The following is a 229,430-nucleotide window of genomic DNA, read 5'->3' as shown; positions in this document are numbered from 1 at the left end:
CGAACCCACCAACAATCTTGGCGTTGCCGAAACCCAGGGGGTGCTGCGTTTCGTGCGCGAGGCACGCGACACCGGCCACTCCTGCATTTTCATCGCACACAACATCCATCATGTCTTCCAGGTGGTGGACCGCATGGTGGTGATGCGACGCGGCACCGTCGTCGCCGACGATCTAAGCCCCGCGACCTCATCGATCCAGGAGGTCGAGAATATCATCACCGGCGAACATATCGCGGCATGATCGAGATCCGTGCCAAGGGAATCCGTTTCGGCTTCGATGCGCGGACCGGTATCCTCGACGGCTTTACCGTGGAAGATGAGGGGCACGAAATCGCTCTGCTGCACCGTGCCCCCTGGGTCGGCACGGAGGAGATAATGCCGCCCGGCACGCCGCCGCATCTGATGGCGCTCGGCGGCGATTTCTTCTGCGCACCCTTTGCAGGCAGCCAAGAGGGATCACCCCTTCATGGCTGGACCGCCAATTCGCCCTGGAACGTCGTCGAACAGGAGGCCGGGCGGCTGCGGGCCAGGCTGCGACGCACCGTCTGCGGCGCGACCGTCACCAAGGAGCTCGAGGTTGAAGACGGGCACGCCTGGGTCTATCAGCGCCATGTCTTCGCCGGCGGGAGCGGCCGCATTGCCATCTCGAACCATGCCAACGTCTCGCTGCCTCGCGGCGGGCTCATCAGTTGCTCGCCCAAATCGGCATGGGAGACGCCGCCAACGCCGCCTGAAGTCGATTCCGCCCGCGGGCGTTCCGGCCTGCGCTACCCCTCGCGGTCAACGGCGCCCGACCGCTTTCCTGGGATCGACGGATCGGTGGATCTAAGCCGGTTCCCGTGGAACCCGCGGCATGAGGATGTCGTCATCGCCATAGAAGGCCGCCAACACAGCTTGGGTTGGACCGCAGTGACGCGGCCGGTCGAGGGAGATCTGTTCCTTTCCCTCCGGAATGCCCGCCGCTTGCCGATGACTATTTTCTGGCATTCCAACGGCGGCCGCGACTATCCCCCGTGGTCGAGCCGACACCTCGGCTGTTTGGGGGTCGAAGAGGGTGCGGCCGCAGTCTTGCGCAGCCACTCCAGCGAAAACGACCTCTCAGGGCCGGGAGCTCTCACCCTCGTCCGGGACGGGGAAGCCGAAGTGAGGCATGCCATAGGCGCCATCTCGTGGCCTTCAGGCGAACGGGTCGAGGATATTCGTGTCGTGGACCGTGCCATAGAGGTTTGCGGCGATCGAGGAGGGTTCCGGCGCCTGGCTTTCCGGACGCACTTTCTCGACTGAGGCGAAGGACGCAAGATCGGTGGGTGGAGCCCTTGCCGAAAACCGGGCGACTGAGTATCGGCGCGTTGGAACGAAACCGCACTGCTACCCCGCACTCTCAGTGCTGCCTGCAGAGCAGCTTCGATGGCAAGGCAAAATGACTTGCCTTGCCCGTCGCCGATAAGCCCGGTCCGGGCGCTACTCCTTCACCGCGCCCGTCATCGACGACACGTAATAATCGACGAAGAAGGAATAGAGGATGACGACAGGCAGCGACCCGAACAGCGCGCCGGCCATCAGCGATCCCCATTCGAAGACGTCGCCGCGCACCAGTTCGGTCAAGACGCCGACCGGAATGGTCTTGTTCTCCGAGGACTGGATGAAGGTCAGCGCATAGATGAATTCGTTCCACGACAGGGTGAAGGCGAAGATGCCGGCCGAGATCAGGCCGGGTACGGCGAGCGGCAGGATGATCTTGACCAGGATCTGCCAGCGGTTGGCGCCGTCGACGAGGGCGCTCTCCTCGAGTTCGAACGGGATCGAGCGGAAATAGCCCATCAGCAGCCAGGTGCAGAAGGGAATGAGGAAGGTCGGATAGGTAAAGATCAGCGCCAGGCGCGAGTCGTAGATGCCGAGCTTGAAGACGATGAAGGCGAGCGGGATGAACAGGATCGACGGCGGGATGAGATAGGCGAGAAAGATGACGAGGCCGATCTGCCGCGAGCCGGTGAAACGCACGCGCTCGATCGCATAGGCGCCGAAGACCGACGCCACCAGCGACAGCGCCGTCGATCCCACAGCAACCAGCATCGTGTTCCACAGCCAGCCGGGATAGGACGTTTCGAGGAAGAGGTATTTGATGTGGTCGAGCGTCGGCCCGATCACCCAGAAGGGACTGTAATTGTTATAATCCGTCAGCTGCTCGTTCGGCTTCACGGCGGTGATCGCCATCCAGTAGAAGGGAAAGAGCAGCACGAAGACGAAGACCGCCATCGGCAGGTAGAGCATCACCACGCGGCGCGGCAGCCGGTTCAGATAGCTCATGCCCTCGGCATTGTCGGTCAGGACCTGATCGGCGGTTTTGAGATTGGTCGACATCGTTATTCCCCTAATCCTGGCCGCCCTGCTGCCATTTGCGGCGTTGCAGGCCGAAGAAGCTGAACATGATGGCGCCGAGCAGGAAGGGCACCATGGCGACGGCGATGGCCGCCCCTTCGCCGAGCTGCCCGCCCGGAATGCCGCGCTGGAAGGAGAGTGTGGCCATCAGGTGCGTGGCGTTGACCGGCCCGCCCTTGGTCAGCACGTAGATCAGCTGGAAATCCGTGAAGGTGAAGAGCACCGAGAAGGTCATGACGACGGCGATGATCGGCGTCAGCATCGGCAGCGTCACATAGCGGAAGCGCTGCCAGCTCGTCGCGCCGTCGAGCGAGGCGGCTTCCTGCAGCGAGGCCGGGATGGTCTGCAAGCCGGCGAGCAGCGAGATCGCCACGAAGGGGATGCCGCGCCAAACATTGGCGACGATGACCGATATGCGGGCATTGGTGGAATCGCCGAGGAAGTTGATCGGCGCGTCGATCAGGCCGAGCTTCATCAGCGACCAGGAAACGATGGAGAACTGGGAATCGTAGATCCACCAGAAGGCCAGCGCCGAAAGCACGGTCGGCACGACCCAGGGCAGGAGCACGATCGCCCGGAAGAAGGATTTGAACGGAAGGTGCTGGTTCAGAAGCAGCGCCAGCCAGAGGCCGAGCGCGAATTTCAGCGCCGAGGCGATGACCGTGTAGAGAATGGTATTGAAGACCGACAGCCAGAAGACGGCGTCGTCGGCGAGGAACTGGTAGTTCTCCAGGCCGATGAAGATGCCGTCGCGGCCGATCCGCGTATCGGTGAAGCCAAGCCAGACGCCGAGCCCCAGAGGGTAGGTCAGGAAGCAGACAAGGAACACCGCGGCCGGCAGCATGAACAGGAAGCCGAGCACATTGTTATTCTGCATAAGCGAGGAGATCGGTCCACGCGTATCCCCGGATTTCAAGGTCGACATTGCTTGCCTCCAGATTGCATTCAGTTCTTGAGAGACGGACGGCATGCCGGCTGCCGGCATGCCGTCCTTCTGACTCTGGATCAGACGCGGTAGTAGCGGTTCGCCCGGCGTTCGGCTTCCTTCATTGCGTCCTCGGGCGACCTCTGGCCGGTAACGGCGGCGGCATACATGTCGACCAGCACATAATCGGCCATGGTCGCCGCCGAGGCGTAGCCGAGCGGGCCGGCATAGCCGTTCGGGCGCAGCCTTTCCGAAGCGCGCGCATAGGGTGCGTGGACCGGATCGGCGGTCCAGACCGGGTTTTTGGCGAAGGCCTTGAGCGGCTGGCAGCAATAGGCGCTGGAGCCTTGGATCCAGGCGTTCATCTGGTCGGCTTCCATCATGAACTTGATGTAGGCCTTGGCCGCTTCCGGATATTTGGTGTGCTTGAAGAGCAGCAGCGAGCTCGTCTGGAAAAGCTCGACGCTCTTGCCGACCGGTCCGATCGGGAAGTTCGTCGTGCGCATGTCCTTGGCGATTTCGGCGAGCTTCGGATCGTTCTTGGCCGTGTAATAGACCGAGACGCCATTTGCGATCAGCGATACCTGACCCGCCAGGAATGCGCGGTTGTTGTTGACGTCCTGCCAGCTTTCCGTGCCCGGAATGAAGGTTGCGTAAAGCTCCTTGGCGTAGTTGATCGAGGCGAGCGTTTCCGGGCTGTTGATCGTCACCGTGCCGCTTTCATCGACCATCTTGCCGCCATGGCTCCAGAGCAGCCAATGGGCGTAGTTGTTGCCGTCGCCGACCGCCTTACCATGCGGGAAGCCGGCGGGCGTGCCCTTCGCCTTCATCGCCTTGCATAACTCAAGGAAGCCCGCGGTATCGTTCGGAAATTCGTTGAAGCCGGCCGCCTTGACGTGGCTGTCGCGATAGACGACCGCATTGCCGATCGCCGTCAGCGGCATGGCGATGAACTTGTCGTCGCGGGTGGCGTAACCCTTCACGCCGTCGTACCAGCCCTCATATTTGTTGCCGAGATAGTTGCCGAGTTCGGTGAGATCGACCAGCTTGTCCGGATATTGATGCGCGTCGTCGAACCAGCACATGATGAGGTCAGGACCGGAGCCGACATTGGCGGCAACGGCTGCCTTCGGACGGATGTCCTCCCAGCTTTCCTTGTCGATGCGCACTTCCACGCCTGTGGCTTCGGTGAATTTCTTGGTATTGGCGATCCAGGCATCCTCATCGCCCTTCACGAAAGGCGTCCAGCGCAGCAGCCTGAGGCTCGCGCCGCTTTCCGGCGTGTAGGTCGGTTCGGCCTGCGCCAGAGATGGCCTGATGCCGAGACCGGCAACGCCGGCAACGGCTGCCGATGCGGCAAGAAATTCACGTCTCTTGATCGTCATGAGATTCCTCCTCATTGAAACAGCGGGAGCAATTCTCCGGCATCCACCTCCCGCTTGGTGAACGGCGGCCTGGCATCTCCGGGGGAGCTTGCGCTCCCGGGATGCTTGCACTCCGGCGGCAGGGAGAACTCCTCTTCTCCCGTGCCGCCGCCGGATGGCATCAGTCGGTCAACCTCTTGCCGCCTTCGGCATCGAACAGGTGAACATGCGCGGCGTCGATCGCCACCCGGATGGCTTCACCCGGGCGGGCATCGACACGCTCGCGGAAGACGCAGCTGACCTCGCTGCCGCCGAGGCGGACGGTCAGATGTGTTTCATAACCGGTCGGCTCGATCACCACGATTTCGGCCGGCAGGCCGTTGGGATCGAGCGAGATATATTCGGGGCGCAGCCCGTAGACGAGGTCGCGGCCCACAGCACTTGCAGGCGGTTTGGCGACCGGCAGCCGCGTGCCGTTGGCGGCGACGAACTGGCTGGGGTTTTCCGGATCGAGCCTGCCGTGGATCATGTTCATCGCCGGCGAGCCGATGAAACCGCCGACGAAGAGATTGGCGGGACGGTCGTAAAGCTCGAGCGGTGAACCGATCTGCTCGACGATGCCGTCATGCATGACGACGATCTTGTCGGCCATGGTCATCGCCTCGATCTGGTCATGGGTGACGTAGACGGTCGTCGTCTTCAGGCGCTGGTGCAGTTCCTTGATCTCGGCGCGCATGGCGACGCGCAGCTTCGCATCGAGGTTGGAGAGCGGCTCGTCGAACAAGAAAACTTCAGGATCGCGCACGATGGCGCGGCCCATGGCGACGCGCTGGCGCTGACCGCCGGAAAGCTGGCGCGGATAGCGGTCGAGCAGTTTGTCGAGGCCGAGGATACCGGCGGCATATTTCACCCGTTTCTCGGCTTCCGCCTTCGGCGCCTTGTTGAGCATGAGCGAAAAGCCCATGTTCTGCTCCACCGTCATATGCGGATAGAGCGCATAATTCTGGAAGACCATGGCGATGTCGCGGTCCTTGGGCGGCAGCGTGTTGACGACGCGCCCGCCGATCTTAATTTCGCCGCCGGAAATGTTCTCGAGTCCGGCCAGCATCCTCAGAAGGGTCGACTTGCCGCAGCCCGAGGGGCCGACGAGGATGACGAATTCCCCATCGGCAATATCGATGTCCACCCCCTTGATAACGGGATGCGCGCCGAATGATTTCCGGACATCTTCGAATTGAACGTTTGCCATACTCCCTCCTCCCAGATCATGAGCATTACGCAAGCACTGTATCTATGTCGTTTTCGGCCGGCGACAGCCCGCCTTCTCACCCCCGCCCGACAAAGGGCATCTTCGTCGCCATCACTGTCATGGTCAGCACATTGGCGCTGAGCGGCAGGCCCGCCATGTAGACGACCGCATCGGCAATATGCGCCGGGTCGATCGTCGCTTCCGCCGCGATGCTGCCGTTTGCCTGCAACACGCCGGCCGCAATCCTCGTTGTCATGTCGCTTGCCGCATTGCCGATATCGATCTGGCCGCAGGCGATGTCGAATTCGCGCCCGTCGAGAGCAGTGGATTTGGTCAGCCCCGTTATGGCGTGCTTCGTCGCCGTGTAAGGCGCGGAATTCGGGCGCGGCGTCGTGGCGGAGACGGAGCCGTTGTTGATGATGCGCCCGCCGCGCGGATTCTGGCTCTTCATCAGCCGGAAGGCCTGCTGGGTGCAGAGGAAAGCGCCGGTGAGATTGGCGGCGACGATGGCGTTCCACTGCTCGAACGAGACCTCTTCCAGCGCCACACCAGGCACGGTGACGCCGGCATTGTTGACCAGGAGGTCGAGCCGTCCGTATTTTTCCGAGATGGCGTCGAAAAGAGCCCGCACCGAAGCGGGATCGCCGACATCGGCGGAAACCGCGAGGAACTCCGCGCCGGTTTCACCGCCAAGCTCGTTTGCCGCCTTTTCAAGCACGTCGGCCCGCCGTCCTGAAATGACGACCGTGTAGCCGGCAGCGCCGAGCCCCCGCGCTATGGCACGCCCGACGCCGGTGCCGCCGCCGGTGACAAGCGCGATCCTTGCCTCTCCGCTGGCCGATATGCTCATGCTATCCTCCCGCCCAGTTCATCCTCGATATGTACCTTCAGGATTTCGTCGAAGCTCGTCTCCGCCTTGAAGCCGAGCGAAGACGCTCTCTCGGCGTCGAACTGGGTCGGCCAGCCGGCGACGATGCGTTCGATCACCGGATCGGGCACGCGTTTGATGAGCGCGACCGCCTTGTCGCCGGCCACGCGGCGCAGCGCTTCGATCTCTTCGGAGACCAGCGCGGAAAGACCCGGCATGGTGAGGTTGCGCCGCGCGCCGATCCTTGCCGTATCGATCGTCGCCGCATGGACGAAGAAGCCGACGGCCGCGCGTGGACTTGCAAACCAGTGCCGCACGCTGTCGCTGACCGGCAGTATGGCTTCCTTGCCGACCAGCGGCTCGCGCAGGATGTTGGAGAAGAAACCCGAGGCCGCCTTATTCGGAGTGCCGGGCCGCACGCAGATGGTCGGCAGCCGGATGCCGATGCCGTCGAAAATGCCGCGGCGGGAATAATCTGCGAGCAGCAGTTCGGCGATCGCCTTCTGCGTGCCGTAGCTCGTCAGCGGCGTGGTGAAGAATTCGTCGGGAATGACCTCAGGAAACGGCGTGCCGAAGACGGCGATCGAGGACGCGAAGACGAGGCGCGGCACATAGGTGCTCGTCAGACCAGCCTGGCGGATCGCATCGAACAGCGCGCGCGTGCCGTCAAGATTGACGGCGTAACCCTTGTCGAAATCCGCTTCCGCCTCACCCGATACGATGGCGGCGAGATGGAAGATCAGCTCCGGCCGGCCTTCGATCAGCCTGTCGGCGGCGCCGGCGCCGGCGAGGTCGACCGTCAGCGCCGTAGAGACCGCCCGGAGCGGTTCCGGCACCGGCGGCGCAAAGGCGTCCACCAGGGTCAGCCGGGTGACGGGCCGGCCGAAAGCCAGCGGCTCGCGCGCGATCTTCTCGACCAGCTTGCGGCCGACCATACCGGCTGCGCCCAAAATCATCACATGCATTGCGGCTCTTCCTCCCGTTCGGCCGGTGTCGTCGGCAAGATCGCGCTGCTCGTCGCATTGTTCTGGCGGTCAGTGCCTGTCGCAGCTGGCAGCGCGATCGGAATCTGTCCGATCGAATTCAGATAGGTCTACAACCTGCAGGTCAAGCCGGCTTGGCTGATCCGCAGATCTTTGCGTTCAAACATTCGTACGATGCAGGACGTTCGAAGCCTTGTCCGTCCCGTCTTTGCTCCAGCATTTTGCCGTTGGTATCGATACCGGTATCGGTAACAACGCCTATTTTGGTCGCATATGTCAAGAGTACGTGTTTTCCTTTTTTGGAAAAGAGCCTATGAATCTGGTGTTGGCCGCTGGCGAGGCAATTCGACTAAGGAATCGGTGCGATGCGTAAATCCACACTGGAAGAGGTTGCTGCCGCGGCCGGCGTCAGCAAGATGACGGCATCACGGGCCCTTCGCGGCGCGGCCGACGTCTCCAAGGAGACCCGCGCAAAAGTGCTCCAGCAGGCCGAACGGCTGAGCTATGTCGGCAACCGGCTGGCGCTCTCGCTGTCCTCGCAGCGCACGAACCTCGTCGCTGTCGTCGTTCCCAGCATGTCCAACATCGTCTTTCCCGAGATGCTGGCGGGCATTTCGGCCGGACTGCGTGGATCCGGCATGCAGGCAGTGTTCGGCATCTCCGACTACGATATGGCGAAAGAGCGCGAGATCATCCGCGACATGCTCTCCTGGCGGCCTGTCGCCATCATCGTGACGGGTCTCGATCAGCCGGCAGAAACGGTTAGAATGCTGCAGAATGCGGAGATCCCGGTGATCCAGCTGATGGACCTCGACGGCACGCCCATCGATTTCAACGTCGGGCTTTCTCATGGCAAGGCGGGAGAGGAGATGGCAAGAGCGCTTTTGGCGGCAGGCCGGCGGCGATTCGGTTATATCGGCAGCGCGATCGACAGGGACTTGCGGGCGGGCAAGCGGAAGGCCGGGTTTGAGAAGGCCCTGCGCGAGAGCGGCCTTTCTTTCGTGGCGGAGCGGTTCAACGCCGCCTATTCCTCGGTGGCCCACGGCAAGCGGCTGACGATGTCGATGCTCGCGGCGACGCGCGATCTTGATTGCATTTATTATTCCAACGACGACATGGCGACCGGCGGCGCCTTCGCATGCCTGGAACTCGGCGTTTCCAGCCCCGCCGAAATTCTGATTGCCGGGTTCAACGGACTCGATGTCGCCCGCGCCCTGCCCTTCAGGATCGCGACCTCGATCTCGCCGCGGCGTCAGATGGGCGAAGCCGCCGCAGCACTTCTGCTGGCTGCGAGCCGCGGGGATGGAAATCCGCCTTCAGAAAAGATCATCGTGTTCGATCCCGAGATTACCGGCGTCGATTAGGCTCCAGCAACCGCTCGTCAACAAAGCGTATCCCCATCCGATCGCGGAATGGCTGATGGCGTCTGCGACGCAGATAGACGTCGTGCGGCCCAAACCCTATCCTATGGGCTGATCGCCGATACATTGCTCGAGGCCGCCGACCGCTCCTTCATTCTTGTCGGAACCGAGTGATTGCAATACCTCCTTTCATTGGTCTCGACCGAGCTGTTTTGCCAGATCTGCAAGCATTGCGACCTGCCCCTTGAGAATCTTGATCTCAGCCTCTGCGGTGGGAAACCACTCGGCGCGGTCGACTTCGGGAAAATTCTGCAAACGGCCCGATCGCGGCGGCCATTCGAGCTGAAACTCTGAACTGCGCACCTTCGCGACATCAAGCTCGGCCTCCACCGACCAGACGACGACGATTTTTCCGCCTGGTTGGCGATATTCGCCGAGCGGGGCAAAGGCTCCCTGGATTTCCACGCCGAGCTCCTCACGCGCCTCCCGGATTGCTGCCGACAGTTCGTCTTCACCGGCTTCGATCAATCCCTTCGGGATCGACCAGGCGCCCTCGTCCTTCTTTGCCCAGAACGGACCCCCGGGATGCACGAGCAGGACCTCGGGCCCCGTCTCGGAAAGGCGGTGGATGAGAAGTCCTGCGCTACGGACCGGCATCGGCAACTCCCGGCATGAGCGCAGCCTTTTCCTCGACGACAACTTTCCGCGTGGTGGCGCGTTAGGGGTGACAGCCACACAGATGCGCGGAGTATATCATGGCCAAAGGATTTCGTTTCGACCTGCTTGCCAAGAGCGGTTACGTGGCGCGCGGCGTCGTATTTCTGCTGGTGGCGGGGCTGGCCCTGTTCTCCGGCGTTGCCAGCGGACGGCCGGAAACGCAGTCGGCGCTTTCGACGCTGCTCGCACAGCCGTTCGGCCGCGTCTGGGTGGGGCTGATCGGCATCGGCCTTCTCGGTTTCGTGGCTTGGCGGCTGGCCCAGTCCTTGGCCGATTCCGACGGACATGGCACCGGCGCCAAGGCGGTCGCCATCCGCACGTTTCTCTTCGGCAGCGCCGTCGTCTACCTCGGGCTTGCCGGATATGCGCTGGCACACGCGCTTTTCAGCGGTGACGCAAGCCAAGGCTCGGGTGAGAAAGGATTGGCTCAGTGGATCATGTCGCAGCCGTTCGGCGCCTATCTGGCCGTTGCCGTCGGCCTCGGCTTCATCATCGGCGGGGTCGTGACGGCAGCCAAGGGCTTCACCAGGAAATTCGAGCGCTATCTCAGGCTCGCCGATGCCAGCGGCGTGGTCACCACGGTCTGTGTCTATGGCCTCGTCGCCCGCGGCGTCGTCTTCGTGATCACGGGAATCTTCTTCGCCTATGCGGGTTTCCGCGTCGACCCGCAACAGGCGGGCAGCATGGCGGACGCGCTTGAATGGGTGAGGCAGCTGCCTTTCGGCTCGATCCTTTATATCGCCGTCGCGGCCGGATTGGCGGCCTTCGGGGTCTATAACCTCGTCGAGGCGCGCTATCGCGTCGTGCGCAGCCCGTCCCTTGCCGATGTCAAACATTCGATCCCGACAGCCGGCCATTGAAAAAACGGCGACTTTCCAACCGAGCGAGCTGCGCCATCTCTGTCAGATGATTTACTTCACCGGCGATACCCATTTTGCAGATCCGCGCGTCCTTCGCATCGACCGACGCCCCTTCCCCGACATGGCCTCGCATGACGTGACGCTGATCCGGAACTGGAACGAAATCGTTGGTTCGCAGGACGACATCTGGCATCTCGGCGACGTCATGTCCTTCCGTGGCGGGGATTGTGACCAGCTCCTTTCGATGCTGAACGGGCGCAAGCACCTCATCATCGGGAATAATGATCCGCCGACGACGACGGAGGCGAGGGGATGGGCGAGCGTTCAGCACTACAAGGAGATGACGCTGGATGATCATCTGCTGATCCTGTGCCACTACCCGTTCCGCACCTGGAACAAGATGGGCAAGAAATCGATCAATCTGCACGGACATTCCCATGGCCGCCTGAAGCCCCTGCCCCGCCAGTACGATGTCGGCGTCGACGGGCACGGTCTCAGGCCGGTGTCGCTGGAAGCCCTGTTGTCAACGAAGCGAGCACTGTGATACCGCCGCATCGAGAACATTCGGCGTGCGGGGGATCCAAGCCCTGGCAGACGACGCTCTTCTTGCCGAGGCGCCGGAACCGGATAATCTGGCCGGCGGTGGCGCCATTTGCCTTGTCGCGGTTAGGTTCGATCGCGTGACTGAAAACGGATGGAAAGCATGGGCCGGCAGGACGAGATGAAGGCCTGGTTCTCTTCGCTGAAGCCTGTCCAGCCGGTCGAGATGATCGGCTTGTGGAGGGGGGCTGGTATTCCGTCGGATCACCCGCTCGATGGCGTTCTCGAGAACCTTGGCTGGTTCGGCAAGCGGTTTCACGCGGACATGCGCGCGGACGCCCTCCTCTTTCAGTGGCGAGCCGATCGGCTGGTCGCCATCGAACCCGGCATTTTTCCAATCGGGCTGGCCATCAAAGCCGCACCGTTCGGGCGCACAAGGGTCGCCCGGAGCTGGTTCTCCTATCTGCAGAAGGCATTGCGTGCGAGGGGCACGACCGCGTCCCTTGCGCTTCAGACCTCGGGGGATGGCGTCACCGCCGCAATGCGTTACGACAGGCAGCCGATCGTCGATTGCTTTCGCAGAATGAATGGGCAAGAGCTGGCTGGCATGATGTGCATTACGGGCGACGCCCGTCGTTATTTCTTCAAGCTGCGAAGAATCGATGCCACCGCAGCGACGGCGGGGTCGTCGGGAAGCGGCCGCCCTTCACGCGCGCGGGCGGCAAAAACAATCTGACGCCGGGAACAATCTGCCATGCCGACCTGTTGTCCGGAGACGCAAACCAGGGGGCTGCCATGCGTATGGTCCTGATCGCAACTTTTCTCTTGCTGCCTTGCCTGCCTGTCGGGGCAGTGGCGTCGGAGGTCGGTTTTTTGCAGTCTTTGGCCGGCGACTGGAGCGGGACTGGCAGGGTGCTGACGCGGATCGGCGGCACGAATCTGAAGGTCTCCTGCACCCTCCGATCTGATGCCAGCGCATCCACCGTTTCGATGAACGGGAAGTGTCGCGGCCTGGCGGTTTTCACCAGAAGCTTCTCGGCGACCGTCAAGGCCGCCGGAGAGCGTTATACCGGCAATTATGTCGGGCCGTCAGGACTGCCGTCGAAGCTTGCAGGCAGCAGGAAAGGTGCTGCCCTCAACCTGCGTGTGACCTGGGCGCGGCTGGTCAACGGCGATCGAGACGCAGTGTTGATGATCGAGAAAGTCGGGCAGAACCGGCTTCGACTGCAGACCGTCGACCAAGATCCTGCTTCCGGCCAGCCGGTCGTGACCAGTCGCATCGATTTGCAGCGGCCCTCGACGGCAGAAAGATAGCATGCCGCCCGCTGCTCTCGGCGGCGCGACATCCGGATCGCTGTCGTCGGCTCACGTATCAGGCAGCCATTCTGACGAGCGCGTCGCAGAGCTGTCGGGTGTCGTAAGGCTTGGGGAAGAAGACGCCGCGCTCGGGCAATTCATCTTTGTCCGGCTGCTTCATGCCGGAGACGATGATGATTTCGACGGGCGGCCAGCGATTGCGGACGGCCTTTGCGAGTTTCAAACCGTCCATCTTTCCCGGCATGTCGATGTCTGTGAACAGGATCCGAATGCCGGGCACGCTTTCGAAAAGCATCAGAGCCTCATCGGCATTGCGTGCTTCGAGCGCCTCCAAGCCTGCTTCCTCGACGATGCCGACCGCCATCATCAGCAGTAGAGCTTCGTCCTCAACCACGACTACCTTGGTTTTCATGTTTCGCTCGCATGCATGTCATCCTTACCCAGAGGGTCAACTTCGCCTCTCGCAACCGGTTCCGCGATCAAAAATATAACTTCGAAAACGAGGCCCCCGGGCCTGTAGTCCGACCTGGATCGCGCCTGCGCCTTCGCCGGGAAGGCCCGTTCTATCAGTATCGAGCCGAAGCCCTTTTTCGTCGGTGTCGAAACCGGCGGCCCACCCGCTTCCGTCCAGACGAGAAGGACGCGTCCGTCATCGTGCTTCCACTCGATGGTGACTGTTCCATCTTCGCTTCCGAGACTTCCATACTTGGTAGCGTTGGTCGCCAGTTCGTGCACCACGAGCGAAAGCGGCAGGGCGATGTCTGCGGGAAGAACCACTTCCGGGCCATCCAGGCGAATGCGCTCGGCCTGCGAGGCGACGTGGGCACGCAAGGCCGCGAAGACGATCTCCCTGACAGACGAGGCCGATCCCTCGCGCGACAGGATGAGATCATAAGTGCCGGCGAGCGCTGCGAGCCTCTCGGCGAAGGAATTGTATTTTTCCGGATCGGAGCGTGAGAAGGTTTGCCGGGCGATCGCCTGAACGAGGGTGAAGCCATTCTTGACCCTATGCGCCAGTTCGCGGACAAGGAGGCTGCGCTCCTCCTCCGCCTCCTGGCTCTGGCGTCTTCGTTCATCGAGTTCGTCAAGCAGCCGGTCGAAGGTCGCACCGACGACACCGAGCTCGTCCGGTCCTTTCATGCCGGTGCGCGCCGTCGTTTGACCGCTGCGCCACTTTTCCATCACATCCGCGATCCTGGAGATCGGCACGAGGATGAAGCGGTTGCCGATGAAAATCGCGGCGAGGAAGGCAAAAAGCGCACCGCCGACAATGGCAAGCGTATTCATCGTCGTCGCCCGGTTGATCGGCGCGAAAGCTTCCTCCTTGGAGAAGCCGGCGCTGACATAGAGAGGGCTGGAGGGCAGCGCGATCGGGCGATACCCGAGGATGCGTTCGGTTCCGTCCTGGCTCACCACATCGATCACGTCGGGCTGGTCGGCATGGATCAGGCGCTCAAGCGCATCGGGTATGACGGTGCCGACGAAGCGCTCGGGCGAGGGGACGTGCGCAACGATCGTTCCGTTGCCGTCGGCTATCGTCACCGCGTTGCCGGGAGCAACGCCGCGCTCGGTGATGCGGTTCTGCAGCCAGTCCAACCGGATTCCGCTGACGATGACGGCCTTCATGGCGTCGGCGTCCATCAGGGGCATGGCGAGCGGCAGGACGGGTCTGTCGACAAGGCGGCTCTGCGTATAGGTGCCGACGACGAAAGCCTTGGTCGTGAGCATCTGCTGGAAATAGTCTCGATCGGAGAAGATCACGCCCTCGGGAAAAGCCATGCTGCCGCAGATCGGCTGTCCGTCGAGCCCGACGACGAAGATGGTGCGGATGTTCGGAATGCTTTCGACAACCGCCTTGAGCGCCGTATTGCAAGCCGGGACGTCGAGCTGCCGGACGGAAGGCATGGCAGCGACGGAGACGAGAAGGGCGTGCAGGCCTTCTATGATCCGTTCGACTTCCGACGATGCTTGTCTGGCCGCTTGTGCCGCGGATGCGCGCACTTCTTCATTGCGCTGATGGCGCAGCGCGACTTCGTTGTAAACGAGCATCGCCACCACCGGCGCCAGCGCCGCGACCGCAACTGCGACCAGCTTAAGTCTCATCCTGTTTCCTCTCGGAATAAGGTAGGTAGCATGTCCGAGAGGGTCTGGCCCAGATCAACTTGTTTACAAAATATCAACGCAGGAATCCGGACGTCCGCGCGGCAACCTTGCCGAGTTTACGATTGCGGCTAGATAGTGCAAAGATGAATGATGCCAAAAGCACGTCCTTCGAAGGTTCTGCAGCCGGGTCCTTTTCGCCGCGGCCGCTGACCGGCGCGATGGCGGATGAGGTGGAACGCCTTTTATCGGGGCGAACCCGCGATATTCGCCTGACGGGCGACCTGCGGCGCCGGTTCGACGAAAGGCTATGGCGCCAGAGGGCGAAAGTCATCCGTTCCTGGATGACTTGGGTCGCCTTCGTCGATGTTCTGACGCTGGCGCTGAATGCCATGCTGCTTCCGCGTGAGGTTGCCCTGTTGATGGTCGCCCCGGCCTGCCTGCTGCCGCCGGCGGCGATCCTGACGGCGCTCGTCTGGACCAAGCCGCGCCCGGCGGCGGTTCAACGCGCATCGCTCCTCGGCGGAATGTGCGTCATCCTGCTGTCGGTCGCACTCGTCGGCGTCTTTGCGGGGGGCGAATTCTACGAGCGCCATTTGACCATCATGCTGTTCGTTGCCACGAGCGCAATCACCATCTTCAGCGTGCCGCTCGCCTGGACGATCGCAATCGCCTGTTATGCCCTCTGCCTCTATTTCACCTTTCAATGGTACAACCCGCTCGTGGACGCGGGCAGCGTCATAGCCGGGACCCTGTTCTTTTCCTGCGGGATCATCGCGACCGTGGTCGCCAGGCGAACGATGAACATCCTGGCGCAGAAGACATTTCTCCTCGACTGCAGGGATCAGCGCCGCGTCGCGGAATTGGCCGATGCGAATGCCCGATTGGAACGGCTGGCCAGAACCGATCCGCTGACGGGGATCGCCAACCGCCGTTGGATGATGGAAACGCTCGAGAGCCTCTGGCGCCACGGCCGTGAAACCGGCATCGTCGCCATGCTCATGTGCGACATCGACCACTTCAAGGCGCTGAACGATAAGCTCGGGCATGGCGAAGGCGACCGCTGCCTTGTCAAGGTCGCCGGCATCATCCAGAGCTGCGTGCGCGCCGATCGCGACCTCGTCTCGCGACACGGCGGCGAGGAATTTCTCATCGTCCTTCCGGATGTGGAAGAAGAAGAGGCTGTCGCGGTGGCGAAGCGAATACGTGAAAGCGTGGAGGCGGCCGCCCTACCGAACCCGTCTTCCGGCGTCGGCCCGTCGGTGACGCTGAGCGTCGGGGTGGCCTTCAAATCGGCGACCGACACCGGCGTTTCCCTGGCAAATCTCCAGCACGAAGCCGACGTGGCACTCTATCGCGCCAAGGAAGCAGGCCGCAACCAGGTCTGCGTCTTCCACCGTCCGCCACCTGCTGCCGAGCAGATCGCCGCCCGCCGCTGAAGGCGCAGCTGGCGGGAGGTTTCGATCGGCTCATCGGCGCAATCCGCGTCAGCGGATCACCAAAACCGCCGCCATGGCGACTGCCCAGATGAAGCCGGCGGCGCTGAGCCCGAACGTCAGATATTCTGTCGCTCTTTGTCGGTGGCCGAGCTCGACACTTCCAAGGACGGCCGCAATGCCTCCCGCTATCCAGCTCGCCAACGTCAGTGCGCCGAAGAAAAGCGCCCACTGCGTTGCTGTCTCCATGATTCTGCTCCCGTTTCGGCCGCCGCCCGGCAGGAACACCCTGCGCGCGTCTAACAGTAACAAACCAGGCCCGCTTTGTTTCCACATGGCGTTGCACTTTTTCCGACCACTCGGCAGGCCGCTGCGCACCATACCGCAGTTTGTCAGGCTGCTCGGCGCTGCGAAACAGCGGTTTGCGGCTTGACGCTCTAATATTGTCTACTTAATGTCTTCTAAAAGAATTATGAGGAGCTGCGACGAGATGAATAGCGAGACTGCCAGTCCTGATCGCAAAGCCAGCCTCGAACTTGCGCTGCGCAGGCGCATCCTGACGATGGAGCTGCCGCCGGGTTCGGTGCTGGATGAAGTGTCGTTAAGCGAAGAGTTCGGGCTCTCCCGTCCACCGGTGCGCGAACTGATGCGGCAGATGGCCGGCGAGGGCTATATCGAACTCGAAACCAACCGCGCCGCCCGCGTCAGCTCGATGAGTTATCAGGCGTTGCGCGACTTCTTCCTGCTCGCGCCGATGATCTATATTACCGCCAACAAGCTCGCGGCTGAGAACCGGACGAAAGGCGAACTCGAGGTCCTCAGAACGATCCAGCGTTCCTTCCGCAAGGCGGTCGAGGACTGCGATGTCGAAAGCCGGGTCTTCTACAACGACCAGTTCCACCGCCAGATCGGCGAAATGGCCCACAATGTCTACGTCGTCCCGAGCCTGCGCCGCCTGCAGATCGACCACGCCCGCATCGGCAAAATCTTCTACCAGCATCCGAATACGCCGCGCATGCAGGAAGAGCTCGAGCTGGCGTCGGATCAGCACGAGGAGATGATCGAGGCGATCGAGCGGCGTGACGCAGAAGCCTCCGGTGAGCTGGCGCGTCTCCATATCGAACTCTCCCGGCGCAATATGGCCATGTACGCGGCCCCCGAAGGGTTGGAGACGCCGACCCTTTAAGCCGCCGAGATCAATCACCCAGCTCAAGACAATCCGGCTCGACAGTTCGGCCAAACGCAACGGGATTTTATCGATGACCACCTTTCCCTTTCCAGGACTCAATCTCGCCATCACCACCCCGTTCGACGCTGCCGGCCGCATCGACTACGGACGGCTCGAAGCCAATGTCGAACGCTATCTTGCCGCAGGCGTGCGCAGCTTGCTGTTCAGCTCCGGCACCGGCATGCACGTCTATCTCTCCAAACAGGAATCCGAGGAGTTGGTCCGCCGTGGCGTCAAGATCGTCAACGGCCGCGCCAAGGTGATCGCCCAGACTTCGGCCTTGCTGGTGGAAGAGGTGGTGGAGCGGACGGCCCGCGCCCGCGACGCCGGCGCCGAGGGCGTCATGGTGCTGCCGCCCTTCTTCGAGGGCCCGACCGACGACCAGGGCATTCTCGATTTCTACGCTGAGGTCGCCAAATCAGGCCTTCCGGTCATCGGCTATAACGTGCCCCAGGCGGTCGGCGTCGCCATCACGCCTGAGCTTCTCGACAAGCTCAATGAAATTCCGGGCTTTTCCGCCGTCAAGGACAGCAGCGGGGACCTCACAAAACAGGCAGGCCTCATCCGCACCGGCCGCTTCGTCATGAACGGCGCCGATCCTCTTGTGCCCTACGCCCTCTATGCCGGATGCGACGGTCTGATCTGGGGTGGCGCGAATTTCGCGCCGAAGACCTCAGTCGCTCTCGTCGAGGCGGCGTCCCAGCGCAAATGGGACGAGGTGCGCGAACTCTGGAATATTTTGGAGCCGGCGATGGGTCTGATCTGGGAAGGCGATTACGTGCAGTCGGTCTATGCCGCCGCCGATATGGTCGGCTATGGCGCCGGTGTGCCGCGAAAGCCGCTGCGCGCCCTTGCGTCCGAAAAGCTCCCGGCGCTGCGGCGCTCGCTCGCGCCGCTCATGGAGCGGGAGGCGATTTGACAGTGAGCCGGGCCGCAAAGAACGTCTTCGTCGCATCGAAGCTTCCCAAACGCGCCGGCGTTTCAGGTTGGGTAGCGACACTTCCGCCGCGGAAACCCCGGCCGGCGCTGAGCGAAGCGATCTTAGCCGATGTGGCGATCATCGGCGGCGGTTTTGCCGGCCTGTCGGCGGCGCACCGGCTCTCGCGGCTCGATCCGACGCTGCGGGTCGCCGTTCTCGAAGCGGGCATCGTCGGCGAGGGTCCGGCCGGCGCCAATTCCGGCTTCATCATCGACCTGCCTCACGAAGTTTCCTCGGATGATTTCAGCGGCGAGTCGGAAGTCAAGTTCCGCGAACTCCGTGCTGCTGCAGCGTTCGGCAATCGCGCTCGCGAGCGAGCTCGCGGCAGAGAACGGCTGGGGGAAGGAACTGTTCGATCCCTGCGGCCGCTACAGCATCGCGATGAGCGCGGAAGGCGACAAGCATCTCGAAGCCTATTCGCAGCAGCTTGCGAAGATGGGTGAAGCGCATCGTCTGCTCAAAGGGCAAGAAATCGAGGCCGTGACCGGATCGAAGGCCTTCACCTCGGGCCTGTTCTCGCCCGGCACGGTCATCATCCAGCCGGCCGCCTATGTAAGAGGCGTGGCCGACTGCCTGAAGGCGCCGGTGCGGCTTTGCGAGCAGACGCCTGTTCTCTCCTTCGAGCGCTTCGCCGGCAGCTGGCTGCTGAAGACGCCGCATGGATCGGTGCAGGCGGCAAAGATCATCCTCGCCAATAACGGCCATGCGGAAAGTTTCGGCTTCTTCCGCGGCCGCCTCCTCCATGTCTTCACTTACGCATCCCTGACGGAAGAGTTCGATCCGGCACGGCTCGGCGGCGAAAGACAATGGGCGGCGACACCTGCGCTGCCGATGGGAACGACAGTGCGGCGGATCAACGCCGGCGGCGGAGACCGGATCCTGGTGCGCTCGCGATACAGTTATAATCCAGGCATCGAAACGAGCGATGCCGCCATCCGCAGCGCCGGCCGACTGCATGACGGCAAATTCGCCCATCGCTTCCCCACGCTTGCCGGTGTCGGCATGCAGTACCGCTGGGGCGGTGCGATGGCGCTGACGCACAACCATGTGCCGGCCTTCGGAGAGATCGAACGCGGTGTTTTCGCCGCTTGCGGCTGCAACGGCCTCGGCGCATCGAACTCGACCGCCGCCGGCATTGCCGCGGCCGAACGTTTGCTGGGACACGAATCCGACCTCGGCCGCGTCTATGACAGGATGGCCAAGCCGGTTTCTTTGCCGCCGCAGCCGCTGACGACGATCGGCGCGAAGCTCCATCTCGCCTGGCGCGAATGGCGCGCCGGCACGGAGTGACACAGGCCTCTAAAACGTAAGCTGTACCTTACAGGCGGCCGTCCGGTCGCCGGCCAGTGTGAAGGCTGCGGTTGCCTCTTCGAGGGGCAGGCTGTGGCTGATGATCGGCCGGACATCGATCTCTCGCCTTGAGATCAGCCCGACGGCGGCGGCGAATTCCTCGTCGAAACGCTGCGTGCCGTGGATATGCAGCTCCTTGCCGACGATGGCGTTGAGCGGGATCGGGATCTCTCCGGTGACGCCGACCTGCACGATCGTGCCGCGCGGCCTGATGGCGGCAATGGCGCTGCGGATGGCGGGTGCGGCGGCCGAGCATTCGAAGACGAGATCGAAATAGCCCTTGCCCGTCTCGAATTCGGCAAGTGCTGCAGCCTCTCGAGACACATTGATCGTCCGGCTCGCGCCCATCGCCTCGGCTCTCTCCAGCGCCGCATCGGCCAGATCGGTCACGATGATCTCGGCCGCGCCGTGATAGCGGGCGGCGGCAACCATCAGGCAGCCGATCGGGCCGGCGCCGGTGACGAGGACGCGCTTGCCCGCGATTTCTCCCGCACGCGATGCCGCGTGCAGGCAAACGGCCAAGGGCTCGCTGCAGGCGGCTTCCGCAGCCGTCGTCACCGCTCCCACTTCGAAGCACTGCTTGGCCGGCACGACCAGCCATTCCCGGAACATGCCCTGCTCATGAGGCAGGCGCATCGCGCTGCCCATGAAGCGCATGTCGAGGCAGTGGATCGGCAGTCCCTTCGCGCAATATTCGCATTGGCCGCAGGGCTGGCTGGGGTTGACCGCCACCAGCGTCCCGGGTTTCAGGTCTGTCCCTTCCCCTGCCCTCTCCACGATTCCCGAGGCTTCGTGACCGGGTATGATCGGCTCGCGCACCCGGATCGGTCCGAAGCCGCCGTCCTGATAATAATGCAGGTCGGAGCCGCAGATGCCTGCGGCTGCCATTTTCAGCAGCACCTGGCCTGGGCCGGGGGCGCAACGGTGTCGGCCTCGATCCTGAGATCGCCCTTTTGGTAAAGCCGTGCCAGACGTGTTCGCATCACGGCCCTCCTATCTCAACAGTCCGAGCTGCTGCGGCAACCAGAGCGATACGGCCGGGATGAAGGTGATCAGGATCAATGCCAGGAAGAGCGGCACCAGCCAGGGCAGGATTGCCATGGTGGTGCGTTCGACCGAGAGTTTCGCCACTCGGGACAGCACGAACAGCACCATGCCGAGCGGCGGATGCAACAGGCCGATCATCAGATTCAGCGTCATGATCAGGCCGAACTGAACCGGATCGATCTCGAACTTGGCGACGATCGGCAGCAGGATCGGTACGAGAATGGTGATCGCCGCGATCGTATCCAGGAAGCAGCCGACGAACAGCATCAGCAGGTTCACGAGGATCAGGAACACCCATTTATTGTCGGTGATCGAAAGGATCGCATCGGACAGCAGCTGCGCGGCCTGGCTGACCGTCAAGAGCCATGCGAAGACGGAAGCCGCGGTGACGATGAAGAGAACCGATGCCGTCGTCTCGATCGTATCGAAGCTGGCCTTGGCGAGTGTCGAGAAGGTCATGGTGCGGTAGCGCACCAGGCCGAGGAACAGCGACCAGAGCACGGCGGCGACCGCGGCTTCGGTCGGCGTGAACCAGCCCATCGTCATGCCGCCGATCAGGATAACCGGGGTCATCAGCGCCATGACGGCGGAAAAGCCGAAATACCAGTCGAGCCCCAGAAGCACGAGAAGGGCGATGCCCGCCGCCGCATTCATCGACAGGCCGGCCCGCATCATCAGATAGATCGCCACCGGCACCATCAGCACGACGAGGATCTCCAACCCGGCCGACAGCAGCTGCCTGACGTCGAACGGCGCATCCGAGCCCCAGCGCTTGTAATAGGCAAAGGCGGCGACGGTGATCATCATCAGCAGCGTCATGACGATGCCGGGCAGGATGCCGGCCATGAACAGAGCGCCGATCGAGACGTTCGCCATCATGCCATAGATGACGAAGGGCAGCGACGGCGGGAAGATCGGGCCGAGCGTGGCAGACGCCGCCGTCACGCCGACCGCCGCTTCGACCGGATAGCCGTGATCCTTCATCGCCTTGATCTCGATCGTACCGATGCCCGCCGCATCGGCGAGTGCCGTTCCCGACATGCCGGAGAAGATGACCGAGCCAATGATGTTGACCTGCGCCAGCCCGCCCTTCATCCAGCCGACCAGCGCGACCGCGAAGGAATAGATGCGGCCGGTCACACCCGCCGAGTTCATCAGATTGCCCGCCAGGATGAAGAAGGGCACGGCGAGCAGCGGGAAGCTTTCAACGCCCGCGATCATGCGCTGGGCGACGATGATGTCCGGCGCGATGCCGTAGAGCACGATGTAAAGCACGGAGGCGACGGCCATCGAGATGGCGACGGGCACGCCGATCAGCATCATCACCAGAAAGGAGCCAAGAAGCAGCAGCATTGGATCAACCCTCGACGGTCTGGAATTCTTCCGGGCGCTCCAGAACGGAGTAGCCGCGGCGCATATTGGCGATGAAGACGATCACCGCGCGGATCAGCATCAGCACGAAAGCGACCAGCACCGAGTAGAAGACGATGTTGCGCGGCAGTGCGATGGTGACCATCTCCTCGTCGGCGACGATGTCGACGTAACGCCACATCAGATAACAGCCGTAAGCGAAGAAGCCGATGCGGATGATATCGACGAAAGTGGCAAGCACGCGCGCCAGCCCCGCCGGCATGTAGTGATAGAACACGTCAACCTGGATATGCCGCGAGGTGCGCACGCACATGACGGCGCCCAGAAAGACGACGCCGATCAGGCAGTTGATCGCGATTTCCTCGGTCCATGCATAGCTGTCGTTCAGCACATAGCGCGTGAAGAATTGCAGGAAGACGCAGCCTGCCATCAGCCAGAATACGATCAGCGTGATCCAGTCCTCGATGGCGTAGTCCGAGACATTTGCGGTCGGCGCGTGGCCTTCGAACTCGTGGCCGATTTCCTCGGCCGTGATCGGGGTGTGAATTTCTTGCGACATGGTCGGCCTTGTTCCTTTTGGGGAAGAAGGGCGCGGCGCGTGGGCGGCGCGGCCTTTGGTTCGTTGAGGCAGGCGCTGCCCCTCATCCGGCTGCCGCCACCTTCTCCCCGCACGCGGGGAGAAGGGACATGCCGCAACCTCTCGGTTCGCCCCCGGCCTCTCGCACGGCACGGGGAGAGGGTTAGGGTGAGAGTGAGAGGGGCAGTCTTCGCTGACGAGTTTACTGGATCGCCCGGATCGCTTCCCAATCGGCCTTCTCGTAGCCGAAGTCCTCGAACTTGACCTTCTCCATCACAGTCTTTTCGAAGTCGGCCTTGTCCACCTCGGTGACGTTGATGCCCTTTTCCTTGAAGGTGGCGACGAGGCTGTTTTCCTTGCCGGCGATCGTCTTGGTGGTGCGCTCGGCGGCCTCCTGCATCACTTCGCCGACGATCTTCTTGTCTTCGTCGGAAAGGCTCGCCCACCGGGTCTTCGAGATCACCGTGTTGAGGTGGTCGACGATGTGGCCGGTCAGGATGATGTTCTTCTGGACTTCGTAGAACTTTTTCGCCTCGATCGTCGTCAACGGATTTTCCTGCGCCTCGACCGTGCCGTTCTGCAGAGCGAGATAAACTTCGGCAAAGGCGATCGGCGTCGTGTTGGCGCCGCAGGCGCGCGGCATGGCAAGATAGGCGGGAACATCAGGCACGCGGATCTTCAGACCCTGCATATCGGCGCATTTGGCGATCGGCTTGTTCGAGGTCGTATGGCGCGTGCCGTAATAGCTGACGGCGGCAATGTGGTTGCCGGTCTTGTCCTCATAACCCTTGGCGAGGCGCTTGAAGACGTCGCTCTTGGTATAGGCGATCAGGTGCTCCGGGCTGCGGAAGATATAGGGGAAATAGGTGACGCCGATCGGCTTGTAGTCGCGCGCTGCAAAACTCGATCCCGAGATGATGATGTCGACCGTGCCGAGCTTGAGGCCCTGGTTGATGTCGGCTTCCTTGCCGAGCTGCGAGGCCGGATAGACCTCGATCTTGTAGCGGCCGTCGGTGCGCTTGTTGATTTCTTCCGCGGCCCAGACGGAATCGGTGTGGAAGGGCTCGGACGTTTCATAGACATGCGCCCATTTCAGCACGGTCTGGGCATGGGCGATCGCTGTACTCGCCATGATCGCGGCTGCGGTGCAAAGTATCGTTGCCAGTCTGCTCTTCATCGCTCTCTCCTCCGAGCTCGGTTAAGTCTTGGCCGTTCCTTTCGCGCGCGCCCTGTCGTGGCTGCGCTTCTCTTCTCCCGACAACTCCTCCCCGAAGCTCTCGGAAAATCTCTTCTGCGACATGGTGAGATGGGTACGCATGGCGGCCTTTGCGCCCGCTGCATCGCCGGCGGCGATCGCATCGCGAATGGTCCGATGTTCATCGAGAGCGCTGCGCCATGTATTCGGCCCCTCGAAATGGCTGGCGAGCCTGGCGAAATATGGGGTCATGCGCATGTCGAACATTTCGCCGGTCACGCGGATCAGCGTCGCATTGCCGACGATGGCGGCAATGCCGGTGTGGAAGGCCCGGTCGGCGGCAAGCACCACGCTCGCATCATTGACGCCGCCGCTCATGCGCATCAGCGCCTCGTCGAGCCCGGCGATGCCGTCCGGCTTGGCGCAGCCCGCCGCTTCCTCGGCAATGGCACATTCGATAATGGCGCGCGCCTGCAGCAATTCGAAAGGTCCCTCCACGGGCTCTCGTTCGCTTGCCGCAGCATTGGCGGCGTGCTGGCGCACCACATAGATGCCGGATCCCATGCGAATGTTGACGAGGCCTTCGACCTCCAGGACGATCAGCGCCTCGCGTACCGTCGGGCGTGATACGGACAATTGCTCCGCCAGGTCGCGCTCGGCCGGCAGCCGCTGGCCGACGGCAAGCTCACCGCTCGCGATCATCAAGCGAATCTCGATCCGCCACCTGGCGATAAAGACGGCGCGATTCAACAGGCGAAAACATCATGGCCTCCCTGGGCCGACTCTCCTCAAGCCGCAGCTGGTCAACTGGCCTGACCAATTAACGCATCGTTACCATCCCGCGGGTTGTGCGTCAATGCGCCGCATGAACGCAACAGGAGCTGCGGACGGTGCTGGTCGGCGGTCGGGAGCGACACATGCTGCTTTCAATGTGCCGCAACGTGCGCACGGGGCGAGCGGACGATTCCCGGCGAAGCGGGGCCGGAGATGCCCGGTAAGTCATAAGCGTCGGCCGCGAAAGCTTCGAGAGCAAGGCGGTTGCGGATGATCACCAGGCCACGGCTGGAGTAAATGAGTTGCTCGCCTTCCAGAATATGTAAGGCGTCGGTGACGCTCGATCGTCTCACGCCAAGCATGGTCGCCAGATACTCATGCGTAATGGCGATCTCCTCGCCATCCAGCCGATCGTGACACATCAATATCCATTTCGCCAATCGGACATCGATCTTGTGGACGGCGTTGGAAAGCGCTGTGTGGGCGACCTGCACGAAGAAAATTTGAACAAACTGCGAAAGCAGCGCCTGGACTGCGGGTTGCTCGCGCAGGAACCCTGCGAGGGTCGCGGCTTCGACCCGGCGCCCATGGCCGGCGACCTGCATGGTGACCTGGAAGGGCGATCGCTTCCCCTCCATAAGCAGGACCGGCGGTGACACTCCGTCCCTGCCGACCAGGCCGATCTCCGCCCTTCTGCCCTCGGAACTTGTCGCCACCATGGAGGCGATGCCGCTTTCAAGAAAGTAATAATGACTTACCGGCATGCCTGTATCGACGAGATCGAGACCGCGTGGGAGGATGAGCGGCTCAAGAACCGCTTCCAAAGCCAGAAGCTCCGAATCCGCCAGATGCGAAAGGATGAGATTTTGGGTGTGAAGACGTCGCATGGCCTGCCCTTTGGTTCGGCAGGAGCACCTCGTCTCCCAGCCGCCAGCGCCATAAAGTCTGCTGACGATGGCTGGAATTATGGACCCCTTGACCACTGATTGCAAGGCTCCGGACACCACCTCGCATCGACCAGCAGGCCGCCCCTCCCCAGCTTTTGTACGCAAGCGCACGCCGCAAAAAAATCACCGGCACAAGTGGTAAAGTCGGAAAATGGAATTCCGGGAGTGCGCTGGTATGGACCAATATACCTTTCCGGGCGACGACACTGAAATTTATCGCCACATCGTCGAGAGTGCGCTGGACTATGCGATATTTGCCATGGATCTCGACGGCACGGTGGTGACATGGAGTGCCGGCGCAGAACATCTCTTCGGCTATTCAGCACGTGAAATCATCGGGCAGAACAGCGTCGTCATCTTTACCTTCGAGGATCAGCTTGCCGGCGCTGCGCTCAAGGAGATGAGGCTCGCTCTTGCCACCGGCCGCGCTGACGACAATCGATGGCACGTCAGGAAAGACGGCAGCGTGTTCTGGGCGTCCGGGCTGATGATGCCGCTTCGCAACCATGGCGGCCAAGTGTACGGCCTGATGAAGGTCGTGCGCGACCGGACACGAAAGCTGCAGCAAGACGAAGCGCTGCGAGCCAGCGAGGAGCGCCTGCAGCTCATCCTCAAAAGCGCAATCGACTATGCGATTTTCGCCTTCGACCGAGACGGGCTGATCATCAGCTGGAACACCGGAGCCTGCCGGATCTTCGGCTATGAGGAACAGGAGATTCTCGGGTGCGACGCGCGCATTCTTTTTCTGCCTGAGGATCGCGAGGAAGGCGCCCCGGAACGCGAGATGAAGTGTGCGTTGGAGCACGGCCGTGCAGAAAACGAACGCTTTCACTTACGCAAGGACGGTACGACTTTCTGGGGCAGCGGACTGACGATGCCGCTGCGCGCCCAGCATCATCGCGCCGGCTTCCTCAAGGTGCTCCGGGACGACACAGATCGGCATTCTGCCCAGGAGCGTCAGCAGATCATGATGCGGGAGATGAGCCATCGCATCAAAAACAGCTTGGCGCTGGTTGCGGGAATGCTTGCGATGCAGGCGCGCTCGGCGAAGCAGCCGGAGGTCGAGCGGGCTCTTCGTGACGCAGAGGCGCGCGTCGGCACGATCGCCCAGGTGCATGATCAATTATGGCGGCAACCACATATCGAAACCGTGGATCTCGCTGATTTTCTGTCGAGCCTGTGTCAACGCCTGGAACAGTCGACCTCCCTTCACACCGTCTCCGTCGATGCGGATCCATGCATGGTCGATGCGGATCGTGCAATCCAGATCGCTCTGCTGGTCAACGAGCTGGTGACCAACGCTTTCAAGCACGCCTATCCTGATGTCGGCGGCGCCGTCCGCGTCATCGCGCGCAACGACGGCAGTGACATCCGCCTGGAAATTTCAGACGGCGGCAAGGGTTTGCCCCCGGCATTTTCCTGCGACGAAAACGGCGGAAAAAGCCTCGGAATGAAGGTGGTGCGCGCCTTGGTGCAACAGCTGAAGGCCGAACTGCACATCGAAGATCGACGGCCGGGCACGGGTTTCGTCATTCGATTGCCGAGAGATGTCTGAGCCGGCCGCACGACACGTTATTCATTTGCAGGCCCACTTAACACCTTGAATCCACATGTATGATCACATCCCCCCGCCCATTCGCCGGTTTGGTCAAAACCGCACAGAACCGCCCACGAATATAGATATGCCGGCTGTTTTGACGCATAAGCTGTTCATTACCGCGATCATGAAGGCTGCCGGTATGAGCACGGGCTCCCTCCCCGAAGGAGACGGTCATGGCCGCACCGGATCAGCGCCACATTCACAATCTGCTGTTGAAGGCTTTGCCTGCCGACGCCTTCGATATGCCGCTCGCCGACGCGCAGACAATCCAGCTGCCGCTGAAACACGTGCTGGTCGAAGCCGATCAACCGAACGACCATGTGTGTTTCATCGAGGACGGCCTCGCATCGATGGTCGCATCGAATGCCGAAGACGAAGCCGTCGAGGTCGGGCATATCGGCTATGAGGGCATGGCCGGCGCGCATATCCTGCTGAAGACGGATACGACGCCCAACCGGACGTTCATGCAGGTCGCCGGAAGCGGGCTGCAAGTCTCTGTCGAAGCCTTCGAACGGGTGATGAAAGCCTTTCCAAAAGTCAACGCCCTGTTGCTCAACTATGTGCATTGCTGCGACATCCAGCTGGCGCAGTCGGCACTCGCCAACGGCCGCTACAACATGCATGAGCGGCTCGCCCGCTGGCTGCTGATGTGTCATGACCGGCTGGCCGGCCACGACCTGCCGCTCACCCATGAATTTCTGGCGCTGATGCTCGGCGTGCGCCGCTCCGGCGTGACGAACGAATTGCATGTCATCGAAGGGCTGAGAGCGATCAGGTCGACCCGCGCCAATGTGAAGATTCTCAACCGGGAACGGCTGGAGGAGATCGCCGGCGGAAGCTACGGTGTTCCCGAGCGGGAATATGAGCGTTTGATCGGACTGCCGATCCGGCGCCCGGCCAAATCCGGGTGATTGCAGGGCTGATTGGCCTGACAACGCCCGGATCCCGAATAATGAATAGCGCAAGATTGTCCGAAAACCGCTCGGCGTTCTGCTCTAATCCGAGCGCCGGATCGTCTCGGCAAATTGCACGATCAGGAGGATACCCCCCTGTTCGTCGCAGATGTGGATCCGTCTCGCCGAAATGTCTTTTCCGGCCAACACCGCCTGGCTCATGAGCGCTCTTGCATCCTGCACGGCTTCTCGCCTGGCGTCGTCAAGCGTTGCCAGTTCCGAACCTTCCAAATCGACCACCGCCACGGTGTCTGAAACGACGTGGAAATAAAATCTCGGCATGCGCTGCCCCATCGTTGCAGAAACAATGCCTTAATTCAGAGCGCGGTTCCTTAGAAAGAGCCCGCCGGTTGCGTCGGCAGCAGCAATCTCAGGGTTTTCTTCGTTCGCCATCCGTTCGCAAAAGCGATCAATGGCAAGTGATGGCCGCGTCGGTTCCAACACGCACCATCGTCGCGCGAAGCCGAAAGAGCTCCCTGATGATACCTTCCAAGCAGTCGCTGCGCCGGCTTTTATGCATCATGGCACGCTAACTGGCCGGCTTTCGCGGCTGGGCGCGAGACCGTGCCCGATGCATCTGTTGAGGTCGGCAAGTCTTTCATATCCAGGTGCATGTGGCGCATCAGGCCAGCGAGCTTATGCGGATTGCGGATGCCGCATTCGAACCAGGAGACGAGTTCCCGCGCAACATGCTGTGCGGCCGGACTGCCGATTTCGCAGGATTTTTCCCGGCACCACCCCCTGAGCACGGCATGCAGCATAGCTATGTCGTCGGGCTGCAGCGCGGGCTTCGTAATTCCCGAATGCTGGCTCATCTGCATTCCTCCCCATACTTAAGCCGATCCTAATCTTCGGATTTTCGTTTTCAACTACGGGTACGGAAGCGTACGGATGCGAGCGGTCTGTGGGCTTCCTCCATCAAAGCCGTGGAACCAACGAGGTCGGATCAGGTTCGGCAGGAACGACGAATGAACGTCGCACGGCGGGCTTGAATGTGTTACGCACGAGGAAGCGGATCGTCTGAGGTTTGAGTTGCCATTGAACAGCGTGAGCACCGTCCAAACCAAGGCTATTGTGGGCATCCGCCATGAAATCGCTCAGTCCGGTCGCCGGCAAAACGATCCTTATCATCGGTGAGCCGGGCTTCCTCTCGGACGACGCAAGACAGGCCTTGATAACCTATCAGGCTTCGATTGCCGGGCCGGTCGTCGTCTCCAGCGCGATGGAATGCTTGAGTGAGGAACTTGTGTTCGAGGCCGCGATCATCGACGTCAGGATCTCCGATCAGGCTATGCTATGGCTGAACGAATGGTTGGAGATTCGAGGCATACCCTTTGTCTTCGCGCACGATCAGCGGTCCAAAGCGCCGCCCGGCGGCTTTACTCTCAGCGGCCGTCCTGCCGATATCGATGCGATGATCGCAGCGTTGTTCGGGCCGGACCTGTCCTATTATCATTGAGGGTGTTCGTTTGCGTACAATTCGTCGGGGGGAGTTGAATCGAGCTTCGTCGAGTTCCATTATTAGAAGGTACTAATGGGAAGCCCTGGCATCAGGAACGGTGCTATGCCCGACTGTCAGTCTATTCATCTCAAAGCATTGGATTTGGCCGATCTCAGTCGATTGCGGGCCATCTTGAATCTGATCTGCTCCGAGGCCGGTGAACCGTTGCGCGGGGCAGCGATGCAAAAGATCGCGGTATTGCTGATCGGACTCTATCGTCATGGCGTGACGGACCATGACAAGTTGCTGTCGGTCGGTCGTCTGGCACTTGCGCAGAACACGCCTGATGTGACCGCAGCGGTCATATCAGGCGCCGGCAGGCCCGAAGGCGGAATGGCCGGTTCGTAACGCGGATTGCGTGGCCGGCGGCTGCGCATCGACATCAACGCGCAAGGTGCCTGCCGATCAAACGCCGATATTCCTCCTCGGCCGCTCCATAGGAGCCGTGCGCCTCTTCGATCAGTCCGCGCCGGTTGAGAATGACGATCTGCCGCCGGGTGGAGCGGATCAGGCCCTTGCCTTCGAGCAGGTGCAGCGCGACCGTGACGCCGGCGCGGCGTACACCGAGCATCACGGCCAGGAATTCATGGGTCAACCAGATGGTCATGCCGTCGGTCCGGTCATGAACCATCAGCAACCAGCGGGCGAGCCGTTCTTCGAGCTTGGCGTGACCATTGGCAAGGACCGTCGATGTCGTTTGCGCGAGCAGCGCCTGGACATAGGCGAGAAGCAGGCGGCGCAGGGCGCGGCTTTCTTCCATCGCAGCAGAGAGGATACGCGCCGGCAATTTGAAGCCGTGCCCGGAGACCTGCATGAATGTGCGGTTCGCCGATTGGTCGCCGCCGAGCACGACCGAGGCGCCGGTCATGCCCTCACGGCCGACGATCCCCACTTCAATATCCCGCCCGCCCGGAAATCTCGCCACGATCGAGGCAAGGCCCGACTCCAGGAGGTAGACATCGCTGACCGGAGTATCCTCCATTTCCAGGATCAAGGTGACGTCCAGGGTAACGGGCTCCAGATGAGGCAGCAGAAGCTCGCGCTCTTGCGGCCCCATGGCGCGCAAAAGTTCATTCCGAAAATTCAATTCTTCGTCTTCCATGTCCGTCCACGCAACGATGATGAGGCGATCGTTGTCGCGGGCGAACCTAACCATCTAGAATCGTTGAGCAATACACTGTGCAATAGCGTACAGAAGTGCTCGGCGACCTCTGCCCGCAAAGACATATGCGCGCGGATCATTGATCAGCGGTGCGGCGATGGCGGGAACCAACAAAGGGCCTGTGAGTTGGGCTTGGGCGGACGCAGCTGGTGATCGGAATTCGCTTGTCCTGTCTGTAGCATTCCGTGCTGGCCGGAGGGCAAACAATGGCAGAAACCATGATGCGGCCGACAGAGAATCGCCTGCTGGGTCTCTTGCCGGAGGACGAATATACGGCAGTCCTCGCCCATCTCGAACCCTGCGCCATCCCTCGCGGTCACATTATCGTCCCGGCAGATGCGGTGATCGAGCATGCCTATTTTCCATGCTCGGGCATAGGCTCGGTCATCAATATCTCGCCTGAGGGCAATCGCGTCGAAGCGGGATTGTTCGGCCGCGACGGCTTTGCACCGGTCGCGGCGGCGATAGGTGCAGGCGTCAGCGTTCCTGAGGTCACAGTCCAGGTGCCGGGCTTCGCCTATCGTCTGCGGCAAACCGCGCTGCTGGATCTGATGAAAACGCAGCCGGTTTTCGCCAGCCTCCTCCACAAGGCTGTTCATGTTCTGGCGACGCAGGCCGGTTTCACCGCGCTCTCCAACGCCGTCCATGAGATCGATGAGCGGTTGGCCCGCTGGATATTGATGTGCCACGATAGAATCGACGGCAATGAGCTCGCGCTGACACACGAGTTCATTGCCTTGATGCTGGCGGTGCGGCGGCCGAGCGTCACCACTGCCTTGCATCTGCTCGAAGGCTACCGCTTCATCCGCTCCGTTCGCGGCCTGGTGATCATCAGGGATCGCGCCGGCCTGGAGGACTTCGCCTCCGACGCCTATGGCAAGGCAGAGGACGAATATGAGCGGCTGATCGGGCCTCTCAGGAAATCGAGGCGCGGTCTCACCGACATAGCTTCCCCACAGCCGGCGTGAACAGGCGGATCGAAGCCTGCCGGTGACTTATATCCCGGCATACCATTCGTAGCCGCGATCCTCCCAGAAGCCGCCATTGCCGCCGTAGAGCTGGCCGAGATCGGCGATCGCCTCGATGCGGGTCAGATATTTCGCCTGCTTGTAGCCGAGCTGCCGCTCGACCCTCAGCCTCAGCGGCGCTCCATGCGCCACCTCAAGGTCGCGGCCGTTCATCGAATAGGCGAGGATCGTCTGCGGGTGGAAGGCGTCGACGAGATCGATGCTCTCATAGTACCAGCCGCTGCCGTCCAGCGTCTTTTCGTATTCGTCGGCGCAATGAAACACGATGTAGCGTGCCTCCGGCTTCAGCCCGACCGACTGCAGCAGGGCGCCGAGCGGCAGGCCGGTCCATTTGCCGATCGCGCTCCAGCCTTCGACGCAGTCGTGCCGGGTGATCTGCGTGCGCGACGGCATCGCCTTCAGCTGCGCCAGCGTGAACTGCGACGGCTTTTCGACAAGGCCGCCGACATCAAGCCTCCAAGTCGAGAATTGCCGGCTCACCCAATCGAGATATTGCGGGTTATCGGGCATGCTGGTGCCGTTCGAGCGGAAGACCGGAGAGAGATCCGCCTCGGTGAATTCTCGCGCCAGCGCGTCATCGCCGAGCAGGAAGCGCTGCGTCGTCATGCTGAAGCCTTCGGCGATCTTCAGTACCGACTTCGTCCGGTCGCTTTCGACCAATGCGTCGCAGCCGCTCAATCCCAATGCGGAGGCGGTCAGGGTCGAGCCGATCAGGAAGCGGCGGCGGGTGATCAGGCGGCTCATCGTTCGTCTCCCTGTTCGATGGCGTAATAGCCGGTTATCATCGAGCGCAGATTGTTGAACACACCCGACAGGATCACCATGGCGATATGCACCGCGACGAAGGCGACAAGCGAGAAGGCGGTGAGGAAATGCAGGGTGCGGGCCGACTGCCGGCCACCGAAGACATCGAGCAGCCAGGGCGCCACCGCGTTGAAGCCCGGCGACATGGTCAGACCCGTCGCAATCATCAGCGGCAGCAGCAGGAAGATCACCACGAGATAGGTCAGTTTCTGCAGCGTGTTGTAGTGCCGCGCCCCGGGCCCCTTCGGAAAGCGCAGCCGGGCGTGGTTGACGACCTCGTGACCGAGATGGGCAAGTGTCAGCTCGTTGCAAGCCGGCGCAAGATCCCGGCGGAAATGCCGGCTGATCAGTCCATAGGCGAGGTAGACAAGGCCGTTGAAGACGAAGAGCCAGGCAAAGAAGAAATGCCAGCGCCGGCCGCTCGACAGGTCCTGATAGCTCGGAAGCGTGAGCCAGTTCGGAAAGCCCCTTGCCGTCGCCTCGCCATCGACATCGGAGAGGCCGAGGAAACCTGTCGTATCGAAGGTGAAGGGACCGACATGCGTCAGCCCCTTCAACCGGTCGCCGTCTTCTGTTGCTTCCATGGAGATGAAGGACGGATCGTTGTCGGCGCCGTACTGGCCCCAATAGAGCGCCGGGTGAGCATTGAATATCTGCAGGCCGCTGAACAGCAGCACGGTGAGGCAAAGCACATTCACCCAATGCGACAGGCGGACAGGGAGACTGTGGCGGTAGATAAGCGTGCGGCCGGTTGTCGGGCCGGCATCGATCGTCACCATGATTGTTCTCCGAATGAATGGGCGTTTCGGGAGAAGAAGACGCGGCCGCCGCCCGCTGCATAATTCCTTAAATCGGAATCGATTTAAGGATAAAATTATGCAGCAATCAAAAGTGCTACAGCGTCCTTTGCGCGTCTAAATAGACGCGCGGCGCTGTAGAAAGTTTCAGCGGCCGCGGAGACGCGAAACGCCTACTACATCGCGTCGCAGGCCTTCATCATGTCGGCCTTTCTCATTGCGTCTTTTTCCATGCCGGCCTTGTTCATGCAGTCGGTCTTGGGCCCCGATGTCTTCATGGTGTCCTTTGACATCGCGCTGCTCTGCATATTGTCCTTCTTCATCGTATCGGACTTCATGGCGTCCTCAGCCGAGGCGACACCGGCAAGCGAAAGACCGACGATGAAAGTGCAGGCTGCGAGGCTGGAAAAAAGCTTGGTCATGGAACTCTCCTGAATGGATTTTTCATGTCCACCGGCGGCCTGCCGATGGCTCACATCCGGTTATTCGCAGAGGTGCCGGGATGCGTTACAGCTTCACGCGCATGTGATAGAGCTGTGATGCCGAAATTTTTTGATCTTTCCTGTAACCAATTGGCCGCTTCCGGCGAATGAACTCGTGACAGCATGACAACCGCCCATTCGGAAGAAGCCCTGAAAGCATTGATGCTTCTCTCCCTTGACGGGGACGAGGCTGCCTATCGGCGTTTGCTGACGGCTTTGCGTGTGCTGCTTGTCGGTTACTACAGCCGCAGGATGGCTGCGGCGACGAAAGCGGATATGGAAGATCTGGTCCAGGAGACATTGCTGGCACTGCATTCCCGCCGGTCCACCTATGACCGGGAAAGACCTTTCACCGCCTGGTTCTTCTCGATCGCCCGCTACAAGCTGATCGACCATCATCGCGGCCGCGGCGGTCGCAGGCTGGCTGAGACCGAGCTTGGCGAGGAGATCGAAAGCGATTTCAGCGAGGAAGCGGTGACGGCCCGCATGGATGTCGAGCGGTTGCTCGACGGGCTGCCGCCGAGACAGCGGGAGCTGATCCGGCAGGTGAAGCTCGAGGGCCAGTCGATCGCCGACACCGCGAACCGCATCGGCCAGTCTGAATCGGCGGTGAAAGTCGGCATCCACCGGGCGCTCAAGGCGCTGGGAGAAAGATTGCGAGGCGCATCGTGACAAAGACGGACGACATTATCGAACATCTGGCAGGGGACCTGAAGCCGGTGCCGCGCAATGCGCTGCGGCGTCGCTTCACGCTCGGCATCGTGCCGTCCCTCGCTTTCTCTTTGCTGCTGATGCTGATCATTCTTGGGCTCAGGATCGATATGTCCGACGTGCTGATGCTGCCGGTTTTCTGGATCAAGTCGGCCTATAATGCCCTGATTGCCGCGGCCGCCTTTGCAGCCGTTTTCCGGCTTTCCCGCCCCGATGGTTCCGAGGAAAGCTTTTTCGGTGTGCTTGCCGCGATCTTCGCCGCCATGGCTGCGGTCGCGGCCATCCAGCTCATGACGGCTCCGGTCGAGACCTATCCGGTGCTGATCCTCGGCTCCTCGGCGCTGCATTGCCCGGTGCTGATCCTCGGTTTCGCGCTGCCCGTTTATGCCGGTGTCGTCTGGGCATTGCGCCGGGCGGCACCCGCGGATCTCAGGTTGACGGGTTTCGTCGCCGGCATCGCCGCCGGCGCTGCCGGCGCCTGGGTCTATTCCTGGTTCTGCACCGAAAACGGCATGCCCTTCGTGCTGATCTGGTATTCGCTCGGCATCCTGCTCACCGGCGCGCTGGGTTCGCTCACCGGCCCCCGCCTGCTCCGCTGGTAAATCCCTTCTCATCCCTTGACCGGAACATTCCGCCTTTCGGCTGGTTCGAAGACCGAAGGAGAGGAAGATGAGCCAGCAATCGGATCGCCGCGCTTTCGCAATCTATATCGGAGCCATCGTCTTGGTCGGGCTTTTGATCGTGCTCGGCGCTACGCTTTCCTGGAACGCGGGCAGCAGAAGCGATCAAAGCACCCAGTTTTCGCGGGAAGCCAAGCCCTGATGGAGCGGCCGATGAATCGACCGTGGGGCGCTCAGTCGACGAGGTGGTTTCCGAGCATTGCCAACAGCGACGCGCGGGCGCGGCTGACACGGCTTTTTAACGTGCCGATGCGGCACCCGCACATCCTGGCGGCATCCTCGTAGCTCGTTCCGGCAGCCACCAGTGTCAGAGCACGGCGCCTGTCGTCGGAAAGCCGTGTCAGGGCCCGCTGCAGCTCGTGCTCCCGCAGCGTCCACTCCTGGGTCGGCGCGATCGCAACCTGTTCGATCGCCGCATCCATCCCTGCCGGCTCGCGTTTTTGCCGGCGGTAATTGGTGCAGAACGTATTTCGAAGGATGGTGAAAAGCCAGGATTTGAGCGAGGTGCCGGGCTGATAGAGGTGCAGCGAGTTCAGCGCCTTCAGCAAGGTCTCCTGGACGAGATCATCGATGTCGTCGTCACTGCGCAGAAACCTGCGGGCAAAGGCGCGCAACGCCGGCGTCAGTTCGACGATCTCACGCTCGATTGCGGACATTTCTTTGCAATGCGACGCAGGCTCTGCTGAAGACGAGGAAGTCATTTTTCTCTCCTGGAATGGGAGGGAAAGTTCCTGCAGTCCTTTTCGTTGCCGTACGATATCGAACAAACCGAGCGGTTCAGCCTGGACCGGCGGCATTTGCCGATCGGTCATGACCTCGCCCGCGGCATGCTGAGGCCGATGGCCCGCGCCGCACAATCGGAAGCCCGCTTTCTGCAGGCTGTGCTGCCCCTGGCTCCTCCAGAGATCAAAGACCGAGCTGCCAGATTTCGGCGGCGATGATATTTTCCTCGGGTGCGGTCAGACGCACCGCAGTCACCCCCTCGAAACCGGGCAGTCGCTTGGTGCCCGTCCAACGGCCGTCGTCGGCGAAGACCTCGATCGAGCCGGCATCGAGAAAGATCCGGATGGTCGACGGGCGTGCGCCGGCGGCGATGTAGCGGGGCGATGCCTTGGCATTCGCCACCGAGAAGGGAATGCTCAGCCCGTCGTCGTTCAGCTGAACCGCGACCGTTGCCTCGGGATGTTCGAGATCGAGGCGGAAAGCATTGCCGGCCTGCCTGAGGCTGAGCAGGATTTCGACGGAGCCGTTGGCGAGATCGACGGTCCGGCCATCCAGAAGAGCTTTGGCATCCAACTGGCGCTGACGCAGGCTTTCGACACCTGGCACCGGCGACGTAGCCAGCGCACCGCTCTGCAATGCCAGCCGGCGTGGCAGGGTCATCGCCGTCGGCATGTCGATCTCTTTGGATACATCCGTCCAGTTCGCAAGCCAGGCGATGCCGATCGGGCCGCCCTCGTCGACGAAGGCCTGGAACGCGTAGGCGTCGGTGCCGAAATCCAGCTCCTGCTCGAACTCCACGGAAAAGCTGCGGCCATCGAAACGGCCGACGGTCGCAAGCGTCATGTTGCGCCGGCCGGTTGCCGGGTCTCGACTGGTCAGCAGACCGAAGATCAGGGCCCAGCGCGTCGCCGGGTCGTTGGCGGGACCGTCGAGCGGCAGCATGCATGGGCATTCCGCCGCCGTCATCCCGAAGCGGTTCTCGCGGTGAAGCGTGCCGAGGAAGGTCCATCCCGCCACCGCGGCCGGATCGTCGGTTTCGTAGAGCAGGATGACGCCGCCCTCCCGGTCTCGCGTGCCGAGCAGCATCTTCCATCTGCCGTCGGGGCCCTTGAAGACGTAAGGGTCGCGGAAATCGGTCGTCAGCCCGAGCCCGGCGGGACGCGCCGGCAGGATCAGGCGCGCCGGCTCGACATTGACAAGATCGCGGCTGGTGGCGGTGAACTGAACCTGTTCCTCCGGTTCCCGGTCCTTCATATGCTCGGTGAAGAAAATGCGAAGGCCGGCTTCATCGCCGGGAAGAGCGATCGCCGAGCCGGAAAATGCCCCGCCCCGCCCGTCGGCCCGGGCGGCAAGTTCATCCGAAGGGAAAAGAAAGATCGGGAGATGCGTCCAGCGAAGGTAGTCCTTCGAGACCGCATGACCCCAATGCATGTTGTTCCACCGAAGGCTGTGGGGATAGTGCTGGTAGAAAAGGTGCGGCTTGCCGCCGAACCTTCCAAAGCCGTTGGGATCGTTCATCCAGCCGAAAGGCGGGCGGAAATGATAGCCGCCCGGGGTTTCGGCGGTGGCATTGGCGGGGCGGACATGCAGCAGCCGGATGCCTTCGTCGAGCACGCGCGGCTCAAGGAAAGCATAGAGGACCGAGACCTCGGTTGTCGCCGGATCGTAGGAGAAGGCGGTCTCTCCGCCTCTTTCCAGCGTCATCGGCCGAAACTCGAACTCATCACGATTTGAGGTTTCGACGGCGCCGGCCGGGTTCCCGTCGACATGGGCCGTCAGCCTTGCGATGTCCTTGAGAGTATCGCGAAAGAGGTCGTTCAAAGTCTCCTCGGTTGCCATTTAGTCCTCCTATGGCGCGCGCCTCGAGCAGGTCTTCGAAATGATTGGCAAGCCGGCGCGCGGCAAGACCCTGCGAAGCCATCCAGGGCTCATCGCCGAAGCCGAGGAAATCATGGACGAGTTCAAGGGCACGGTCGCCCTCGACGCCGGCCTGATTTCATCCGCGCAGGCCGTCGAGCATTACGAGATCGCCCGCTACGGCACGCTGATCGCCTGGGCCAGGCAGCTCGGCCTCAAGGACGCCGTCCCGCTGCCGCAGGCAACGCTCGCCGAGGAAGAAGCAACCGAAAAGAAGCTCACGCAGATCGCGGAATCTTCGGCCAACGTCAAGAGCAAGGGCAAGGCGGCCTGAGCCGCCCACCCCAGCATCGGCCGCCCTATGGCGGCCGTGCCTTTTTCTTGGGTTCGCGGCGCTTCGGGACTGCCTACCGGGTCGGCAGAGCCAGCTGAAGAGGCTGCAGCGGCAGGCCGAGATAGGTCTGGCTGAGGCGATCGAGATCGCCGTTCAACTGGCTATAATAGATGAAGCTGTTCACCCAGGCGAGAAAATTCAGCTCTCCCATCCGCACCGCCATATGTGCCGGCGAGGACCGGAGCGCGATCAGCAGCTCCATTTCCTTGTCCGGGTTTTGCTTCTTCAGCGCCGCGACGGTTGTCGTGCTCGACGTCAGCAGATCGGTCTGGCCGGAGAGGAAGGCCGTTGCGGAGGTGGAGTCGGATTCGAATTGCTTCACCTGGGCGCTTGGATTTCTTGACAGGATCGCTTGCGTCGCAGCGGCTCCGCGAGTCGCGGAAACCGTGTAGGCGTTCAGATCGTCGAGCGTGGAAACAGGCAGGCTCTTGGGTCCGAACACGCCGAGCACCGTGTTCACATAGGGCGCGGAATAGAGAACCTGCTTGGCGCGCTCCGGCGTGATGCCAAGGTTGGAGATGACGAGATCCGCTTTGTCGGTGACGAGAACGGCGACGCGATTGGCCGATGGCACGCCGACCGTTTCGAGCTTGACGTTCAAGGCCTTGGCGACCATTTCCGCCATTTCGATATCGAAGCCGACCGGCTTGCCGTCGGCGCCGACAGATCCGAAGGGCGGGCTGTCCAGCGACACGGCGACGCGGATGACGCCGTTCGACAGAATGTCCTGAAGCCTGTCGGCCCAGGCGTTCGTCGCGGCACTCGCAACGCCGATAACGATGGCGAGGGCTTTGATCAGTTTCTTTTTCATGAGGTTCCCCTTTTCTTGGTGATTAATGGAGGACGGCGCTGAGGAACGAGCTCAGCTCCGCTGTCTTCGGACCGGAAAGAACGGCTTTTGCCGGGCCGTCCTCCCACACCTTGCCTTTGTGCATGAACACGACCCTGGTGCCGAAACGTTTGGCAAAGCCTATTTCGTGGGTGACGAGGATCATCGTCATGCCTGCCGCCGCCACGTCCTCGAGGACTTTCAGGACCTCGCCGGTCAGTTCGGGATCGAGCGCGGAAGTGACCTCGTCGAACAGCATCACCTTGGGCTTCATCGCCAGCGATCTCGCGATCGCCACGCGCTGCTGCTGCCCGCCGGAAAGCTGGCGCGGCAAATGATCGAGCTTGTCTTCGAGGCCGACCCGCCGCAGCGCCTCCTCGGCGAGGGCGCGCAGCTCATCTTTGGGAAGGCCCTGCACGAGCTTCGGCGCCAGGGTGATGTTTTGCCCCACCGTCAGGTGCGGAAACAGATTGTAGCTCTGGAAAACCATGCCGACCTGCTGGCGCAGTTTCCTGAGATCCGTCTTCGGGTCGTTCACGGTGATGCCGTCGACGACGACCGAGCCGTTCTGGATCGCTTCCAGGCCGTTGATACAGCGCAACATCGTGCTCTTGCCCGAGCCGGACCGCCCGAGGACGGATACGATTTCGCCCGGCTGGATATCAAGGGAGACGTCGTGCAGCACCGTCAGCGGCCCGAACCGCTTCTCGACGTTTTTCAGTTCAACGATTGACATCAAGCTTCCTTTCCAGACCGCGGCTCCACGTGGTGAGCGGGTAGCAAATGACGAAATAGATCGCCGCGACGATCGAATAGGCGAGCAGCGGCTTGTAGGTCGCAGCCGAGAGGAATTGACCGCTCTGGGTCAGTTCGTACACGCCGATGGTCGATGCGAGCGACGTGTTCTTGAGCAGCTGGACGGCAAAGCCGATCGTCGGCGGGATCGCGATCCGGATGGACTGGGGCAGGATCACCCGCGTGAACTGGTGAAAGATGCCGAGCCCGAGCGAGGATGCCGCCTCCCATTGCGTGACGGAGACCGATCGCAGGGCGCCGTACCAGGTCTCCCCGAGAAACGCCCCGCCGTAGATCGAGAAGCCGATCGAGACGGCGAGCCAGGCGGAGATGTTGAAGCCCAGCGTGGCGAGCCCGAAGAACAGAAGGAACAGCCAGACCAGGAGAGGCGTGCCCTGCACGATTTGCACATAGACGATCGCGAGCCACCGGACCGGCTGGATGCGGGAAAGGCGGAGTGCGGCGATCGGAAGCCCGAGCAGAGACGATCCGGCGAATGCCATCAGGGAAAGGAGAAGGGTCGTTCCGGCGGCTTCGACGATCGTCAGCAGATCGAGCAGTTGGATGTCGCGGATCATTCGTCCCCTCCAAAGCACAGCAGGTAGATGGTGGAAAAACCGGCCCTGAAGAGAAGGGCGAGCGCCAGATAGAGCGCGCCGATGAGCAGGTAGATCTCGAAGTCGCGATAGGTCATCGCCTGGACGATCGAGCCCATGTGGAACAAGTCGGATACCGCGATTTGCGACACCACCGAGGTCGACAGCATGAAGAAGACGAACTGGCTGGCGAGCGCCGGGAACATGTCCTTGATGGCGGGCATGAGGACGACGTACCGGAACACCTGGTAGCCCGACAGTCCAAGGCATGCACCCGCTTCCTTCTGGGATTGCGGAACGGCCTCGATGCCGGCACGGATGATCTCGGCGAGATATGCCCCGAGATAGATGACGAAGCAGATCATCGCCGCATAGAGCCCGGGGATGCGGATGCCGAGGCTCGGCAGCCCGAAATAGACGGTGAAGAGCTGAACCAGAAGCGGCGTGTTTCTGATGACCTCGATATAGACGGTGACCGTCCTTGCCGCCCATCCAGGCCCATAGACGCGTGTTACGGCAACGGCGATGCCGAGCAGCAGCCCGCCGCCAAGCGCAATGCCGGACAGGCCCAAGGTGAGCAGCAGCCCATCCAGGAACAGGTTCCAGGCAGAGAGCACATCCCGAAATTGAAGTTGATACATGGTAAGACCTGCCGACTTCGGTTTGTGGTGCATCGGCGCGCGGGGCTGGCCGGCGCGCCGACGCCGGCGATTACAACGGAAAAACTTCCACCCGGCGAAACTCGACGCGCTGCTCCGTCACCTGCAGCGCGACCTTGCCGTGATCGGTCGTGCAATCGTAACCGTCGTTGACGAGGACGCCGTTCAGCCAGATGCGCAGGGCGCGTCCCTTGCACTCGAACGCCATCCTGTTCCATTCGCCGAGCGGAGCTTCGGCGTCGACGATCTTGACGATGTGGCGGCCATCCTGATCGCCGCCGCCGGGCTTTTGGCCCTTTTCCAGCGGTCGCCGTTCGGGATTGTCACAGAGGATGTTGTCGATGATGCAGTAGATATCGCCTGCATCATGATGCCGGATCTTCACGTCGAGCGATTGCGGGAAAATATTCTTCGATTTCGTCCGAAGCATGCGAAGCTTCGAGACATGGACGAGAATGCTTCCGCCACCGCCCTCGCCGGACAATCGGTAGTCCACTTCGAGGCGGTAGTTCCGAAACGATTTTTCCGAAACCAGATGTCCCACCGCCTTGCCGGGAGTGACGATGACGCCATCGGTGACTTCGACGATATCGGGCGACGACGGGTCTTCGTCACGCGCCGGAATATCCGAGAACCATCCGTAAAGAACCTTGCCGTTGAAGAGCACGATCTTTTCGGTCGGCTCGACGATTTCAAGGATGGAAATATCGGCTGAATTGCTCATCTGAACCTCCCCGCCTCACGTCACGATCAGCTTGGAAAGCGTGTTGTAGCCGAGCCGCAAGCCGGCGCGCTCCTGGCTGTAATTGCTGACCACGTCGGCCTCCGACCTGATCGAGTGGATCGTCTGCATGCTCGCGAAGACGTCATCCTCATGCTCGATGTCGAGATTGCCCTGGTATCCCGAGACGATGACGGCGCTGATGAACTCCGGCCAGTCGACCTCGCCCCAGCCCGGCGCGCGCGCCCGCCACCACCGGCGGTCGAGGCCCTTTTTCGGCGCAAAGGAGCGCCCGAGAATCCCGCTCCGGGCGAGGATCTTCCGGTCGATCTCCATGTCCTTGGCGTGAACATGGAATACCTTGCTGGCATAATCCTTGATCGCCTGGCAGTAATCGATGCCCTGCCAGACGAGATGCGACGGATCGAATTCGAGGCCGAGGCGGTCGGAGGGAACGACGTCGAAGATCACGTCCCAGATTTCCGGGCTGTAGGCGATGTTGTTGCCCTTCATCGTCACGACGTTGATCATCGGGCAATTTTCGAGGGCGATCTTCACGTTCGATTTTTCGGCGAGATCGCAATAGCGGGAGAAAAGCTCCTTAAAAGCGGGGATGTTCTCCTCGACATTGAGCCGCGGGTCCTGGCCGGCGAAGGTCGCCACCACCTCGACGCCGAGGCGAGAGGCGAGGTTCATAACCTTGGGCAGGTAAGCTTGCGCCGCCTCGCGTTCATGATCGTCGGGATGCAGGTAGTTGGGATAATATCCCAGAGCCGAGATCTGGATGTTCTTGCTGTCGAGATCCCTGCGGATTTCCGCGAGCTCGGCGTCGGTCGTCGTATTGGCGTCGAGGGCCGAACCCGGCCAGGCGGAGAGCTGCAGACTGGTGAAGCCGACCTCATGGGCGAACTCGGCGGTTTCCTTGGAATAGTTCGTGTAAAAACCGATTCTCACGGGAGTTGATCCTCTGGTTCGATGTCTTGGTGGAAAACGAAAACGCTGCAGCTGTTTCCATGCGAAAGACCATCGCGCCGAACGTGAGCCCCGGGAGGTGCAAAAAACGCTAACCGGAATGCACGAAATGCACCACACTGCGAAAAATGCACATGATACTTTTCGTCACCGCCTCCTTACGAAACCGTGGGTTCGATGCCTCGTAATTTGCCACCGCTCACCGCCTTGCGGGCCTTCGATGCCGTCGCCCGGCTCGGCAGTCTCCGCTCGGCCGCGGAAGATCTGTCGATCCACCACACCGTGGTGGGGCGCCATGTCCGCAAGCTCGAGAATTGGCTCGGGGTCAAACTGCTCGACAGCAACTTTGCCGAGACGCGTTTGACCGATGCGGGAAAGGAGTATCACGAGCGTATCGCCGTGGCATTCGACCATATAGACGACGCGACATTCATGCTTCGCCCGTCGGGCCGCCAGCAGCTGAAGGTGTGGTGCGGACCGGGCCTCAACAAATCGTGGCTAATGCCGCGGATCGAAGAGATCAACCGCGCCGCCCGGGTCGATGTCGTGCTGTTGCGGGCAACCGATCATCTTCCGGATTTCCGGCGCTTCGAAGCCGATGTCGCCGTTCACTACGGGCGGGAGTACATCGCCTACAGCAACTCCGTCGAACTCTATCGGCCAAGGCATATCGCCGTCGCCAGCCGCGACTTCCTGGAACGCCATCCGGTGGCGGAGCCGCGCGACCTGCTCTCGGTTCCCCTGCTTCACGAGCAGACCACCGACGCATGGGTGAGGTGGCTGCACGCCAATGGCGTCAAGGCTCCTTCGACGCTCGGCGGCCAGAAGCTGGGCTATGCCCATATCGTCATCGAGGCCGCGGCGATCGGCCAGGGCGTGGCGCTTGCCAACGAAATCCTGGTCGCGCCCGAAATCGGTCAGGGCCGGCTGGTGGAAGCGGTTGCGACGGAAACCTACCTGGATTCCTATTATTTCTATGCCTCCAAGAGCCGGTGGAACGAGCCCGCCATCGCGCGCCTTCGCCAGTATCTCGTCGATAATCTCGGCGCCTGACGGTCGCCTCATCGATCTCACGCCTCGATGCTCCGCCGGGCGCGCAGGCGCTCCCGATGGAAGTTATAAAGATTGGCGGCGATGACGATCAGCGCTCCGGCCAGCACATTGGCTTTCACAGGGTCGTCGAATATCGCGATGCCGTAGGCAAGCGCCCAGACGAGCATCGTATATTGCAGGGGCGCGATTACAGACGCAGGCGCCCGGCGGAGGGCTTCGAGCGAGACGAATTGCGCAACGCCCATGAAAAACCCGGAGCCGGCGGCAATGAGCAGGGCCTTGCCGCTCAGAGGCTGCCATTGGATGAGCGCGCCCGGCAAGCCGACGAGCAGGATTCCGGCCAGCACGGCTGCGACCATGCTGACCCGGTCCTCTTCTTTGCCGATTTTCCGCATGATCAGGACGACGGCCGCGCTCGCCAAGACGCTGCCGAAGGCCGACAGGTGCGCCAGGCTGAAATGAGTGGCGACCGGATCGATCATCACGAGAATCCCGAGGAAGCCGGCGACGATGACGGCGATCCTGTGCATCCCGACGGTTTCCCCGAGAATGGGAATGGAAGCGAGCGTCACGACGATCGGCGTGCAGAAAACGATCGCATAGACCTCCGCCAGGGGAAGCGTCGAGAAGGCGTAGAAGCCGCAAAGCGTATTGACGCCCGCGAGCAGGCCGCGAATGGCGACCAGCGAGCGATTTCTGATACGGGTGCTGAAGCCGCCGCGCCTGAATACCACAAGCATGAACGGTATGAACGCGAAGGCCACCTGAAGCAGGACAACCTGGAAAACCGGGACTTCCCGTGTCAACGCCTTTACGAGCATGTCGCTGGAACTGAAGAGAAAATAAGCCGCCAAAGACAGTGGGATCCCTGCCAACGCGGGAACATCGGCAAATCTCGCGCCCATCCGTCCGCCCCTCAAACACGGCCAATCTAATGGCCTCCCAAGAAAGCGCGCGAGAGGCAAAAAACGCTTGTTTGAATGCAAAAACTGCACCGCGCGGGCAGCCCAAGCTTATCGTCTCGGAAACAGCAGTCCCACGAGCCGGCAGCGAGCGCCGCCGCCAAACTAGGAATTGCCCAGTATATCTCTTCTCGTTCAGACGATCGCCGCCGCTCCCGCGAGCATTCTGAGCAGCGTGGACTTGCCGCAGCCGGAGGGGCCGACGAGCGTGACGAATTCGCCGTGGATCACCGGAACGGCGCCATAATGCTTGCGGGCCTTGTCGATCGTCACCGATGCCATGTTCGTTTCATCCTCCAGATCAAAGACCGAGCTGCCAGATTTCGGCGGCGATAATATTTCCCTCCGGCGCAACAAGACGCGCGGCACTGGCGCCCTTGAAGCCGGGCAGGCGCTTGGTTCCCGTCCAGCGGCCATCGTCGGCGAAGATTTCGATCGAGCCCGCGTCGAGAAAGATCCGGATGGTCGAGGGGTGCGCGCCGGCGGCGATGTAGCGGGGCGATGGCTTGGCATTGGCCACCGAGAAGGGAATACTCAGCCCGTCCTCGTTCAATTGAACCGCGACCGTCGCCTCGGGGTGTTGGAGATCGAGGCGGAAGGCGCTGCCGGCCTGGCCGAGGGTGAGCAGGATTTCGACGGAGCCGTTGGCGAGATCGACGGTCCGGCCGTCGAGAAGGCCTCCGGCATCCAGCCGGCGCTGCCGCAGGCTTTCGACCGCCGAGACCGGCGGCGTGATCAGCGCGCCGTCCTGCAAGGCCAGCCGGCGCGGCAGGGTCATCGCCGTCGGCATGTCGACCTCTTTTGATACATCCGTCCAGTTCGCAAGCCAGGCGATGCCGATCGGGCCGCCCTCGTCGACGAAGGCCTGGAACGCGTAGGCGTCGGTGCCGAAATCCAGCTCCTGCTCGAACTCCACGGAAAAGCTGCGGCCATCGAAACGGCCGACGGTCGCAAGCGTCATGTTGCGCCGGCCGGTTGCCGGGTCTCGACTGGTCAGCAGACCGAAGATCAGGGCCCAGCGCGTCGCCGGGTCGTTGGCGGGACCGTCGAGCGGCAGCATGCATGGGCATTCCGCCGCCGTCATCCCGAAGCGGTTCTCGCGGTGAAGCGTGCCGAGGAAGGTCCATCCCGCCACCGCGGCCGGATCGTCGGTTTCGTAGAGCAGGATGACGCCGCCCTCCCGGTCTCGCGTGCCGAGCAGCATCTTCCATCTGCCGTCGGGGCCCTTGAAGACGTAAGGGTCGCGGAAATCGGTCGTCAGCCCGAGCCCGGCGGGACGCGCCGGCAGGATCAGGCGCGCCGGCTCGACATTGACAAGATCGCGGCTGGTGGCGGTGAACTGAACCTGTTCCTCCGGTTCCCGGTCCTTCATATGCTCGGTGAAGAAAATGCGAAGGCCGGCTTCATCGCCGGGAAGAGCGATCGCCGAGCCGGAAAATGCCCCGCCCCGCCCGTCGGCCCGGGCGGCAAGTTCATCCGAAGGGAAAAGAAAGATCGGGAGATGCGTCCAGCGAAGGTAGTCCTTCGAGACCGCATGACCCCAATGCATGTTGTTCCACCGAAGGCTGTGGGGATAGTGCTGGTAGAAAAGGTGCGGCTTGCCGCCGAACCTTCCAAAGCCGTTGGGATCGTTCATCCAGCCGAAAGGCGGGCGGAAATGATAGCCGCCCGGGGTTTCGGCGGTGGCATTGGCGGGGCGGGCATGCAGCAGCCGGATGCCTTCGTCGAGAACGCGGGGCTCAAGGAAAGCATAGAGGACCGAGACCTCGGTTGTCGCCGGATCGTAGGAGAAGGCGGTCTCTCCGCCTCTTTCCAGCGTCATCGGCCGAAACTCGAACTCATCAGGATTTGAGGTTTCGACGGCGCCGGCCGGGTTCCCGTCGACATGTGCCGCCAGCCTTCCCGGGGTGCCGCCATGCGACGCCCTGATCCAGGCATGGATTGTGGACCCCGCGGGCAGGACGGCGCGGATCGGCTCAATCCCCGCTTCATCGGAGGGAGAAATCGCTGGGCTTGTCATCGATTCAACCTTTCACGGCAGAGCCGATAAAGGAGCTCACGAACCAGCGCTGGAATGCGAGGTAGAGCCCCAGGATCGGGATCATCATCAAAACGGAGGCCGCCATCGCCCGATCCCAGTAGATGCTGTCCTGTCCGAAGAAGGTGGCGATGGCCACCGCGATCGGCCGGGCATAGTCGGTCTGCGTCACCAGGATCGGCCAGAGATACTGGTTCCAGGTCTCGATGCCCATGAGGATCGACACGGTGGCGAGCGCGGGCAGGCTGAGCGGCAGGAAGATGGAGCGATAGGCCCGGAAAAACGAGGCGCCGTCGATCTCGGCGGCCTCAAGCAATTCCTTCGGCAGCTGCGCGAAGAACTGGTAGAACAGGAAGATGTAAAGCGGGCTTGCGACCCAGGGCACGATCTGCACCGCGAAGGTATCGGACATACCCGCTCGCGAAACCATGATCACCAGCGGCATGATGATGCTTTCCTGCGGGATCACGTAGAGCGCGATGACGACGGACAGGATGACGGCGCGGCCCTTGAGCGAGCCCCAGGCCAGAACGAAGCCGGCCATCGAATTGACGATCAGGCCGGAGCAAACCGTGGTGACGAGGATGATCAGCGAGTTGATGAGGTAGCGTCCGAAGGCGAGTTCACCGGAGAGGTGGCCGACTTCTGCATAATTCGAAAGCGTCGGGTTCGATACCCAAAAGGCCCGGAAGCTGCCCATGTCGGCCAGAATCTGGAACCGGTCGTCCTTGAGGCTGGCGACGACCAGCAGCAGCAATGGAGAGACGATCACCAATGCGATGATGAAAATACTGACGGTTTGGATGGCGCGGAGAACCCTGGCGGCCGAACGGGGCCGTGCCGTGCTGGCCTGCGGGATCGAGAGAGCGATATCAGACATCGAAGCGCCTCAGGAGCTGGCGCTGGATCAGCGCGATGACGAGAACGATCACGAACAGGATGACCGAGACGGCGGAGGCATAACCCATCTTCTGCTCTTCGAAGCCGGCGCGAACCATGTAGTGCACGACTGTTTCGGTGCTGCTCTTCGGCCCGCCCTGCGTGAGGATGGCGACCTGGGTATAGAGCTTGAAGGCCTGGATGGTGGTGATGACAAGCACGAAGACATGGGTCGGCCTGAGGCCGGGCATGGTCACATGCCAGAAGCGGCGGAAAGCGTTGGCGCCGTCGATCTTGGCGGCATCGTAGAGTTCATCAGGAATGCTCTGAAGGCCGGCGAGGTAGACGATCATCTGGAAGCCGTAGGCCTGCCAGGCCGAAAGCAGCACGAGCGAAAACATCGCCCACTGGGGATCGCCGAGCCAATCGATCGGCTGGATCGCCCCGCCGGAGAGGAAGCCGAGGATCTGGTTGAACGGTCCCGTGGGATACTGGAACAGCGTGCCCCAGATGACGCAGACCACGACCATCGAGGTGATCGCCGGCAGGAAGAACATGCCGCGCAGCAGATTGCGCAACGGCAGCTTCTGATGCAGCAGCAGCGCCGTCGCAAAAGCGAGGCCGCACTGGGCCGGAATGATCCAGAAGGTAAAGCGAGAGACGTTCCAAAGGGCCGTCCAGAACAGGTCGTCCTGAAAGATGCGGATGAAATTGTTGAACCAGACGAACCGGACCGGCGTCGGCCGCGGCACCAGGGGCTGGTTGGTCATCGCCGTCCAGAAGGACAGGAGAAACGGCAGGATCAGAAAGAGCGTCAACAGGATGACGGCCGGCGCAAGCATGGCCGCTTCCTGCATCAGCCGTCCCTTGTCATGCCGGCGTGCCGGGGCCTTTCGGACGGATGTCGAAGATATCGATTGTTGCATGGCCATTGGCTCCTCCTCTCCAGCCTCGATTGCCGGTCCCGCCCTGCAATGTCCGGCGGGGACATTGCAGGGCGATCGAGCTTATTGCTCGTCGCCGAACGGCGGATAGCCGTCATTGTCCTCGATATCCTGGTCGATCTTCTCGGCGGCCGCTGTCAGCGCCTCCTTCGGATCGCCGCCATTGAAGGCCTCGTCGACCGCCTGCATGAAGGCGGAGGTAATGGTCGGATAGGCTGGGTGCGGCGGGCGGGCGACGGCCGTCTTCGAGGCCTGCTCGAAGGCGATCGCCATCGGGCCGCCGGGAGCATAGAGCGGAGATTCGGCAGCGAAGCTCTTCAGGCCGGGATAGCCGGACTGGCTTGCGACGTAGGCGCGGAACTCCTTGTCCTTCAGCAGGAAGCTGATGAACTTGCCTGCAATATCGGGATGCGCAGACGTCTTGGTGACCGCCCAGATCCAGGTGCCGTCGGGGCTCGCGCCCTTGGCGCCGAATTTCGGAAGCGGCAGCACGACGATGTTGTCCTTCATGGTCGCGGCGGCTTCCGCATAGACCCAGTGTCCGCCGAGCGCCAGCGCGGCCGGATTGCCTTCGGCGAAGAACTGGTTGGTTCCGGCCGATTGCGGCACGACCCAGCCGTTCTTGACCCATTTCTGCATCATTGCCAGCGCATCGACGCAGGCGTCGCTGTCGAGAGTGCCTTCGGATTTCCAGGCCTTGCGGTCGATCAGATCGCAGCCGGCCGATTGCAGGATCGGGCCATAGGCATAGGTGATCCATTCGGTCTTGATGCCGTAGCCGCGGAAGGTGTCGATCGGCCACTTCACGCCGTCGACTTTGGAAAGCTTCTCGAGATAGGTTTCGAACTCCTCCCGGGTCCAGGCATCCTCGACGGATTTCGGAATGCGGGCGCCGATCGCCTCGAGATATTTCTTGTTGCCGTACAGCACGACCGAAGAGTCGGTCAGACCGATCGCATAGAGGTCCTTGTCGATCGGGTATGTGCCCTGGGCGATGTTGGACTCCGTCATGTCGTCGACGACATCCTTGTCGATCAGCGGCTTGATCGGCTGAAGATAGCCCGACCAGACGTAATTGGCGAGGAACGGCGCATCGAGCTCCATGACGTCGGGCAGCTGCTTGGCCATGACCGCGGCGCTGAACTTTTCGTTATAGGCATCGTGCGGCGCATAGATGAACTGCACGTCGACATCGGGATTGGCGGCCTCGAAGCGTTCGGCGACCTTGCCATAGGCGGCGACAAAACCGGGGTCGCCCTGATGCATGACCTGGATTGCGGTTTTCTCGGCTGCCTGCGCCGCTATGGCTGATAGTGCCGAGGACAGGACCAGTGACCAAAGTAAACGTTTACCCATTAGAATTCCTCCTCAGTTGAATGGGCCTATTTCAATTCATACGGATGCCCGCTCCACCAGCTGGAACGGCAGTTTCTGCACCCCGCCCGGGACCCGGTCTTCGGCAAGCAGGATTTGCGCGGCCTGGCGCCCCATGGCGCGATGGGGAAGCGCCATGGTGGTCAGCGGCGGGTCGAGACGCGAGGCGATCTCGACCTGGTTGTCGAAACTCGCCACCGCGACGTCGTCGGGAATGGCCGCACCCGCCCGGCGCAGCGCGGCATAGACCTCCATGGCCACGCGGTCATTGCCGCACAGGATGGCATCGGGGCGCCGGGGGCCGTTCATCAGTTCATGCACATGCGCGCCCACGAGGCTGTGAGCCCGGTCGCTGTAGACCGCCTTGCTGACGGCAGGCAGCACGATGGCGCCGGCTCCGTCGATGCCGGCCTGATCGAGCGCCTGACGGAAGCCGAGCTCACGGAGTTCGCCGGCGAGCAGCCCGGGCAAATTGATGAAGGCGATGTTGCGGCGGCCGGCATCGATGAGATAGTTGGTAATCTCGAGCGCCGCGCCCGTTTCATCGGGCACCAGCGAGGTCACGCGGTCGTTGGCATCCCGGCAATTGATCATGACGCCGACCGCATCGGCGAATTCTGCTGGCAGGTCGACGCTCTTGTGATACATGGCGGCATAGGCGATCGCCCGCGGGCGAAAGCGCCGCATCTCGTCGAGGATCGAGGCGATGCTCCGGTGGCCGCCGAGCGTCATGGCGAAGACGGCCATGTCGGCCGCGCGAACCGCGCCGTCGAGCCCCCTGATGATCTCCGTCGCGAAGGGGGACGTGATCAGATCGTCGGCGACAAGGCCGACAAGCGGCATCCAACCCTGTCGCATGCTGCGCGCAGCGAAGTTGGTGACATAGCCGAGCTCCTCGGCAATCTCCTTGATCCGCTGCCGGGTTTCATCAGACATGCGCGCGGAGCCGCCATGCAAGGCGCCTGAGACGGTCTTGACGGAAACGCCCGCACGGGCGGCTATGTCGTTGAGGGAAGCGGTCACTGGCTTGCTTTGGGTTATCGATTACCCATACCGGTATCAATCCCTTTTCGATGAGTCAAGCGGGTGCAGTTCGCCGCTATGGAATCTCACATGGAGGAAGTCATGGGGCGCGTGCGCTGCAGGCCGGCCCTTTACGTCATCTTCCGCTCCCTAGCCGGGTTGCGGCATCCCCTCCCCGGGCGGCATGGGCGCGGCGTCCTCCAACGCAGCGCGGCAACGGCGAGAGTAGCTTCTCTGAGACCCGAACCCCGCCGAAGCGGGGTTCCTGGGCAGGCAAGCCGTCAATTGTTATGGGCTGCGCAGGCTTCGTCCATCGGAGTAGCATTGCTCCGGCCGCCCTGCGTCTGGAGATTGTCGGAATTGTTCACCGGATCGGGGCACTTGACCTTGTCCGTCTTCATCGTGCCGCCGGTTGTTGAGCCGGTCGTGGTCGTATCGGTGGCCATCGGCTTCTTGGCTTTCATGTCGCCGCTCGCGCCACCGCCTTGATCGGCCGCATTTTTGTCTATCGTGGCGCCGGCCGGCGCCGGATTGGATTCGGCGAAGGCCGATGTGGCCATGCCGATGGCAAAAAGCGAAGCTGCTACGAGTTTCATATGCATTGCGATATCCTCCTTGGGGAATTTTGCCTTGTTGGCCTATCCACAACCTCACTGGCAGGTCATTGTTCCGCAACGGTTGCTGACAAATATGTTGCAGGTTGGGAGCCTTCGACCGGCAGACGCAGCAGCAATTGAACGCCTGATCGGGGGTGTCAGATCGTCCGGTCGAAGAGCGCCAGCGACCGGGTGTCCTTCAATCGGAAGACCTGGGCGGGACGGTTGCTCGCCCGGCGCATTTCGCCCTCGACCGGCTCCAGGAAATCGGCTTCGGACATGCGCTTTCGAAAGGCCGATTTGTCGAGCTTGCGGCCGAGAAGAGTCTCATAGACCGTTTGCAACTCGCTCAATGTGAAATGGACGGGCAGCAGATGACCGGGCAGGCTCGAATATTCGACCTTGCTCCTGATGCGGCCGAGCGCCTCCTTCAGGAGGGATGCATGGTCGAAAGCAAGGCGGAAGCCGACGCCCTCGCCCTCGATCGGCCGCCATTCGGCCTCCCGGGCAAACGCATCCTGCCGTTCGGCGACGTCATCCGCTGATAGCAGCGCGATATAGACGATGCTGATGCTCCAGCCTCTCGGGTCGCGGGTGCGGCTGCCGGTGGTTTGCAGCTGTTCGAGATAGGGCGTTTCGACCCCCGTCTTTTCCTTCAGCACGCGCCGGGCGGCAGCCTCCAGATCCGCATCCTCGTCAATATGGATCCAGCCGCCGGGCAAGGCCCAGTCGCCGGAAAAGGGCGCGTTCGCCCGCCGCACGAGAAGCACGGAAAGGCCCACCGGCGACAGCGAGAAGATCGCGAGATCGACGGTCGCGATCGGTTTGAAGGCGTCATTGTCATACGATGTCATGTTGCGAACATAGCATGCACCAGCCTTAGTGTAAATCTTCAACTAAGTTAGTTGACATTTATCACTAAGTCATGTTTTCTCCAGTTCGACACGAGCAGGGGCTCGCGCCAGCAACAGGGAAACGGTCATGTTCGGACTGCGCTTCATCAAGACGGAACCTACGCAATACGTCATCCAATATCAAAACGGCAAAGCCGTCCGCGAAGGCGCCGGCCTGGCCTTCTGGCATTTCGCGCCGTCGAGCTCGCTGGTCCTAGTGCCGACGGCGAGCGTCAACGACCCCTTCATCTTCCCGCTGGTGACATCAGACTTCCAGGAAGTGACCGTGCAGGGGCAGATCACCTATCGCATCGCCGAGCCGCGCCGCACGGCAGCGCTCCTGAATTTCACGCTCGACCACAAGGGCCGCTATGTTTCGGAGGATCCGCAGAAGCTTTCGACCCGGGTGATCGACCGCGTGCAGGTGGCGATGCGCGCCGAGGTGCAGATGCTGTCGCTGAAGGAGGTTCTTGCTTCGGGCGAAACGCTCGTCGCCGGCGTGGCGGATGCCCTCAAAGTACATCCGACGATCGAAGCGCTCGGCCTTGAAATTCTCGGCCTGTCGCTGCTCGCCGTCATGCCGAAGGCCGAGACCGCCAAGGCGCTGGAGGCCCATGCCCGCGAGGCCCTGCTCCGCCAGGCCGATGAGGCCATCTATAGCAGGCGCAATGCCGCCATCGAGCAGGAGCGGACGATCAAGGAAAACGAGATCGCCACCGAGATCACGCTTGAGAACAAGAGGCGGCAGGTGCGCGAGGCACAGATGGAAGCCGAACGCGCTGTGCAGGAACGGCAGCTGCAGATCCGGCGCGAAGAAATGGCCGGCAAGATCGCGCTGGAAGAGCAGAACCGCGATCTTGTGACGCTGGCCGCGACCAACGCCAAGGCCGAGGCCGATGCGCAGGCCTATGCGATGACCGCGATGATGAAATCCTTCGAGGTAGCCGATCCGAAAGTGCTGCAGGCGCTCGCCTCGGTTGGCATGAAGCCCGGCCAACTGATGGCGCTCGCCTTCCGCGACCTCGCCGACAATGCGACGAAGATCGGCCAGCTCAACGTCTCGCCCGATCTTCTGCGCGAGATATTGCAGCCGCAGGAGGGCAAGGACCGTGCCGGCCACTGACGAACGCAAGATCATCCTCGTCGTCCGCCCGACCCGCCTCGACGAGCTCATCGCCCGGTTCAACACCGTGCAGCAGGCGCAGTTCTATGTCGAACATCTAGGCGCTGATTTCAGCGATTACCTCGCCGAGAAGAAACGCTACGAAACGGCGATCGCCGAGGTGGAGGCCAGCCTGCGCGCCGTCGCCCGCGTGCAGCGTCTCGACCGCCGCTACCTCCCGAACTTCGTCTTCGGCCCCGACGATGTCGTCGTCGTGCTCGGCCAGGACGGGCTGGTCGCCAATACGCTGAAATATCTCGATGGCCAGCCGGTGCTCGGCGTTAACCCGGATCCGATGCGCTGGGACGGCCTGCTCCTCCCTTTCAACCCGAAGAGTCTTCCGAAGGTGATCGGCGAGGCGCTGAGGAACAAGCGGCCGATCAAGCGCGTCAGCATGGCCAAGGCGACGCTGAATACCGGCGCCGTCATCCATGCCGTCAACGATCTCTTCATCGGCCCGCAAAGCCATGTCTCAGCCCGCTATCTCCTGCAGGCGGAAGAACGCGAGGAGCGCCAGTCCTCCAGCGGCGTCATCGTCTCGACAGGCATGGGCTCGACCGGCTGGCTGAAGAGCCTTTATTCCGGCTGCCTCGGGGCCGCGAGCGCGCTCGGCCTCGAACCCGCTGAGCGGACGATCGACATGTCCTTCGCCTGGGACGCGGATTACCTGCGCTATTTCGTCCGCGAACCCTTCCCGAGCCGCACCACCGGCGCCACCATCGTCGCCGGCCTCGTCTCCGATACCCAGCCGTTGACCATCGTCTCCGAAATGCCGGAACACGGCGTGATCTTCAGCGACGGCATCGAGGCGGATTTTCTGGAATTCAACGCCGGGACACGGGCAGTGGTGACCGTCGCTGAACGGCAGGGGTCGCTGGTGGTGTGAGCGGCCTCGGCGAACATATGTATGTGGCCGCCGATCGGGGCGTTGCGACATATGAAAGATCACCTATGCTGCAGGTCCTCAGCGGACAATTGGAAAGCTGACACTGTCATGGGCGTTTTCGTTTTGCTGATGGGCTTCCCCGGCGTCGGGAAACTGACGATCGCGACTGAATTGAGTTCACTCTTTCCTGCAAAAATCATCGACAATCACTGGTTCAACAATCCGATACTGCGTCTCCTGGACGACGACGGAACAACGCCTCTTCCACCGGGGGTATGGGAATATACGGCGCGGGTGCGCCAGGCAGTGTTGGATGCAATTGTCGCTTATCGGCCCTCTCCGGCGAACTTCATTTTCACGCATGCCGGTATAGCAGGTGACGAGCAGTGCTCGCACGTTTCAGCAGATCTGCGATGCCGCCCGACAATGCGAGGCGTTGCTGGTGCCGATCAGATTGCTTTGCGATGAGGAAGAATTGGCGCGTGTTTCAACGCCCACGCGCCGCGAGCGGTTGAAGTCAACGGATGTGCAAGCCTCCTTAGACAAAAGCAGACAAGCGCGGGTTCTCGATCCCAAACATAGGTTTACCCTGGATCTGGATGTCACTTCCAATACGGCGCAAGCGAGCGCTGCAGCGATCCTGCATCATGTCACACGCGTCATCGCCCGCGATTTCGGTTCTGTCGTTGCCTTGAATGAAATGTAAGACGTTGATTTGATTGCCATGTCAGGCGTTGCGGAAGTAATCATGGCGTTTGGTTCCGCTACATAGCGGCAAGGGCGAGCGGGCTGTCTGGAAGATGTGCCATTACATGTCGGCGCCACCCAATCGGAGCTGGCCCACACCAAATTAAGAATCCATATCTTTGAAGGCGACTATTATGACATCACAGATGATCTGCCTCGAAACGAGCAAGAAGATCTTCGGCAATTGATTCTGTTGGCCGCCGAACGTGTTTCGAACGACGAACCTATCTGAGGTGCGGGCCAACCGGCATCCGGTTCATGATGGTCGGGTGAGACCGTCCGCGCTATGCGTGCGTGATGTCGTCAGCCAGCTGGAGCCACTCGTGCTTGGACTGTTCGAAGACGGAAACCGAGGGCGGGGAAAGGTCGGGTCCGCGAAGGCGCCGACGGCCACGACGCAGAGGCTGGATTGAAGTCGCCTTCCCAGTATAAGGACGTCCCGCAATTCGGGCAGAAGTGAAACCGAATGGTGCGCCCCTGCGCCGCGTCGCGCACGAAAACTTTCCGCACTCCTTCAATCGTCACCTCGGTTTTCTCAAAGATCGCGCCGCTGCCCGCCACTGCGCCAGTTCTGCGCCGGCAATCGCGGCAGTGTCACAGGCTCACCATCAGTGGATCGCCCGCGGTCTTCGCGCGGAGTGATCCGCAGTGGCATTGCGCAAGCCTGTCCATGTGTTGTCTCGCTTGTTCATGTTGTTGATCTCATGACGGCGATTAGATGCCGCGGAGTATCGATCGCGGCGGCAACTTTCATTCACTTCGGCGCCGCCGAAAAAGCTGGGCTCCTCCGGATGATCTGACGAAAACCGCTCTCGTTCTTGCGCTCTCATTTCGGCATCCGGATCGGGCGGAGATTTCGGTCGCGCCGCCGTGCTCAAGAATCTGGCTCGGGGAGATTATCTGTGAAGGGTGCAGCAAGCGCCGCTTCCATCGGCCGCCTGATCGCAGGGCGCGCCGACAGGGCAGGGTCGACAGAAGCCCGGCGCGGGAGAGATGCGCCGGGCTTCGAAAGTGGCCGACGGCATGGGAGGAGGAAGTGCCGTCCGGCCGAAGCAGCTCAGGAGGGGTGCAGCGCTTCAGCATTTCCCGAGGTAGTGCCGCAATGCGGCAAATTCAAGCCAGTGGTGGGACCGGGCCGCGCAGACACTGCGGCCTTGGAGCAGGGCCAGTCACTACGCAAATGTGGAATCGTCAAAGTGCTTCCGGTTTCGCGTTTTCGCGATAGTCGCTGACGCTGACGGTCCGAAGTGGATGGTCGACCTGTGTCGCTTATATCTCCCGAGTTCAAAGCGAAATGCCGTTATTGCTTGCCCAGGCGAGGAAATGCGTTCTGCCTGCAGGCCGAAGTTTAACGGCTTCCCGCAGTCGCCGAGTTGCCTCGTTCCGGTCGCCAGAAAGCAAGGCGGCGCTGAAGGACAACAAAGAGGGGCGGTCTTTCAGAGCCGCTGCGAGGCGCGAGAGATCGAGGTGACGTTCGAGCCATGGAAGGCCAGTGGATTGCATCTTCTCAACCAGATCAGCCGCTACCAAATCCAGGTCCGATGCCGCCGTAACCTCCCACCAATGGTCTCGGCCATAAACGAGGTCTCCCAATCTGGTGCGAAGGGTGGAGCTCGGCTCCGAAGGTTTCTCGTCAATCGCGTTCTGCCCTGCCATGGAGGCCACCGCAGCCACGAAGACGCCGAGGTTCACCGTAAACTTGCCGTTCTCTCCAAAATTCGAACTGCTCGCTTGCAGGTTTACGATCAGCCAATTCTCGCCTTGAGGCCGGTGCCAATTGCGTCCCGACTTCTTAAACCCCTCGCCTTTGAGCTCTCCGGGATGCGCAATTCCCTTTATAGCCGAGGTATTCGTGCGTTGGCCTCTCGATTCCACATTTTTGCTAGTGGCTGGCGAAGCGGGGGAGGCCTTTGATTTTCAGTTGGCGCGGAGGGGCGCGTTGTCCGCGGACAACCGGCCGTGGCTGGTTCGCGAACCGCAGTCGCTCAACCTCTTGACTGTGGAGCCTTTCTGCCGCGAAACGTGGTGGGCAGCCCGCAGGGCGAAGCCTCGAAGGACATGCTTCAGCGCCGTTGCCCGGCAGCAACGATAGGCCTGTGGTCAGCTCTTCGACCAAGATTCCAACATTGTCCATCCGTTTGAACGCTAAGTTTCCAATCTCCAAGCTGTCGTCGCTGGATGCTTGACCTGCCAGTAAGTCGATCTGTTCGTGTAGTCGCTGATCGGTTGTCCGCGGACAACGCTGACCCGGCGGCTAGTTCTTAGCAGTGCTGCTGATCGCTAGGCTATGAATCGCGCGGTATGAGCGCACCCTTGAGGGAGATGGCTTTGAAGGCTAGAGTGTGAGTCTGGAGGCCCATTCCAAACCTGCTGCCGGGTTGAAGTGTGCTTACAGCGTTATCGACGGCCATGTTCACCACGGTCGAGGTGTAATCGGCAGACTTCGGCCAAGAGCACTGGATCGTCATATGCTGAACCCATCCATCAGGTTCTCGCCTTCGAACGTCGCCGCTTTGAAGAAGGCTCTTCGGCAGCAATATTCGAACATCAAGTCGTCGCATCTCGATGAGGCCATCGCCGCCTCGTTCGGCTTCAAATCCTATGCGGCCATGCGGCCGACTCTGCACCAGGTCAGTGCTTATGCGCGGTTGATCGTCGTGACCGATCACCTGCTGCTTCTGCTTCGGCTGGAGGAGCTCGGATATCGCAACATTCCCCCGGAGGCGGTGCGTCGACTCGTCTGGACGATCGAATTCCCCGACGACCGATACGACAACGACGTCGGGGAAATCGTCCGGGCGCGCAGGCGGCCCGCGGCGGCCAATGCGGAGTAGCGTTTCTAGTGGTGAGTTATCGTCGACAGGAGTCTGCGGTGAGACTGCCGTTGTGATCAGGGTTTGTGCCCGGATGGTTGCCCGCGGATAACAGAGGCCGCATCTCCGGTAGTGGCCCAGCAGCTTCTGAGGCAAATCGACGGCATGCTTCGCGTCGTCCGAAGCAAGCGGCTCGTCACCGAGCGGCGTGGTCTTCGGACAAGAGCGCCTTGCCTCTTCGCCAAGGCTACTGCCGTCAACTGGCCGGCCACGACCGCCATTCTCAGAGCGGGGGACCGGCGATCATGGCGTTCCGAGGGAAGCAATAGGTTCGTTGATCAGGGATGATGTTAACCGTGGATAACGACAGCGCCTGTTGCCGTCCATCGCCGCCGGCGTTATTGATGGATCGGAAGCGCTCGAGCGAGCTTGGGCGCAGATCACCTGCAGGGCTGCGTCCGGCAGATGTTCGAGTCCTCGGCGGCCACGGAATGCAAGGCCAAAATCTGCTCTTTTCGATCGTGGAGGAGCGGAATCTCTGCCTCCGGAGCAGAAAATTTCTGACAGCCACAACCGGAGCTTGGTTGCCCGTGTGCCGCAGTAACGAAACCAAAGTCCGCTTTTGGTTCCGTAGTGCCAAGCGCATGCAATAAAATCAGTGATTTATAATTCCGGCGGTTGTTGCAGGTCCATGCCCGCTGAGGCGCCGATGGCTGCAGCGGCCCCTCCCCTGCCTCCGGGAATTTCCGCAGAAAAGCAACGGCTTGCATCCTTTAGCGGCAATCGGCGTTATCCACGCAGCAAATCGGAGGATAGGGTAATGGCAGATGCGCTCCGCCTCAATAGGTTCTCGATCGCGGCGACGGTGATGGCCGCAGCGATCGGCGCGTTTGTTGTCCTCCAGGCAAGGCAGCGCGGTGCTGTCGCGGTGACCAGCGAGATCGCCGGGGGCGACGACGATCATGGGCGCAGCGCGGCGACGCCGGAGGCCATTCCGCTCAGCGGCCTTCGTGACGTATTCTGGCGGGTCTTCCACGAGATCCTGAACGACCGGGTCACGCTCATTGCCGCCGGCGTGACCTTCTATCTGCTGCTGGCGATATTTCCGGCGCTGGCGGCGCTCGTCTCCCTCTACGGACTGGTTGCCGATCCGGTCACCATATCCGAACATCTCCGCGAACTGGTCGTCCTCTTGCCGCCGGGGGCCTTCGATCTTCTCGCCGACCAACTGAAGGCGCTCGTCGAACGACGCGAGAGCACGCTCGGAATCACCTTCTTCGTGGGTCTCGCTATCGCGCTCTGGAGCACGCATAACGGTACGCTCGCGATCTTCGATGCGATGAACGTGGCCTATGAGGAGGATGAGAAACGGAGCCTCGTGCGACTGAACCTGATCGGCCTCTGCTTCACCTTATGCGCAGTGTTCTTCGCCGTCCTCATGGTTGCCCTCGTCGGCGTGATGCCGCTTGTGCTCTCCTTTCTGTGGCTTGACCAGTTCAAGGAGCAAATGGCGCTCCTTCTCAGATGGCCGCTGCTGCTGTTGGTGGTGGTGGTTGCGATCATGCTGGTCTATCGCTTCGGCCCGAGCCGCGAGCCCGCCAGAGTGCGGTGGATGACATGGGGCGCAGCCCTGACGACGCTCGCCTGGGCCGTCATGTCGCTCGGCTTCTCCTTCTATCTCGAGCATTTCGCCAACTATAACGCGACCTACGGCACGCTCGGCGCGTTGATCGGCTTCCTCATCTGGATCTGGCTTTCCGTCGTCATCCTCATCGTCGGTGCGGAACTGAACGCCGAGCTCGAGCATCAGACGGCCAAGGACACGACGACGGGGCAGCCGCTGCCGATGGGCGCGCGCGGGGCCTATGTCGCGGACACTTTGGGCGAGACCATGAGCTGATCGTTAAGGAGCGGCATTGATGCCCGCTGCTTCGATGCGGTTTTGATGTATTTTGTGCTTCGGCAGGTTCGACAGAGGAGACGATCATGACCGCCCCGCATCCTTCCAAAACGCATATCGGCAATCACGCACTGCATCCCGAAACGCAGATGCTGAACTACGGCTACGACCCCGAGCTATCGGAAGGGGCGGTCAAGCCGCCGGTGTTCCTGACCTCCACCTTCGTCTTCAATTCCGCCGAGGATGGCCGGGACTTCTTCGATTATGTCTCGGGCCGGCGCGAGCCGCCGGCCGGCAAGGGGGCGGGCCTTGTCTATTCGCGCTTCAATCATCCCAACAGCGAGATCGTCGAGGACAGGCTCGCCGTCTATGAGAAGACGGAGAGTGGCGCGCTGTTTTCCTCAGGGATGGCGGCGATCGCCACGACCTTGTTCGCCTTCGTCCGGCCGGGCGATGCGATCCTGCATTCGCAGCCGCTCTATGGCGGCACGGAAACCTTGCTGGCAAAGACCTTCCTCAATTTCGGCGTCGCCGCGGTCGGCTTTGCCGATGGTGTCAGCGAAAATTCGGTGCAGAAGGCGGCCGACGAGGCGGTGGCCAAGGGCCGCGTCTCCGTCATCCTGATCGAGACGCCCGCCAATCCGACCAACAGCCTGGTCGATGTCGCGATGATCCGGCGCGTCGCCGATGCGATCGGCGCAAAGCAGGGGCATACGCCGATCATCGTCTGCGACAACACCCTGCTCGGGCCGGTGTTCCAGCGGCCGATCGAGCACGGCGCCGACATCTCGCTTTATTCACTGACAAAATATGTCGGCGGTCATTCCGATCTGATCGCCGGGGCGGTTCTCGGCCGCAAGGCCGTCGTCAGGCAGGTCAAGGCGCTGCGCGGCGCGATCGGCACGCAGCTCGATCCGCATTCGTGCTGGATGCTCGGCCGTTCGCTGGAAACATTGCAGCTGCGCATGGAGCGGGCAAACAGCAATGCGCGGGCGGTCGCCGATTTCCTGCGCGATCACCCGAAGGTCGAGAAGGTCCACTACCTGCCCTACCACGATCCGGACTCGCCGTCCGGCCGCACCTTTGCCGCGCAATGCAGCGGCGCCGGCTCGACCTTCTCCTTCGACATCCGCGGCGGCCAGCCGGCCTCGTTCAAATTCCTGAACGCGCTGCAGGTCTTCAAGCTTGCCGTCAGCCTGGGCGGTACGGAATCGCTGGCGAGCCATCCCGCGACCATGACGCATTCCGGCGTACCCGCCGATGTAAGGGAGCGGATCGGCGTGCTGGAATCGACGATCCGCCTGTCGATCGGCATCGAGCATCCCGACGATCTGATCGCCGATCTGGAATTGGCGCTGCAGGCGGCCTGAGGCGGCGGGGGATGATGCCCGGCGCCGCCGGGCATCATGGGCGGCTTACTTGTCGTCGATCGTCAGTTCCGTTTCGGTGGTATCGAGCACGAAGACTGCCAGCAGTTTTGCCGGCTCGGTCTTGCTGGCATTGGCGCTGACGCTGTGATGATCGCCGGGAAATTCGGAGAAGCTTTCTCCGGCCTTATAGGTTTTCTCCGGGCCCTTGTTCACCGCGCTGCGGATCGCCCCTTCGAGAACGGTGGCATAGATGAAGGCTGAGTCAGGATGGGTATGGCCGGGCGACATGCCGCCGGGCGCATATTCCACCAGCACCGCCTTCATGCTCTTGCCGGGAACATTGGGAAGCTTCTGATCGTAAACGACGGTTATCTTCGCTCTGTTGTCCCCGGCGTGCGCTTGCGTGCCGGCGGCCAGGGTCAGGGCGAGTGCCGCCGCCGAGATGATTTTTCCTGGCATGTCTGGTCTCCTCAGTTGATACGACGGGCGCAAATCCCTATCAGGCGCTCTTCTTCTGGGGCGGCTGTTGGCTCAGCCAGTCCTCGAAGCGGATCCGGCCGAGCCGCGCATTGGGGCCGGCCACGAGCGAGTCGTCTTCGAGTTCGACGCCGAAATAGCGGGCGTGCGGATCGGTCACCACCTGGCGCGGATCGTTCGTTGCCTTGAAGAGGCGTGTCACGATCTCGGTGAGGCGGATCTTCTCCGGCCCGCCGATTTCGACCGTGCCATTGACGGGTGCGGCAAGCGCCACGTCGGCCATCACATCGGCGACGTCGTCCGAAGCGATCGGCTGCAGATAGGCCGGCGACAGGTGCACGGTCTGACCGACGGTGTTCGACTGGGCGATGCCGGCCATGAATTCGTGGAACTGCGTGGAATGCACGATCGTATAGGGAATGCCGGAGCCTTTGATCAGCTGTTCTTGCGCCATCTTGGCGCGCATGTAGCCGCTGCCCTGCAGGCGCTCCATGCCGACGATCGAGAGCGCGATATGATGCTTCACGCCGGCGGCAGCCCCTGCCTTCAGCAGGTTGCGGCCCGAGGTCTGGAAGAATTCGAGAACGGCCTTGTCCTCGAAGGAGGGCGAGTTCGCAAGGTCGAGCACCACTTGAGCACCTGCCAGCGCTTCGGCCACGCCCTTGCCGGTAATCGTGTCGACGCCTGTATTCGGCGAGGCGGCCAGCACGTCATGCCCCTTCTTACGCAATCTCTCCACGGTCTTCGAGCCGATCAGGCCGGTGCCGCCGATAATGACGATCTTCATGGGTAGTCTCCTTGTGCTCTGCGAGGTTTTCCTCTGTTGACTGGAAGATGGCTGCCGAAATCGCATCCTCGGCGAGGCAAGCGACTTCATCGGTACGGGTCCTCACCGCGCGAAACTCCCGGCCGCGGGCGGTCGCCACCGATGCGCAGGAGAATGCGCCGGATCGCGGCCGCGAACCATTCTCCCTGCGTCGCTGTCACCCTATGCGAAGGCAGTAGGGCGGCTGGTCTTGCGGTCGAAACGTCTTGCGGAATTGGAGGATTTGGAGTCCGCCGGCGTCAAAAACGTGCGTCTCACGGGATAAGCACCAGAACGCGCTGTGTGATAAGCTTCGCCGGCTCACTTTATCATCAAGCCTCGTTCTCGACTCGCCGTCATCCTCGGCCTTGTGCCGAGGATCTGCTGTCCTATCGACCGAAGGCAGATGCTCGGGACAAGCCCGAGCGTGCCGAAAGAGGAGTTGGGTTTGTTACCTGCTTAAGCGACAGACGGACCATTCCCAGAGAAATAGACCTATGATGTCGTCGATTGGCTCAAGGGTAAGCGGAAAACAATTCGTCCCGTGATCTCACTCGGATGCCCTTCACCTAGTCACGAAAGCCGGACCGCCTCGAACAGCGCCGTCAGCCCGATGCCGCCGCCGATGCCGATCATCGCCAGACCGGTGGCGCCGGGAATGCCGCCGCGGATCAGCTGGCTGTACAGCCGGGTCACGAGGATCGCGCCGGATGCGCCGAAGGGATGGCCGAGTGCGATGGCGCCGCCTTCCCGGTTGACCGTATCCGCCGGGATTTCGAGCTGATCGAGCGATGCCAGGACCTGCGCGGCGAAAGCCTCGTTGAATTCGATGGCGTCGATCGTGGAAAGCGAGAGATCGGGCTGACGCTGCAGGAGCTTTTTGGTCGAGGCGACCGGGCCGATGCCGAGCAGGTTGGGGTCGACGCCCGCTGCGGCGCTATCGATGAAGGCGAGACCTTTTTCGATGCCGAGGCGTCTGGCCATGCCGCGGCTGATGACGAGCACCAGGCAGGCGCCGTCATTCAGCGGGCAGGCATTGCCCGCCGTCACCGAGCCGTCGGCCAGGAAGACGGGCTTGAGGTTTGCCAGCCGTTCCATCGATGTCGTCGGGCGCGGGCATTCGTCCCGTTCCATCAGCCCGTGGCCGGTGGCGATCTCTATGGTCTCGGGCCGGAAGAGGCCGGCTTCGGCCGCCTTGACGGCGAGACGGTGGCTGCGCAAAGCGAATTCATCCTGACGCTGGCGCGTGATGGCGAATGCGCGGGCGACGTTCTCGGCGGCGACACCCATCTCGGGATCGCCGACTGCATCGGGGGAGAAGCGGGCACGGCCGTAGAAGCGCGGCAGGGCGCCGTTGGCTTTCGGCCTTTCGGCCCGCCACGGCGCGGTGCTGACGCTCTCGACGCCGCCGGCCAGAAAACAGGAACCGGCCTTTGCCTGGATCAGCCGAGCGGCCATGATGATCGCTTCTAGGCCGGACCCGCATTGCCGGTCGATGGCGACGCCGGGAACGGCGATCGGCAGGCCGGCGGAAAGGGCGGCGAGCCGGGCGATATTACCGCCGCCGCCGGCGGCATTGCCGACCAGCACGTCGTCTATGGCCTCGGGCGCTATGCCCGTCTCGGCAACGATGCGACGGATGATCGGCGCGAGCAGGTCTTCGGAGGCGACCGTCGCAAGCGAGCCGAAGGCCCGGCCGATCGGCGTGCGGTAGGCGGCGACCACGACCGGCTGCCAATCCTTGTCAGGCTGATAGGCGTAGGACAAGGCCGTCTCCCGAAATGACCGATGCCTGCACCTGGCCGCGCGCGATCTTGCCGCTGCTCGTCATCGGCCAGGCGCCGATCTGGTAGAATTGCCTGGGGATCTTGAACCTTGCAAGCTTGCCCGCGCAATGGTCGGCCAGGATTTTCGCGTCGATCGCCTCGCCGGAAACGACGGCAACGATCCTCTGGCCGTAATAGGCATCCGGCAGGCCGAAGACGACGGCTTCCTCGACGCCGGGGCAGGTCTTCAGCGCGCTCTCGACTTCGGCGGGATAGACGTTGTTGCCGCCCGAAATCATCATGCCGCCGGCCCGGCCGATCACTCGCAGCATGCCGTTGGCGTCGATCTCGCCGAGATCGCCGACGGTGGCGCCGGCCGGTGTCACCCGGAACGCCTGTCCGTCGTCGCCCCAGAGATAGCCGTCGGCGATCAGGTCGCTGTTGACGAAGATGGTGCCTGGCACGTCGGTCCCGACATCGTTTTCCTCAGGGTCGCGGATGGTGATCGCAACGCCGGGATAGGCTTGCCCCACCCGGTCGTTCGGAAAATCGGTCTCGCCGCCGGCAAGCGTCGAGACCGTCATGAAACCGATCTCGGATGCGCCGTAATATTCCCGGATGCGCGCCTTGGGAAAGAGGCGGCGCATGGACTCGACCTCGTTGAGGTTCAGCTTGGCGCCGGCGGTCAGCACGTCGCGCAGGCAGTCGAGCGCCGGCTCGCTGGCCCATGCCCGGGCAATCCCGGCTATATGGGTCGGGACTGCGACCAGCCGTTCGATCTCTGCGGAGGCGAGGGCGCGGGCGACCGCGCCGGCATCCCACTTCCGCACCGAATGGAAGGTCGCTCCGGCATCGAGCGCTTCCACCAGGGCGTAAAGCGCCAGGCCATGCGCCAGGGCGCCGGGACAGAGGGTCGAGGGCGCGTTCTGGAGGTCGAAGACCACCCGTCCCCGGTCGAGGCTCCGGCGCCACTGTTCGCGCGAGCGGTAATAGGCTTTCGGCTCGGCGGTGGTGCCAGAGGTGAAGCCGATCAGGAAGATGCCTTCGGCATCCGGCAGGTCCTCTCCCGGTGCGGTGAGATCGAAAGGCTCGGCTCCGGCGATGACGACCGATATGCCGAGCCGGCGGCCGATCTCCGCACTTGCGCTCGCCCCGTCGTCGACGACAAGCACGTCGGGCGCAAGGCGCTGCAGAATGCGCTCGATCCTTTCCGCCGGCATCATCGGATCGATGACGGCGCAGGCATTCGGCAAGGCGGTGGCGGCGACGAAATATTCGGCAAAGCCGAGATGATTGCCGAGGCTGAGCGCAACGAGCTTCTCGATGCCTGGCAGATCGATCGTGCGGCGGTTCGTACCGGGAAGCCCCTGGAGAAAGCGATAGATCGCCCGCGAGCGCGCGTAGAGTTCGCCGTAGCTGAGAGCGTCGCCGTCGATCACCACCGCCGGCTTGTCCGGTTTCTCCATGGCATGTCGACGAAGCTCTGCATGGATCGGCATGGATCAGCCCTGCGACAAGGCGGCTCTGGTCGCCTCGGGGATCGGCGTCGGGCGGCTGTCGGAGAGGCCGACGCAGACCCAGACGAGGCCGGCCGTTGCGCAGGGGGCGCCGTCGCGCCGGCGAAAGAGTTCGATCGCAAAGGAGAGGCTCGTGCGCCCGATCTTCTCGACGGCGACCTTCGCCTCGACGACATCGTCGACGTCGATCGGGTTGTGAAAGGTGATCTCCGCCTTCTTGACGTGATAGGCGACACCCGAGGTGGTGTGACGGAAATGGCCGAGGATCTCGCGGTGCCTGAGGAACTCGACGACGGCATCCTCGCAATAGTCGAGGTAGACCGAATTGTGGACATGGCCATAGATGTCGATGTCTCGCATCGAGACCCGGAACGATGCTAAAGGCCTGTCGTCAACGCTCATTCGATCACCCAAAATTGGTGGGCTGTTCTAACCGCGAGTATGTGGGGGATGCAAATGCAATATCAGGCGGTCGTGCGAAAATTCGGCCCGGCGCAGGAGGTCGTCGGGATCGAGCGGACGCCGCTGCCGGCGCTGCGGCACGACCAGGTGCGGGTGCGGCTGCTGGCCCGCTCGATCAATCCTTCCGATATCATCACCATTTCGGGCGCCTATGCCGGCCGCACGACCCTGCCCTTCATTCCGGGCTTCGAAGCCTTCGGCGTGGTCGAAGCCTGCGGCGAAGCGGTCTATGGGCTGAAGCCGGGGACGCGCGTGCTGCCGGTGCGCAGCGCCGGCGGGTGGCAGGAGTTCAAGGACACCGATCCCAGCTGGTGCCTGCGCGTGCCCGACGCGCTCTCCGATTTCGAGGCGGCGACCAGCTACGTCAACCCGATGACCGCCTGGCTGATGCTGCATGGGAAGATCGGGCTGAGACCGGGCATGCGCATCGCCGTCAATGCCGCCGCCTCTTCGATCGGATCGATCCTGATCGGCCTCGCAAATGCCGTTGGCGTCGAGCCGGTGGTGATCGTTCGCAGCGAAGAATCCCGCCAGCGCCTGCGCGGCCGGCTCGAGGCTGTTGTCATCGACAGGGAGGATAGCGATCTGGCAGCCGGCCTCGCCGGCCGGCACGGGCTCGATGCGGTGTTCGACTGCGTCGGCGGCGCGCGCGCCTCGGTGCTTGCGGATGCGCTCAAGCCGGGTGGCCATTTCGTGCATTACGGCCTGCTCTCCGGCCAGAGCATCCCGAATTCCTTCCGGTCCTCCCATCCCGATATCACCTTTTCCTTTTGCCACCTCCGGGAATGGGTTCATTCCGAAACCATGGACAATGTCCAGCGCGCCTATTCCGAGGTGGCGGCGCAGATCGCCGCGAAGGTGATCGCCACCGAGGTGCGGGCGGTGTTTCCGCTGGAAAGGATCGCCGAGGCGCTGCAAGCCGCCCTGCCCTTCCGGGCAGGCGGCAAGGTGCTGCTCGCCTGATCGGGCACCCGCCTCGTCCTTCGAGGCCCCCTTCGGGGCACCTGAGGATGAGGCTCTCCTGAGCGTTGGCGGATACTCCAACGTCCGTTGTTATATCGGCGCGGCATCCACCAACCTCCCTCATCCTGAGCGTAGGCCGCAGGCCGAAGCCTCGAAGGACGCGCTTCGACCTTGCTTCTTGCGTCCACTAGCCGCCGGTGGCCGACCTCGTCCTTCGAGGCCCCTGCGGGGCACCTTAGGATGAGGTCGGAGAGAGGTCGCGGCATCCATCAACGTCCGCTGTTGTTGGCGCGGCCTCCACCAACGTCCCTCATCCTGAGGTGCGCAGGCCGAAGGCCGAAGCCTCGAAGGATACGCTCCGACATTGCTTCTTGCCTATTCAACCCTACTCGGCGTCGTGCCGCAGCCGCGATCGAATGATCTCGGGATGGTTCTGCTCGGCCCATGCGATTAGGGTTTTCATCGGAGCGAGGAAGGATCGGCCGAGTTCTGTCAGCTCATATTCCACGCGCGGCGGCACCTCGGGATAGACGGTGCGCCTGATATAGCCGTCCTGCTCCAGATGCCGCAGCGTCTTGGAGAGCATCTGTTTGGAGATGTCGCCGATCTCGCGCAGCAACTCGTTGAAGCGCTTTTTCTCGGTTTCCAGCGCCTCGAGCGTCAGCAGGCTCCACTGATCGCCGATGCGGTCGAGCACGCCCCTGATCGGGCATCCTGCCCGGGCCGCTCTCCCGCCGGATCGGTTTTCCCGGGCATCGCTTCCTCCTTCTTGGTCATCGCGCGCTGACTTCGGCACTGAAAACTGCCTTCTTGCTGGGCATTTCGCGCTGTCCTAGACCAAGCCTCATAGTCTGTTTCTTAGACTAGATCGCGGATTCATACCAAGGAGTTTGATGCATGACATTCGGGAAATCGCTTTGCGCACTCGCCGTTCTGGCGGGCATCGCCATGCCTTCCGGCGCCTTCGCCGCCTCTCGGGATTTAAAGGTCGAGGAAGCCAACCGGAAGCTGGTGGTGGTGTTCTACGATCGCTTCTTCAACAGCCATGATATCGAGGCCGCTTCGGTCGTCGCGGACGATTATCGGCAGCACAATCCTCAGGTTCCCGATGGCAAGAAACCTCTCGTGTCCTTCTTCACCGGCTTCTTCAAGGAAAACCCTCAATCGAAGGCAGAAATCGTTCGCACTGCGGCCGATGGCGATCTCGTCTGGCTGCACGTGCATGCGACGAACGGCACCGACGATCGCGGCCAGGCGATCGTCGATATTTTCCGCGTCAAGGACGGCAAGATCGTCGAGCACTGGGATGTGATCCAGGCGGTTCCGAAAGAGGCCGCCAACAAGAACACCATGTTCTGAAAATGATGGGCCGGCTCATGGCCGGCCTCGATCACCAGGCAGTCAGGTGAGCGACAGTCGTGTCGCGCACCAGTCCCACACCGCGTCGACGGCCTTTCGCGGCGATGATGAGCGTTTGCGGACGAGAAAGTAATCGGCGCCGATGGTCGCCGTCGCATCCGTCACCGGCACCAGCCGCCCGGCCTCGAGATCGGCCGCCACGAAAGCCTGGCAGGCGAGCACCACGCCCTGGCCGGCAAGTGCTGCATCCAGCGCCAGTGTCGTGTGGTTGAAGGCCGCGCCCGGCAGCTTCTCCCGGATTCCGAGGAACACGCCCCAGCGATCGTGCGAGTCATGCAGGAGCGGCAGCTTGCAAAGCTCTTCGCCGCTCAGGGGGAGGGTAAGGCCCTTGACCAGATGCGGGCTTGCGACCGCGACCAGTTCCTGGCGGAACAGCAGCCTTGCCTCCAGCGCCGCCGGGAAAGCCTGGCTGGTGAGGCGCACGGCGATATCCACCTGGTCGCGGTCGAAATCCGACAGCGCCTCGGTGGCGACCGTCCTCAGATCCACGTCGGGAAGGGCGCTGTAGAGCTCGGCGAGGCGCGGGATCAAAAGCTTGGCGGCGACGGTCGGGGTGACGCTGATCGTCACGGTTTCCGGCCGCGCCAGAAGCCGTCCGGTCGCTTCGCCAAGCATATCGAAGGCACGGGTCACGTCAGAGAGGTAGGCCGCACCCTGCGCTGTCAGCGCAAGGCCGCGAGGCAGGCGCTGGAACAGCATGAGGCCGAGCTGATCTTCCAGCGCGCGGACCTGCTGGGCGATCGCACCCTGCGTGACGCCGAGTTCCTGGGCGGCGGCGCGGAAATTCAGCCTGCGGCCCGAAGCCTCGAAGGCGCGCAAGGCATTCAACGGCGGCAGCGCGCGGCGGGATTGGATCATTGGCTTATCCAGTAGATTTTCTACAGTCTCGCATGTTTCTTTCTCGCGCGAAAGCAGAGAGCATATCTGGCATAATGCTTCGCAACTCAGCAGTCGGAGATTTCAATGTCTGAAGAAAAAGTCGCTCTCATCACCGCAGGCGGATCCGGCATGGGCGCCGCAACCGCGCGGAAGCTCGCTGCGGACGGCTACCGTGTCGCCATTCTGTCCTCCTCCGGCAAAGGCGAGGCGTTGGCAAAGGAACTCGGCGGCGTCGGCGTCACCGGCTCCAACCAGTCCAACGACGATGTGAAGCGGCTCGTCGATCTTTCGATGGAGCGATGGGGGCGCATTGACGCACTGGTCAATTCCGCCGGCCACGGCCCGCGCGCGCCGATCCTCGAGATCTCAGACGAGGATTGGCACAAGGGCATGGAGGTCTATTTCCTGAGCGCGGTGCGACCGATCCGGCTGGTCGCGCCGATCATGGAAAGCCAGGGCGGCGGCGCCATCGTCAATATCTCGACGGCATGGGCTTTCGAACCCTCGCCGATGTTCCCGACCTCGGCCGTCTTCCGGGCAGGGCTGGCAAGCTTCACCAAGATCTTCGCGGATAGCTATGCGGCCAAGAACATCCGCCTGAACAATGTCCTGCCCGGCTGGATCGACAGCCTGCCCGCCACCGAGGAGCGGCGCGACAGCGTTCCGATGGGCCGCTACGGCACCAGCGAGGAAATCGCGGCCACCATCGCCTTCCTCCTGTCGGAGGGGGCCGGCTACATCACCGGCCAGAACATCCGCGTCGACGGCGGCATCGCCCGTTCCGTTTGACCTGGGACCTGCCGGTGGATCTGACCGATATCGACGCCGCGGCATGGGCGGAGCTCGAAACGGCTGCGGCGAACCCGCAGTCGGGTTTCCGCTATCTCAACCTCTGCTCCGTCGATGCCGATGCCCGGCCGCAGGCGCGCATGGTCGTGCTGCGGGGCGGCGCCAGACCGGCGCGGCGCCTCGAGTTTCATACGGATACGCGCAGCCCAAAATGGCAGGAGCTTTTCGCAAATCCGTATGTCACGGTCCTCGGCTTCAGCGCCGAAAGCCGGCGGCAACTTAGGCTTCAGGGAAAGGTCGAGCTTCACGGGCCGGGAAGCGGAGTGGCTGACTCCGCATGGGACAGGCTGCCCGCGCGGACGCGGATGACCTATACGGGCGGCCCGCCCGGGGACGAACGCGCCTTCGAAACGATCGACACGGCGGCGGAGCCTGCGGATGAGGCAGAGGCAAAGGCGCGCTTCGGCGTCTTGATCTTTAGAGCTCGGACGCTGGATTGGTTCCAGTTGCGGCAGCAGGACAATCGCAGAGCATTATTCGGCTATGACGAAGCCGGCGCCCTCTCCTTTTGCCGCTGGGTCAATCCCTGACCTGAGATTGGACCCGCCGAATCTGAGCACGGATCGGCGACAGATCAATCGATGCGCGGACGTTCCGTTTTCGGCGTCGCCAGTCCGTGCCTGGAAAGCTCCAGCGTCAGGATGCGGGTTTCGAGCAGGTTGAAGATGCGCAGGACCGCCTCGATCGCATCGAAGGGCTTGGTCAGGAAATCCTTCGCGCCGAGGGAAAGCGCGCGCCGGCGCGTCGGCAGGGTCGCATCGGCAGTCAGAACCAGGATCGGCAGATAGCTGTCGTCGGGGATGAGCCTTGCGAAAGTCTCCAGCAGCGCGAAACCATCGAGATCGGGCATCATCAGGTCGAGCAGGACGAGATCGACGGGATGCTCGCGAAAGAGCCGCAGAGCCCCGCGCGGCTCCGTCGTGCTGATCAGCGCCGTAAAGCCCTCGCGCTTGAGGATGCGCTCCAGCAGCGAAACATTGGCAGGCTCGTCATCGACGATCAGGATCGTCGAGGCGCGCAGGGTATCGGTGGTATCTGTCATGGAGCCCAAACCCGCGACGTCATCCTCGGCCTTGTGCCGAGGATCTACGCCGGCCCAGTTAAGTTTCTGAAAATAAATCTTTTCCCGCCAAGCAATTACCGTGGTCAGATGCTCGGTACAAGGGCGAGCATGACGGAGGAGACTTACGGCACCGCGACGTCTTGCGCCTTGGCCTCCCGCAGCGCCGCAGGCGCACGCGGCAGCTCGACGTGGAACGCTGCGCCGCCCTCCCGATAGCTGAAGCCGAGCGTGCCACCCATGGCGTCGATCAGGTGTTTCGAGAGCGCCAGCCCGAGGCCGGTTCCCTCCTGGCTGATGCGCTCGGCGCCCAGCCGGTCGAAGGGGGTGAAGAGCCGCGCGACGCGCTCGGCCGGAATGCCGGGGCCGGTATCGCTGACCTCGATGCGGATGCGGTCATCAAGCACCCGGTGGCTGACGGTCACGCTGCCCCGCGGGCGATTGTATTTCACCGCATTGGAAAGAAGGTTGAGCAACACCTGGAGGAGACGCCGGCGGTCGGCGAACGCCGTCAGATCCGGCTCGGTCTCGATGATCTCGATGCGGATCTGCTGCTTGCCGCAGAGCGGCCTTGCGAGCGACACCGCTTCCTCGATCACCTCCGCGACGGGCTGCGGCTCGACGGCAAGATCCATGCGCCCGGCCTCGATCCGCGCCATGTCGAGAACCTCATCGATCAGGCTCAGCAGATGCCGGCCGGCTCTCAGGATCTGCGCGACGCTTTCGCGTGAATCGGCATCGGTAAGGTCCATTTCCAGAAGCTGGGCGAAACCGAGCACCGAATTCAGCGGCGTGCGCAGCTCATGGCTCATGCGCGACAGGAATTCGCTCTTGGCATTGCTGGCGCGCACCGCATCCTCGCGGGCGGCAAGCAGCGCCTCCTCGAATTGCTTGCGCTCGGTAATGTCGCGGGTGATCTTGGAAAAGCCGCGCAGCCGTCCCGTGTCGTCGTGAAGAGCGGTGACGACGACATGCGACCAGAAGCGCGAGCCGTCCTTGCGCAGGCGCCAACCCTCCGCTTCGGTGCGTCCGTGAAGGGCTGCCTTGGAAAGTTCCTCCGCCGGAAATGTCTCCCTGGTCTCAGCGGGATAGAAGCGGGAGAAATGCTGGCCGACGATCTCCTCGGCCTGGTAGCCGGTGATACGCTCGGCGCCGGCATTCCAACTCACCACCCGCCCGTTGGGATCGAGCCCGAAGATGCCGTAATCACTGACGCCCTCGACCAGCTGGCGGAAGCGCTCCTCGCTCTCGGTCAAATCGGCCTCGCGCTTTTTCAGAAGCACGCTCGCATCCGCGAGCGCCTGTCCGAGATCGCCGAGTTCATCGCGGAAGGGATCGGCCGATGTCACGACCTCGCCTCGCGAGAGGCGGTGCGCCTCGGCTTTCAGCGCATGCACGCGGCGCACGATGCTGGCCGAAAACAGGAAGACGGCGACGAGCGCGCCGGCAAAGCCGAGAAAGCCGGCGGCGATCATCAGGCTGCGCGACAGGGTGCGGACCCGGTCGGCGGCCTGGGTCCTGGCGTTGAGGAGATCGGCCTCGCGCCGGTTCATCGCGTCGATCTCCTGCCGCAGCATGTCCAGCACCTGCTTGCCCTCGATGAGCTTGGCGGCCAGATCCTCGCGCCCGCCGGCGCGCAGGATGTCGGCCTGTTTCAGGAGCTGCAGACGGTCGACTTTGGCGTCCACTAGGGCGCGGATGCGCTCGAGGCGGGCCTTCTGCTCCTCGTCGCGTAAGCGCCGGCCGACCTCGTCGAGCACGACGGGCAACCTGTCCTCTGCCCGGTTGAAGGGATCGAGAAAATCGCTCCTGCCGGTCAGGAGATAGCCGCGCATGGCGGTCGCCGCTTCGGCAATCAGGGCATGCAGCTCCTGAATGCCGGACTGGATCTCCAGCGTCACCCGCACCTGGTCCTCGGCAATACGGCTCTGCCGGTCGGCGATGAAGACCGAGGCGAGAGCGGCCAAGAGCAGCGCCAGCGGCACCATGATGATGACGATGCCCTTTGCCCGAAGCGGCAGGTCGGCGAAGCGGGGCATCATGGCTCTTCCTTTGCTGTCTGCACCAGCCCGCCGCGCACCGCCATGACGGCGGCCTGCGTCCTATCGCCGGCGCCGAGCTTGGCGATGATGCGCTCGACATGGATCTTGACCGTGCCGGGCGAAATCTTCAGGGCGCGGCCGATCTCCTTGTTGGTCAGGCCCTCGGCCACCTTCGTCAGCACCTCGCGCTCGCGCACGGTCAGCGTCTCCAATGCGCTGGGGCTGGTCTGCTGCTTGGTGGTGGCGCGCTTCAGCAGCCTTGCGACCAGAGGGCCGTCAAAGAAGGCGTCGCCTTCGAGCACGCTGCGGATCGTGCGCAGAATATCCTCGCGGCTCGCATCCTTCAGCAGATAGCCGGTGGCGCCGGCTTCGATCGCCGCTTCGAGATAATCGAGGCTGTCATGCATGGTGATGATCATGACGCGTGTACCTGGCGAGACGCGCCGGATTTCCCGCGTGGCCGCGAGGCCGTCCATTCGAGGCATGCGGATGTCGAGGAGCGCCAGATCCGGTTTGTGAAGGGCTGCGGCTTCCACCGCTTCTGCGCCGTCGCGCACATCGAAGGCGACATGGAAATCTTCCTGGCCGCCGATCATGGCGATCAGGCCGGCGCGGGCGATATCATGATCGTCGGCAACGAGAATGGATGCGGTCATCCCGCCGTCTCCTGCTTGAGCGGCGCTGCGGCGCGGACATGAGTGCCGCCGGAAACGCCGGCGCCGATCTCGAAACGGCCGCCGAGCAGCGCCAGCCGCTCGCGCATGCCGGCAATGCCGAGCCGGGCTCCCCTTCCCTGAACTCCAGGATGGCGCGCCTCGCCGATACCCTTGCCGTCGTCGATCACTTCAAGATGAGCCTGCCCCGCGCCGTCCTCGAAAAGGCGCACGATAAGCCGGCTCGCCTCGGCGTGCTTGAGCGCATTGGTGATCGCCTCCTGGGCGACGCGGTAGAAGATGATGCCGGTCGACGCCGGCCAGCGATCGGCGCCGGCATCGAGATCGGCGATCACCTCCATACCGTCGATCGCGTCGAGGCGGGTGCGGAGCGCTGCGGCGACGCCGAGATCGTCGAGCTCGGGTGGGCGGAGATCGGCGATGGCAGCGCGCAGATCGGCAACCGAGCGGCGGGCTAACGCCGCAAGCTGATCGATCTCCGGCTTCAGCGCATGCGGCTCGCCGATGCGGGCGGCGAGATCCTGCAGCCGGTAGCTGAGGCCGGCGGCAAGCTGTGCTGCGCCGTCGTGAAGATCGAGCGCCACTCGCTGCCTTTCCTGCTCCTGCGCCTGGATCAGTTGGGCGACGAGCGCAGCGAGTTCGCTGCGCTGCCGTTCGAGATCGCCGAGCAGCGCCTGCTTTTCCGCCGCCTGCCGCTCGAGATGGCAGGCATCGGCGAGCTGCCCCGCCACCACCTCCAGCGTCTGTCGGTCGTCGGCGTCGATGGCGCGCGCCCTGGGCGCGCCGATCAGCGTCAGGGAAAGAGCGGCGCCTTCCTCGGAAGCGAAGAGCATGGTGTCATTGGCGGTCGGCTTGCCGATCGCCAACCGCGTCGGCGTCTTTCCTTGCGGTGAGGGAAAGGTCAGTGTCGCGAGCGTTGCGCCTGCGAAATCGGCAAGCCGCGAGAGGACCTCGGGTGCTGCGGTTTCGAAGGCTTGCGCATCTAGCAGGGTGCGCGTCTCGATGATGAACCGCAGCCGCGCCGCCCGCGCTTCCGCCGCCCGGTAAAGCGCCCTCATCTCCGCCACATCAGGCGAATGCGCCGTATCTCTATTGTGCTCCATCCAGCGGGGACTACTCCTGAAATGAATGACGCGGGCACGATAGTCATTCCGGCGGGAATGTCATCTATGCCGTTCGGCAGATCGGATCGAAGCCACCCAGCAGATGGGGCCGCGGTGTTCCGGCGCTTAACTATCGGTCATGCGGTTGACCGATGCGATGTCGCCCGGAACCGCCACAAAGGAACTCAAACATGCGTACGATCATTGCTGCCGCCCTTGTCATCGGTTTCGTCCAGGTTCAGTCCGCCAACGCGACCGAAACGGCGACCTGCGCGCCGGCGAGCGAAGAACAGGTCGCCAAGCTCTTCGACCGCTGGAACGCCTCGCTGGCGACGCTCAATCCCCAGGAGGTCGCCAATAACTACAGCGAGGACTCCGTGCTGCTGGCGACGCTGGCAAACAAGCCGCGCTTCACCCAGGAAGAGCGGATCGACTATTTCAAGCACTTCCTGGAAAAGGGGCCGAAGGGCCATATCGACAGCCGCACCATCAAGACCGGCTGCAACTGGGCGATCGACACCGGCACCTACACCTTCACCATGAAGGACGGCTCGAAGGTCCCGGCCCGCTATACCTACACCTATGAGTTCAAGGGCGGGAACTGGCTGATCACCTCCCACCATTCCTCGATGATGCCGGAGAAGTAAGGGTCCGACCGATCCGGCAGGGAGATCCCGTGCCCACCCCACACGGGATCTCTTGATTGCTGACGATGCCTGCTGGCGTCCCTTTCGTCATGCGCGGACTTGTGCCCCGAGCATCTGCTACGGTTGAGGTGCGGCAGATTCTCGGCACAAGGCCGAGGATGACGTTGGTTAAATCGGATGCGACACCACCGAGAGCTTTGACGGCCGAGCGGTATCGGTTAGCATCTCGGGCAAGCGGCAATGCTGTTAAAGCGGCCGGCCCGGAGATGCGATGAAAAAGCACAAATTCCTGATGTTCGCGATGCTCACGCTCGGCTCGGCATGGCCGGTGTCCGGCGTCCTCGCTGCGGCGCAGCCGATTTTCTGGAGCGCCTTGCGGCCGGCCGACCAGGCCAGGGCGACAGTTCCGCTGTCGCCAAGAACGGTCAGCGGCCCTCAGGGCGAAACCCTCGCCTGGCGTGACGAGGCGCATCCGGTCGAATTGACGGGCTTCGTCCTGCCGATCGATCAGGACGGCGATCTCGTCTATGAATTCATGCTGGTGCCCTGGGCCGGGGCCTGCAGCCACATGCCCTCCCCGCCGCCCAACCAATTGGTTCGCGTCGTTCCGCAAGAGCCTTTGCACCTTGATAGAATCTACGAAACCGTCACCGTGACGGGCACGCTGCGGCCCGGCCTGGATCAGGCGCAGTTCTTCATGATCGACGGCGTCCGCGTCCTGTCCTACGGCTACAGCATGGGCCATGCCGAGGTGGCGAAGGCGACGGCGACGAAAGATCCGGATCTGCTGTCGCTATCGCCTTTCGGTGTTGTGCCGCGCTAGCGGAAACCGCAGAGATTTCTTGCGCAAACACCGCTGATCACGCATATACTGAGAGGTATATACAAAATCGCGGAGGCCTCTCCATGCCGCAATATGCGCGCGTCTTTCAATCCGGCAATTCGCAGGCCGTCCGGCTGCCGAAGGAGTTCCGCTTCGATGTCGACCAGGTGGAGGTAACGCGTGAAGGCGATGCGGTCATTCTGCGGCCGCGCGCCGATCCCGGCATGCGCTGGGCGTCGCTGAGGAGCGCTCTCGAACGCGGCCTGAGTGACGATTTTCTGGCGCAAGGGCGGGAGCAGCCGGAGGATCAGGAGAGGCCGGGTCTTCAGGGCCTCTTCAAGTGATCACGCATCTTATCGACACCAATGCGGTGATCGCGCTGATCGGCAGAAAATCCGAGGCGCTGCTGAAGCGCGTGGTCGACAGCGACGAGGGATCGATCGGGCTTTCGACTGTCGTGATGCATGAGCTCTATTATGGCGCCTATAAGAGCGCGAAAATCTCCCACAATCTCGAAACCCTGCGCCTGTTCATGGCGGATTTCCCCGCCGTCGGTTTCGAGCGCGAAGATGCGCTGGCATCGGGAGAGATCCGCGCAGCATTGGCGGCAAAGGGAACGCCGATCGGTCCCTACGATGTGCTGATCGCCGCCCAGGCGAAGACCCGGGATCTCGTTCTCATCACGAACAATGTCGGGGAGTTCCGGCGCGTGGATGGCCTTGATGTCGAGGATTGGACGGCCTGACGATTGCGCTGGGAAGCCGGCTCCGCCTCCCGCGCAGTCAACCCGTGCGGAGAGGGGCGTGCCCTCCCCGGATATACGGCCTCGTGTCAGATGTCGAAGGAGCTCGGCAGGATCACCACGTCGCGTATGGTCACGTTGCGCGGCCGGGTCAGCATGAAGAGCACGGCTTCCGCGACGTCGCGAGGTTCGATCAGCGCGCCCGCCTCTTTTGCCTTGCGCAGGTTTTCCTCCGGCCAGTCTTTCAGCAGAGCGCTGCTGACAGGGCCTGGCGAGACGGATCCGACGCGGATTCCGTTCTTGAGGAGCTGCCGCCGCATGGTCTGGACGAAGCAATGCATCGCCCATTTCGACGGCGAATAGACCGGCTCCCATGGAACCGCGGCTTGGCCCGCGACGGAACTGGTGACGATGATGTCTCCCGTCCCTCTCTCGATCATGTGGGGCATGACCGTGCGGACGTTCTTGATGACCACGTTCACGTTCAGATTGAGCATGCGGTCGATCGCGTCGAGATTTGTATCCACCAGATCTCCCCCGATATAGGTGCCGGCATTGGCATGGAAGATGTCGACCTGACCGACCTTCGAGAGAATGCCGTCAAGCAGGCCGGCGCAATCCTCGGGTTTGAGAAGGTCGAGCGGCAGCGCGATCGCCTTCTCTCCCAGCCGGCCGCAGGCTGCGTCCAGCGCCGCCTCGTCCCGATCGATCATCACGACCGTGCCGCCGGCCGAGATGATCGCTTCGGTCGACGCCAATCCAATACCCGAGGCAGCTCCGGTGATGGCCGCGACTTTACCTTGCAAACCGTTCATGTCCACTCCTCCAAATGTGTGGATCTTCTATCGCATGTGAGGTCCGCCATGGCTAGAAGTTCGCGGCGTGGCTGGGACGGTCTGAGCGTAGAGGACCGGATGCTCCGGGGGTGCGGAAAACGATTCGGGAAAGAATGGCTCGGGCTCCCTCTTCCGTCATACTCGGGCTTGTCCCGAGTATCTGCCTCCGGTCGATAGGGCAGCAGATCCTCGGCACAAGGCCGAGGATGACGTCGAATGGAAACGAGACGGCTGCGAAAAAAAATGGCTGGAGGCCAACCCCACACTCCTCACCAGTGACTCGTAGACTGGTTATTGAGGTCGGATGCGCCACCTCTCCTCCGTCATTCCTGTGACGAGCACAGGAATGAGAGGGAGGAGAGGTGGTGCCTACGTCCACCTAAACTGACTTGGTGAGGCAGGAGCATCGACACCGCGGAAACACAAGGCATCCGATAGAGACAAAAAAGTCCGGGCGCAGCCGAAACCGCGCCCGGGCAAAGTTTGCTAAACCGATCAGACGAGATCGAAGCGGTCGGCGTTCATCACCTTGGTCCAGGCGGCGACGAAGTCCTTGACGAACTTCTCCTTGGCGTCGGCCTGGCCGTAGACTTCGGCGAAGGCGCGCAGCTGCGAGTGCGAGCCGAAGATCAGGTCGACGCGGGTGCCGGTCCACTTGGCCGCACCCGTCTGGCGGTCGCGGCCTTCATAGACGCCTTCCTTGCCGGCGGGAACCCACTGTGTGGCCATGTCCAGCAGGTTGACGAAGAAGTCGTTCGTCAGCGTCTCGGGACGCGAGGTGAAGACGCCGTGCTCGGGGTTGCCTGCCTTCAGCACGCGCAGGCCGCCGACGAGGACGGTCATCTCGGGACCGGTCAGCGTCAGCAGCTGAGCGCGGTCGACCAGTGCTTCTTCCGGCTTCATGAACTGCAGGCGCTTGTCGTTCACATAGTTGCGGAAGCCGTCGATGCGCGGCTCGAGCGCTGCGAAGGAATGCGCGTCGGTCTGGGCCTCGGAAGCATCCATGCGGCCCGGCGTGAAGGGCACGCTGACGGTGGTGCCGGCGGCTGCGGCAGCCTTCTCGACGCCGGCAGCACCTGCAAGCACGATCAGGTCGGCAAGCGAGATCTTTTTGCCGCCGGTCTGGGCGGCATTGAAGTCCTTCTGAATGCCTTCGAGGACGCCGAGCACTTTGGCGAGCTGGGCCGGCTGGTTGGCGTCCCAGTCCTTTTGCGGAGCAAGGCGGATGCGCGCGCCATTGGCGCCGCCGCGCTTGTCGGAGCCGCGGAAGGTCGAGGCCGACGCCCAGGCGGTCGAAACCAGTTCCTGGACGCTAAGGCCAGTGGCGAGAACCTTTGCCTTCAGCTCGGCAATGTCCTTGTCGTCGACGAGGGGATGGTCGACGGCCGGGATCACGTCCTGCCAGATCAGGTCTTCGGCCGGAACCTCGGGGCCGAGGTAACGCACCTTCGGGCCCATGTCGCGGTGGGTCAGCTTGAACCAGGCGCGGGCGAAGGCGTCGGCGAACTGATCCGGATTTTCAAGGAAGCGGCGCGAGATTTTTCGTAGATCGGATCGAAGCGGAGCGAAAGATCCGTGGTCAGCATCGTCGGGACATGCTTCTTCCCCGGCTCATAGGCATCCGGAATTGAAGCTTCGGCGTTCTTGGCCCGCCACTGATGCGCGCCGGCCGGGCTCTTCGTCAGCTCCCATTCGAAAGCGAACAGGTTTTCGAAGAAGTAGTTGCTCCACTTGGTCGGCGTCTGCGACCAGGTAACCTCGAGGCCGGCGGTGATGGCGTCCTTGCCGACGCCGGTGCCGAACGAGCTCTTCCAGCCGAGGCCCTGGTCCTCGATCGCGCCGCCTTCTGGCTCGGCGCCGATGAAGGACGGATCGCCGGCGCCATGCGTCTTGCCGAAGGTATGACCGCCGGCGATCAGCGCCACGGTTTCCTCGTCGTTCATCGCCATGCGGGCGAAGGTTTCGCGAATGTCGCGCGCTGCAGCGACCGGGTCAGGATTGCCGTTCGGGCCTTCGGGATTGACGTAGATGAGGCCCATCTGCACGGCGCCAAGCGGTTCGGCCAGCTGACGTTCGCCGCTATAGCGCTCGTCGCCGAGCCAGGTGCCTTCAGGACCCCAGTAGAGCTCTTCCGGCTCCCAGACGTCGGCGCGGCCGCCGGCGAAGCCGAAGGTCTTGAAGCCCATGGATTCGAGCGCGACGTTGCCGGTAAGGATCAGAAGGTCGGCCCAGGAGATGCGGTTGCCGTATTTCTGCTTGATCGGCCAGAGCAGACGGCGGGCCTTGTCAAGGTTGGCATTGTCCGGCCAGCTGTTCAGCGGTGCAAAACGCTGTTGACCCTGCCCGGCGCCGCCGCGCCCGTCGGTGATGCGATAGGTGCCGGCGCTGTGCCAGGCCATGCGGATGAACAGGCCGCCGTAATGGCCGAAGTCGGCCGGCCACCAATCCTGCGAATCGGTCATCAGCGCGTGAAGATCCTTCTTCAGCGCGTCGAGATCGAGCTTCTTGAACTCCTCGGCATAGTCGAAATCCTTGCCCATCGGATCGGCGCGGCCGGAATTGTGATGAAGAATTTGCACGTTCAGCTGGCTCGGCCACCAGTCACGATTGGCTCGGCCGCGCGGCGTATTGCCATGGGCCACAGGACATTTGCCTGCGGTGTCAGTGGGGTTGTCCATGATCGTCTCCTTCATTGCTTGATCTGTCTGCGGTTCAAAAAGATGAGCCGAGCTGGCGCCCCACTCTCTCCCTTGCAGTCTTCATATCGGAAGCGTTCAATAATTTTAAGTTGGATTTACTGATTGCTGCGATAAGCTGAGCTTATGAAAAATCTTACCCTGAAACAGCTACGTTATTTTGAAGCCCTGGCAAGGGATGGTCGTTTTCGCCGTGCCGCCGATGCCTGCGCCATCTCCCAGCCGGCGCTCTCCATGCAGATCAAAGAACTTGAGCAGGAGTTGGGCAGCGAACTCTTCGAGCGCAGCGCCCGTGAGGTGAAGCTCACCCCCTTCGGCCAGACCTTTGCGCTGCGCGTCCGCGATATCCTGCGCGCCGTGGACGAGCTCGGCGAGTTTGCCCGCGCCTCTCGCGACAGCTTCCTGACGCGCCTGCGCATTGGCATTATCCCGACGATCGCACCCTATCTGCTGCCGGCGATTATAAACGATCTCAACAAAAGCTTCGCGGGGATTCAGATCGAGGTGCGCGAGACACAGACGGCCAAGCTGGTTCAGGAACTGGCGCAGGGTCAGCTGGATATGGCGATCGTCGCGCTGCCGGTGTCGGAACCTTCGCTGACCGAACTCGAGTTGTTCAAGGAAGAATTCGTGCTGGTCAGGCGGCACGAGGACGGCGGCAAGCCGGTGCCCGAACGCGAGGCGTTACGCGAAATGCGGCTGCTGCTGCTCGAAGAGGGCCACTGCTTCCGCGACCAGGCCCTGTCATTCTGCAAGGTCGGGCCGGCCCGCCCGCGGGAAATCATGGAAGGCAGCTCGCTTTCCACCCTCGTCCAGATGGTCGGCGCCGGCATCGGCGTCACCCTGATCCCGGAGATGGCCGTTCCCGTCGAAACGCGCTCGGCCCGCGTCTCGATCTCCCGCTTCCCGTCACCCCAGCCATCGCGAACCATCGGCATGGTCTGGCGCAACTCCACGCCGATGGCCAAGCAGCTGCAGGAGGTCGCCGAGGCGGTGCGCCGCTCGGCGGAGACGATGCGGGAACAGTATGCTGGGGGTAACGGATGATGGCTTTTGGCTGGCGCCTAAGACCCCTCCCCAACCCGTCCCCACAAGGGGGAGGGGCTTAACCTGCGGCCCCCGCTGCATTCACTTTTGGACACAGAGCATGCGGCTAGCCTTAGCCCCTCCCCCTTGTGGGGAGGGGTTGGGGAGGGGTCTCGGGCCACAAGCGCAACGTCGGCGATTACTGCGTGAGCCGCAATGTATCGCCGCGAATGGCAACCGCGATCGTTTCATAGACGGTCTTGATCGTCGCGGGTGACGCGGTGAAGAAATGCGCGGTGTTGGTGGCGCAGTTGCGGATGTTCACCACATCGGCATCGGCGCTGTAGGAAAGCGTATAGATTTCGATGCCGCTCTTCTTCATCGCCGTGCATGCGGTCTGCATCGCAGCGGTGGCGAATGCGTTGCACGCCGACGATTTAGTTTGCGAGCAGATCCAGTCGAACTTGTCGTTGGGGTCGTATTTGGTGTTCATTTCGCCATCGGTCATGAACACCATGACCTTATGCACGGAATCGGAAACCTCTGCGGGCGAGGTTTCGTCTCCCCACACGCCCTGCCACTTCGGCGAGAGCGTATACCATCCCGCGACCACGCCCGCATCCAGCCGGGTGGAGCCTTCGGATGTCAGGTTCTTCACGACGCTTTTAAGATAGGCGAAGTCGCCGGTCAGCGGCGTGACCGGTGGCGGGCAAAAACTCGTTCCCGATTTGGGATTGGCGTCCATGGCGACGAAGGCGGAGGTACCAGGCGGCGCGTCGCCCATGCCGTCACCGATCGCACCGGTATCCCTGACCTCGATGTCGGCACGTGGCTCGATGCAGCCCATCCAGTAGTAATTCTTGGAGGTGGACATGACAGGCGTGACGCCGTCGATCCAGTAAGAGAGCTTGTAGCTGGAGGAGGTGTAGACCGATTTGGGGTCGGTCCAGCGCTTGGGAACCGCAGCCGTTCCATTGTAGGATTTGAGCCATGCCGTGTTCGCCAGGCCGAAATTGACGCGGCTGGAAAAGGGCACGATCGAAATCTTGGTTTTGTCGACGAGCGATGCGTTGGAGGAAAAGGCCTGGAGGAAGCCGGCGACCGCGGTCTGCATCGGCGTGAAGCGGTTCTCCTCGATCATCGAGCTCGACACGTCGAGCACCAGAGCGATCTCCAACCGCTTTACTCCCGGCAAAGCCGCACAGGACCGGATACTGATCGGAACAGACTGGATATTGGCCAGTTTCATGAAGGTGGTGGGCACGGTGTCCGCCACGTGGAGGCACAGTTCCGACTCGTCGCTCGCCACCTCCGGCTTGCCGGCGACGGCGGTCTCGAACTCGCCATTCGCCGACAGGAAGGCGTTGATCGTCTTCGCTGTCGTCGCTTCCGGCATGCCGGACTTGTATTTGGCAGCGGCCGCGAGCACGGCCGAATCCGCGGCCGACTGCAGCTCCGTCCGGTCATTATAGGCTCTGATGTAGTCGATGGATGCGCCGACCGCGAGAAGCATGGGCACCGCGGCCAAGATGACGATAATCGCGACGGCCCCGTCGCGATCATCGATCAGGCGGGAAAGGAAGGACAAATGAGGGGGCATAGGCATCGGCTCGAAATTCAGATCTCTCTTTGGTTTCGAGCAGCGCTATGGCGGCAACCTTAACGACATGGAAATGCCCCGCCGCGCGGGAGCGGCAGGGGACATTTTCCGACGCGAATCGTACAACCGTCTCTGATTGTGGATATCCCGCGCGTTTGAAGGGCGGCGCCCCTCGCCTTACGAGCGGCGTTTGAACGTATGTTCGGCTGCCGGGAATTTTCGCGTGCGCACCTCGCCAGCATAGGCGGCAGCGGCATCCGCGACTCTCTTGCCGAGCTCGTCGTAACGCTTGACGAAACGTGGCGTGAAATCGTTGAAGAGCCCCAGAATGTCGTCAGAGACCAGAACCTGGCCGTCGCAGGCGGCGGAGGCGCCGATGCCGATGGTCGGTATGTGCATGGCTGAGGTCACCTCGCGAGCGAGCGGTTCCACCGTGCCCTCGATGACGACGGCGAAGGCTCCCGAGCCACCGATGGCATGCGCGTCGCGCCGGATCTTCGAGGTCTCGTGTTCGGAGTGCCCGACGGATCGATAGCCGCCGGCGGTCTGGACCTGTTGCGGCATCAGGCCGATATGCCCCATGACCGGAATTCCGCGCTTCGTCAGGAAGGCGATGGTCTCGGCCATCTCCTCGCCGCCTTCCAGCTTGACGGCGTCGCAGCCGGTTTCCTGTAGAATGCGGACGGCGTTGCGGAAGGCGGTCTCCTTTGATTCCTGATAACTGCCGAATGGCATGTCAACGACGACACAGGCCTTGGCGACACCGCGCATGACAGCTTTGCCATGTGCGATCATCATATCGAGTGTGACGCCGATCGTGGTCTCCATGCCATAGAGCACCATGCCGAGCGAATCCCCGACCAGCAGGAGGTCGCAATGCTCATCGAGCAGACGCGCCATCGGCGTGGTGTAGGCGGTCAGGCAGACGATCGGTTTGCCGCCCTTCATGGCCGAGATGCGGGCTGGCGTAAGACGCTTGTGGGATCCGACCGCACTCATCTGCTTACTCCCTTTCCCGGCAAGCTCCGCTCGCCGATAAGCCTGTTGCCCCCGATGACCCTGTTGTCGAGAAGCCGTGTCGAACCGATCCCCACGAAAAGCGCGACGACGACCGGCGCGGTGATGGAATTCACCGGCTGCAGCGTCGAGGCGTCCCTTACCGCAACGACCTCGGGCTTTGCGAGAGGTTCGCGACCGAGAAACGCCGTCAGTTTTTCTTCGAGCTCCGCGGCATCCGCAAGACCATCGGCGACGAGACGCTCCGCCTCGTCGAGGGTCTGCGGGATGATCACCGCGGCATGCCGCTCCGCCTCGCTGAGATAGACATTGCGCGACGACAATGCCAAGCCATCGCTGTCCCTGACGGTCGGCACCGCAATGACACGCACCGGGACGGCCAGATCATCCACCATGCGCTTGATGATGATGACCTGCTGATAGTCCTTCTCTCCGAAATAAGCGGTTTGGGGCTGCACGATGTTGAAAAGTTTGCAGACGACTGTCGCAACACCGGCAAAATGCCCGGGTCGCACCGCGCCTTCCAGCTCGCGGCCGAGATCGGGAAGGTCGACGATGGTCTGCATCGGGCGGGGATACATGTCCTCGACGCCAGGCGAAAAAAGGAAATTGACTCCGGCCTGTTTCAGCATGGCTGCGTCGCGCTCCAAATCGCGCGGATATTGGCTGAGATCTTCTGCCGGGCCGAACTGCAGCGGATTGACGAAAATCGAGACGACGACGATGTCGTTCTCGGCGCGAGCGCGTGCGACAAGCTGCATATGACCGGCATGAAGGTAACCCATCGTCGGAACGAGACCGACGGTCCTTCCCTGCCGCCTCAGCGCATCGAGCGTGTGGCGCAGCTCGTCAATGCTCGAGAAAACCCGCATATATCCTCCCTGCGGCCGGTCGCTTGATCTTGGCCGCGGATAAGAAGTGTAATCGATGCGGCAGGTCAATCCTACATTTCTCAAAAAAACGATTAGATCACACGCCGGCGATAACATCGGGCTATATCCCTCCCTGAAAGAGTTTTCGCCGGGGGCGGTTCGCCTCCCGCTTCTTAGACGCTTGCAGCGGAACCGGCGACGTGCGACTTCCGTTACTCGCCCTGTCGTCAAGATACCATCATAGTCGGTCGTTATGGACGTCGCATGGAGGACACATGGATAAGCCCTGGAAGGTCAGCCGCGGACCGATTGCGGCAAGCGAGCTCGACGTGGAGAAGGCAAACGCGATCAACATGCTGTTGATCCGGCCGGTGGGAGTTCTTCCTGCCAAAGCGGGAGATCCGATCCTCCCCTTTGCTGTCGGCCTTTTCAACGAACTTCGCCCGCTCCTGAAGCCCGATGCCGGCGTCACGACGCTGAGGCGTGCGACCGCCGCCTATGTCCACTGCCGGCGCTATTATTTCGCCAGCGCCCAGCCCGATTCCATGCGCCACGGCCTCGACGGCGACCCGGTGGAACCGCTGTCGTCGGAAGACCGGCTTGTCGCGCAAAAGCGTTTTCTGAGCCTCAAGCAGGGCACCGCCAAGGCTGAGGTACCTGAACAGCCCGCCCCTGTCCCGCCTCCGCTTCTGAGCAAGAACGAACAGATCCGTGCAGCCCTCCTCAGCAAGAAGAACGCTTCAGCCCGAGCGGGATAACGCGCGATCGAAGAAATAGAGATGGTGTCCATGAGCAGATAGGCCGCGCCGCGCTGACAATACCGTCGACCGGCCTCCGCGCGCACCCGTCGTTGCCCAGGAGGTACGCGAACTTGCGCAGCGCTCCGCCCAGGCCGCCAGGGAGGTCAAGGAACTGATCGGGCAGTCGTCTGCCAAGGTCGCGACCGGCGTCGAACTGGTCAGCCAGACCGGCGCAGCACTCAGCGATATCGGCCGCTTCATCGTCGATATCAATCGCTCCATGGAAGCGCTGGCTTCGCACTCATGCGTCGATCCCGCCGGAAGACCGGCCTTTGAGGCGGAGCAGCGCCATCAACACCGGACCGAGTGCGAATTCGCCCATTCTGGCCCGCCGCGTCAGGTTCCGCAGGTAGCCGCCCGGGGAGTTGATCTGCCCGGCCCTTTCCAGGATGCACGCCATGACAATGGCGGCATTTTCCGGTCCCATCGTCGCCATTGCCTCCTCATAGGCCGAAGCGCTGACGCCCAACATTGTGCGCACGACCATGGCCGCCGCCATCAGATCACGCCAGTTGGCGACCGTGCCGCCCGGTCCGTAGCCGGCAATATCAGGGCAGGCCCGCAGCACCGTGGCGAGAGAGAAGGATTTCAATCTCGCGGAATCTAACCGGATGTCAGCGCGGACTTCCTGCCGACCATCCCCTCGCCTGCCCTGCTTGCGACTTTCCTGCCCCGGCTGATCTCGCCTCGCGTCCTGCGTTATTTCCGAGCCTGGTTCAGATTCAGATAAGGATTCGGGATTCGAATTCTGTATGTGGCGCTCAAACTGGGATTCATTGCTGCTCGCAATTTGTATTTTCACATGTGATTCCAATGTGTTGATGATGCCGAGACGGATCGTTTCCAGCTCTTCGAGGAGCGGAGGGAGGTTTTCGACTGTTGCCGCCTTCGGGATGCGCTGCAGCAGTGCATGAAACAGCGAGGCGACGCGCTCCCACTCCCCGGGAACGGCTTCCTCGACGGCCGCGGCGAGAAGCTTGGCGATGTCGCGCCGCCAGATCGTCAGGCGTTCCTTCATTGTCCGCAGCCTCTGCCGGTCGGCGGCGATCCCGGCCGCCATCGTTTCGATCTCCGAGGCGCGGGCGAGCAGCGGGGCGAGACTGAAGCCATAGGCCTCGTCGATGCCGCCTGCCCTGTCGCGGCGGACATAGCGCTTGCCGTTCGGGCTGTCCTTGCGGGAGATCAGGCCGGCCTCGACAAGCACGGCGAGATGCCGGCGCAGCGTTGCGGCGGCCATGCCGCGTGCTCTCAGCGAAAGCTGCCTATTCGAGGGAAAGACCACCAGCCCTTTTTCGCTGGAGAGCTCGTCCTCGGGATAAAAGCTCAGCAGCGCATCGAGCAGGGTGAGCGCCCGGTCGGTCACGCCGAGCCCCGCCCGGGCCTCGCAGACCGATCTGAGCAGCTTCCACTTGTTGCGCGTCGTTCCGGCCGCCATCGCTTCGCCGCGCCGCAGCAGGGCAAGCGACATCGGCCGCCGCCCGAAGGGCGTCGTCACAGATTCACTCTCCATTTCCTTCACCTCTATTCAGGCAAAAGAAATCCGCTCACCGAAACGATGCGAGGGTTGAGGGCACTGCAGCGTCATTGCCGCATCTGAAAAGACACGGGAGGCGCTTCAGGAACTCTTGACGGGGATTCGTGAAAATGCGATTCTCTGTCTTGCTTAAGGATGTGAGAAGGGCTTCCACGACTCGTTCGTTTGGGGGCCTTTTTCTTTTGCGGTTTCAGTCTCCTTGTTTGCCCTCCTCGGCGAGGAATTGCTCATAGAGCGCATCCAGCCTGCCGGAGAGAAATTCACCGAAGCGGCCGGCATTCCTCGCCTTCATCGAGAGCGAGAATGCCTTGCCGTCATTCTTCATTTCCGCCTGGACCGCCTTGTCCAGCGGCTGCCATGTCACCTTCCTTGCCGCTGCCGTTTTCTTCACCGGCCGCGCGCTTTTGTTCAGCGCCGCATAGAGCGCTTCGAAACGTTTGTCGGAAGGTAACTGATGAAAGTTGTCGTCTTCGAGGACCTTGGCGACACTTGCCGCATTGGCCGATTTGCCCGCAAGCAGCGACAGCTCCACCCAGCGCTCGCGGCCGACGCCGGGGCCCGGGCCGATCGCCTGGACGACCTCCTGCGGCAGCCGCTCCATGACCGACATCATCTTCGAGACCGAGGCAGCATTGGCGGCGAGCGCCGTCGAGATTACCTCCCTGTCATAGCCGAGCTCCTCCAGCCGCCGGGCAAAAAGCGCCCGCTCAATGAAGGTGAGGTCGGCGCGGGCCGAATTTTCCTGGCCCTGAGCGATGACATGGGTACGATCGTCGATCGCCTTGACGACGGCGCGGACATTGCGGCCGAGCTCGCGGGCGACGCGCAGGCGCCGGTGGCCGAAGACCACCTGATAGCGCCCGTCGATCTTCCCATGGGGGCGCACTAGGATAGGCGTGTCCTGCCCGCGTGCGCGGATCGCCTCGACCAGCGCGCGGAACGCCTCGTCATCCTCCGACAGCCGGTCCTTGACGAATGAGGCCTCGACGACCTCGGGGTCGAGATCGACCACCGCCTCGCCCTCTAGGAATTTTTCCGCCTGCTTGGCCAGCTCATCCAGCGAGCGGACGAGCGAGCGGCCTGCCCCGCGCATCGGATAGTTCGGCGCGCCCGCGCTCTCGGGCATCTCGGTGAGCCCCTCAAGCAGATTTTTCCGTGCCATCGCTTCCTCCGATTGCAGTCATTCCATTGATTTGCTTCATGGAAACGGTGAATTTGTCAGCCGACAAATTCACCGCCCCCATGCCTGGTGAATGAGGCCGGCGATCTCGGCATTGACGGCGTCCATCGCCTCGATCGCGCGATCATAGGTTCCTCGGTTCATTGACGATCGCTCGACCTCGTAAAGCGTCTGCTTGGTGATCCCGGCATCAGAGATCGCCGTCGATTTGACCATCTGGTTCTTCAGCATGAATTCGTGGAACATGGTCGACATGAAGCCCACCATCTGCGCCTGCGGCACGTCTGTTGGTTCGTAGCGGGTGATGAGATAGCGGTACCAGGAAAGGTTCACCTCGGCGCCGGCCGCGCGGATCGGCTTCAGGATGCCGCCGAGCATCAGCAGGAACTGTCCCATCGACATGACGTCGAGCATCTGTGGATGGATGGTGATCAATACGCTGGTCGCCGCCGTCAGCGCCGTCAGCGTGAGGTAGCCGAGCTGCGGCGGGCAATCGATGACGACGACGTCGTAGCGCTCGTCGACCTCGGCGAGCGCGCGCGAGATGCGCGTGAAGAAGGTCTTGCCGTCATTGCTCGATTTGTCGGCCATGGCGAGCGGCGTGTCGTACTCGTATTCCTGCAGATCCAGATTGGCCGGCACGATGTCGAGGCCGGGAAAATTGGTGCTGTGGATGATCTCCGACAGCTTCTTCTTCTCGCCGTCGTAGCGGATCGCTTCATAGAGGGAGGAGGCCTGGTCGAATTCCGGCTGGAAGCCGTGCAGCGAAGAGAGCGATGCCTGCGGATCGAGATCGACAGCGAGCACCCGGTGGCCGGTCAGCGCCAGATGCTGGGCGAGATGGGCAGCCGTCGTCGTCTTGCCCGAGCCGCCCTTGAAGTTGACGACGGCGATGACCTGCAGCTTCTCATTGTCGCGGCGATGGGGCACATACATACGGCTCTCGGAGCGGCCATGTGCGTCGAGATAGCGCCGGAGCTCCAGCATCTGCCCGGCGCGGTAGGAGCGGCGCCCGGAAGGCGAGGTCTTGGGGCAGGGGCCCTTGCCTTCGAGATGCAGTTTCTTCAGCGTGCTCTGCGACGCCCCGACATAATTGGCGACTTCGGCGAGCGAGAAACTGCGTAGCGTCTTCTTCGCATTGGGCGGAAAACGTTGGACGCTGAGCAGATGCAGCTTCTTCGAAATCACGTCGCCATGTTCGAGAATCTGATCCTCGAAATAGAGCGGCGCGGCCTTCAGGGCGTTCAAATTAGCGTTCATCGGCGGCAATCTCTCGGATAACGATTTTCGGGAGCAAAAGCCCCTCTAACCGTTATTATCCGCGATTCTCCGATACCGGCCAAGGATTTTAAGGTTAACGGATATTAACCTTTTGATTGCGCGTTCAAGCACTTGGGCAGCACTGCATCGATGTCTGAAAGGGCCTGAGCCATTTGGGGCCGGGGGCGTGGAAAACGCGCCCCCGGCGGCGCCCGGCCGAAGGGGAGGGGGCATTCGGCGGGCTTAACTCAATGGCGCTTCGCCTGATGTGATGCGCTGCTCGTCCGCGGCGAAGAGGTGCACTGCATCGTGGATCGGCGCGATATTCAGTATGTCGCCGGGCGCCGCCCTGATCCGCTCGCGGAAGACGCAGGTGAGCGTCTGCCCTCCCAGCCGGACGAGGACCAGCGTTTCCGAGCCTGTCGGTTCCACGACGATGGTCGTCACCTCGATGCCATCGGGGTCGAGCCTGATATGTTCGGGGCGAATGCCATAGGTGACGGCATTTGCCGGGCGCCGCTCGCTCGGAAGCACCACGCCGTCCACGGTCTTGAAGCCGTCTTCTGCCATGCTGCCCTCGATAAAATTCATCGCCGGCGAGCCGATGAAGCCGGCGACGAAGAGATTGCTCGGGCGGTCGTAGAGTTCGAGCGGCGAGCCGGACTGTTCGATCAGCCCGTCCTTCATGACGACGATCTTGTCGGCCATGGTCATGGCCTCGATCTGGTCGTGGGTGACGTAGATCGTCGTGGTCTGCAGCCGCTGGTGCAGTTCCTTGATTTCCGAGCGCATCTGCACGCGCAGCTTGGCGTCGAGGTTCGACAGCGGCTCGTCGAACAGGAAGACGGCGGGATCGCGCACGATGGCGCGGCCCATCGCCACGCGCTGCCGCTGGCCGCCCGAAAGCTGTTTCGGATAGCGCTCCAAGAGATTTTCGAGGCCGAGGATCTTCGCGGCATTGCCGACCCGATGGTCGATCTCCGATTTCGGCATGCGCTTCAGCCGCAGGGAGAAGCCCATGTTCTTGGCGACCGTCATATGCGGATAGAGCGCATAGTTCTGGAACACCATGGCGATGTCGCGATCCTTCGGCGCCAGCTCGTTGACGATATGCTTGCCGATCTGGATCTGGCCCGAGGTGATGCCTTCCAGGCCGGCGATCATCCGGAGCAGCGTCGATTTCCCGCAGCCGGAGGGGCCGACCAGAACGACAAACTCGCCGTCGCCGATATCGACCGACACGCCTTTGATGGCTTTGAACGCACCGTAATCCTTGCGCGCATTGTTGACCGAAACATGGGCCATGAAACTCCTCCAGAATTCGCCGTCAAAGTCCGTTCAAGACACTCTTGAGATAATCGAGGCCGAGGCGCTCGCCCTCCTTGCGTGCATGGAGATCCTTGCCCGGCCAGCCATAGGCGGCATCCTCATGCTCGATCGAGAGCGTGCCATCGAAGCCATGGCCGCGCGCCTGGCTGAGGAAACGCGGCCAATCGAGAAGGCCGAGCCCCGGCAGCTTGTATTGCCACCAGCCCCTGCCGTGATAGCCGATCGCCTGCAGGGCCTGCTTGTCGATCGCCGTATCCTTGGCATGCAGGATGGCGATGCGATCCTTCACCGTCTCCATCGCCTGATAGGGATCGACGCCGATGCGGATGAGGTGCGAGGGATCGAATTCGAGCCCGAAGCGGCGATCCGGGATTCTGGCGAAAAGTTCCTGCCAGCCCTTCGGCGTGGTGGCGATGAAATTGTCTTTCGGTCCCGGCCAGTTCTCGATCGCGAAGGTGAGGCCGGAGGATTGCGTCTCGGCGATCAGACCGTTCGCGAAGTCGGCGAAATCGCCATAGTTAGCCTCGTCGCTCGCACTGTCGTCCCGTCCGGGGAAGATCACGAAGATCGGCACGCCGGTCTCGCCGATCGCCTGGGCGAACTCCGCCGTCCTCGCCCTGAGCTCCCGGCGCTTGTCGCGGTCGGCATCGAGCTGGTTGCCGAAATAGGTGATCGAGGAGACGAAGAGGCCGCGGTGCCTCGCAAGCGCGACGGCGTCCGCCACCCGATCGGGTGTCTTGATATGTCCGCCGACATCGATCTCGATGGCGTCGAAACCGGCCGAGGCCGCGAAATCCGCCACTTCCTCCAGCGAGCGGTCATTGAATGTCGAGGTATAGAAGCCGATCTTCACCATATCCTCCCGGGCCTTGCGGCCGTTTCAACTGTTCAGCCGATCCATGAGTTTGAGCGGCGAGCGGGTGCGTTGCGCCACATCCGCCGATGCGAGCATCAGGGCGGCCGCCATCGGCATCGCCGCCGCGCCGATCGCCGAGGCGTCCTCGCCGATCGAGGCGCGATGCAGCGAGGGCAGGTTGGTATCCTCGGCGTCGAGATGCTCGTGCACATAGCGCAGCAATTCATCGACGATGCGGATCGGCAGCCTGCCGCCGACGAGCACGGCATCGGGATCGACGATCATCGCGATATGTTTGACGGCGACCGCCAGATGAGCGCTCATTTCCTTGAGCCACCGCGAAACGAGCCGCCTTCCATGCGCGTCGAGCGTCAGCAGGTCCTGGGGAACGCTCACTTCGATGCCGTGTTTGGCCAGGAAATCATAGAGGAAGAACAGCGAGAAGATCTCGCCGAGAAGGTGGACCTTCTGGCCCTTGCCGTCGCGGCCATCGGCGATCGGCAGCCAGCCGATCTCGCCGCTGAGGCCCATGGCGCCGCGATGGCCGTTACCGTCAAGCACCAGGCCGCCGCCCGGGCAGGCATTGACGGCGATATAGAAGAAGCTGCTGCTTTCGGCGCCGAGGCCGTAATCGAGTTCGGCAAGGGCTGCGGCATTGGCCTCGTTCTCGATGAAGACGGGGTGCTGCGTCAGGTTCCCCAGGGCGGCGCGCACATCGAACTCCGTCCATTCCTGATAGGCATCCGGCTTGCCGAGCAGCGAAATTTCGCCAAGCCAATCCGGTACCGCAAGTCCGATGCCGCAAAGGCGCGCATCGTCGATCAGCCGGTTGCGCTGGAAATGCGAGATCGCGTCCGCCGTCAGCTGCATGAATTCACCAGGCAGGATGAAGCGCTTCTCATGATGGACCCGGGCGCGGACATTGCCGACGGCATCGACGGCGAGGATCGTCAGATGGTCGCGATCGATATTGATGCCGATGGCGTAAGAGGCATCCGGGTTGATTTCCAGCTCGATTGCCGGCTGGCCCCGCAGCCCGTGGCGACGGCGGGCTTCCATGATCAGGCCTTCGTCGAGCAGGCGGTCGACGATGCGAGCGATGGCCGGCTTGGTAAAACCGGTCCGCCGCGCGATTTCGGCCCGCGAGATCGGCGCCTGACGATGGATGCAGCGCAGGACGACGGCCCTGTTGTGTTCGCCCGCATCTTCGACATTGGCCCCCGTCAGATCCGGGGAGAGCCTGGCGCCGAGCGTCTGGTTCATGCGTTCGATCCTTCCTCACGCGTCAAGAATGAAGCAGACCGACTCATCCCTTCACCGCGCCGCTGGTCATCGCGCCGAGGATCAGCCTCTGCAGCGACAGGAAGGCCACGATCGCCGGAACGACCGAGATCAGGCAGGCGGCGGCAAGCAGCTGGATGGACGAGTTGGTCTGCATGCCACGGAAGTTAAAGATTCCCACACCGATCGGCATCAGGTCATTTTTGGTGAGCAGCAGGAAAGGCACCAGGAATTGTGACCAGCCGGCAATGACGGTGATGATGAAGACCGAGGCGATGCCCGGCGCCGACAGCGGAAGGATGATCCGCCAGAAGACCGAGAACCGGTTGCAGCCGTCGATCATCGCCGCCTCGTCGAGGCTGCGCGGAATGCCGTCGACCGTGCTCTTCAAGAGCCAGGTCGCAAGGGGAACGCCGAGCGCGATATAGACCATGACCACGGCAAAATGCGTATCGAGCATTCCGAGCCGGTTCATGTAGCGATAGAGCGGCACCATGATGACGAGCGGCGAGATCATCTGGAAAAGCAGGAGGCCCATCATCGACAGGCCCTTGCCGCGGAAATTGAAGCGGGAAAAGGCGTAGGCCGCGGGCAGCGCCACGATCAGCACGCCGAAGCCGCTGAGCGCGGCGAGCTTGAGGCCGTTCCAGAGATAGATCGGGAAATAGCTGTTGTTCAGAACGGTGATGAAATTGTCGATGGTCGGATTGTTGGGAATGTAACGCGCCGCGCCGCGATAGATCTCGCGCTTGTCGCGCATCGCCATCGACAGGAGATAGGTGAGGGGGCCGGCGAAGAAGATGAACATCGCCAGCATGAAGAGGTAGCTCATGGCATCGCCGAGCCGTGTTCCGGTGCGTTGGCTCATTGCTCTTCCTCCTTCGGCAGGAACGAGGCGTAGATGAAGGCGAGCCCGAGGCTGATGATCAGCATCAGCACGGAGAGCACGCTGCCGCCGGAGAGATCGTAGTTCCGGAAAACGATGTTGAAGACGTAGAGCGAGATGACCTCGGTCGCCCGTCCGGGACCGCCACCCGTCAGCGTGATGATCGCATCGAAGGTGTTCACCGTCTGGATGGTGATGAGGATCATGTTGACCAGGATGGCGGCGCGCAGTTGCGGCAGCGTGACGAAGAAGAACTGCTGCGAGGCGGTGGCGCCGTCGACTTCGGCGGCTTCATAAAGCGAGGGATCGATCGCCTTCAGCGCCGCATACATGACGACCATGGAAAAGGCGGTGCCGCGCCAGATGTTGGAGATTAGCGTCGACCATGGCGCGATGGCGGGATCGGAAAGCCAGGCAACGGTCGGCATGTGCATCAGCCTCAGAATGCTGTTCAGCGCGCCGTAGGGCGCTTCGGAAAACAGCATCTGCCAGATGATGCCGCCGGCAATGCCGGGCACGACCCAGGCGACGAGCGCCGTCGTTCTCAGGATCGTCGTGCCGAAGAGGCCGCGCTTTTCGCCGCGGATGACCGTGACGGCGACGGCAAGGCCGAGGATCTGCTGGCCGATGACGCTGCCGCCGACGAAGATCAGCGTCGCCCATAAAATGTCGGGCAACTGCGGCGAGCTCAGCGCATTGGTGATCGAGCTCAGCGTATAGTCCTGATTGTCGCCGATCAGCGTCGCGTTGGTGAAGGAAAGCCGGAAAACATCGATGACGGGGTAGAGATAGAATACGCCGATGACGATGATCACGGGCATGATCCAGGGCAGTGGCGCGCCGGCGAAACGGCGCATGAACGTTCTGCTTTGAGGCGGGCTGTCGGCCTCGATGGCAATGGGGCTCATTGGCTTCTCTGTCCGGGTTTTGGCACTTTCGACGGCGCCTCAAGGCCAGGCGCCGTCGTTATCTGAAGTGGCGGAGATAGCTGCCGCTGGCTGCCACTCACCCTAACCCTCTCCTCGTAAACGGGGCGAGGGGACGTGCCCTGCGAGGCGCTGGTGAGGGACGGCGAGCTTGCGGCTTGTCCCCTTCGCCCCGTGTGCGGGGGTCCGAAGGACGGGTCGAGACACGTGGCTCGACCCCGGTCGGTGGCGGCAGCCGGATGAGGGGCCGGCTAGCGACGCCGCAGCATCACAGCCGCTTGTAGGCCTCCATCGCCGCGCTGAAGGCGGCATCCAGAGCTTCTTCCGGTTTCTTCGTGCCCGAGAGCACGTCGCCCATCATGATCTGGATCTGGTTGGATATTTCAGGATAGATCGGCACGCCGGGGCGGGCCTGGCCGTTGACCAGCGCCTGGGCGAAGGTCTTGTTGGCTTCGGTGGAGAAGACCTCGTACTTGTCGAACAGCGATTTGCGCGTCGGCAGCTGCTGCTGCAGCGCATTGGCCGGGCCCATATAGACCTCGCGGGCGAGGTTGGCGCACATCTCGACCTTGTCCTTGTCCTTGCTGAAGGAGGCAATGGTCCAGCCGCCGGTGCCCGTTGAGCGCTGATCGGCCGTCGGGCCGGGGATCGGCGAGAAGGTCCAGTTGGCGAACTCGTCTTCCTCCAGCGTCGTCTTCAGCTGCGCATATTGCCAGTTGCCGCCGATGAAGAGGGCGGTCGTGCCGGCTGCCGCCGCAGCGTTCATGTCGTCGTAATTGGCGATGGTGCTGACGCGCTTCGGCGCCGCGCCGGAATCGACGAGATCCTTGAAGTAATTCAGCGCCTTCAGGAATTTTTCCTTGTTCTCGCCTTCGCCGAACACCGGCTTGCCGCGGTCGTCGACGAGTTTGCCGCCGAGCGCCCAGTAATTGGCCAGCCAGTCGAAAGTGGTGCCTTCCCAGCGGCCGCCGTTGAAGAGCACGCCTTCCATGCCTTCCTTGGTGGAGGCAAGGGCGGCCTTCTTCAGGTCGTCCCAAGTCTCAGGCGCATCTGATACAATCGACTTGTTGCGGTAGAGCACGCGAAGGTCCGTATCCCACCACCAGGCGCGCACCGTCTGGTCCTTGTCGGTGATGCCGGCGCGGATGAAGGGGAAGAGGTCGTCCACTTCTTCCTTCGAGAAGTAGGGCGTGAAGTCGGCCAGCACCTTGTTGACCATGAACTGCGACAGCACGAAAGAATCGACAGCGGCGCAATCCGGCGCATTGCCGGCCTTGGCCTGCTCCAGCATCTTGGCCTGCTCGGTGCCGATGTCGGAGGACATGAATTGCATCTGCAGTTTCCACTCGGGATGCTTCTTGATGAATTCGACGAACAGCTTCTGATAGCCCTCCGCAATGGCGGGGTCGGAGTTGTTCGGGCTGTCGTTGGTCAGGCGGACGACGAGGGTTTTGGCCGCATCGGCAAGGCCGATCCGGTCTTTGCTAGCTAGTTCCTGGGCAAAAATGGCGGATGCTGAAAATAAGATAGTGCTCAGCGTCAATGCGCTGACGGTCGCGCTCTTCATGATGGGTCTCCTCCCCATTTTGAACGATTACAGCCTGGCGGTCAGTTGACCTCTCCTCATTTCCGTGCTGCATTAATTAGATTAAGTTACTTTGATTTGATGTCAAGCCAGAGCTTTGGGAGGATCGAGATGCTGGCGACATTCAACACCAGCTAGCGCGCCGCCGGCGAAAATCGAGTCGACTTCGCGAGCCACGTCGGAGCATCTCTCCTGGACGCGCGGCGCAGCCACCCCGCAATTTTCCCGGGGAAGAGCCTGAGCGATCGCGGATAACCGTGACCGCAAGCGGCGGTTTTTGCCCGGCGGCAGCCGGAAACCCAACTCTGTGGAGGAGAAGATGCGTTTACTCATTCTCGGCACCGGCGGAATGGCCAACCAGCACGCCGCACGCTTCAAGGCGATCGAAGGCGTCAGCGTCGTCGGCGGCGTCGATGTCGTTCCGGAAAGGCTCGCGGCCTTCTGCACCGAACACGGCATCGCCAATCATTTCCTCTCGCTCGAGGATGCGCTTGCCTGGGGCGAGTTCGATGCGGTCGCCAATGTCACGCCTGACAGCATCCACCATCCCACGACGCTGCAGGCGATTGCCGCCGGCAAGCACGTCTTCTGCGAGAAGCCGCTCGCCACCGATGCTGTCAAGGCCATGGAAATGACCGAGGCGATCGAGCGGGCGGGCAAGGTCGGCATGGTCAACTTCACCTACCGCAACTCGCCGGCGCTGCAGAAAGGCCGGCAGATGGTGCTCGCCGGCGAGATCGGCGCGGTGCGCCATGTCGAGGCGTCGCACCTGCAAAGCTGGCTGGTCGGCCGTCACTGGGGCGACTGGAAGAGCGAAAGCAAATGGCTGTGGCGGCTGAGCAAGAAGCACGGCTCGAACGGCGCGCTCGGTGATATCGGCATCCACATCGTCGATTTCGCTTCCTACGGCTCCGGCCTCGACGTCGCCCATGTCTTCGCCCGGCTGAAGACCTTCGACAAGGCGCCTGGCCATAAGATCGGCGAGTACGATCTCGATGCCAATGACAGCTTCACGATGAATGTCGATTTCACCAATGGCGCGATCGGCACGATCCAGGCAACGCGCACCGCCGCCGGCCAGATGGATCAGCTGCGCCTCAGGGTCTATGGCGAAACCGGCTCGGTCGAGATGATCTACGATACCGGAAAATCGACGCTGCGCGCCTGCCTCGGCGAAGACGTACACACGGCCACCTGGCGCGACGTGCCCTTCGATCCCGTCGAGACCAACTATCAGCGTTTCGTTCAGGCGGTGCGCGCGGGCAAAACCCAGGAGCCGTCTTTCCGCCGCGCGGCGAATATCCAGAAGGTGCTCGACAAGGCGCTGGCCTCCGATCTCAGCCACGCCGATGAGGCGCTTGGCTAGGGCGGTTCAGCTTTCCACGGAAAAGCAGGTCCGTCCTAACCTTTTGCTTTGGCGCGATTCCGGACGGAAAGCCGCTTCGCACTTTTCCTGGAATTGCTTTAGGCCGAAGCCGGCGGCAGCAGCAGCGTGTTGAGGAAGGGCAGCAGCGCCGCACCCAGTGCCACGCCGCCGCCGCTGAAGCTTGCCGGCCGCATCGGCGAAATCCATGGCGTGATGATGGGGCGCGTCGACGTATCGCCCCGCTCGATGGAAAGCTGGTGGATCAGCGCCTCGATCACGCCCTGCGGCAGGTCTCCCCCGATCATGACGGTGCTCGGGGCGAAGAAACCGGCCATGGCGATGATCGGATCGAGCAGATGGCCCGCGGCCTCGCGGATCCATTGCGACAGCAGCGGACAGGAGAATTCCTCGCCGTTCAGCAGCCGGACGAAATCCTCCTCGCCGATGCGCGTGCGGAGCGAGCCGAAGCCGACGACGGTATTGAGCCGGACATTGTCCGGCCCGGTCAGCATTTCGCCGATGCTGCCCGCCCGTCCATGCACGCCGGAATAGGGAATGCCGCGGATGAGGAAGCCTGCCTGCACGTCGTCGTCGATGATGATCATCGCAAGCCCGCCCTCCGGCAGGGCGCTGCCGATCGTGCGTTCGGCAAGAAGGCCCGCCGTGCACTCGTTCTCGACATAGGGCCGCGCGACCGTTGATAGCGCGGCGATGGCGTCGCTCTCATCCTCCGTCCAGTCGTTGGCGGCGATGCCGAGCCCGATGACCGGCAGAGCGGCGTGCCGGTCGACCATGTCGCGGACGGCCGCATGCACCAGCTGGACCTTGTCCGCCGGCTCCACATCGAAATAGGCTCGGTCATGCACCTGGCCGCTCAGATCGACGAGCACGATCTCGCCGCGCGTCTTGCGAAGCTTGACCCCGACCGAAAAAGCGCCTTCCGGCCGCAGCGCAAATTCCGTCGCCGTGGCGCCGCCGCCAAGCCCGTTGCGCCGGTTCGAGGTGACGAGCTTCTCATCCGCCAGCCGCCGCAGAATATTGGTGATGCCGGGCCCGGTCAGCCCGCTATGCCGCCCGAGCTCGGTACGCGTCAGCGGCCCATGCCGGCGGATCGCTTCCAGGATGACGCGAATATTCCGGTCGGCGATCTCACCCGACCTGAGCCCCACCGTTTTGGCGCGCGGACCGCCCATCTCCTGGGTGTGAAGCCGACGCGGCCCTGACCGAAGATACCGCATGACCGTCTTTCCTAGAGCACTATTGCGGTGTGTATCACGCTTGCAGGTGTTCGTAATAGTTTTCTACTCGACCCGCATAACCAACGTGTTCGTTGCTCGAAGCCAACGCTGCGTCATTGGGTGCCCTAGAGGCCCACGGCATGGGAGGCCGTTACGTGGAGTGTTTCGATGTCTCGACTTTGACCGGTCAGCTTTACCGGCTCGAAATATTTCTGCGTAAAGGTCCGCGGATGCGGACGTTGATCGATTTTATCACGTGGATGCTCGCCTAGCCTCCCGCTCTCTGGGAGCTGGCGAATGTGGCAAGACGCTACGGCTGGACTCTAGGTGCCTGCGCTGGTTCGATTGTTTTCGGCGGCATATTTTTGTGGGTCACTGCGCTCCAATAGGTCGCCGAAGGTATCCAGGATAGCGCTTTCGGTGTTGTGCAAGCGCTCCTTCTGCTGGTGGTGCCTCCGGCAGCTACTGTTTTCATTGCTAAGATGACCGGATTCTGCTGGAGTTTTCGCCGGCATTGCCGTTGGATTCTGCGTCTTTGTCATGACCGCCATCATCGGAATTGGCCACTACGGCGAGTGAGGCATTGCGAATGCCAGTCGGCTAACGTTTGCCGAGATCGCTTCGACGGATCAGGCACAAAAAGCCCCGGCAACCCGGGCTTGGCAGATAGCGCTTTGGAGTGAATGCCAACTCGATCCGGATGGCTCCTGGATCTGCACGATAGGGCCCGACGCACTTCCAAGTAGCGGTTGCTACTAATAGCTGCAGGGACGATCGTTGCCAAAACCGTCGCGGCAGGCAGGTCTGAGCCCATAATCGACGCTGCTATATCCAACCGAGCCGGTTTGCAACGAGTTCGGTTGAGCTGGTCGTGCAGGAAGACAACGACAAGGCAACCGCGATGACGGCTGCTACGGCTGCCAATGATTTGCGAATCTGGAGCATCCCACCCTCTCCATCGCCGGCTGAGAGCCAGCGTCTTCAGTGTGATTACCCTGCAGATAGGCGGATGCGGCGATCGGTAAACTGTTGCGCCCGATCAAGATTCCGTTATTCGTTTAAAGCGCGGCGCCGGCTTTCGAGCGGAGGACACCATGCCCGCAGCGATACTGATTGGAGCCTCTGGTTCCGGCAAAACCACCATCACTCTGGTAATTGCCGAGCGCTCTCCCGACGATACGGATGTTCTCTTCTTTGACGCGATAGGCGTGCCGAGCGCTGAGGACATGATGCGGGAATATGGATCAGGCGGAGCTTGGCAGTTGGCCAAGACGGTCGAATGATGATGAGGATCGCCGAAATTGCCACGTCAGGACGACAGGTCGTATTTGAAGGCCAAACTCGGCTTTCGTTCTTGGCTGAAGGGGCGGTCGCCGCAGCTTGGCACGTCTATGTTCCGATCCTTGTCGACTGCGATGATGCCACAGAGCCGCTCGGCTGATGTTCGATCGGCAACAGCCTGAGCTCGCTAATCCCGAGATGATGAACTGGGCGAATTATCTTAGACTTGAGGCGAGAGCGCATGGGTGTGAGATTTTAGACACATCCGCCATGTGGAGCAGGCAGCCTCTTGTGTCTTGAGCCTCATGCTCACCGTCGGTACGCGGCGGTCGGAGCAAGGACCTCTATCGCCGAGGTGACGCGGCGGCCTGAGGTGTCGATGCCCCACGTCTGCTGTATTGCAGAACGGCTACCGCTTGGTGTGTAAATAGGTAGACTGGTGAGATTATCCGGAAGCTTATACACTTCAAATTCTCGATCACGGGAGTGGCAGGCAGACAAGCAAGGTTCAGGCTTTGCACCAATGGTTTCGGGCATGGTCTTCTCATTGGAGCGATAGTGATGGTTTCCACATCTGCGCTGGGGCGAGTTCCACGTTTTCTTATCTGCTTATTCCTGCTGATCGCGTGTCAAGTCTTCACGGGATCTGCTCACGCAGAAAAGCGCGCGGCAATCGTCATTGGCAATAGTGACTATCCTTTTGCGCCGTTGAGCAATCCCCAGAATGACGCCAAGCTGATCGCCAATACCCTGACCGAATTGAATTTCGATGTGCTGTTGTTTTACGACCTGAAGAAAGAGGCGGTCAAGGATCTCAAAGAGACCGTTCGGACGCATCTGGTCGGTGCCGATATTGCCGTCTTCTACTATGCCGGCCACGCCTTGCAGGCCAGTGGCCGCAATCTCCTATTGCCCGTGGACGTCGATACCAGCTCTGCGCAACGGGTCGTCGCCGATGCACTCGTCCTCAATGATCTCATCGATATCGTCAAGAACGATCCTGTCGGGCTGAAGCTCTTCATTCTTGATGCATGCCGAAACAATCCGGCTGCAAATTTCCAAGGCCTTCGTCAGGGGCTGGCAGATACTGAGGCGGGAAGCGGGCAGGTCTTGGTAGCTTATGCAACGAGTGCCGGTGAAGTCGCCTATGATGGCACCGGGCTGAACAGTCCCTATTCGTCGGCGCTCGCCAATGCCCTGCAGCGACCGAACCTAGATGTTTATGACACGTTTCGAACGGTTCGCGGCGATGTCAGGCAAGCGACCGGCAATGCCCAAATACCTTGGATCACCGGCTCGATCGAAACGCGGTTCGTGTTCCGGCCACAGGCCGCAATCTTGAACGCGGAAGCCGTCGTTCCGCCCACCGAGACCTCGAGTCCGGTTAATATTGACGAGGTGCTGTGGACCTTCATCAAGGATAGTCCAGATCCTGCCGATTTCGAGCGCTTCGCAAAGATCTTTCCCCAAAGCGCGCACGCGGCGGAGGCGGAAGAAAAGAGCCGTGTCCAGGTTGCTGCCCTTTCGAAACGCGGGCTTTATGTCCGCGAAAGTCTTGTCGCCTCATCCATTGCCAGCCAGGTGCCGAGCGCGGGCGACTCCGAGGCTAAGGAGTTCGTCTTCCAGCAATCGGGCGAGCGAGCGGTAAGCGAAACGTTCAGGATGTGGCCGAGTTTACTGCCCGAGACGGCGGGCGGGATGCGCAGTCTTGTGACCGAATGCGATCTTTACGGTGCTGACCCGAACGATCCGCAGCGACAAGTCCCCGGCGTCAGTAATGGTCTCGTCAATGTGCGCGACGCGTTGCGGGCCTGCGCCTTTGCGCTTGCAGCAGACCAGAACAATCCCCGGCTGCAATATCAGCTTGGTCGCGTTCTCGAGATCGCCGGTCGATACAACTGGGCGGAGTATTTCTACAAAGTCGCCGGCGGTCATCAGTATAGCGCGGCTCTCGTCAACCTCGGCTATATGGCACGCATGGGGATCGGCCGGAAGGTCGACTACGATCAGGCTCTCTCCTACTACATGGCGGCCGCAAAAATGGGGAACCTGCGCGCACGCACGAACGTCGGCACGGCCTATATTCTTGGCCAAGGTGTCTCGAGGGAGCCGGAAGAAGGCATTCTCTGGTATCGTCTTGCCGCTTCCAGCGGATGGGCGAACGCTATCACGGCGCTGGGTGACTGCTACAGGCTGGGCACGGGTGTAAAGCAGGATGCCTCGCAGGCGGTAGCGCTTTACATCGCGGCGGCCGATACTGGCCAGATCGACGCCATGGCAAATCTGGGTCAGGCCTATATCAGCGGAGAGGGCACCAAAAAGGACCTTGGACGTGGCTTGGAGACCCTGCTCAAGGCAACGGACATGGGCAACAAATACGCCCCCTACTATGCCGCGAGGCTGTACCTGAAAGGCGCCGATAAACTTCCTGCTGATCGAAATCGAGCGCTTTCCCTTTTCAAGTTATCTGCCAATCGCGGCCTTGAACTGGCCAACCTCGATCTTGCCTTCGGTTACGACAAAGGCAGCTTCACGGGAAAGGCGGATGTGCCGCTTGCCTATTATTATGGGGTGCTGGCCGAAAAGCTGGGCGTCAATCGAGCCGATGAAGCGCGCGCGGCGATCGGCAAGAAACTTGACACGGCAACACGGCAAAAGATGGAGGCTCAGGTCGATCTCTTCCTGGAACAGAACGGCAAATGACGGTCCGGAGCTGACCTGAACGGGGGCATCGGCATGCGGATGCAGTATCGCTCGATATCGGATCTTCACAAGGCGATCGTCAACGGGTTGCACATGCTTCCTCGCGAGATCGATCTGGTCGTCGGCATTCCACGCAGCGGCTTGCTGGCCGCCAACATGCTCGGCCTTGTCGCCAACCTACCGACGACCGACCTGGACAGTTTCATCGAAGGCCGCGTTTATTCGTTCGGTGCAACGAAGAATACGGCCTCGTTCAGGAGCGCATCGCACGCTCGAAAGGTTCTTGTCCTCGACGACAGCATCAATACCGGTGGCGCCATGCGGGAAGCCAAAGCCAAATTGACGACATGCAAAACACGCGCTCAATTTGTCTTCGCGGCGGTCTATGGCCTGCCCGATAGCGTCGATGATGTCGACGTCATATTCGAGGTCGTCGAACAGCCAAGGCTGTTCCAGTGGAATTTCATGCATCATGGCCTGTTATCGAAGGCGTGCATCGACATTGACGGGGTGCTCTGCCTCGACCCGACCGATACGGAAAATGACGATGGCCCGGCCTATGAAGGCTTCTTGAGAAATGCACGGGCGCTTCACAAACCGACGCGATTCATCGCCTATCTCGTCACCAGCCGGCTCGAAAAGTACAGGTCCTTGACCGAAACCTGGCTTCGCACAAATGCGATCGACTACGGCAAGCTCATCATGCTCGATCTGCCGAGCGCAGCGGAGCGTCGGCGGCGGGGCACCCACGCAAGGTTCAAAGCCGCCTTCTATCGGCAGTGTGATGCGGAAATCTTTGTCGAGAGTAATCTTCGGCAGGCGAACGAGATTGCCAGGATATCGAACAAGCCAGTCCTTTGCACCGAGACCCACCAGATGGTTTTACCGACCACTCCCTTGCGCAGCTTGTTCAATATGAGAATGCCTTTCGATGCTTTCGCGTTTTTGAGGCGCGAGCAGACAATGCCCGAGGAACTCCGCTATATGATTGCCGACGCGCACAACCGCGCAAAATCTCGAACGCTTGTCACCTGGCTCGGGCCAAGACCAGACGGCTTTCTCGAAGCCATTGAGTCCATCCGCAAGATTTGCACCGCCAAGAACGAATATCCGATCATCGTTCTTTCCGATTTCCATCAGGAACTCATGTCCCGGGCAGAGACGCCGGCCGAATTCATTCCGCAGGTGCACCACCTTCCGTCGCTTTCGTCCGGCCAATATCAGGACTATGTGCGCAGGCGTTACGACCTTATTTTGCGAAAATGGGCGATCTCGCGTGAGGTGACGTTGGGGTTGAGCTTCGAGGAATTCCTTGCCGAGCAATTGTCATAGCGAAAAGGCGGGCACACTTAAGACAAACAGCTGATTAATCTTCAAGGTTGAAACGTGCATCTATTCGTTGCTTGACAGGCCGGAGAAGTCCTTCAAGGCCGCATCGGGCCATCGAAAATAATGAGTTTCACCTTGTTGGCCTTGACTTTCGTGGTTTGTGAATGCTTACTAAAATAAGCTGCGGGGAGGGCAATATATGCTTCGCAAGATCTCTATCCTCGGAACGCTGATACTTGCCTCATGCACCTCTCAAGGCTCGAATATGACGCTGGCATCGATGATCAGCGGTTACCGAGGTGCGTCGACCGCCGCTGAAGACGTGGCCTGGCGCAACGCACGGCGAAGCAACACCGATCAAGCCTATCGCAATTTTATCAGCAGCTATCCCAACAGTTCCTATGTCCCGGTTGCGGCATCAAGGATCACCCGGTCGGTCAAGCCAAAGCCCGTTGCAGTCAGGAATTTGGACAGTCCCCAACGTAACTCTTCTTTCGGCCGTAGCGGCAGCGCTTATTGAAGCAACTGACCTGTCAACTGGGAATTGAATCGGGTTGCACCCATCTGGCTTTCGAATGCATTTTGATATTGTCCATGCAGCCGATCCTCGATTTTACGGCGGCTCCTCATCTGCGGTGCGGGTCGAGATCCAATCCGCTCGGCAATTTGGCCTCTCGACGGCTCTGATTCCATTTCTCGGCGTTTCCGACATCCGTTCCAGGCGGTTCGAGGAACGTCTTCTCGACGTTCTTGAGCGTCAGGAGGTGCCGTGGCTGACGGGCGAGGAGCCAGTCGAGTGCGACATTCTCTTCGCGCATAATCCCCTGGCGTTCGCGCACATGCCGACACGGCCGCTGCGCCTCAGATCGAAGGTCGTCCTCCTTTCGGTCCAGCATCCGCCCTTCGACGGAGTGGGGAATGCGCAATACAATATCGACGTAGTGAAACGAAATCTGGAGAGAATGTTCGGGGCGCCCGTCATCTTCGCACCGGTCGGCCCCAAGGTGCGCCATCAGTTCGAAGACATTATCGCCGGCAGACCTGAGCTCTTGCGTCATGATCTCTTCAATCTCGTCGACCTTGACGAGTGGCCGATCAGGACCACGCAGCCACCCCGCGAACGGGCGGTTATCGGCAGACATTCGCGTCGCGATCTCCTGAAATGGCCGGACAGCGAGGCTGACTTGCGCGCGGCCTATCCCGACCTTGGCAATGTCCAGGTTAAGGTCATGGGCGGTGTGCCAGACCAGATCGTGCCTTTGATTGGATCCAACTGGAACATCTCGCCCTATTCGAACAGCGGTGTGCCTCAGTTTCTGAACAGGCTTGATTTTTACGTGTTTTTTCACAGCCGGCAGTGGGTTGAGGCGTTTGGCATTGGCATTGCCGAAGCGATGGCGAGCGGGCTTGTGACCATTCTGGACCCATCGTTTCGGGACCTGTTCGAAGATGGTGCGGTTTATTGCCGACCTGAAGAAACAACCAACGTTCTGGAGAGATTTCTCGCCTCTCCCGAGGCCTTCAGCGCACAGTCGGCAGCCGCGCGCACATTGGTCGAGAAGAAGTTTTCGACGAGCCGATACCCGGAAAGAATGCGTGCGGTCTATGACGAACTCGGGCTTAGCTCGCCTCCCGCGCTCGCCACCGTCGGCAAGGTCGTTGACGCTGATGCTTTCTCCGCGTCGAGCGGGCACGCAACGGTCAGTTCCGGGCCGGGAAGACCGCAACGGTCGCTGATGGGACGGCGGCGTGTCCTGTTTGTCGCGACAAACGGCATAGGCCTTGGCCACATCACGCGATTGATGGCAATCGCCGAGCGCATGTCGCCTGACATGGAGCCCGTTTTCCTGACAATGTCGGCCGGATCTTCGATTATCGAAGCACGTGGGCACCCGGTCGACTACATACCGTCCGCCCCGAAGATCGGTGTCACGGACGACAGCTGGAATGAGGTCTTCGCACAGGAATTGCTGGCCGCCGTGGAGGCGTTTGCCATCAACAGCGTCGTCTTCGACAGCAACCATCCCTTTCCCGGCCTGCTGAAAGTGCTGGCCGCCCGTCCCGATCTGAACTGGGTCTGGATCCGCCGCGGGATGTGGGCGTCCCGTCATGGTCTCGATCCGTCGATGCAGCATCGGTTCGACATGGTGATCGAGCCGGGCGAGTTCGCTGCGGACGAAGATCATGGCATCACCGCGCAATTGCGCGCCGGCGTGATCGGCGTTTCTCCAATCCTCCTCGTTGACAATGACGGTTGGCTCTCGCGGGCAGAAGCTGCCTCGGCTCTCGGTGTCGATCCTGCCGGTCTCGTCGCCGTCGTACAGCTCGGTTCCGAACGAAATTTCGACGTCAGCCGGCTGCGGCCGGCGATCATCGACGGGCTGCTCAAACATGGCGTCCAGATCATCGATGCGGTCAATCCCCTCGCCCCGAAGCGCGAGGCTCATATTGGAGGCACCGTGCAAAAGGCGATCTATCCGATCGCCAGATATTTCAACGCCGTCGACCTGATGATCACGAATGCCGGCTACAACAGCTTCCACGAATCTGATTTATGGCGGCATCCCGGCAATCTTCGTTCCTAATGAGGCGCCCGAGATGGACGAGCAGGCCGTCAGAGCCGCCTATGCGCAAAGCTCCGGTTTGGGGCTTTGTCTGAGAGCGGTGGATGTCGAGCGAGCGCACGAGGCCATCGGACTCGCCCTGTCGGAAGATTTTCTCACCCAGTATCGTATGCGAGCAGCTCGCATCGTTTTTGCCAATGGAGCGCGTGAAGCGGCACTGGCGATTGAAGAGCTCGCATTCTCTGTCAGGACTGATCGCGCGCTTGGGGGATCGATCGCCCGCGTATGACATTTTCGCAGCGCCCGATTGCGCAGCTCAGACAGATCCCCTTCTTTCAGGCGTTGTGGTCTACCGGACGGCCACGCGACAGGCATCGGATGGTTGCACTGTTGATGTCACTTCCGAGGCGACGGACCTTTGTGCTAGGCTTCTCCATCAGGATCGCCGGCGTCACGAGACAGGGGCATTCTCCGCATGGCTGATGATCGCAAGACAACCGTCCAGACGCCGCTCGGATCCGAAGCGTTGACCTTCACGCATTTCATCGGCGGCGATGAGGTCAGCCGGTGTTTTGCCTTCACTGTCGGCTTCATCAGTTCCGATGAGAATGTCGACGCATTGAAGCTGCTCGGAAAACCCTTGTCGGTTGAAGGAGAAAGCGGAGACAAGAAGCGCTGGTTCAGCGGGCTCGTCACGGATTTTCGCCTGACGCGCATCGCGGAGAGGTTTGCCTACTACGAGGCGGAGGTGCGGCCCTGGCTTTGGCTGCTCGGCAACAGCACCGATTGCCGTATCTTCCAGAATATGAGCGTCGTCGAAATCGTCGAGAAGATCTTTTCGAAATACAAGGTGGCAAAATTCGAAAAGCGGTTGCAGGGTTCCTACGAGGCGAGGGAATACTGCGTGCAATATGACGAAACCGACCTCGACTTCGTGCAGCGGCTGCTCGAGCACGAAGGCATCATGTATTTCTTCGAGTATGCCGAGGGCGAACACACCCTCGTCCTTGCCGATGCAATGAACAAGCTGAAGCCGGCGCCAGGCTATGCGAGCGTCAAGTTCCGGGCCGAGGGCGATCCCGTGCGTCGGGATGAGGAATATATGACGGACTGGGTTTCGACCAGTTCCGTCCAGCCCGGCATTTTCGCTCACACGGACTACGATTTCACCAAGCCGGGCGCCGACCTCATGGCGCAATCGGCGCAACCTTTCTCTCACGCAGAGGCGCAGGGTGAGCATTATCGCCATCCGGGCACGCATCTGACGGTCGGCCGCGGCGATGCGGTTGCCGTCGTTCGGCGCGAGGAGATTCAGGCGGCACATCAGCGGATCGCTGCCGCCGGCACGGTACGTGGACTTGCATCGGGCTCCACGTTCAAGCTTGAAAATTTTCCTCGCAAGGATCAGAACGCGGAATATGTCGTGCTTCGCGCTGACTACCGTCTGTTCGACCCCGGCTACCGGCCTGCCGCCGATGCAGGGGAAGAAACCTTCCGGGCAATTTTTCAGGTCGCTCCGACGTCCATCAGTTATCGGCCGCCGCGCACCACGACAAGGCCGGTCATGCGCGGGCCACAGACCGCGACCGTGGTCGGTCCAGCGGGCGAGGAGATCTTCACCGACAAATATGCACGCGTGAAAGTGCAGTTCCACTGGGACCGCCTTGGCAAGAAGGATCAGAACAGTTCCTGTTTCGTGCGCGTGTCGCAGACCTGGAGCGGTGCCGGCTGGGGCTTCATCCAGATTCCCCGGATCGGCCAGGAGGTGATCGTCGACTTTCTCGAAGGGGATCCTGACCGACCCATCATCACCGGCAGGGTCTATAACGGCAAGGAAATGCCGCCCTACGAGTTGCCGGGAAACGCCACGCAATCCGGATTGAAGACGAATTCCTCGCCGGGGGGCGGTGGCTGGAACGAATTGCGTTTCGAAGACAAAGCCGGATCGGAGGAGGTCTATTTCCAGGCGCAGAAGGACCACAACCTTTTGATCAAGCACGATCGCAGCAAGCTCGTCCAACACGATCAGTCGGATCGCATCGACAACAACGCCAAACACTCCGTCGGCGTGAACCTGGACGAGGATGTCGGCAACAACAAGACGACCAAGGTGGGTGTCGACCGCACCGTCAATATCGGATCGAACGATACCGAGACGGTCGGGGTCAACCGATCTCTGACCGTCGGCGCTAACGAGACGATCAGTATCGGCTCGAACTCGACGGAGACGATCGGCGCCAGTCATACCCAGACCGTCGCAATCGTCCAGACAGTAACGGTTGGCGCCGCACGCGTCGATAGCGTCGGCGCGACAGAGACCAGATCGGTCGGCGCGACGCAATCGAATACGATCGGCGCGTCCCGTTCCGTCAGCGTCGGTGCCGGCCAGAGCCACGACATCGGCGCCTCCGACAGCTGGAACGTCGGTTCGGACCAGAGCGTGTCGATTGGTGGCGGGCAGACGAGCAGCATCGGCAAAGCGCGCAGCGCCAAGATCGGCGACGACGATGCGACGGAAATTGGCGGCAGCCGGGCGGTGAAAGTCGCCAAGGGCAGTCTCGTCGAGGTGGGCGAGGATGGAGCGATCAAGATCGGACAGGACCTGCTGATCGAAGCTGGAGACTCGGTCGTGATCAAGTGCGGGTCGGCAAGCATCGCGATGAAAAAGGACGGCACGATATCGATCGAAGGCAAGGACATTTCGATCAACGCCTCGGGCAAGTTCAACGGCAAGGCCTCGGGAGAGGTCACATGGAAGGGCAGCAAGATCAATCATAATTGAGGAAGGATCATATGTCCGATGTAGTGGAGCGTATCGAGGGAGTGGTCATCGGGCTGCTGCTCGGTTTCGATGCAGGTGTGCCCCTGGTCGTTTATCCCGGCAATCCTGAGGAAATTGCCGTACGTGCGCGAAGCCTGGCCGAGCTTACCTCCGCGATGGTCGGGGCCGAAGTTGCGCTGCTCTTCGAAGGCGGAGATGCGTCGCGACCGCTAATCGTAGGCCGTATCATCGATCCGGCCCGCAGGTCTTCGACGCCAACGGTCGTCCGTGACGGCGAGCGCGTGCAGATCACCGCCGAGGAGCGGATCGAGCTCCGTTGCGGCAAGGCGACCATCATCATGGAAAAGGACGGGCACATCACCATCCGCGGCACCTATGTGACGAGCCACGCTAGCGCGGCCAATCGCGTCCGTGGTGGATCGGTGAACCTCAACTAATGCCAGCCGCGCCCGTTCTTCGCGATATTGTCCGCCAACATGCCGAGATGGCGGCGTTTCTATGGACCGTCTATGACTATCATCTGCTTCATCCGGACGAAAATCCTGACATGGATGAGGAGCGGCTCGCTCGCCTGGTCGAGCGGCTTGAGGCCCATCTGGACGGGTTACGAGTGGCGGGGGAGGCAGGGCAGGAGATCGCCAAGGAACGATATGCGGAATTTCCCGAGGCAGGCGAGCTGTTTGTGGTGCGGATGCTGAGCGCCAGACGATTGATCCCTGTGAAAGAACTGGACCCGGACAAGGTCAGGGAATATCTGACCGCCAACGGCGCAAGCGCTCAGAGATAACGCCTGCTCATATCGATGACCTGAATGTACAGCTGTCCATCGTAGCCAAATTCGAACCCCGACCAGGAATTTCCGTCAAACACGAAGATCTCTTTCCACCCGGTGACGACGAGCAAATCGGGCGACGGCTGCATCGCATAGGCAAAGTCCAAAGCCCTGAACTCTTTCAGGACGTAATTGTCTTCGACAAAAATCCCGAAGTGATTGTCACCCCAAAACCGCGCGCCCTTGAAGTCACATATCGACATGAAATCACTGTCGGGCGCCTTAATCTCCTTCAACAGATTGTCCCGGTACTCAAAGCAGATGCCGTCTTCGCAACCGATGCTGATCGCCCCGTTGGGGGACACATGGATCGCTTCGATTGAGCGGTTGAAATTGAGCGGGACCTGCCGCCAACGGTCCCCCTGTAGATGGAGGAGGGTACCGTTGTTACCGGCCACGTGAAGGAGCTCGGCCGACGGCCCATGCATCGCTCTCAGGAATGACGATACCACGGGTTGGATCGGCTGCCACGAAATGCCATCAAAACGACACACGCAGCCGTCCTCGCCGTAAATGAAGAGCGCCCCATCAGGCAGACGGAACATCTTGTGAAAGAAGGGTTCCGGGGCCCTTGCGGTGCTGTGCGAACCGCCGCGCAGGAAATGGGTCAGGCCGCCGACCTCAAGAAACACATGATCATCCTGCGAACTGCTGATGTGCGCCAACATCTGGTTTTCTAGCTGCAACAGCACGTGAAACCGGGCGCTCCGCCCGGTAAACTCCACCAACAGCAGATAGGAACGCCCACGTTCTCTATATTCATCGCTCAGTTCAATCGACACGCCAAAAATCGTGCCGCCAAGATGAAAGCCACGCATTACCTCCAGATAGACGTCCTCTGAGGGCACCCCATCTATTGTCTTGCGCCCGGTCATGCCACTGTCCTGTGACGCATCGTCCGCATCTCATTAAGCTCCTCCATCGATTTCTTGGGAGGCGGAGGACCGACGACGCTCTGAATATAGGCCATAAATATCATAGTCAGGCATTTCGCGACCTTCTCTTGCGTGGCAGGGCTCGAATTCTTGCACTCCTTGTGTTGTTCGGAGATCGACTTCGTTCCCTTGGCGACAGCCCCCCGTAGCTTGGGCGACCTGCCAGTCTGTGCCTCCAGTTTTGCGTTGTAGTCGTTGACCGCCTTCGTCTTCGTGTCATGGGGAGTGTCCTTGCGGCTTCCTTTGCCGGTTTCCTGGAACCCGCCGCCCTTCTTGTGCTTCATCGAACGGATGCAGACACACGGGGCCTTGTTCACACTGTAGTCCTTCCACTGATCGTACGAGGTATTATGAGCTCGATCGGGCTGAAAGTATTCATTTCCGACGTAGTGTTCCGACTGATATCCCTGCGGACAATTCTTCTTGTTGTGCGGATGCAGCCGTAGGTTCATCTTCTGCAGGAGTGTGCCGCACGTTATTCCTCCGACATTTGCTGAGAGCACATGAACCCAAGGCGGCGTACCGGCCTGAGGCGATGCGTGGTCATTGGTCGCCATGTCGCTGAAGCGGATGACCGGCTCGCCGTCGAATTTCACGTCATTCGACCAGGAGTGGAAATACTCCTTGCCGGTATTCTTCGAGGTAATGAGGTTTTTCTTTGGTGCGCAACCGGCTTCCGTACCGGTTGTCTTGGACAGATATGATTTGTTCTTGATGTTGACCGTCTTGCCTCCGATCTTGACGGTGCTAGTCCCCTTGTCGGTGTCGCTCGACGTGCCGAAGCTCGGATAGGGAACTGGGACGCCTGGTGGCGTCGCGGGCGTCTGAGGCGGAGTGAAGCAGGTGTCAGGGAATGCGGCGATGGTCTTCCCATCGGTGTCCTTGCCCGAAATCTCCAATCCGTTTGCAAAGACATTTCCCATCACGGAACCCTGGATAAGAAGATCGCAGCACCGCAAGCACCATTGTCGCTGGATGCCTCGATCAGAACGGGATTGCCACCCGAATAACCCTTGGCGGCGGCGGTCATCGCCATTCCGACCATGATAGGCACGACGGCGGCACCTACATTGCCGAGCGATTCGGCGGGAGACCGGATATCCTGAAAATCGTGGGCCCCGCGCACCAGCCGGATCGACGCAAGGGCCGATTGTCTGAACCAATATTGCTCACCGATGAGATCTGCGATCCTGTAGCCAAGATCCGCCATTTCGATCCCGCATTCCGCCAAGGCCTCCCTGTAAGCCGCCGTTATCCCATCGCCACGCAATGGTAGATGCAGCCCGTCCTCATCGAGCCCATTGTAGATGAAAGCCCGTTCTCGACTGAGCCCTAGCCCGGCGAGTTGGAAACTGCCCTGTCCCGCCCGGCCGCAGAGGATCGCGCCGGCGGCTTCGCCCGGAATGAAACCGTTGGCATTGTCTGGTGTCAGTAACCGGTTCTCGGCCAGATAGTGTGTGACCGTTCCAGCCGTGAGATAACTATCCACACCGGCGATGACGACGTGGTCCGTGTCAGGATCGGCCAACAATCGCGCTGCCGTTCGCAAGGCGGCATGTCCTGCCGGCCTTCCTTCGCTGATCACGCGCGTGGGGCCGGTGGCAGAATTTCCAAGGAGATCGCCAATTCGGCGTACGAGCCGTACGCTGTCTTCTATCGGAGAACCCGGACGGCCCTCCTCGGGAACGCAGAGTACCAGTTGGGTGGCCATTGCACGCGGGGTGGACAAGGCATCCAGACTTTCTCGGATCGCGGCAGCCACCATGTATGCCATTCGCTGCTCGCCCACAACTTCGGGCATCAAAGGGATCGGAGCGCCGATGATCGGCTCATCCGGGCCTGACTGAAATCGGGTTTCCTGAAATCCATCAATGCGCGAACGTATGGCAGCACAGGCCGAAGGCGCATCGAGACCAACGGCGGTCACCATCCCGCAGGAGAGGACGTCAAGCGCACGGGTCGTCATGCGCTCACCTCATCATCAGCGACCATTTCCTTCTGCGTTGCCACGTCCCGGATATATTGCTTGCCTTCTTCCCGAGCCCTTCTCATCGTCGCAGTCGGAGGACCGACCCAGGCCTCCTCGAACTCGGTGATGACTTTCCGTATCCGCACCTCCGTTCGCCAGACCATTGATAAGCGCCTGCTCTCGATGTCGAACAGCAGCGTGTCGGGTCGGATGATCTTGTCGAGGACTATCTCGTTATCGCGAAAAATCGTCATTGGCAGTGCCGTATCGGGCAGCAAAAACCAGGTCTTTCCCTCGGGAGTGAGGTTGATGAGTATCACCTGCTCACCACCTTCGGGGTAAGATATCTGCTGATCGGGTGGCGCCATCTGGAAATAGCGCTCATCGAAATCGGGAGGCAGGAATGGGAAGATGTTGTCGATCCAGTTCTGGTCATAGGTCCCCGCGAACTCGATCCTGCCCGGGCAACCCCGACCATAAGGGCCGAAACTCATCGGCCGATAGTCGCCGAACGGCGAGCGGATCTCTTCGTTTACTGCTTGCGTATTCGGCAGCCTTAGGCCGGGAATAAGGCGCTGATTGCTCGTGCGCGCCCAACCGGTGCCGTAGGGGTTTTGCTTGTAACTTGCAGGCGTTTGTTCATCAGGATCGAGCCGGTCCACACCACCCCAAGCCGTATCGTATGAGAAGGGCTGACGCAGGAAGTGTTCAGCAGCCGTCGCGACGAAGGTCGGGCCTCGAGCACGCCATTCCCGTTGACCGAGGACTTCGAAAACCTTTGACCAGTTTCCAATCTTGATGCCGACCGTGACGCGGTCTGCTGGACGGCCCTGTGGAGCGTAGGCGCATCCATTGGCGATGACGTCGCAGAAGGTTTTGCGGAACGCGAAGTCGGATTCCCAAAGAGTTGCCGAATAACCCGGTTCGCCAGTGTAGGTGTCGGCCATGACCAGCGGGACTTGCACGGGCGATTTCTGCGCGACGCCCCCCCGACATCGGGAAAGTCGAAGGTTCCCTTGACGACAACGACGATGTATTCCAGGCCCTGTTTGTCCATGCCCATCGTGAATTCGGTCGGGTAACCGGTCTGGTTCCAGATCCTCATGGGACATGGCTCTCATCTTCGGGGAACAACTGCCCAAGCGCGGCCTCGGGCATGGCAGCGTCGATCGCAGTTATCTCACCTCCCCATGTCCAGAAGACCATGCCCCGAACCGGGCCGTCGCACGCCTTGGCCGCCGGATAAGGCAGTGCCGCAAGGGCGCTGGCCAACGCGTCGCCGTCCATCCTATGGTCTCTTGCTGACGTCCCTGTCGCCTCCAACTGACCGAACCATTCTGCGGCCACGCTTGCAATCTCGATGGCGGCAAGTGGGGGCGGTGCTGCGATGGTCAGCGGAAACCGCCGGCCCGCACGATCAGCGCTTGCCAGGATCACGCCGGTCATCGCGCCGAATGTCTCTCCGCCGAGCAGAAATCGCAGCACCGGAGCGCTCTCCATCGGCCCTTGCGAAAATCGGTGAACCAGATGCCGGCTGATCCACCGATCCCACCGCCGGACGAAGGAGGCCGGCAGGTTGCGTGTGACGAAATCGCCCATCGCCGGCAGCTTTCCGAAAAATCCGGGCAGGATCAAAGCTGCGTCGGGCACGAGAACCTCGCAAACATCTTCAAGTCGAAGGGATTGGCGACACTTGCCGCGCGAAGCTCGAAGTCGGCGTAGTAGCCCTGGGCAGCAAGGCGCAGCTTGAAGAGCTCGGCAAGATTGGTCCCGCTCAGCCGACCGGCGCGCAGCATCCGCAGAAACGCCCAGCTTCCAGTCTCGCTGACCATCACTTCCGGCGAACCGTCGAGGGGCTGGAAGGCGAGGGTGATCACGCCGGTTCCATCCTTGCCGGGCCAGGTCATCGGCTGCGGGCGCGTCGGGTTGTTGAAGTAGGAGAGACTCTGACCGTCGACATTCAAGGTCACGCGGCTGACTGTCGGCGAAAGATCTTTCGGTTCGAGCGTGAAGGTCAGGATCGGCCCCGCGCCTCCCGGAAAGAGACTGTCGCGGATCAGCCGCGCCTGCTCCAGCGCCGCCAGAGGCCGGGGATCGAGCTTGATGTCCGAGCGCCATTTCCAGGGGTGACTGGTCGTGTCGATATAGTTGACCAGATTATTATTGATAAAGCTGTCGATCAGCCCGCCGGGACCGAAGACGCGCTGGAAATCAACGACATTGACATCGATTGCGCTGTCGGGGACGAACGGATAGCGATTGGTAAGCGCCGCCTGGCAGAAGGGAAGCACGTCGGCACGCCAGATGGCGTTGAGCTCAGAAGTGACCGCCCCTGTTGCCAGCGCGCTCGTATTGCCGGCCAGTCCGGCCAGCCAGTCGTCCAGCGGATCGGGAAGGGTCACGGCTTGTTTCGCCACTGCCCCGGTCAGCTCCGCCAGGCCACCCTGTCTTTTCATTGCATCCTGCGCATCCGGACTTGCCGACACGGTCTGAAGCATGTTCGACAGCGCGGTCAAGGCTGCGACTGCATCATTGAGCGCGGGAGGCTGGCCATCGACCTCGGCAATGGCCGCTCTGATGGGTTTGAAATGCTCGGCGACCAGCGCGCCCGAGAGATCGACATCCGACTTAGAGCCGGCTTTCGGCATTATCTTCACGCCCTTGGCGGCGAGTTTGCCGATCTTGCCAAGCTTGGACAAAAGCTTGGATGCTCCTGGCGGAGGAGCCTGGCCGCCGCCTCCGTCATCGGCACGGGTCAGTTCCGTCTCGCGCACGATGGCGGTCAGCAGACGCTTCATTGAGGAATCAGCGCTGGAGAGATCCTTGAGGTTTTCGCTGGCCGTCTGCAGGTCAGCCAGCGGTGCAAGCCTGACGTCACGCATGAAGCTGTCCCACTTGGCGATATAGTCGTCATAGTAGAGCTTGAGGATATCTTGCGAGAGGGTGGCAACCGACGGGCTGGCGCTCTCGGAGCATCCGCCGGCAAAAACCGAGCGGTCCAGCGCGGCCTGCGTTGCGACGTCTTCAATCCGGGTCAGGATCACGTTGTGGAATCCGTCATAGGTGAAGGCACCGCTGATGCCGACCCTCAGCGTCTTGTCGGAGCGCCGCGCCAGAACCTTCAGGCCGTTCGGGCCGACATGATCTGCCGGGATCCATTCCTTCAGCGACGTGACCTCCGGATCGGAGAGCAGCGCGCTATAGGCGCGCACCGGCAGCGGGATCGAACAGATCGTGCGGAGCGCTTCGCCTACCAGCGCTTCGTCAGGAGCGACGAAGGCCTGTTCCGTTGCCATATTGTCGATCGCTGCAAGCTGATGATCTGCTGCCATCTCGGTCTTGAAAGGTGGCACGGGCGCCGATTCAGGCAATTTCTCCGTCCACCATTGCTTGGCGAAGTCCGTGTCCATCGGCGACAGGCCGGTCATCATGCGATAGGTTTTCAGCGCCCCCAACTGGAACTCGGGATCGCGGATCTGCCGCCACATCGTCGCCTCGAGCAGCGCGACCATGCGTGGCTCCAATATATTGCGCAGGCTGCGGTTGTAGGCGTCCGACTGCGCCTGGAGAATTTCGGTTTCAGCGGAAGGACCTATTAAGGCGGCTATTCCGCCTGGCTGGTGGGTCCGTGCATTCACCACTTCCGTGGCGGCTTCGAGCGCCAAATCAAGGTCGAGGGGATCCACCGGCGCTTGGCGTGCCGCAACCGGCGTCAGGGGAAGCTGCAGGGCCTCGAGCTGTTCGGCCTGCGCCGCCAGGGCGGCGTCGTTCTTCCGATAGGATATCGTGAATAACAGGCCGGCGATGACCACGAATGCTGTTGCTGCCACGGCGGCACCGCGCCAGATCCAGATACGCCGATCCTCTGCAGCCGGATCGAAGGTGCCGAGGCCAGCCTCCTTGAAAATGACCTTCGTCAGCAGGTCTTTGAGGAAGAAGCTGCGCTTTTCGACCCGCAACATAGGTGCAGCGGGTTGGGCAGGCAGGCCGAAGGATGAGGCCAATGCTGCCGTCAGCCGGTCGATTGCCGTACCTTCCTGAGTGGCGGAGGTCAGATAGATACCCCGCAACCAGGCGCTTTCCGCATATTTGCTTTCGCCGAAGACGGTCTCGATCAGCACACGAACTGGTTCTGAAAGGCTTTCGACCTGGGCTGGGAACCGAAATATTTCCGCCCGGGCGGTCAGGTTCTCCTCGCCTTCGAGGCGCGGAATGAGACGTCGTTCGAGCACGCCGGCCAAGGCCGAGAATTCCTCGGTGACTTCGATGCCCTCGATGCGGGCGCGTGGCGGGAAGGTCACTCCCCACACTTGTTCACGATCGGCCGTCGAGAGCGCCCCGAAGAAGCTTTCGAAGCCCTTAATCAGGTCCGCTTTCGTCAGCATGAGATAGACTGGCAAGCGGATGCCGATGCGTTCCTGAAGCTCGGTCAAGCGTTTGCGGATCTGCCTTCCATGCATCCGGATCGCGGCATCGTCTTCCGAGAGCGTGTCTATGCCGAGCGCCACGATGACGCCATTTAACGCACGACGGCCCCTGTGCTTTTTCAAGAGATCGAGGAAGCCCAGCCATTCCGCTGCATCGACCTCCGGCTGGCTCTCCTGCTGAACGTAGCGACCGGCGGTATCGATCAGCACCGCCTCCTCGGTGAAGAACCAATCGCAGTTGCGCGTGCCGCCGACGCCATGAAGGTCGTCGGTGAGATCGATTGGAAAACTCAATCCGGATTGCCGGAGGGCTGTCGTCTTGCCCGTCGCAGGCGGGCCGATAATGACATACCAAGGCATCTCGCGGAGAAACTTTCGGCCGCCGACCTTCTGGCGTTTGAGATCCGCCATGACCTCCCGGAATTTCGCTCCGACGGCGGCAACGCCCTCTTCAGCTGGACTTGGCGGAGCCTCGGGCTGCGGGGCAATCTCGGAAACGAAGAGACGGTTGGCGCGCACCGCACGCCGCCGCGCCGCAACCCACCAGATGATGAACACGAGGAACAAAAGGCCGATGATGACCAGTCGCACGATCTCGGAAGCAAACGGCGCCCTGTCTCCGACGCTGACGATAGGACCGAATATCCAGACGATGAGGGACAGCAAAATGAGCCCGATGAAGGTCCAGAGCCAGCGAGAGGTGAGAACAGCCCAGAGGAACCGGAAGATCGCCATCTCAGAGCCTCTTTTGAATAAGGATTTCGATGCGGCGGTTGGCGGCCCGACCCTCGCGGCTGTCGTTTGCGGCAAGCGGCTGTGTCGCCGCGCGTCCTTGCGATTTCAGCTGCCCTGTCGGCACGCCGGAGGCGGCCAGCAATGAGGCAATCGTCGCAGCGCGGGCTTCGGAAAGGCGCTGGTTGTTGGACAGCGGATTGCTCGCTTGCAGCGGGACATTGTCGGTGTGCCCGGTTATGGTAATACCGCCGATCAGCTCCGCATTCTGCTTGAGAACCGCTGCAATGGAAGCAACGAGGGGTTCAAAGCCCTTCGTCAATTCGGGTCTGGCAGACTGGAAAAGCTCCGGTGTGCTTGACTGCAAAAGAAGCGTGACCGAAGAGGCGTTTTCATTTCCCTTCAGGGCCGGCAGCAGGGAAGCGGGCGCTGCGGCGCGAAATTCCGGCAGCAATTGGAAAATAACGGGCTCTACGGGTGGTGCGTTCGGCGGTGGTGTCCGCTTCTCGGGGCGATATATTTCCGCCCGCTCGGGCGGCGGCAGTGCCCGCACCAGCGTTGCGAGCTCCTCAGCCTTGGTATCGAGCCGCATCGACAACAACATGTAAATTGCCGTCGACAGCGCTGCCGCAACGACGGCAAGGACCCAGATCGGCACGGCAAAACGGGATGGCTCGTCAGCCGCCGCAACGCCCTCCCATCTGGGCGAGAGCGGGGCAGCTTCAGCATCGGCGTCACGCAGGAAACGAGCCGCGGCGGCGCGAACGGCGCTGATCGAGCGGTCGCCAGCACGGCCGGGCACACGGTACTTGCCGCGAAAACCAAGCGCCAGGCAGAAATAATAAAGCTCGAGTAATTCCTGATCACGACCGGGATGGCGCTCCAATTCTTCCAACCGGGCAAAAAATTGCGCTCCGGCATCGACATCGCCACGGAGCATGACGACCAGCGGCTGGCGCGGCCACGCGCTTGCTCCACCCCAGGGCGTGTTCAGCGCAAGGTCGTCGAGAAGCGAGGCGACAGCCCAGGCAGCCGAGTCCGCCCGCGCAAGGGCCGAACCCGACGCCACCGCAGCGTCTCGCGCTGAAACGAGCTCTTCCATCAGTCTCGTTCGCAGCACTTCTGGATTGCTCGGTGGCAACGCACTTTCGAGTTCCGGTGCAAATTCGAGCAACTTTGCAAAGGCACTGATCAGTCTGTTTGGATGAGACCGCGCCCTTCTTGCCAGGATTCCGCCAGCAGGAAGCTGTCTTGCGCTCGCCGGGGGCGGGGGGCGGATGCGTGTACGACCCTTATCGCCTGAAAGACCGAATGGATCCTCACTTGCCATGGCGCTACCTGTTAACCGAATAGCAGTCGACCTGCGGTTCGCTGGGCAAAACGCCGGACACGCCGATTACGAAGCCGGGCGAACGCAGAAGGGATTCCCAATGTTCGCTGCGCTGATCGAGTTCAAGGCAGAGACGGTCACCGTCATAGGGGATCTCGCGGGGCTGCGAATGAAGCGGCTTTAGACGGATGCCCGGCAGTCGTGACTTCCACAGGGCCTCGAATTCGTCGGCAGCACCCACCGTCACCTGATCGACGAAGATTTTGCGCAGCGCCTCCTCGGACATGTCACATCCGACCCGCACGACAATGCGACTGGCGGTCAGCAATTCGGGATTGTCGACCCGAACCTTCCAGACATTGGTCGCGTGCTTGAGCACGGGAAGTGCCCGCGACTTCGGCTCGACATAACGCAGGCTGAGCAGCAGCGAACGCAATGTGTCTGCGAGCGCCGCAAAGGCAGGTCCCGGCGCCATGTGCTCATAGGTCGGGAGCTCGGTCAGTCGTCGGGAGCCGGAGCCGTAGGTCGCCATTCGCCCCGCAAGCCCACTCAGCTCGAGAAAGAGTTCAGCCGGGTGAAAAACCTCCTGGGGGAGCATATGGGCCAGCCGCGGACGCGCCGTGTTGGCAAGTTCGAGGACCAGCAGATTTTCCACGCTGCGGCCGGCGCCACCAAGAACCATCTTGCCATGTGCTTCGGCGATGCGGTCGAGCCCGGTTATCACCTCCTGCATCAACTGGCCGTAGAAGGCCACGCCTCCGGTCGTCATGGCTGGTGGCAGAAAGTTTTCCCCATCGCGACGCTGCCGTCGGCCAGCAGCCCGTCGACCTTCGCAGCCGGCATCGCGGTATAGCCGCCGGTCGCCTGCAGCGGCGACAGGAGCAGGGCTTGAGGGCGGGCGATCTCGATCTCTTCGGGATCGGCGCCACCATTGACGGCGTCACGCACGCGTTCGATCTGTCCCTTATAACGGGCTCCGGTCGGCTCGTTATGAGCGGCATCGAAACATGCGCCGCCTGGCGGTTCCAGCGGCAGCGCAAGCTGCACCGCCCCCGCACCCATTTCGCGGGTGATGGTCAATGGCACCGGCGCATCCATCGTCTCGGGAATGGAAAAGGGCGTGCCGTCCGGAAAAATGCCGCGCGCCGACAAGACGGCAACGCGGCCTGCTTCAAGCTGTGCGGTATCCAGCGTAAGGGATCTAAAGCCGAAGGTCTGCAACCTCCCCGCCTGCAGCGCGCCGCGTATCAGGGCCTCGGTATACCGGTCTTGCTGCTGAAAATGCTGCGTCCGAAGGAAGAGTCCCTCGGACCAAAGCACCTTATTCGTATCCGTCATGCTGGAACGCCCTCCTTTCAGGCGAGCGCGAGCGCCATGCCGCCGCTACTCAATGCTACATTCGCCGTCACCGTCGATTCCGGCTTGACCGGGACTGCCTGTCGCCAGACACGGCCGCCGGGCGTCCTGAAAAACGCGACCACTCCGAGGAACGTGGCTTCCGGCGGGAACGCCACCGTCTTGGTGGCCGATCCGCCGGGAGAGACGGTCAATTGGTCGGAGCCGAGAAGGTCTGCCCCGAGTGCGGAAGCAGGGTCGGACTGGAGGGCGAAAATATCGGCAGAATTGAACTTCCCGACATCCTTGAGCCTGAGGACGAGCACGGTCACCGGGCGATCCCCGCCATCAGCGGCAAGATTCATCCCCGCCTGTCCTGTCGCCTTTACGGTCACGGTCGAGGATTTTGGCGGACCGCTCATGCAACCGGAAATCAAGCCTGTCGCACCGAGCATCATCAAGAAACCACGTCGGTTAAGCATCATTCTTTCTCCCTCTCTTCATAGCCGTCCCGGAAATCGCTGCCGATTTCGCCGAGGAAGCGCGTTGATGCGCTCCTGGCAATTTCGCGATAGCGTTTCTCGTAAAGTTCCCAGAGCTTTGCCCGTCGCCCGCCGGCAAGCAGCGCGTCCCAGGCCGATTGAGACTTCAATTCGCTTTCTAGCGCCGCCGGATCGAAGCGCTCCACCATCCTTGCCAGCGCGGCCTGGACGCCGCGCCAGGTGCGCACGTGATGGTGGGCGAGATCGCGGATGGAGCCGTTGATCGCCGCTTCGGGCGGCAGGAAGCCGACATTGCGTTGCGTGAGGAACGTCGCGATGACGTCGTCGACGGTCGGCATGAATTTGAGAGGGTTGACCTCGGAGGCCCCGACAACAGTTTGTGCGATCCGGGCCTCGCCCTTTTCTTCGGCCCGCTTGCGCAGGAGATGGATCAACCCTTCCAGCATCATCCGGTACTCCCGGCCAAAATTCTCCATTTGGACGACGGGATCGGCAGACGGAAACTCCTCGCCACGGAAGCCCAATCCGCGCAGAAAGGCGTCGCGCAGGTCGGTCTCGATCGGCGCTGTCTTCTGCTGCCTCGGCTCCGTCTGTGGTTCCGGATTGGCTTGCGGCCCGACTTGTGGTGTGGCGAGCTCCGGAGCCGGCTGCTCTGCAGCCGTGCCCGTCGTAAAAAGATCCCAGGCCCGATTGTCCTGCCGCTGGGCCGGTAGCGGGTCGAGGCTGAACGGATCGTCGAACAGGGGCGCGCTTTTTTCGGCTCCTGTCGGTCGGGATCGGCAAACGGCGCCGCAGCGGGGTGTTCGAACGGGTCAGGCAATCCGGCGGGTCGCCGGGGGGATTCAACCCGCTCGATGCGTTCCGAGAAGAAAGAATCCCCTTCGAAGCCGATCGGCGGCGGCGATGTCGTTTGTTCAGACGGGCGCTCTGCCTGCATGCTTTGCAGCTCGACACGGACGACATAATTGCCGAGCTGCAGCCGGGCGCCGTCATGCAACGGGGCGGAATTTCCCGCTCCAAGTGGTGCGCGCGCCCCGTCTACGAAGAGGCCGCCGCTTGACGTATCCGTCACCTGATATCGACCGTGAACGCAAGCAATGGTGCAATGGGCACGGGAAACATACATGTCCGGATCGTCGATCCGCCAGTCGGCGTCTGCGCTACGACCGATGACGAGCTCGCCCTCGACGAGCCGCATCTGGCGCACGGCCTGGGGCCTGGGGGACTGTTCGAGGGTAAGGATCAAGGCCATGCGGTGGCCTCCGCAATCTCAGGACGAAAACCAACGAGGGTGCGCATGCACAAATCGGCTGCGTCGCCTCGATCCTGTTTCGGAGCGAGCCAAGCGATATGCCCGAGCCGCGCTTGTCCCAGCTTGGCTGCGGGAACCTCGTCTCGTTTGAGCACGAGCCTGACATCCACATCGAGCCCGTTTCCCATCAGATCGCGGATTGCCGTTTGCAAGGTTGCGCGACGCTCGCTGCCAGGCAGAAAGGCTGCGTAATCTCCAAGCGTCAACGGTCCGACGGAAAGTTCGATCCGTTGCTGTCGCTGGAATGTTCTCGGCCCGATCGTGGCGCTTCTGGCAAGCTGTGCGTGGGCGCCGGCAAGGCGGGACTGGATCCTTAGCGGTATGTCCATCCAGACACCGACAAATTCGCGAAGCTTGAAAGGAACCTTGAAATGATCGCCAAGAAACTGCGTGAGCCTCTCAGGCCCGTCGACTTGATGGGCAAGGGCTGCGGCGTGAGCAAGCTTCGTCAGGTCGATCGCGGTCGGCTGACGCTCAGCCCTGCCTCGCAGGCCGATCCCTGCCATGGCCGCCGCCATGGCACGAATGCGACCGCCCTCGGCGCGCTCGATCTGGACGGCCGGGTGCGCATCCGCCCACGCCCGGTAGAAGAGTGCGATCATGCGATGTTGAAGCACATTGACGAAGTCGACGAACGTGGTGTCGCTGACCTCGCGCATGTCGGCACCGGCAAACCATCGCTGCGACAGGCGATCCAGCACCCAGCGCGTCAGATAAAGCGGCATCGGACCTTCGGGACCGAGCAAGCCGATCGTCGCCACCGTTACCCGGGCGGGCGCTGTTTCGGTGGAAGGCTCGAGCCTTGCGATGTCCTGCACGGCAAAACCAAGCCGTATGTGCTGTCCGAGCCGGGCCGGTTCCCGCTGCGGCGGGCCTGCCTGACCGAAGATCATGTCCGTATTCTCGAGCCGCCGCAGGAGCTCAAAAAAGTCGAACTGCTCGGCAGATCCGACGACTTCATTCTTCAGATCAGGAAGCGGTTGCCCGGCGTTATCGGCCATAGCACATCCTCCTGTTTCTGCAGGATCCGCGCTCTTGTGCGCACGAATCCGTTAATCGCCGCGTAGCGTGCAAAGAGCCTCGAGAGCAGCGCCGTAAGCAACAAGCTGCTATGCCCGGCAAGCACCGACTGGTCGACATGGAGCGTGATGTCGCTGCCGCGGGCAAAGCACATCGGCCCAGCGATCGGCAGGCGCTCGATGAGAGGCCGGGCCTCGAACTCGCGCAATGGCGCGTACATGGCGCGAGAGGCTTGGATCTCCCCGCTGTGCATAAAGATCGAGCAGGGCGTGAAGAGGGTCGACCCCGCGGCCTTCCTCCGCCAGGCTGAGAAAATTCAGCGACAATTGCGCGATAAAGCGCCAGGCGAGTTCATCGGCTCTTGAGGCTTCGACGGCGCCGGCCGGAAGCGTTGCCGGAATGGCAGGCCAGGGCTGGCGTAGCGCGCCAAGCAATTGCACGGTCTCGACAGGATCGCCGCTTTCGAGCGTAAGGGAGGGCGTGTCGTCCAGTATCGGCAAGTCCCGGTTGGTGCAAAGGGCCGTCACCTCAATTCGCTTGAGCGGTCGCCCCGCTTTCGACTGTGCCGGGCGTGAGAGCGAGATGAAGACGTCGTCTCCGACATAGGATGTGCGGGTTTGTCCCTGACGAAGCTCGTCCTCGCTCGGCCGCCGTGGGCGACGTTCTGTAAAATAGACCCAACCGTTTGTTCGGTTTTGACCGAGACTGAAAAGAGCTGGTATCTCGGCGTCGGAGCCTTCGCCATCGGCGTCTTCCACACGCACCGCGCGATAGATTTCGAAATCGCGCGGCCGCGTTCGATCGGCGTGGAGGACCTGCCGGGTCCGCCGCGGATCGAACTCGATGACGCTGCAGGAGCGCTCGAACAGGTTGATGATCGGAGTTGCGAAAAGCTCCAGATCCTTGGCCGTGAGGCCGGCAAGCTCCGGAACGGGCCGACGAAGCAGGAAAACCAGTTCCAGCCTCTCGCCGCATTGGCGAACGACCGGCCGCATCCCCGTCACACGCGCATAGTGAAACCGCTCGGGGGCGATAAAATATTCGCGCAAAAGGCGGTAGCCCTCAAAGGTTTCGCGCGTGCGAGGCATGAGCGCCTCGTCGTCAGATATGCCGACCATCTCGAGCGCGGGCAGCGGCTTCAGGGGGGTGTCGCGCCCCTCCGGGCGCGCCCCAACACCAGCGCAGGTGCCAAATAGCGTATCGAAGAGCAATGGCGCCTTGCTCTTCTCACTGAAATAAAAGTCCAGGCGATCGAGCGTCAAGTCGGCGAGCTTGCCCCTGCCGGTTCGATTGATGGTGATGCTCAATCCGGACGCGCCGGCAACCCCGTCAATGGCGCCGATCCCCGCCGCCGCAAGTGCGCTTCGGTCCTGTATGTAGGTCACGGAGCTGATTGTAAGCGGCCAGAGCGTCACGTCCTGGACCGTGGTGAAGATGGATCTTGTCGAAATTCCAGGCCGCACGCTCGAAACGAGCCGCGTTCCCCGCTTCAAAAGGTGACCGGCAAACATGGTTTGAACTTGCTGGCCGGGCTTCAGCAAGGCCATGGCCGTTGCCGGCGCCGGCGAGACGAGGTCGGGATAGAAGTTTTCAAGCACGCTGCGGACATAGCGCGTGCTTTCTGCGTCCACCTTCTGGCGGGTGCGGGCTGCCAGAAACGCGACGCCGTCAAGAAGCCGTTCGACAAAGGGGTCCGGACACGGAATGGTGTCCAGAGAAAGATTGCGCGCGATCGAGGGGTGCATATGGGCAAACTCGGCGGCAAGCGCGCGAATATGGCTGAGTTCCTCCTCATAATATTCAAGGAAGACCCGATCCATTTCAGGTGTCCTTCAACTCGGTTCTCGCCGAGCCGTTGTCGAGATCGAGAATGGTGCGGATGCGTAGCCGTTCTGGCGCGGGCGTCGTCAGGAGAAGCGCGTCAATATCGATCCTCAGGCCAATCGACTTGTCGCCAAGGCTGACGGTCACCTTTGTTGCGCCTTCTTTGAGCCGGGGCTCGAATGCCGCAAGCACTTGTGCGATTTCCTTGGCGAGTTCCTCACGGTCGAAATCACGCGATGAGCGGCCCGAAAATGGCGGCACGCCGTAATTGACTACACTGCGGCGCACCAGCGGAAAATCTTCAAGCGAGGGAGGGTTCTCGCCCACCAGCTCGGCCTCCGCATCGGTCAAAAGGGGCGAGGATTCGAAACGTTGCACATTGAAAAGCGCCTCGATGTCGCGTCGCACCGCTTCACGAAGCACATCGCTCGAAACGACCACGCCGCGACTTTCCAGTTCCAGACGACGACGTTCCAGTGAAAGCAGACGATGGATGTTCTTCTTCTGCTCGAAACTGAGATCCGTCGCCGACTCTATTTGCCCGACGCCGCCGGCCACCATCGCGTCCAGCCGCTCTGCGTCTATCTCGCTTTGCAACATCTGCCGGAGATCTTTGATCTCGGAGCCGAGCCCCGGCAAATCATTGACCAGGCGATCCCACAAGGATGGCTGGATCGTTTCGCGGGTTGCGCGCTGGTGCCCGCCAAGCGGTCTCAACTCTCTTCCAACTTCTTTTCGCCAGCCGTCACTTGCCGACATAGACATCCATTTCGACCTCGTCCTTGTCGTCATAGTTGAACGTGATGTTCTTGTAGGCGAAGCCGACGCGCTCCTCGATGAGATCGGGTTCGTCCTCACTTGGCTTCATAGTGTACTGGGTGACCGAAGCCTCCTTCAGCGTAACGACCAGATAATCGCTCGTCTCGCCTTCGATCGTTCTGCGCGCGGAGAACTTGACCTCGCCGAGAAGCGTGTTGGCGAACAGCGCCTTCTTCAGATAGGGCGAGGATTTGTCATAGTGCTTGATGAAATTGATCATGCCCAGACTGACGCGGCCCCGTCGCGAGAGCGAATTGGGATCGTAGGGGGCGACCATTTCAAACTCCACGCCGTGGATTTCGATCTCGTCTTCGTGGCCATCGCGAACGCTCGGTCCCGTGATATCCGGCACCTTGAGAAAACCGTCAATTTTCATGAATAACCTCCCTTGTGAATTCAGCTCTTCGTCGACGGCAGCTCCGATACGAGACGCAGTGACGCATTGATGCCTTCCAACTGATAATGGGGGCGCAGATAAAACCGGGCATTGTACCATCCCGGGCGGCCTTCGACGCTGTCGACCTGAACCTCGGCCGCAGCCAGCGGCCGTTTGGCGCGGGCCTTGTCGTCGGCAAAGGCAGGGTTGGCAAGAACGTAGCGATTGATCCACTCCGTCAGCCAGATCTGCATGTCGGACCGCTCCTTGAACGAACCGATCTTGTCGCGGGCGATTGCCTTCAGGTAATGGGCGAAACGCGAAACCGGGAAAAGATACGGCAGATTTGCGCTCAGGCGCTCATTGGCCTGTGCATCCGGATCGACCAGGCGCCCGGCGCGCGTCTCGTCATCCTGTAGCGAGTGCGCACCGATGAAGGCTGCGATGTCTGTATTCTTGCGATGCAGGATCGGCATGAGCCCAAGCTTGGCAAGCTCTGCCTCGCGGCGATCGTCGATGGCGACCTCCGTCGGGCATTTCATCGCGACGGTACCATCGTCAGTCGGGAAATTGTGGACTGGAAGATTGATGACCGCTCCGCCGTTCTCGACGCCGCGAATTTGCGTGCCCCAGCCAAACAGCTTGTGGCTTCGATTGATATTGACCCCCATCGGGAAGGCGGCATTCATCCATACGTAGCGATGATGATCGCCCTGGACATCCTCCTCGAAGGCGAAGCTCTTTACCGGAATGGTTTCCGCGCCGTAGGGCAGGCGCGCAAGGACCCGGGGCATCGTCAGACCGATGTAACGCGCATCCTCGCTCTCTCGCAGCGACTGCCAGGACGCGTAGGCGGGCGACGAGACAATCTGTTGCAGATCCTGGGGGTTGGGCAGTTCCTGCCAGCTTTCCATGCGAAAGAGTCGCGGGGCGGCGGCTGCAATGAAGGGCGTGTGCGCCGACGCGCAGATGCCGGACATGTTGCGAAGGAGAGCGACGTCCTTCGGGTGGTTGGAGAACTCGTAGGCACCGATCAGGCAGCCGTACGGGCTGCCGCCAAGCATGGAATATTCGTCCGTATAGACTTTCTTGAATATGGGACTTTGGTCCCACATCTGGCCCTCATAGTCTTCGAGCGTGTCGGCCAGGGCTTCCTTTGAAATATTCATGACGCGGATCTTCAGCTTCTGATCCGTCTCGGTGTTGTTGACGAGATACCACAAGCCGCGCCATGTTCCCTCGAGCTGCAGCACCTCGGGCGCATGGAGAACTTCGTTGACCTGCTCGGTCAGAAGCTTGTCGATGCCGGAGATCAGGGATTTGATCGACTTGATCGCATTCGAGGAAATTGTCGTCGACTGCGAGCGCGCGCGCGCTGCAAGCGCAAGATTCTGCACCAGGGTTTGCAGCTTGTCGCTGTCATCCTTCTTGACCTTGAAGTCCTTTTCAAGAAGGTCGCTGAATTCCTGAAGATCGACGCCTTCGGCTTCCTTGACGTCGACAGCGGCGGTTCTTTCCTGTTCGGCCATGTTTCAGCCCTCCGACTTGCTGCCATCATCAATCGCCTGGTCGGCGATTTTTGCCAAAAGGGGCTCGTTGTTCAAAAGCTGGGCGATACGCTTTTCGGCGTCGACGCGGCCATCCATGAAGCCCAGCAATTCCTCAAGCTGGCGGCGCATCTTCAACAGTTCGGCGAGCTGCGGAACCTGTTCGGCGATCCGGTCCGGAGCGAAGTCACCCATGCTCGTAAAGGTCAGGTCGACGGCAAGTTCCTCGTCACGCTCTTCGCCGGGCGGTTGGGGAAGCGTGTTCTTGATCCGCGCCTTGACCCGCGGGCTCAGTGCCTCCATGAAGCGACCGAACCGGTTAGCGTCGGTTTCGACAAAGGTCCGGTCCCGCACGGATTTGAGTGCCTCTGGCGTTTGGGACGCACCGGCAAGATCTGCCATCACCCCCATCACGAAAGGCAGTTCGATCGTGGTCGGGCTGCCATATGTTTCCACTTCATAGGCGATCTGGACGCGAGGCGCCCTGTTGCGTTCGATTACCTTCGCCTTAGTTTCGCTCATTGGTGGTCACCTTTTGTCCCAGGGGCAGGTTTCTTGCTTTCCGAAACGCCGGCCAGAAGCCGGAATTCTTTCAGCCCGGAAGGAGCAAGGTCCTCCATGAGCTCGAGAAAATCCATTGGCACCATTCGCTTGATCCTGCGGGCCAGATGGGGAATGGGGCTTGATGGCTCCGTACGGTCGTAAAAGGCGATGATGAGGTCGATGCAGCGCGTGACTTCGTCTCGCGAGCTCAGACGGGAGGGGAAGACTGTTGCCGGCTGGTTCGGGGCCCGGTCTGGCGCAGCGCTGGTGGCAGCCGACGCAGGTTCGTCGCCGGCAGTGTCCTCTTTCTGACTCTCCTGTTGCGCATTAAGCTTGGTACGCTCCAGGGTCGCCGCCACGCGCTGCAGAAACCGGCTCAGATCCGGCAGGGTAACGCGCAAGTCGCCGCCGATCTGCAGGTTGAGCGACTGTTCGGCCGCCTCCAGAGCTGCAGCAGCAGCCCGTGCATCGGCGGCCAGCGCCGCGGCTTCATCAGCGGCCTGTTCGGCAAATGCCGCGCACCCGAACCGCACGCGATTGACCAATTGCTCATGTTCGCTGACAAGCGAGGCCTTCTCGGCCGCACTCAAACCCGGCGCCGCTTCGTTCAGAACGGTGCGGCTGTCGACCGCCCCCTGCTCCAGATCGCGTCCCGTCACCGGGCCAGCGCCACGAGGCGCAAAGAACGTCATTTTGCGCAGATCGCCGAGCAGACCATCCTTGTCATTTTGAAGCTGGATCAGTGCGTTGATGCGGCGAAGAGCGGCTTCGCGTGGAGGCAGGCCGTCGCGAAGCTCCGGGTGCATTGTCTGCCAGTGCATGTCGAAGGTTTGGCCGATCAGGTTCAATCCGTTGGCGAGGCCGGCCAGTCCTCGCTCATTCGCAAGGGCACGCGTTACAATCACGAGCAGCCTGAGATCGCGCCCGTGCGCTCGCAGCTCCTCTGATTTGCGAAGCACGGTCGACCAGTCGACCGGCACTTCCGTTCGTGCGACGGGGTTGTTGCGCTCGTCGCGGCTGATTTCGATCTGGGGCTGTACGAGGCGTTCGAGCTCGTGGAATCGTCCGTCGTTCCGTAGGCTTTCGCCGGACGGGTTGTCACCGTTTATCGGATTCAACCAGAGCGCAGAGTCGAACAACAGATCCCCCGCTTTACCGAATATTCTTCTCGCGATCCTGTTTTAGCATAAAATTTCGCTCTGTACTAATGCCACTTATCGACGAGCGGCATTAATTCCGAGTGTCGATCAATCGGGTCGTCGTCGATAGGATCGAAACCTTCCCGCTGGCAATAACCGCATGTAAATCCTCGGCAAAGGACTTTGTGGATTCAGTTGTGGGGCGAAGTTGCGAGAACAGAGGACGGTCGGTCTGCATCGCGATTATCAGGCTTCTACCGAACGTATTGTCGACCGCGAAGGAAAGCTTTGCGGGATCGGTCGCTCCATCTGCGGTGGAGTAGGCGACACGGATGGTACGCATGCCATCGGACACCGTCCCGAGACTGGCAAGCGCGTTGTCCGGGCGCTTGATGTTGGGAAGGACGTTGAACAGATTGCCGGTGACATCGGCAATCGCGACCCAGAGGTAGCCATCCGTGATCGCGGCCGGAGCCAGCACATCGATGACCGGATTGTCGCCAACCGAGTAGATGCCGGACATGTTCGGTTCGGATTTGTCACCATAACCGAGCACGATCGTCATCGGCCCTTGTGGCACATCGGGCAACAATGACTGGACGACACACAACTGTTTGTTGAGCACTGTCGTATCAAATCGCAGATCGCGATCACCCAGACGCGGTGCGAGCCTTTGCCGGAGCGCTTCGATATCTCCGCTTGCCGCAACGTTTCCCCGAATGGCGACTGTCGAGCCAAGAGGAAAGTTTGCCCCTTCCGGTGTCTGGACGACAAGCGAACCGCAGGTCTCCAACGGTGTGATGGCAGATTTCAACTGGTCGGGCGTCAGGCTCCTCGGTCCTGCGGCAATCCGCACGACAGGTTGATAGCCGGCGGCCTTGCTCGCCTCGCTGAACCGGCTGACGACAGTGTCACGTGTTGTCTTGTCGGGAGCAAGGCCGGTCAGGCGGACGGTGCGGTCCGAGACATCGAGCCTCCACTCGTCGAGCCCGTCGGCGGCGGCGAAAAAGCTGTCGATGTCTTGTGCCCAGCGCTCGGAAGGTTCCCCTTTCGCAAGTGTAAGCGCACCCGTGGGTGCCGGCAGCCCGGCTGTGCGCGAAAAACCCGCCAATATCGCCTGTTGCTGGTCGGCATCGGGAGCAAAGCCGGACAAGGTCGGCTGGTGTTGCCCGTCGAGCCCGGCGCTGAGTTTATAGGGTGCCTGGACCGGAAGGCTTTTCACAAACAGGCTCTCGCCAAAGCCGGCAAACCAAAGTCCCGCGATCGCCGCTACGACAGCAGTGGCTAAGATTGCCGGCCAGTGCCACCAGCCCGGACGGGCGCCACTCCCACCTTCCTTCCGGCCACTGCGATTGGTCCGCAACATCTCCCCCACCTGCTTGACGACGGCCGCAGCCGTTGGCGGGCGTCGCGATGGGTCGGGTTGGGTGAGATCGTCGATCAACGCCTTGAGCGGCTCCGGAACGCCCGCTGTATCCAGCCGGCGCTCCTTGTAGCGGACAACCTCGCCGGAACTCGTTCCGACGTTGGGAATTTTTCCGCGAAAGGTCGCAAGCAAGGATGCGCCGAGGGCATAAAGGTCTGATCGCGGCTCGGCCTGCCCGTGCAATTGTTCGGGCGCTGCATATTCATATTTTCCGGCAAACTCTTTGCCGACGATTGTGCGTGCGCCCGTCTTGCTGTCCTTGGCAATGCCGAAGTCGATGATGACGGCTTCCTCCGGCCGGCCGCTGCGCAAGATGATGTTGTCGGGCGACAGATCGCGATGGACGATCTTGCGTTCGTGTGTCGCAACCAAGCCCTCCGCCACTCTTTGGGCCACGACCAGCAGGTCTCTGGAAGAAATCCCGCCACGCTCGAGATAGTCGTTGAGTGGCGTACCTGCGACGTAATCCATGACCAGATAGACGTAACCCTCGGCTGTCTGGCTGCAGTCGGTATAACGCACGACCGCGTCATGCGAGATGCCGCGCATCTCCTCTTCCCGCTTCATCAATTCCAGATAGCCGGCATCGGCGGACAGCTCCCGCTTGAGTGCCTTGAGCGCCACGACACGGCCGGTGATCTTGTTGCTGGCGCGGTAGACTTCGCCCGTTCCGCCGCGGCCGAGCACACCCTCGATCTCGTAGGTATTGTTGAGTACCTGGTTCTTGCGAAAGATGTCACCGGGCAATGGGTCAATCATCTGCTAACTCCAAACCACGCGGTCACTATTCATCAAAGACATGCGGTTCGAATATTTGTCAAGAACACTATAATGTGGCAGTTTGCCATTGAGATTGAAGACTAGGCTCGTTCATTCGAGAGCACCTGGCAGGAGCCGACCGGCATGCAGCAGAACGTGTCTTCTCACAGCTTCAAACGTAAAGAACTCATCGGCAAGCTTGATCCGATATGTCTGCGCGCATTCAAGGCGGCAGCCGACGCCGCCAAGCTTCGGGGCAATCCCTATGTCGAACTCGTGCATTGGATCGAGCAGCTGGCGCTCGTCGACCGCGCGGATTTCCAGCTGATCCTTGCCGACGCTGGCGTGAACCTCGGGCGCCTTGCAGCCGACATGGCGCGGTCGATCGACAAGCTGCCCTATGGCGCGACGTCCATTGAAGAGTTCTCAGACCACATATTTCACGCTGTCCAGGAGGCCTGGAGTCTCGGCAGTCTTCAATTCGGCTCAGAAGAGGTGCGCGGCGCTTACGTCCTTCTGGCCTGTCGAAAGGTGCCGGTGCTTGATGGCTTGCTGTTGAAGATCAGCGGTGAGTTCGACCGGATCGAAACCGATTCCGTCCTTGCTCGCCTGGACGACGTACTGTCGCAATCGCTTGAAAATAAAGGCAGGCGCGAAGCTGGACAACCGGTGCGAAAGGAGCGACCGGCTGGCGGCGATTCCGCGTTGGCCAAATATGCGACTGATCTGACCAGGCGTGCTCGAGAAGGCAAGATCGATCCGGTTGTGGGTCGCGACCCGGAAATTCGCCAGATCGTCGATATCCTCATGCGCCGACGGCAGAACAACCCGATTCTGACGGGCGAGGCCGGGGTCGGCAAGACGGCGGTCGTTGAGGGCTTTGCGCTTCGCCTTGCGGCAGAGGACGTGCCGCCGCCCCTCAAAGGGGTCGCGCTCCACATGCTGGATGTGGGCTTGATGCAGGCCGGAGCGAGCGTCAAAGGCGAGTTTGAAAAACGCCTCAAGACGGTGATCGACGAGGTTCAGGCATCGGAAACGCCGATCATCCTCTTCATCGACGAAGCACATACGCTGATCGGAGCGGGCGGGGCTGCTGGAACGGGAGACGCCGCAAATCTTTTGAAGCCAGCATTGGCGCGCGGCGAACTTCGCACGATCGCCGCAACGACATGGGCGGAGTACAAACAGCACATCGAGAAAGACCCGGCGCTGACCCGGCGCTTCCAAGTCGTCAAGATTGAGGAACCCAGCGAAGAAAGCGCCGTTCTCATGCTGCGCGGCGTGGCGGGCATCCTCGAGAAACACCATCGGGTTCAGATCCTCGACGAGGCGATCGAAACGGCGGTCGGCCTTTCACATCGTTACATTCCGGCCCGTCAGTTGCCCGACAAGGCAGTCAGTTTGCTTGATACCGCTTGCGCGCGCGTGGCCGTATCACAGCACGCAACGCCGGCCGAGGTTGAAGATCTTCTGCGACGCAAACAGGCTCTCGAGATCGAGCAGGGGATCATCGGCCGCGAAAGGTCCATCGGCATTGAGGTTGCAGAGCGTCAAGCTGAGAGTCGACAACGCCCTTGGCGCGGTGGAGACGGCCCTAGCCAAGGCGCAAGCCCGCTGGGAAAAGGAACGGTTGCTGGTGTCTGATGTTCTCGACCTGCGGGCCAGGCTGCGCAGCGAGGGAGTTCCCCTGGATGCGGCGTTGTCGCAACCGGGCGCTACCGCGCCCAATCCGACGGTCCCCGACGAAAATTCCTCAGCGCCCCCGGAAGGCGAAAAGGAAGCCCCCGACGGAAATGCCGACCTTGTGCGCCTAAGGGCGATGACGCAGGAACTCGCCGAAATGCAGGGCGAAACGCCATTGATGCTGCTGTCGGTAGACCGCAACGCGGTCGCTTCGGTGGTCCAGGACTGGACAGGTATTCCGGTCGGGCGAATGCTCGCCGGCCAGACTGAAAGGGCGCTCAAGCTCGCCGGAATTCTGGGCGAACGCGTTGTCGGTCAGGACCTTGCCATGGAAGCGATCGCACGTCGGGTACGGACCAGCCGCGCGGGATTAGGGTCGCCGGAAAAGCCGGTCGGCGTCTTTCTGCTTTGTGGACCGTCCGGTGTCGGAAAGACGGAAACGGCGCTCGCCCTTGCCGAGGCATTGTACGGCGGCGAACAGAACCTGATCTCCATCAACATGTCGGAATTTCAGGAGGCTCATACGGTTTCGACGCTGAAGGGAGCCCCCGGCTATGTCGGCTATGGCAAGGGAGGTATTCTAACCGAGGCCGTTCGCCGCAGGCCCTATTCCGTCATTCTGCTCGACGAGGTCGAAAAAGCGCATCCCGATGTCCACGAGATCTTCTTTCAGGTCTTCGACAAGGGGATGATGGACGACAGCGAGGGTCGACGGATTGATTTTAGAAATACACTCATATTGCTGACCTCCAATGTCGGATCGGATGTCATCATGAGGCTGACCGGCAACGGGCTCTCCCGCACGCCAACCGAGGAACTCGAAGCCGCGTTGCGGACACCGTTGCTGCAGGTGTTCCCGGCCGCCTTCCTCAGGGCGCGTCATCGTCGTGCCCTATTATCCCCTTTCGGATTCGATGATCGAAGCAATCACGCAGGCAAATTTTGCGAAGATCGCAGAGCGACTGCGTACGAGCCACAACGCCGAACTGGTCATAGGTGAGGGCGTTATCGACTTGATCAAGGCGCGCTGCACCGAAGTGGAGTCGGGCGGTCGCATGATCGATGCGATCTTGACCAACACGCTTCTGCCGGCCCTCAGCACTGGCATATTGAACTGGGCGCTGGACGGCAAGCGTTTGACGAAGGCGACGGTCGGAGCGTCTGCGGACGGCTTCACCTACGCCTTTGAATAGCGATTAGATCGCATCTGCGGCTGCTGTGCGCGTTTAGCTGACTGCCTGGAATTCGACGCGTCGGTTCTCGTCAGCTCTCGGTTTTTGTGCATCGAGCGGAAACTGCTCGCCAACGCCAACAGCCTCGAGCCGTTCACGAGGAATTTGGCAATCCTCTGTGAAGAAGCGCGCCACTTCCCTTGCACGCAGCGTGGAGAGATTCTGGTTGTACCTCGCTCCGCCGGAGGCGTCGGTATGACCGACAATGCGAATGAGCTTGATATCCATTTCTTTCACCACACTGCAGAGCTTCTGCAGCATCGGCTTCTCCTTGGGTGCGATGGCAGAGGAATCGAAGGCAAACTGCACGCGGTAGTTAACCTGATCATCGTCAGGCAGCTTCCAGTATGTCTGCGGTGTTGTTATCGTCGCTGCTGCAGTTGTTGAAGTCTCCGCCGGCCCGTTTCCAGAGGTCGGGCTGGCCTCGACAGTTTCCTCTTTCGCCGGATTTGCCGAAGCGCCCGGATTGCTGCTCGCTTGAGTAGAGCCGACCTTGGCTGGCGTAGTCTCGGGCGTGGCGATCGGCACTGGCGTTGCCTCCGGCGCCGGCCCGGAATTGGTCAGCACGAGGCCGCGGGACGGCCCGAGCGTGGCCGCCTTGAACAATTCCATTTGCCTCTGGAAACGTTCCTTGAGCGCCGTCTCGTTTAGTTCCTGTGCACGCAATTCACTTTGTAACGTGAAGAATAAAGCGAGAGACACCAGCAGCTTCAAAGTCAGCAGGCGCTTCATTTTAGGTTCCTCTCGGCAAAAATGTTTCGCCTGGCCAAAAAATTACTATAGGATGACCGTGGGTGCAACCGCTTCCGTGGCGGCCCTCACGGCGGAGCGAATGATGAGGTTCTTCCGGTCATGACCCCGGAGTATCCCGATAGTCCCTCGACGCGGGTCCCGAGCTGGCCGGGCAGGCCAAAAGGGGCCGGGCTCAGCCACACCGGTCATGTTCGCAACCGCAACGAGGACGCGATACTCATAGATCCCACAGGCATGCTTTGGGCCGTTGCCGACGGAATGGGAGGTTATGGCCACGGCGACGTCGCGGCAGGCCTTGTGATCGAGCATCTAGCCCTACTTCCCCATACGCCAATTTCGAGCGCCGATCTGGTGGGCGCGCTCGAGGCAGCCAATTCCGCCATTCGGCGATGGGCAACCTCGGCCGACGTGGCGCAGATGGGTGCAACCGTGGTGGCTGCGCTTCTGCAGGGCGGCACTATTTCGCTTGCATGGGCGGGCGATAGCCGGGCCTACCGCTGGCGCGAACGTGAATTACAACAGCTGACGCGCGACCATTCGGTCGTGCAGGAGCTTCTCGACGATGGGCGCCTTTCTCCCGCTGCGGCCTGGCAGCACCCGCAAGCGCATGTTGTAACTCGCGCGATTGGAGCGTCCGATCATCTTGTGGTCGAAACCGCGGAAGTTTCGTTTTGCCCGGGTGATGTCCTCATTCTTTGCTCTGACGGGCTAACCGACTGTGTGGCGGACGCCGAGATCGCTGCCCTTGTGGCTTCCGTTACAACGCCGGCGGTGACCTGTCAGCGATTGATCGGCGCTGCACTCGATAACGGTGCTCCGGACAACGTCTCAGTGATTGTCGTCCAAATTGATGGAGCTGCGGTATCTTGAGGCCAATGAATGCCATCGCGGCCATCGTCATCGGAATGAGCATCATTCTCGCAGCCGTCATCTTTGCGTTTGTCGGAAATCTCTTGCAAGATACGGAGCGTGATCCGAATGCGGGCAAAATAGATCGGCTCACACAGCAACTTGCCCAGCAGGACGGTGAAATTCGGGGGCTGCGCTCTGAATTGAACACCCTCAAAGGACAGATGGCGGATGTCGGCGGCAGGGTGATGGAGTTGGAAAAAGCTCCACCTCCCGAGCCTGCTCAGACAGCGCCTGTCATCAATCCGCAAACCATCCAACAGACAGCACCTTCACCCCTCTTCACGGACCAGTTCGGCGGTATGGCGCCGCGTGAGGAAGAAGGAAATCTGACTGAACCGATGCAACTGGCCAAGAAGCGTTTCAACGAGAATGTCATACGCCCGACCCCGGCCGTGTTGCGACAGATATTGGGCGAACCGAGAAGCACCTATTCAACCACCTGTGCACCGGTCACCAATCCCAAATTGCTGCATGCACTCGAAACCCGCGACATCGGGGGTATTCGTCTGACCATGATCAGACCGGCGCTCGATTCGCTTCAGCAGATCATGGCGCGCCTTAAAAAAGAAGAGCCCGACATCCATGCCGCAATCGGAACCGCGGGCGCGCTCTGTGCAAGGTATGTACGGGGGTCGGCAAAGTCGGTGTCCTCACATGCGTGGGGGGCGGCCGTCGACCTGACGCTCAAGAAGAACCTCGACAACATGGGCGATAACAGCACGCAATTCGGGCTCGTGGTGCTCGCGGAGTTCTTCAATGAGGCTGGCTGGTATTGGGGTGCGGGCTATAGCCGCGAAGATTCTATGCATTTCGAGGTAGGCGAGGCGCTGCTGCGAAAATGGGCGGCTGAGGGCAAGCTGTGAAGGGGGATCTCGAACCGCCGGGTCCAGCCCCTATGCAAGCAGATGTGCTTGCCGCACTGGCACAGCCCCTGCTGGACCTTGCAAGGCGGGCCGAAAGCGAAAAGAAACCTGATCCGCGCGAGCTTGCGGCAATGGCACGGACCCTCGTCGCCGCGTTCGAGACGGAAGCACGGCGCAGGAAGGTCCCGCAGGACTGGCTCCTGGATGCCCGCGATGCCCTTGTTGCTTTGGTTGATGCGCGAGCGCGTAACAATCCGGCATTGTCGATCCGAAAATGGGAGCGCGCTCTGGCCGCCGCTCTTCCAATCGGGGGCGTTATGGCGGCGAGCAGCCTCGCCGAACGGGCGAGGGCGGCAGCGAAGGCAGGGCCGGCGAGCCGGGATCTCGCCCGCTTCCTCGGTCACTGTAACGACGCTGTCCAGGCGGCCCTTCTATCGGGCACACAGCATAAAACCCTCGCGGATCGCGGTCTTGCTGCTCTTGTGATCGGACTTTTCCTGGCAATTCTAGTGGTTTGGGCAGCATGGGCGGAATGGCGGTTTCGTGAGCGGCTTTTGTCGCAACTGCCCGATGTCGCACATGTCGTAGAAGCCGGACGCATGGCAACACCGGCGGCGCGCGCAACCCAACTCGATGCATTCCTTGCAGGAGTTCGACTTGTTGAGCAGGATGCGCAGCGTTCACCCCTTGGTCTCATTCATCATTTAGGGATTTTCGATCCGGCAGAAGCGGCACGCCGGCGCTATGGCCAAGCCGTCGACGCCCTGGCCAGCGGCCCGCTTGCCGAAGCCCTTGGTGTTGCTCTCGCCACGGAAGGAGAGGCGACCGCACTTTACGATTCCTTACGCGCCTGGTCCATCTTGAAGGGCACATCGGACTGGCAACCGCGGTTCCTGGCGGGCTGGATCGAAGATCGAGCCCAGACATTTCCCGGACTTGCCGGCATGGCAATGCATGTCGCGGCCATGTCCGGACCTCCGACAGATCTTGAAGAGCCGGATCCCGAAGCAATTGCTCAAGCAAGACAGTTTGCTTCAGAGGGCTTAGCAAACGAGCGCGCCATGCTGGAGCTCGCCCGCGCCGAGAAAACTGCGGGCCTGCCTGCCTGGTCTCTCGGGCAGGCAGCACCTGGTCTCGACAAGATATTGATCCGCAGGTCCGGACTGCCCATCGAGCAGGCCGTGCCCGGTCTTTACACTGAGGCAGGATGGGCTTACGCGCGCTCCGGCGCGGCAGAAGAGGCGATCGGGAAGGCGAAAGCCGAAACTACCGTCCTCTTAGACGCCGGAGACGAGACAAGTGCTGATGCAGTTATGGACCTCCTTCAGAAGCGGACGCTGGAGACGTGGTCTCAGTACCTCGGCGATCTTCGTGTTCGGCCATTCACCGACCAACCGAGCGCGGTTATTGTCAGCGGTGTGCTAAGCGCCACCAACTCCCCGCTCTCGGCCCTGATCCGCGAGGCATGGCGTCAGGCGGGGGGCACCGACCGCAGCCGCAGCCATGCGAACCAGCTTCGAATTGCCGCGACACTCGGACCTGCCATCCAATTCGTGGAGCAGGGTCGCATGTCGGAAATCTCGCGCCTCTTTGTGTCGCTGAATGTCGCGCTTGCCCTTCTCGACGGAAATTCCGAAATCGGCAAAAAGTCGCTGATGGATGCGCAGGAGCGTGCCAACTCTGTTGTCGCCCTGCAGCAAGCCCCGCTCCTCGTCGTACAAATGGTCGAAGACGTGATCTCGCAGACGGCATCTCCAAAGGCGGTAGAAAAGGCCGAAGATCCTGTCCCGACAGCAAAGCCGCAAGGGGCTTGGGGCGAGATCGCTATGGCCTGCCAGGCTGCTGTCGCAGGCCGCTATCCGTTCTTTGACGGGTCGGACGCGGATATGGCTGAAGTCGCGCGCATTTTCGCGCCCAAGGGTCTCGTGGAGACCTATTTCCGGACGCAACTGGCGCCTTTGATGGATATATCAACGACGCCGTGGCGCTGGAAACCGGGAGCACGGCTTTCTGGTTATGCGCCCGAGAGTGCAACGTTCTTTCAGAAAGCTTCCGCAATCGGCGACGCGCTCTTTCGTCAGGGAACCTCGCCGCATCTGCCTGTATCGCTGGAGGCACTTGCACAACGCGGTGCGGCTACCATCTCGATCGGCGGCGCACACGCGCCGGTTACCACATCAGGCGGGGCAGTGACCTTTAGCTGGCCGGGCGATCTGCCATCACGCGGCTTCGAAATCTCCTTCGATAGCGGTAGTGCGGTTGAGAAAAAAGCACGCCCGGGCCGTGGGGCCTGCTGCGCTTTCTGGACGGGTCACGCTTGCGGCCACGCGACGGCGGCCGGCGTTTTCTCATAGACGTGCGGGCAACCGGCGCACGCGCCTACCTGCAGATGTCGTTCGCCGAGCCTGCCAACCCTATCTCCGTGCGCATTCTAATGCGGGAACTGACATGTCCATCGAGCCTCTGACGTCACCACGGCTTTAGAGACGGACGCACCTTTATGACAAAGTCACTCACTCATGCCTCTCCGGCGAGCGACATTCCTTTCGCACTTGACGGCAAATCAAAGTTACTTAATCTAAGCTCCGTCAGGACCCGCTGGGAGGAGGGGCCGGCATATCGCGATCTCTGTCGCACCATCTTCATCTCCCAAAGCCATGACTCCGGATCGTTCGCCGCCGATTTTTCAACAGGGATAGACCATGCCTCTGACCATTGCCCAACGCCTCGATCGCCTCAAAGTCCGCATCGCCGAGCTGGCGCATTGGCGGGATCGGCAGAGTAGCCCGATCGAGGGCTGGACCTTCGAGGGCGAGCCGATCGGCCATCACCAGGATTGGCCGCATCGCCAGGGCGTCGTGCATTTTGCCGCAACCACCGAGGCGCCGGCGGGCTGGCCGCTCGAGGATATCCGCCTGCAGCTCGATCTCGGCGGCGAGAGCCTGATCACGCTGAGCTATCCGGATGGCCAGAGCGAGACATTCGGGCTCGATCCCTATCATCAGGAATTTCCCGTCAAGGGCCACCGCTTTTCGATCGCGACGGAAAGCGTCGCGCGTTTTCCCTTCGGCGAACCGAACCGGGCGCCGAGACTGAACAAGGCCCGCTTCATCTGGCTCGACGGTCCGGCCCATCGCCTGCATCTTCTGTTGAAGCAGGTTTCCGAGGCGATCGAGGTGCTTGGTGATCATGAAGTCGTGCCGCATCTGGTCGACGCCGCCGAGCACGCCTTGCGCAGCCTCGACTGGCCGTCGGATACGGCGGCCTACGTCTCCCGCACCGCCGATGCCGTCATGCAGCAGAAGATCTGGGAACTGCCGGAGCTTGAGGCGAACCCGGCGGGTCTCACCGACGAGCAGAGTGCTTCGGCGGCGTCCGCCTTCGAGGCCCTGACGGTGCGGCTGAAGGAACTGCAGAAGCGCTTTCCCCCGAATGGCGAGCTGCTTCTGACCGGCCATGCGCATATCGACCTCGCCTGGCTCTGGCCCTATCGCGAGACGCGGCGGAAGATGCGGCGCACTTTCAACACGGCGCTGTCGCTGATGGAGCGCTCCGACGATTTCCGCTTCAACCAGTCGACCGCTCATTATTACGCGCAGATGGAAGAGGAGGATCCGGAGCTTCTCGAGCGCATCAAGCAGAAGGTCGCGGAAGGAAAATGGGAAACCGTCGGCGGCATGTGGGTGGAGCCCGACACCAACATGCCGACCGGCGAAAGCCTCGTCCGCCAGGTTCTTTACGGCCAGCGCTATTTCGAAAATACTTTCGGCTTCCGTCACACGGTGTGCTGGCTGCCGGATTGCTTCGGCTTCTCAGGCGCGCTGCCGCAGATCCTGAGGCAGGGCGGCATGGACAGCTTCTTCACCATCAAGGTCAATTGGAGCGAGACCAACCATATTCCCTCCGATCTTTTCTGGTGGAAGGGCCTCGACGGCAGCCAGGTGCTGACCCACACCTTCGACAATCCGATGCAGGGCTATAACGGCTTCGTACAGGCCGATTGCTATCTGCCGACCTGGAAGAATTTCCGCGGCAAGGTGCAGCATCACACCTCGCTTCTCGCCGTCGGCTATGGCGATGGCGGCGGCGGCGTCACGCCCGAAATGGTGGAGCGCGAAGTGCAGTTGCGCGATTTCCCCACCATTCCGCAGGCGCGCTGGGGCACGGTCAAGGGCTTCTACGAGCAGGCGCACGGCACGGCGCGGGAAAAGAATCTTCCCGTCTGGGACGGCGAAATCTATCTCGAACTGCACCGCGCCACGCTGACGTCGCAAAGCGGCGTCAAGCGCAAGCACCGCCACGCCGAACGCGCGCTGATCACCGCCGAGACCCTGGCGTCGCTCGCGCATTTGCTGGGCGCCGACAGGCCCAAAAGCCTCGAAGCGGATTGGCGGGTGGTGCTGAAGAACGAGTTCCACGACATTCTGCCGGGCTCGAGCATCCGCGAGGTCTATCAGGATGCCGAGCAGGAGCTCGGCGGTGTCATCGACCATGCCAAGGCCGAACAGGCCAAGGCCTTGCAGGCACTGTCGGCCCGTCTGCCGAAAGGTAGCGTCGGCGATGCGCTTGTCGTCGTCAATCCGTCGCTTGCGCCGCGGCCGCTGAGCGCCACGCTCGCCGACGGCACCGTCGTCGCGGCCGCCGATATCGTCGCCCCCCTGTCCGTTGCGGTCTTCGACCGGCAAGCGCTGAAGCCGGCGGGCGGGCTGAAGGCAGGTTCCGATCGCCTCGAAAACGATCATCTCGCGGTCGTCATCGGCAGGGACGGCGCGGTTGCGAGCCTCGTTCATAAGGCGAGCGGCCGCGAAGCAGTCGACGGCTCGGCAAACCAGCTCTGGGTCTATCCGGCCGACAAGCCGCGCAACTGGGAGGCCTGGGATATCGATGCCGATTATGCCGAAAAGGCCGTCCGTCTCGACGCGACCGAAAGCATCAGCCTCGTCGAAAGCGGCCCGCACCGCGCGGCGATTCGCGTCGTTCATCGCTACCGCAATTCGAGCGTCACCCAGACCTACGTGCTCAGCGCCAATGCCAAGCGGCTCGACATTGAAACGACGATTGACTGGCATGACCGCCGCACGCTGCTGCGCACCCTTAACCCGGTCGATGTAAAGGCCCGCAAAGCAACGTTCGAATGCGCCTTCGGCATCGTCGAGCGGGCGACACACACCAATACCTCCTGGGAACAGGCGATGTTCGAGGCCGTCGCCCATCGTTTCGTCGATATCAGCGAGCCGGGCTTCGGCGTGGCACTGCTCAACAATGCCAAATACGGTCATAGCGCCCGCGGCAATGTGATCGGCATGAGCCTGGTGCGCGGACCGATCTATCCGGATCCATTGGCCGACGAAGGCGAGCAGAGTTTCACCTATGCGCTGATGCCGCATGACGGCGCCTGGCATGAAGGCGGCGTTCTCGATGAGGCAATCGATCTCAACCAGCCGCTCGTGACCAACGAGGCCCAGGGCCTTTCAGCCGGCACTTTCGCGCCGCTCACCGTCGCCGGCACTCCCGTCGCCTTTTCCGGCCTGAAACCGGCGGAAGAGGGTGATGGCCTGATCCTGCGCCTCTACGAACCTGCCGGCCGGCGCGGACGCCTCTCCCTTGCGCTGCCGTCCGGATGGTCGGCCTCGCAGCCGCTCAACATTCTCGAAGAGCCGATGGAGCGGAAAGGACCTGCGGAGATCATGCCGTTTGAGATCAGGACCTGGAAGCTGCAAAGGATCTGAGACTGCTGTTGAGATGACGCCCAGCGGATGCTGGCGTTCACCGCTCCCGATCCGCGCCGTCACGCGAACCAGCCCGTCCGATCGGGCTGGTTCCCAGGCCTATCCGTTTCCGGCGCTGATGCCATAAGTCGTATCTGGCGCGGTCCCCGTCAACCGGCAATCAGGCGGATAGCCTGGGAACCAGATGCCCTGGCAAGGTGACTGTTTCGACGGCGCGGGCTCCGATAATCATCTCTACGATCGTGTTGATCATTTCATAAGTGGGCTGCTCGTAAGTCGTCAGGCCATAGGCGGGCGCCGCGCCGAGCTCGATATTGTCGAAGCCGACCACCGCAAGGTCTTGCGGAACGCGGCAACCAAATTCACTGCGGGCCGTGGCCATGGCTCCTAACGCCAGAATGTCATTTTCACACATCAATACATCGACCCGCGAGGAGGAGGAGGTCGCGCTTAGATAGGTTCGCACCGCCTCGGCGCCCGCGTCGGCACTGTATCGGTCTGCGTTCAGCTCTACGACGCTCCACACGCCCTTCCGTCGCCAGAAATTCGCGTAGTGATGGCGCCTGCCGAGTGCCGTCGACAGGGTTCTTGCTCCCGTCATAAAACCCGGACGGCGATACCCCTTGTCGAACAGGTAATCGACCATTTGGCTGAGGGCGAGTTCAGCATCGCAGGCGACTGCAGGGACACCGGGAATCTGGCTGTCTCTTGCAAGAACGAACATCGGCGGAAAACCTGGGCCGAGGCGTCGATCGCCGAGAGTTTCCTCGCGAAATGCCGTACCGAACAGAATCACGGCGTCGAATTGCCGTTGGTCGGCATTGATCAGCGCGTGAACGTGATCGAAATGCCGATTGATATTGATCAATACCGTCAATAGTCCCTCCGCCTGCAAGCGCTCGGTGAGCATTTCCAGAACCGGAAGCTTGTGCGGATTGGCGAAGTCGTCGACGAAAACCGCCACTTGATGCGTGATGTTTGTCGCGAGGCTGCGGGCAAGCAAGTTCGGCGAATAGTTCAGCGCCTCGGCGGCCTGAAGCACTTTTTGCCGGCTGGCGTCGGTGATGGATGCACCTGGTGTAAACGCACGGATAACTGTCCATTTCGATACGCCGGCGGCTTCCGCCACCTCTTTCGCTGTCGCCCGTTTGCGCATGCCTATCTCCTGCCGACTGGAATGAATATTCCACAAAAAAATAAAAATGGAATGGATGCTTGATTTTTGCCGACAATAAAGTAACTTGTCGGAGTTTGCTACCGGTAGCAAAGGAGTTGCAACCGGTAGCAATCGCGGGTCCGCATGACGCGGACTGTTTTTGGGAGGGTTAAATGAAATTTGGTTTGAAATCGCTTCTCGCGGGGGCCGCGGTCGCGTTCATGTGCTCTTCAGCAATCGTCAACGCAGCGGACATTCGCATCGTTGCCGTCACCCATGGCCAGGCCAATGATCCGTTCTGGTCCGTGGTTAAGAACGGGGTCAACGCAGCTGCCAAGGATATCGGCGTCGGCGTCGACTATCGGGCGCCGGAAACCTTCGACATGGTGTCAATGGGGCAGCTCATCGATGCGGCCATCAATCAGAAGCCTGACGGCCTTATCGTCTCCATTCCGGACGCCTCGGCGCTCGGCCCGTCCATCAAGAAGGCCGTGGCCGCCGGCATTCCGGTTATTTCGATCAACTCCGGATCCGACGTCTCGAAGGAATTGGGGGCGCTTCTGCATGTCGGCCAGGACGAATACACCGCCGGCAAGGCCGCCGGTGCAAAGCTGCATGAGTTGGGCGGCAAAGAAGGTTTGTGCGTCAATCAGGAGGTCGGCAATGTCGCGCTCGATCTGCGCTGCAAGGGCTTTGCAGACGGTTTTGGCGGCAAGGTTACGGTTCTGCCCGTCAGCAACGATCCGGCCGACGTCCGGGCAAAGGTCAAAGCGGCACTGAGTTCCAATGCCGCTGTCGATACCGTCATGGCGCTCGGCGCCGGCACCGCCGGCGAGCCGTCTCTGGCGGCTGTCGAGGATGTCGGAATGACCGGCAAGGTCAACGTTGCGACCTTCGACCTTTCGGCAGATTTCCTGAAGGCAGTGGCCGACGGCAAGGCAGCGTTCGCGATCGATCAGCAGCAGTTCCTGCAGGGCTATCTGCCTGTCGTGTTTCTGGCCAACTCCGCCAAATACGGGCTGATCCCTGGAGGTAATGTGCCATCCGGCCCCAACCTTATCACCAAGGAAAAGGCCGCCCAGGTCGTCGATCTTTCCGCCAAGGGCATTCGCTGACCAGAACTGACGGAAGGCATTCTCTCAGAATCTCCTCCCCTCAAGGGGAGGGGCCTCGTTGACAGAGCGCTGCCGAGCAGCGCCGCCGCTACCTCAAAACAAAGATTCCACGGGAGGAGTTATGGCTTCGCTTGAGCAGAACCCGGCGGCCGCGCCGACGGTCGATGAGCGCGTCAAACAAGTGAGTTTTTTAACACATATGATGCGGCGGCCCGAATTGGGCGCCGTGGCGGGCCTTGTTCTCGTCATCGTCTTTTTCTTTCTCACTGCAGATTCGACGATGTTTTCTCTTTCGGGCCTGATGACCATCATGGCGCCGGCATCGCAATTGGGAATCCTCGCCATTGCGGCGGCACTGCTCATGATCGGCGGAGAGTTTGATCTCTCGATCGGCTCGATGGTGGCTTTTGCAGGACTGATCTTCGGCGTCATCCTGACCAATTTTGGTCAACCGCTTTCGGTTGCCATCGTCATGACAATGCTGTTTGCGGCGTTCATGGGCGCGATCAATGGGCAGATAGTCATTCACACCAGGCTGCCGTCGTTCATCGTGACCCTGGCATTTCTCTTCATACTGCGCGGCTTGACCCTCGTTGGTCTGAAATGGGCCACCGGCGGCTCCACGCAGCTTCGCGGCATCGGCGACCATGTGAAGGACAGTCCGCTGCTCGGGCTCTTTTCCGGCGATGCGCTGAGGGGCGTATTCGTCTGGCTCGCAGATCACGACCTGATCGACAAGTTCCCGAACGGCCTGCCGAAGGTCACGGGCATCCCCGTGTCGGTCCTGTGGTTCGTCGTGCTTGCCCTGGCTGCAACATGGGTCCTGCTGCGCACCCGCATGGGCAACTGGATCTTCGCAGCCGGTGGCGATCCGAATGCAGCAAGAAACTCAGGTGTCCCGGTCCATAGGGTGAAAACCGGCCTGTTCGCGTTGACGGCGTGTGCTGCCGCGCTGGTCGCCATCATCACCGTGCTTGACGCCGGCTCAACCGACGCCCGGCGCGGTTTTCAGAAAGAGTTCGAGGCGATCATCGCCGCCGTCATTGGCGGGTGCCTGCTCACAGGCGGTTATGGTTCGGCGATCGGCGCCTTCTTCGGAGCCGTCATCTTCGGCTCGGTTTCCATCGGCCTGACTTATACCAGGTTCGACTCCGATTGGTTTCAGGTCTTCCTCGGCTCGATGCTGCTGCTGGCTGTTCTCTTCAACAATTTCATCCGCCGCAAGGTTACCGGGGAGCGCTGATCATGCCAGACGTCAACAACCGAACACCGATCATCGAAGTAACCGATATCGTCAAGCACTACGGCTCCGTGATCGCTCTCAACGGCGTGTCGATGCAAGTGTCGGCCGGAGAGGTGCTTTGTCTCCTCGGAGACAATGGCGCGGGCAAATCCACCTTGATCAAGACGCTGTCCGGTGTCGTCCGACCAAGCGGAGGTGCGTTTCTGGTCGAAGGCAAGCCGGTCAATTTCCGCAGCCCGCGCGACGCCCTCGATGCAGGGATTGCGACGGTCTATCAGGATCTCGCCATGATTCCGCTGATGTCGATCACCCGTAATTTCTTCATGGGGCGGGAGCCGCGCAAAGGCATCTTCCCATTCCGTCACTTCGACCTCGCGCACTGCAACGATGTCACCCGTGAAGAGATGAGCAAAATCGGCATCGATATCCGCGATCCCAATCAGGCGGTGGGCACCTTGTCCGGTGGCGAACGCCAATGCGTTGCGATTGCGCGCGCGGTCTATTTCGGCGCAAAGATCCTTATTCTCGACGAGCCCACATCGGCGCTCGGCGTGGCACAAACCTCGATGGTGCTGAAATACATCCACCAGGTCCGACAGAACGGACTGGGCGTGATTTTCATCACCCATAACGTTCGGCATGCCTATGCCGTGGCGGACCGCTTCACCATTCTCAATCGCGGCCAGACGCTCGGCACTTTTGCCAAGGCGGATATCGCGATGGACGAACTTCAGAACCTCATGGCCGGCGGCAAGGAACTGCAGCAACTCTCCGATGAGCTCGGCGGTACCATCTAGCGTCCTGGCTTTACCCGGAGGCGGCGACCATTGGCTTTCAAAGGCTGCCCGCTTTCTCAGTCATCAAACATGGAAACGGTCATGAACGACGGTTCATCGAATATCTCATCCCCCTTCACGCTCGCGGTCTGCGCCGAGATGGTTTTCAAGTCGCTTCCTGTTGTCGACAGGCTGAAGCGGATCACCGAACTCGGCTTCCAGGCCGAGATCTGGGACTGGACGAAGCATGACATCGCAGCCCTTGCGAGATCCGGGGCGGTCTTCTCGTCGATGACTGGCTATGTGACCGGCACGCTCGCCGACGACGATGGCGCAGAAGAATTGCTGCGAACCGCGAAGCAATCGATCCCGATTGCCCGGGAGCTGAACTGCCCACGTCTCAACCTGCACGGTACGGGTCTCGACGGCAATGGACTGCCGGTCGTCAAGGCTGACGAAGTGACTGGTTCCATGTGGCTCAAGGCGCGCGATACGCTTAACCGCATCGCCGACCTCGGTGAGCAGGAGGGTGTGACCTTCGTGCTCGAAAACCTCAATCAGGCAGTCGATCACCCCGGGACGCCGTTTGCCAAGGCAGAGGATACGCTGGCGCTCGTCTCGTCCGTTAACCGGCCGGCGTTGAAGCTCAATCTGGACCTCTATCATGCCCAGATCGGCGAAGGAAACCTGATCGAGCTATGCCGGCGCGCGCTGCCCTATATCGGCGAAATCCAGGTGGCGGATGTGCCCGGTCGCATGGAACCGGGCACCGGCGAGATCAACTACAAGGCAATTACCCGCGCGCTCAAGGACATGGGCTATCGCGGCACGATCGGCATGGAGGCATGGGCGTCCGGAGACGACGAGACGGCGCTTGCCCGCTTCCGCGACGCCTTCACCGTTTGAAGGTTTCGATAGTCAAGACTTACATATAATGGAGAGACATCAATGATCAGATTTGGAGTGATCGGCGCCGGCCGGATCGGCAAAGTGCATGCAACAACGATCGCGGCGAACCCCAATGCGAAGCTTGCCTATGTCGCGGATGCCTTCAAGGCATCAGCAGAAGAGCTTGCCGCACGGACGGGCGCCGAGGTTGCCGAGGCGGAGGATGTCATCAACTCCTCGAACGTCGATGCGATCCTCATCGCGACGCCGACCCCGAGCCACGCCGATCTCATCGAGGCGGCGGCGCGCGCCGGCAAGGCCATCCTCTGCGAAAAGCCGGTATCCCTGTCGGTCGAGCGCATCAATACCTGCCTCGAGGTCGTTGAGAAAAACAGGTCGACCTTGATGATCGGCTTCAATCGCCGCTTTGACCCCAACTTCGCGAGTGTGGAAGCGCGCCTGCGTCGGGGTGATGTCGGCGCAATCGAAATCGTGACGATCACCAGCCGGGATCCAGCGCCGCCGCCTGCCGACTACGTCAAATCCTCCGGTGGTCTGTTCCGCGACATGATGATCCACGACTTCGACATGGCCCGCTTCCTCATGGGCGAGGAATTCGTCGTCGTGAACGCGCTTGGGTCGTCTCTCGTCGACACGGCGATCGGGGCCGAGGGTGATGTGGATACCGCCGCCGTCCAGATGCAGACGGCTTCGGGCCGCATTGCTGTCATCACCAATTCGCGCCGGGCGACTTATGGATACGACCAGCGCATCGAAGTCCATGGTGCTGCCGGTATGCTTGCAGCGAAGAATATCGCCGCGACGAGCGTCGAGCTTTCCAATGCGAACGGCATCAGCGGCGATCCCGTTCAACATTTCTTTCTCGAACGCTACGCGCAGGCTTATGCCAACGAGATCAATGCCTTCATCGAAACGATCGACAGCGGCAACCCATCGCCGAGGCCAGGTGGATTGGATGGGCTTCAGGCTCAAAAACTAGCGGAGGCCGCCACAGTGAGCTGGCAGACAGGCAGGCCAGTTGCCGTCGATTGACGTCAAGGCGATGCAGTTCGCTCCTCGTGGCTCGCCTGCATCGCCCGACTCCCCGAATGCAGAGTCGACTTGTCCTGCGCGAAATGCATCTGCCACGGAGGCGCCAAATGTCAGCCACGCGTCCTATGAAAGATCAACGTCCTCAAACCTTTCAGGAACTAAAGCAGTCCATTGCCGAAGGAAGGATCTTTTTCCCTAACCAGGTGGAACAGGTTGCAAGGCGGATGCTTGAGCATCCGGAGATGGTGGCCTTCGAAAGTGCTGCTTCAGTCGCAAAAAAATGCGGCGTCTCGCAAACGACAGTTATACGGCTGAGCAGCTTTCTCGGATTTGGATCATACCGCGGTCTGAAGGATCTCTGTGCCTGCTATATTCGAGAACGCTCCAAAGGCATGTCGCCGCCTTACCAAGTCCCTCAGCCGCCACCGCGCAATGTCGGGTAGGATGTCCGTTGCTTGAAGTCGCCGCCGGCAAGGAATGAGTAACCGCCAGGGGACGCATGAGGGGAGCAGGCAACCGCCGGCAGGCGACAAATGCCAGGCCTTGCGATCTGCACTCCATCCGCGTTCAGCCATCCAGACCGAGGCTCGTCTGCAGGCGGCTGACATAGGCTTCGAGCCCGCCGACCATATCGAAGCGATCGGGGTCGCGCAGCCAGAGCATCTGCAGGCCGTCCATTACGGCGATCAGTTCGGCCGCCATCGCCTTGCTATCGATGTTCTTGGCGAACGAGCCATCGGCGGCGGCGCGTTCGAAGGTCGCGGCGATATGCTTCTGCATCTGCGTGGCGCGATCGAGAAACCAGGCCTTGGCGGGGTGGTCCTTCATCAGGCTTTCGGCATTGAGGATGGCGAAAGCCCTGGTGACCTCGACCATTTCGGCGTTGCGACGGAAGACGGCGACCATGCCTTTAAGCAGGCCCCGAAGGTCCAAACGATAGTGGTCGATGAAATCTGCGCTTTCCAAATCGCGCTTGTCCAGAATGGCGAGCAGGAGATCGACCTTGGTCGGGAAATGGTGCAACAGGCCGGGCAGCGACAGGCCGACATCTTGGGCGATATCCCCAATGGCGGCATTCTGATAGCCGTCTTCGGCGAAGCGGCGCATCGCCGCCGCAAGGATTTCCGCTCGGCGCGCCTCCCCCTTGCTGGATTTGCGCCGCTGCTTTTCCCTCGGGCCGGTCCCTTGTTCTGCCATCGTCTCTTTCCGTTTGCCTCCTTTTAACGGCGACGCGCCAATCGGCAAGGCTGCAGCCCTGCAAGCTCTCTACCCATACACCAGACAGTGGCAGTTGACATCTTAAAAATACCGAGTAATCGGTAGGTTTAATGATCAAAGCGCCCGGATCGCGTCTTGGATCCGGAGTCGTAGCAGGGAGGTTTGCATGATCGATTCCATTCTCGACCAGATGACGCTCGAAGAGCAGGTCTCGCTGTTGTCCGGCGCCGATTTCTGGACGACGGTTCCGGTCGAGCGTCTCGGCGTGCCGAAGATCAAGGTGACGGATGGACCGAACGGCGCGCGCGGCGCCGGCTCGCTGGTCGCCGGCGTCAAGGCGACCTGCTTTCCCGTCGCCATCGCGCTCGGCGCCAGCTGGAATCCCGAACTTATCCATCAGATGGGCGCAGCCCTTGCGCGCCAGGCAAAGAGCAAGGGTGCCGCAGTGCTGCTGGCGCCCACGGTGAACATCCATCGCTCCGGCCTCAATGGACGCAATTTCGAATGTTACTCCGAAGACCCGATGCTGACCGCCGAGCTGGCCGTTGCCTATATCGAGGGCGTGCAGGGCGAGGGGATCGCAGCGACGATCAAGCATTTCGCCGGCAATGAATCCGAGATCGAGCGGCAGACCATGTCTTCCGATATCGACGAGCGGACGTTGCGCGAAATCTACCTGCCGCCCTTCGAACAAGCTGTGCGTCGCGCCGGCGTCATGGCCGTCATGTCCTCCTATAACCGCCTGAACGGCACCTATACGAGCGAGCATCAGTGGCTGCTGACCAAGCTGCTCCGCGAGGAGTGGGGGTTCGACGGCATCGTCATGTCCGACTGGTTCGGTTCGCATTCGACTGAAGAGACGATCAATGCCGGCCTCGATCTCGAAATGCCGGGTCCGGCGCGCGACCGCGGCGACAAACTGGTCACGGCCGTGCGCGAGGGCAAGGTCGAGGCCGCGACGGTACGCGCTGCGGCGCGGCGCATGCTGCTTCTCCTCGAGCGGGTCGGTGCGTTCGAGAAGAAACCCGATCTGAGCGAACGGGCGGTCGACCTGCCGGAAGACAGGGCGCTGATCCGGCGTCTCGGCGCGGAAGGCGCTGTGCTCCTCAGGAATGACGGCATCCTGCCGCTTGCCAAAACCTCCCTCGATCGCATCGCCATCATCGGCCCCAATGCCGCAAGCGCGCGCGTCATGGGCGGCGGCAGCGCGCAGATCGCCGCGCATTATACGGTGAGCCCGCTCGAAGGCATCCGCGCCGCCCTCTCCAACGCCAACAGCATCAGCCACGCGGTCGGCTGCCGCCACAACCGCCTGATCGACGTGTTCAAGGGCAAGATTTCGGTCGAATATTTCAAGGGCCGCGGCTGCAAGGGCGAGCCGCTGCATGTCGAAACGGTCGACAAGGGCGAATTCTTCTGGTTCGAGCTGCCGTCGGGCGATCTCGACCCTGCCGATTTTTCAGCCCGCATGACGATGCAGTTCGTGCCGGAGGAGAGCGGCGATCATGTCTTCGGCATGACCAATGCCGGACTGGCGCGGCTCTTCGTCGATGGCCGGCTGACGGTCGATGGCCGTGACGGCTGGACGCGCGGCGAGAACTATTTCGGCACGGCCAATGACGAGCAGCGCGGGGCGGTCTCCCTCGAGGCCGGACGGTCATACAAGATCGCCGTCGAATATGAGCCGTCCACCGCGACCGAGGAGGGCATCAACCTCATCGCTGTGCGCTTCGGCGTCGAAAAGCCGCTCGGCGAGACCGATATCGAGTTGGCCGTCGAGACGGCGCGCAATGCCGATGTGGCGCTTCTCTTTGTCGGCCGCGACGGCGAATGGGATACGGAAGGGTTGGACCTGCCCGACATGCGGCTGCCCGGCCGGCAGGAGGAACTGATCGAGCGGGTTGCGGCCGCCAACGCCAACACGGTGGTCGTGCTGCAGACCGGCGGTCCGGTGGAAATGCCCTGGCTCGGCAAGGTTCGCGCCGTGCTGCAGATCTGGTATCCGGGGCAGGAACTGGGCAATGCCGTCGCCGATGTCCTGTTCGGCGATGTCGAGCCGAGTGGGCGCCTGCCGCAGACCTTCCCGAAGACGCTGACCGACAATTCCGCCATGACGGGCGATCCCGCCGTCTATCCCGGCCAAAATGGGCATGTGCGTTACGCCGAAGGCGTCTTCGTCGGCTATCGTCATCACGATACACACGCCGTCGAGCCGCTCTTCCCCTTCGGCTTCGGGCTCGGCTATACCCGCTTCCGCTGGAGCGAGCCGCGGCTGTCGGCCGGCGAAATGGCTTCCGACGGCGTCACCGTCAGCGTCGACCTGACCAATATCGGCGACCGGGCCGGCTCCGAACTAGTGCAGCTCTATGTGCGTTCGCCGAAGACCAAAGTGGCGCGGCCGGACAAGGAGCTGCGCGCCTTCGCCAAATTATCGCTGCAGCCCGGCGAGACCGGCACGGCGATAATGCAAATCCGGCCGCGCGATCTCGCTTATTTCGACGTCGAAGCCGGCGCTTTCCGTGCCGAAGCCGGCAATTACCAGCTGGTCGTGGCGGCGAACGCTGCGGATATCAGGTTCGTGCTCGATCTGCCGTCACCATCCAGCTACGAGTTGCCGCCCTCCTAGAATAGAGGCCCGGGATACGGCTGGCGCGTCTACGCAAGCGTCGATTGGCCCAATCTGCGATCAGGCCGCGTCCGGCTGGGCACGCAGGTTGGTGACGACACGCCGATTCTGCACCTTGCAGGAGCGGTCCGTGCAGTCGCGAACTTCTCGATCGTTGCCATAGCCCTTGGCCCACATGCGCTTCGGGTCGACGCCCTTCGAGGCGAGATAGGCCATCGCCGCATCGGCGCGCTTCTGCGACAGCGTTTCCATCTGGGAGGCAGAACCGGAATCGTCGGCAAATCCCTGCAGCTTGAGCAGCCAGGTCGGGTTTCTGGTGAGCCAGGCGGCCTGGTTATCCAGCGTTGCCATGGCGACGGAATCGAGGGCGGCGGAATCCTGCTTGAAATAGATCCGCCGGCCGACATTGAGGATGAAATCCTCTTCGCTGCCGGTCGCGACGTTTTCGAACCCCGGCGCCGGATCATTGGTCTGGCCGGTCATCGGCGCCGCAGTTGGTTCTTCCAGGGAGGCGATCTCGGTGGTGGAGCAGGCGGCAAGCGCCAGGAGCATGGCCGCGGCGAGAAGGCGGCTCGTGTATCCGGTCGTAGCAGACATCAGGGTAAGGTTCCTTATTCGACCGGGGTTGTTTGGCTGACCTGCGTGGTGCTTTCGGCCTGGTCGGCAATATGCGGCAGAATCTGTACAGCCGTGCCGATCGGGCAGCGTTGGTAAAGATCGATGGCGTCTTCGTTGAACATGCGGATACAGCCGCTGGAGGCGTCCTTGCCGATGCTCCATGGCTCCAGCGTGCCGTGGAAGCGATAACCGGTATCGGCGCCGTCACGATGCAGATACATGGCGCGAGGCCCGAGCGGATTCTTCGGTGAACCGCCCGCGACGAATTCGGGCAGTTCAGGATGGCGCTTGCGCATCTCCGGCGGCGGCGTCCAGCGCGGCCAAAGCGATTTGGCGTCGATCGTGGCGCGACCGAACCATTTGAAGCCTTCGCGGCCGACGCCGACCCCATAGCGGATGGCGGTCTTGTTCTCCATGATCACGTAGAGAAAATGGTGCCTGGTATCGACGACGACGGTGCCGATCGGCTCGCTGCTGAAATATTTGACGACCTGGCGGTGCCACTTCCTGTCGATCTTGGCGAGGTTGGTCTTTCGGAACGTCACGCCATTGTCGACGAGGGTGCCGTCAAAATAGGACGAGGCTGCGGCGAATGCCGGTTTCCAAACTGCAGCGGCGCCAAGTAACGCCAAACCACCAAGCAAAATATCCCTGCGGGTCCCCACCATCGGCAATATCCCCCTCAAAGCCAAAGCAGCGGAGTATCAGTAAATCAGATTTTTCATTGGCGACAACAGAAAATTATTTCGCTTCCTAAAGACCGGGATCGAGTTGCGGTCTTCTGGATATATTTGCTTCGATCGTTAATCGAGAGGAGAACGCTACACCCTGCAACCCGCAGATCACTTGAACGGATGGATCCTTGTCAGCAGTCCTGACGCCGCTTCGAAAATATCTGCGTATGCGGTCGACTGCGCTCACGGTTCCAGGAGCGAGTTCGGGGTCATGCATCGTTAAGATGGCAAGCCGACAGGTGCCCCGGTGCAACTTCCCTTTTGCGGGCACTTCCAGACGGCAGCGATCCATCGCAAACGGGCATCTCGGATGGAAGTGACAGCCTTCCGGCGGGTTTATCGGGCTGGGAAGCTCGCCATCGACGGGCTTGAACTGCCGCTTGCCGGGTTCGATGCGCGGCACTTCGGCCAAGAGCGCTTTCGTGTAAGGATGATTGGGCCGGCTGAAAACCTCCTCGACGGGCGCCTCTTCGACGATCCGGCCGAGATACATGATCGCAACGCGATCGGAAATATGTTCGACAACGCCGAGATCATGGCTGACGAACAAATAGGTCAGGTCAAGCTTGTCGCGAAGTTCCATGAACAGGTTGATGACCTGAGCCTGGATGGAGACGTCGAGCGCTGCGACGCTTTCGTCACAGACGAGGAATTTCGGCTGCACGGCGAGTGCGCGCGCAATATTGACGCGCTGCCGCTGGCCACCGGAAAACTGGTGCGGGTATCGCTTTTTCATGGCCGGGTCGAAACCGGCCAGCATCAGATATCTGTCGACATAGGCGTCGCGTTCCGTCGAGCGGGCAAGTCCATGCGTTCGAGGCGCTTCCCAGATAAGCTCCTCGATGGTCATGCGCGGGTTGAGAGCCGCCATCGGGTTCTGGAAGATCATCTGGCTGGCGAGACCGAACTGATGCTGCTCGCCTTTCGACATGGCGCTTCGGTCGATCCCTTTCCAGAGAATGTGGCCGTGGCTGGGCGACGTGATCCCTGCAATGGCGCGGCCGAGGGTCGACTTCCCGCAGCCGCTCTCGCCGACAAGGCCGACAACCTCTCCGGGTCGAATGCTAAGGCTGACGTTATCAAGCGCTTGAACAACAGGTGCCGGTTTGGCCAGCTTGAGCTTATGCGCGATCTTGGCGGCCAGGTCGAGCTTGGCTCCGAAGCGCTGCGACACGTTCCTCGCTTCGATCAGGGGCGTGGCGATCGCCGTCATCATGCTATCTCTTTCGTAACGGGATGAATGCAGCGGAAGGAGCGGTCGCCTTCCGGCATGAGCGCCGGCATGACCAGACAGCCGTCAGTCGTCCGGTCACAGCGCGTACGAAAACTGCATCCCTGTGGAAGGCGGTTGATTGCCGGCGTCATGCCGCGAATCTGGTGGAGGGGCTCTCCGCGTCTGTTTTGCGAAGGAACGGATGCGATCAGACCGGCGGTGTAGGGATGGTGAGGATCGGTCAGAACCTTGCCCACTGGGCCGGTCTCGACGAGGCGGCCGGCATACATGACGGCGATCTCGTCGGCCAATCTTGAGACGATCGCCAGATCGTGGGTGATCCAGATCACCGCCGTATTTCCCTCTTCCGTGAGCTTCTGGAATTCGGAAATGATCTGGCTCTGGATCGTCACATCAAGCGCTGTTGTCGGTTCATCGGCGATGATAAGGTCGGGCTTGTGAAGAAGCGCAATGGCAATCGCCACGCGCTGACGCATTCCGCCGGAAAACTGATGCGGGTAGGCGGCAAGCCTTTCTTCAGGGCTTGGTATTCCGACCAGCGCCAAAGCATCCCGCGCCCGCTGCCGGGCGGCATCCTTCGAGACCCGGTCGTGTGCCTGGACGGCTTCCACCATCTGCGTACCGACCGTCAGGACCGGGTTGAGAGTCATCATCGGATCCTGGAATACCATGGCGATCCGCTTGCCGCGCAGCTGCCGCATCTCCTCGTCCGAATATTTCGCGATGTCGGCGCCGTCGAAGATGATCTGGCCGCCGGCCACCCGGCCGGGTCTATCGAGGAGCCGCATGATCGAGAAGCCGGTTACCGACTTTCCGGATCCGGATTCCCCCACAAGACCAAGAACCTTGCCGCGCTCCACCGTGAACGATACGTCGTTGACGGCGCAAAGACTGGGGCGACCTTTGCCGCTACCGAATTCGGTGACGAGATTGCTCACTTGCAGCAATGGGGTCATGACATGTTCCTCGGGTTGAGCACATCGCGCAGCCGGTCGCCGACGAGATTGATCGCCGCGATCGTGATTAGAAGCGCAATGCCGGGGAAGAAGCTGATCCAGTAGAGGCCCGTCAGAAGATACTGGTAGCCGGTCGAGATCAGCATGCCGAGCGAGGGTTCGGTCACGGATGCACCCAGACCGAGGAAGGACAAGGTTGCTTCGAGGCCGATTGCCCTGGCGATCTGCATGGTGGCGATGACGATGACCGGCGCAAGACAGTTCGGCAGCAGGTGCCTGAAGAGGATGCGCCATCCGGGCAGGCGCAGCATCCGGGCCGCCTCGATATATTCCTTCTCGCGCTCGACCAGAGCGGTGCCGCGGACCGTGCGGGCATAGGTCGCCCACTCGGCGATGATCAGTGCGATCACGACATTGGGCACGCCCTTGCCGAGCACGGCGAGCATCATCAGCGCCATCAATATGGTGGGAAAAGAGAGCTGCAGGTCGACGAGCCGCATCATCGCGGTTTCCGTGCGCCCTCCCATGTAAGCGGCGAACAATCCGGCCGAGGTTCCGATGATGGCAGCAGCGAAAGCCGACAGAACGCCTACCAGCAAAGAGGTGCGCAGGCCATAGAGGATGCCGGACAGGATATCGCGGCCCTGGCTGTCGGTGCCGAGGTGATAGACAAGCCCGGTCATGGATTTCGGACCCCGGCGGCAGTCGACCATCCATGATGTCGAGCTGCATCAAATCATAGGGATTTTGCGGAGAGATCCATGGCGCAAACAGCGCCAGGCAACAGATGATCACCAGCGTGAGGAAGGCGATCGCGGCTGCCGGAGAGCTGAAGAAATCCGCGATCCCTTTCGACAGACGACTGGGTTCGGGCGTTGGAGCGCTTGTGTCTTGCGTGTTTGGTTCGGCCATGGGTCAAGCCTTTCCTTCCAGCCGGACCCGCGGATCCAGAAGGGTATAACAGATATCGATGATGAAGTTGAGGACGACGAAGAGCAGGACCATCATCATCAGGTAGGCGACGATGACCGGGCGATCGAGAAGGTTGATCGAGTTGATGATGAGCTTGCCCATGCCCGGCCACGCAAAGATGCTTTCGGTGACGACCGAAAAGGCGATAAGCGAGCCGAACTCGAGGCCGATGATGGTCACCACCGGGATCATCAGGTTCTTGAGAACGTGCACGGAAATGATCCGCCGCTCTCGCAACCCCTTGGCGCGGGCAAACTTCACATAGTCCTGGGGCAGGACCTCTTGCACGCCGGCACGGGTCAGCCGCAGAATGAGCGACGTCTTGAACAGAGCCAGGTTGAAGGCCGGCAATAAGAGGTGCCGGATGCCGTCCCCGGTCAGAAACGACCATTGTGCACCAAGCAGTTCCTGCGTCGAGCCGCGGCCATTCGTCGGCAACCAGCCGAGCTCGACGGAAAACACCATGATCAGCATGAGGCCGACCCAGAAGGTCGGAAGCGAGAAGCCCAGAATCGAGCCGCTCATGATGAGCTTGGAGGAAATCCGATTGGGGTAAAGCCCTGCATACAGCCCAAGCGGCAAGCCGAACAAGAGCGCGATGCCGAGAGCCGTGATCGCCAGTTCGAGCGTTGCCGGGAGACGTTCGAGGATCAGACCCAGCGCCGGCCGCCCATAAACGAAGCTGTTGCCGAAGTCCCCGTGCAGAAGCCCTTGAAGAAACAGCAGATACTGTTTCCAGAGCGGCTGATCCAGACCGTAATGCGCGATAACGAGTGCCCGCTCCGCCTGGTTGGCGTCGGGGTTGATGAGGATGTCGACCGGATTGCCGATCACATTGACGCCGATGAAGACAATGATCGTCATCGCGACAATGACAAAGAGCGCCTGTATCAATCGCCGGATAATGGATGTGATCATAGAACCTCTCCTTAGGCGACGGAGATCGCCATCCCGTCGCGCTGCGGATCGGCGGCTCCTTTAGAGACACCGCCTTCAATCTTGATCGCGTGGACTGCGGCGAATGCGTATGTCTGCGGCGACCGCGCCACCTGGTAGCCCTGCGTCCGCAGCTCGTCCTCGACAGAGTGTCGAATACGATTGCAGATGTCGATCGTGTTTGACACCCCTACGATCCTCGGCGCCGAGACGGCTTCGAGCACCGACATGTCGAAATCGATCATGTTCATCAGGCATTGCGCAACGGCCGGTGCGATATAGCTGCCGCCCGGCGCTCCGATGACGATGCTGGGCTCGTCACCCTTGAAGACGATCGTCGGTGCCGCCGAGCTTGGACGCCGCTTGCCGGGCGCGATGGAGCCGGGTTTGCCCGGAACCGGATTAAAGCGGCTCATCGTGCCATTATACATGAAGCCGAGGCCATCGGTGATCGCGCCCGAGGGACTGCCGAGGGTGTGGGTCATCGCGACGGCGTTGCCGTCCTTGTCTATCACCGAGATGTGGGTGGTGTCGCGCTGCGAGCCATCAAGACGCGAAACGCTGGCGACCTCGCCTGCCTTGATCGCGTGGGCATGCGCCTGCGCATGCTCTTTCGACAGCAGCCTTTCATAAGGCACGTCGACATAGGCGGGATCGCCCATATGCGCGTCCTTGTCTATCGTCATTCGCTTCATGGCTTCGAACAGGATGCGGATATGCTCCGCGCTGCCATGCTGCAGCGAGCCGACGTCGAACTCCTCCATGATATGCAGGAGTTCCAGCATCGGGAAACCCGAGCCTGGAGGCGGTGAGGTGGCAATGCGGTTGCCGCGATAGTCGCCCCAAACGGGCTTTACCTTCGACAATTCGTAGCGCGCCAAATCTTCCCGATCGATCAAACCGCCATTTGCCTTGAAATCGTCGGCGATCTGTTCGGCCAGGTCGCCGTGATAGAAAATGTCTGACCCGCCGCTTTGCGCGATGCGTTCGAGGGTCTGTGCCATATCGCTGTTGACGAGCAGGTCGCCGACGTTTTTGAGTACGCCGTCGGCGTCGAAGTAGGTTTTCCGCCCCGTTGCGGAAAAGCGCAGCTTGTCGATCGTGTTGGCAAAACCGTCGTTCGCCTGGTCCTTGGCCCAATACCAATGCATGTGGTTTCGGATCATGAAACCGTTGCGGGCCAGGCGGATGGCCGGCTTGATGAGATCGGTCCACTCGAAGGTGCCGTAGGCGCGCAGCGCGGTCTCATAGCCCTTCAGCGAGCCGGGGGTGCAGACGGCAAGGTAGCCGATATCGGAGATATTGCCTTCAAGGACGTAGCCGAAGCCGTCGCGGCTCTGGTGCTTGATCTTGTCGAGCCACATGTCCGGCGCAGCCTTGAGCGGCGCGCGCGCATAAAATTCGAGGATCTCGTGCACGCCCTTTTTCGGCATGTAGACATGCATGGAGCCGAAGCCGCCGATGCCGGCCATTTGCGGGTCGACCACGCCTTGGACGAAGGCACAGGCGAGTGCGGCGTCGATGGCATTGCCGCCGCGCTCGAGAATTTCCGCGCCGGCTTCGACTGCCTCCGGCTGAGGCGCCACGATCGTTGCATTTCTCATTTCGCGCGCCGCTCTTTCAGCACCTTTGCCAGGAAGGCTTTGACGTGACCGAGAACTTTCATTCGGTCGTGAGAGACGCCAGGAATACGATCGAACGTCACGTCGACACCCGCTTCGCGGAATGAGCTCGCCAGGGCGGCAAGCCGCTCGGGCCGCGTTTTGCCGGCATCGTTTGCGCCATCCATATAATATTTGCCGCCCGGCTTATGGGTGATTTCCCAGGTCTCCAGATCGGCGTCGCCGACGATCATATGCACCGGCAGCTTGGCGAGTTCTTCCGACCGGAAGGCCTTGCCGAAGCGCGCCTCCAGATCCCGGATGCCGACCCACCAGTCACGCGTCGGATCCAGAAGGGTGACGGAACCCGGTGCGCCGATCGATGCCGCCCAGAGTTTTTCCGGATGCAGGATGGCGAAACGGTGCACTAAATGGCCGCCGCCGGAGAAGCCGAACATGGCGAATTTAGACCAGTCCTGACGGTATTTTTCGGCCACTTCCTCGACCATGGCAAGGACGACGCGATCGTAGCGGATGTCGCCCTCCTCGAGAAACTTGTAGCCGGAACGCGCACCATCACCGAGAACGCCAACCGGGAAGATCGGGCAAAGGATGGCACAGTCGTTGTAGAGCCCGAATTCGGCAAAACCGTCGCGGAAATCGATAGCCGATGTGCGCCCGGTGCCGTGGACCGCGACCAGGAGGTCGAGCTTGCGGCCATCTGCCGCCGTCGGCGGCACATAAAGCACCATATGGAGGCGAGGATCGGCCTGAGAGGCGAAAATGGCCGTCTGGCCATAGTCATAGATGGCCTTCGCCCGGGCGACGGCTTCGCCCGTTCCAAGTTCCTGCATGAATGTCTCCTGGGAGATGAAGAAAGGGCGGCCTCGGCGGTCCCATGCTGCTGTTTTAAACCGCGCCGCATCGATTGGATCGATGCGACGCACTTCAAATCTTTATTTGTCCCAAAACCGCTGTACGCTTTTGGACGACATGCATTAATCCGCCGGCTTCACGTCGTAAGCGAGCGTATATTTGTCACCGCGCGGTGTGTAGGACACGGTCTTCTTTGCACCCAGCACGACGTTTTCGTAATGCATGGGGAGGAGCCAGAGGTTGTTGAAGGTCTCGGTCGACAGCTCCTCGAGCAGCAGCGCGCGTGCAGCTTCATCGAGTGTCGAACTCGCCTTGGCCAGTACCTCGTCGATCTTCGGATCGGACACGCCGCCGCCGTTATATCTGCCGGTCCCCTTTTTCTCGTCGCGCGACGCGACGAGCGCGACAGTCGGATTGGTGGTTTCGCCGGTGTTCACACCCCAGGAGCCGAAATAGGTGCTGTAGGTGCCTTTTGAATAGGCTTCCGAATACATCGACCAGGGCAGGACCTCGACTTTCGATTTGATGCCGATGCGCGTGAACATCTGGCCGACCGCCTGCAGAACTTCGGCATCCTTGACATAACGGCCAGAGGGGCCATGCAGGGTCAGGCTGAAGCCATCGGGATAACCGGCCTCGGCCAGAAGCGCCTTGGCGGCGGCGGGATCATAACCCACCTTCTCGACTTTTTCGGAATAGCCCGCATAGCCTTGGGTGACGAATTGATCGGCCACCGTGCCGTTCTTCTGCATGACGCGGTCGACGATTGCCGGCCGGTTGATCGACATCAGCATTGCCCGACGCACCCGTTCATCCTTGAGCGGGTTCTTGTCGAGATCGGAACCATCCGCAGCCTTCACGAAAGGCGAAACATCGCGGCTGACATCGAGGCCAAGATAGACGAAGCGGGAAGACAGGCCGTTGATGACTTGCAGATTATCGCTCGCTTCCACGCGTGCCATTCCATCGGCAGGAAGGGTTTCGACAATGTCGATCTCGTTGGAAAGAAGCGATGCCAGACGGGCGCCGTCATCGGGCAGGAAGCGCAGCGTAACGTTCGACCAGTGCGAGGGGCCAGCGAAATAGCTGTCATTGCGCTTCAAGGTCAGGTTGCTGCCTGGCGAATAGGAGACGAAGGAATAGGCCCCGGTTCCGGTTGCACACTTGCCGTTGTCGAAATCCTGGACCGGCGCCTCCTTGCAATCGGCGCTGATAATGCGGATTCGGCTGACGGAATTCAGCAGGATCGGATCCGGAACCTTGGTCTCGACGACGATGGTATAGGGATCGGTGGCCGTGACATTGACAATATTGCGGGTGTAGGAAGCAAAGCTCTGGCTGGGCTTGTCGCGGGCACGCAGAAGCGAAGCGATGACGTCATCGGCGTTGAACTCACTGCCGTCATGGAATTTCACGCCCTTCCGCAGCTTGAATTCCCAGTGGGTCGGGTCGACGACCTTCCATTCGGTGGCGAGTTCCGGCGCATTTGCCGACGTTCCCGTGAGGTTTATGAGGCTGTCCCAGATATGGCGCGAGGTCGCATTGTTTGGCGCCGAACTGTCTTCATGAGGATCCAGCGTCGTCGGCGTCGTCGACATCCCGATCGTCAGCCGGGTTTCCTGTGCGGCGACCATAGCAGGAATAGCAATCGTGCCAAGCAGCCCGATCGCTGCCCGCGTCAATGTTTTTGCGGCCATTTCTTCCATCCCGGTTTAGCGTTTTTGGGCCGACCTTGCCCGGTCGGTGCGAGCAGGTTCCCGTCCGCTCTTGACACAAATTGGTAAGGGGGCCTCAAGGGGGCTGTCAAACGGAAAACAAGAGCGTTACGATAAGCGTAACCTGAAATTATGCCACTCCTTCAGCCTTGGTCGCGGAGAAAATTCTGGTCCCATGGACAAAAGACAACCATCAAAAAGCGATATCGTGCAATCTGTTGATGTCTGCATCGAGGTATTGCTGAACGTCGCCAAAAACCCGGATATCAGACTGACCGAGGTGGCGCAGAACCTCGGGGAAACCAAACCGAGAATTTTGCGCATGTTACGCACACTGGAACGGCGCGGCCTGGTGCGGAAGAGCGATACAGGCACTTACCGGCTGGGGACGACTGCGATCATTCTCGGAACCGCTGCCTCGACACAAGTTGATCTGGTGCGAATAGCCAATCCTATTCTTGAAGAAGTCGGCCAGAAGGCGAACGAAACGACCCAGCTCAGGATCATCGACAATGGCGAATCCCTGTGTATTGCAAAGTTCGAACCGATGCGCGACTTGCGGGTGCAGGCGATGATCGGTCGAAGACGGCCGCTCACGGCCGGCTCGTACAAGGTGCTTCTCGCCTATCTCCACCCCCAGGTGCAGTTGCAAATGATCCCGGAGACCTTGCCCCGGCTGACCAAGCGCACCATCACGGATCGCAGCAAGTTGGTCGCCGAATTGGATAAAATCCGCCGCCAGGGATTTTGTGTGAGTTACGGTGAAGTCAGCGAGCAGCTTGTCTCCGTCTCAGTGCCGGTTCTGGCATTCGACGGATCCGTGATCGCCGCAGTGAATGTCGGCGCACCGGCCTTCCGCACGCAAAAAAGCGACGTCGACCGCTTTATCGTTCTGCTGAAGGAGGCCGCCAGCAAGATATCGGCCCGACTGGGATGGTAGAGGTTTGCGGTTCGACGCCCCTTTGGCGAACCAAAGCTCAGCTCGTTTGTTAAGCAAACTTAGGCAGCGTCTCCCGGCGGCAACTGTCAGGTCGATATCATTGACCGCCGTAAAGCAGTGCGCGCGTGAGCGGCTTCATCGATTTCAATGTCAATGCCGGGTCGCTTTCTCGCATCGCCGATAAAGGCTGACCGTAGGATATCTGTCAAATGGTCAGGCTGGTGGTGGCGCGTCGGGCACCGGCTTCGTAGCCATATCCCTCGCGAAAAACGGCGTCCCCGGCGAGCGCATTGCCCACTTCCAATTTGGTGTTTGTGCGGTTGAACCCAAGGCAGAGACCGGGCCGAGCCTCGAAGACGCGTGCAACCTGTTCGGGAACGCCGCACATGCAAAAATCATCGATTAAAAGATGACAAAAATAATCATCTTATGTTGACAAGGCTTTCTTCGCTCCATAGGTTCCGCGCGCATCTATGACGTAGGGACCAAGCAATGGCGCGTGTTTTTTTGAACGTTTCTAATAATGTATCACGAATTTATAGAGATACCCTATTTGCCACGACGGCGATCGTCCTGACCGGCATCGCGGCATCGCCGGCTTCCGCCCAGAGCGCCACCACCGGCGACACGGCGACGACGCTGGAACCGATCGTCATCCAAGGTGCAGCCTCTGATAGCAAGACCGACCGGACGTCGGTCACCGCCAAAAACAGCGCCGGCGCGACCAAGATCAGCACGCCGCTCGTCGAGACGCCGCGTTCCGTGTCGGTCACCACCGAGAAGGAAATCGTGCAGCGCGGCGCGCAGACGGTCATCGAGGCGGTGCGCTACACCGCCGGCGTGACGACGGGAACGAGCGGCTTCGACCCGCGTTTCGACCAGATCTACATTCGCGGCTACAACGCCACGACGGTCGGTGACTATCGTGACGGATTGCGCCAGCCCTACATCAATTATGGGATGTTCCGCACCGATCCCTATCAGCTGCAGCGCGTCGAGGTGATCAAGGGACCGGTTTCCGTTCTTTACGGTTCCGGTTCACCGGGGGGCCTCGTCAACAAGATATCGAAGCTTCCGACCGAGGAGCCGATCCGCGAAGTCGGCATTACCTACGGCACCAAGGACCGGGTGCAGGGGATGTTCGATTTCGGTGGGCCGATCAGCGAGGGCAACGACGATTTTCTCTATCGCATCGTTGGTGTCGCCCGCCGCGGCGACACGAATTTCGATATTGCCGACGACCGCTATTTGTTCGCGCCGTCCTTCACCTGGAAGCCTGACGAAGGCACGACTTTCACGGTGTATGGTCTGGCGCAGTCCGACGAGATCGACGCCAATGTCGGCGCGATCACAACGGTGGACGGCAGGATTCTCGATCTCAGGGCGAGCGATCCCGACTATGACTATCAAAAGGTCAAGCAGCAGCAAGTCGGCTATCAATTCGAGCATGAATTCGACAACGGCCTGACCTTCCGGCAGAACCTGCGTTATTCGCATCTCGATCTGGAGGCTCGCTACCTGGGTGTTGCCAGCTGGACCGGGACCGTCGCGCATCGCGGCACCAACGCGATCCGGGACGAAATGAACGTTTTCCAGGTCGACAATCAGCTCGAGGCGAAGTTCGATACAGGCCCGCTTGCGCATACGATGCTGTTCGGGCTCGACTACACCAATCTCCAGTCGAGCTTTGGCTACGGCGCCGGAGCCGCAGATCCGGCATTCGACTTCGATATTGCCAATCCGACCTATGGAGTCTCGGGCGCTACGCCGGATTATAATGTATTGGCGTCCGAGGCCGACATGCGGCAGGTCGGCATTTACGTCATGGACCAGATCGAGGTCGGAAACTGGCGCTTCAACCTCGGCGGTCGGCAGACCTGGGTGAACCAGACGCGAGATTCGACCTTGCCCACGGTCAGCTCGGAAGACGTCGACAAAAATGCCTTCTCCGTGCAGGCCGGCGCGCTTTACCTCTTCGACAACGGCATCGCGCCATTTGCTTCCTACGCTACCTCCTTCGATCCGGTCACCAACCGGTCGGCAACCAACACGATTCTTCCGCCGACGAAGGGCGAGCAATTCGAACTCGGGGTGAAATACCAGCCGCCCGGCTCCGACATCCTGCTCTCGGCTGTCGCTTATCACATCGTCGAGCAAAACAAGCCGCGGCTTGCCGACCCGCTGACCTTCGCCTACGACTCCCAGGGCGAGGTGACGGGAAAGGGTATCGAGCTTGAAGCCCGTGCGGCAATCGCCGACGGCCTCGATATTATTGCCGCCTACACCTACAACGACTCGGAAATAACCGGGGGCAACAACGTCGGAAATACGCCAGCCATCACCCCGACCCATGTTGCGAGCCTGTGGGCGAATTATACCTTCCAGGAAAGCAACCCCTTCAACGGTCTGTCGATGGGCGCCGGCGTACGCTACATCGGCGAGACCTGGACGGATGTCGCCAACACCTCGAAGAATTCCGCAAGTTTCTATGTGGACGCAGCACTCGCCTATGATTTCGGCGCCGTCGACAAGAAATATGAAGGACTTACGGCAGCCTTCAATATCCGCAACATCGGTGATCAGCGCGAAACAGTCTGCGAAGAGGGCTTCTGCTACCTCGGCCAGGGTCGCAACATGACCGGCACCCTGAAGTATCGGTGGTAGCACCATGGCGGCAGAGATGAACGGGGCGGTCTCGCGCCCTTCGATCGCCGATCATCCTGTCGCCCACCAGGCTGTCGACCTCGACGGTCTGGTGGGCGATGGCCCGTTCGCCTATTGCCGCGGCAAGCTGCTTGCCTCTCCGCCACCGACCGGGATCGTCGTTTCCTGCAGCGACCTTGGCGACCGGGACGTTTTTGACGGCATCATCGCCCGCTATGCCGAAAAATTTCCGGGCAGCGATCGCCGCGCGATCGTCTCCATGTGGACGCTTTATTATTTCAGCATGCTGACGATCGCTCCGAGCGTCCACATGTTCGTGAACCGCATCGCGCTACCGCTGGACATCGACCGGCTGTCGCTCGTTTGCAACGGTGAGACAGGCGAGCCGGAAGCATTCGTGATGTCCGATCGCCCGGAGGCTGCGGCCGATCCGACAGCCGAGCTTCACCGGCTGATGCTCGGTCACGCCGAACCGGTCATTGCGGCGATCGCTGCCAATGCCGGCGTCGCGCCGAAGCTTCTCTGGAACAACGCCGCGGCCTATCTCTCCTGGATCCTCAAAGAGATCGCTCACCGGCACGAGCCCGGACTCGTCGAGGGCGGCTTGGCGCTGCTGAACGATGCTGAGTGGCCGGGCGGCGGGCGCAACCCGATGTTCGGCATGATCCGCATGGCGCGCCAGCAATGCGGGCTGGAGTTCGCCCGCCGCAAGGTCTGCTGCCTGCGCTATAATCTGCCGGGCGTCGGCGGCTGCGGCGAAGCCTGTCCGCTGCCGGACGGACGGCATTGACGCCGCTCGCAGTCAGGCGGCGGCGTTTGAAATGGTCTTTGTCTGCTCGGCATATCTTGACGGAGGCAATCCGGCAAAGCGCGTGAATGCCGTGCTGAACGCGCTTGCCGAGCCATAGCCGATGCGCTCGGCAATCTCCTGAATTCCGATATCCTCCTGCCTTAGCAGATTTTTGGCGAGCGCCATGCGCCACGATATCAGATATTCCATTGGCGTCAGGCCGATAGCGCGGCGGAAGCGGTTGAAAAACGCCGACCGGGAAAGGGCAGCCTCGCCGGCAAGCTGCTCCACCGTCCATTCCCAGGCCGGATTGTCATGCAGCCGGCGGATGGCCAGGGCGAGGCGTGTATCGCTCAAACCCCGCAGGATGCCGAGCGGCGCCTTCTCCCCGGCATTCGAGCGCAGCGCCTCGACAAGCAAGACTTCCAACAGCCGCGCCAGGATCATGTTCTTTCCCGGCCGTTCGGCGCGGGCTTCGTCTGTCACGAGTTGAACGATCGCCGACAGTCTGCTGTCGCCACGGATATGGATGATCCGCGGCAGCAGGGAAACCAGCAGGGCCGCATCGGGCGAGCCGAAAGCGAAGTGGCCGACCAGCAATCGTGCATTCGGAGCCCCTTCGGGATCGCCGTGACGGGTTTCTTCAGGAAGCACGGTGACGGTGAGGGGATCGATGCCGGGCGATAATCCGTCATCGAGGCTCGACATTGTGAAGGCATGGGCCGCCGGAATCAGGATGAAGTCGCCTTCGCGTAGTGTGATCTGCTTGTCCTCCGCGCTCAGCCGCGAAGAACCTTCCAGGACGACGCAGTAGAAGGGCTGACCCGTCTCCTGGCGCTCGACGCGCCACGTCCCTGCGCCGCTGACGAGCTTTGAATAGCGCGCCGCTGGCTGCAGCAGTGTGACGATATCAGCCAAAGGGTCGCTCATCGATACTCCTGATAATGAAACAAGGACGATGCATTATATTCAGTAGCGATATCGCCGTCTACATCTGTCGCTCTCAGTATTGATAGGAGACAGATATGAAGACCGTTCTCGTTACAGGATGCTCGTCGGGGTTCGGCCTGGAAGTTGCCAGGTTCTTTCTCGCGCAGAGCTGGAAGGTGATCGCCACCATGCGAACGCCTCGCCAAGACCTTCTGCCGACCTCGGACCACCTCAAGATCGTTGCGCTCGATGTCACGAGCCCCGTAAGCATCCGCGCCGCGATTGATGCCGCAGGTCCTGTGGATGTGCTGGTAAACAATGCCGGCATCGGTTGGCTCAATGCGGTTGAGGGAACGCCGATGGAGATCGCCCGCGATATTTTTGAGACGAACACGCTCGGAACGATCGCGATGACGCAGGCGATTCTGCCGCAGATGCGGGAGCGGCAGGAAGGGGTCATCATCAACGTCACGTCGAGCGTGACGCTCAAGCCGCTCCCGCTCCTCTCGGTCTATACGGCCAGCAAAGCCGCGGTGAACGCGTTCACCGAGTTTGCCGCGCTTGAACTCGAGCCATTCAATGTGCGCGTGAGGATCGTGCTTCCAGGGCGCGCACCGGAGACGCAGTTCGGCGATACGGCCCGCTCACGGATTCAACAACAGGGCGGCTTCCCGGAAGCCTATTCGTCGATCGTCGCGGACGTGTTCGCGTCGTGGGAGCGGCAGTCGGAGTCCGCCCTGACACAGCCCGGAGACGTCGTCGAGGCAGTATGGCGCGCTGCGACCGACCCTTCCTCTCCGTTGCGCATCCCTGCAGGGGCCGACGCCGAAGCATTGGCAGGATGAAGCCGGCGGCCTCTCAAGGCCGCCGCCGCAGAACGAACAGCAGCATCGGCGCCCCGACCAGGGCCGAGATCAATCCCGCAGGGACTTGGTAGGGGAAGGCGATCATGCGCCCGGCCCAGTCGGCAATGACGAGCAGGGTCGCCCCAATCAGCGCAGCGGCGAGGAGCTGGGTCGAGGGACGGCGAAGCCCAAACCCATGGGCGAGGTGGGGCGCCATCAGTCCGACGAAGCTCAACGGGCCGACCACCAGAGTCGCTGCTGCCGTCATGATCGCAGAGAGACCGAACAGGACGCCGCGCGCCGGAGCAATCCTGAGGCCGAGTTCGCTCGCCGTTTCCGAGCCGAGCTGCAGCAGGGCCAGCCATCTGCTGGCGAGAAAGGCCGCGATGAGACAGGCAAGTGCTATCAGCATGGCGCTTGCGGCAACGCTATTGTCGACGAAATAGGTCGAGCCCGACATCCAGCGGATCAGCGCCAGTCCGCGCGGATCGCCGTTTGCCGCCAGCACGCCAATCCCGGCATCGAGGATCGCGCCGAAAGCGATGCCGGCGAGCAGAACACGGTTTGGGCCGAAGCCCGAATGAGTGCTCAAGAGGAAGATCAGCAGCAGAACCGCAAGAGCGCCGCCGCCGGCAAAGGCAAGCTGGACGGTCAGGCCCGGCGCGGCAAAGGCGAACATGGCCGCTGCGACACCGAGCGTTGCCCCGGCCGAAACACCGAGCACCTCGGGACTTGCCATTTCATTTCCGGTCAGCCGCTGCAGGATCAGCCCGGTCACGCCGAGCACCGTTCCGGCGCCGATTGCGGCGGCCACGCGCGGCAGGCGGAGGGGAAGGATATCATCCCACGCGGCGGCCGGCAGCCAGGCCCAGCTTCCGTCGGGCGCGCGGCCGAAGAAGATCGCTGCCGCTGCCAGCGTGGCGACCGAGAGCAGCAGCACGCCAAGGGATGCCGTTCTGTTGCCGACCGCAACTCTTGGCGAAGCCATGCCGGGCAGCGCGCGGGTTGCCGTGGCAAGGCGCGGTAGAAGCGCAATCAGGATCGGTCCGCCGAGTAGCGCGGTTACTGCCCCTGTCGGCACGAAGTCGCCGGGAGCAACGAGCTTGATCGCCTCATCGGTCAGAAGAAGAAGCCCGGCGCCGGCAATGGGCGACCAGATCAATTGGCTGACGACGCGGCGTGCGCCGGCAAGCCGAACGATCTGCGGGGCGACGAGCCCGATGAAGCCGATGACGCCGACGGCACTGGTGACCAGGGCGCTCAGCGCAATTGCGATCGCCAGGATGAAGCCGCGCGCCCATTTGATCGGCAGACCGAGGCTCGTCGCGCCGGCATCGCCGAGCTGGCTCAGCGCCAACGGCCTCGCAGCGAGGAAGGCAAGGCCGGCGAGCAGGGCGACCTTAGGCAGCAGCGATATCGGGATCGCCCAGCTTTGCTGCGAGAGCGATCCGGCGCCCCAGATGAAGATCCCGGAGAGATATTGATCGTTCATCAGAATGAGAATGGCCGCCGCCGCTCCGCACCACAGGCCGATGATCATGCCCGACAGGATGAGGGAAAAGGGCGAAAATCCGTGCCGGGCGCTGATCGAGAAGATGGCGAAGGCGGCAGCGGCACTTCCGGCAAGCGCCACCGCATCGCGGCCCCATCCCGTCAGCGACGGAAAGGCGAGCATGACGGATACCAGCGCCAGATTGGCGCCGGCCGAGACACCGAGCGTCGTCGGCGAAGCCAGCGGATTGCGCAGCACCTGCTGCAGGATCGTGCCCGACAGCGCTAGGGCGGCGCCGGTGATCAAGGCCGTCGCCATGCGCGGAAGCGTCGAATAGAGAAGGAGAAGGTGCTGCGCGTCGTATCCGCCGGCCGCCTCCAGATGCGGCAGCGCCGGGAGCAGGTCGAGGAGAGCCAGGCCGAGGCCCGAAAACAGCAACAGCGCCGCGAGGGCGGGCGCGCCAAAGCCGGAAATTTGCGCTTTCATCAGGCGGCAGCCTCCAGAACATCGACCATCAAAGTCGAAAAGCGCAGGGCCTCCTGGACCATTCCAAACATCAGCACGCCTGGAACGACCGAGATCCGCTGCTGCCGGACGAAGGGAAGGCTGGTCCAGAGCGGGCTTTCGGAAAGCCGGGTCAGGACATCGGGCGGAAGCAGCGGCGAAACGACGACGAGATGCGCCTCTTCATCGAGTTCGGCGAGCTGTTCAAGGCCGATCGTCTGAAATCCCCAGTAGCTCGCCTCGCCTTTCCAGGCGTTCTCGAGGCCGATCCGGCGCATGGCGCCGCCGTAAAGTCCGGGGCCGCCATAGATGCGCGCATGCCTCTGGTCGATGAAGTTGATGACGGCGACCGGGCGCGCGGACAGGCTTTTCATCCGGTCGCGTAGCCGGGCGAACGTGGCGTCGGCGCGGGACAGAAATGCCTCCGCTTCCCTCTGCCGCCCGACCATGGCGCCGAGACGCAGTGTTTCGGCGTAGGAGCGGTCGAGCGCTTCGCCATTCTCGGCATAGACGGTGAAGGTTTCGACCGGCGCGATCCGGGACAGTTTTTCGTCCAGCGCCGCAAGGAAGGGCGTGCTGAGGATGAGCGATGGCCGCAGACTTGTCAGGATTTCGAGATTGATCTCGGCGGTGGTGCCGATATCGACGACGCCTGAGGGCATCGCCGGCTCGACCACCCATTCCGGCCAATTCCTGAGCGAGGCGATTGCGCGCGGCACACTGCCGAGCGCCAGCATCGTCGACGCCAGTCCGTAGTCGAGTGAAACGATGTTGGCATCGCCGGCGCGCGCGATGGTGGGCGCGCCGGTCATCGCCAGCGCGCCAAGAAGAAAGTCACGTCGTCTCAAAGCGCGGTCCTGCCCGGCTGCGTCTCCGTGAGCGGTTTGACCATGAACAGGCACGGATGGTCCTCATGCCAGAGTTGTGGAAAGACCTCGGCCCTCACGAAGCCGGTCCGGTCATAGAAGCGCCGCGTCGCCTCGAATTGCGGCTCGTGGCGGCCGCGCGGCGCCAGCGTTTTGACCGTCAGCAGCCGGGCGCCGGAGTCATGGGCGAAGCGCTCGGCCGCATCGACGAGATGGCGCCCGGCGCCGCGGCCATGATATTCGGGCCGCGTCGCGATCAGCGCAATCTCGACGGCGCCGGGCAGGTGCGGCTTCAAGGCGATCAAGGCGGTGACGACATCCGCTTCGATATATCCAAACACCGGCAGGTCCTCGACCGCAAGGGCGCTTGCCTCGATCACGTCCGGCTCTGAAAACCAGTCGGGCAGCGCCCCCATGATCGATCGGCAGAGCTCTGCCTTGCCCGTCAGGATCTCAACTGTTCGTCCCATTTTTTCTCGCCTTCGTTCGGTCGATTTAAACTTGACTCCTGTTATCACCTTAAAATAGACACTGCAATCACATCGTGTAGCTTCCTTCGAGAAAGGAACGCCAAGACCGCACTCACCAGCAACGACAGAGCCTGATTTTCCATTTGTAAAAAGGGTACAGGACAATGCGAGCATCGCATCGTGATGTGAATGGAAATGCCGTGGTCAACGCCATGATCGAAAACAAGGATAAGCTCCTTAAAACGATTGAAAGCGTTGTCAAATCAAGGTCATATTCTGAGGATATATTTCAGGACGGAGTGATAAAAGCTTACGGGGTCAAAACCGACGACATCCGTTGCCCGATCGGTTACGCCTTCCGGATGGTATATAATCTCGCCCTCGACGAGAGCCGCCGACGACGCCAGCAGGTCAACAACTATAGGTCGATTGACCAGGTTCAAGAAATGACGGCGCCTATCCCCACCGTTCTCGATCAACTGGTCGCCGCAGAGACCCTGCGCGATGTGCTTGCCTCGCTTGAGGCGCTGCCGAAGCGCACCAACGACGCCTTCATCCGCCATCGCCTGAACGGCGTGCCGCAGAAGGATATCGCCGCCGAACTCGGCGTCTCCAGAACCCTCGTCAACTTCATGATCAAGGCGGCGGAGCAGCACTGCCACCTGGCAATCGCCGAGCCCGCCCGCCCCGATCACGAGCGCCCGCGGGATATTACCGCTTCGCGGCGTGCAGCGCCTGCTGCAAATCGCTCCACAGCAATTCCGGTTCTTCCAGTCCAACAGCGAAACGGATCGTCTGCTCGCTCACGCCGAACCGGATGAAGGTGGTCATCCGGTCAGGGATCTGCAGTGCGACCTTGGCCGGAACGACCAGCGTTTCTGGTCCTCCCCAGCTGACCCCGAGGCGGATCTCGCGTAGCGCGTTGACGAAGCGCGCGACATCGATATCGGGCGTCAGGTCGAAGGCGAAGAGGCCGGCATAACCTGACAGCGTCGCCCGCCCGGGATGATCCTGAAAGGCCGGATGGCGGACGCGCGCGATGTCGGGATGCTGCTTCAGCCGATCGGCGAGCAGAAGCCCGCTGCGCTCGTGCTCCTTGAGGCGCACACGCAGCGTGCGCATGCCGCGCAGCAGCAGCCAGGCCTCGAAGGGCGAGAGCTTGGCGCCGACATAGGGATAGGAAGTCGAATTGATCTTCGCGATCGCCTCCTTCGTGCCGACGACGACGCCGGCGACCGTATCGCTGTGGCCGCCGAGATATTTCGAGGCGGCGTGAATGACGATATCGACGCCATGCTGGATCGGCTTCTGGAAGAGCGGCGTCGCCCAGGAATTGTCGATGATGGTCGTGACACCGGCCTCTTTCGCCATGGCCGACAGGGCCACGATGTCCTGAAGCTCGAAGATGAAGGAAGACGGATTTTCGAGATAGAGCAGCTTGGCGCCCGGCAGCGCCTTGCGCACCTCGTCATGATCGGAGGGATCGACGAAATCGACGGTGACGCCGAGCCTGCCGAGCAGCTTCACCAGAAGGCGGTAGACGTCATTATAGAGGTGGCGGACGGCAACGACCCGGTCGCCCGCTTCCACCAGGCTGAGAATGGTCGCGGTGATGGCGGCCGTTCCGCTGGAAAAGGCGCGCCCGTCTTCGGCGCCCTCGAGGCGGGCGACCAGCAGCTCGAATTCGCGAACGGTCGGATTGTCGCCGCGTGAATAGATGAAATTGCGCGTCCGGCCGGCGAAGACATCCTCCATCGCCTCGTAGCTGTCATAGGTGAAGAGCGAGGTCTGGAAGATCGGCGGCGAGACGGCGTTGAAGGCCGCCGGATCGACGGGCGTGAAGAGATCGTCGGCGGCCGCATGGGCGCCAAGATCGCGGGGGCTGAACGACTGGTTCATGATAATCCTCTCATGGACAAAAGCTGGGATAAGGATTGAGGGCGGCGAGATCGTCGGCCGAGCGCTGCCGGAGCGCGCTGAGCGATCTCGCCAGGCAGAAGCATGACAGCAGGCCGGTTAGCGCCGAGGCCAGGAACATGGCTGCGAGCAGGCCGGAAAAGCCGAAGAAGGGCGGCAGGAGTGCAAGCAGCGGAAAGAGAAGATACCCGTTTTGCGCCAGGCCGACGGCAAGCGCGGCTTTCGGCCTGCCCTGAGCCTGGAAGAGGATCAGCACGGTCTGCCGCAGGCCGAACAGCAGGAAGGGAAGATGGGTTGCAATGATCGCCTGGCCGGCGATCGTCAGCACGGAAGCTTCGTCGGTGAAGAACGAGGCAAGACGCTCGGAAAAGATGGTCGCCGTCAGTCCATAGACGCCGCCGACCGCGCTCGTGACCACGGAAAGCATGCGGGCTGCCGCCAGCACCCGGGATATATCCCCGCGGCCCCAGGCAAAGCTCAGGATCGACTGCGCCCCGAGTGAAATGCCGATGACCGGGAGTGCGCCGACCGCGAGCAGCCGCAAGGCGATGCCGACACCGGCGATGCCGTCTTCGCCGTGATAAGTGCCGGCGACCGACAGCATCGCAGCAATCGCGCCAGCCGTTGCGAGGCTCGTCAGCGTCGTCGGCGCGCCGACCGCAAGGACCGGCTTGAGGTGCTTGATATCGGCGATCCGCCAGCCGAGCGTCAGCCGGATCGTCCCGAGCCGCCTCGCATGATAGGCGCCGTAGATTGAGAGCGCCACGAGCTGGGAGAGGATGGTTGCCATCGCCACGCCCTGCAGGCCGAGACCGAAGCCGAAGATCATGATCGGGTCGAGAATGATGTTCAGCGCGAAGCAGGCGACCAGCGTCCACATGCTGAAGCGGGCATTGCCCTCGGCGATCGCCAGGAAATCGAGAATGATCTGCGCCATCGTCAGCGGTATCGAGACCGCGATGATGAGGAGATAATGCTGCGCGAGCGGCTCGATCGCGGCCGTGGCGCCGAACAGCAGGGCCGAGGGAAAGGCGACGATCGCCACCGCGCTTGCCGCGCCGAAGGCGATGCCGGCGGCAAGGCTGACCGAGGCAAGGGTGCTGGCTCTCGACCGGTTGCCGGCGCCGAGCGCGCGTCCGACCTCCGTCGCCACACCAACGCCGATGCCTTCGCCGAAGGCGGCGACGAGCATGAGGATCGGCAGAACGATCATGATCGCGGCGATCTGGTCTTCGCCGATCATGCCGACGAAGATCATGTTGATCGTGTGATGTGCGGCGTTGATCGACAGGCCGAACATGGCGGGCAGCCCGAGCCGCAGCAGCAACCTGAACAGCTGCGGGCTGGCAAGATCTTCCGGCGCAAGCCGCCGCTTCCGCAGGCTGCCGCTCATCTCGCTCATATCGTTCATGATGCGGGCACCCAGAGATGGTCGCCGAAGAAGCGCTCGCGGGTCAGCATGACGAGAAGCGCCCGCTTATGCGGAAAATCGAAATGCTTGACCTTGGCGAACCCCGAGCGGTCGAGATTGCGGATCTGCTGCTCGTGGCTGGCGCGCGGCTCGCCGACGATGCGTTGGGTGCGGGGATCGTCGAGGAAGATGAAATGCATCAGCGAGGGAAGCCAGGCGCTGATCCATTTCTTGCCGCGATAATCGGGTTCGCCGATCGCCACGTGCCAGCCGCGATCGTAATCGTCGGCATCGTAGAAGGGACCGAGGCGGTTCTCCTTGGCCCAGTAGATCTCGAAATAGCCGAAGGGGATATCGGCGAAACTGCCGATCAGCGGCAGCACATGCGGATCGGCGAGCCGTTCTTCCAGGATCTCCCGGTGCTTGTCGAGCGAGCCCGCATCCTCCCAGATCGTGTTGACTTGTTCGTCGTTCATCCAGCGGTGAAAGGCGGCAAGATCGGTCTCGGGATCGGCCACCCGGAAGGCGATGTCCCGCTCCAGCCAGGGAATGAACCGCTGGTAGACGGTGCCCTTCGGCTTTGCCGGCCGGCGCGGATGATAGCGGCCCGCGGTCATCTCGCGTACGGGCGGCAGCGGATAGGAGAGCTGCGGCAGCCATAGCGACGGCCATTGCCAGAGGATCGCGGAATCGAGCTTTCCCGCGCTCGAAATATGTCTGGGAAGACTTGCCTGATGGCCTTCGAAGGCGACCGACTTGATCGAGCGATCCTCCGCCGTCACCGCTTCGGCGGCGGCCATCAGAAGCTCCGCCGATTGCGGCGGCTCGCCGTGGTAGAAGGTAATCGTTGCGACGCCGGCCTCGACCTCGAAGGCGGCTTCGTGGTGTCCGTGCGCGGCTTTCAGATGGACGAGATTAGGGGCGAGTTTGATGTAGCTCCGCGACTGCAGAGCCCGCCTTTGTTTGGCGGCGTCGAAATCCATGATGTTCTCCTTGATCGACAGGGCTTTTGACGCTGCGAGCATGAAGCCCGCTCCTGTGCCGATTTGGTAGAATGACGATCCATCTCTGGCCAGATTTAGGGTTAAGCGAAGAAAAAAATTCTCATCAATTTTCTAAACTGCAACCTGCCCGATCCGTCATTTGCGCATGACGTCAATCTCAGCAGGAGCTTCGAATGGACAATCTTGAGCCCCGCGACGATCTCTGGATCGTCGTCTACGACACCGAGCGCCACTACTCGGTCTGGCCGCAGGACAAGCGGATTCCGGTGAGCTGGGAGGCCGCGGGCTTTGCCGGTTCGCGCCAGGAATGCCTGGCCCATATCCGCGAAATCTGGACCGATCCCCGCCCACTCTCCCTGCGCTCGGCAATGGCCGCTGACGCACGTCTCTGAAACCGTCTGGATGGCAAGATGAACAAGCAGATCACCAATTTCGCCGATGCCCGCCCGACCGACGCAGTGGATGCCGTCTTCGAGAGTTTTCCGCTGACCATTGCGCAGAAGCGCATCTGGTCGCTGGAGCAGATCGGCAATTACACCGTCTTTCCCGACCAGGTCATCGGGCTGCGACTGAGCGCAGCAATCGATATCGAGACGATTGCCGGCGCCTGCCGGGCGCTCGTGGCGCAGAATCCGTCACTTGCCTCACGTTTCCGCCGGCTGGCGGGCGGCCGCATCGAGCAATATCGCGGCGCGTCGAACGCGGTGCCGATCGAGATTCTCGGCAAAGATGGCGCGGCCGTTTCCGAGCCCGATGCAGCGGCCGCACGGAAGGCTTTCCGCGACAAGCGCTTCGATCTCTTGGAAGGTCCCGGTGCGCGTATCCAGATCATCCGGCTTGCCGAGGGCCAGTCGCTGCTGACGATCGTGCTGCATCCGATCATCTGCGACGACCGCGAAAAATCCGTTCTTGCCGGCTCGCTGGCCCGCATTCTCGATGGCGAACCCGCCGGCGACATGCATCCGGTGGAAATCGCCGCCGGGGCGCGGGAGGCCGATTGGCTGGAGACGGATGAGGCGCGGGAAGCGCTTGCCTATTGGCGCGATGCGATCGGTCTCGACTATGCGGCCTCCACCTTCCCGACCCGCTTCAACAGCGGCGGCCTGGCCGGCGTGGCACGCGCCGAACATCGGTTTTCGATCGAGTCCGGCCTCTGGGATAAACTCGGACGACATGCCGGGGGAAGGGCGTTCAGGTCGAGCGCGTGCTTCATGCCGCTTTCTGCGCTCTGCTGGCGCGCTACAGCGGCAACTACGCCTTGCTGACCGGCCTCCTCGTCGCGCGGCCCCGCACCGAACATTTCGCCAGCCGCGGCCGCGCCGAGCAGGTTCTTCCCCTCGTGCTTTCGCTGACCTCCAGGCATTCTCTCGACGATGTCGTCGCGGCGATCTCGTCGGTGACGGAGGAGGGGCTTGCCCGCCTCGTGCCGCTGGAGCGCATCACGCAGGAGCTGGTCGTCGACGAGGCCGCCGCCCAGGAGGCCGTGGTCAAGGCTTTGTTCGAATTCCGCGAGCCCTATCCCGTCGCAAGGCAGGCGACGAACCTGGAGCCGTCAGGCGCACGCGCCGACAGCGAGCTTTCCCTGGTGATCGAGGCGCGTGCCGATGGCGCCGCGCACGGGCTGATCGACTATGCCGGGGATCTCTATGACGGCGCCCTGATTGCCCGTGTCTCCCGGCATTTTTGCCTGGTGCTGGAGCAGATCGTCGCTAAGCCGGATCTCAGGATCAAGGATATCGAACTCATGGGCAGCGACGAGCTCGACTGGCTGTCGGCGCCCTATGAGGATGACGTCGTCAACGACGACAGGCCGGTGCACGAGCTGATCTCGGCCCATTCGCGCCGCACGCCCGACAAGACCGCGATCGTCTATGGCGACGAGGAATGGAGCCATGGCTGGCTGGAGGCGAGCACCAACCGCCTCGGACATCGGCTGCGGCAACTCGGCGTTCGCGCCGAAGTGACGGTCGCGATCTTCATCAAGCGCTCGCCGGAGGCGGTCGTCGGCATCCTCGCGACGCTGAAGGCCGGCGGCGCCTATATTCCGGTCGAGCCAGACCATCCGCCGGTGCGCAACCACCACATCCTGCGCGATGGCGGCGTCAAAATCGTGCTTACCCATAGCTGGCTGCGCCATCGCCTGCCGGAGGAGCTCGATGCCATTATCCTCGAACTCGACAAGCTCGATCTCGACGTCGAGCCGGATACGCCGCTTTATGTCCCCACGCACAAGGACCAGCTCGCCTATGTCATGTACACGTCGGGATCGACGGGATTGCCGAAGGGCGTCGCCGTCGAGCACGGGCCGCTGACGCATCATCTGCAGAATACTTCGCGCGTTTATGGCATGAGCTCGGAATCGCGCGAGCTGCCCTTCCTGCCCTTCAGTTCGGACGGCGGCCATGAGCGGTGGATGAACCCGCTGATGGAAGGCGGCAGCATCATTCTTCCCGACCAGCCGCTGTGGACGCCGGAAGAGACGCTGACAGCGATGCGCAAGCATGGCGCCAACAATGCGAGCATCCCCACAACCTATCTGCAGCAACTGGCGGAATGGGCCGATATCACCGACTGCGCGCCGCCGATGCGGCTCTATTCCTTCGGCGGCGAGGGACTGGCGCAGTCGACCTTCGATCTTCTGTCGCGGGCGCTGAAATCGGAGTGGCTGATCAACGGTTACGGACCGACCGAAACGATCATGACGCCGATGGTCTGGAAGGTCAGGGCCGGCACGAAGTTCCAGGGCGTCTATGCCCCGCTCGGCCGCGCCGTCGGGCTGCGGCGTGTCTATGTGCTCGACCCCGACCTCAACCTGTGCCCGATCGGCGTGACTGGCGAACTCTATATCGGCGGGGAGGGCATTGCGCGCGGTTATCTCGGCAAAGCGGACACGACGGCGGACCGCTTCGTCCCCGACCCGTTCTCCAACGAAGGCGGCCGGCTCTATCGCTCCGGCGATCTGACGCGTTGGCGTGAGGACGGAACGGTCGAATTCGTCGGCCGCGTCGACCATCAGGTCAAGCTGCGTGGCTATCGCATCGAACTCGGCGAGATCGAAGCCGCACTGCTCCAGCAGCCCGGCGTCGGCGAAGCCCTGGTCGTGCTGCGCGATGACGATGCCGGCGGCGAAAAAGCGCTGGTTGCCTATGTCGTTCCGAAGAAGGATGAAAGGCTGGATGTCGAGACGGTCCGCGCCGGACTCGAACGCAGCCTGCCATCCTATATGGTGCCGGCGGCGGTGGTCGAACTCGAGAGGATGCCGACCAATCCGAACAGCAAGCTCGATCGCTTCGCGCTGCCGGCACCCCAGCCGGTCAAACGCGCCATCATCGAGCCGGCGACAGCGCTCGAAGAGGAGGTGCTGGATGTCTGGCGCCAGGTTCTCAAGCTGGAAGCGATCAGCGTCGAGGACAATTTCTTCACGATCGGCGGCAATTCTCTGGGTGCGATCCGCATCCTTTCGCAGCTGCGGCAGCGCCGGCCGAAGGTTCCGCTGACGGTCGCCGATATCTTCAACAACCCGACCATTCGCGCCTTTGCCGGCGTGATGGAGCAGGGGAGGAGCGCGATCTCTCCGAGGTGATCGTGCTGCGCGCCTCCGGCGCCAAGCCGCGGCTCTATTGCTTCCCGGGGCTTCTGGTCAGCACCCGCGAATATGTGAAGCTCGTCGATTATCTCGGCGCCGACCAGCCGGCGACCGGCTTCATTTGCCATTCGCTTTCGGAGAAGAAGGAAGTCGGCGCACCGATCGAAGAGATCATTGAGAGCTATGTCGATTATATCAGGACGCATAGTAAAGGTGCGCCCTGCTATTTCCTCGGCTGGTCCTGGGGCGGGCTTCTCGCCTATGAGGCTGCCCGCACTCTCGGCAACGAGGTCGACGTCAGGATGATGGCGATGGTCGACGTTTGCGATCTCGGCTCGGAATTCGCGATCGGCGCCAAGCCGCGCTTCCGGCCCGGCGAACGCGACGCGCTGCATCGGGACGTGCAGGCATGGCTGCAGAAAACGGCGATGCGCCCCGAATGGGACCGGCTGCTTTCGACGATGGACGCGGATACTTACGAGCAGTTTCTCCGCTTCGTCGGCGATGAGAAGGATCCGCTTCCGACCGACGGGCCCGATATCAGCAGCCGCGAACATACGTTCTGGGTGCTAATCGACAATGCCCTGATCTTCCGCAAGCATCGGCTCGTTCCCCATGACGTGCCGATCTATCCCTGGGCGGCCGACGACAGCCTCAACCGCGGCCTCAACCTGATCGATTGGCGCCGCCTGTCGCCGCGGGCGCGTGCGGCCGAAATCATCACCGGCACCAACCATCTGCACATGATCGGGTCTCCCGCCTTCCACTCAAGGCTTGCCCTGCGTCTCAAGGAAACAGAGAAGGATAACGCATGACCGTCGCTTTTACCCGCAGGGATGCCCTCAACGAGTCGCTCGATCTTGCCGGCATCGGCATCGGTCCTTCCAATCTGAGCCTTGCCTGCCTGCTGGAATCCGTGCCCGAAGTGCGCAGCCGCTTCTTCGAGCGGCGAGCCTCGTTCGACTGGCATCCCGGCATGATGATGCCCGGCGTCGAGCTGCAATCGTCCTTCCTGAAGGACCTCGTCACCCCGGTCCTGCCGACAAGCCGCTGGTCATTCGTCTCCTATCTGGTGGCGCATAAGAGGCTCTACGCCTTCCTGAACGCCAATTACGAGGCCGTTCCCCGGCAGGAATTTGCGCGCTATCTCGCCTGGGTCGCCAACGGTGTTGATGGTTTGCGTTACGGAACGGAGATCCGCGATGTCGAGCACCGCGACGACCGCTTCGTCCTGCGCTTCGACAACGGCCAGGAAGAAGCGAAGAACCTGGTGATCGGCACGGGATCTTCGCCCTTCGTGCCCGATTGGGCGAAACCCTTCCTTGGGCCCGATTGCTTCCACAACAGCGAGGCCAAGTCGCGTCTCAAGGATCTTCTCGCCGCCCGCATCGTCGTGGTCGGCGGCGGCCAGAGCGGCGGCGAGGTGGTCGAAGCGCTGCTTGGGGATGCCAGCTCGATGAAGGAGCTGACCTGGATCAGCCGGCGCCACAATTTCGAGCCGATCAACGACACGCCGTTTTCGAACCAGGTCTTCTCGCCGGAATATGTGCAGGCCTATCTGAAGCTCAGCGGCGAGCAGAAGCAGGCGGCGCTGAAGAACTCGATCCTGACCAGCGACGGCCTGTCGATCTCGACGATCCACTCGATCTACCGTCGCCTCTACGCGCTGCGATATCTCGAGCCGAACACGCTGAATGCATCTCTGTCGCCGAACCGCGATGTGATCCAGATGGAGCGGAACGGCAATGCCTATCGGCTGATCGTTCGCAACCACTTCGACGGCGGGATCGAGGTCCTGCATGCCGATGCGGTGGTGCTGGCAACCGGCTACAGGTTCCGACCGCCGGATGCGCTCGGATCGCTCAGCGAAAGGATCAGCCTCGACAGAAACGGCTATCCCACCTTGAACGACGACTACACGATGCAGTGGACTGGCCCGAGGACAAACCGGCTGTTCGCACAGAATGCCGGCCGATACTCGCACGGCATCGCCGACTCTCAGCTCAGCCTGATGGCCTGGCGCAGTGCAAGCATCGTCAACGCGCTTCTCGGCCGGCAGCATTTCGATGCCGAACCCGACAATGCACAGCTGGTCTGGGCGACGGAGGCAGCTTCCGCCATGCCGCATCAGCTCCGGGCCGGCTATTCGGACGGCATGCTGTCGTCCTGAAACGTCAGGACATGAATGCCTGGAGAGCCGGATTGGGAGCGGACAGCCAGCGCGACGACGTGCTGGCTGCCGCTCTCGATCAGGCAGTGATGCCATTGCCGGTCCGGTTCGCCGCTCTGAACCATGACAGGGATGCCGTCCTGCCAGGAAAAGGCGACGCTGCGGGGATCTTCGCGCAGGCCCACCCCGAGTGCCTTGAGATGGCTCTCCTTGAGCGCCCAAAATGCAACGGCTACGCGCGGCCCTTCGCCCGCAGGCAATTGATCGAGCCAACGCCGTTCGTCCGGACTGCAATAGCTTCCCAACGCCGCCGCTTCGATTTCGGCGTCGGCGCGTTCACAGTCGATGCCGATGCCCTCGCATCCTGAGGTGATCGCGACCGCCACCAGCCCGTCGGCATTGGAAAGGCTGAATTGCAGCCCATCATGACCCACGACCTTCAGCTTGCCGTATGCGTCCGCCACCAACACGAGCTTGTCAGGCGGAGTTTGCGTATGGACGCCCAGCCGTTGCCGCAGCAGATACCGGCCGGCAATGAACGAGGTCCGGTCCCGTTCGAACCGGTAGGTCGCGGCGCGCTCCCGCTCATTCGATGAAAGAGATCGCATCCAGCGCTTCTCATCGCCTTCGTTCTGCGGATATTGCCAGAGCGCGACATCGATGGCGGCCGGTTGATCGTCTGATTGCTGCATCAGGCCAGTATGCGTACCGCGGACCGATTGGCAATCGCCGCGGCGTCTACTCCGCGGCTTCGATGAAGCGGTGGCGTTCGTAAAGGAACTTCAGCACAGCCTCGCGGCATTTGAGATATGTCCTGTCGGAGGCGAGTTCGATGCGATTGCGGGGGCGGGGCATGGTGACATCGAGCACTTCGCCGATGCGGGCTGCCGGGCCGTTGGTCATCATCACGATGCGGTCGGAGAGCAGCACGGCTTCATCGACATCATGGGTGATCATCACCATCGTATTGCCAAGCCGGGCGTGAATTTCCATCACGGCATCCTGAAGATGGGCGCGCGTCAGCGCGTCGAGCGCGCCGAAGGGTTCATCGAGGAGCAGGATCTTCGGCTCCATGGCAAGCGCGCGGGCAATGCCGACGCGCTGCTTCATGCCTCCCGATATTTCCGCGGGCCGCTTGTCCTTGGCGTGCGCCATCTGCACGAGGTCGAGATTGGTCATGACCCAGTCATGCCGCTCGGCCTTGGTCTTCGTTCGGCCGAAGACCTTGGAGACGGCGAGATTTACGTTCTCATAGACCGTCAGCCAGGGCAGCAGCGAATGGTTCTGAAAGACGACGGCGCGTTCCGGACCCGGTTCGTTGACCTCGCGATTTTCCAGGAGCACGGCGCCTGAAGACACCGGGGTCAGGCCGGCGATGAGATTGAGCAGGGTGGATTTGCCGCAGCCGGAATGGCCGATGATCGAGACGAATTCGCCCTCGGATATCGTCAGGTTGATATCTTTCAGGACTTCGGCGCGCACGCCGCCGCGATCGAAATGCTTGTCGATATGATCGAGCTTGAGATAGGCGTTCATCAGGATGGTCCTCAGTTGGCCATGGCGCCGCGGGTGACGAGTTTGCCGAGCGCGGCCACCAGCTTGTCGAGAACGAAACCGACGATGCCGATATAGGCGAGCGCGACGATGATGTCCGAAAGGCGCGAGGAGTTCCACGCGTCCCAGATGAAGAAGCCGATACCGACGCCACCTGTCAGCATCTCGGCCGCGACGATGGCGAGCCAGGACAGGCCCACGCCGATCCTGAGGCCGGTGAAGATGTAAGGGGCTGCCGACGGCAGCATGATCTTCCAGAAGAATTCGAGTTGGTTGAGCCGCAGCACCTCGGCGACGTTGCGATAATCCTGCGGAATATTGCGGACGCCGACGGCGGTGTTGATGATGACAGGCCAGATCGAGGTGATGAAGATGACGAAGATGGCCGAAGGGTTGGAATCCTGGAAGGCGGCGAGCGACAGCGGCAGCCAGGCGAGCGGCGGCACCGTGCGTAGCACCTGGAAAATCGGATCGAGGCCGCGCATCGCCCAGACCGATTGGCCGATGATCGCCCCGATGATGATGCCGGTGACTGCGGCAAGGCCGAAACCATAAGCCACGCGCTGCAGCGAGACCAGCACCCGCCAGCCGAGCCCGATATCCTGGGAACCGTAGTTGAAGAACGGATAGGCGATGAGGTCGTAGCTATCCTGCCAGACTTGATGCGGCGACGGCAGAGAGGCATCCGCCGATGAACAGAGCGCCTGCCAGAGAATGAGGACGAGTGCCAGCACGACGGCCGGTGGAGCGACATTGTGAAGTGCGGTCAGCGCCGCACGGCGAAAATCGATCCGCGATCCTTGTTTGCCGGAGAATGACAGAATCTTCGCCGCCGGCTTGGCAGACGCGACGATCGAGGGATTTTCTTTATTTGCCAGGGCGGACATCAGCGCGCTCCTCACGGGAATGGAAGGCCGGCGCGCCGTTCGCGCGCCGGAGGCGGGATCAGGAGACGGCCTTGATCGAAAGGCTGTCGAGATAGGCGGAGGGATTTTCAGGATCGAAGACCTTGCCGTCGAAGAAGGTTTCCTTGCCGCGCGACGAGGAAGCGGGAATGTCGGCGGCTGCGACGCCCAGATCCTTGGCGGCTTCCCGCCAGATGTCCTCGCGGTTCACCTGGTTGACCAGCGCCTTGATGTCGGTTGTACCAGGCAGATTTCCCCAGCGGACATTTTCCGTCATGAACCAGGTGTCGTGGCTCTTGAACGGATAGGAGGCGCCGTCCTTCCAGAATTTCATATAGAGGTCGGTGGCCTTGGCTTCGCGGCCGTTGCCGTAGTTGATGTCGCCCTTGAGGCGGCCGAGCACGTCCTTGGTCGGAACGTTGAACCATTGACGCTTGCCGAGGATCTCGGCCATCTCGGCCTTGTTCTCCATGCTTTCGCACCATTGCTGCGCCTCCATCACGGCCATCAGCAGGGCCTTGGCGGCATTGGGGTTCTTCTCGATCCACTCGGCGCGCAGGCCGAGCGCCTTTTCGGGATGTCCCTTCCAGAGTTCGCCGGTGGTCGCCGCGGTGAAGCCGATGCCCTGGTTGACGAGCTGCTCGTTCCACGGCTCGCCCACACAGAAGACATCCATGTTGCCGACCTTCATGTTGGCCACCATCTGCGGAGGCGGCACGACGATTGTGGAAACATCCTTGTTCGGATCGATGCCGCCGGCGGCGAGCCAGTAACGAATCCAGAGGTCGTGGGTGCCGCCCGGGAAGGTCATGGCGGCCTTGATCTCCTTGCCTTCCGCCTTCTTTTTCTCGAAGGCGGCCTTCAGCTTGGAGGCATCCAGCTGCACACCGGTCTCTGCATATTCCTTGGCCACGGAAATGCCTTGGCTGTCGAGGTTGAGCCGGGCAAGGATCGCCATCGGCACCGGCTTGTTGTTCTGCGTCACCTTGCCCGTCTGCATGAGGTACGGGAGCGGCGAAAGGATGTGCGCGCCATCGATGCCATTGGCCGCGCCGCCGAGCACCAGATTGTCGCGCGTCGCGCCCCAGGAGGCCTGCTTGGCGACATCCGTTTCCGGCAGGCCGTGCTTGTCGAAAAAGCCTTTCTCCTTGGCGATGATGAGCGGTGCGGAATCGGTGAGAGCGATGAAGCCGAGCTTGACGCCTTTCACTTCAGGGCCGGCTCCGGCTGCGAAGGCGCCGGAGGGAAAGGCGGTCTTGACGGCGCCGATCAGGGCGGCCGCCGCTGTCGTCTTGAGCATGCTGCGGCGGGTAATGCCGGTTGTCGAAATCCCAGTCGTCGAAAGCTTTTTCATCTGCAGGTTCCCCTCTGCTTGGTGAATTCGGACGCAAAAAAACGCCGCCGGCATCTGTGTTCGGGATGGGAGATCCCGGACAGCAAAAACCTTGCGACGTCGGTGTCGAAGTCGGCGCCTATGCCGCGCCTCTCTGCCTCAGTCGCCGTTGACCGGGCGTTTGAGAACCTGCAATCAGCGTGCCAGTTCCAGGGGATGGCGAGTAACCGCCGGAAGCAAAACAGGAAAAGCGGAAATTTCGTCAATGATTATTTATTATGCAAATGTAGAATATGATCACGATTTGGGCGATTGCGAATGCGGGGCGCACTCGCGGAGCGCCATATTTGTGCAGTGCACATAAAGTGGCCACGTGGATTTAGGCCCTGCGACCACATGGAAGGGTGCACGCTCGCGTTCAACGGTTGAAGGCATTAAGTTGGCTGGTTGCACTCCAATTCGTTCCGTCTGGCGAATCGCGACGCGCAGGAGTCAGAAGGCGCCCGTCGCACAGATCGCCACGCACGGTGAAGTCGTAATTCTGCATATATTCCAGTAACTTTGAGGGGAGTTGACTTTCGGAATGATCGCAAAAGTAAATGCGACGACCAGCGATTTCGAGCCCTGAACGAATCTCTCTGTTTAGTTAATACTAAATTATCGAATCCGATGGGAGATTTTGCCCTAACCGGCAGCGACCGTCCCAAGAGGAGACCCGCATGAAACGCCCGAGTATCAAGCAAGCCCTCATCCTAAAGCTGTCCATCATCAGCACGTTCATAGTTGGTCTGTCCTACGTCTCGCTGGACACCATTTCCTCGCTTCGCGCAAATGCCGAACAGGTCGGTACGTTCTGGGTGCATCGGCTGGTGACGGCGCGTGAAATCAAGGCCAACTTTCTTGATCTGAAACTTGCCCACACCCGGTATTTGCTCGAAGACACGGTGGAAAACGACAAATCCGGAAAGCAGGCGATCGCGGCCGCTGCCGCGGGGCTCAAGACGGCTGTCGGTGAATACGAAAACGGCGTGCGCACCGAGCGCGGACGCCAGCTGATCAATCAGATAAAGCCCGAACTTGAAAAATACCGCGCGTTGGCGGAGGAAATGACAGCGCTCGAAGATAGCGGCAAGACAGCCGAGGCAGTCCGGCTTTTTAAGGAGAAGATGGTGCCGCAGGCCGAACTGGTGAACAATGGGGTGGCGGATCTGGTGGCATTCATTCTCCGCCAGACGGAAAGCTTCGTAGCGGCAAGCGATGCCTCCGCGAAGTCGGCTTTCATGATGACGGCCGCGATCGCCTCTCTCGCCTTGCTGGTCGCTCTAGCGGGGATCGTTTTTGCGATTTCCGGCATTGCCAATCCGATCCGCAATACGGCGTCCGCCATGAAGCGGTTGTCGACAGGGGATCTCGAGAGCGATATTCCCTATGCCGGCCGCGCCGACGAAATCGGCGAAATGGCTGGCGCGGTCGAAGTGTTTCGTCAGAATGCTCTCAACGTTCTCAGGCTTGAGAGGGAAGCTGCCGAATCCCGCAGTGAGGGCGAGGTGGCGCGCGCCGCAGCCCAACGGCGCGCCGAGCGCGAAGCCGAACAGTTGCGCTTTGCGACCACGACCTTGGGCGGAGGTCTGCGGCGCCTTGCCGCTGGCGACATATCTTTTCAGCTCTCGGAGCAATTTGCCGCTGAATACGAACCATTGCGCGACGATTTCAATATCTCGCTGCGGCAACTGGGCGCCACGATCGGCGCGGTGCTGCAGACCGTACACAGCATAGACAATGGCACCGGTGAAATAGCATCCGGTGCCCAGGACTTGTCGAAGCGCACCGAACAACAGGCCGCTTCGCTCGAGGAAACCGCAGCCGCGTTGGACGAGATTACCTCGAATGTCGCGATGGCGACGAAGCGCACCGAGGAGGCGCGCAATATATCCGCAGAAGCCAATATCAGCGCCCAGCGCTCGGCAACAGTCGTGTCGGAGGCCGAGCAGGCCATGCGACGCATCGAGAACAGTTCGCAGCAGATTTCCAACATCATTGGCGTCATTGATGAAATTGCTTTCCAGACGAACCTCCTGGCGCTCAACGCCGGTGTCGAGGCAGCGCGAGCCGGTGAGGCAGGAAAAGGTTTCGCGGTGGTCGCACAAGAAGTCCGCGAACTCGCGCAGCGTGCCGCACAAGCGGCCAAGGAAATCAAAGGCCTTATTCAGAATTCATCGACCGAAGTCGAACATGGGGTGAAACTTGTTCTCGAAACCGGTACGTCACTGAAATCGATCGGCGAACGCGTTGCCGAAATCAACCGAGCCATGGACGCGATCGCCACCTCGGCGCGCGAGCAGGCGACCGGGCTTTCCGAGATCAACACAGCTATCAATCAAATGGATCAGGCAACCCAGCAGAATGCGGCAATGGTCGAGCAGTCCACGGCCGCCGCCTCTTCGCTAGCCTCCGAAGCAAGCCGCCTGCGCCAGCTGGTCAATCAGTTCCAATTGGATGACAGAGACCCCGTGAATGCCCAGTACAACACGCGCTCCTTGGAAAGCAGCATGCCGTCGCAGGTGGTCGCGCTGCGGCCCGCGATGCAGAGGTAAATTGCGGCCGTCGTCAATCTCGCCTGCAGGGAAACATTCCCGCTGGAGGAAGCTCGTTGCCGCAAGCTGCCCTGGTTCGACATCAGAGGTCACGGACACATTTCGGCCGATTTGCGATCGGCGACGGTCGGATTGCCGCCGCGCTTGCTCTCGATTAGCACTCTTTAAAATATTCAATGCGACATTCGGGCGAACGAAACAGCGAGATCGCCTTGAGCAGCAAACGATCCAGAACAAATGTCGAGCTTGAGAACCTGCTTCGCCAGCTTGGACTGGCCCTTGAAGCGTCCGGGGTCGGGATCTGGCAGCACAATATCGCCAAAAATCAGACGCGATGGGATGAACAGCTCAAATCGATCTATGGCATTCCGAAAGCGCCGCTCGATGTCATCTGGCTCGACAGCATCCACCCGGACGACCTCGTGCCGACCAATGAAATCTTTCTCCGCGCGATTGAAACCAAATCGGATTATGCCTCCGAGTTTCGCATCATGCGGCCGGATGGAGCGACCCGCTATCTGCGTTCGCGTGCTCGTTATTTCGTCAATGCCGCCGGCGACCCATGCTTTGTCGGCGCCGAATGGGATGTAACGGACGACGTGCTTCTCAACAAGGAGCTGGAGAGGAGCCGGGCGGAGGCGCGGTTCGCGGCCGATCACGATCACCTCACCGGCCTGTTGAATCGGCGCAGCTTCGATTTCGCCCTGTCCGAACTTGCCAGGCAGGAGAGCATCAAGGTTGCGCTCCTTCATATTGACGTCGACCATTTCAAGGAGATCAACGACCGCTTCGGGCACGCGGTCGGCGACCTCGTTCTCTGTCACGTCAGCAAAATTCTGTTGGAGGCCATTTCCACTGGTGACGTCGCGGCACGGCTCGGCGGCGACGAGTTCGCTGTCGTCATCACCGAGGACGAATGTGACAAGACGATTGCGGTGCTCGATCATATTCAGAGACGTCTGGAGAGCCCGCTTCCTGTCGGCGATCAGATGCTCATCGTGCGGTGTTCGATTGGCGTTGCCAGCGCCATGAGCGCCGATTTCGCCAGGCTGCTCTCTCAATCCGATCTGGCGCTGTATCATGCCAAACGCAACGGCCGGAATCGGGCCGAGGTTTTTTCCGACGATATGGCGTCGACCCTGGCGAACGAAAGGCAGCTCGCCCAGGATCTGCGGTCCGGGCTGGCGCTCGGCCAGATCCGCCCGTTCTACCAGGTGCAGGTCGACGCCAGATCTTTCCGGGTGAGCGGTGTCGAAGCGCTGGCGCGGTGGCATCATCCCACTCGCGGAATTCTCGCCCCGGCGCATTTCCTGTCCATCGCCTCGTCGAATGGATTGGTCGCAGAGCTTGACGATGTCGTTCTGAAGGCTGTTCTGTCGGACATGAAATCCTCCGCTTCCCCGCTGGAGGGCATCCGGGTGTCCGTCAATCTTTCCGCCGATCGTCTCGACGATCCCGAACTGACGGCGAAGCTCGACGGCTATGACATCCCGCCCGGCCGGTTGAGCTTCGAGCTGATAGAGACGATATTCCTGGACAGCCTGAGTGACCAGGTGCGGCAGAACATCCAGGCGATCAAGTCTTTCGGTATCGACATCGAAATCGACGATCTCGGGTCCGGGCATGCTTCCTTGCTGGGTTTGCTCGAGCTGCGGCCGGATCGTGTCAAGATCGATCGCCAGCTTGTGACGCCGATCCTGCAATCGGTGCCCAGCCGGCGGCTGGTCGGCTCATTGGTCGACATAGCGCGGGCGCTGGATATGGAGGTGATTGCGGAAGGCGTGGAAACCCTCGAGCATGCCAACGTGCTTGCCGCTCTCGGCGTTCCACACCCTCCAGGGTTATGCGTTCGGACGACCGCAGTCGTTTGCCGACCTGTCGGCGCGTTTGGAGCAGGAGATATTCGATTGCGAGCGGGCGGAAGTTATTGGGGCCGGTCGATAACGTCGGAGCGATCAAGCGACGGCAGTTCATTGCCTGCCGCCGGATGAACAACCTGTTGGACGCTCACATCTAGCTTGCTTTCCAGTTCGCATTATTGGGGATTGACCGCTGAGGCACGACGACCTGGATGATGGACGGACTGTTCAGGTTTTCTTTGGCGCCGTTTATGGCGTCCTGCAGTTCGCCATAGGTATCCACTTTCCAGCCTTGGCAGCCAAAGACCTCTGCCAACTTGCTGTAATTCCATCGGTGCAGGATGCATGAATTGTAGAACGGCTTGTTGCCGTGGAAAACCGATGCATCGGCAAGCCATTGCTCCACGCCATAGATGCCGTTGTCCATCACGAAGATGATCGGGTTGAGATTGAAACGGGTTTGTGTCGAGAGGCATTGAGCGGTCATCTGAAACCCGCCATCCCCGGCAAAGACCAGCAGCCTCTGGTTAGCTTGCTTCGCCAGCGAAACCCCGGTCGCGGCCGGGCCGATATAACCGATCGCCGAATAGGATGATTGGACGATGAAACCGCGGCGAGCCCCCACTTCCAGAAGCAGGCTGCCGAAATAATTTAAACTGGCGTCGGCACCAACGATGGTATTTCCGTCGATCTGCTGCCGAATGAAATCATAGAAGCCCTGATAGGTAATTTCGTCTGCCGGGTTCACGACCGGCGCCTGCCGGGCTGTTTTCGACGGAAGACCTTGGGCTTTGCATGTCAGCCTTTTGTCGATCAAGCCGTTGACGAGATCCGCCAGCGACACCTGTGCGTTGAAGATCGTGCCGTATTTCACTGTATCCCAGGAGGCGAATGCGGTTTTAGCGAGATCGATAGGCCAGCCCAAATCGTTGATATCGGTCAACCAGACGCCCAGCGCCAATACGAAGTCGGAGTCTTTGACCAACGATTGGACATAGGGCGACGACGATTTGCCGTCAAACACCCCGGCAAATTGGATATCGTCTTCCGACAGGATGGCCTTGCTCAAAAGCTCGGTCACGTAGGGAATTTTGAGATCCCGAATGAGCCGCTCCGCCTGCTCGCGAAGTCCAAACCGGTCGATCTCGACGCCGATCCAGATCAGGGGTTTGGCGGCATTCTGCAATCTTTCGCTGATTTGTGCGATCGACTGATTGAGACTGTCCTCGTCGGATATATCAGGCGCCGCCTTTAATGCATTCGACGGACGCGTGCATTCCAGGTCCACCATATCCTCCAGCAACTCGATATAAACAGGACGTCTTTCCGTGATGCACTGTGTCAGCGCATAATCTATGAGCATTGGCGCAAGATGAGGGCTATCGATGCGGACGGTAGCGGCGGTTATGTATTCAAACACCTGACGATCCGTTTCCCGTCCGCTGATGAAGTGATGCGAACTGTAGCCGGTTTGCTCGAATGTGAGCGTTTTCTGGATGCTTGGCGCACCGTTGATCAGAACGACCGGCACTTTCTCGACGTAAGATCCGGCGATCGCGTTTGTTGCGCAAAGCGAGCCTGCGGAATAGGTGACGCACAGCGCACCAATTCCCTTCAGTCTCGCATAGCCGTCGGCCGCATAACCGGCATTCAGTTCATTCACCTCTTCGATGACCTGAATACCGCTTTTTTCGACATAGCTGTTCACCCATTCGATCGAATAATCGCCCGCCACGGAAAACAGGTGCCCCAGGCCCAGTTCGCGAAGTCTGTCGACCAGATATTGCCCAACCGTGTATGTATCGCCCATGTTCCAACGGCTCCCCTGTTGACGAGAATTGACGAATATTAGAACTCGCTCGCGTTATCGAATAAGCGCGGTATGTATATGTCGAATATTCCGGGGCATTTTCGTTCGGGAAATCTTTCCAGCAGGAAGCGCTTGAAAGCATCATTGGTGATTCCGTTGCCGGCGGCCTCCATGGCGACGGACAAATACTCTATATTTTTGGCAACTTCGTTTTTGTCAGCCGGAAAGCCGTGACCGGGAAGGAACAGGTCATAGTCGGACAGCAGCATGCCCTGCAAAATCCCGATCCAATGCTCCATGTATTTCGTCAGATAAAGGTGCGTTCCGCTGTAGATCAGATCTTGCGCAATAAAAACGCCCACGTCAGGAAGACCTATGGTGAGGAGAAAATCGATCTCCGTATCAACGACTTCATCAAAGACGTATTTGACTCCGTCGATGATCTCATGGCCGGCACGGACGGCTTTTTCGGGAATTACCAAGCTCGTCGGAGCGAGGTTGCCCAGTTTCCAATGGTCATTCAGGGAATCCTGCCCATGCTGCCTCAGGAACTCCTTCGTTTCCGACAATGCATGAATCGGAATGTCGCTGAATGCCGCTCCCAGGCCGAACCAATGGTCGGGGTGCCTGTGCGACAGGTAAATCCGGTCGATCTCCTTGCCGATACTATCGGCATACGCCCTGAATTGCAGCGCATAGGGAACGAGGAATTGCCCATCGACAAGGACAAGCTTATTCCTGCTTTCGATGATGTGCGTTGCATTGGCGATATTGTCACCCGTGAAAGCTGAAATGAAAGTATGAATACGGACATCGCCTGCTCGCCTGACGATTTTAATGGGTTCCGGCAATTGCGTCACCATCGGTATCTCCCTGTTTGAAGGTCGTTTGCTGAGGTTTGACGTTCACCTGGGGATGGCGGAGGTATGGTTCCCCAGCATTCCCGGGCTGTTTCCAACATGTGCGCGCCGGAGCACCATCACGGATGAGATCGACGGCCGTGGGACGCGATCTTTTCCTCCAATGTCCTCAGGGCGGCGCGCGCAACGTCGTAGGCGCTGTCGACATCAGCCTCCGGCGCGTCCTCGCCGGGCCGCCAGAAGCGTCTGCGCGTCATTCTCATCGAGCTCTCGAAGGGGGGAATCGCGTTGAAGACTTCGACGAGATAGGGGCCGGAATAGACCGGCTCGATTTCGTCCAGCATGATCTCCCAAGGAATCCAGCTATCTCTAACAGCGCCCCGGTCCGGCGCTGAGATATGAACGTAATTCAGCCGGCTTTGCTGTACTGCCCGGGCGACATTTTTCCTGAAGATTGCCGGGCCCTGGCTTTCCATCACGACCTGGGCTGTATCGATCGTGACGCCACACACCGGGATGTCGGCGTTTTCGAGAAAATCCAGCGCTTCCGAGACCATGGTCGGCCCGGGCGTTTCCCAATTCTTGACGGGTTCGATGGCGAGCTTCACCCGCTTCTCGGCGGAATATTGTGCCAGTTCCCGGAAGATGGAGGCCGCCGCCGCGTATCGTGGCTTCATCCAATCCTGAAGCGCGTCGCTCCAGATCCCTTCACCGTCGTCCGTCAACGGAAAGATGCCATAGGGGTAGAGGAACGGCCCCGACATGATCGTATTCTCCCCGCCCAGCACCGAGGTGATGTCGACGCGGGATTTGAGATAGGACAGAGCCTGCTTGCGCTGTTCCTCGTAGGGTGAGGTCGGATCGAAGGTGCGGGTGGTCCCCACATTGGTTGTGAACTTCACATCCCGGAAGCCGGCCTGATCGAAGGCTCGTCTGAGGCTGATGTAGCTTTCGACCTCAGCATGATGACCGACATGGGCCGGTCCTGGGGCGATATGCACATCGAAGCCGGTGTAGCCAACGTCGGTAAGAGCTTTCAGATGTCTGACGAGAACCTGGGTATAGGCCGCATCATTCGGCCTCAAGTCCGCTGTAAACATAAAGAAGCTGAAATATATATCTCGCCTGCGTGCCTCTTCCATCTTCATCGCTCCAGCTGTGGCTATCCAGGAATGCGTGGTTCAGGGTGATCTCTCGCCCGGCATTGTGATGGGGCGAGATCCGTCCCCGCCTCCTTCACATTGTCATCGGGCCGAAACAAACGGTCCGCGCGGGGCTACCATCCAAGTAGCTTGCGCAGATATTCGCGGCCCATTTTCGCGTATTGCAGCGGATTGGCCTTGGCCGGGTCCTGCTCCGCCTCGATGCAGATCCAACCGGCGAAATCCGCCTCGGCCAACGCATCGAGGATTTCCGGAAAGGTCTCTATGGAGCCGTCGCCGGGCACGGTGAAGATCCCCGCCTCGATCCCTTGCTGGAAGGACAGTTCTCCCTTGTGCATTTTCGTGACCACCTCGGCGCGAATGTCTTTCAGGTGAACATGTTTGATGCGGTGGGCGTATTTTCTGGCCAGCGCCAGCGGATCGACGCCCGCCGCCGCCTGGTGCGCGGTGTCGAGAAGCATGTTGACCAGGCGAGGATCCGTCTCGTCCATGAGCCGGTGGATCGCTTCCGTCTTCATCACCCCGGTTCCGAGATGCGGGTGATAGCAGAGCCGGCGGTTGCGGGCCCTGGCTTTCTCTCCGGCTGCGTGCAGACCTTCGATCAGTTGTTTCCACTGGTCCTCGGAGAATTCGGGGCAATTGGGAAACAGGGCGACCGGAAGCGGATTGACCGCTCCGCCAAACTCGGCGACGACAAGATCGGCCCTGCGCGGATCGTCGCTGCCGCCTTCCATGGCTTCGAGGAAGTCGAGCTGAGCATCGACGCTTTCAAGCGTGTGACTATTCATCGCCTTGATGGTGAAGTAAGTGCTCACCCAAGGCTCGGAAATCCGCAATCCCCTGAGCTCGAGGACAGGGCGCAATATTTTGGGATCCGTCGGATATTTATGGCCGACGCCGCACCCGACATAGCCGGCGAGCGCCATTTCACTCAGAGCCTGCTCGTAGGGGATGCCGATGTCGATGTTGATGAAATCGTCATTCCACCAGAGCGTGGGGATGACGCCGAGCCAGACCTTAGCGGGCGTCAGTCGATGCAGATAATTCGTCATGGCGTTGATCCAGTTCTTTAAGGACAAGCGGAAGTGGCGTCAGGTCAGGTTTTGGAACGGGGGCGGGAGCCGGAATTTTCGGCGGAAAGGCCCAGGAGCCGAAACCCTGCCCCTTGGCGCCCGCAGGGTGAGCTCCGATCGCCTTCCAGAGCAGACCCTCGATATAGGCATCGGGAGAAACGACGAAGGTGGTATTCGCAGGCCTGGGGCCAAAGCGCTCCGTCCAAGCGGAGGGCAGCTCGAACCAAGTGCCGGAATACCAGAGCTTGATCAGCGCGCGGGCGACGTCTCCGAGCAATTCATTGCCGAGGATGGTCGTGCGCACGGCGTGGATACGGGCCTCACTTTCCGGCGGTGGCAAGGCGGTGAAAGCGGCCAGCAGCGCGTCGGTGATCTCGCTGCCGACCACGGTGTCGAGCGTGGCGAGATAGCGTTCTGCCAGGCCGGTTCCCAGAAGATCGAAGTAGGAGAAGGCCGTCAATTCGACGGAAAGACCCAGAAATGGCTCGAAACGGCTGCTCATGCGTTCACCTCCGCCTGCCGGGTGATGGCTGGCTGTTTGATGCCGCCGGGGATCTCATAGGTGGGGCTGCCGTTCTTACCGGGATGCCCCGGTAGCGGATTGCGGATGAGTTCGAGGATCATGTTGCGGAATTCGAACATCATCGGAACGGCTTCCAGCAGCAGGTTTGGCTGGCCGTTATAGGCACGCGTCAAAAGCTGGAGAAATTCGCCATAGCGCGTGTTGAAGGCGATCGCCGCCTCACGCAGTTCCGAACCTTCGAGTATATCCCCCACTTTCAGGTTCTCTTTGATTGGATAGGCGCCCTCCCAATCGACCTGCAGGTGCGGACCCGTGGGCTGGCCGGGCTGGTCGCCCTTCTGGTAGTAGCGGCCTTTGACCAGTTCCTCGAAACGATAGTAATGGGCCAGTTCGTGGTCGTCACCGTCGTAGATGCCGCCGCCGTCCCCCTCGCCCTGTTCGATGATGAGCTCAATGGCTTCCTGGGCGCTTTTCAGATCGGTGACGGGAAACAGCTCGCCGCCGCCGGAGTAATAATATTCCGAGGTGATCTGGCGCGACCTGTCGCCGGTAAAGATGGTCGTGCCCGCCTTATGCGCTTCGGCTTCCAGATATTTGATGCCTTCCGCAATGGCCGAGTAGAACTCGCCGATACTGTAGAAATGGAGCTCCTCATGCCGCGGATGGCTGGCAAGCGCGGTGATATCGGCGGGAGTTTTGCGGTACATCAGGCCCTTGCCGACGAGATGTTCAGGACGCTGGGCCGGCCGCTCGATTTTCAGGAAAGTCGCCAGCGCCTCACGGCCGAATGCCTGGATGCCGACCTTGAAATCGGTCTCGCCGTCCGGCAGGGCGGCCGGATAGCTGGCTACGAAATCCGGCCTCACAAGATCCGGCTTGCCGCCGATGGCATTGAGAATATTGGCCGCGATCGTCAGATGCAGCATTTCTTCCACGACGATCACGCGCAGAACCTGGGTCGCATCCTGGTTGACGCCGGGCTTGATCGAATAAAGCGCCGTCAGATACGGCGGAATCGTCGCATGTTCGAGCTGCATCGCCCGGTAGAGAAACTCTTTCAGCTCATCGAGCGTCTTGATACTGTAGGAATCCATGCTCATGCTCCGTGAAAGATAAGTTGGGTGCACCGGCCGGCTTCGTGTCGCTTGCATCGAACCCATAGGTTCGTTCCGCGCAGCGGATGCCGGTCTTGGTTCAATGCAGAGACTTCAGAATGTCGCGACCGCTTCGGAAGCACATGGCGGCCAGCGTCAAGGTGACATTGGCCGTGCCGATCGTCGGCATGCTGCCTCCGCCCACGAGATAGAGATTTTCGTGGTCCCAGCTGCGCTGGTTTTTGTCCACGACGGAATTGGTCTTCGTCGTTCCCATGATATGGGTGCCGGCCAGATGATTGCCGCCGCGGATCGCATAGCCTTGTCCCTCATAGGCCACATAGCCGTAATCGCTGGGGTCGTAATGGGTATGGTCCTGCGCGCCCAGGCGCGCAAAGACGGTGCGCGCAAACTGGCGGCCATAGGCGGCACCCTTCATGGTATATTCCGGAACCGTGAAGGACAGAATGGGCCGCATGTTGCCCAGAGCATCGGTATATTGCGGATCCACCGTGATGCGGTTGCTGTCGACGGGCATGACCTCGATCATGAACGCCAGCAGCAACTGCCGCGAAACCTGGTCGACCATGCCGCGCCGAAGATCCGCGCCGTAGAGGTTGCGATCATCCACCAGTTCCAGAAGGTCGGAGGTCGGCGCACCCGTGGCCCAACCCCAGCCGTCGTTATGGATATCGATGGCGAAGGCGGCCTGCTTTTCCCGGAAGGGGCCGTCCCGCAGGTCGACGATACCGCCCGTCGAACTGGTTCCGCGCATCGTGCCGCAGATCTCCGGCATCAGTGCCCAGTTCAGCAGGTAGGCGTGGTCCATCAGATTGCGTCCGACAAGACCGCTGGTGCTGCGCAGGCCGGAGGCCAGCATAAGACGCGCGGTTTCGATGGCGCCTGCCGCAAGCACGAAAACCTTGCCCTTGACGGTGATGGTCTCATGGGCCGGCGAGGCCGGGTCCTTGTAAATCTTGACCTCGAGGGAGCGGACTTTCCCGCTATCCGGATCGATGTTGACTTTCGATGCGACCGCCTGCGGCAGCAGTTCGACAAGCCGCTCGCCGCCATTCCCGTTTGCCGCGAACGCCTTGGCAAGCGTTTTGCCGGAGTGGTAGCGCGCTTGCACGGGACAGAGCGGTACGCAGTTGGTGTTGCCCTGGCACCGGCCGCCCTCTTCGACCTGATGCGTATCGACGGCGCCGATTGGACGGTAGCCCTTCCCACCGTCATAGGCCGGGTTGGGTATGCCATTGCGCCCCTGCGGATAGGGCCTGACCTTCAGGGGATAGGTCTTTTCGTAAAGTTCGACACTGGTGCCTTCGATGCCCTTGTTGACCTGCTGATCCAGATAGGAAAGCGGCAGGCCGCGCATGGGAAAGACATAGTCGCCCGGGAAGGTCTGCCCGAGATATTGCTGATCTTCGACATTCGCCGATACGCCGATTTCCCGCTCGGCCAAGCGGTAATCCTCTTCGACTTCCTCAAAGCTCAGCGGCCAGTCCAGCCCGTGGCCGAAAATGGTGCGCGTCTTGAAGTCGGAGCGAAGCAGGCGGGGCGTTTTCGCCTCCCAGTGCATGGTCGTTCCGCCGAAAATACGGGTATATACCGTATCACTGACATAAGGGCCGGATTGAACGATATAGTTCGAGCTATCGGTTTCCCCCGCCTGCAGCTTGCGAAGCTGCGGGCTGCGGGGTATGGCCGCGTTCGCATTCAGCGGAAAGGGCGACTGGTTGTCCTTGGAGGCTGCCGAATAGAAAGTCGTCAGCAGATTGTCATAGCCTGCCAGAGTGACATTGGAACCGGTTCCGGCTTCAAGGATAAGGACACGTTTGCCCGCTTCCGAAGCCTGCTTGGCAATGATTGCTCCGGAAATGCCGCTTCCGACGATCACGATATCGTAGTCGCCAGACTCTGCGACGGTCTTGGCATCGGCTCTTATCGCCGATTCGAGGGGAAAAAGCACCTTGGTCCTCCATTAATCCCGGAAAGCTGCATCAGCTTTGCGAACCATGCCGTTCTGGAAGCAATCGAGATTTCAGGCCTTGCGGCCTTCAATCGTCATGATTTCGGGCCGCGAGAGTTTCGGGGTTTGGACTTGGCGGCCGGGGCGGCGGCGCGGGCTCTGACTGCCGAGAGAAAGGAGGCATAGCTCCAGGTCAGATTCCGGACGCTTTTCTCGTAGCCAACGGTTCCATCGAACTGTTCGCTCAGCTCATAGTGATCGCTGTGATAGACGATGGCGCGCAGCATGGCGTCAGACGAAGCCCGCAAGGCAGCCGACGCGTCGGCGGCGCTGCTGGATGCGCCAAGTCCCAGTTCCGCGAAGAAGGGTTCGGAGAACTGATCGAGGGGGATAGCGCCGCTGGCATCGATGGCATTGGCAAGCCGATATTGAAACTCGGCGAAGTTGGCGGTGCACAGAGCCCAGGGATGCCCGCCGGCAACCGGCGCCGCCACATCGCCATCGTAATGGTCGCCTGGATAGCGCCCCAAGAGTGGCCCGAGCCCGTTGGCCGCGTCGGCGCCATTGACCGGGTAATAGTTCGAAGACGAAGGATCGGCCCACTGGCGCCGCAGGATGGCCGCCGTTGCCAAAAGCTTGGTATCGGTTGGCTCGATCCCGCCATAGCAGACCGAAGAGACGATATCGATGTTCGCGTCGTAACCGGCTTGCTCCGCGGCATCCAGAATGCTCACATAGAGCTGCCCGTTCCAGTGGGTTGCCAGCTGGCTTTCCAGCCAGCAGATGGCGTCGGCCACCCCGGCAGGCACCGCAATGCCGATCGTGTTTGTGGAAATTTCCCGGAAAAAGCGCAGCTGTACGGCTCTTGCGAAAAACGAATAGCCCTCATATTCCTCCCAGAGATTTGTGGTCTTGTTCTGGTAAACTTCGAGAAGATAAGCGAGGTTGGCCTGGACCAGTTGTTTGGCGATGGTCTGCGTGGCGCCATCCAGCTGATCGAACAGGGTCAGGATCGCAATCGACTGAATGGCCGGCCCGTCATTCTGCTCCGACCACGGACGAACCTCGCCGGTGATGGTGAAGCAGGCGTGGCCAAGTGTGACGGCGTCGGAATTCTTCGCATTCGCCTGGCAGAGCGCTGCGAAGTTCACGTAGTCGACCAGGCTCGGCAAAACTCCGCCCGGAACGGGCAGCAAGCCGGCAAGCGCGATCTCGATGGCCGTAATCGCCCCGTCGCGGACCCAGTTGAAAACATAGTCCTGGTCGACCCCAGGCGTGTTCGCTGGATAGGAGGGTGCGGCGATGACGCAGCCGGGGGCAGAGAAGACGCCGGGCGATGTGGGATGCTCGATGACATAGCCATCGCTTGTGATGTTGCGCATCATCAGAAGAGAAAAATAGCGCGACAATGCGACCAGATCGGTCTGCGCGAAGGCGGGCCTCGGTTTGACTGTAGGCGCATTGGCGCCGATATGGGCCGGGTTTGCACCCGTCATTGACTGACTCCAAAGCGCAACTGTCATTGACTGACTCCAAAATCGGTTGAGACTTACCGGGACCAGATCCGGACCCGGATGGGAGAAATATTGCGGCCGAATGGGCGTTGAGAGTGAACACAAGGTCTCTGCGGCGAGGGGCAGGGTGGCTTGGCCGCCCGCCGCCCCGCCCTCGCCGCCGCTGAACCTTTAACTAGAAAGATCGTCGAGGCTCTGCTTTTTATCAACCTAAACGTGTTGATCTCAGGTCAAAAAATCCCAGAGAATTGCGCTTGGCGTTACGGGTGTTCCGGCGGGATGGATTCGACCAGCCCGACGAGATTGGAGCGTGTTGCCGCAGACCGGTTGCGCAACGCCAGTACCATTTGCAATTCCGTGGCGGAGATCGCGCTGTTCCTATGCCAGTCCATTGTGCCGCGCGCGAGCAGCAGCCAGTCGAGGGAGACATCCAGCAGGTCGGCGAGCGCGCAGGCGCTTTCCAGCGAGGTATGACCGCCATTCTGCCAGCGTGAGACGGCGGCGACGGACACGTCCAGTTCGGCCGCCAGGGCGTGAACTTTCCGGAACTTGCCGCGGGATATCGCCTCTCGAATACGTTTGCCGCGTGCCATGTCGTGGGTCATCAACAATCCTCCCCGTTGTTGCGTTAAAATTGGCAATTACCAAGAGCTTTCGATCGACGAACATCAGAAACTTCTTATGGAAGGGGACTGCAAAGCCAAGCACCGGTCAACCTAGTGAAATATCCAGATTGTGCCCGCTCGGCCTCCTGTTGTGAAACGTCAGAACATCAGGAGGGACGGATATGTTGCGGATACTCACCAAAGACATGCTCGAGACCGATCGACGTGCTTTCGATGAAATGTTTCGGGCTCGTGCCGCCGTTTTTCGCGATCGGCTGGGATGGCAGGTCGATGTCCGGGATCAATGGGAGAGGGACCGATACGACGAGGTTGAGGATCCCGTCTATCTCGTCACGCAACGACCTTCCGGCACGCTGACCGGTTCGTTGCGCCTGCTGCCGACCACGGGAGCGACGATGCTCAAAAGCGAGTTCCGGCATTTCTTCGATCAGCCTATTGACGTCGATAGCCCGACGACCTGGGAATGTACCCGCTTTTGCCTTCATCCGCATGCCGGACACATGGAGCAATCGCGCGCAGTCGCCACGGAGCTGCTTTCAGGGCTTTGCGATCTTGCGCTCGACACCGGTATCGAGAGCATTGTCGGCGTCTATGACGCCGCTATGGTCGCCGTATACCGCAGGATCGGCTGGAGGCCGACGCCGCTTGCCCGATCCCGGCCCGAGATCGGCAAGCTGTATGTCGGACTATGGGATGTGACTGCGGACAATTGTCGGACACTTCGGGCCAATCTGTTCCGACTTCTGGAGCAAGCCTCTCCCTATCCCGCCGGAGCCCTTGTCGACGGCGGCATGCGGTAAGCGCAGTCGCTGTCCCGCCCGGCAGGGATAGTCTCGTCGGTCTTTAACCTGTTCTTCATGGCGCGTCATGGTTGCCAAAAAATATGCTGTTCTCGGTAATCGCGAAATGTTACCATTGCGAGCAGTTATGAAATCACGCAACCACGAGTCCATCTCATGCTGAGCAGTTCTCGTTTTTTCTACTGTCTGGACCGGATCTCCGCGGCGCCGACATTGCAGGATCTGGAAACGACGCTGGACGAAGTCCGCCACATCTATGCGATATCGCACATGGTTTTGCATGTGACCCGCTCCTCGGGAATGGCGGACAGCAATCCATTGCTGATGCTGACCTACCCGCCCGAGTGGGTGAAACAATATCGTGACCGGGACTATTTCAGCATCGACCCCGTCGTGCGTCTCGGCCGGCGCGGCTTCCTGCCCGTGGAATGGTCCGCATCAAAATGGGATTCAGGCCGAGCCTATGGTTTCTTCAAGGAGGCGATGGCCTTCGGTGTCGGCCGGCAAGGCGTTACCCTGCCGGTACGGGGACCTCAGGGGGAGCGATCGCTGTTTACCGTGACCTCCAATCATCCCGATGCCTACTGGCGGCAGTTCCGCATGGACAGCATGCGCGACCTCCAGTTTCTCGCCCACCATCTGCATGACAGGGTCATGGTGCTGTCGGGCATGAGGGAGATTGCGGATTTTCCGCAATTGTCGCGCCGCGAACTGCAATGTCTTGAAATGACGGCCAGCGGCCTAATGGCAAAGCAGATCTGTGCCCGACTGTCCATTTCGGTGAGTGCGGTGCAGCTCTATCTCGCCTCGGCACGCCGGAAGCTGACTGTCGCCACGACAAGCGAAGCGGTCGCCAAGGCCACGGCGCTTGAATTGATATGAGCGTGGGGACCGCGGTTCAGCGCCGGCCCCTGGTGCGTGTTGCCAGCACGTTGCGGATCGAGAAGCTGGAATGGATCCTGAGGACGCCGGGCAGGGTCGACAGGATCTCCTTGTGGATGCGTTCGAACTCGCCCGCACTGGCAACCTCGACGCGCAGGAGGTAGTCGGAGCCGCCCGTCATCAAAAAACATTCGCGGATCTCCGGATGCCGGCGGACCGCCGCCTCGAAACGGTCGAGATGGTCCTCCGTCTGCCGCTCGAGGGTAATGTTGATGATCACGGCGATCATCTCATCGGCATTGCCGGTGTCCACCAGCGCCGTATAACCACGGATGACGCCTGATTTTTCCATGATCTTGATGCGTCTGAGACAGGCCGACGGCGAAAGGCCGATCTCGGCGGCGAGTTTGGCGTTGCTCATACGCGCGTCAAGGCGCAACAGCCTGAGGATATTGCGGTCGACCGTATCGAGGGCGGGCATGACGGTTTCCTTCACATCTTGGTTGATTATGCGAATAATATGTAAAATTCGCAATAATCAACGACAAAATCATCGGCAATTTCGCTCATTATTTCATAAGCTCCTGATATCGAGATGGGGTGGACATGGATAGCGATATTTTGGTTTCCCGCGCACGCACCGCTACGATCACGCAGGGAGCCACGGGCTATCTGACGATCGATCTTGCAGCACTCGGCCGCAATTATTCGAAGCTTGCATCGATGCTGGCGCCGGTGCGCGCGGGAGCCGTCGTCAAGGCCGACGCTTATGGCCTCGGTGCCGAACGGGTCGCCCAAACGCTCCACGATCAGGGCTGCAGGCATTTCTTCGTCGCCCAGTTCGTCGAGGCCGTGAGGCTGCGGCCGGCCCTTGCTGAGAGTGCGCAGATATTCGTGCTGAACGGCTTGCAGCCCGGCAACGAGGTCGCCTGCGCCGAAAGCGGCATCGTTCCGGTTCTCAATTCGCTCGCGCAATGGCGGCAATGGTCGGCGACCGCGCGCCGGCTGAAGCGCTGCCTGCCGGCCGTTCTGCAATTTGATACCGGCATGTCGCGGCTCGGCTTTCCCTGGGAAGAGCGAGCCGAATTGGCGGCAGCCCTTCGCGACGGCGTCAATGTCGAAATCCTGTTCATCATGAGCCACCTAGCCTGCGCCGACGACCTGGAGAGCAGCCAGAACGGCGAACAGTTTGCCGAGATGGCGCGCATTGCCGATGAATTTCCGGGCTTCGACATCTCCTTCGCCAATTCCGGCGGCGTGTTCCTCGGCGATGCCTATCATGGCGTGCTCGCCCGCCCGGGCATCGCCCTTTATGGCGGCGCACCGAATGCCGGCGGCACGAACCCGATGGAACCGGTCGTCAGGCTGGACGTCGCCATCGTGCAGACGCGCACAGTACCTTCAGGCGCCAAGATCGGTTATGGCGGCGCGCATGTGACGCGCAGCGAGACCCGCCTTGCCACCATTGCCGCCGGCTACGCCGACGGCCTGCCGCGCAGTCTCGGCGACTGCGGCGCCGTATTTCACAAGGGCATCCGTCTGCCGATCGTCGGGCGCGTGTCGATGGACAGCGCGACCGTCGATATCACGGCCTTGCCCGAAGGGGCGCTGAGCCTCGGCAGCCTTGTCGAAGTGCTTGGCCCCAACCAGACGCTTGAAGACGTGGCGAGCGATGCCGGAACGATATCTTACGAAATACTAACCGGTCTGGGCGATCGTTACGACAGGCACTATTGCTGAAGCCGGCCGGTTTTGTTCTTGAGGAAATCATGAAAGTCATCGTTCTGGGTGCCGGCATCGTCGGCGTCACATCCGCCTATCAGCTGGCCAAATCAGGTCATGAGGTGACCGTCGTCGACCGGCAATCCGGGCCGGCGTTGGAGACGAGCTTTGCCAATGCCGGCGAGGTCTCCTTCGGTTATTGCTCGCCCTGGGCAGCCCCCGGCATTCCCGTGAAGGCCATGAAATGGCTGTTCATGAAGCATGCGCCGCTCATCCTGCGCCCAAAATTCGACATGGCCATGCTCGCCTGGATGACGAGGATGCTGTCCAACTGCACCTCCGAGCGCTATGCGATCAACAAGAGCCGGATGCTGCGCCTTGCCGATTACAGCCGCATCGCGCTCGCCGAGCTTCGCACGGAGACCGGCATTGCCTATGACGAACGCATGCAGGGAACCCTGCAGCTGTTTCGCACGCCGCAGCAGCTCGAGGCCTCGGCCAAGGACGTCAAGGCGCTGGCTGCAGACGGAATCCCCTATGAGGTGCTGGACCAGGACGGCTGCATTCGTGTCGAACCGGCGCTGAGACATGTGCGCGACAAGATCGTCGGCGGCCTTCTGACGCCGAAGGACGAAACCGGAGACTGTTTCAAATTCACCAATGCGCTGGCCACCAAAGCCGAGGCGCTCGGCGTCCGCTTCGCCTATGGCACGACGATCAAGGCCCTGGACGTCGAAGCCGGCCGGGTGCGCGGGATCGTCACCGATCGCGATCCCGATCGCGAGCGCGAACGGATGAGCGCGGACGCGGTGGTGGTTGCGCTCGGCAGCTATTCGCCGCTGCTGCTCAAGCCGTTCGGCATTAGCCTGCCGGTCTATCCGGTCAAGGGCTATTCGCTCACCATCCCGATCACCGACACGTCGCGCGCGCCGGAATCGACCGTCATGGACGAAACCTACAAGATCGCCATCACCCGGCTCGGCGACCGCATCCGCGTCGGCGGCATGGCCGAGATATCAGGCTATACCAACGATCTGGGCCTCGCCCGCCGCGGCACGCTGGAACATTCCGTCACCGATCTCTTTCCCGGCGGCGATGTGTCCAAGGCTTCCTTCTGGTCGGGTCTGCGCCCGATGACTCCTGATGGTACGCCGGTCATCGGTCCGACGAAGATCGTCGGCCTCTTTCTTAATACCGGTCACGGCACGCTCGGCTGGACCATGAGCACCGGCTCGGCAAGACTCATCAGTGACCTCGTCGGCGCCCGCACGCCTGAGATCGACGCGCGGGATCTTGCGATCAGTCGCTACGCCTGAAATCCCACTGAAAGAACGCAAAAAGAGAAGTGTTTATCTACGGGAATCGACTATTACTCGTAGGAAAAATTCGAGGTCGTTAATGTCCGTTAATTCCGAGGTACATGCCGCTGGCGGCTTCCTCCACCATCCGGCGGCGCAGAGCCCGATCTTTTCGGAAAGGGCATACAGCGGAACGGACCCGGATGCCCTCTCGGAAATATTGTCGACCTCGACCTCTCCGATCAAGGCTGCGGCGCAAGCCAATGCCTCCATCGCATATCGCTGCAATTTCGTCTCGGCGGGAGATCTGGCCGTAGCCGATTGCGCCTATGAGGGCGCGATCTCGCTCAGGCGGGAGGCGCCGAGCGGCAAAGTGATCATATTCCTGCCGGTGGAGGGAGATGCGGTCTTCAATGCCGGGCAGGAGGCGATCCATTCAGTTCCCGGTCGCGGCGCCATTCTGGGAGCAGGTCGCGCCACCGGCGCCCGCCTGCTTGGCCGTCGCCGCCATCTCGGCTTGTTCGTCGATCAGGCGAGGATCAACGCGCACCTCACGCATATGTTCGAACGAACGATAACCGGTGACGCCGATTTTCATCCCCATATCGATCTGACGGCTGGCCCGGGGCTGTTGTTGCAACAACTCGTTACGAACCTGCATCGCGGACTTGGCGGGGGCGGGCTGCTGCAGGAGTTGCCGCTGGCAGTCAGCGCGCTCTGCGACGCGACGGTCTATCTGCTTCTCGAGAATTTTCCGCATCGCTACTCGAACGAGCTGACGCTTCCTGCACCCGCGCCGGCTCCACGCCATGTGAAATGGGCCATCGATTTCATGCACGCGCACATCGCCGAACCGATCTCGCTCAGCGAGATCGCGACGGCAGCCAAGGTCAGCATTCGGACTTTGCAGCAGGGCTTTCGGCAGTTCAGGAATACCACTCCGATCGCCTACCTCCATGAAATCCGGATGGTCGCTGCCCGTCGCGACCTGCTTGAATCCGGTGCGAAGCAGGCCGTCGCCGATATCGCGCTCAGATGGGGATTTACCCATCTCGGGCGTTTTGCCGCCGAATACAAGAAGCGTTTCGGTGAGCTGCCCTCGCAGACTCTGAAGCGCTGAACTCCGCCTCGGCGGCCGGATGGCTCCATCGGCGACGGACCGGGCGTCCGATCGCCAACGGGATTGTGCCCCGGATGCAGATCTAGGCTGCGCGTTTCAGGGCATCGGTAAGCACCGAGACGAGCGTGTCGATCTGGCCCTTCTCGATGATTAGCGGTGGAGACAGCGCGATGATGTCGCCGGTCACGCGGATCAGCAGTCCCTTGTTGAAGCAGTCGACGAAGACGTCGTAGGCGCGTGTTCCGGGAGCGCCGTCACGCGGCGCCAGTTCGACCGCGCCGACCAGGCCGAGGTTGCGGATGTCGGTGACGTGCGCGAGGCCTTTCAGAGAGTGGAGGGCGTCCTGCCAATAGTCGGCCAGCTCGGCTGCGCGCGTCAGCAGGCCTTCTTCCTCGTAAATTTCGAGCGTGGCGAGCCCGGCGGCGCAGGCGACGGGGTGGCCGGAATAGGTATAACCGTGGAAGAGCTCGATCGCATTTTCCGGTCCGACCATCAGCCCGTCATAGACCTTGCGGCTGGCAAAGACCGCGCCCATGGGAACGGCGCCGTTGGTGAGGCCCTTCGCCGTGGTGACGAGATCGGGTACGACGCCGAAGTAATCCACCGCGAAAGGCGTGCCGAGACGGCCGAAGCCGGTGATGACCTCATCAAAAATCAGCAGGATGCCGTACTTGTCGGCAGTGGCGCGCAGCTTTTCCAGATAACCCTTCGGCGGCAGGACAACACCGGCCGATCCCGACATCGGCTCGACGATGACGGCTGCGATGGTTTCGGCGCCGTGCAGTTGCACCAGGCGCTCGAGATCATCCGCCAGTTCGACGCCGTGAGCGGGCAGCCCCTTCGAAAACGCGTTGCGCTCGATATCGAGCGTATGGCGCATGTGATCGGCTGGGATCTGCGGGAAGACCCGGCGATTGTTGACGAGGCCGCCGACGGAAATGCCGCCGAAGCCAACGCCGTGATAGCCTTTTTCGCGGCCGATGATCCGGGTGCGCGTGCCCTGGCCGATTGCGCGCTGGTAGGCGATGGCGATCTTCAGAGCCGTGTCGACCGATTCCGAGCCCGAGCCGGTGAAGAAGACCCGGTCGAGCTTGGCGTCAGCCCCGCCCGGTGCGTTGGCGGCAAGTTTTGCGGCGAAGTCGAAGGCGATCGGATGCCCCATCTGGAAGGTCGGCGCATAGTCGAGCGTGGCAAGCTGCCGCTCGACCGCCTGGGCGATCTTCCTGCGGCCGTGGCCGGCGTTGCAGCACCAGAGCCCGGCCGTGCCGTCCAGCACCCGGTTTCCATCGACGTCGGTGTAATACATCCCTTCGGCAGCGGCCAGCAGGCGCGGCGCGGCCTTGAATTGCCGGTTGGCGGTGAACGGCATCCAGAAATTTTCGAGTACGGGCGCATTCGTCTTGCTGATCTGGTCCATCCTGGCCTCCTTTGAAATCGCCTGGAGAATGGCAATTTCTATCCTTCAAACAAGTCCTTTTCTTCATCGGCGCAACTTATTGAAATGGAACAGATAAGAAGGTAGGTTTTCGGATATTCTGGACAACGCAAACGGATCCATCATGTCAGTCGACATCGGCAGCCGCCTTCGCCATCTGCGCCTCGCCCACAAGCTTTCCCAGCGTGAGCTCGCCAAACGCACCGGTGTGCCGAACTCGACGATCTCGCTGATCGAATCGAACGCCTCCAACCCTTCGGTCGGAGCTCTGAAGCGAATTCTCGACGGCATTCCGATCGGGCTGGCGGAATTCTTCGCCTTCGAACCGGAGCGTCCGAAAAAGGCCTTCTACGCCGCCGAGGAGCTGGTGGAGATCGGCAAGGGCGCCATTTCCTACAAGCAAGTCGGTGAAACCCTGTTCGGACGCAGCCTGCAGATACTGAAGGAATGCTACCAGCCGGCTGCCGACACCGGAAAAATTCCCCTTGTTCACGAAGGAGAGGAGGGCGGGATCGTGCTCTCGGGAAGACCTCGAGGTCACGGTCGACGACGAGCGGCGTATCCTTGGGCCGGGCGACGCTTATTATTTCGAAAGCCGGCGCCCGCATCGGTTCCGCTGCGTCGGACCGGTGCCCTGCGAGGTTATCAGCGCCTGCACGCCGCCGACGTTTTAACGCAATTTCAGAAAATGCGCGCAATGGTTTTGGAAAGATGATCCCGAAGGCAGATCGGTAAGGACCCGCCTCCGGCAGTTGATCTTAACTTAGTCGTTCGCCGATACCTTGACGCCGAGCACCGTGGGAATGGTGTTCGGCGCACCCATGGCAGCACCGACAATCATCGGCACGGGAACCGGCTTTTCCGGAGCGGCGCTGATCGTCAGGCTCTTCGGCCCGTCAAGATAGGTGTTGAGGGCTGCCGATATCTGGTTTTGCAGTTCCGGCATGTTGAGTTGCGCCATCATCATCGGAACCAGCGCCTTCAGCGATTGTGCCAGTTCGTCGCCCGTGACGCCCTGCTTCGCGCCGGCATAGTCGAGCGCCTTTTTGGTGATCGAGGCGTCGTCGAAGCGGATCGAGGCGCTGTTGAACGTCAGTTGCTGCATCAGCCCCATCATCGCAAGTCCGGCGGCCTGGTTGGCCTCTTCCTTGTTCGGATTGGCTTCGGCTGTCTTGACCGCCTCCTGCAGCGACTTGATGAAGCCGAGCGTATAACCGGAGAAGTCGACGGCGAAGTTCAGCCGGCCGACATTCTTGAAATCGAAAGCATATTCGTCGAGGACAACCTTGCCGCTTTCGACTTCCCAGCTTCCCTTCATCGTCATGGTGCCGTCGAGCGTCGTCAGTCCGAGCTTCTCGATGGCCTCCTTCGCAGCCGCGTCCTCGACTTGCGACAGGTCGGCCTTGAAGCCGGCGACGTTGGCGTCGTAGGCAAAGCCGCCGTCCTGGCGCCCCATGTTTGCCTCGACGCCTTCGATCGCAAGCACATCCTTGCCCTTGATGTTGAGCGCGATCGGCCCGGTGCTGGCAGTTTCATAGAGGAGGATATCGTCCAGCGTCTCGCCGGTCGCATTCGCGGGAATCGTCAGGCCGGTGAACAGAATCTCCTTGGCCGAAAAGCGTCCTCCCTCCTGGCTGATATCGACATCCGGGAAGGAAAGGGTCTTGGCGTAATAGGCGCCGCCTTCTTTTTCCTCGACGCCCTCGAAGGTGAGGTCGCCGATCTTCAGCGTATCGCCGGGCAGGTTCGCAAATCCCACCTGGACGCCTGTTGCCGTCACCGTGTCGCCGTCGACTTCGGCTTTCTCGATGGTGATGACCGTGCCGCCGGCATTGGTTGCGGCGCTGAGCTTCTTCATCATATCCGCGCCGTCGAGGGCGAGCGCCGGGCCGGCCAGCGTCAGGAACGTGGTGCTTGCCATCATCAGGTGGAAATTGCGCAGATGCTTCATGGAGATGTCCTTGTGTTGAAAGTAGATGCGGGGAAATTCATGGAATATGCCCCGCCGCGCTCTGCTCGCAGAGCGGCCGGGACGTCACGGTTCGTCAGATCAGCTAATTGGGGGTGACGCGATCGGGATCGGCCGGAGCCGGCAGGCCGGAGACATTCGGCCACCCCGCCGCCGGGGGCCGGGCGAGGATATTTTCTCTAGCAAAAGTAGTTTTCTGACTCATCGCCAGAGCTAAATTGCATTTCTTCGATTTTTGCAACCGCGAATTTTCGTTGGTGGAGCGGAATCAGTCACGCTTGCCGGCGATGCCGACGCATTCGAGGATGGTCGTGCGGCAAACACCCGCCTCCCGCTGCGGGCGAGGCTGCACGCGCCAGTTCTGGTAGGCGATCCGGAATTCGATATCCTTGTAAAAATAGCTCCTGGCTTTTTGTCGCGAGCGGCTCCTGTTCAACGCATCGGCCGTGACCACGACATGGGTGGCAAGCCGCTTGAATTGCCACGGCGGCGCGCGTCGCTCCTTCTCGATCACCTCGACGTGGTAATAGGGATCGTCTTCCCCGGGATCGGGAGCCTTGTGGACGGTGGCCCAACGGACGGTCCGAGGTGAGACGGAGAGAATGATGGCGGAAATGGTCGGTCGCTCCACCGCTTCGGCGCGCGCCAAAATCGTCTGGTTCAAAATCGCGGCGACCGTGAAAAGGACGGTCAGGGATTTTCGCTTAGGGTGCATGCGCTTCAGCTGCTGCGGCCCTCGATACGGGCGAGCACGCCGTCGAGCGCTGCGGTCAGCGCGGCAAGGCCGCCCTTCTTGTCGACGTCGGAAAGAACCTGCTCGTTCAATCCGCCCTTGGTGGCGAATTCGCGGCTTAGCGCGCTGAACGGCTCGGTGCCTGGGCTGTTGGCCTTCTGCGCCAGGCTTGCGAAAAGCGGCGCGATGTAGGCATTTGCTTTCGGCCTTTCCAGGCCGCTTTTTTCCAGCCAGACGGCTGTGGTTTCCATGATGCCGAAATAGGTCGACATCATTGCGCTCGCCGCCGCGAGCAGATCATATTCCTTTTTCGACTGACACTGGACGGCGGTTCCGAGCGTATCGAACAGCGCCGCGACGGCGGCATCGGGCGGGAGGATGGCGGTGACGCCTTGCCGCTGCGCGACGAAGGGCAGGGGGATGGCCTGGACGAGGTGCACGCCGGCGCCGATCCAATCGAGAAGAGCCTGGCGCTCGGTCGCCGCAACCAGGCTGACGACCACCTGGCCGGTTCTGAACGAAAGCGCCCGTACGACCTCCTCGGCGATCTGCGGCCGGATCGCCAGGAACACCATGTCGCTGCGATCGACGACAGTCTGGTTGTCCCCGGCAATCCTGACGGCGGTGAACTCCTGCGCCAATGTCGCGGCAATGTGCGCGCTCCGCGGCGATACGTGGATCTCGGAGGCGTAGGCCGGTGCGGACAGAAGCCCGCGAACCATCGCTTCGGTGATCGCGCCGGTGCCGACGAATCCAATGCTGTTGATCATCACGTCGTTACTCCGCAGCCCGCAGCGGTCCCAGCGCGACATCCGTCGTGTAGTTCTCGCGCATGAAGTTGATGAAATTATCCTGGAACTGGCGCGTATGGGCGTGGGCGAGCTCGTCGGCCAGATCCACGTTCTTCTCCCTGATGGCGTCGAGCATCAGCGTGTGCTCGTCGGTCAGCAGATAGCCTTCGTGCGTCCGCTCCAGATATTCGAAATGCAGGTGCAGCATGCGCTGGCCCTGCGACAAAAGCTTCTCGTAGAATGAGGCCAGATACTGATTTTTTCCGGCATGGGCGATTGCCATGTGGAATTCCTTGTTGGCTTCCGACATGGCGAGGTGATTGCCTGTCTTGACAGCAGCCTCAAACGACTTCAGCCGTTTGGCGATGATCTTCAGATCGGCTTCCGTTCTCAGTGCCGCGGCCAGCCGCGTATTCATCCGCTGCGCGATGTCGAGCGCCTCGACATATTTCGGAAAGGTCGCCACTTCGATCGGCGCGACGATCGTGCTGCGGTTGGAAAGCGTCACCACCAGCTCGTCGGCACCGAGCCGGATCAGCGCTTCGCGAACCGGCGAGCGCGACATGTCGAAGCGTTCGGCCAGCGTCATCTCGTCGAGAAGCTGGCCGGGCGGCAGGGCGAGCGACAGAATCTCGTTGCGCAGCGTTTCATAGACGTTTTTCCAGCCGGTCCCGCGGATGCGTTTCACTTCCGATTCTTCAGACACTTAAGTCCCTTTCTCTCGACGTCAGGTCCATTGGGCCAGAAAAACAGCGTGTCGGCAATGTAATTTTTCCGCTTGACTTTGTCGACACGCAGTTGACATATTCTCTCCAGTCGACACGCAGCCGACAAGAAAAACAACAGAAACGGCCAGAGCCGACGAGTGGAACCGCGCGCTTCGCGCACAACAAAAGAGGAATGCCCAATGCTTTCTTTGATAACGTCCGCCCTGCGGGCGCTGCCCGCGCTCGCCCTGATGGCAGGTCTTTCCGCAGCCGCCGCCCACGCCCAGACCGCCGAGGGATATTGGCAGGGCGTGCAGAAGGCAGGCGCCTTGCGTTGTGGCGCGGCTGTCGCGCCGCCCTATGTCATGCGCGATCCGGCGACGGGCGAGTACACCGGTTTCTTCGCCGATCTCTGCAAGGAGTTTGCCGACGTCCTCAAGGTGAAGCCTGAATTCGTCGATACGACCTGGGACAATATCGTCGCCGGTCTGCAGGCGGGCAAATGGGATCTGTCGCTCGCGCTTAACCGGACGCCGGCACGCGCCATGGCCGTGCAGTTCTCGATCCCGGCGATGGAATATCAGATCTCGCTCGCCTACAATAAAAACAATCCGAAGATCGCGGCCCGCGCCGCTTCGGTGGCCGATATCGACAAAGCAGGCGTAACTCTTACGGTCATGTCAGGCACGGCCCAGGACAAGGCCATTTCCGCGGCGGTCAAGAACGCCACGATCATGCGCCTGCCCGGCAACGACGAGACCCGCCTGGCGGTCACCTCGAAACGCGCCGACATCCTGGTCGACGCCTCCGACACCAACCAGCTCTTCACCCAGTCGAATCCGGATTGGGCGGTTGCGCTCAACCCGACGCCGGCCCTTGCCAAACAGGGTGTCGCTTTCGGCCTGCCGCATCAGCTTTCGTCCGCCGATGTCGAAGTGATCAATATCTTCCTCGAAGAGAGGGTCGCCACCGGCCATGTCGACGAGCTGATCCGCAAAGCCGTCGACGAAGTCCTCAAGGGCGCGAAGTAACCTCGCCGGGGCCGGTGCGACGATCGCCCCGGCCTTTTCAAGCTTCGATCATCGGAGATTGGCCATGACCACGTCCTTCAGCCTTCCCCTCGTGAAAATGCAGGCGCTCCACAAAAGCTATGGCGGCGGCGCAATCCAGGTGCTGAAAGGCATCGACATCGAAATGAAGCCCGGCGAACGCGTCGTCGTCATCGGCCCGAGCGGCGGCGGCAAAAGCACGCTGCTTCGGGTGATGATGGGCCTGGAGCAGATCGACAGCGGCTCGATCAGTTTCGATGGCAAGGCCTATATTTCCTCCGACGGCGCTGCCAGGAAGACCCAGATCGACACCAATGTCCGCCGCTCGATCGGCATGGTCTTTCAGCACTACACGCTGTTTCCACATCTGAGCGTCATTCAGAACCTGACCCTCGCACCCTGCAAAGTGCGCGGAGAAAGCAAGGCGAAGGCGACCGCCCGCGCCCAGGCTCTGCTCGAGCGCTTCGGGCTCGGCGCCAAGGCCAATGCCTATCCGGCTCAGCTTTCCGGCGGCCAGAAGCAGCGCGTGGCGATCGCCCGCGCATTGATGCTCGATCCGAAGCTGATGCTGTTCGACGAGGTCACCTCGGCGCTCGACCCAGAGCTCGTCAGCGAGGTCGAGCAGGTCATCCTGCAGCTCGCCGCCCAGGACATGCCGATGATGATCGTCACCCACGACATGTGGTTCGCCAAGAACATCGCGTCGCGCGTCATCTTCTGCGCCGGCGGCGTGGTCGTCGAGGACGGCCCGCCCGAGCAGGTGCTCGGCGCTCCGCGCGAGGAACGCACCAAGGAATTCATCGACCGCGTCTTCCACATCAAGCAGTAGGAGGCTCAGATGAACTACACGTTCGATTTCAACGCCGTCTCCATCGCTCCGCTGCTGCAGGGGCTGTGGGTTTCGCTGCAGCTGACGGCGGCTGCGAACGTCATCGGCATCGTTCTGGGCTTCGGATTGGCCCTGCTGATCATGAGCTCGATCAAGATCGTGCGGCTGCCGTTCATGCTGTTCGTCGAATTCTTCCGCTGCACGCCGGCCATCGTCCAGATCGTCTGGATCTTTTACTGCGTGCCGATGCTGTTCGACGTCTTCCTCGACCCGATGACGATGGGCATCATGGCGCTCGGGCTCAATCTGATGGCGTTCAACGCCGAAGCCTATCGGGCCTCGATCCAGGCAGTGCCGCGCGAACAGCTCGACGCCGGCATCGCGCTCGGTCTCAATCCGTTGCAGCGGGTGCTCTACATCGTCTTCCCGACGGCGTTCCGCGCCTCGATCCCGGTGCTTCTGACCAACGGCATCGTCATCTTCCAGCAGAGTGCGCTGGTTGCGATCGTGGCGATCCAGGACCTGATGTACCAAGGCAAGACACTGGCGACGGAAACCTATCGCCCGATCGAGACCTTCACGGTCGTGGCTCTCATTTATTTCGCCGTGTCCTTCCCGATAACCCAGATCGTCGGCCTGCTCGAACGCCGCCGCCAGATCCTCGTCAGCTAGGAGGCCAGCATGATGATGCTCGATTTCTCGATCCTGCTGCGCTTCGAAAACGCGCTCCTGCTCGGCCTGTGGATGACGATCAAGCTGACGATCATCTGCGTCGTGCTTGGATGCTCCCTCGGCTTCCTCGTCGGCCTTGCCCGCACGTCCCGCAACATCGTCCTTCGCGCCGTCGCGGGCGTCTACGTCGAATTCTTCCGCGGCACGCCGGTGCTCATCCAGCTCTTCTGGATCTTCTTCTGCCTGCCGCTGATCCTCGGCGTCGAGCTCTCGAACCTGACCTCGGGCGTCATCGCGCTGACGCTCTACATGGGAGCGATCACCAGCGAAACCTTCCGCGCCAGCCTCAAATCCATCGGCCGGGAGCAGCTCGATGCCTGCGTCGCCCTCGGCCTGCCGCAGAGGGTTCAGGTCGTCAATGTCGTGCTGCCGCAGGCGGTGCTGCGGGCCATCCCGACGCTGCTGTCGAACTGCGTCAGCCTGTTCAAGGAGAGCGCGCTCGTCTCCGCCGTCGGCATGGCGGACCTGATGTTCGTCGGCCAGAACATCTCGAACAACACGGCCCGTCCCGTCGAAGTGCTGACGGTCGTCGCCCTGATCTATTTCGTCATCGCCTTCCCGCTCACGCGGGCGGTCTCCCTCATCGAGGGACGCATCCTCAAGAAGCTCGCAATCTGAAAACCGTCGTTCCCAGGACAGGAGACATCCCATGAAACTTTCCGGCGTCATGCCCGCCCTCATCACACCCTTCGATGCGAACAATAAGATCGACTTCAGGGCGTTCGAGAAGCTTCTGACGCATCTGCGCGAGGCAGGCGTCACCGGCTGGGTGCCGAACGGATCGACCGGCGAATATTTCAGCCAGTCCAGGGAAGAGCGCCGTGACGTGCTGCAGTTCGTCAAGGAGTTTGCCAGGCCTGGCGAAATCCTGATCGCCGGCACCAATGCGCCCGCGACCCGCGAGGTGATCGAGCAGACGGCGCTCGCCAGAGATATCGGCTATGACACCGTCCTGCTGGCACCGCCCTTTTATACCCGTCCGACCCAGGCGGAACTGATCAGGCACTATGAATCAGTGCTCGGGGCCGTCGATGTGAACCTCGTCCTCTATTCCTATCCGGCTAAGGATGGTTCAGACATCAGCTTCGAGCTGATGGATCATTTTGCCGACAATCCGCAGGTGATCGGCATCAAGGAAAGCTCGGGCGTATTGCAGCGCGCCATCGACATCGCCAGCCGCTATGAGGGCAAGATCCAACTCGTCAGCGGCTCGGACGATATCGCGCTCGACTTCATGTTCTGGGGCGCGGAAAGCTGGATCTGCGGCCCCTCCAACTGCATGGCCAAGGCCTGCTGCGATCTCGACCGAACCTACAAGACGGGAGAGCTGGGCAAGGCGCGCGAGATGATGAAAACCCTCTATCGGGCGATGAACATCCTGGAGAGCGGGAAGTTCGTGCAGAAGATCAAGTATGGCTGCGAGCTTCAGGGCTTGCCCGTGGGGCAGTGCCGCGCGCCGCTCGGCGAACTGACCTCGGAGGAAAAGGCCGAATTCAGGGCAGCCATGGAGCCGATCCTCAACTGGTAACGCATAACAGGTCCAGGGCGGCCTTGCCGTCCCGAAATCTCTGAAATTGCGAGGTTTCCGTGTCATCCATCGTGGTCGTCGGCGCCGGCATTATCGGCACCACCATCGCTTATGAACTCCAGCGCCGGGGCAATAGCGTCGCCTTGCTCGACAGGGCCGCCCCAGGCATGGGCGCCTCCTACGGCAATATGGCGAGCATCGCCGTCACCGAATTCATGCCGGCCTCGCGCCCCGGCATCTGGGCGCAGATGCCGAAATGGCTGCTCGACCCGGAAGGGCCGGTGCGCATCCGGCCCGGCTACCTGCCGAAACTCGTGCCGTGGTTCCTGAGATTCCTGGCTGCCAGCCGCCCCTCAAAATTGAGGGAATTAGAGGCTGCCGGCGCCGTGCTCTGCCGGCGCGTCTACCAAGACCTGGATGCGCTGCTGAAGGAGACCGGGCTGACGCATATGCTGACAGCCGAGGGGTGCCTGAGCCTTTATACCGACGAGGCCGAGTTCAGGGCCGATCGCGAGCATATCGAAATCCTGGAGCGCTTCGGCTTCCGATACGACATTCTCGGCGGCAATGCCATCCGGGATCTCGAGCCGGCCTTGACCACGAAGATCGGCAAGGCCGTGCTCTTTCCCGACAATCGGTCGATCACCGATCCGCACAAGCTCGTTCTTGCTCTTGCCGAAAAGTTCCAGGCGCTCGGCGGCAGGATGGTTCAAGGCGATGTCGCCGATTTCGAGCAAAGCGAGGCCGGCGTCTCCCTCCGCCTGGCGGATGGGCGCAGCGTTGCGGCCGATAAGGTCGTGCTTGCGGCCGGCGCCTTCACCGCGAGGCTTTCCGCCCTGCTGCGGGAGCCTATCCCGCTCGAAACCGAACGCGGCTACCACACGCAGATCATGGAACCCGGCATTTCGATGCGCCATTCGATCATCTGGCCGGCGCGCGCCTTCATGGTGACGCCGACGGCAGGCGGCATCCGTGTCGGCGGCACGGTCGAAATGGCCGGCCTCAACGCGCCGCCGGATTATCGGCGCGCAAAGATCCTGGTGAAGCGGGCTCGAGAAGCGTTGCCGGAGCTGAAGGCCGAAGGCGCGACGGAATGGATGGGGCACCGCCCGGCACTGCCTGACACCGTTCCGGTCATGGGTCCATCCGCCAAGCGCCGCAACGTCTGGTACGCGACGGGTCATGGGCATCTCGGTCTGACTTATGCCGCCACGACTGGCCGCTTGATGGCCGATCTCGTTACGGGCGGTGAGCCGCCCGTGGACATGAAACCTTATCGCGTCGACCGCTTCTAAGCGCGGCGCTGACGCAAGGCAAAAGGGAGTGAACATGCGAAGCGAACTCTACATTGATGGACAGTGGGTGAAGCCGGTCAAGGGCGGCACCTGCACGGTGACGAACCCGGCAACGGAAGAAGTGATCCAGACGATCGGCGCCGCAACGGCCGAAGATGTCGACCTTGCCGTCAAGGCAGCGCGCCGCGCCTTCGACACGGACGGCTGGCCGAAGTTGACGGGCGCTCAGCGCGCCCGATATCTCCGGGCCATCGCCGATGGCATCCGCGCCCGCCAGGCCGAGATCGCCCGCCTCGAAGTCCTCGACAACGGCAAGCCGTTCCCCGAGGCCGATTGGGACGTCGCCGACGCCGCCGGCTGCTTCGATTTCTACGCGGGTCTCGCCGAACAGCTCGACAACAATCCCGAGGAGACGATCGCGCTTCCCGATCAGCGCTTTACCTCCAAGGCGCTGCGCGAGCCGCTCGGTGTCGCCGGCGCGATTATCCCCTGGAACTATCCGCTGCTGATGGCGGCATGGAAAGTCGCCCCGGCACTGGCCGCCGGCTGCACGGTGGTGCTGAAGCCCGCCGAGCTGACATCGCTGACGGCGCTTGAACTGGCGGCGGTTGCCGACGAAGCCGGGCTGCCGCCCGGCGTACTCAATATTTTGACCGGTGCCGGCTCGGTCGCCGGCCAGGCGATCATCGATCATAAACAAGTCGACAAGCTCGCTTTTACCGGCTCGGGGCCGGTCGGCTCGAAGATCATGGCGGCGGCCGCCCGCGACATCAAGCGGGTCAGCCTCGAACTCGGCGGCAAGTCGCCTTTCGTCGTCTTCGAGGACGCCGATATCGACAAGGCCGTCGAATGGATCATGTTCGGCATCTTCTGGAATCAAGGCCAGGTCTGCTCGGCGACATCGCGGGTCCTCGTGCAGGACGCCATCTACGAGCGGCTGCTCGCGCGGCTGATCGAGGAAACGAAGAAGATCAAGATCGGCAACGGCCTGGACGAGGGCGTTCTCCTGGGGCCGCTGGTTTCCAAGCGCCAGCACGAGCAGGTCGTCGCGGCGATCGAGGCGGCGCGGCAGGCGGGTGCGACGGTCGCCTGCGGCGGAGCCCGCCCGGAAGGATTCGACAAGGGCTATTATCTCCAGCCGACCGTTCTGACCGAGGTTCCGCTCGACAGCGCCGCCTGGGTGGAGGAGATCTTTGGGCCTGTCGTCTGCATCCGGCCGTTCAAGACCGAAGAAGAGGCGATCGAACTCGCCAATGATTCCCGCTTCGGCCTCGCCGCCGCCGTCATGTCGAAAGACGACATCCGGGCCGAGCGCGTCGCGGCCGCCTTCCGCGCCGGAATCGTCTGGATCAATTGCTCGCAGCCGACCTTCACCGAGGCGCCCTGGGCGGCTACAAGGAATCCGGCATCGGCCGCGAGCTCGGCCGCTGGGGCCTCGACAACTATCTCGAGACCAAGCAGATCACCCGCTTCGCCAGCGAGGATCCCTGGGGCTGGTACATCAAGCCGGAGGCGGCCGAATGAACTGGGACCGCAGCCTCGACCTGCTGCAGGTCCACTGCCAGGGCGAGATCGGCAAGGTCATCATGGCGGGAGCGCCCGAAATACCGGGCGCGACCATGCTCGACAAGATGAACCACATCAACACGGTCGACGACAGCCTGCGCCGCTTCGTCACCTTTGAGCCGCGCGCCAACGTCGCCATGTCGGTGAACCTGCTGGTCACGCCGACCCGCGCCGATGCCGACGCCGGCTTCATCGTGCTGCAGGCCGATCGCGCCCACCCGATGTCCGGCAGCAACTGCATTTGCGTGGTCACCGCCCTTCTCGAAAGCGGCCGGGTGCCGATGTCGGAGCCGGAGACGATCGTCCGCCTCGACACGCCGGCCGGCCTGATCGTCACGCGCGCCACCTGTCGCGGCGGCGGCTGCCTGTCGGTCAGCCTCGACAATGTGCCGAGTTTTGCCGAAGCGCTGGACAGGGAGGTGGAGACGCCGAAATGGGGCCGCATCAAGGTCGATGTCGCTTTCGGTGGCGTCTATTATGCACTGGTCGATGTCGACCAGCTCGGCCTCGATATCACGCCGGCCAATGCCCGGCTGCTGGCGGAGGCCGGCATCGAGTTCAAGTCGCTTTTTGCCGGGCAGATCTCGGTCGCCCATCCCGTTTTAACCGGCGTCAACGAGATCGCCTATGTGATGTTCCGCGGCCGCGAGGCTGATGGGACGGTCAGGACCTGTACTACGCTGCAGCCCGGCCGCGTCGACCGCTCGCCCTGCGGCACCGGCAGCTCGGCCAATCTGGCGACCCTCTATGCTCGCGGTGAGGTCGCCGTCGGAGACTCGAGGACGTCGCGGTCGATCATTGGCGGCGAATTCCTGGCGGAGGCGATCGGCGAAACCGAGGTGGGCGGCCGCCGCGCCGTGTTGCCGAGAATAACCGGCCGCGCCTATGTCTATGGTCGCGAGCAGCTGCGCATGTCCGACGACGATCCCTTCGCCGCGGGCTTTGCGCTCTCTGACACATGGGGGCCGCAGGTCGGCCTGCTCGGATAGGAGCCTGCAATGTCTAACCTTCAACCTCTGGCCGGCCAGACTGTCCTCGTCACCGGGGCCTCCGGGGGAATCGGCGGAGCCATCGTCGAGCGCCTTTCGGCGGAAGGCGCGCGGCCGGTCATCCACTACGGCCGCGACAGGCAGCGTGCGGAAGCCCTGCTCGGCAAACTCGGCGGAAACGGCTTGATCGTTCAGGCGGATTTGTCCAGTCCGGACGGCGCCTTTGCGCTTTGGTGCGACGCGCTTTCGGCGGCGGGGAGGATCCATGCCGTCGTCAACAATGCCGGGGTCCGCAACGAGATTTCGATTGATGCGGATCCGGCCGATTGGCGGGCGGCCTGGCAGAAGGAGTTTCAGGTGAACTTCTTTGCTGCGGCGGATCTCTGCAAAGAGGCGCTCGTGCATTTTAAGCAGCATGGCGGCGGGCGGATCGTCAATATGGCCAGCCGCGCCGGTCAGCGCGGTTACGCGGCCGACGCCATGCCTTATGGGGCGACGAAGGCGGCACTGGTCAATCTCACCAAGTCGATCGCGAGGAGCTTCGGCCGCGACGGTGTGGTCGCCGTATCCGTCGCGCCGGGATGGGTGCGCACCGATATGGCCGAGGATTTTGTGGCAAGGCACGGCAAGGATGCTGCTGTCGCCGACATTCCGATCGGCGAGATGGCCGAGCCGGCCGAGATGGCCGAGCCGGCCGAGATCGCCGAGCTGGTCGCCTTCCTGCTTCGCCCGTCGCAGGCATCGGTCAACGGCGCGACATTCGACGTCAATGGCGGCAGCTACATCAGGTAGAGGAATTCCAGCGGTAGCTGGCAGCGATATTGCATCCGCAATCGCGTGAGGACAAAGGGAAGAGGTTCGTTATGAAGAGATTTTTGGGCAAGGTCGCCGTCGTGACGGGCGGCGGAGGCGGCATCGGATCGGCCATCTGCAAGCGGCTGGCCGATGAGGGCGCCTTGGTGGTGGTGACGGACGCGAACGCCGAGGCGGCGGGTGACGTCGCCGCCGGCATAGAAGCCGTTGCCGGATCGGCGATTGCCATCGGAGCTGATATTTCACGGAAATCGGAATGCGTCGACCTCATCGCGAAAGCCTTTGCGGTCAAGGGACGGCTCGACGTGCTGGTCAACAATGCCGGCATCAACCGGCGCGGAAATCTCTTGTCGCTGTCGGACGAGGATTGGAGCACGAGCTTCGCCGTCAACCTGGATTCGATGTTTCATCTTTGCCGGGCGGTGCTACCGCATATAATCGCCGCCGGCGGCGGTGCGATCGTCAACACTGCCTCGCAATGGGGGCTCTATCCCGCGCCGAACCACATCGCCTACAATACGACGAAAGCGGCCGTCGCTGCCTTCACCCAGAACCTTGCCCGCGACTATGCGCCCGATAAGGTCCGGGTCAATGCGGTCTGCCCCGGCGAAATCCATACGCCGATGCTGCAAGCGGGCGTTACCCGCTCCGGCCGGACGATCGCCGATCTCGACAGGCTCGTTCCCTATGGCCGTATCGGCAGACCGGAGGAGGTAGCGGCCCTTGTTACCTTCCTCGCTTCCGACGAGGCGGCCTTCATGTGCGGGTCACTGGTGGAAATCACCGGGGCCCAAGCCGTGGCGTGAAAGCGCGATCGATCGATGCTGGTACGTCAGGCGTCTGCGATATGCTTGATGGTCTCGAAGACCGCGCGCGGCACTTTCAGGCTCTGAGACGGCGATTTTGGATATTCGATCCCATCGACGCCAGGTATGAACACGCCGTGTTGCTGGAGCCGGGCTGCCTGGCGATGCGCGCGATCGACGAGTCCATCGTCGGGGCGTCCGGGCATCATTGCGATGACGGTCAATCCCACCGCCGGGCTGGCGCTTCCCGATCTGAAAGATGGCGTGTCCAGCGACCAGGGGCCTCCGGACAGTCCGGCCGACAACATTTCCACCATCAGCGCCACATTGGCGCCCTTGCGCCCGCCGAAGGGAAGGAGGGCTCCGGCCAGTGCTCTTGCGGCATCCCGTGTGTCCATGCCCGTTTCGTCGACCGCCCATCCCTCCGGAATGCTGAGCCCCTCGGCTGCGGCTGCGACGATGTTGACATAGGCCGTGGCGCTTGAGGCCTGGTCGATGATCAGCGGCAGCGAGCCTTCTCCGAGCGGAAAGCCGAAGGCCATCGGGTTCGTGCTGTAGACGGCGGGACCGCCCGCTTTGGCGACCACCATGGCATTTGCATTGGTCGCGGCGATGCCGGCAAGCCCTTCGCCGGCAAGCAGGCGAACATAATAGCCCAGCTCTCCCGCGGTGTAGCTGTTCGTCTGCGTGAAGACGGCGACGCCGAAAGTGCGCGCCGCTTCGGCCAGATCGTCGAACGCCAGATCGAAGCCGAGCTGCGCGATGCCGCGATCGGCGTCGGCGACGAAGAAGGCGGGAAACGGGCGCTCGCAGCTGGGGGTTGGGTCGCAGTTGATGCGGCCCTCGCGAAAACTGTCGAGATAATCCACCATGTGCGGAAATCCGAGGGTGGCAGGTCCAAAGAGCGCGGCGGACAAGGTCGCGTCCACCAGGGAGCGGGCGGTGGATTGCGCTGCCCCGGCTGCCCGGCAGGCTCGTATTGCCAAGGTCTCGGCTTCAGCCTGGTCGAGTAAAACCTCATCCGACATCTGAAATCTCCCTTCCTGTGTTTCCTTGACCGCTGATGCTTTGAAGACATCTGGCGCGGCCCGGTTTCTCGGCCGGTCGATGTTCCGGCCCATGGAATTCCTTAGCAACAGCGCCGAGACGCCGAAAGGAAAAATGTACATTGGTGTCAACAATCAAGGAGCCCGTCACCGAGCTGGTGCTCGAGGCGGTCAAGAACGTGACCTTCAAGAACGTCCCGGCATTTGCCGCCATCTCGATGCCGTCATCGATGTGCCCCATCTCGGAAAGGTCACGGTCGATGTCGGCTGGGGCGGCATGTTCTATGTCATCGCCGATGTCAGGCAGTTCAAAGGCCCTGAGCTGATCCCGGCCCATGGGCGGGAGATCGCGCGCGTTTCGGCGATGATCCGGCAGGCGGCCATCGAACAATTACCGGTTGCCCATCCGCATTACCCCGGCGTCGGCATTTCGATCTCGCAGCTGTCGGGGCCGACGGACGATCCGAACGCCGATTGGAAGAACACGGTGACGATGGCGACAGGGGATCTTTCCTGGGACGATCCCGCCACCTGGACGGGTGCGCTCGATCGCTGCCCCTGCGGCACCGGCACTTGCGCCAAGATGGCCGTTCTTCATGCGAAGGGCGAATTGCCGCTCCATCAGGACTTCCAGCATCAAGGGATTCTCGGCAATATCTATACCGGCAGGCTGGTCGAGGAAGCCAGGATCGGCGACAAATCCGCCGTTGTTCCGACGCTGACCGGCACCAGCTGGATCTCGGGCCTGAATACCCTCGTCCTCGATAATCACGATCCGTTCACCGAAGGTTTTACCCTAGGCGACATCTGGGCCTGAAGAAAAGGCGCGCGACGCATCGGCTGCGGCGACGATCCCGCTTTCGTTTCGGGCGTCATATGTTTACAAGCGGAGGCTGTAAACATATGGCCGAACGGAGGCATCGATCTTGCATATCCTGCGTCGCTCGCTCTTGGGGTCCTTGTGGGCCATGATCGGCTGGAAACCGGCTTTCGCCGGGGAAGCGAGCCCGGAATCGGCGATCCGGGAGGAGGCGTCCTCGGTGACGCCCCGGCACGTTCTGTGTTTCCTCGGGAAGGATCGCGACCTCAGCCGCTTGTCCGAGGCAACAACCCAAGCGATTCGGGACTTCGCCGATGGATTTCAGCGCCGACGAGGAATATTCGCAGGCAGAGCCGGATGATCGCATGAGCCGATCGTTCGATGTCTGCTGGGATCGGGTCGAGGCCGATGCGTGGAACGAGGCGGATGAGAAAGCCGTCGCCGATCATCAATCCGTCCTCTATGTGCTCGGGCCGAGCATGGCGCAGGCGGAGACGGTAAAGGTGTCGATGACGGCGCTGCGCCTCGTCGAGCGACTGATCGCGGCGGGAGCGGTGGCTGTCAAAGGCGAAAGCGCCGGCATCGCCCATGGCCTCGATCGATGGAGAGCGCTGATCGGCCAAGGTGCGGAGGCGGTTAAAGCGGCAGATCCGCTCGCCCAGCAGCGCATCGGCCGGCTCGCTTTCGCCAAGCGGCCGCTCTCGGCGCGGGGATATCTGGAGAGCGTCGGCTTCCATCTCGTCGGGCTGCCGGAAGTCTATGTGCCGGAGACCGCCGGCAGTGAAAGGAAGGTCGTTGCCATTATGGATGCGGTTGCCGACGAGATTGCCGAGCAGGGGCTCGATCCGACACTGAAGGCGCGCGGGGCCAGGCTCTCGTTCGATTCCACCTATGAAGTGGATGAGTTCAAGTTCAATCCCTACGGCATCGTCAAGCTCGCCGGGTGAGCCTCGTTCCACTCAGTAAAGGCTGGTAGTGATAGTCGTAGCTGTGCAGCCAGGCGCCACGAAGCTGCAATGGCTGGCCGGGTCCTGCGACCAGTGAAGACGGGCAGCCTGCGGCTCAATTGTATTTGATCGTGTCGCTGACCCTGGGACGAGTGAAGAAATGGTGGTCGAAGCTGTAGCCGTCCATTCCGGTGAAGTTTGAAAAGAATGCCGAGACGGGCGTTGTCAATCGATATTGCACGCGGGTCACCACCACCTGCACCCCGGTCTCCTGTATCGTTTTCGGTATGTCGATGGCGCTTGCCGTGCCGGAAGCAAGCGCCGAGGTGTTGAACGCGGCCGACCAGTTGATGGTTGCCTTGCCGCTGTTGTCGACATCGTTGACCGTGACCATAATGGTCAGCCCGGTGGTTTCATAGGGCTGCAGGATGAAGCTTGCGCCGGAAAGAAGCTTAGCGACGTCGGTCTTCGTCCAGGTGCTCTGCTGGGCGATCATGTCGCTCGTGCTGGAAGCGATCTCGTCTATCTTGCGGCTGACGGTCAGGGCATGGCCGAGATCGACGGTGCCGAACAGCAGCACGATCAGGATCGGCAGCACCAATGCGAATTCCACACCGGAAGCGGCCGAACGGTCGCGGGCGAGCCGGCGGATACGGGACCTGATGAAGCTGATAAGAGGGAGCCTTCGTTTCATCATCATGTCAGAAGGGCTCGTTGCGGAACAGAGCGGACGATCCGAGGAGATAGTTGCCGTCCGAGAGCTTGGCGCTCGACAGGCTGAAGAAGTTGACCGTGGCTCCCCAGGGCAGGAATGCCTGCACCAGAATGTAGTCGCTGCCCTTGCCGATATCGTAGGTCTCGGTGACGGTGAGGTTGCCGTTGTTGTCGATAGGATCGGCGCTGGTGGCGGAGGACAGGTCGGAAAGCACGCTGACCTTGACGACGAGACCGCTGGAGCAGCTGAAGGCCAGAAGCATGTCGTCGCAGATCTTGCTCTTGAATCCGGCCAGTGTGATCTTGGACGAGGCGACCTCGCCGGTGCGGATCATCCGGGAGATCTTGTGAACCGAAGCGTCCAGCGCGGAGTTGACGAAGAACATCAGCGACACTTCGATGATGCCGAATATCATGATGAAGAGCGGCAGGGCCAGGATCGCAAATTCGATAGCGGCCACCCCCTTGCGATCGCCGAGCAGCCGGCGAAACGGTGCGAAGCGTTTCCTTGCGGTCATTGAGTCAGCCGGACGGAAGAGAGGTACTGGGTAAAGAGCGTCGACAGGCCTTCCGTGATCTCAGACGACGACGACGCCGAGATGAACAGGCTCTTCGACGATGCGCAGCCGGCAAGCGCATAGGGGATGTAATCCCGCCGCGTAATGCTGCTCGAAACGCCGCTGTCCATGGTGCCGCCCCAGGTGTTCTTCCAGTTGGCGCTGGCCATGGTCGAGCCGACGGTCGCGCTGTAACCCCAGTCCGAGGTGATCGGCAGATATTCGGTGTAGAGCACCGCCATGGTGTTGGACTGGTTCTTCAGATAGCCGCACCACTCGGGATTAAGCGGCGCCACCTTGTTCCAGTATGAGCCGGAAATCGCCTTCCCCTTGCTCCATACCACTCCGTCGGTGACCCATTCGCGCTGCGACTGCACGCCGTCCGTCAGCAGGAGAACTAGCTTGAGCGGCGAGCCTGAGGTGGTTCCGTCCCCTCCGGCGCCGACTTTCTGCTTGAGCGTTGCAAGCGATACGTCGAAATAGGTGGCGGCCTTCGAGGTCGCGCTGGTGAGGCCGTAGCTCGCGTCCGCCAGGCGGGTACGCGCCGTATCCGTGCTCAGCGTCGGGGTCAGAACTTCGGTGAGCGTATCTCCCAGGCTGTAGAGTCCGACCTTGATCCGTTCGTGATTGGCGTCGGATTCGTCGATCATGTCGAGCACTTCGCGGACGGCGTCGCCGGCGACATCGGCACGCAGTTTTATCTTCTTTTCCGAGCTGTATTCATAGTTGTTGACATATGTCTTCTTGCCGATCGTGTGCGCGTCGCCGGTGTGGCAGGCGAACTGGCATCCGATGCCGGCATACATTGTCGCCTGGCCTGATGTCGTTGCCGCCAGCAGCATCGAGGGCGAGGTGTCGATGACGATATAAACGTTGAGATAGGAGGTGGCCGGTCCCTTGACGGCGCTCGCCACGCTGACGTCGACGGTCTCGATGTTGGCGATCTTCATGAAGGTGGTCGGAACGGTGCCGCTCGCCGTCGCCGTGATGTTGTGATTGGCCGTATCGATCTCGATCTCACCCAACGTGTAGCTATTGTCCACCTGTGCGTGGAACCAGTCGGAAACCTTCGTCTTGAGAGCGTCCGTGTCCTCGACATTGTCGATCTGTTTGACCGCGGCGATCAGGGCTGCGTCGAGGTCGCTCTGCATCCTCTGCCGGACATTGTAGCTGCGGATGTAGTCGAAGCTCGCGCCGACTGCCACGAGCATCGGCACCAGGCTGAGGGCGACGACGATCGCGACATTGCCGGTTCTGTCGCTTCCGAGACCGCGAAGCGTGTGCAAGCATCGACCCAATGAAGATAATAAAACTGACTTCAAAAAACCACCAACACGCCGGAATGAAAATCGTGATGGCAAGATGTTTCAACGAAGCTTAAGCCTTTGTTAAATCTTGTGAGTTTCAGCCGCCAGCGGACTGGCGGCGCGCCATTTGCTGCGCTTATCGT

General features: G+C 61.4%; 201 protein-coding genes and 20 pseudogenes (1 of these 221 cut by a window edge). 89 read left to right on the top strand and 132 right to left on the bottom strand.

What is annotated here, in order from left to right:
* Both MHI61_RS29675 and MHI61_RS29670 read left to right on the top strand, forming a co-directional pair.
* A protein-coding gene (locus MHI61_RS29675; RefSeq protein ID WP_097607353.1) for an ATP-binding cassette domain-containing protein crosses the window boundary here: on the top strand, window positions 1–241 show its 3' end. 521 nt of this gene lie to the left of the window's left edge; the window shows 241 of its 762 coding nt (coding positions 522–762); the start codon falls outside the window, past its left edge; its stop codon occupies window positions 239–241.
* Window positions 238–1,284 carry a hypothetical protein gene (locus MHI61_RS29670; RefSeq protein ID WP_239793029.1) on the top strand — a complete coding sequence of 349 codons (1,047 nt, stop codon included), beginning with the start codon at window positions 238–240 and terminating at the stop codon, window positions 1,282–1,284. Before MHI61_RS29675 ends, MHI61_RS29670 begins: the two co-directional genes overlap by 4 nt.
* Before the next feature lie 177 nt (window positions 1,285–1,461).
* Here MHI61_RS29670 and MHI61_RS29665 read toward each other — a convergent pair whose 3' ends face one another.
* The 6 genes from MHI61_RS29665 to denD form a co-directional block, all read right to left on the bottom strand.
* Entirely contained in the window at window positions 1,462–2,361 is a 900-nt protein-coding gene (locus tag MHI61_RS29665; RefSeq protein ID WP_064684203.1) for a carbohydrate ABC transporter permease, read from the bottom strand.
* 10 nt (window positions 2,362–2,371) lie between these two features.
* Complete coding sequence (locus MHI61_RS29660; RefSeq protein ID WP_239793028.1) at window positions 2,372–3,304, bottom strand: sugar ABC transporter permease; 933 nt, start codon at window positions 3,302–3,304, stop codon at window positions 2,372–2,374.
* Between the two features lie 80 nt (window positions 3,305–3,384).
* Complete coding sequence (locus MHI61_RS29655) at window positions 3,385–4,689, bottom strand: ABC transporter substrate-binding protein (RefSeq protein WP_239793027.1); 1,305 nt, start codon at window positions 4,687–4,689, stop codon at window positions 3,385–3,387.
* A gap of 160 nt (window positions 4,690–4,849) precedes the next feature.
* Window positions 4,850–5,917 (bottom strand): sn-glycerol-3-phosphate ABC transporter ATP-binding protein UgpC, encoded by a 1,068-nt coding sequence (ugpC, locus tag MHI61_RS29650; protein ID WP_239793026.1) that lies wholly within the window; start codon window positions 5,915–5,917, stop codon window positions 4,850–4,852.
* 76 nt (window positions 5,918–5,993) lie between these two features.
* Window positions 5,994–6,767, bottom strand: coding sequence for an SDR family oxidoreductase (locus MHI61_RS29645; protein ID WP_239793025.1), 774 nt, complete (start codon window positions 6,765–6,767; stop codon window positions 5,994–5,996).
* Complete coding sequence (denD, locus tag MHI61_RS29640; RefSeq protein ID WP_239793024.1) at window positions 6,764–7,750, bottom strand: D-erythronate dehydrogenase; 987 nt, start codon at window positions 7,748–7,750, stop codon at window positions 6,764–6,766. Before denD ends, MHI61_RS29645 begins: the two co-directional genes overlap by 4 nt.
* Before the next feature lie 383 nt (window positions 7,751–8,133).
* Here denD and MHI61_RS29635 point away from each other — a divergent pair, with 383 nt between their 5' ends.
* Complete coding sequence (locus MHI61_RS29635) at window positions 8,134–9,132, top strand: LacI family DNA-binding transcriptional regulator (protein ID WP_239793023.1); 999 nt, start codon at window positions 8,134–8,136, stop codon at window positions 9,130–9,132.
* A 186-nt stretch (window positions 9,133–9,318) separates the two neighbouring features.
* On the opposite strand, the gene MHI61_RS29630 is transcribed toward MHI61_RS29635, so the two are convergent.
* On the bottom strand, window positions 9,319–9,786 hold the full coding sequence (locus MHI61_RS29630) for an NUDIX domain-containing protein (protein WP_239793022.1): 468 nt from the start codon (window positions 9,784–9,786) through the stop codon (window positions 9,319–9,321).
* A gap of 98 nt (window positions 9,787–9,884) precedes the next feature.
* On the opposite strand from MHI61_RS29630, the gene MHI61_RS29625 reads away from it, so the two are divergent.
* From MHI61_RS29625 to MHI61_RS29610, 4 genes are all read left to right on the top strand, one after another.
* A complete protein-coding gene (locus MHI61_RS29625; RefSeq protein ID WP_239793021.1) occupies window positions 9,885–10,706 on the top strand; it encodes a DUF1206 domain-containing protein in 822 nt (273 codons plus the stop codon).
* Between the two features lie 46 nt (window positions 10,707–10,752).
* Window positions 10,753–11,250: a hydrolase gene (locus MHI61_RS29620; RefSeq protein WP_239793020.1), complete on the top strand. Its 498-nt coding sequence runs from the start codon at window positions 10,753–10,755 to the stop codon at window positions 11,248–11,250.
* Between the two features lie 150 nt (window positions 11,251–11,400).
* On the top strand, window positions 11,401–11,982 hold the full coding sequence (locus MHI61_RS29615) for a GXWXG domain-containing protein (RefSeq protein ID WP_239793019.1): 582 nt from the start codon (window positions 11,401–11,403) through the stop codon (window positions 11,980–11,982).
* 59 nt (window positions 11,983–12,041) lie between these two features.
* Entirely contained in the window at window positions 12,042–12,560 is a 519-nt protein-coding gene (locus MHI61_RS29610) for a hypothetical protein (RefSeq protein WP_239793018.1), read from the top strand.
* A 58-nt stretch (window positions 12,561–12,618) separates the two neighbouring features.
* On the opposite strand, the gene MHI61_RS29605 is transcribed toward MHI61_RS29610, so the two are convergent.
* Together MHI61_RS29605 and MHI61_RS29600 are read right to left on the bottom strand one after the other, a co-directional pair.
* The gene (locus tag MHI61_RS29605) at window positions 12,619–12,975 is read right to left on the bottom strand and encodes a response regulator (RefSeq protein ID WP_097581452.1); all 357 of its coding nucleotides are present in this window, start codon (window positions 12,973–12,975) and stop codon (window positions 12,619–12,621) included.
* On the bottom strand, window positions 12,972–14,666 hold the full coding sequence (locus MHI61_RS29600) for an HWE histidine kinase domain-containing protein (protein WP_239793017.1): 1,695 nt from the start codon (window positions 14,664–14,666) through the stop codon (window positions 12,972–12,974). The genes MHI61_RS29605 and MHI61_RS29600 overlap by 4 nt, the downstream gene beginning before the upstream one ends.
* Window positions 14,667–14,809: 143 nt before the next feature.
* Here MHI61_RS29600 and MHI61_RS29595 point away from each other — a divergent pair, with 143 nt between their 5' ends.
* Complete coding sequence (locus MHI61_RS29595; RefSeq protein ID WP_239793016.1) at window positions 14,810–16,102, top strand: diguanylate cyclase; 1,293 nt, start codon at window positions 14,810–14,812, stop codon at window positions 16,100–16,102.
* 48 nt (window positions 16,103–16,150) lie between these two features.
* Here the strand turns inward: MHI61_RS29595 and MHI61_RS29590 are convergent, their stop codons facing one another.
* Window positions 16,151–16,348, bottom strand: coding sequence for a hypothetical protein (locus tag MHI61_RS29590; protein ID WP_239793015.1), 198 nt, complete (start codon window positions 16,346–16,348; stop codon window positions 16,151–16,153).
* A gap of 241 nt (window positions 16,349–16,589) precedes the next feature.
* On the opposite strand from MHI61_RS29590, the gene MHI61_RS29585 reads away from it, so the two are divergent.
* The 3 genes and pseudogenes from MHI61_RS29585 to MHI61_RS29575 all read left to right on the top strand — a co-directional run bounded on the left by MHI61_RS29585 (window position 16,590) and on the right by MHI61_RS29575 (window position 19,596).
* Window positions 16,590–17,285, top strand: coding sequence for a GntR family transcriptional regulator (locus MHI61_RS29585; protein WP_239793014.1), 696 nt, complete (start codon window positions 16,590–16,592; stop codon window positions 17,283–17,285).
* A 73-nt stretch (window positions 17,286–17,358) separates the two neighbouring features.
* Complete coding sequence (locus MHI61_RS29580; RefSeq protein WP_239793013.1) at window positions 17,359–18,246, top strand: dihydrodipicolinate synthase family protein; 888 nt, start codon at window positions 17,359–17,361, stop codon at window positions 18,244–18,246.
* Between the two features lie 2 nt (window positions 18,247–18,248).
* Window positions 18,249–19,596, top strand: a pseudogene (locus MHI61_RS29575) (FAD-binding oxidoreductase).
* Window positions 19,597–19,605: 9 nt separating this feature from the next.
* Here MHI61_RS29575 and MHI61_RS29570 read toward each other — a convergent pair.
* The 6 genes and pseudogenes from MHI61_RS29570 to MHI61_RS29545 form a co-directional block, all read right to left on the bottom strand.
* Window positions 19,606–20,639, bottom strand: a pseudogene (locus MHI61_RS29570) (L-idonate 5-dehydrogenase).
* A gap of 10 nt (window positions 20,640–20,649) precedes the next feature.
* Window positions 20,650–22,056: a TRAP transporter large permease gene (locus MHI61_RS29565; RefSeq protein ID WP_239793012.1), complete on the bottom strand. Its 1,407-nt coding sequence runs from the start codon at window positions 22,054–22,056 to the stop codon at window positions 20,650–20,652.
* Window positions 22,057–22,060: 4 nt separating this feature from the next.
* Window positions 22,061–22,633 carry a TRAP transporter small permease gene (locus MHI61_RS29560; RefSeq protein ID WP_221135479.1) on the bottom strand — a complete coding sequence of 191 codons (573 nt, stop codon included), beginning with the start codon at window positions 22,631–22,633 and terminating at the stop codon, window positions 22,061–22,063.
* Window positions 22,634–22,853: 220 nt separating this feature from the next.
* Window positions 22,854–23,828 (bottom strand): sialic acid TRAP transporter substrate-binding protein SiaP, encoded by a 975-nt coding sequence (locus MHI61_RS29555; RefSeq protein ID WP_239793011.1) that lies wholly within the window; start codon window positions 23,826–23,828, stop codon window positions 22,854–22,856.
* Window positions 23,829–23,849: 21 nt separating this feature from the next.
* Window positions 23,850–24,609 (bottom strand): annotated as a pseudogene (locus MHI61_RS29550) (FadR/GntR family transcriptional regulator).
* A 163-nt stretch (window positions 24,610–24,772) separates the two neighbouring features.
* Entirely contained in the window at window positions 24,773–25,444 is a 672-nt protein-coding gene (locus MHI61_RS29545; protein WP_239793010.1) for a Crp/Fnr family transcriptional regulator, read from the bottom strand.
* A gap of 298 nt (window positions 25,445–25,742) precedes the next feature.
* Between MHI61_RS29545 and MHI61_RS29540 the strand changes: the two genes are divergently transcribed.
* The gene (locus MHI61_RS29540) at window positions 25,743–27,122 is read left to right on the top strand and encodes a PAS domain S-box protein (RefSeq protein ID WP_239793009.1); all 1,380 of its coding nucleotides are present in this window, start codon (window positions 25,743–25,745) and stop codon (window positions 27,120–27,122) included.
* A 218-nt stretch (window positions 27,123–27,340) separates the two neighbouring features.
* Window positions 27,341–28,078 (top strand): Crp/Fnr family transcriptional regulator, encoded by a 738-nt coding sequence (locus MHI61_RS29535; protein WP_239793008.1) that lies wholly within the window; start codon window positions 27,341–27,343, stop codon window positions 28,076–28,078.
* An 84-nt stretch (window positions 28,079–28,162) separates the two neighbouring features.
* Here the strand turns inward: MHI61_RS29535 and MHI61_RS29530 are convergent, their stop codons facing one another.
* Window positions 28,163–28,402 (bottom strand): hypothetical protein, encoded by a 240-nt coding sequence (locus tag MHI61_RS29530; RefSeq protein ID WP_239793007.1) that lies wholly within the window; start codon window positions 28,400–28,402, stop codon window positions 28,163–28,165.
* Between the two features lie 230 nt (window positions 28,403–28,632).
* Window positions 28,633–28,935, bottom strand: coding sequence for a hypothetical protein (locus MHI61_RS29525; protein ID WP_239793006.1), 303 nt, complete (start codon window positions 28,933–28,935; stop codon window positions 28,633–28,635).
* 272 nt (window positions 28,936–29,207) lie between these two features.
* Here MHI61_RS29525 and MHI61_RS29520 point away from each other — a divergent pair, with 272 nt between their 5' ends.
* The gene (locus MHI61_RS29520) at window positions 29,208–29,579 is read left to right on the top strand and encodes a hypothetical protein (protein ID WP_239793005.1); all 372 of its coding nucleotides are present in this window, start codon (window positions 29,208–29,210) and stop codon (window positions 29,577–29,579) included.
* Window positions 29,580–29,684: 105 nt separating this feature from the next.
* Window positions 29,685–29,969, top strand: a complete 285-nt coding sequence (locus MHI61_RS29515; RefSeq protein WP_239793004.1) for a hypothetical protein — start codon at window positions 29,685–29,687, stop codon at window positions 29,967–29,969.
* 34 nt (window positions 29,970–30,003) lie between these two features.
* Here MHI61_RS29515 and MHI61_RS29510 read toward each other — a convergent pair whose 3' ends face one another.
* The gene (locus MHI61_RS29510) at window positions 30,004–30,723 is read right to left on the bottom strand and encodes a Crp/Fnr family transcriptional regulator (RefSeq protein WP_239793408.1); all 720 of its coding nucleotides are present in this window, start codon (window positions 30,721–30,723) and stop codon (window positions 30,004–30,006) included.
* A gap of 266 nt (window positions 30,724–30,989) precedes the next feature.
* Between MHI61_RS29510 and MHI61_RS29505 the strand changes: the two genes are divergently transcribed.
* Entirely contained in the window at window positions 30,990–31,751 is a 762-nt protein-coding gene (locus MHI61_RS29505) for a Crp/Fnr family transcriptional regulator (RefSeq protein ID WP_239793003.1), read from the top strand.
* Between the two features lie 27 nt (window positions 31,752–31,778).
* Here MHI61_RS29505 and MHI61_RS29500 read toward each other — a convergent pair whose 3' ends face one another.
* From MHI61_RS29500 to MHI61_RS29490, 3 genes are all read right to left on the bottom strand, one after another.
* Window positions 31,779–32,555 (bottom strand): molybdopterin-binding protein, encoded by a 777-nt coding sequence (locus MHI61_RS29500; RefSeq protein ID WP_239793002.1) that lies wholly within the window; start codon window positions 32,553–32,555, stop codon window positions 31,779–31,781.
* The gene (locus MHI61_RS29495; RefSeq protein WP_239793001.1) at window positions 32,552–33,394 is read right to left on the bottom strand and encodes a cytochrome b/b6 domain-containing protein; all 843 of its coding nucleotides are present in this window, start codon (window positions 33,392–33,394) and stop codon (window positions 32,552–32,554) included. The genes MHI61_RS29500 and MHI61_RS29495 overlap by 4 nt, the downstream gene beginning before the upstream one ends.
* Window positions 33,395–33,588: 194 nt before the next feature.
* Window positions 33,589–33,834, bottom strand: a complete 246-nt coding sequence (locus MHI61_RS29490; RefSeq protein WP_239793000.1) for a pentapeptide MXKDX repeat protein — start codon at window positions 33,832–33,834, stop codon at window positions 33,589–33,591.
* A gap of 183 nt (window positions 33,835–34,017) precedes the next feature.
* On the opposite strand from MHI61_RS29490, the gene MHI61_RS29485 reads away from it, so the two are divergent.
* The 3 genes from MHI61_RS29485 (at window position 34,018) to MHI61_RS29475 (ending at window position 35,427) form a co-directional block, all read left to right on the top strand.
* Window positions 34,018–34,566 (top strand): sigma-70 family RNA polymerase sigma factor, encoded by a 549-nt coding sequence (locus MHI61_RS29485; RefSeq protein WP_239792999.1) that lies wholly within the window; start codon window positions 34,018–34,020, stop codon window positions 34,564–34,566.
* A complete protein-coding gene (locus MHI61_RS29480) occupies window positions 34,563–35,207 on the top strand; it encodes a DUF1109 domain-containing protein (RefSeq protein WP_239792998.1) in 645 nt (214 codons plus the stop codon). Before MHI61_RS29485 ends, MHI61_RS29480 begins: the two co-directional genes overlap by 4 nt.
* Window positions 35,208–35,274: 67 nt before the next feature.
* The gene (locus MHI61_RS29475; RefSeq protein WP_010031536.1) at window positions 35,275–35,427 is read left to right on the top strand and encodes a hypothetical protein; all 153 of its coding nucleotides are present in this window, start codon (window positions 35,275–35,277) and stop codon (window positions 35,425–35,427) included.
* Between the two features lie 31 nt (window positions 35,428–35,458).
* On the opposite strand, the gene MHI61_RS29470 is transcribed toward MHI61_RS29475, so the two are convergent.
* Complete coding sequence (locus MHI61_RS29470; protein WP_239792997.1) at window positions 35,459–35,986, bottom strand: sigma-70 family RNA polymerase sigma factor; 528 nt, start codon at window positions 35,984–35,986, stop codon at window positions 35,459–35,461.
* A gap of 205 nt (window positions 35,987–36,191) precedes the next feature.
* Complete coding sequence (locus MHI61_RS29465; protein WP_239792996.1) at window positions 36,192–37,847, bottom strand: GH32 C-terminal domain-containing protein; 1,656 nt, start codon at window positions 37,845–37,847, stop codon at window positions 36,192–36,194.
* A 19-nt stretch (window positions 37,848–37,866) separates the two neighbouring features.
* Here MHI61_RS29465 and MHI61_RS29460 point away from each other — a divergent pair.
* A pseudogene (locus MHI61_RS29460) lies at window positions 37,867–38,199 on the top strand (DUF892 family protein); the annotation flags it as partial.
* A gap of 73 nt (window positions 38,200–38,272) precedes the next feature.
* On the opposite strand, the gene MHI61_RS29455 reads toward MHI61_RS29460, so the two are convergent.
* The 6 genes from MHI61_RS29455 to MHI61_RS29430 form a co-directional block, all read right to left on the bottom strand.
* Complete coding sequence (locus MHI61_RS29455) at window positions 38,273–39,070, bottom strand: transporter substrate-binding domain-containing protein (protein WP_239792995.1); 798 nt, start codon at window positions 39,068–39,070, stop codon at window positions 38,273–38,275.
* 22 nt (window positions 39,071–39,092) lie between these two features.
* A complete protein-coding gene (locus MHI61_RS29450) occupies window positions 39,093–39,824 on the bottom strand; it encodes an amino acid ABC transporter ATP-binding protein (protein WP_190233672.1) in 732 nt (243 codons plus the stop codon).
* Complete coding sequence (locus tag MHI61_RS29445; protein WP_239792994.1) at window positions 39,811–40,461, bottom strand: amino acid ABC transporter permease; 651 nt, start codon at window positions 40,459–40,461, stop codon at window positions 39,811–39,813. Before MHI61_RS29445 ends, MHI61_RS29450 begins: the two co-directional genes overlap by 14 nt.
* Window positions 40,458–41,120: an amino acid ABC transporter permease gene (locus MHI61_RS29440; protein WP_239792993.1), complete on the bottom strand. Its 663-nt coding sequence runs from the start codon at window positions 41,118–41,120 to the stop codon at window positions 40,458–40,460. Before MHI61_RS29440 ends, MHI61_RS29445 begins: the two co-directional genes overlap by 4 nt.
* 70 nt (window positions 41,121–41,190) lie before the next feature.
* Window positions 41,191–41,862 (bottom strand): DUF1080 domain-containing protein, encoded by a 672-nt coding sequence (locus MHI61_RS29435; RefSeq protein WP_239792992.1) that lies wholly within the window; start codon window positions 41,860–41,862, stop codon window positions 41,191–41,193.
* A 15-nt stretch (window positions 41,863–41,877) separates the two neighbouring features.
* Window positions 41,878–42,813 (bottom strand): sugar phosphate isomerase/epimerase, encoded by a 936-nt coding sequence (locus MHI61_RS29430; protein WP_239792991.1) that lies wholly within the window; start codon window positions 42,811–42,813, stop codon window positions 41,878–41,880.
* A 195-nt stretch (window positions 42,814–43,008) separates the two neighbouring features.
* Here MHI61_RS29430 and MHI61_RS29425 point away from each other — a divergent pair, with 195 nt between their 5' ends.
* Window positions 43,009–43,884, top strand: coding sequence for a LysR substrate-binding domain-containing protein (locus MHI61_RS29425; RefSeq protein ID WP_040962172.1), 876 nt, complete (start codon window positions 43,009–43,011; stop codon window positions 43,882–43,884).
* A 17-nt stretch (window positions 43,885–43,901) separates the two neighbouring features.
* On the opposite strand, the gene MHI61_RS29420 is transcribed toward MHI61_RS29425, so the two are convergent.
* The 9 genes and pseudogenes from MHI61_RS29420 to MHI61_RS29380 form a co-directional block, all read right to left on the bottom strand.
* On the bottom strand, window positions 43,902–44,879 hold the full coding sequence (locus MHI61_RS29420) for a DMT family transporter (RefSeq protein ID WP_239792990.1): 978 nt from the start codon (window positions 44,877–44,879) through the stop codon (window positions 43,902–43,904).
* A 120-nt stretch (window positions 44,880–44,999) separates the two neighbouring features.
* Window positions 45,000–45,128 (bottom strand): annotated as a pseudogene (locus MHI61_RS29415) (ATP-binding cassette domain-containing protein); the annotation flags it as partial.
* Between the two features lie 19 nt (window positions 45,129–45,147).
* Complete coding sequence (locus MHI61_RS29410; protein WP_239792989.1) at window positions 45,148–46,866, bottom strand: GH32 C-terminal domain-containing protein; 1,719 nt, start codon at window positions 46,864–46,866, stop codon at window positions 45,148–45,150.
* A 4-nt stretch (window positions 46,867–46,870) separates the two neighbouring features.
* Window positions 46,871–47,764, bottom strand: coding sequence for a carbohydrate ABC transporter permease (locus MHI61_RS29405; RefSeq protein ID WP_239792988.1), 894 nt, complete (start codon window positions 47,762–47,764; stop codon window positions 46,871–46,873).
* Window positions 47,757–48,695, bottom strand: coding sequence for a sugar ABC transporter permease (locus tag MHI61_RS29400; RefSeq protein ID WP_239792987.1), 939 nt, complete (start codon window positions 48,693–48,695; stop codon window positions 47,757–47,759). The genes MHI61_RS29405 and MHI61_RS29400 overlap by 8 nt, the downstream gene beginning before the upstream one ends.
* Before the next feature lie 75 nt (window positions 48,696–48,770).
* Window positions 48,771–50,063, bottom strand: a complete 1,293-nt coding sequence (locus MHI61_RS29395) for a sugar ABC transporter substrate-binding protein (RefSeq protein ID WP_239792986.1) — start codon at window positions 50,061–50,063, stop codon at window positions 48,771–48,773.
* Between the two features lie 36 nt (window positions 50,064–50,099).
* Entirely contained in the window at window positions 50,100–51,104 is a 1,005-nt protein-coding gene (locus MHI61_RS29390; RefSeq protein ID WP_239792985.1) for a LacI family DNA-binding transcriptional regulator, read from the bottom strand.
* Between the two features lie 281 nt (window positions 51,105–51,385).
* Window positions 51,386–51,706: a hypothetical protein gene (locus tag MHI61_RS29385; protein ID WP_239792984.1), complete on the bottom strand. Its 321-nt coding sequence runs from the start codon at window positions 51,704–51,706 to the stop codon at window positions 51,386–51,388.
* Window positions 51,707–51,858: 152 nt separating this feature from the next.
* On the bottom strand, window positions 51,859–52,554 hold the full coding sequence (locus MHI61_RS29380) for an NUDIX domain-containing protein (protein ID WP_239792983.1): 696 nt from the start codon (window positions 52,552–52,554) through the stop codon (window positions 51,859–51,861).
* A 127-nt stretch (window positions 52,555–52,681) separates the two neighbouring features.
* On the opposite strand from MHI61_RS29380, the gene MHI61_RS29375 reads away from it, so the two are divergent.
* The 3 genes and pseudogenes from MHI61_RS29375 (at window position 52,682) to MHI61_RS29365 (ending at window position 55,347) form a co-directional block, all read left to right on the top strand.
* Complete coding sequence (locus MHI61_RS29375; protein WP_239792982.1) at window positions 52,682–53,716, top strand: SPFH domain-containing protein; 1,035 nt, start codon at window positions 52,682–52,684, stop codon at window positions 53,714–53,716.
* Window positions 53,703–54,641: a sugar kinase gene (locus MHI61_RS29370; RefSeq protein WP_239792981.1), complete on the top strand. Its 939-nt coding sequence runs from the start codon at window positions 53,703–53,705 to the stop codon at window positions 54,639–54,641. Before MHI61_RS29375 ends, MHI61_RS29370 begins: the two co-directional genes overlap by 14 nt.
* Before the next feature lie 108 nt (window positions 54,642–54,749).
* Window positions 54,750–55,347 (top strand): annotated as a pseudogene (locus tag MHI61_RS29365) (chloramphenicol phosphotransferase).
* Window positions 55,348–55,691: 344 nt separating this feature from the next.
* Here the strand turns inward: MHI61_RS29365 and MHI61_RS29360 are convergent.
* Window positions 55,692–55,949 (bottom strand): GFA family protein, encoded by a 258-nt coding sequence (locus MHI61_RS29360; protein ID WP_239792980.1) that lies wholly within the window; start codon window positions 55,947–55,949, stop codon window positions 55,692–55,694.
* Window positions 55,950–56,672: 723 nt separating this feature from the next.
* A complete protein-coding gene (locus MHI61_RS29355; protein WP_239792979.1) occupies window positions 56,673–57,263 on the bottom strand; it encodes a DUF4304 domain-containing protein in 591 nt (196 codons plus the stop codon).
* Between the two features lie 593 nt (window positions 57,264–57,856).
* On the opposite strand from MHI61_RS29355, the gene MHI61_RS29350 reads away from it, so the two are divergent.
* The 3 genes from MHI61_RS29350 (at window position 57,857) to MHI61_RS29340 (ending at window position 61,471) form a co-directional block, all read left to right on the top strand.
* Window positions 57,857–58,222 carry a hypothetical protein gene (locus MHI61_RS29350; RefSeq protein WP_239792978.1) on the top strand — a complete coding sequence of 122 codons (366 nt, stop codon included), beginning with the start codon at window positions 57,857–57,859 and terminating at the stop codon, window positions 58,220–58,222.
* 799 nt (window positions 58,223–59,021) lie between these two features.
* A complete protein-coding gene (locus MHI61_RS29345) occupies window positions 59,022–60,101 on the top strand; it encodes a YihY/virulence factor BrkB family protein (protein ID WP_239792977.1) in 1,080 nt (359 codons plus the stop codon).
* A gap of 86 nt (window positions 60,102–60,187) precedes the next feature.
* Window positions 60,188–61,471, top strand: coding sequence for a cystathionine gamma-synthase family protein (locus MHI61_RS29340; RefSeq protein ID WP_239792976.1), 1,284 nt, complete (start codon window positions 60,188–60,190; stop codon window positions 61,469–61,471).
* A gap of 45 nt (window positions 61,472–61,516) precedes the next feature.
* Here MHI61_RS29340 and MHI61_RS29335 read toward each other — a convergent pair whose 3' ends face one another.
* From MHI61_RS29335 to MHI61_RS29315, 5 genes are all read right to left on the bottom strand, one after another.
* On the bottom strand, window positions 61,517–61,930 hold the full coding sequence (locus MHI61_RS29335) for a cupin domain-containing protein (protein ID WP_222138275.1): 414 nt from the start codon (window positions 61,928–61,930) through the stop codon (window positions 61,517–61,519).
* 40 nt (window positions 61,931–61,970) lie between these two features.
* Window positions 61,971–62,735 carry an SDR family oxidoreductase gene (locus tag MHI61_RS29330; protein WP_239792975.1) on the bottom strand — a complete coding sequence of 255 codons (765 nt, stop codon included), beginning with the start codon at window positions 62,733–62,735 and terminating at the stop codon, window positions 61,971–61,973.
* 591 nt (window positions 62,736–63,326) lie between these two features.
* Window positions 63,327–64,520: a thiolase family protein gene (locus tag MHI61_RS29325; protein WP_239792974.1), complete on the bottom strand. Its 1,194-nt coding sequence runs from the start codon at window positions 64,518–64,520 to the stop codon at window positions 63,327–63,329.
* Entirely contained in the window at window positions 64,498–66,018 is a 1,521-nt protein-coding gene (locus MHI61_RS29320) for an AMP-binding protein (RefSeq protein WP_239792973.1), read from the bottom strand. The genes MHI61_RS29325 and MHI61_RS29320 overlap by 23 nt, the downstream gene beginning before the upstream one ends.
* A 3-nt stretch (window positions 66,019–66,021) precedes the next feature.
* Window positions 66,022–66,438, bottom strand: coding sequence for a thioesterase family protein (locus MHI61_RS29315; protein ID WP_239792972.1), 417 nt, complete (start codon window positions 66,436–66,438; stop codon window positions 66,022–66,024).
* 54 nt (window positions 66,439–66,492) lie between these two features.
* On the opposite strand from MHI61_RS29315, the gene MHI61_RS29310 reads away from it, so the two are divergent.
* A complete protein-coding gene (locus tag MHI61_RS29310) occupies window positions 66,493–67,461 on the top strand; it encodes a zinc-dependent alcohol dehydrogenase family protein (RefSeq protein ID WP_239792971.1) in 969 nt (322 codons plus the stop codon).
* Window positions 67,462–67,846: 385 nt separating this feature from the next.
* On the opposite strand, the gene MHI61_RS29305 is transcribed toward MHI61_RS29310, so the two are convergent.
* Window positions 67,847–68,167, bottom strand: coding sequence for a helix-turn-helix domain-containing protein (locus tag MHI61_RS29305; RefSeq protein ID WP_239793407.1), 321 nt, complete (start codon window positions 68,165–68,167; stop codon window positions 67,847–67,849).
* Between the two features lie 191 nt (window positions 68,168–68,358).
* Between MHI61_RS29305 and MHI61_RS29300 the strand changes: the two genes are divergently transcribed.
* Window positions 68,359–68,820, top strand: coding sequence for a nuclear transport factor 2 family protein (locus MHI61_RS29300; protein WP_239792970.1), 462 nt, complete (start codon window positions 68,359–68,361; stop codon window positions 68,818–68,820).
* Window positions 68,821–68,862: 42 nt separating this feature from the next.
* On the opposite strand, the gene MHI61_RS29295 is transcribed toward MHI61_RS29300, so the two are convergent.
* Window positions 68,863–69,738 carry a LysR substrate-binding domain-containing protein gene (locus tag MHI61_RS29295; RefSeq protein ID WP_239792969.1) on the bottom strand — a complete coding sequence of 292 codons (876 nt, stop codon included), beginning with the start codon at window positions 69,736–69,738 and terminating at the stop codon, window positions 68,863–68,865.
* 105 nt (window positions 69,739–69,843) lie between these two features.
* On the opposite strand from MHI61_RS29295, the gene MHI61_RS29290 reads away from it, so the two are divergent.
* Both MHI61_RS29290 and MHI61_RS29285 read left to right on the top strand, forming a co-directional pair.
* Window positions 69,844–70,548 carry an SDR family oxidoreductase gene (locus tag MHI61_RS29290; protein ID WP_239792968.1) on the top strand — a complete coding sequence of 235 codons (705 nt, stop codon included), beginning with the start codon at window positions 69,844–69,846 and terminating at the stop codon, window positions 70,546–70,548.
* A gap of 14 nt (window positions 70,549–70,562) precedes the next feature.
* The gene (locus tag MHI61_RS29285; protein ID WP_239792967.1) at window positions 70,563–71,138 is read left to right on the top strand and encodes a pyridoxamine 5'-phosphate oxidase family protein; all 576 of its coding nucleotides are present in this window, start codon (window positions 70,563–70,565) and stop codon (window positions 71,136–71,138) included.
* A gap of 44 nt (window positions 71,139–71,182) precedes the next feature.
* Here MHI61_RS29285 and MHI61_RS29280 read toward each other — a convergent pair whose 3' ends face one another.
* The 4 genes from MHI61_RS29280 to MHI61_RS29265 all read right to left on the bottom strand — a co-directional run bounded on the left by MHI61_RS29280 (window position 71,183) and on the right by MHI61_RS29265 (window position 75,487).
* The gene (locus MHI61_RS29280) at window positions 71,183–71,650 is read right to left on the bottom strand and encodes a response regulator (protein ID WP_239792966.1); all 468 of its coding nucleotides are present in this window, start codon (window positions 71,648–71,650) and stop codon (window positions 71,183–71,185) included.
* 143 nt (window positions 71,651–71,793) lie between these two features.
* Entirely contained in the window at window positions 71,794–73,710 is a 1,917-nt protein-coding gene (locus MHI61_RS29275; protein ID WP_239792965.1) for an ATP-binding protein, read from the bottom strand.
* Window positions 73,707–74,366, bottom strand: coding sequence for a response regulator transcription factor (locus MHI61_RS29270; RefSeq protein WP_239792964.1), 660 nt, complete (start codon window positions 74,364–74,366; stop codon window positions 73,707–73,709). The genes MHI61_RS29275 and MHI61_RS29270 overlap by 4 nt, the downstream gene beginning before the upstream one ends.
* A complete protein-coding gene (locus tag MHI61_RS29265; protein WP_239792963.1) occupies window positions 74,363–75,487 on the bottom strand; it encodes a sensor histidine kinase in 1,125 nt (374 codons plus the stop codon). Before MHI61_RS29265 ends, MHI61_RS29270 begins: the two co-directional genes overlap by 4 nt.
* A 191-nt stretch (window positions 75,488–75,678) precedes the next feature.
* Here MHI61_RS29265 and MHI61_RS29260 point away from each other — a divergent pair, with 191 nt between their 5' ends.
* From MHI61_RS29260 to MHI61_RS29245, 4 genes are all read left to right on the top strand, one after another.
* Entirely contained in the window at window positions 75,679–76,134 is a 456-nt protein-coding gene (locus tag MHI61_RS29260; RefSeq protein ID WP_239792962.1) for an SgcJ/EcaC family oxidoreductase, read from the top strand.
* Between the two features lie 271 nt (window positions 76,135–76,405).
* Complete coding sequence (locus MHI61_RS29255) at window positions 76,406–76,957, top strand: DUF3299 domain-containing protein (protein ID WP_239792961.1); 552 nt, start codon at window positions 76,406–76,408, stop codon at window positions 76,955–76,957.
* Between the two features lie 83 nt (window positions 76,958–77,040).
* On the top strand, window positions 77,041–77,301 hold the full coding sequence (gene vapB, locus MHI61_RS29250) for a type II toxin-antitoxin system VapB family antitoxin (protein ID WP_239792960.1): 261 nt from the start codon (window positions 77,041–77,043) through the stop codon (window positions 77,299–77,301).
* On the top strand, window positions 77,298–77,702 hold the full coding sequence (locus tag MHI61_RS29245) for a type II toxin-antitoxin system VapC family toxin (protein WP_239792959.1): 405 nt from the start codon (window positions 77,298–77,300) through the stop codon (window positions 77,700–77,702). The genes vapB and MHI61_RS29245 overlap by 4 nt, the downstream gene beginning before the upstream one ends.
* Window positions 77,703–77,788: 86 nt before the next feature.
* On the opposite strand, the gene MHI61_RS29240 is transcribed toward MHI61_RS29245, so the two are convergent.
* Window positions 77,789–78,514 (bottom strand): SDR family oxidoreductase, encoded by a 726-nt coding sequence (locus tag MHI61_RS29240; protein WP_239792958.1) that lies wholly within the window; start codon window positions 78,512–78,514, stop codon window positions 77,789–77,791.
* 516 nt (window positions 78,515–79,030) lie between these two features.
* Window positions 79,031–81,213 (bottom strand): annotated as a pseudogene (gene katG, locus MHI61_RS29235) (catalase/peroxidase HPI).
* A gap of 144 nt (window positions 81,214–81,357) precedes the next feature.
* Between katG and MHI61_RS29230 the strand changes: the two are divergent.
* Window positions 81,358–82,278 (top strand): hydrogen peroxide-inducible genes activator, encoded by a 921-nt coding sequence (locus MHI61_RS29230; protein ID WP_239792957.1) that lies wholly within the window; start codon window positions 81,358–81,360, stop codon window positions 82,276–82,278.
* 178 nt (window positions 82,279–82,456) lie between these two features.
* Here MHI61_RS29230 and MHI61_RS29225 read toward each other — a convergent pair whose 3' ends face one another.
* The 3 genes from MHI61_RS29225 to panC all read right to left on the bottom strand — a co-directional run bounded on the left by MHI61_RS29225 (window position 82,457) and on the right by panC (window position 85,746).
* A complete protein-coding gene (locus tag MHI61_RS29225) occupies window positions 82,457–83,857 on the bottom strand; it encodes a VWA domain-containing protein (protein WP_239792956.1) in 1,401 nt (466 codons plus the stop codon).
* Between the two features lie 177 nt (window positions 83,858–84,034).
* Window positions 84,035–84,856, bottom strand: a complete 822-nt coding sequence (gene panB, locus MHI61_RS29220; protein ID WP_097607419.1) for a 3-methyl-2-oxobutanoate hydroxymethyltransferase — start codon at window positions 84,854–84,856, stop codon at window positions 84,035–84,037.
* Window positions 84,853–85,746: a pantoate--beta-alanine ligase gene (panC, locus tag MHI61_RS29215; protein WP_239792955.1), complete on the bottom strand. Its 894-nt coding sequence runs from the start codon at window positions 85,744–85,746 to the stop codon at window positions 84,853–84,855. Before panC ends, panB begins: the two co-directional genes overlap by 4 nt.
* Before the next feature lie 275 nt (window positions 85,747–86,021).
* Here panC and MHI61_RS29210 point away from each other — a divergent pair, with 275 nt between their 5' ends.
* Window positions 86,022–86,504 carry a ProQ/FINO family protein gene (locus MHI61_RS29210; RefSeq protein ID WP_239792954.1) on the top strand — a complete coding sequence of 161 codons (483 nt, stop codon included), beginning with the start codon at window positions 86,022–86,024 and terminating at the stop codon, window positions 86,502–86,504.
* Between the two features lie 88 nt (window positions 86,505–86,592).
* A pseudogene (locus MHI61_RS29205) lies at window positions 86,593–86,781 on the top strand (methyl-accepting chemotaxis protein); the annotation flags it as partial.
* Between the two features lie 6 nt (window positions 86,782–86,787).
* Here MHI61_RS29205 and repC read toward each other — a convergent pair.
* The 9 genes from repC to MHI61_RS29160 all read right to left on the bottom strand — a co-directional run bounded on the left by repC (window position 86,788) and on the right by MHI61_RS29160 (window position 97,365).
* Window positions 86,788–88,056 (bottom strand): plasmid replication protein RepC, encoded by a 1,269-nt coding sequence (repC, locus tag MHI61_RS29200; RefSeq protein WP_239792953.1) that lies wholly within the window; start codon window positions 88,054–88,056, stop codon window positions 86,788–86,790.
* Between the two features lie 214 nt (window positions 88,057–88,270).
* A complete protein-coding gene (gene repB, locus MHI61_RS29195; protein WP_239792952.1) occupies window positions 88,271–89,242 on the bottom strand; it encodes a plasmid partitioning protein RepB in 972 nt (323 codons plus the stop codon).
* A 69-nt stretch (window positions 89,243–89,311) separates the two neighbouring features.
* On the bottom strand, window positions 89,312–90,520 hold the full coding sequence (repA, locus tag MHI61_RS29190) for a plasmid partitioning protein RepA (protein WP_239792951.1): 1,209 nt from the start codon (window positions 90,518–90,520) through the stop codon (window positions 89,312–89,314).
* 243 nt (window positions 90,521–90,763) lie between these two features.
* A complete protein-coding gene (ugpC, locus tag MHI61_RS29185; protein ID WP_239792950.1) occupies window positions 90,764–91,825 on the bottom strand; it encodes a sn-glycerol-3-phosphate ABC transporter ATP-binding protein UgpC in 1,062 nt (353 codons plus the stop codon).
* Between the two features lie 22 nt (window positions 91,826–91,847).
* Complete coding sequence (locus MHI61_RS29180) at window positions 91,848–92,702, bottom strand: sugar phosphate isomerase/epimerase (RefSeq protein WP_239792949.1); 855 nt, start codon at window positions 92,700–92,702, stop codon at window positions 91,848–91,850.
* A 27-nt stretch (window positions 92,703–92,729) separates the two neighbouring features.
* Window positions 92,730–93,968 carry an ROK family transcriptional regulator gene (locus MHI61_RS29175; RefSeq protein ID WP_239792948.1) on the bottom strand — a complete coding sequence of 413 codons (1,239 nt, stop codon included), beginning with the start codon at window positions 93,966–93,968 and terminating at the stop codon, window positions 92,730–92,732.
* Window positions 93,969–94,011: 43 nt separating this feature from the next.
* Entirely contained in the window at window positions 94,012–94,854 is an 843-nt protein-coding gene (locus MHI61_RS29170) for a carbohydrate ABC transporter permease (protein WP_239792947.1), read from the bottom strand.
* The gene (locus MHI61_RS29165; RefSeq protein ID WP_239792946.1) at window positions 94,851–95,780 is read right to left on the bottom strand and encodes a sugar ABC transporter permease; all 930 of its coding nucleotides are present in this window, start codon (window positions 95,778–95,780) and stop codon (window positions 94,851–94,853) included. The genes MHI61_RS29170 and MHI61_RS29165 overlap by 4 nt, the downstream gene beginning before the upstream one ends.
* 286 nt (window positions 95,781–96,066) lie before the next feature.
* Window positions 96,067–97,365, bottom strand: a complete 1,299-nt coding sequence (locus MHI61_RS29160) for an extracellular solute-binding protein (protein ID WP_239792945.1) — start codon at window positions 97,363–97,365, stop codon at window positions 96,067–96,069.
* A gap of 337 nt (window positions 97,366–97,702) precedes the next feature.
* Here MHI61_RS29160 and MHI61_RS29155 point away from each other — a divergent pair, with 337 nt between their 5' ends.
* Window positions 97,703–98,749 carry a Gfo/Idh/MocA family oxidoreductase gene (locus MHI61_RS29155; RefSeq protein WP_239792944.1) on the top strand — a complete coding sequence of 349 codons (1,047 nt, stop codon included), beginning with the start codon at window positions 97,703–97,705 and terminating at the stop codon, window positions 98,747–98,749.
* A gap of 98 nt (window positions 98,750–98,847) precedes the next feature.
* Here MHI61_RS29155 and MHI61_RS29150 read toward each other — a convergent pair whose 3' ends face one another.
* From MHI61_RS29150 to MHI61_RS29140, 3 genes and pseudogenes are all read right to left on the bottom strand, one after another.
* Window positions 98,848–99,987 carry an ROK family transcriptional regulator gene (locus tag MHI61_RS29150; protein ID WP_239792943.1) on the bottom strand — a complete coding sequence of 380 codons (1,140 nt, stop codon included), beginning with the start codon at window positions 99,985–99,987 and terminating at the stop codon, window positions 98,848–98,850.
* Window positions 99,988–100,310: 323 nt separating this feature from the next.
* Entirely contained in the window at window positions 100,311–100,529 is a 219-nt protein-coding gene (locus tag MHI61_RS29145) for a hypothetical protein (RefSeq protein ID WP_239792942.1), read from the bottom strand.
* 213 nt (window positions 100,530–100,742) lie between these two features.
* Window positions 100,743–100,932, bottom strand: a pseudogene (locus tag MHI61_RS29140) (hypothetical protein).
* Window positions 100,933–101,081: 149 nt separating this feature from the next.
* On the opposite strand from MHI61_RS29140, the gene MHI61_RS29135 reads away from it, so the two are divergent.
* The 4 genes from MHI61_RS29135 (at window position 101,082) to MHI61_RS29120 (ending at window position 105,820) form a co-directional block, all read left to right on the top strand.
* The gene (locus MHI61_RS29135) at window positions 101,082–101,270 is read left to right on the top strand and encodes a hypothetical protein (protein ID WP_239792941.1); all 189 of its coding nucleotides are present in this window, start codon (window positions 101,082–101,084) and stop codon (window positions 101,268–101,270) included.
* Window positions 101,271–101,829: 559 nt separating this feature from the next.
* A complete protein-coding gene (locus MHI61_RS29130; RefSeq protein WP_239792940.1) occupies window positions 101,830–103,971 on the top strand; it encodes a caspase family protein in 2,142 nt (713 codons plus the stop codon).
* A 33-nt stretch (window positions 103,972–104,004) separates the two neighbouring features.
* Window positions 104,005–105,303, top strand: a complete 1,299-nt coding sequence (locus MHI61_RS29125) for a phosphoribosyltransferase family protein (protein WP_239792939.1) — start codon at window positions 104,005–104,007, stop codon at window positions 105,301–105,303.
* Window positions 105,304–105,499: 196 nt separating this feature from the next.
* Entirely contained in the window at window positions 105,500–105,820 is a 321-nt protein-coding gene (locus MHI61_RS29120; protein ID WP_239792938.1) for a hypothetical protein, read from the top strand.
* Window positions 105,821–105,926: 106 nt separating this feature from the next.
* Here the strand turns inward: MHI61_RS29120 and MHI61_RS29115 are convergent, their stop codons facing one another.
* Window positions 105,927–106,442 carry a hypothetical protein gene (locus MHI61_RS29115; RefSeq protein ID WP_239792937.1) on the bottom strand — a complete coding sequence of 172 codons (516 nt, stop codon included), beginning with the start codon at window positions 106,440–106,442 and terminating at the stop codon, window positions 105,927–105,929.
* Between the two features lie 42 nt (window positions 106,443–106,484).
* Between MHI61_RS29115 and MHI61_RS29110 the strand changes: the two genes are divergently transcribed.
* From MHI61_RS29110 to MHI61_RS29090, 5 genes are all read left to right on the top strand, one after another.
* Entirely contained in the window at window positions 106,485–107,885 is a 1,401-nt protein-coding gene (locus MHI61_RS29110) for a glycosyltransferase (RefSeq protein WP_239792936.1), read from the top strand.
* Window positions 107,886–107,898: 13 nt separating this feature from the next.
* The gene (locus MHI61_RS29105) at window positions 107,899–108,153 is read left to right on the top strand and encodes a hypothetical protein (RefSeq protein WP_239792935.1); all 255 of its coding nucleotides are present in this window, start codon (window positions 107,899–107,901) and stop codon (window positions 108,151–108,153) included.
* A gap of 186 nt (window positions 108,154–108,339) precedes the next feature.
* Window positions 108,340–110,646, top strand: a complete 2,307-nt coding sequence (gene tssI, locus MHI61_RS29100; RefSeq protein ID WP_239792934.1) for a type VI secretion system tip protein VgrG — start codon at window positions 108,340–108,342, stop codon at window positions 110,644–110,646.
* Window positions 110,647–110,657: 11 nt separating this feature from the next.
* Complete coding sequence (locus MHI61_RS29095) at window positions 110,658–111,083, top strand: DUF6484 domain-containing protein (RefSeq protein ID WP_222138208.1); 426 nt, start codon at window positions 110,658–110,660, stop codon at window positions 111,081–111,083.
* A complete protein-coding gene (locus MHI61_RS29090; protein WP_097581201.1) occupies window positions 111,083–111,433 on the top strand; it encodes a hypothetical protein in 351 nt (116 codons plus the stop codon). The genes MHI61_RS29095 and MHI61_RS29090 overlap by 1 nt, the downstream gene beginning before the upstream one ends.
* Here the strand turns inward: MHI61_RS29090 and MHI61_RS29085 are convergent.
* From MHI61_RS29085 to MHI61_RS28995, 19 genes and pseudogenes are all read right to left on the bottom strand, one after another.
* Window positions 111,424–112,353, bottom strand: coding sequence for a hypothetical protein (locus MHI61_RS29085; RefSeq protein ID WP_097581200.1), 930 nt, complete (start codon window positions 112,351–112,353; stop codon window positions 111,424–111,426). The two genes, MHI61_RS29090 and MHI61_RS29085, sit on opposite strands and share 10 nt — an antisense overlap.
* Window positions 112,350–113,336, bottom strand: a complete 987-nt coding sequence (locus tag MHI61_RS29080) for a DUF4150 domain-containing protein (protein ID WP_097581199.1) — start codon at window positions 113,334–113,336, stop codon at window positions 112,350–112,352. Before MHI61_RS29080 ends, MHI61_RS29085 begins: the two co-directional genes overlap by 4 nt.
* Entirely contained in the window at window positions 113,336–114,379 is a 1,044-nt protein-coding gene (locus MHI61_RS29075; protein ID WP_239792933.1) for a 3-oxoacyl-ACP synthase, read from the bottom strand. The genes MHI61_RS29080 and MHI61_RS29075 overlap by 1 nt, the downstream gene beginning before the upstream one ends.
* Window positions 114,376–115,487 (bottom strand): annotated as a pseudogene (locus MHI61_RS29070) (DUF2169 domain-containing protein). Before MHI61_RS29070 ends, MHI61_RS29075 begins: the two are co-directional and overlap by 4 nt.
* Entirely contained in the window at window positions 115,484–116,032 is a 549-nt protein-coding gene (tagF, locus tag MHI61_RS29065) for a type VI secretion system-associated protein TagF (protein ID WP_239792932.1), read from the bottom strand. Before tagF ends, MHI61_RS29070 begins: the two are co-directional and overlap by 4 nt.
* Entirely contained in the window at window positions 116,014–119,544 is a 3,531-nt protein-coding gene (tssM, locus tag MHI61_RS29060; protein ID WP_239792931.1) for a type VI secretion system membrane subunit TssM, read from the bottom strand. Before tssM ends, tagF begins: the two co-directional genes overlap by 19 nt.
* 1 nt (window position 119,545) lies before the next feature.
* Window positions 119,546–120,871 (bottom strand): type IVB secretion system protein IcmH/DotU, encoded by a 1,326-nt coding sequence (gene icmH / locus MHI61_RS29055; RefSeq protein WP_097664601.1) that lies wholly within the window; start codon window positions 120,869–120,871, stop codon window positions 119,546–119,548.
* Window positions 120,872–120,875: 4 nt separating this feature from the next.
* Window positions 120,876–122,209 (bottom strand): annotated as a pseudogene (tssK, locus tag MHI61_RS29050) (type VI secretion system baseplate subunit TssK).
* Window positions 122,210–122,226: 17 nt separating this feature from the next.
* Window positions 122,227–122,688, bottom strand: a complete 462-nt coding sequence (gene tssJ / locus MHI61_RS29045; protein WP_097581222.1) for a type VI secretion system lipoprotein TssJ — start codon at window positions 122,686–122,688, stop codon at window positions 122,227–122,229.
* On the bottom strand, window positions 122,688–123,452 hold the full coding sequence (tagH, locus tag MHI61_RS29040; protein WP_239793406.1) for a type VI secretion system-associated FHA domain protein TagH: 765 nt from the start codon (window positions 123,450–123,452) through the stop codon (window positions 122,688–122,690). The genes tssJ and tagH overlap by 1 nt, the downstream gene beginning before the upstream one ends.
* A 284-nt stretch (window positions 123,453–123,736) precedes the next feature.
* Window positions 123,737–123,835, bottom strand: a pseudogene (locus MHI61_RS29035) (FHA domain-containing protein); the annotation flags it as partial.
* 116 nt (window positions 123,836–123,951) lie between these two features.
* On the bottom strand, window positions 123,952–125,022 hold the full coding sequence (gene tssG, locus MHI61_RS29030; protein ID WP_097607465.1) for a type VI secretion system baseplate subunit TssG: 1,071 nt from the start codon (window positions 125,020–125,022) through the stop codon (window positions 123,952–123,954).
* Window positions 124,986–126,861 (bottom strand): annotated as a pseudogene (gene tssF, locus MHI61_RS29025) (type VI secretion system baseplate subunit TssF). The gene tssG and the pseudogene tssF overlap by 37 nt, the downstream one beginning before the upstream one ends.
* Before the next feature lies 1 nt (window position 126,862).
* Entirely contained in the window at window positions 126,863–127,624 is a 762-nt protein-coding gene (gene tssE, locus MHI61_RS29020; protein WP_239793405.1) for a type VI secretion system baseplate subunit TssE, read from the bottom strand.
* Window positions 127,611–128,060: a type VI secretion system tube protein TssD gene (gene tssD / locus MHI61_RS29015; RefSeq protein ID WP_010030070.1), complete on the bottom strand. Its 450-nt coding sequence runs from the start codon at window positions 128,058–128,060 to the stop codon at window positions 127,611–127,613. Before tssD ends, tssE begins: the two co-directional genes overlap by 14 nt.
* A 20-nt stretch (window positions 128,061–128,080) precedes the next feature.
* Window positions 128,081–129,589: a type VI secretion system contractile sheath large subunit gene (gene tssC, locus MHI61_RS29010; RefSeq protein ID WP_170965019.1), complete on the bottom strand. Its 1,509-nt coding sequence runs from the start codon at window positions 129,587–129,589 to the stop codon at window positions 128,081–128,083.
* A 3-nt stretch (window positions 129,590–129,592) separates the two neighbouring features.
* A complete protein-coding gene (gene tssB, locus MHI61_RS29005) occupies window positions 129,593–130,129 on the bottom strand; it encodes a type VI secretion system contractile sheath small subunit (RefSeq protein ID WP_097607469.1) in 537 nt (178 codons plus the stop codon).
* Entirely contained in the window at window positions 130,126–131,289 is a 1,164-nt protein-coding gene (gene tssA / locus MHI61_RS29000) for a type VI secretion system protein TssA (RefSeq protein WP_239792930.1), read from the bottom strand. The genes tssB and tssA overlap by 4 nt, the downstream gene beginning before the upstream one ends.
* A 91-nt stretch (window positions 131,290–131,380) precedes the next feature.
* Window positions 131,381–133,402, bottom strand: a complete 2,022-nt coding sequence (locus tag MHI61_RS28995) for a serine/threonine-protein kinase (protein ID WP_239792929.1) — start codon at window positions 133,400–133,402, stop codon at window positions 131,381–131,383.
* Window positions 133,403–133,618: 216 nt separating this feature from the next.
* Here MHI61_RS28995 and tssH point away from each other — a divergent pair.
* Window positions 133,619–136,350, top strand: a pseudogene (tssH, locus tag MHI61_RS28990) (type VI secretion system ATPase TssH).
* Between the two features lie 33 nt (window positions 136,351–136,383).
* Here the strand turns inward: tssH and MHI61_RS28985 are convergent.
* Window positions 136,384–137,121 carry an OmpA family protein gene (locus tag MHI61_RS28985; RefSeq protein ID WP_239792928.1) on the bottom strand — a complete coding sequence of 246 codons (738 nt, stop codon included), beginning with the start codon at window positions 137,119–137,121 and terminating at the stop codon, window positions 136,384–136,386.
* 120 nt (window positions 137,122–137,241) lie between these two features.
* Between MHI61_RS28985 and MHI61_RS28980 the strand changes: the two genes are divergently transcribed.
* The 5 genes from MHI61_RS28980 to MHI61_RS28965 all read left to right on the top strand — a co-directional run bounded on the left by MHI61_RS28980 (window position 137,242) and on the right by MHI61_RS28965 (window position 144,646).
* Window positions 137,242–138,012: a SpoIIE family protein phosphatase gene (locus tag MHI61_RS28980; protein WP_239793392.1), complete on the top strand. Its 771-nt coding sequence runs from the start codon at window positions 137,242–137,244 to the stop codon at window positions 138,010–138,012.
* A 5-nt stretch (window positions 138,013–138,017) separates the two neighbouring features.
* Entirely contained in the window at window positions 138,018–138,917 is a 900-nt protein-coding gene (locus MHI61_RS28975) for a M15 family metallopeptidase (protein WP_239793391.1), read from the top strand.
* 32 nt (window positions 138,918–138,949) lie between these two features.
* Window positions 138,950–141,271, top strand: coding sequence for an ImcF-related family protein (locus MHI61_RS28970; RefSeq protein ID WP_239793390.1), 2,322 nt, complete (start codon window positions 138,950–138,952; stop codon window positions 141,269–141,271).
* Window positions 141,235–141,384, top strand: a complete 150-nt coding sequence (locus tag MHI61_RS32845; RefSeq protein ID WP_345774878.1) for a hypothetical protein — start codon at window positions 141,235–141,237, stop codon at window positions 141,382–141,384. The genes MHI61_RS28970 and MHI61_RS32845 overlap by 37 nt, the downstream gene beginning before the upstream one ends.
* A gap of 235 nt (window positions 141,385–141,619) precedes the next feature.
* Window positions 141,620–144,646: a glycoside hydrolase family 38 C-terminal domain-containing protein gene (locus tag MHI61_RS28965; protein WP_239793389.1), complete on the top strand. Its 3,027-nt coding sequence runs from the start codon at window positions 141,620–141,622 to the stop codon at window positions 144,644–144,646.
* A 160-nt stretch (window positions 144,647–144,806) separates the two neighbouring features.
* Here MHI61_RS28965 and MHI61_RS28960 read toward each other — a convergent pair whose 3' ends face one another.
* The gene (locus MHI61_RS28960; RefSeq protein ID WP_239793388.1) at window positions 144,807–145,802 is read right to left on the bottom strand and encodes a LacI family DNA-binding transcriptional regulator; all 996 of its coding nucleotides are present in this window, start codon (window positions 145,800–145,802) and stop codon (window positions 144,807–144,809) included.
* Window positions 145,803–145,975: 173 nt separating this feature from the next.
* Here MHI61_RS28960 and MHI61_RS28955 point away from each other — a divergent pair, with 173 nt between their 5' ends.
* The 6 genes from MHI61_RS28955 (at window position 145,976) to MHI61_RS28930 (ending at window position 151,320) form a co-directional block, all read left to right on the top strand.
* Complete coding sequence (locus MHI61_RS28955) at window positions 145,976–146,917, top strand: sugar ABC transporter substrate-binding protein (RefSeq protein WP_097607294.1); 942 nt, start codon at window positions 145,976–145,978, stop codon at window positions 146,915–146,917.
* 121 nt (window positions 146,918–147,038) lie between these two features.
* Window positions 147,039–148,160 carry an ABC transporter permease gene (locus tag MHI61_RS28950; RefSeq protein ID WP_239793387.1) on the top strand — a complete coding sequence of 374 codons (1,122 nt, stop codon included), beginning with the start codon at window positions 147,039–147,041 and terminating at the stop codon, window positions 148,158–148,160.
* 2 nt (window positions 148,161–148,162) lie between these two features.
* Window positions 148,163–148,957: an ATP-binding cassette domain-containing protein gene (locus tag MHI61_RS28945; RefSeq protein WP_183843101.1), complete on the top strand. Its 795-nt coding sequence runs from the start codon at window positions 148,163–148,165 to the stop codon at window positions 148,955–148,957.
* Between the two features lie 81 nt (window positions 148,958–149,038).
* Complete coding sequence (locus MHI61_RS28940) at window positions 149,039–149,842, top strand: TIM barrel protein (protein WP_239793386.1); 804 nt, start codon at window positions 149,039–149,041, stop codon at window positions 149,840–149,842.
* A 42-nt stretch (window positions 149,843–149,884) separates the two neighbouring features.
* Entirely contained in the window at window positions 149,885–150,877 is a 993-nt protein-coding gene (gene iolG, locus MHI61_RS28935; protein WP_239793385.1) for an inositol 2-dehydrogenase, read from the top strand.
* Between the two features lie 107 nt (window positions 150,878–150,984).
* Complete coding sequence (locus MHI61_RS28930) at window positions 150,985–151,320, top strand: hypothetical protein (protein WP_239793384.1); 336 nt, start codon at window positions 150,985–150,987, stop codon at window positions 151,318–151,320.
* Between the two features lie 124 nt (window positions 151,321–151,444).
* Here the strand turns inward: MHI61_RS28930 and MHI61_RS28925 are convergent, their stop codons facing one another.
* On the bottom strand, window positions 151,445–152,074 hold the full coding sequence (locus MHI61_RS28925; RefSeq protein WP_097607288.1) for a TetR/AcrR family transcriptional regulator: 630 nt from the start codon (window positions 152,072–152,074) through the stop codon (window positions 151,445–151,447).
* A gap of 187 nt (window positions 152,075–152,261) precedes the next feature.
* On the opposite strand from MHI61_RS28925, the gene MHI61_RS28920 reads away from it, so the two are divergent.
* Window positions 152,262–154,721 carry a glycoside hydrolase family 3 C-terminal domain-containing protein gene (locus tag MHI61_RS28920; protein ID WP_239793383.1) on the top strand — a complete coding sequence of 820 codons (2,460 nt, stop codon included), beginning with the start codon at window positions 152,262–152,264 and terminating at the stop codon, window positions 154,719–154,721.
* Window positions 154,722–154,781: 60 nt separating this feature from the next.
* On the opposite strand, the gene MHI61_RS28915 is transcribed toward MHI61_RS28920, so the two are convergent.
* The 9 genes and pseudogenes from MHI61_RS28915 to MHI61_RS28875 all read right to left on the bottom strand — a co-directional run bounded on the left by MHI61_RS28915 (window position 154,782) and on the right by MHI61_RS28875 (window position 164,345).
* A complete protein-coding gene (locus MHI61_RS28915) occupies window positions 154,782–155,318 on the bottom strand; it encodes an OmpA family protein (RefSeq protein WP_239793382.1) in 537 nt (178 codons plus the stop codon).
* A 14-nt stretch (window positions 155,319–155,332) separates the two neighbouring features.
* Window positions 155,333–156,007, bottom strand: a complete 675-nt coding sequence (locus tag MHI61_RS28910; RefSeq protein ID WP_239793381.1) for a L,D-transpeptidase — start codon at window positions 156,005–156,007, stop codon at window positions 155,333–155,335.
* A gap of 275 nt (window positions 156,008–156,282) precedes the next feature.
* Window positions 156,283–157,289: pseudogene (locus MHI61_RS28905) on the bottom strand (ABC transporter ATP-binding protein).
* The gene (locus MHI61_RS28900) at window positions 157,286–158,263 is read right to left on the bottom strand and encodes an ABC transporter ATP-binding protein (protein WP_239793380.1); all 978 of its coding nucleotides are present in this window, start codon (window positions 158,261–158,263) and stop codon (window positions 157,286–157,288) included. The pseudogene MHI61_RS28905 and the gene MHI61_RS28900 overlap by 4 nt, the downstream one beginning before the upstream one ends.
* Window positions 158,260–159,175 (bottom strand): annotated as a pseudogene (locus MHI61_RS28895) (ABC transporter permease). The gene MHI61_RS28900 and the pseudogene MHI61_RS28895 overlap by 4 nt, the downstream one beginning before the upstream one ends.
* A gap of 3 nt (window positions 159,176–159,178) precedes the next feature.
* Complete coding sequence (locus MHI61_RS28890) at window positions 159,179–160,153, bottom strand: ABC transporter permease (RefSeq protein ID WP_239793379.1); 975 nt, start codon at window positions 160,151–160,153, stop codon at window positions 159,179–159,181.
* Window positions 160,154–160,164: 11 nt separating this feature from the next.
* Window positions 160,165–161,775, bottom strand: coding sequence for a gamma-glutamyltransferase (gene ggt / locus MHI61_RS28885; RefSeq protein WP_239793378.1), 1,611 nt, complete (start codon window positions 161,773–161,775; stop codon window positions 160,165–160,167).
* The gene (locus MHI61_RS28880; protein ID WP_239793377.1) at window positions 161,772–162,626 is read right to left on the bottom strand and encodes an alpha/beta hydrolase; all 855 of its coding nucleotides are present in this window, start codon (window positions 162,624–162,626) and stop codon (window positions 161,772–161,774) included. The genes ggt and MHI61_RS28880 overlap by 4 nt, the downstream gene beginning before the upstream one ends.
* Window positions 162,627–162,770: 144 nt before the next feature.
* The gene (locus tag MHI61_RS28875; protein WP_239793376.1) at window positions 162,771–164,345 is read right to left on the bottom strand and encodes an ABC transporter substrate-binding protein; all 1,575 of its coding nucleotides are present in this window, start codon (window positions 164,343–164,345) and stop codon (window positions 162,771–162,773) included.
* A 193-nt stretch (window positions 164,346–164,538) separates the two neighbouring features.
* Here MHI61_RS28875 and MHI61_RS28870 point away from each other — a divergent pair, with 193 nt between their 5' ends.
* Window positions 164,539–165,303: an IclR family transcriptional regulator gene (locus MHI61_RS28870; RefSeq protein ID WP_222138173.1), complete on the top strand. Its 765-nt coding sequence runs from the start codon at window positions 164,539–164,541 to the stop codon at window positions 165,301–165,303.
* A 205-nt stretch (window positions 165,304–165,508) separates the two neighbouring features.
* Here the strand turns inward: MHI61_RS28870 and MHI61_RS28865 are convergent, their stop codons facing one another.
* Window positions 165,509–165,691, bottom strand: a complete 183-nt coding sequence (locus MHI61_RS28865; protein ID WP_239793375.1) for a hypothetical protein — start codon at window positions 165,689–165,691, stop codon at window positions 165,509–165,511.
* 104 nt (window positions 165,692–165,795) lie between these two features.
* On the opposite strand from MHI61_RS28865, the gene MHI61_RS28860 reads away from it, so the two are divergent.
* Both MHI61_RS28860 and fhuF read left to right on the top strand, forming a co-directional pair.
* Window positions 165,796–167,967, top strand: coding sequence for a TonB-dependent siderophore receptor (locus tag MHI61_RS28860; RefSeq protein ID WP_239793374.1), 2,172 nt, complete (start codon window positions 165,796–165,798; stop codon window positions 167,965–167,967).
* 4 nt (window positions 167,968–167,971) lie between these two features.
* Window positions 167,972–168,757, top strand: coding sequence for a siderophore-iron reductase FhuF (fhuF, locus tag MHI61_RS28855; protein WP_239793373.1), 786 nt, complete (start codon window positions 167,972–167,974; stop codon window positions 168,755–168,757).
* Window positions 168,758–168,769: 12 nt separating this feature from the next.
* Here the strand turns inward: fhuF and MHI61_RS28850 are convergent, their stop codons facing one another.
* On the bottom strand, window positions 168,770–169,687 hold the full coding sequence (locus MHI61_RS28850) for an AraC family transcriptional regulator (RefSeq protein ID WP_239793372.1): 918 nt from the start codon (window positions 169,685–169,687) through the stop codon (window positions 168,770–168,772).
* 95 nt (window positions 169,688–169,782) lie between these two features.
* On the opposite strand from MHI61_RS28850, the gene MHI61_RS28845 reads away from it, so the two are divergent.
* Window positions 169,783–170,532, top strand: a complete 750-nt coding sequence (locus tag MHI61_RS28845; RefSeq protein WP_239793371.1) for an SDR family oxidoreductase — start codon at window positions 169,783–169,785, stop codon at window positions 170,530–170,532.
* Between the two features lie 13 nt (window positions 170,533–170,545).
* Here MHI61_RS28845 and fhuB read toward each other — a convergent pair whose 3' ends face one another.
* Genes fhuB through MHI61_RS28830 form a run of 3 tightly spaced genes read right to left on the bottom strand, consistent with a single transcriptional unit; the run spans window position 170,546 to window position 173,864 of the window.
* Window positions 170,546–172,510, bottom strand: a complete 1,965-nt coding sequence (fhuB, locus tag MHI61_RS28840) for a Fe(3+)-hydroxamate ABC transporter permease FhuB (RefSeq protein ID WP_239793370.1) — start codon at window positions 172,508–172,510, stop codon at window positions 170,546–170,548.
* Entirely contained in the window at window positions 172,510–173,340 is an 831-nt protein-coding gene (locus MHI61_RS28835) for an iron-siderophore ABC transporter substrate-binding protein (protein ID WP_239793404.1), read from the bottom strand. Before MHI61_RS28835 ends, fhuB begins: the two co-directional genes overlap by 1 nt.
* A gap of 32 nt (window positions 173,341–173,372) precedes the next feature.
* Window positions 173,373–173,864, bottom strand: coding sequence for a GNAT family N-acetyltransferase (locus tag MHI61_RS28830; RefSeq protein ID WP_239793369.1), 492 nt, complete (start codon window positions 173,862–173,864; stop codon window positions 173,373–173,375).
* Between the two features lie 164 nt (window positions 173,865–174,028).
* On the opposite strand from MHI61_RS28830, the gene MHI61_RS28825 reads away from it, so the two are divergent.
* A complete protein-coding gene (locus MHI61_RS28825) occupies window positions 174,029–174,685 on the top strand; it encodes a sigma-70 family RNA polymerase sigma factor (protein ID WP_239793368.1) in 657 nt (218 codons plus the stop codon).
* Here MHI61_RS28825 and MHI61_RS28820 read toward each other — a convergent pair.
* From MHI61_RS28820 to MHI61_RS28810, 3 genes are read right to left on the bottom strand one after another with little or no spacing between them, the layout of a single operon-like run.
* Window positions 174,576–175,763, bottom strand: coding sequence for a PLP-dependent transferase (locus MHI61_RS28820; protein ID WP_096764120.1), 1,188 nt, complete (start codon window positions 175,761–175,763; stop codon window positions 174,576–174,578). The two genes, MHI61_RS28825 and MHI61_RS28820, sit on opposite strands and share 110 nt — an antisense overlap.
* A gap of 10 nt (window positions 175,764–175,773) precedes the next feature.
* Entirely contained in the window at window positions 175,774–177,192 is a 1,419-nt protein-coding gene (locus tag MHI61_RS28815) for an MATE family efflux transporter (RefSeq protein ID WP_239793367.1), read from the bottom strand.
* Complete coding sequence (locus MHI61_RS28810) at window positions 177,189–178,175, bottom strand: GNAT family N-acetyltransferase (protein ID WP_170965012.1); 987 nt, start codon at window positions 178,173–178,175, stop codon at window positions 177,189–177,191. Before MHI61_RS28810 ends, MHI61_RS28815 begins: the two co-directional genes overlap by 4 nt.
* Window positions 178,176–178,369: 194 nt before the next feature.
* On the opposite strand from MHI61_RS28810, the gene MHI61_RS28805 reads away from it, so the two are divergent.
* The 3 genes and pseudogenes from MHI61_RS28805 (at window position 178,370) to MHI61_RS28785 (ending at window position 183,952) form a co-directional block, all read left to right on the top strand.
* Window positions 178,370–178,588, top strand: coding sequence for an MbtH family NRPS accessory protein (locus tag MHI61_RS28805; RefSeq protein WP_096764123.1), 219 nt, complete (start codon window positions 178,370–178,372; stop codon window positions 178,586–178,588).
* Between the two features lie 18 nt (window positions 178,589–178,606).
* Window positions 178,607–182,597: pseudogene (locus MHI61_RS32680) on the top strand (amino acid adenylation domain-containing protein).
* Window positions 182,594–183,952, top strand: coding sequence for a SidA/IucD/PvdA family monooxygenase (locus MHI61_RS28785; protein ID WP_239793365.1), 1,359 nt, complete (start codon window positions 182,594–182,596; stop codon window positions 183,950–183,952). Before MHI61_RS32680 ends, MHI61_RS28785 begins: the two are co-directional and overlap by 4 nt.
* On the opposite strand, the gene MHI61_RS28780 is transcribed toward MHI61_RS28785, so the two are convergent.
* From MHI61_RS28780 to MHI61_RS28765, 4 genes are read right to left on the bottom strand one after another with little or no spacing between them, the layout of a single operon-like run.
* A complete protein-coding gene (locus tag MHI61_RS28780; RefSeq protein WP_239793364.1) occupies window positions 183,925–184,644 on the bottom strand; it encodes a 4'-phosphopantetheinyl transferase superfamily protein in 720 nt (239 codons plus the stop codon). The genes MHI61_RS28785 and MHI61_RS28780 overlap by 28 nt on opposite strands.
* 46 nt (window positions 184,645–184,690) lie before the next feature.
* Entirely contained in the window at window positions 184,691–185,488 is a 798-nt protein-coding gene (locus MHI61_RS28775) for an ABC transporter ATP-binding protein (protein ID WP_239793363.1), read from the bottom strand.
* Window positions 185,489–185,499: 11 nt separating this feature from the next.
* Window positions 185,500–186,393 carry a nitrate ABC transporter permease gene (gene ntrB / locus MHI61_RS28770; protein WP_239793362.1) on the bottom strand — a complete coding sequence of 298 codons (894 nt, stop codon included), beginning with the start codon at window positions 186,391–186,393 and terminating at the stop codon, window positions 185,500–185,502.
* Between the two features lie 58 nt (window positions 186,394–186,451).
* Complete coding sequence (locus tag MHI61_RS28765; protein WP_239793361.1) at window positions 186,452–187,765, bottom strand: CmpA/NrtA family ABC transporter substrate-binding protein; 1,314 nt, start codon at window positions 187,763–187,765, stop codon at window positions 186,452–186,454.
* Between the two features lie 698 nt (window positions 187,766–188,463).
* Between MHI61_RS28765 and MHI61_RS28760 the strand changes: the two genes are divergently transcribed.
* Together MHI61_RS28760 and MHI61_RS28755 are read left to right on the top strand one after the other, a co-directional pair.
* Window positions 188,464–190,338 carry a HAMP domain-containing methyl-accepting chemotaxis protein gene (locus tag MHI61_RS28760; protein ID WP_239793360.1) on the top strand — a complete coding sequence of 625 codons (1,875 nt, stop codon included), beginning with the start codon at window positions 188,464–188,466 and terminating at the stop codon, window positions 190,336–190,338.
* Between the two features lie 176 nt (window positions 190,339–190,514).
* Entirely contained in the window at window positions 190,515–192,329 is a 1,815-nt protein-coding gene (locus tag MHI61_RS28755) for an EAL domain-containing protein (protein ID WP_345774877.1), read from the top strand.
* Window positions 192,330–192,351: 22 nt separating this feature from the next.
* On the opposite strand, the gene MHI61_RS28750 is transcribed toward MHI61_RS28755, so the two are convergent.
* The 9 genes from MHI61_RS28750 to MHI61_RS28710 all read right to left on the bottom strand — a co-directional run bounded on the left by MHI61_RS28750 (window position 192,352) and on the right by MHI61_RS28710 (window position 202,811).
* Window positions 192,352–194,007: a thiamine pyrophosphate-dependent enzyme gene (locus MHI61_RS28750; RefSeq protein WP_239793359.1), complete on the bottom strand. Its 1,656-nt coding sequence runs from the start codon at window positions 194,005–194,007 to the stop codon at window positions 192,352–192,354.
* A gap of 38 nt (window positions 194,008–194,045) precedes the next feature.
* Window positions 194,046–194,870 (bottom strand): MBL fold metallo-hydrolase, encoded by an 825-nt coding sequence (locus tag MHI61_RS28745; RefSeq protein WP_239793358.1) that lies wholly within the window; start codon window positions 194,868–194,870, stop codon window positions 194,046–194,048.
* A gap of 116 nt (window positions 194,871–194,986) precedes the next feature.
* Window positions 194,987–196,015 carry a TIM barrel protein gene (locus MHI61_RS28740; RefSeq protein WP_239793357.1) on the bottom strand — a complete coding sequence of 343 codons (1,029 nt, stop codon included), beginning with the start codon at window positions 196,013–196,015 and terminating at the stop codon, window positions 194,987–194,989.
* A 128-nt stretch (window positions 196,016–196,143) separates the two neighbouring features.
* The gene (gene iolE / locus MHI61_RS28735; RefSeq protein ID WP_239793356.1) at window positions 196,144–197,082 is read right to left on the bottom strand and encodes a myo-inosose-2 dehydratase; all 939 of its coding nucleotides are present in this window, start codon (window positions 197,080–197,082) and stop codon (window positions 196,144–196,146) included.
* On the bottom strand, window positions 197,048–197,605 hold the full coding sequence (locus MHI61_RS28730) for a hypothetical protein (RefSeq protein ID WP_239793355.1): 558 nt from the start codon (window positions 197,603–197,605) through the stop codon (window positions 197,048–197,050). Before MHI61_RS28730 ends, iolE begins: the two co-directional genes overlap by 35 nt.
* Window positions 197,602–198,720 (bottom strand): ferritin-like protein, encoded by a 1,119-nt coding sequence (locus MHI61_RS28725; RefSeq protein ID WP_239793354.1) that lies wholly within the window; start codon window positions 198,718–198,720, stop codon window positions 197,602–197,604. Before MHI61_RS28725 ends, MHI61_RS28730 begins: the two co-directional genes overlap by 4 nt.
* 100 nt (window positions 198,721–198,820) lie before the next feature.
* Window positions 198,821–200,692 carry a GMC family oxidoreductase gene (locus MHI61_RS28720; protein ID WP_239793353.1) on the bottom strand — a complete coding sequence of 624 codons (1,872 nt, stop codon included), beginning with the start codon at window positions 200,690–200,692 and terminating at the stop codon, window positions 198,821–198,823.
* A gap of 95 nt (window positions 200,693–200,787) precedes the next feature.
* Window positions 200,788–202,215: a glycoside hydrolase family 15 protein gene (locus MHI61_RS28715; RefSeq protein ID WP_239793352.1), complete on the bottom strand. Its 1,428-nt coding sequence runs from the start codon at window positions 202,213–202,215 to the stop codon at window positions 200,788–200,790.
* A gap of 251 nt (window positions 202,216–202,466) precedes the next feature.
* Window positions 202,467–202,811, bottom strand: coding sequence for a helix-turn-helix transcriptional regulator (locus MHI61_RS28710; protein ID WP_239793351.1), 345 nt, complete (start codon window positions 202,809–202,811; stop codon window positions 202,467–202,469).
* A gap of 182 nt (window positions 202,812–202,993) precedes the next feature.
* On the opposite strand from MHI61_RS28710, the gene MHI61_RS28705 reads away from it, so the two are divergent.
* The gene (locus MHI61_RS28705) at window positions 202,994–203,632 is read left to right on the top strand and encodes an acyl-homoserine-lactone synthase (protein ID WP_239793350.1); all 639 of its coding nucleotides are present in this window, start codon (window positions 202,994–202,996) and stop codon (window positions 203,630–203,632) included.
* A 156-nt stretch (window positions 203,633–203,788) separates the two neighbouring features.
* Entirely contained in the window at window positions 203,789–204,514 is a 726-nt protein-coding gene (locus MHI61_RS28700; protein WP_097581131.1) for a LuxR family transcriptional regulator, read from the top strand.
* Between the two features lie 16 nt (window positions 204,515–204,530).
* Here MHI61_RS28700 and MHI61_RS28695 read toward each other — a convergent pair whose 3' ends face one another.
* Entirely contained in the window at window positions 204,531–204,995 is a 465-nt protein-coding gene (locus MHI61_RS28695; RefSeq protein WP_010033371.1) for an Lrp/AsnC family transcriptional regulator, read from the bottom strand.
* A gap of 125 nt (window positions 204,996–205,120) precedes the next feature.
* Here MHI61_RS28695 and alr point away from each other — a divergent pair, with 125 nt between their 5' ends.
* The 3 genes from alr to MHI61_RS28680 all read left to right on the top strand — a co-directional run bounded on the left by alr (window position 205,121) and on the right by MHI61_RS28680 (window position 208,654).
* Window positions 205,121–206,254, top strand: coding sequence for an alanine racemase (alr, locus tag MHI61_RS28690; protein WP_239793349.1), 1,134 nt, complete (start codon window positions 205,121–205,123; stop codon window positions 206,252–206,254).
* 29 nt (window positions 206,255–206,283) lie between these two features.
* Entirely contained in the window at window positions 206,284–207,552 is a 1,269-nt protein-coding gene (locus MHI61_RS28685; RefSeq protein ID WP_239793348.1) for a D-amino acid dehydrogenase, read from the top strand.
* A gap of 82 nt (window positions 207,553–207,634) precedes the next feature.
* Complete coding sequence (locus MHI61_RS28680) at window positions 207,635–208,654, top strand: AraC family transcriptional regulator (protein ID WP_239793402.1); 1,020 nt, start codon at window positions 207,635–207,637, stop codon at window positions 208,652–208,654.
* An 82-nt stretch (window positions 208,655–208,736) separates the two neighbouring features.
* Here the strand turns inward: MHI61_RS28680 and MHI61_RS28675 are convergent, their stop codons facing one another.
* Window positions 208,737–210,071, bottom strand: a complete 1,335-nt coding sequence (locus tag MHI61_RS28675) for an aspartate aminotransferase family protein (protein ID WP_239793347.1) — start codon at window positions 210,069–210,071, stop codon at window positions 208,737–208,739.
* Between the two features lie 142 nt (window positions 210,072–210,213).
* On the opposite strand from MHI61_RS28675, the gene MHI61_RS28670 reads away from it, so the two are divergent.
* The gene (locus MHI61_RS28670; protein WP_239793346.1) at window positions 210,214–210,804 is read left to right on the top strand and encodes a helix-turn-helix domain-containing protein; all 591 of its coding nucleotides are present in this window, start codon (window positions 210,214–210,216) and stop codon (window positions 210,802–210,804) included.
* A gap of 48 nt (window positions 210,805–210,852) precedes the next feature.
* Here the strand turns inward: MHI61_RS28670 and MHI61_RS28665 are convergent, their stop codons facing one another.
* From MHI61_RS28665 to MHI61_RS28650, 4 genes are all read right to left on the bottom strand, one after another.
* Entirely contained in the window at window positions 210,853–212,040 is a 1,188-nt protein-coding gene (locus MHI61_RS28665) for a hypothetical protein (protein ID WP_239793345.1), read from the bottom strand.
* 286 nt (window positions 212,041–212,326) lie between these two features.
* Entirely contained in the window at window positions 212,327–212,773 is a 447-nt protein-coding gene (locus MHI61_RS28660; protein WP_239793344.1) for a DUF5086 family protein, read from the bottom strand.
* 5 nt (window positions 212,774–212,778) lie between these two features.
* Window positions 212,779–213,564, bottom strand: coding sequence for a pyrroline-5-carboxylate reductase (locus MHI61_RS28655; protein ID WP_239793343.1), 786 nt, complete (start codon window positions 213,562–213,564; stop codon window positions 212,779–212,781).
* A gap of 4 nt (window positions 213,565–213,568) precedes the next feature.
* Entirely contained in the window at window positions 213,569–214,288 is a 720-nt protein-coding gene (locus MHI61_RS28650; RefSeq protein WP_239793342.1) for a GntR family transcriptional regulator, read from the bottom strand.
* A gap of 201 nt (window positions 214,289–214,489) precedes the next feature.
* Here MHI61_RS28650 and MHI61_RS28645 point away from each other — a divergent pair, with 201 nt between their 5' ends.
* The 10 genes and pseudogenes from MHI61_RS28645 (at window position 214,490) to MHI61_RS28600 (ending at window position 223,896) form a co-directional block, all read left to right on the top strand.
* On the top strand, window positions 214,490–215,320 hold the full coding sequence (locus MHI61_RS28645; RefSeq protein WP_239793341.1) for a transporter substrate-binding domain-containing protein: 831 nt from the start codon (window positions 214,490–214,492) through the stop codon (window positions 215,318–215,320).
* A 64-nt stretch (window positions 215,321–215,384) separates the two neighbouring features.
* Window positions 215,385–216,167: an amino acid ABC transporter ATP-binding protein gene (locus tag MHI61_RS28640; protein ID WP_239793340.1), complete on the top strand. Its 783-nt coding sequence runs from the start codon at window positions 215,385–215,387 to the stop codon at window positions 216,165–216,167.
* 9 nt (window positions 216,168–216,176) lie between these two features.
* Entirely contained in the window at window positions 216,177–216,839 is a 663-nt protein-coding gene (locus MHI61_RS28635; RefSeq protein WP_239793339.1) for an amino acid ABC transporter permease, read from the top strand.
* A 9-nt stretch (window positions 216,840–216,848) separates the two neighbouring features.
* Complete coding sequence (locus tag MHI61_RS28630) at window positions 216,849–217,517, top strand: ABC transporter permease subunit (RefSeq protein ID WP_239793338.1); 669 nt, start codon at window positions 216,849–216,851, stop codon at window positions 217,515–217,517.
* 31 nt (window positions 217,518–217,548) lie between these two features.
* Entirely contained in the window at window positions 217,549–218,427 is an 879-nt protein-coding gene (locus MHI61_RS28625) for a dihydrodipicolinate synthase family protein (RefSeq protein ID WP_239793337.1), read from the top strand.
* A gap of 59 nt (window positions 218,428–218,486) precedes the next feature.
* Window positions 218,487–219,722 (top strand): FAD-binding oxidoreductase, encoded by a 1,236-nt coding sequence (locus MHI61_RS28620; protein WP_239793336.1) that lies wholly within the window; start codon window positions 218,487–218,489, stop codon window positions 219,720–219,722.
* Between the two features lie 34 nt (window positions 219,723–219,756).
* Window positions 219,757–221,246: pseudogene (locus MHI61_RS28615) on the top strand (aldehyde dehydrogenase family protein).
* Entirely contained in the window at window positions 221,243–222,277 is a 1,035-nt protein-coding gene (locus MHI61_RS28610) for a proline racemase family protein (protein ID WP_239793335.1), read from the top strand. Before MHI61_RS28615 ends, MHI61_RS28610 begins: the two are co-directional and overlap by 4 nt.
* A 9-nt stretch (window positions 222,278–222,286) precedes the next feature.
* Complete coding sequence (locus tag MHI61_RS28605; RefSeq protein ID WP_239793334.1) at window positions 222,287–223,069, top strand: SDR family oxidoreductase; 783 nt, start codon at window positions 222,287–222,289, stop codon at window positions 223,067–223,069.
* A gap of 71 nt (window positions 223,070–223,140) precedes the next feature.
* Entirely contained in the window at window positions 223,141–223,896 is a 756-nt protein-coding gene (locus MHI61_RS28600; protein WP_239793333.1) for an SDR family NAD(P)-dependent oxidoreductase, read from the top strand.
* A gap of 26 nt (window positions 223,897–223,922) precedes the next feature.
* Here the strand turns inward: MHI61_RS28600 and MHI61_RS28595 are convergent, their stop codons facing one another.
* A complete protein-coding gene (locus MHI61_RS28595; RefSeq protein ID WP_239793332.1) occupies window positions 223,923–224,924 on the bottom strand; it encodes an Ldh family oxidoreductase in 1,002 nt (333 codons plus the stop codon).
* A gap of 188 nt (window positions 224,925–225,112) precedes the next feature.
* Here MHI61_RS28595 and MHI61_RS28590 point away from each other — a divergent pair.
* Together MHI61_RS28590 and MHI61_RS28585 are read left to right on the top strand one after the other, a co-directional pair.
* A pseudogene (locus MHI61_RS28590) lies at window positions 225,113–225,759 on the top strand (proline racemase family protein); the annotation flags it as partial.
* A gap of 109 nt (window positions 225,760–225,868) precedes the next feature.
* Window positions 225,869–226,709: pseudogene (locus MHI61_RS28585) on the top strand (hypothetical protein).
* A gap of 115 nt (window positions 226,710–226,824) precedes the next feature.
* On the opposite strand, the gene MHI61_RS28580 reads toward MHI61_RS28585, so the two are convergent.
* From MHI61_RS28580 to MHI61_RS28570, 3 genes are read right to left on the bottom strand one after another with little or no spacing between them, the layout of a single operon-like run.
* The gene (locus tag MHI61_RS28580; RefSeq protein WP_239793331.1) at window positions 226,825–227,409 is read right to left on the bottom strand and encodes a TadE/TadG family type IV pilus assembly protein; all 585 of its coding nucleotides are present in this window, start codon (window positions 227,407–227,409) and stop codon (window positions 226,825–226,827) included.
* 1 nt (window position 227,410) lies between these two features.
* Window positions 227,411–227,941 carry a TadE/TadG family type IV pilus assembly protein gene (locus MHI61_RS28575; RefSeq protein WP_239793330.1) on the bottom strand — a complete coding sequence of 177 codons (531 nt, stop codon included), beginning with the start codon at window positions 227,939–227,941 and terminating at the stop codon, window positions 227,411–227,413.
* The gene (locus MHI61_RS28570) at window positions 227,938–229,302 is read right to left on the bottom strand and encodes a TadE/TadG family type IV pilus assembly protein (protein WP_239793329.1); all 1,365 of its coding nucleotides are present in this window, start codon (window positions 229,300–229,302) and stop codon (window positions 227,938–227,940) included. The genes MHI61_RS28575 and MHI61_RS28570 overlap by 4 nt, the downstream gene beginning before the upstream one ends.
* Window positions 229,303–229,430 lie beyond the last annotated feature (128 nt).

This window comes from Rhizobium sp. K102 (assembly GCF_022385315.1).
GTDB lineage: Bacteria > Pseudomonadota > Alphaproteobacteria > Rhizobiales > Rhizobiaceae > Rhizobium > Rhizobium croatiense.
Note: the sequence above shows the minus strand (reverse complement) of the source record. Positions and strands in the feature narration are given on the sequence as shown.

Coding starts and splice junctions, on each gene's coding strand:
- MHI61_RS28925 (WP_097607288.1), bottom strand. CDS start 152,074: ATGGCAGAACAAGGGACCGGCCCGAGGGAAAAGCAGCGGCGCAAATCC.
- tssJ (WP_097581222.1), bottom strand. CDS start 122,688: ATGCTTAACCGACGTGGTTTCTTGATGATGCTCGGTGCGACAGGCTTG.
- MHI61_RS29600 (WP_239793017.1), bottom strand. CDS start 14,666: ATGAGACTTAAGCTGGTCGCAGTTGCGGTCGCGGCGCTGGCGCCGGTG.
- MHI61_RS29625 (WP_239793021.1), top strand. CDS start 9,885: ATGGCCAAAGGATTTCGTTTCGACCTGCTTGCCAAGAGCGGTTACGTG.
- MHI61_RS29655 (WP_239793027.1), bottom strand. CDS start 4,689: ATGACGATCAAGAGACGTGAATTTCTTGCCGCATCGGCAGCCGTTGCC.
- MHI61_RS28680 (WP_239793402.1), top strand. CDS start 207,635: ATGTCCGTTAATTCCGAGGTACATGCCGCTGGCGGCTTCCTCCACCAT.
- icmH (WP_097664601.1), bottom strand. CDS start 120,871: ATGGCAAGTGAGGATCCATTCGGTCTTTCAGGCGATAAGGGTCGTACA.
- MHI61_RS29330 (WP_239792975.1), bottom strand. CDS start 62,735: ATGAAGATCGTCATTATCGGCGGCACCGGCCTGATCGGCTCGAAGACC.
- MHI61_RS28825 (WP_239793368.1), top strand. CDS start 174,029: ATGCGAGCATCGCATCGTGATGTGAATGGAAATGCCGTGGTCAACGCC.
- MHI61_RS29520 (WP_239793005.1), top strand. CDS start 29,208: ATGAAATCGCTCAGTCCGGTCGCCGGCAAAACGATCCTTATCATCGGT.
- MHI61_RS28675 (WP_239793347.1), bottom strand. CDS start 210,071: ATGGACCAGATCAGCAAGACGAATGCGCCCGTACTCGAAAATTTCTGG.
- alr (WP_239793349.1), top strand. CDS start 205,121: ATGGATAGCGATATTTTGGTTTCCCGCGCACGCACCGCTACGATCACG.
- MHI61_RS29115 (WP_239792937.1), bottom strand. CDS start 106,442: ATGTCTGCCGATAACCGCCCGTTCGCGGGGTGGCTGCGTGGTCCTGAT.
- MHI61_RS29535 (WP_239793008.1), top strand. CDS start 27,341: ATGGCCGCACCGGATCAGCGCCACATTCACAATCTGCTGTTGAAGGCT.
- MHI61_RS29095 (WP_222138208.1), top strand. CDS start 110,658: ATGTCCGATGTAGTGGAGCGTATCGAGGGAGTGGTCATCGGGCTGCTG.
- MHI61_RS28715 (WP_239793352.1), bottom strand. CDS start 202,215: ATGACAGTTGCGCTTTGGAGTCAGTCAATGACGGGTGCAAACCCGGCC.
- MHI61_RS29155 (WP_239792944.1), top strand. CDS start 97,703: ATGCGTTTACTCATTCTCGGCACCGGCGGAATGGCCAACCAGCACGCC.
- MHI61_RS28835 (WP_239793404.1), bottom strand. CDS start 173,340: ATGACCGGCGCGCCCACCATCGCGCGCGCCGGCGATGCCAACATCGTT.
- MHI61_RS29350 (WP_239792978.1), top strand. CDS start 57,857: ATGCTGAACCCATCCATCAGGTTCTCGCCTTCGAACGTCGCCGCTTTG.
- MHI61_RS28970 (WP_239793390.1), top strand. CDS start 138,950: ATGCAAGCAGATGTGCTTGCCGCACTGGCACAGCCCCTGCTGGACCTT.
- MHI61_RS29345 (WP_239792977.1), top strand. CDS start 59,022: ATGGCAGATGCGCTCCGCCTCAATAGGTTCTCGATCGCGGCGACGGTG.
- MHI61_RS29120 (WP_239792938.1), top strand. CDS start 105,500: ATGCTTCGCAAGATCTCTATCCTCGGAACGCTGATACTTGCCTCATGC.
- MHI61_RS29565 (WP_239793012.1), bottom strand. CDS start 22,056: ATGCTGCTGCTTCTTGGCTCCTTTCTGGTGATGATGCTGATCGGCGTG.
- MHI61_RS28625 (WP_239793337.1), top strand. CDS start 217,549: ATGAAACTTTCCGGCGTCATGCCCGCCCTCATCACACCCTTCGATGCG.
- fhuF (WP_239793373.1), top strand. CDS start 167,972: ATGGCGGCAGAGATGAACGGGGCGGTCTCGCGCCCTTCGATCGCCGAT.
- MHI61_RS28665 (WP_239793345.1), bottom strand. CDS start 212,040: ATGAAGCATCTGCGCAATTTCCACCTGATGATGGCAAGCACCACGTTC.
- tssM (WP_239792931.1), bottom strand. CDS start 119,544: ATGGCGATCTTCCGGTTCCTCTGGGCTGTTCTCACCTCTCGCTGGCTC.
- MHI61_RS29135 (WP_239792941.1), top strand. CDS start 101,082: ATGCCCGCAGCGATACTGATTGGAGCCTCTGGTTCCGGCAAAACCACC.
- MHI61_RS29160 (WP_239792945.1), bottom strand. CDS start 97,365: ATGAAGAGCGCGACCGTCAGCGCATTGACGCTGAGCACTATCTTATTT.
- MHI61_RS28910 (WP_239793381.1), bottom strand. CDS start 156,007: ATGGTGGGGACCCGCAGGGATATTTTGCTTGGTGGTTTGGCGTTACTT.
- MHI61_RS28685 (WP_239793348.1), top strand. CDS start 206,284: ATGAAAGTCATCGTTCTGGGTGCCGGCATCGTCGGCGTCACATCCGCC.
- MHI61_RS29405 (WP_239792988.1), bottom strand. CDS start 47,764: ATGTCTGATATCGCTCTCTCGATCCCGCAGGCCAGCACGGCACGGCCC.
- MHI61_RS29290 (WP_239792968.1), top strand. CDS start 69,844: ATGTCTGAAGAAAAAGTCGCTCTCATCACCGCAGGCGGATCCGGCATG.
- MHI61_RS28700 (WP_097581131.1), top strand. CDS start 203,789: ATGCTGAGCAGTTCTCGTTTTTTCTACTGTCTGGACCGGATCTCCGCG.
- MHI61_RS29145 (WP_239792942.1), bottom strand. CDS start 100,529: ATGACAAAGACGCAGAATCCAACGGCAATGCCGGCGAAAACTCCAGCA.
- MHI61_RS28660 (WP_239793344.1), bottom strand. CDS start 212,773: ATGCACCCTAAGCGAAAATCCCTGACCGTCCTTTTCACGGTCGCCGCG.
- MHI61_RS28705 (WP_239793350.1), top strand. CDS start 202,994: ATGTTGCGGATACTCACCAAAGACATGCTCGAGACCGATCGACGTGCT.
- MHI61_RS29490 (WP_239793000.1), bottom strand. CDS start 33,834: ATGACCAAGCTTTTTTCCAGCCTCGCAGCCTGCACTTTCATCGTCGGT.
- MHI61_RS29440 (WP_239792993.1), bottom strand. CDS start 41,120: ATGTATCAACTTCAATTTCGGGATGTGCTCTCTGCCTGGAACCTGTTC.
- tssI (WP_239792934.1), top strand. CDS start 108,340: ATGGCTGATGATCGCAAGACAACCGTCCAGACGCCGCTCGGATCCGAA.
- MHI61_RS28985 (WP_239792928.1), bottom strand. CDS start 137,121: ATGAAGCGCCTGCTGACTTTGAAGCTGCTGGTGTCTCTCGCTTTATTC.
- MHI61_RS28890 (WP_239793379.1), bottom strand. CDS start 160,153: ATGATCACATCCATTATCCGGCGATTGATACAGGCGCTCTTTGTCATT.
- MHI61_RS28630 (WP_239793338.1), top strand. CDS start 216,849: ATGATGATGCTCGATTTCTCGATCCTGCTGCGCTTCGAAAACGCGCTC.
- MHI61_RS28820 (WP_096764120.1), bottom strand. CDS start 175,763: ATGAACCAGTCGTTCAGCCCCCGCGATCTTGGCGCCCATGCGGCCGCC.
- MHI61_RS29635 (WP_239793023.1), top strand. CDS start 8,134: ATGCGTAAATCCACACTGGAAGAGGTTGCTGCCGCGGCCGGCGTCAGC.
- MHI61_RS29275 (WP_239792965.1), bottom strand. CDS start 73,710: ATGATGCCCCGCTTCGCCGACCTGCCGCTTCGGGCAAAGGGCATCGTC.
- MHI61_RS28710 (WP_239793351.1), bottom strand. CDS start 202,811: ATGACCCACGACATGGCACGCGGCAAACGTATTCGAGAGGCGATATCC.
- MHI61_RS29300 (WP_239792970.1), top strand. CDS start 68,359: ATGACATTCGGGAAATCGCTTTGCGCACTCGCCGTTCTGGCGGGCATC.
- MHI61_RS28860 (WP_239793374.1), top strand. CDS start 165,796: ATGGCGCGTGTTTTTTTGAACGTTTCTAATAATGTATCACGAATTTAT.
- MHI61_RS28755 (WP_345774877.1), top strand. CDS start 190,515: ATGCGACATTCGGGCGAACGAAACAGCGAGATCGCCTTGAGCAGCAAA.
- MHI61_RS28605 (WP_239793334.1), top strand. CDS start 222,287: ATGTCTAACCTTCAACCTCTGGCCGGCCAGACTGTCCTCGTCACCGGG.
- MHI61_RS29075 (WP_239792933.1), bottom strand. CDS start 114,379: ATGACGACCCGTGCGCTTGACGTCCTCTCCTGCGGGATGGTGACCGCC.
- MHI61_RS29510 (WP_239793408.1), bottom strand. CDS start 30,723: ATGGAAGACGAAGAATTGAATTTTCGGAATGAACTTTTGCGCGCCATG.
- MHI61_RS29435 (WP_239792992.1), bottom strand. CDS start 41,862: ATGAGCAATTCAGCCGATATTTCCATCCTTGAAATCGTCGAGCCGACC.
- MHI61_RS29560 (WP_221135479.1), bottom strand. CDS start 22,633: ATGTCGCAAGAAATTCACACCCCGATCACGGCCGAGGAAATCGGCCAC.
- tssG (WP_097607465.1), bottom strand. CDS start 125,022: ATGGCCGATAACGCCGGGCAACCGCTTCCTGATCTGAAGAATGAAGTC.
- MHI61_RS29555 (WP_239793011.1), bottom strand. CDS start 23,828: ATGAAGAGCAGACTGGCAACGATACTTTGCACCGCAGCCGCGATCATG.
- MHI61_RS29310 (WP_239792971.1), top strand. CDS start 66,493: ATGCAATATCAGGCGGTCGTGCGAAAATTCGGCCCGGCGCAGGAGGTC.
- iolE (WP_239793356.1), bottom strand. CDS start 197,082: ATGACGAATTATCTGCATCGACTGACGCCCGCTAAGGTCTGGCTCGGC.
- MHI61_RS28980 (WP_239793392.1), top strand. CDS start 137,242: ATGACCCCGGAGTATCCCGATAGTCCCTCGACGCGGGTCCCGAGCTGG.
- MHI61_RS28765 (WP_239793361.1), bottom strand. CDS start 187,765: ATGAAAAAGCTTTCGACGACTGGGATTTCGACAACCGGCATTACCCGC.
- MHI61_RS29445 (WP_239792994.1), bottom strand. CDS start 40,461: ATGATCCGCGACATCCAACTGCTCGATCTGCTGACGATCGTCGAAGCC.
- ugpC (WP_239792950.1), bottom strand. CDS start 91,825: ATGGCCCATGTTTCGGTCAACAATGCGCGCAAGGATTACGGTGCGTTC.
- MHI61_RS29080 (WP_097581199.1), bottom strand. CDS start 113,336: ATGGGAAATGTCTTTGCAAACGGATTGGAGATTTCGGGCAAGGACACC.
- MHI61_RS29380 (WP_239792983.1), bottom strand. CDS start 52,554: ATGACATCGTATGACAATGACGCCTTCAAACCGATCGCGACCGTCGAT.
- MHI61_RS28760 (WP_239793360.1), top strand. CDS start 188,464: ATGAAACGCCCGAGTATCAAGCAAGCCCTCATCCTAAAGCTGTCCATC.
- MHI61_RS29425 (WP_040962172.1), top strand. CDS start 43,009: ATGCCTCGTAATTTGCCACCGCTCACCGCCTTGCGGGCCTTCGATGCC.
- MHI61_RS29595 (WP_239793016.1), top strand. CDS start 14,810: ATGAATGATGCCAAAAGCACGTCCTTCGAAGGTTCTGCAGCCGGGTCC.
- MHI61_RS29255 (WP_239792961.1), top strand. CDS start 76,406: ATGAAAAAGCACAAATTCCTGATGTTCGCGATGCTCACGCTCGGCTCG.
- tssC (WP_170965019.1), bottom strand. CDS start 129,589: ATGGCCGAACAGGAAAGAACCGCCGCTGTCGACGTCAAGGAAGCCGAA.
- MHI61_RS29410 (WP_239792989.1), bottom strand. CDS start 46,866: ATGACAAGCCCAGCGATTTCTCCCTCCGATGAAGCGGGGATTGAGCCG.
- MHI61_RS28875 (WP_239793376.1), bottom strand. CDS start 164,345: ATGGCCGCAAAAACATTGACGCGGGCAGCGATCGGGCTGCTTGGCACG.
- MHI61_RS28740 (WP_239793357.1), bottom strand. CDS start 196,015: ATGAAGATGGAAGAGGCACGCAGGCGAGATATATATTTCAGCTTCTTT.
- MHI61_RS28745 (WP_239793358.1), bottom strand. CDS start 194,870: ATGGTGACGCAATTGCCGGAACCCATTAAAATCGTCAGGCGAGCAGGC.
- vapB (WP_239792960.1), top strand. CDS start 77,041: ATGCCGCAATATGCGCGCGTCTTTCAATCCGGCAATTCGCAGGCCGTC.
- fhuB (WP_239793370.1), bottom strand. CDS start 172,510: ATGAAAGCGCAAATTTCCGGCTTTGGCGCGCCCGCCCTCGCGGCGCTG.
- MHI61_RS28870 (WP_222138173.1), top strand. CDS start 164,539: ATGGACAAAAGACAACCATCAAAAAGCGATATCGTGCAATCTGTTGAT.
- MHI61_RS29335 (WP_222138275.1), bottom strand. CDS start 61,930: ATGCCAGGAAAAATCATCTCGGCGGCGGCACTCGCCCTGACCCTGGCC.
- MHI61_RS28610 (WP_239793335.1), top strand. CDS start 221,243: ATGAACTGGGACCGCAGCCTCGACCTGCTGCAGGTCCACTGCCAGGGC.
- MHI61_RS29540 (WP_239793009.1), top strand. CDS start 25,743: ATGGACCAATATACCTTTCCGGGCGACGACACTGAAATTTATCGCCAC.
- repA (WP_239792951.1), bottom strand. CDS start 90,520: ATGAACGCTAATTTGAACGCCCTGAAGGCCGCGCCGCTCTATTTCGAG.
- MHI61_RS29500 (WP_239793002.1), bottom strand. CDS start 32,555: ATGAGCCGCCTGATCACCCGCCGCCGCTTCCTGATCGGCTCGACCCTG.
- MHI61_RS29605 (WP_097581452.1), bottom strand. CDS start 12,975: ATGAAAACCAAGGTAGTCGTGGTTGAGGACGAAGCTCTACTGCTGATG.
- MHI61_RS29645 (WP_239793025.1), bottom strand. CDS start 6,767: ATGAGCATATCGGCCAGCGGAGAGGCAAGGATCGCGCTTGTCACCGGC.
- MHI61_RS28830 (WP_239793369.1), bottom strand. CDS start 173,864: ATGGGACGAACAGTTGAGATCCTGACGGGCAAGGCAGAGCTCTGCCGA.
- MHI61_RS28780 (WP_239793364.1), bottom strand. CDS start 184,644: ATGCAGCAATCAGACGATCAACCGGCCGCCATCGATGTCGCGCTCTGG.
- repC (WP_239792953.1), bottom strand. CDS start 88,056: ATGGAGAGTGAATCTGTGACGACGCCCTTCGGGCGGCGGCCGATGTCG.
- panB (WP_097607419.1), bottom strand. CDS start 84,856: ATGAGTGCGGTCGGATCCCACAAGCGTCTTACGCCAGCCCGCATCTCG.
- tssE (WP_239793405.1), bottom strand. CDS start 127,624: ATGTCGGCAAGTGACGGCTGGCGAAAAGAAGTTGGAAGAGAGTTGAGA.
- MHI61_RS28575 (WP_239793330.1), bottom strand. CDS start 227,941: ATGACCGCAAGGAAACGCTTCGCACCGTTTCGCCGGCTGCTCGGCGAT.
- MHI61_RS28950 (WP_239793387.1), top strand. CDS start 147,039: ATGGCTTCGCTTGAGCAGAACCCGGCGGCCGCGCCGACGGTCGATGAG.
- MHI61_RS28580 (WP_239793331.1), bottom strand. CDS start 227,409: ATGATGATGAAACGAAGGCTCCCTCTTATCAGCTTCATCAGGTCCCGT.
- MHI61_RS28810 (WP_170965012.1), bottom strand. CDS start 178,175: ATGGATTTCGACGCCGCCAAACAAAGGCGGGCTCTGCAGTCGCGGAGC.
- MHI61_RS28955 (WP_097607294.1), top strand. CDS start 145,976: ATGAAATTTGGTTTGAAATCGCTTCTCGCGGGGGCCGCGGTCGCGTTC.
- MHI61_RS29295 (WP_239792969.1), bottom strand. CDS start 69,738: ATGATCCAATCCCGCCGCGCGCTGCCGCCGTTGAATGCCTTGCGCGCC.
- MHI61_RS29085 (WP_097581200.1), bottom strand. CDS start 112,353: ATGACCGGGCGCAAGACAATAGATGGGGTGCCCTCAGAGGACGTCTAT.
- MHI61_RS29455 (WP_239792995.1), bottom strand. CDS start 39,070: ATGAAAAAGAAACTGATCAAAGCCCTCGCCATCGTTATCGGCGTTGCG.
- MHI61_RS29580 (WP_239793013.1), top strand. CDS start 17,359: ATGACCACCTTTCCCTTTCCAGGACTCAATCTCGCCATCACCACCCCG.
- MHI61_RS29090 (WP_097581201.1), top strand. CDS start 111,083: ATGCCAGCCGCGCCCGTTCTTCGCGATATTGTCCGCCAACATGCCGAG.
- iolG (WP_239793385.1), top strand. CDS start 149,885: ATGATCAGATTTGGAGTGATCGGCGCCGGCCGGATCGGCAAAGTGCAT.
- MHI61_RS28595 (WP_239793332.1), bottom strand. CDS start 224,924: ATGTCGGATGAGGTTTTACTCGACCAGGCTGAAGCCGAGACCTTGGCA.
- MHI61_RS28775 (WP_239793363.1), bottom strand. CDS start 185,488: ATGAACGCCTATCTCAAGCTCGATCATATCGACAAGCATTTCGATCGC.
- MHI61_RS29395 (WP_239792986.1), bottom strand. CDS start 50,063: ATGGGTAAACGTTTACTTTGGTCACTGGTCCTGTCCTCGGCACTATCA.
- MHI61_RS28850 (WP_239793372.1), bottom strand. CDS start 169,687: ATGAGCGACCCTTTGGCTGATATCGTCACACTGCTGCAGCCAGCGGCG.
- MHI61_RS29165 (WP_239792946.1), bottom strand. CDS start 95,780: ATGAGCCCCATTGCCATCGAGGCCGACAGCCCGCCTCAAAGCAGAACG.
- MHI61_RS28645 (WP_239793341.1), top strand. CDS start 214,490: ATGCTTTCTTTGATAACGTCCGCCCTGCGGGCGCTGCCCGCGCTCGCC.
- MHI61_RS29585 (WP_239793014.1), top strand. CDS start 16,590: ATGAATAGCGAGACTGCCAGTCCTGATCGCAAAGCCAGCCTCGAACTT.
- ggt (WP_239793378.1), bottom strand. CDS start 161,775: ATGAGAAATGCAACGATCGTGGCGCCTCAGCCGGAGGCAGTCGAAGCC.
- MHI61_RS29665 (WP_064684203.1), bottom strand. CDS start 2,361: ATGTCGACCAATCTCAAAACCGCCGATCAGGTCCTGACCGACAATGCC.
- MHI61_RS28640 (WP_239793340.1), top strand. CDS start 215,385: ATGACCACGTCCTTCAGCCTTCCCCTCGTGAAAATGCAGGCGCTCCAC.
- MHI61_RS28930 (WP_239793384.1), top strand. CDS start 150,985: ATGTCAGCCACGCGTCCTATGAAAGATCAACGTCCTCAAACCTTTCAG.
- MHI61_RS29265 (WP_239792963.1), bottom strand. CDS start 75,487: ATGGAGCACAATAGAGATACGGCGCATTCGCCTGATGTGGCGGAGATG.
- MHI61_RS29170 (WP_239792947.1), bottom strand. CDS start 94,854: ATGAGCCAACGCACCGGAACACGGCTCGGCGATGCCATGAGCTACCTC.
- MHI61_RS28670 (WP_239793346.1), top strand. CDS start 210,214: ATGTCAGTCGACATCGGCAGCCGCCTTCGCCATCTGCGCCTCGCCCAC.
- MHI61_RS28920 (WP_239793383.1), top strand. CDS start 152,262: ATGATCGATTCCATTCTCGACCAGATGACGCTCGAAGAGCAGGTCTCG.
- ntrB (WP_239793362.1), bottom strand. CDS start 186,393: ATGTCCGCCCTGGCAAATAAAGAAAATCCCTCGATCGTCGCGTCTGCC.
- MHI61_RS29175 (WP_239792948.1), bottom strand. CDS start 93,968: ATGAACCAGACGCTCGGCGCCAGGCTCTCCCCGGATCTGACGGGGGCC.
- MHI61_RS29400 (WP_239792987.1), bottom strand. CDS start 48,695: ATGGCCATGCAACAATCGATATCTTCGACATCCGTCCGAAAGGCCCCG.
- repB (WP_239792952.1), bottom strand. CDS start 89,242: ATGGCACGGAAAAATCTGCTTGAGGGGCTCACCGAGATGCCCGAGAGC.
- MHI61_RS29660 (WP_239793028.1), bottom strand. CDS start 3,304: ATGTCGACCTTGAAATCCGGGGATACGCGTGGACCGATCTCCTCGCTT.
- MHI61_RS29495 (WP_239793001.1), bottom strand. CDS start 33,394: ATGGTGACGATCGATGCCGGCCCGACAACCGGCCGCACGCTTATCTAC.
- MHI61_RS29130 (WP_239792940.1), top strand. CDS start 101,830: ATGGTTTCCACATCTGCGCTGGGGCGAGTTCCACGTTTTCTTATCTGC.
- MHI61_RS29465 (WP_239792996.1), bottom strand. CDS start 37,847: ATGGCAACCGAGGAGACTTTGAACGACCTCTTTCGCGATACTCTCAAG.
- MHI61_RS29615 (WP_239793019.1), top strand. CDS start 11,401: ATGGAAAGCATGGGCCGGCAGGACGAGATGAAGGCCTGGTTCTCTTCG.
- MHI61_RS28845 (WP_239793371.1), top strand. CDS start 169,783: ATGAAGACCGTTCTCGTTACAGGATGCTCGTCGGGGTTCGGCCTGGAA.
- MHI61_RS28725 (WP_239793354.1), bottom strand. CDS start 198,720: ATGGATTCCTACAGTATCAAGACGCTCGATGAGCTGAAAGAGTTTCTC.
- tssD (WP_010030070.1), bottom strand. CDS start 128,060: ATGAAAATTGACGGTTTTCTCAAGGTGCCGGATATCACGGGACCGAGC.
- MHI61_RS29260 (WP_239792962.1), top strand. CDS start 75,679: ATGCGTACGATCATTGCTGCCGCCCTTGTCATCGGTTTCGTCCAGGTT.
- MHI61_RS29270 (WP_239792964.1), bottom strand. CDS start 74,366: ATGACCGCATCCATTCTCGTTGCCGACGATCATGATATCGCCCGCGCC.
- MHI61_RS28815 (WP_239793367.1), bottom strand. CDS start 177,192: ATGAACGATATGAGCGAGATGAGCGGCAGCCTGCGGAAGCGGCGGCTT.
- MHI61_RS29515 (WP_239793004.1), top strand. CDS start 29,685: ATGCCCGACTGTCAGTCTATTCATCTCAAAGCATTGGATTTGGCCGAT.
- MHI61_RS28635 (WP_239793339.1), top strand. CDS start 216,177: ATGAACTACACGTTCGATTTCAACGCCGTCTCCATCGCTCCGCTGCTG.
- MHI61_RS28945 (WP_183843101.1), top strand. CDS start 148,163: ATGCCAGACGTCAACAACCGAACACCGATCATCGAAGTAACCGATATC.
- MHI61_RS29225 (WP_239792956.1), bottom strand. CDS start 83,857: ATGCCCCCTCATTTGTCCTTCCTTTCCCGCCTGATCGATGATCGCGAC.
- denD (WP_239793024.1), bottom strand. CDS start 7,750: ATGCATGTGATGATTTTGGGCGCAGCCGGTATGGTCGGCCGCAAGCTG.
- MHI61_RS28940 (WP_239793386.1), top strand. CDS start 149,039: ATGAACGACGGTTCATCGAATATCTCATCCCCCTTCACGCTCGCGGTC.
- MHI61_RS29280 (WP_239792966.1), bottom strand. CDS start 71,650: ATGACAGATACCACCGATACCCTGCGCGCCTCGACGATCCTGATCGTC.
- MHI61_RS29475 (WP_010031536.1), top strand. CDS start 35,275: ATGAGCCAGCAATCGGATCGCCGCGCTTTCGCAATCTATATCGGAGCC.
- MHI61_RS29150 (WP_239792943.1), bottom strand. CDS start 99,987: ATGCGGTATCTTCGGTCAGGGCCGCGTCGGCTTCACACCCAGGAGATG.
- MHI61_RS28965 (WP_239793389.1), top strand. CDS start 141,620: ATGCCTCTGACCATTGCCCAACGCCTCGATCGCCTCAAAGTCCGCATC.
- MHI61_RS28900 (WP_239793380.1), bottom strand. CDS start 158,263: ATGACCCCATTGCTGCAAGTGAGCAATCTCGTCACCGAATTCGGTAGC.
- MHI61_RS29485 (WP_239792999.1), top strand. CDS start 34,018: ATGACAACCGCCCATTCGGAAGAAGCCCTGAAAGCATTGATGCTTCTC.
- ugpC (WP_239793026.1), bottom strand. CDS start 5,917: ATGGCAAACGTTCAATTCGAAGATGTCCGGAAATCATTCGGCGCGCAT.
- MHI61_RS29470 (WP_239792997.1), bottom strand. CDS start 35,986: ATGACTTCCTCGTCTTCAGCAGAGCCTGCGTCGCATTGCAAAGAAATG.
- MHI61_RS29450 (WP_190233672.1), bottom strand. CDS start 39,824: ATGTCAATCGTTGAACTGAAAAACGTCGAGAAGCGGTTCGGGCCGCTG.
- MHI61_RS29530 (WP_239793007.1), bottom strand. CDS start 28,402: ATGCCGAGATTTTATTTCCACGTCGTTTCAGACACCGTGGCGGTGGTC.
- MHI61_RS29590 (WP_239793015.1), bottom strand. CDS start 16,348: ATGGAGACAGCAACGCAGTGGGCGCTTTTCTTCGGCGCACTGACGTTG.
- MHI61_RS29385 (WP_239792984.1), bottom strand. CDS start 51,706: ATGCATATGAAACTCGTAGCAGCTTCGCTTTTTGCCATCGGCATGGCC.
- MHI61_RS29315 (WP_239792972.1), bottom strand. CDS start 66,438: ATGAGCGTTGACGACAGGCCTTTAGCATCGTTCCGGGTCTCGATGCGA.
- MHI61_RS29505 (WP_239793003.1), top strand. CDS start 30,990: ATGGCAGAAACCATGATGCGGCCGACAGAGAATCGCCTGCTGGGTCTC.
- MHI61_RS28695 (WP_010033371.1), bottom strand. CDS start 204,995: ATGCCCGCCCTCGATACGGTCGACCGCAATATCCTCAGGCTGTTGCGC.
- MHI61_RS29375 (WP_239792982.1), top strand. CDS start 52,682: ATGTTCGGACTGCGCTTCATCAAGACGGAACCTACGCAATACGTCATC.
- MHI61_RS28730 (WP_239793355.1), bottom strand. CDS start 197,605: ATGAGCAGCCGTTTCGAGCCATTTCTGGGTCTTTCCGTCGAATTGACG.
- MHI61_RS29210 (WP_239792954.1), top strand. CDS start 86,022: ATGGATAAGCCCTGGAAGGTCAGCCGCGGACCGATTGCGGCAAGCGAG.
- MHI61_RS28865 (WP_239793375.1), bottom strand. CDS start 165,691: ATGTGCGGCGTTCCCGAACAGGTTGCACGCGTCTTCGAGGCTCGGCCC.
- MHI61_RS28915 (WP_239793382.1), bottom strand. CDS start 155,318: ATGTCTGCTACGACCGGATACACGAGCCGCCTTCTCGCCGCGGCCATG.
- MHI61_RS29630 (WP_239793022.1), bottom strand. CDS start 9,786: ATGCCGGTCCGTAGCGCAGGACTTCTCATCCACCGCCTTTCCGAGACG.
- MHI61_RS29620 (WP_239793020.1), top strand. CDS start 10,753: ATGATTTACTTCACCGGCGATACCCATTTTGCAGATCCGCGCGTCCTT.
- MHI61_RS28975 (WP_239793391.1), top strand. CDS start 138,018: ATGAATGCCATCGCGGCCATCGTCATCGGAATGAGCATCATTCTCGCA.
- MHI61_RS28785 (WP_239793365.1), top strand. CDS start 182,594: ATGACCGTCGCTTTTACCCGCAGGGATGCCCTCAACGAGTCGCTCGAT.
- MHI61_RS28880 (WP_239793377.1), bottom strand. CDS start 162,626: ATGCAGGAACTTGGAACGGGCGAAGCCGTCGCCCGGGCGAAGGCCATC.
- MHI61_RS29125 (WP_239792939.1), top strand. CDS start 104,005: ATGCGGATGCAGTATCGCTCGATATCGGATCTTCACAAGGCGATCGTC.
- MHI61_RS28600 (WP_239793333.1), top strand. CDS start 223,141: ATGAAGAGATTTTTGGGCAAGGTCGCCGTCGTGACGGGCGGCGGAGGC.
- MHI61_RS29340 (WP_239792976.1), top strand. CDS start 60,188: ATGACCGCCCCGCATCCTTCCAAAACGCATATCGGCAATCACGCACTG.
- MHI61_RS29670 (WP_239793029.1), top strand. CDS start 238: ATGATCGAGATCCGTGCCAAGGGAATCCGTTTCGGCTTCGATGCGCGG.
- MHI61_RS29525 (WP_239793006.1), bottom strand. CDS start 28,935: ATGAGCCAGCATTCGGGAATTACGAAGCCCGCGCTGCAGCCCGACGAC.
- MHI61_RS28960 (WP_239793388.1), bottom strand. CDS start 145,802: ATGCGCAAACGGGCGACAGCGAAAGAGGTGGCGGAAGCCGCCGGCGTA.
- MHI61_RS29230 (WP_239792957.1), top strand. CDS start 81,358: ATGAAAAATCTTACCCTGAAACAGCTACGTTATTTTGAAGCCCTGGCA.
- MHI61_RS29320 (WP_239792973.1), bottom strand. CDS start 66,018: ATGCCGATCCATGCAGAGCTTCGTCGACATGCCATGGAGAAACCGGAC.
- MHI61_RS29240 (WP_239792958.1), bottom strand. CDS start 78,514: ATGAACGGTTTGCAAGGTAAAGTCGCGGCCATCACCGGAGCTGCCTCG.
- panC (WP_239792955.1), bottom strand. CDS start 85,746: ATGCGGGTTTTCTCGAGCATTGACGAGCTGCGCCACACGCTCGATGCG.
- MHI61_RS28805 (WP_096764123.1), top strand. CDS start 178,370: ATGGACAATCTTGAGCCCCGCGACGATCTCTGGATCGTCGTCTACGAC.
- MHI61_RS29610 (WP_239793018.1), top strand. CDS start 12,042: ATGCGTATGGTCCTGATCGCAACTTTTCTCTTGCTGCCTTGCCTGCCT.
- MHI61_RS28750 (WP_239793359.1), bottom strand. CDS start 194,007: ATGGGCGATACATACACGGTTGGGCAATATCTGGTCGACAGACTTCGC.
- MHI61_RS29105 (WP_239792935.1), top strand. CDS start 107,899: ATGGACGAGCAGGCCGTCAGAGCCGCCTATGCGCAAAGCTCCGGTTTG.
- tssB (WP_097607469.1), bottom strand. CDS start 130,129: ATGAGCGAAACTAAGGCGAAGGTAATCGAACGCAACAGGGCGCCTCGC.